The 188,291-nt window shown below is 73.9% G+C and carries 173 protein-coding genes and 2 pseudogenes (1 of these 175 cut by a window edge); 95 read left to right on the top strand and 80 right to left on the bottom strand.

Annotated elements, in window-relative coordinates:
- Positions 1–368 (top strand): pentapeptide repeat-containing protein (locus tag H505_RS47360; protein ID WP_169528798.1); only part of this gene is annotated, 368 nt, incomplete at its 5' end.
- 16 nt (positions 369–384) lie between these two features.
- Positions 385–2,082 (top strand): ABC transporter transmembrane domain-containing protein, encoded by a 1,698-nt coding sequence (locus H505_RS0106825; RefSeq protein WP_026401393.1) that lies wholly within the window; start codon positions 385–387, stop codon positions 2,080–2,082.
- 5 nt (positions 2,083–2,087) lie between these two features.
- On the opposite strand, the gene H505_RS0106820 is transcribed toward H505_RS0106825, so the two are convergent.
- Positions 2,088–4,169: a S9 family peptidase gene (locus tag H505_RS0106820; RefSeq protein ID WP_026401392.1), complete on the bottom strand. Its 2,082-nt coding sequence runs from the start codon at positions 4,167–4,169 to the stop codon at positions 2,088–2,090.
- A 177-nt stretch (positions 4,170–4,346) separates the two neighbouring features.
- On the opposite strand from H505_RS0106820, the gene H505_RS0106815 reads away from it, so the two are divergent.
- From H505_RS0106815 to H505_RS0106800, 4 genes are all read left to right on the top strand, one after another.
- Entirely contained in the window at positions 4,347–5,870 is a 1,524-nt protein-coding gene (locus H505_RS0106815; protein WP_026401391.1) for a serine/threonine-protein kinase, read from the top strand.
- A gap of 209 nt (positions 5,871–6,079) precedes the next feature.
- On the top strand, positions 6,080–6,979 hold the full coding sequence (mshB, locus tag H505_RS0106810) for an N-acetyl-1-D-myo-inositol-2-amino-2-deoxy-alpha-D-glucopyranoside deacetylase (protein ID WP_026401390.1): 900 nt from the start codon (positions 6,080–6,082) through the stop codon (positions 6,977–6,979).
- 22 nt (positions 6,980–7,001) lie between these two features.
- Positions 7,002–7,448 (top strand): DUF6113 family protein, encoded by a 447-nt coding sequence (locus H505_RS47355; RefSeq protein ID WP_051300356.1) that lies wholly within the window; start codon positions 7,002–7,004, stop codon positions 7,446–7,448.
- Between the two features lie 12 nt (positions 7,449–7,460).
- Positions 7,461–7,970, top strand: coding sequence for a flavin reductase family protein (locus H505_RS0106800; protein WP_026401389.1), 510 nt, complete (start codon positions 7,461–7,463; stop codon positions 7,968–7,970).
- Here the strand turns inward: H505_RS0106800 and H505_RS0106795 are convergent.
- The 4 genes from H505_RS0106795 to rocD all read right to left on the bottom strand — a co-directional run bounded on the left by H505_RS0106795 (position 7,952) and on the right by rocD (position 12,673).
- Positions 7,952–9,574: a DHA2 family efflux MFS transporter permease subunit gene (locus H505_RS0106795; RefSeq protein ID WP_026401388.1), complete on the bottom strand. Its 1,623-nt coding sequence runs from the start codon at positions 9,572–9,574 to the stop codon at positions 7,952–7,954. The genes H505_RS0106800 and H505_RS0106795 overlap by 19 nt on opposite strands.
- A complete protein-coding gene (locus tag H505_RS0106790; RefSeq protein ID WP_026401387.1) occupies positions 9,571–10,158 on the bottom strand; it encodes a PadR family transcriptional regulator in 588 nt (195 codons plus the stop codon). Before H505_RS0106790 ends, H505_RS0106795 begins: the two co-directional genes overlap by 4 nt.
- A 113-nt stretch (positions 10,159–10,271) precedes the next feature.
- The gene (locus H505_RS40195) at positions 10,272–11,318 is read right to left on the bottom strand and encodes an LCP family protein (protein WP_157432927.1); all 1,047 of its coding nucleotides are present in this window, start codon (positions 11,316–11,318) and stop codon (positions 10,272–10,274) included.
- Positions 11,319–11,479: 161 nt separating this feature from the next.
- Positions 11,480–12,673 carry an ornithine--oxo-acid transaminase gene (gene rocD, locus H505_RS0106780; protein ID WP_026401386.1) on the bottom strand — a complete coding sequence of 398 codons (1,194 nt, stop codon included), beginning with the start codon at positions 12,671–12,673 and terminating at the stop codon, positions 11,480–11,482.
- A 183-nt stretch (positions 12,674–12,856) separates the two neighbouring features.
- Between rocD and H505_RS0106775 the strand changes: the two genes are divergently transcribed.
- The 3 genes from H505_RS0106775 (at position 12,857) to H505_RS0106765 (ending at position 16,043) form a co-directional block, all read left to right on the top strand.
- Complete coding sequence (locus tag H505_RS0106775) at positions 12,857–13,351, top strand: Lrp/AsnC family transcriptional regulator (RefSeq protein WP_026401385.1); 495 nt, start codon at positions 12,857–12,859, stop codon at positions 13,349–13,351.
- Between the two features lie 10 nt (positions 13,352–13,361).
- Complete coding sequence (gene rraA / locus H505_RS0106770; protein WP_026401384.1) at positions 13,362–13,844, top strand: ribonuclease E activity regulator RraA; 483 nt, start codon at positions 13,362–13,364, stop codon at positions 13,842–13,844.
- Between the two features lie 132 nt (positions 13,845–13,976).
- Positions 13,977–16,043: a M6 family metalloprotease domain-containing protein gene (locus H505_RS0106765; protein WP_034516872.1), complete on the top strand. Its 2,067-nt coding sequence runs from the start codon at positions 13,977–13,979 to the stop codon at positions 16,041–16,043.
- Between the two features lie 154 nt (positions 16,044–16,197).
- On the opposite strand, the gene H505_RS0106760 is transcribed toward H505_RS0106765, so the two are convergent.
- The 10 genes from H505_RS0106760 to H505_RS0106715 form a co-directional block, all read right to left on the bottom strand.
- Positions 16,198–17,379: a Cmx/CmrA family chloramphenicol efflux MFS transporter gene (locus H505_RS0106760; RefSeq protein ID WP_026401382.1), complete on the bottom strand. Its 1,182-nt coding sequence runs from the start codon at positions 17,377–17,379 to the stop codon at positions 16,198–16,200.
- A gap of 73 nt (positions 17,380–17,452) precedes the next feature.
- Positions 17,453–18,028: a TetR/AcrR family transcriptional regulator gene (locus tag H505_RS0106755; protein WP_026401381.1), complete on the bottom strand. Its 576-nt coding sequence runs from the start codon at positions 18,026–18,028 to the stop codon at positions 17,453–17,455.
- A 48-nt stretch (positions 18,029–18,076) separates the two neighbouring features.
- A complete protein-coding gene (locus tag H505_RS47350; RefSeq protein WP_026401380.1) occupies positions 18,077–23,161 on the bottom strand; it encodes an SAV_2336 N-terminal domain-related protein in 5,085 nt (1,694 codons plus the stop codon).
- Between the two features lie 72 nt (positions 23,162–23,233).
- Positions 23,234–24,193 (bottom strand): AAA family ATPase, encoded by a 960-nt coding sequence (locus H505_RS0106745; protein ID WP_026401379.1) that lies wholly within the window; start codon positions 24,191–24,193, stop codon positions 23,234–23,236.
- Positions 24,193–25,848 carry a VMAP-C domain-containing protein gene (locus H505_RS0106740; RefSeq protein ID WP_026401378.1) on the bottom strand — a complete coding sequence of 552 codons (1,656 nt, stop codon included), beginning with the start codon at positions 25,846–25,848 and terminating at the stop codon, positions 24,193–24,195. Before H505_RS0106740 ends, H505_RS0106745 begins: the two co-directional genes overlap by 1 nt.
- A gap of 5 nt (positions 25,849–25,853) precedes the next feature.
- The gene (locus tag H505_RS40185; protein ID WP_034516871.1) at positions 25,854–26,207 is read right to left on the bottom strand and encodes a CU044_2847 family protein; all 354 of its coding nucleotides are present in this window, start codon (positions 26,205–26,207) and stop codon (positions 25,854–25,856) included.
- Positions 26,208–26,298: 91 nt separating this feature from the next.
- Entirely contained in the window at positions 26,299–27,159 is an 861-nt protein-coding gene (locus H505_RS0106730; RefSeq protein WP_157432926.1) for a hypothetical protein, read from the bottom strand.
- Complete coding sequence (locus tag H505_RS0106725; RefSeq protein ID WP_026401376.1) at positions 27,156–29,330, bottom strand: hypothetical protein; 2,175 nt, start codon at positions 29,328–29,330, stop codon at positions 27,156–27,158. Before H505_RS0106725 ends, H505_RS0106730 begins: the two co-directional genes overlap by 4 nt.
- The gene (locus tag H505_RS0106720; protein ID WP_026401375.1) at positions 29,327–29,665 is read right to left on the bottom strand and encodes a DUF6507 family protein; all 339 of its coding nucleotides are present in this window, start codon (positions 29,663–29,665) and stop codon (positions 29,327–29,329) included. Before H505_RS0106720 ends, H505_RS0106725 begins: the two co-directional genes overlap by 4 nt.
- Positions 29,662–29,919: a hypothetical protein gene (locus H505_RS0106715; protein ID WP_026401374.1), complete on the bottom strand. Its 258-nt coding sequence runs from the start codon at positions 29,917–29,919 to the stop codon at positions 29,662–29,664. Before H505_RS0106715 ends, H505_RS0106720 begins: the two co-directional genes overlap by 4 nt.
- Positions 29,920–30,041: 122 nt before the next feature.
- On the opposite strand from H505_RS0106715, the gene H505_RS40180 reads away from it, so the two are divergent.
- Positions 30,042–30,422: a hypothetical protein gene (locus H505_RS40180; RefSeq protein WP_034516870.1), complete on the top strand. Its 381-nt coding sequence runs from the start codon at positions 30,042–30,044 to the stop codon at positions 30,420–30,422.
- Entirely contained in the window at positions 30,419–31,300 is an 882-nt protein-coding gene (locus H505_RS40175) for a DUF6177 family protein (RefSeq protein WP_157432925.1), read from the top strand. The genes H505_RS40180 and H505_RS40175 overlap by 4 nt, the downstream gene beginning before the upstream one ends.
- 19 nt (positions 31,301–31,319) lie before the next feature.
- Here H505_RS40175 and H505_RS0106705 read toward each other — a convergent pair whose 3' ends face one another.
- The 5 genes from H505_RS0106705 to H505_RS0106685 form a co-directional block, all read right to left on the bottom strand.
- A complete protein-coding gene (locus H505_RS0106705) occupies positions 31,320–32,066 on the bottom strand; it encodes a hypothetical protein (RefSeq protein ID WP_026401373.1) in 747 nt (248 codons plus the stop codon).
- 48 nt (positions 32,067–32,114) lie between these two features.
- Positions 32,115–33,554: a hypothetical protein gene (locus tag H505_RS40170; RefSeq protein ID WP_051300353.1), complete on the bottom strand. Its 1,440-nt coding sequence runs from the start codon at positions 33,552–33,554 to the stop codon at positions 32,115–32,117.
- A 289-nt stretch (positions 33,555–33,843) separates the two neighbouring features.
- Positions 33,844–35,628 (bottom strand): serine/threonine-protein kinase, encoded by a 1,785-nt coding sequence (locus H505_RS47345; RefSeq protein ID WP_051300352.1) that lies wholly within the window; start codon positions 35,626–35,628, stop codon positions 33,844–33,846.
- The gene (locus H505_RS0106690) at positions 35,628–36,158 is read right to left on the bottom strand and encodes a hypothetical protein (RefSeq protein WP_157432924.1); all 531 of its coding nucleotides are present in this window, start codon (positions 36,156–36,158) and stop codon (positions 35,628–35,630) included. Before H505_RS0106690 ends, H505_RS47345 begins: the two co-directional genes overlap by 1 nt.
- Positions 36,159–36,463: 305 nt before the next feature.
- Positions 36,464–37,081 carry a hypothetical protein gene (locus tag H505_RS0106685; protein WP_157432923.1) on the bottom strand — a complete coding sequence of 206 codons (618 nt, stop codon included), beginning with the start codon at positions 37,079–37,081 and terminating at the stop codon, positions 36,464–36,466.
- Positions 37,082–37,335: 254 nt separating this feature from the next.
- Here H505_RS0106685 and H505_RS0106680 point away from each other — a divergent pair, with 254 nt between their 5' ends.
- The 3 genes from H505_RS0106680 (at position 37,336) to H505_RS0106670 (ending at position 39,706) form a co-directional block, all read left to right on the top strand.
- The gene (locus H505_RS0106680; RefSeq protein ID WP_026401370.1) at positions 37,336–38,283 is read left to right on the top strand and encodes a zinc-binding dehydrogenase; all 948 of its coding nucleotides are present in this window, start codon (positions 37,336–37,338) and stop codon (positions 38,281–38,283) included.
- Entirely contained in the window at positions 38,280–39,158 is an 879-nt protein-coding gene (locus H505_RS0106675; protein WP_026401369.1) for an LLM class flavin-dependent oxidoreductase, read from the top strand. Before H505_RS0106680 ends, H505_RS0106675 begins: the two co-directional genes overlap by 4 nt.
- Positions 39,159–39,253: 95 nt before the next feature.
- Positions 39,254–39,706, top strand: a complete 453-nt coding sequence (locus H505_RS0106670) for a hotdog family protein (protein WP_026401368.1) — start codon at positions 39,254–39,256, stop codon at positions 39,704–39,706.
- A gap of 2 nt (positions 39,707–39,708) precedes the next feature.
- Here the strand turns inward: H505_RS0106670 and H505_RS47340 are convergent, their stop codons facing one another.
- Both H505_RS47340 and H505_RS0106660 read right to left on the bottom strand, forming a co-directional pair.
- The gene (locus H505_RS47340) at positions 39,709–41,355 is read right to left on the bottom strand and encodes a serine/threonine-protein kinase (RefSeq protein ID WP_051300350.1); all 1,647 of its coding nucleotides are present in this window, start codon (positions 41,353–41,355) and stop codon (positions 39,709–39,711) included.
- A 59-nt stretch (positions 41,356–41,414) separates the two neighbouring features.
- On the bottom strand, positions 41,415–41,945 hold the full coding sequence (locus H505_RS0106660; protein WP_034516868.1) for an NADAR domain-containing protein: 531 nt from the start codon (positions 41,943–41,945) through the stop codon (positions 41,415–41,417).
- 88 nt (positions 41,946–42,033) lie between these two features.
- Here H505_RS0106660 and H505_RS51470 point away from each other — a divergent pair, with 88 nt between their 5' ends.
- Positions 42,034–44,130 (top strand): TNT domain-containing protein, encoded by a 2,097-nt coding sequence (locus H505_RS51470; protein WP_064743509.1) that lies wholly within the window; start codon positions 42,034–42,036, stop codon positions 44,128–44,130.
- On the opposite strand, the gene H505_RS47335 is transcribed toward H505_RS51470, so the two are convergent.
- Together H505_RS47335 and H505_RS0106645 are read right to left on the bottom strand one after the other, a co-directional pair.
- A complete protein-coding gene (locus tag H505_RS47335) occupies positions 44,127–44,762 on the bottom strand; it encodes a hypothetical protein (RefSeq protein WP_157432922.1) in 636 nt (211 codons plus the stop codon). The genes H505_RS51470 and H505_RS47335 overlap by 4 nt on opposite strands.
- Positions 44,763–44,792: 30 nt before the next feature.
- Positions 44,793–45,599, bottom strand: a complete 807-nt coding sequence (locus H505_RS0106645; RefSeq protein ID WP_026401365.1) for a class I SAM-dependent methyltransferase — start codon at positions 45,597–45,599, stop codon at positions 44,793–44,795.
- A gap of 104 nt (positions 45,600–45,703) precedes the next feature.
- Here H505_RS0106645 and H505_RS0106640 point away from each other — a divergent pair, with 104 nt between their 5' ends.
- Together H505_RS0106640 and H505_RS0106635 are read left to right on the top strand one after the other, a co-directional pair.
- A complete protein-coding gene (locus H505_RS0106640) occupies positions 45,704–46,033 on the top strand; it encodes a hypothetical protein (protein ID WP_026401364.1) in 330 nt (109 codons plus the stop codon).
- Positions 46,034–46,078: 45 nt separating this feature from the next.
- Positions 46,079–46,948 carry a crotonase/enoyl-CoA hydratase family protein gene (locus H505_RS0106635; protein ID WP_026401363.1) on the top strand — a complete coding sequence of 290 codons (870 nt, stop codon included), beginning with the start codon at positions 46,079–46,081 and terminating at the stop codon, positions 46,946–46,948.
- 45 nt (positions 46,949–46,993) lie between these two features.
- Here H505_RS0106635 and H505_RS40150 read toward each other — a convergent pair whose 3' ends face one another.
- Entirely contained in the window at positions 46,994–47,593 is a 600-nt protein-coding gene (locus H505_RS40150) for an RNA polymerase sigma factor (protein ID WP_064743507.1), read from the bottom strand.
- 161 nt (positions 47,594–47,754) lie between these two features.
- Here H505_RS40150 and H505_RS0106625 point away from each other — a divergent pair, with 161 nt between their 5' ends.
- A complete protein-coding gene (locus H505_RS0106625) occupies positions 47,755–48,192 on the top strand; it encodes a hypothetical protein (protein WP_026401362.1) in 438 nt (145 codons plus the stop codon).
- 96 nt (positions 48,193–48,288) lie between these two features.
- Entirely contained in the window at positions 48,289–49,104 is an 816-nt protein-coding gene (locus H505_RS40145) for a polysaccharide deacetylase family protein (protein ID WP_084549939.1), read from the top strand.
- Positions 49,105–49,132: 28 nt separating this feature from the next.
- On the opposite strand, the gene H505_RS0106615 is transcribed toward H505_RS40145, so the two are convergent.
- Positions 49,133–49,390: a putative acetyltransferase gene (locus H505_RS0106615; RefSeq protein ID WP_026401361.1), complete on the bottom strand. Its 258-nt coding sequence runs from the start codon at positions 49,388–49,390 to the stop codon at positions 49,133–49,135.
- Between the two features lie 112 nt (positions 49,391–49,502).
- On the opposite strand from H505_RS0106615, the gene fdxA reads away from it, so the two are divergent.
- The 7 genes from fdxA (at position 49,503) to H505_RS0106580 (ending at position 54,821) form a co-directional block, all read left to right on the top strand.
- On the top strand, positions 49,503–49,829 hold the full coding sequence (fdxA, locus tag H505_RS0106610) for a ferredoxin (RefSeq protein WP_026401360.1): 327 nt from the start codon (positions 49,503–49,505) through the stop codon (positions 49,827–49,829).
- 76 nt (positions 49,830–49,905) lie between these two features.
- Entirely contained in the window at positions 49,906–50,991 is a 1,086-nt protein-coding gene (dapC, locus tag H505_RS0106605; RefSeq protein WP_026401359.1) for a succinyldiaminopimelate transaminase, read from the top strand.
- A gap of 165 nt (positions 50,992–51,156) precedes the next feature.
- Positions 51,157–51,774 carry a DUF4178 domain-containing protein gene (locus H505_RS0106600; RefSeq protein ID WP_026401358.1) on the top strand — a complete coding sequence of 206 codons (618 nt, stop codon included), beginning with the start codon at positions 51,157–51,159 and terminating at the stop codon, positions 51,772–51,774.
- Positions 51,775–51,776: 2 nt separating this feature from the next.
- Entirely contained in the window at positions 51,777–52,277 is a 501-nt protein-coding gene (locus H505_RS0106595; RefSeq protein ID WP_026401357.1) for a DUF2617 family protein, read from the top strand.
- The gene (locus H505_RS0106590) at positions 52,274–52,717 is read left to right on the top strand and encodes a DUF4247 domain-containing protein (RefSeq protein ID WP_034516866.1); all 444 of its coding nucleotides are present in this window, start codon (positions 52,274–52,276) and stop codon (positions 52,715–52,717) included. Before H505_RS0106595 ends, H505_RS0106590 begins: the two co-directional genes overlap by 4 nt.
- 17 nt (positions 52,718–52,734) lie before the next feature.
- Positions 52,735–53,160, top strand: a complete 426-nt coding sequence (locus tag H505_RS50930; RefSeq protein ID WP_026401355.1) for a DUF350 domain-containing protein — start codon at positions 52,735–52,737, stop codon at positions 53,158–53,160.
- Positions 53,161–53,282: 122 nt separating this feature from the next.
- Positions 53,283–54,821, top strand: coding sequence for a polyamine aminopropyltransferase (locus tag H505_RS0106580; protein ID WP_026401354.1), 1,539 nt, complete (start codon positions 53,283–53,285; stop codon positions 54,819–54,821).
- Positions 54,822–54,835: 14 nt separating this feature from the next.
- On the opposite strand, the gene H505_RS0106575 is transcribed toward H505_RS0106580, so the two are convergent.
- Entirely contained in the window at positions 54,836–55,537 is a 702-nt protein-coding gene (locus H505_RS0106575; RefSeq protein ID WP_034516865.1) for a MerR family transcriptional regulator, read from the bottom strand.
- 76 nt (positions 55,538–55,613) lie between these two features.
- Between H505_RS0106575 and H505_RS0106570 the strand changes: the two genes are divergently transcribed.
- From H505_RS0106570 to H505_RS0106540, 7 genes are all read left to right on the top strand, one after another.
- On the top strand, positions 55,614–56,756 hold the full coding sequence (locus H505_RS0106570; protein ID WP_026401352.1) for an acyl-CoA dehydrogenase family protein: 1,143 nt from the start codon (positions 55,614–55,616) through the stop codon (positions 56,754–56,756).
- Positions 56,757–56,959: 203 nt separating this feature from the next.
- Positions 56,960–57,259, top strand: a complete 300-nt coding sequence (locus H505_RS0106565; protein ID WP_026401351.1) for a hypothetical protein — start codon at positions 56,960–56,962, stop codon at positions 57,257–57,259.
- Positions 57,260–57,334: 75 nt separating this feature from the next.
- Positions 57,335–58,591, top strand: a complete 1,257-nt coding sequence (locus tag H505_RS0106560; protein ID WP_026401350.1) for a hypothetical protein — start codon at positions 57,335–57,337, stop codon at positions 58,589–58,591.
- A gap of 1 nt (position 58,592) precedes the next feature.
- On the top strand, positions 58,593–59,156 hold the full coding sequence (locus tag H505_RS0106555) for a hypothetical protein (RefSeq protein ID WP_026401349.1): 564 nt from the start codon (positions 58,593–58,595) through the stop codon (positions 59,154–59,156).
- Between the two features lie 3 nt (positions 59,157–59,159).
- The gene (locus H505_RS0106550; protein WP_026401348.1) at positions 59,160–59,591 is read left to right on the top strand and encodes a hypothetical protein; all 432 of its coding nucleotides are present in this window, start codon (positions 59,160–59,162) and stop codon (positions 59,589–59,591) included.
- 108 nt (positions 59,592–59,699) lie between these two features.
- The gene (locus H505_RS0106545) at positions 59,700–60,566 is read left to right on the top strand and encodes a TIGR03619 family F420-dependent LLM class oxidoreductase (protein WP_026401347.1); all 867 of its coding nucleotides are present in this window, start codon (positions 59,700–59,702) and stop codon (positions 60,564–60,566) included.
- A gap of 38 nt (positions 60,567–60,604) precedes the next feature.
- A complete protein-coding gene (locus H505_RS0106540) occupies positions 60,605–61,048 on the top strand; it encodes a nuclear transport factor 2 family protein (RefSeq protein WP_026401346.1) in 444 nt (147 codons plus the stop codon).
- 10 nt (positions 61,049–61,058) lie between these two features.
- Here the strand turns inward: H505_RS0106540 and H505_RS0106535 are convergent, their stop codons facing one another.
- The 3 genes from H505_RS0106535 to H505_RS0106525 all read right to left on the bottom strand — a co-directional run bounded on the left by H505_RS0106535 (position 61,059) and on the right by H505_RS0106525 (position 65,000).
- Positions 61,059–62,525: a multicopper oxidase family protein gene (locus H505_RS0106535; RefSeq protein ID WP_026401345.1), complete on the bottom strand. Its 1,467-nt coding sequence runs from the start codon at positions 62,523–62,525 to the stop codon at positions 61,059–61,061.
- A 76-nt stretch (positions 62,526–62,601) separates the two neighbouring features.
- Positions 62,602–64,404, bottom strand: a complete 1,803-nt coding sequence (locus H505_RS40140) for a sensor histidine kinase (RefSeq protein WP_034516864.1) — start codon at positions 64,402–64,404, stop codon at positions 62,602–62,604.
- Positions 64,395–65,000, bottom strand: coding sequence for a response regulator transcription factor (locus H505_RS0106525; RefSeq protein WP_026401344.1), 606 nt, complete (start codon positions 64,998–65,000; stop codon positions 64,395–64,397). The genes H505_RS40140 and H505_RS0106525 overlap by 10 nt, the downstream gene beginning before the upstream one ends.
- Before the next feature lie 166 nt (positions 65,001–65,166).
- Here H505_RS0106525 and H505_RS0106520 point away from each other — a divergent pair, with 166 nt between their 5' ends.
- Entirely contained in the window at positions 65,167–66,006 is an 840-nt protein-coding gene (locus tag H505_RS0106520; protein ID WP_157432921.1) for a hypothetical protein, read from the top strand.
- 84 nt (positions 66,007–66,090) lie between these two features.
- On the opposite strand, the gene H505_RS0106515 is transcribed toward H505_RS0106520, so the two are convergent.
- Positions 66,091–67,614, bottom strand: coding sequence for a GMC oxidoreductase (locus H505_RS0106515; protein WP_034516862.1), 1,524 nt, complete (start codon positions 67,612–67,614; stop codon positions 66,091–66,093).
- A 265-nt stretch (positions 67,615–67,879) separates the two neighbouring features.
- Between H505_RS0106515 and H505_RS0106510 the strand changes: the two genes are divergently transcribed.
- Both H505_RS0106510 and H505_RS0106505 read left to right on the top strand, forming a co-directional pair.
- Complete coding sequence (locus H505_RS0106510; RefSeq protein ID WP_026401341.1) at positions 67,880–68,959, top strand: NAD(P)H-dependent amine dehydrogenase family protein; 1,080 nt, start codon at positions 67,880–67,882, stop codon at positions 68,957–68,959.
- Complete coding sequence (locus tag H505_RS0106505) at positions 68,956–69,453, top strand: carboxymuconolactone decarboxylase family protein (protein ID WP_026401340.1); 498 nt, start codon at positions 68,956–68,958, stop codon at positions 69,451–69,453. Before H505_RS0106510 ends, H505_RS0106505 begins: the two co-directional genes overlap by 4 nt.
- Here the strand turns inward: H505_RS0106505 and H505_RS0106500 are convergent.
- From H505_RS0106500 to H505_RS40130, 5 genes are all read right to left on the bottom strand, one after another.
- The gene (locus H505_RS0106500) at positions 69,450–69,902 is read right to left on the bottom strand and encodes a DUF3592 domain-containing protein (RefSeq protein ID WP_026401339.1); all 453 of its coding nucleotides are present in this window, start codon (positions 69,900–69,902) and stop codon (positions 69,450–69,452) included. The genes H505_RS0106505 and H505_RS0106500 overlap by 4 nt on opposite strands.
- 44 nt (positions 69,903–69,946) lie before the next feature.
- A complete protein-coding gene (gene sigJ, locus H505_RS0106495) occupies positions 69,947–70,873 on the bottom strand; it encodes an RNA polymerase sigma factor SigJ (RefSeq protein ID WP_026401338.1) in 927 nt (308 codons plus the stop codon).
- Positions 70,874–70,931: 58 nt separating this feature from the next.
- Positions 70,932–72,182 (bottom strand): MFS transporter, encoded by a 1,251-nt coding sequence (locus H505_RS0106490; RefSeq protein ID WP_026401337.1) that lies wholly within the window; start codon positions 72,180–72,182, stop codon positions 70,932–70,934.
- Positions 72,161–73,345, bottom strand: coding sequence for a glycosyltransferase family 4 protein (locus H505_RS40135; protein WP_064743505.1), 1,185 nt, complete (start codon positions 73,343–73,345; stop codon positions 72,161–72,163). The genes H505_RS0106490 and H505_RS40135 overlap by 22 nt, the downstream gene beginning before the upstream one ends.
- A gap of 116 nt (positions 73,346–73,461) precedes the next feature.
- Complete coding sequence (locus H505_RS40130) at positions 73,462–74,352, bottom strand: hypothetical protein (RefSeq protein WP_233617902.1); 891 nt, start codon at positions 74,350–74,352, stop codon at positions 73,462–73,464.
- Positions 74,353–74,396: 44 nt separating this feature from the next.
- Between H505_RS40130 and H505_RS0106475 the strand changes: the two genes are divergently transcribed.
- On the top strand, positions 74,397–75,230 hold the full coding sequence (locus H505_RS0106475) for a 2,3,4,5-tetrahydropyridine-2,6-dicarboxylate N-succinyltransferase (protein WP_026401336.1): 834 nt from the start codon (positions 74,397–74,399) through the stop codon (positions 75,228–75,230).
- A 214-nt stretch (positions 75,231–75,444) separates the two neighbouring features.
- On the opposite strand, the gene H505_RS0106470 is transcribed toward H505_RS0106475, so the two are convergent.
- Positions 75,445–76,128 carry a 4'-phosphopantetheinyl transferase family protein gene (locus H505_RS0106470; RefSeq protein ID WP_245592453.1) on the bottom strand — a complete coding sequence of 228 codons (684 nt, stop codon included), beginning with the start codon at positions 76,126–76,128 and terminating at the stop codon, positions 75,445–75,447.
- A gap of 35 nt (positions 76,129–76,163) precedes the next feature.
- On the opposite strand from H505_RS0106470, the gene dapE reads away from it, so the two are divergent.
- A complete protein-coding gene (dapE, locus tag H505_RS0106465) occupies positions 76,164–77,222 on the top strand; it encodes a succinyl-diaminopimelate desuccinylase (RefSeq protein ID WP_026401334.1) in 1,059 nt (352 codons plus the stop codon).
- A 16-nt stretch (positions 77,223–77,238) separates the two neighbouring features.
- Here dapE and H505_RS50925 read toward each other — a convergent pair whose 3' ends face one another.
- A complete protein-coding gene (locus tag H505_RS50925) occupies positions 77,239–77,805 on the bottom strand; it encodes a TetR/AcrR family transcriptional regulator (RefSeq protein ID WP_034516860.1) in 567 nt (188 codons plus the stop codon).
- A 197-nt stretch (positions 77,806–78,002) separates the two neighbouring features.
- Here H505_RS50925 and H505_RS40120 point away from each other — a divergent pair, with 197 nt between their 5' ends.
- The 5 genes from H505_RS40120 (at position 78,003) to H505_RS0106435 (ending at position 83,560) form a co-directional block, all read left to right on the top strand.
- Positions 78,003–79,442: an MFS transporter gene (locus tag H505_RS40120; RefSeq protein WP_034516859.1), complete on the top strand. Its 1,440-nt coding sequence runs from the start codon at positions 78,003–78,005 to the stop codon at positions 79,440–79,442.
- A 50-nt stretch (positions 79,443–79,492) separates the two neighbouring features.
- Complete coding sequence (locus tag H505_RS0106450) at positions 79,493–80,317, top strand: LOG family protein (protein ID WP_026401333.1); 825 nt, start codon at positions 79,493–79,495, stop codon at positions 80,315–80,317.
- Complete coding sequence (locus tag H505_RS0106445) at positions 80,314–80,910, top strand: LOG family protein (RefSeq protein WP_245592452.1); 597 nt, start codon at positions 80,314–80,316, stop codon at positions 80,908–80,910. Before H505_RS0106450 ends, H505_RS0106445 begins: the two co-directional genes overlap by 4 nt.
- Before the next feature lie 99 nt (positions 80,911–81,009).
- Positions 81,010–82,107 (top strand): S1C family serine protease, encoded by a 1,098-nt coding sequence (locus H505_RS0106440; RefSeq protein WP_026401331.1) that lies wholly within the window; start codon positions 81,010–81,012, stop codon positions 82,105–82,107.
- 127 nt (positions 82,108–82,234) lie between these two features.
- Positions 82,235–83,560 (top strand): alkaline phosphatase PhoX, encoded by a 1,326-nt coding sequence (locus H505_RS0106435; protein WP_026401330.1) that lies wholly within the window; start codon positions 82,235–82,237, stop codon positions 83,558–83,560.
- A 1-nt stretch (position 83,561) separates the two neighbouring features.
- Here the strand turns inward: H505_RS0106435 and H505_RS0106430 are convergent, their stop codons facing one another.
- Positions 83,562–83,882: a hypothetical protein gene (locus H505_RS0106430; protein ID WP_026401329.1), complete on the bottom strand. Its 321-nt coding sequence runs from the start codon at positions 83,880–83,882 to the stop codon at positions 83,562–83,564.
- A 94-nt stretch (positions 83,883–83,976) separates the two neighbouring features.
- Between H505_RS0106430 and H505_RS47330 the strand changes: the two genes are divergently transcribed.
- On the top strand, positions 83,977–84,462 hold the full coding sequence (locus H505_RS47330; RefSeq protein ID WP_051300342.1) for a hypothetical protein: 486 nt from the start codon (positions 83,977–83,979) through the stop codon (positions 84,460–84,462).
- Positions 84,459–85,034 (top strand): DNA-3-methyladenine glycosylase I, encoded by a 576-nt coding sequence (locus H505_RS0106420; protein WP_026401328.1) that lies wholly within the window; start codon positions 84,459–84,461, stop codon positions 85,032–85,034. Before H505_RS47330 ends, H505_RS0106420 begins: the two co-directional genes overlap by 4 nt.
- A 28-nt stretch (positions 85,035–85,062) precedes the next feature.
- On the opposite strand, the gene H505_RS0106415 is transcribed toward H505_RS0106420, so the two are convergent.
- Positions 85,063–87,624, bottom strand: a complete 2,562-nt coding sequence (locus H505_RS0106415) for an FtsX-like permease family protein (protein ID WP_034516858.1) — start codon at positions 87,622–87,624, stop codon at positions 85,063–85,065.
- A 5-nt stretch (positions 87,625–87,629) separates the two neighbouring features.
- The gene (locus H505_RS0106410) at positions 87,630–88,382 is read right to left on the bottom strand and encodes an ABC transporter ATP-binding protein (protein WP_026401326.1); all 753 of its coding nucleotides are present in this window, start codon (positions 88,380–88,382) and stop codon (positions 87,630–87,632) included.
- A gap of 172 nt (positions 88,383–88,554) precedes the next feature.
- Between H505_RS0106410 and H505_RS40110 the strand changes: the two genes are divergently transcribed.
- Genes H505_RS40110 through H505_RS0106390 form a run of 4 tightly spaced genes read left to right on the top strand, consistent with a single transcriptional unit; the run spans position 88,555 to position 92,646 of the window.
- Entirely contained in the window at positions 88,555–89,691 is a 1,137-nt protein-coding gene (locus tag H505_RS40110) for a glycosyltransferase 87 family protein (RefSeq protein ID WP_064743501.1), read from the top strand.
- Positions 89,676–90,758 (top strand): glycosyltransferase family 4 protein, encoded by a 1,083-nt coding sequence (locus H505_RS0106400; protein ID WP_026401325.1) that lies wholly within the window; start codon positions 89,676–89,678, stop codon positions 90,756–90,758. The genes H505_RS40110 and H505_RS0106400 overlap by 16 nt, the downstream gene beginning before the upstream one ends.
- A gap of 2 nt (positions 90,759–90,760) precedes the next feature.
- Entirely contained in the window at positions 90,761–92,011 is a 1,251-nt protein-coding gene (locus H505_RS0106395) for a sensor histidine kinase (RefSeq protein ID WP_211238404.1), read from the top strand.
- The gene (locus H505_RS0106390) at positions 91,999–92,646 is read left to right on the top strand and encodes a response regulator (RefSeq protein WP_199747957.1); all 648 of its coding nucleotides are present in this window, start codon (positions 91,999–92,001) and stop codon (positions 92,644–92,646) included. Before H505_RS0106395 ends, H505_RS0106390 begins: the two co-directional genes overlap by 13 nt.
- Positions 92,647–92,670: 24 nt before the next feature.
- Here H505_RS0106390 and H505_RS0106385 read toward each other — a convergent pair whose 3' ends face one another.
- Positions 92,671–93,456, bottom strand: a complete 786-nt coding sequence (locus H505_RS0106385) for an enoyl-CoA hydratase-related protein (RefSeq protein ID WP_026401322.1) — start codon at positions 93,454–93,456, stop codon at positions 92,671–92,673.
- Between the two features lie 306 nt (positions 93,457–93,762).
- On the opposite strand from H505_RS0106385, the gene H505_RS48770 reads away from it, so the two are divergent.
- Positions 93,763–93,930 carry a DUF3117 domain-containing protein gene (locus tag H505_RS48770; protein ID WP_075898952.1) on the top strand — a complete coding sequence of 56 codons (168 nt, stop codon included), beginning with the start codon at positions 93,763–93,765 and terminating at the stop codon, positions 93,928–93,930.
- Positions 93,931–94,083: 153 nt separating this feature from the next.
- Entirely contained in the window at positions 94,084–95,550 is a 1,467-nt protein-coding gene (locus tag H505_RS0106375) for a leucyl aminopeptidase (RefSeq protein WP_026401321.1), read from the top strand.
- Between the two features lie 27 nt (positions 95,551–95,577).
- Here H505_RS0106375 and H505_RS0106370 read toward each other — a convergent pair whose 3' ends face one another.
- Both H505_RS0106370 and H505_RS0106365 read right to left on the bottom strand, forming a co-directional pair.
- Positions 95,578–96,228, bottom strand: a complete 651-nt coding sequence (locus H505_RS0106370) for a hypothetical protein (RefSeq protein ID WP_233617754.1) — start codon at positions 96,226–96,228, stop codon at positions 95,578–95,580.
- A gap of 5 nt (positions 96,229–96,233) precedes the next feature.
- On the bottom strand, positions 96,234–96,836 hold the full coding sequence (locus H505_RS0106365; RefSeq protein ID WP_051300340.1) for an O-methyltransferase: 603 nt from the start codon (positions 96,834–96,836) through the stop codon (positions 96,234–96,236).
- Between the two features lie 251 nt (positions 96,837–97,087).
- Between H505_RS0106365 and sigE the strand changes: the two are divergent.
- The 5 genes and pseudogenes from sigE to H505_RS0106340 all read left to right on the top strand — a co-directional run.
- Positions 97,088–97,699: pseudogene (gene sigE, locus H505_RS40105) on the top strand (RNA polymerase sigma factor SigE); the annotation flags it as partial.
- A 268-nt stretch (positions 97,700–97,967) separates the two neighbouring features.
- Positions 97,968–98,786 carry an anti-sigma factor family protein gene (locus H505_RS40100; RefSeq protein ID WP_051300338.1) on the top strand — a complete coding sequence of 273 codons (819 nt, stop codon included), beginning with the start codon at positions 97,968–97,970 and terminating at the stop codon, positions 98,784–98,786.
- The gene (locus H505_RS50920) at positions 98,783–99,940 is read left to right on the top strand and encodes a sigma-E factor regulatory protein RseB domain-containing protein (protein ID WP_051300335.1); all 1,158 of its coding nucleotides are present in this window, start codon (positions 98,783–98,785) and stop codon (positions 99,938–99,940) included. The genes H505_RS40100 and H505_RS50920 overlap by 4 nt, the downstream gene beginning before the upstream one ends.
- A gap of 178 nt (positions 99,941–100,118) precedes the next feature.
- The gene (locus H505_RS0106345) at positions 100,119–101,969 is read left to right on the top strand and encodes a trypsin-like peptidase domain-containing protein (RefSeq protein WP_026401318.1); all 1,851 of its coding nucleotides are present in this window, start codon (positions 100,119–100,121) and stop codon (positions 101,967–101,969) included.
- A gap of 103 nt (positions 101,970–102,072) precedes the next feature.
- Positions 102,073–102,426 (top strand): sec-independent translocase, encoded by a 354-nt coding sequence (locus H505_RS0106340; RefSeq protein WP_026401317.1) that lies wholly within the window; start codon positions 102,073–102,075, stop codon positions 102,424–102,426.
- A 73-nt stretch (positions 102,427–102,499) separates the two neighbouring features.
- On the opposite strand, the gene H505_RS0106335 is transcribed toward H505_RS0106340, so the two are convergent.
- The 3 genes from H505_RS0106335 to H505_RS0106325 form a co-directional block, all read right to left on the bottom strand.
- Positions 102,500–103,639 carry an Mrp/NBP35 family ATP-binding protein gene (locus H505_RS0106335; RefSeq protein WP_026401316.1) on the bottom strand — a complete coding sequence of 380 codons (1,140 nt, stop codon included), beginning with the start codon at positions 103,637–103,639 and terminating at the stop codon, positions 102,500–102,502.
- A gap of 257 nt (positions 103,640–103,896) precedes the next feature.
- A complete protein-coding gene (locus H505_RS0106330) occupies positions 103,897–104,391 on the bottom strand; it encodes a DUF1003 domain-containing protein (protein WP_034516857.1) in 495 nt (164 codons plus the stop codon).
- Entirely contained in the window at positions 104,388–105,689 is a 1,302-nt protein-coding gene (locus tag H505_RS0106325) for a magnesium transporter MgtE N-terminal domain-containing protein (protein ID WP_026401314.1), read from the bottom strand. The genes H505_RS0106330 and H505_RS0106325 overlap by 4 nt, the downstream gene beginning before the upstream one ends.
- 130 nt (positions 105,690–105,819) lie before the next feature.
- On the opposite strand from H505_RS0106325, the gene H505_RS0106320 reads away from it, so the two are divergent.
- Positions 105,820–106,728 (top strand): RNA polymerase sigma-70 factor, encoded by a 909-nt coding sequence (locus H505_RS0106320; protein WP_026401313.1) that lies wholly within the window; start codon positions 105,820–105,822, stop codon positions 106,726–106,728.
- Here H505_RS0106320 and H505_RS0106315 read toward each other — a convergent pair.
- Positions 106,725–107,252 carry a hypothetical protein gene (locus tag H505_RS0106315; protein ID WP_026401312.1) on the bottom strand — a complete coding sequence of 176 codons (528 nt, stop codon included), beginning with the start codon at positions 107,250–107,252 and terminating at the stop codon, positions 106,725–106,727. The two genes, H505_RS0106320 and H505_RS0106315, sit on opposite strands and share 4 nt — an antisense overlap.
- 40 nt (positions 107,253–107,292) lie before the next feature.
- On the opposite strand from H505_RS0106315, the gene H505_RS0106310 reads away from it, so the two are divergent.
- Complete coding sequence (locus H505_RS0106310) at positions 107,293–108,234, top strand: HpcH/HpaI aldolase/citrate lyase family protein (protein WP_026401311.1); 942 nt, start codon at positions 107,293–107,295, stop codon at positions 108,232–108,234.
- A gap of 63 nt (positions 108,235–108,297) precedes the next feature.
- Complete coding sequence (locus H505_RS40090) at positions 108,298–109,755, top strand: CPBP family intramembrane glutamic endopeptidase (RefSeq protein WP_157432918.1); 1,458 nt, start codon at positions 108,298–108,300, stop codon at positions 109,753–109,755.
- Between the two features lie 43 nt (positions 109,756–109,798).
- On the opposite strand, the gene H505_RS0106300 is transcribed toward H505_RS40090, so the two are convergent.
- The gene (locus H505_RS0106300) at positions 109,799–110,188 is read right to left on the bottom strand and encodes an NUDIX hydrolase (protein WP_026401310.1); all 390 of its coding nucleotides are present in this window, start codon (positions 110,186–110,188) and stop codon (positions 109,799–109,801) included.
- Between the two features lie 72 nt (positions 110,189–110,260).
- Here H505_RS0106300 and H505_RS0106295 point away from each other — a divergent pair, with 72 nt between their 5' ends.
- From H505_RS0106295 to H505_RS0106280, 4 genes are read left to right on the top strand one after another with little or no spacing between them, the layout of a single operon-like run.
- Positions 110,261–110,908: a DUF6758 family protein gene (locus tag H505_RS0106295; RefSeq protein WP_026401309.1), complete on the top strand. Its 648-nt coding sequence runs from the start codon at positions 110,261–110,263 to the stop codon at positions 110,906–110,908.
- Positions 110,909–110,934: 26 nt separating this feature from the next.
- The gene (locus tag H505_RS0106290; RefSeq protein ID WP_026401308.1) at positions 110,935–111,780 is read left to right on the top strand and encodes a PHP domain-containing protein; all 846 of its coding nucleotides are present in this window, start codon (positions 110,935–110,937) and stop codon (positions 111,778–111,780) included.
- Positions 111,781–111,810: 30 nt separating this feature from the next.
- Positions 111,811–112,518: an MBL fold metallo-hydrolase gene (locus tag H505_RS0106285; protein ID WP_026401307.1), complete on the top strand. Its 708-nt coding sequence runs from the start codon at positions 111,811–111,813 to the stop codon at positions 112,516–112,518.
- 3 nt (positions 112,519–112,521) lie between these two features.
- Complete coding sequence (locus tag H505_RS0106280; protein WP_026401306.1) at positions 112,522–113,409, top strand: RecB family exonuclease; 888 nt, start codon at positions 112,522–112,524, stop codon at positions 113,407–113,409.
- 4 nt (positions 113,410–113,413) lie between these two features.
- Here the strand turns inward: H505_RS0106280 and H505_RS0106275 are convergent, their stop codons facing one another.
- Entirely contained in the window at positions 113,414–114,322 is a 909-nt protein-coding gene (locus H505_RS0106275) for an oxygenase MpaB family protein (protein ID WP_026401305.1), read from the bottom strand.
- Positions 114,323–114,547: 225 nt separating this feature from the next.
- Here H505_RS0106275 and H505_RS0106270 point away from each other — a divergent pair, with 225 nt between their 5' ends.
- The 7 genes and pseudogenes from H505_RS0106270 (at position 114,548) to H505_RS40080 (ending at position 124,426) form a co-directional block, all read left to right on the top strand.
- On the top strand, positions 114,548–115,291 hold the full coding sequence (locus tag H505_RS0106270; RefSeq protein WP_026401304.1) for a hypothetical protein: 744 nt from the start codon (positions 114,548–114,550) through the stop codon (positions 115,289–115,291).
- 105 nt (positions 115,292–115,396) lie between these two features.
- Positions 115,397–115,846: pseudogene (locus H505_RS47325) on the top strand (class F sortase); the annotation flags it as partial.
- A 77-nt stretch (positions 115,847–115,923) separates the two neighbouring features.
- Entirely contained in the window at positions 115,924–116,205 is a 282-nt protein-coding gene (locus tag H505_RS0106260; protein WP_157432917.1) for a hypothetical protein, read from the top strand.
- A gap of 205 nt (positions 116,206–116,410) precedes the next feature.
- Positions 116,411–117,946, top strand: a complete 1,536-nt coding sequence (locus H505_RS0106255) for a DUF2397 domain-containing protein (RefSeq protein ID WP_211238406.1) — start codon at positions 116,411–116,413, stop codon at positions 117,944–117,946.
- Positions 117,919–119,073 (top strand): TIGR02678 family protein, encoded by a 1,155-nt coding sequence (locus H505_RS0106250; protein WP_211238403.1) that lies wholly within the window; start codon positions 117,919–117,921, stop codon positions 119,071–119,073. Before H505_RS0106255 ends, H505_RS0106250 begins: the two co-directional genes overlap by 28 nt.
- On the top strand, positions 119,070–123,194 hold the full coding sequence (locus tag H505_RS0106245) for a TIGR02680 family protein (protein ID WP_026401300.1): 4,125 nt from the start codon (positions 119,070–119,072) through the stop codon (positions 123,192–123,194). The genes H505_RS0106250 and H505_RS0106245 overlap by 4 nt, the downstream gene beginning before the upstream one ends.
- Positions 123,195–123,316: 122 nt before the next feature.
- Complete coding sequence (locus H505_RS40080; RefSeq protein WP_051300329.1) at positions 123,317–124,426, top strand: DUF2399 domain-containing protein; 1,110 nt, start codon at positions 123,317–123,319, stop codon at positions 124,424–124,426.
- On the opposite strand, the gene H505_RS47320 is transcribed toward H505_RS40080, so the two are convergent.
- Positions 124,350–125,378: an effector-associated domain 2-containing protein gene (locus H505_RS47320; protein WP_051300327.1), complete on the bottom strand. Its 1,029-nt coding sequence runs from the start codon at positions 125,376–125,378 to the stop codon at positions 124,350–124,352. The two genes, H505_RS40080 and H505_RS47320, sit on opposite strands and share 77 nt — an antisense overlap.
- Before the next feature lie 204 nt (positions 125,379–125,582).
- On the opposite strand from H505_RS47320, the gene fxsA reads away from it, so the two are divergent.
- Positions 125,583–125,774, top strand: a complete 192-nt coding sequence (gene fxsA, locus H505_RS0106230; RefSeq protein WP_026401299.1) for an FxSxx-COOH cyclophane-containing RiPP peptide — start codon at positions 125,583–125,585, stop codon at positions 125,772–125,774.
- A 25-nt stretch (positions 125,775–125,799) separates the two neighbouring features.
- Here fxsA and fxsT (H505_RS0106225) read toward each other — a convergent pair whose 3' ends face one another.
- The 5 genes from fxsT (H505_RS0106225) to H505_RS0106205 form a co-directional block, all read right to left on the bottom strand.
- Positions 125,800–129,999: an FxSxx-COOH system tetratricopeptide repeat protein gene (fxsT, locus tag H505_RS0106225; RefSeq protein WP_026401298.1), complete on the bottom strand. Its 4,200-nt coding sequence runs from the start codon at positions 129,997–129,999 to the stop codon at positions 125,800–125,802.
- A complete protein-coding gene (locus H505_RS0106220; RefSeq protein WP_245592451.1) occupies positions 129,996–131,018 on the bottom strand; it encodes an AAA family ATPase in 1,023 nt (340 codons plus the stop codon). The genes fxsT (H505_RS0106225) and H505_RS0106220 overlap by 4 nt, the downstream gene beginning before the upstream one ends.
- Positions 131,019–131,070: 52 nt before the next feature.
- Entirely contained in the window at positions 131,071–132,483 is a 1,413-nt protein-coding gene (locus H505_RS0106215; RefSeq protein WP_026401296.1) for a VMAP-C domain-containing protein, read from the bottom strand.
- Entirely contained in the window at positions 132,437–133,939 is a 1,503-nt protein-coding gene (locus H505_RS0106210; RefSeq protein ID WP_026401295.1) for an MFS transporter, read from the bottom strand. Before H505_RS0106210 ends, H505_RS0106215 begins: the two co-directional genes overlap by 47 nt.
- A gap of 352 nt (positions 133,940–134,291) precedes the next feature.
- A complete protein-coding gene (locus tag H505_RS0106205) occupies positions 134,292–134,495 on the bottom strand; it encodes a hypothetical protein (RefSeq protein WP_026401294.1) in 204 nt (67 codons plus the stop codon).
- Positions 134,496–134,871: 376 nt separating this feature from the next.
- On the opposite strand from H505_RS0106205, the gene fxsT (H505_RS0106200) reads away from it, so the two are divergent.
- Complete coding sequence (gene fxsT, locus H505_RS0106200) at positions 134,872–137,337, top strand: FxSxx-COOH system tetratricopeptide repeat protein (RefSeq protein ID WP_245592450.1); 2,466 nt, start codon at positions 134,872–134,874, stop codon at positions 137,335–137,337.
- On the opposite strand, the gene H505_RS40070 is transcribed toward fxsT (H505_RS0106200), so the two are convergent.
- The 3 genes from H505_RS40070 to H505_RS0106185 all read right to left on the bottom strand — a co-directional run bounded on the left by H505_RS40070 (position 137,334) and on the right by H505_RS0106185 (position 140,786).
- A complete protein-coding gene (locus tag H505_RS40070) occupies positions 137,334–138,614 on the bottom strand; it encodes an HEXXH motif domain-containing protein (protein WP_034516855.1) in 1,281 nt (426 codons plus the stop codon). The genes fxsT (H505_RS0106200) and H505_RS40070 overlap by 4 nt on opposite strands.
- Complete coding sequence (locus H505_RS0106190; protein WP_341849556.1) at positions 138,611–139,828, bottom strand: FxsB family cyclophane-forming radical SAM/SPASM peptide maturase; 1,218 nt, start codon at positions 139,826–139,828, stop codon at positions 138,611–138,613. The genes H505_RS40070 and H505_RS0106190 overlap by 4 nt, the downstream gene beginning before the upstream one ends.
- A gap of 79 nt (positions 139,829–139,907) precedes the next feature.
- The gene (locus tag H505_RS0106185; RefSeq protein WP_026401291.1) at positions 139,908–140,786 is read right to left on the bottom strand and encodes an alpha/beta fold hydrolase; all 879 of its coding nucleotides are present in this window, start codon (positions 140,784–140,786) and stop codon (positions 139,908–139,910) included.
- 72 nt (positions 140,787–140,858) lie between these two features.
- On the opposite strand from H505_RS0106185, the gene H505_RS0106180 reads away from it, so the two are divergent.
- A complete protein-coding gene (locus H505_RS0106180; RefSeq protein ID WP_026401290.1) occupies positions 140,859–141,536 on the top strand; it encodes a glycerophosphodiester phosphodiesterase in 678 nt (225 codons plus the stop codon).
- Between the two features lie 80 nt (positions 141,537–141,616).
- Here H505_RS0106180 and H505_RS40065 read toward each other — a convergent pair whose 3' ends face one another.
- The 7 genes from H505_RS40065 to ligD (H505_RS0106145) form a co-directional block, all read right to left on the bottom strand.
- Positions 141,617–143,191, bottom strand: a complete 1,575-nt coding sequence (locus H505_RS40065; RefSeq protein WP_084549906.1) for a DEAD/DEAH box helicase — start codon at positions 143,189–143,191, stop codon at positions 141,617–141,619.
- Between the two features lie 422 nt (positions 143,192–143,613).
- The gene (locus tag H505_RS0106170) at positions 143,614–143,838 is read right to left on the bottom strand and encodes a DUF3107 domain-containing protein (protein WP_026401289.1); all 225 of its coding nucleotides are present in this window, start codon (positions 143,836–143,838) and stop codon (positions 143,614–143,616) included.
- A gap of 106 nt (positions 143,839–143,944) precedes the next feature.
- Positions 143,945–144,565 (bottom strand): TetR/AcrR family transcriptional regulator, encoded by a 621-nt coding sequence (locus tag H505_RS0106165; RefSeq protein WP_026401288.1) that lies wholly within the window; start codon positions 144,563–144,565, stop codon positions 143,945–143,947.
- Between the two features lie 188 nt (positions 144,566–144,753).
- Positions 144,754–144,945, bottom strand: a complete 192-nt coding sequence (locus H505_RS0106160) for a hypothetical protein (protein ID WP_026401287.1) — start codon at positions 144,943–144,945, stop codon at positions 144,754–144,756.
- Positions 144,942–146,279 carry a dihydrolipoyl dehydrogenase family protein gene (locus H505_RS0106155; protein ID WP_034516853.1) on the bottom strand — a complete coding sequence of 446 codons (1,338 nt, stop codon included), beginning with the start codon at positions 146,277–146,279 and terminating at the stop codon, positions 144,942–144,944. The genes H505_RS0106160 and H505_RS0106155 overlap by 4 nt, the downstream gene beginning before the upstream one ends.
- A gap of 95 nt (positions 146,280–146,374) precedes the next feature.
- Positions 146,375–147,280: a non-homologous end-joining DNA ligase gene (gene ligD / locus H505_RS0106150; RefSeq protein ID WP_026401285.1), complete on the bottom strand. Its 906-nt coding sequence runs from the start codon at positions 147,278–147,280 to the stop codon at positions 146,375–146,377.
- Positions 147,270–148,265 (bottom strand): non-homologous end-joining DNA ligase, encoded by a 996-nt coding sequence (ligD, locus tag H505_RS0106145; protein WP_026401284.1) that lies wholly within the window; start codon positions 148,263–148,265, stop codon positions 147,270–147,272. Before ligD (H505_RS0106145) ends, ligD (H505_RS0106150) begins: the two co-directional genes overlap by 11 nt.
- A 110-nt stretch (positions 148,266–148,375) precedes the next feature.
- Here ligD (H505_RS0106145) and ku point away from each other — a divergent pair, with 110 nt between their 5' ends.
- On the top strand, positions 148,376–149,290 hold the full coding sequence (gene ku, locus H505_RS0106140; protein WP_026401283.1) for a non-homologous end joining protein Ku: 915 nt from the start codon (positions 148,376–148,378) through the stop codon (positions 149,288–149,290).
- A 53-nt stretch (positions 149,291–149,343) separates the two neighbouring features.
- Here ku and H505_RS47315 read toward each other — a convergent pair whose 3' ends face one another.
- The 3 genes from H505_RS47315 to H505_RS0106125 all read right to left on the bottom strand — a co-directional run bounded on the left by H505_RS47315 (position 149,344) and on the right by H505_RS0106125 (position 152,786).
- Positions 149,344–149,955 carry a hypothetical protein gene (locus H505_RS47315; RefSeq protein WP_051300316.1) on the bottom strand — a complete coding sequence of 204 codons (612 nt, stop codon included), beginning with the start codon at positions 149,953–149,955 and terminating at the stop codon, positions 149,344–149,346.
- A gap of 169 nt (positions 149,956–150,124) precedes the next feature.
- A complete protein-coding gene (locus H505_RS0106130) occupies positions 150,125–150,427 on the bottom strand; it encodes a hypothetical protein (RefSeq protein ID WP_051300314.1) in 303 nt (100 codons plus the stop codon).
- Between the two features lie 175 nt (positions 150,428–150,602).
- Positions 150,603–152,786, bottom strand: coding sequence for an MMPL family transporter (locus tag H505_RS0106125; RefSeq protein WP_026401281.1), 2,184 nt, complete (start codon positions 152,784–152,786; stop codon positions 150,603–150,605).
- Positions 152,787–152,941: 155 nt separating this feature from the next.
- Between H505_RS0106125 and H505_RS0106120 the strand changes: the two genes are divergently transcribed.
- Positions 152,942–153,658, top strand: a complete 717-nt coding sequence (locus H505_RS0106120) for a TetR/AcrR family transcriptional regulator (protein ID WP_026401280.1) — start codon at positions 152,942–152,944, stop codon at positions 153,656–153,658.
- On the opposite strand, the gene H505_RS0106115 is transcribed toward H505_RS0106120, so the two are convergent.
- Positions 153,634–154,518: a LysR family transcriptional regulator gene (locus H505_RS0106115; protein WP_026401279.1), complete on the bottom strand. Its 885-nt coding sequence runs from the start codon at positions 154,516–154,518 to the stop codon at positions 153,634–153,636. The two genes, H505_RS0106120 and H505_RS0106115, sit on opposite strands and share 25 nt — an antisense overlap.
- A 96-nt stretch (positions 154,519–154,614) precedes the next feature.
- Here H505_RS0106115 and H505_RS0106110 point away from each other — a divergent pair, with 96 nt between their 5' ends.
- Entirely contained in the window at positions 154,615–155,826 is a 1,212-nt protein-coding gene (locus H505_RS0106110; protein WP_157432916.1) for an MFS transporter, read from the top strand.
- 115 nt (positions 155,827–155,941) lie between these two features.
- On the opposite strand, the gene moeZ is transcribed toward H505_RS0106110, so the two are convergent.
- Entirely contained in the window at positions 155,942–157,123 is a 1,182-nt protein-coding gene (gene moeZ, locus H505_RS0106105) for an adenylyltransferase/sulfurtransferase MoeZ (protein ID WP_026401277.1), read from the bottom strand.
- Between the two features lie 216 nt (positions 157,124–157,339).
- Between moeZ and H505_RS0106100 the strand changes: the two genes are divergently transcribed.
- The 7 genes from H505_RS0106100 to H505_RS0106070 all read left to right on the top strand — a co-directional run bounded on the left by H505_RS0106100 (position 157,340) and on the right by H505_RS0106070 (position 167,766).
- Complete coding sequence (locus tag H505_RS0106100) at positions 157,340–158,086, top strand: hypothetical protein (protein WP_245592449.1); 747 nt, start codon at positions 157,340–157,342, stop codon at positions 158,084–158,086.
- On the top strand, positions 158,074–159,423 hold the full coding sequence (locus H505_RS52290; protein ID WP_281173410.1) for a S8 family serine peptidase: 1,350 nt from the start codon (positions 158,074–158,076) through the stop codon (positions 159,421–159,423). Before H505_RS0106100 ends, H505_RS52290 begins: the two co-directional genes overlap by 13 nt.
- On the top strand, positions 159,423–159,731 hold the full coding sequence (locus H505_RS0106090; RefSeq protein ID WP_034516850.1) for an MGMT family protein: 309 nt from the start codon (positions 159,423–159,425) through the stop codon (positions 159,729–159,731). Before H505_RS52290 ends, H505_RS0106090 begins: the two co-directional genes overlap by 1 nt.
- 103 nt (positions 159,732–159,834) lie before the next feature.
- A complete protein-coding gene (locus tag H505_RS0106085) occupies positions 159,835–163,017 on the top strand; it encodes an ATP-dependent helicase (RefSeq protein WP_034516849.1) in 3,183 nt (1,060 codons plus the stop codon).
- A gap of 24 nt (positions 163,018–163,041) precedes the next feature.
- Positions 163,042–166,485, top strand: a complete 3,444-nt coding sequence (locus tag H505_RS0106080) for an ATP-dependent helicase (RefSeq protein WP_026401273.1) — start codon at positions 163,042–163,044, stop codon at positions 166,483–166,485.
- Between the two features lie 86 nt (positions 166,486–166,571).
- Complete coding sequence (locus H505_RS0106075; RefSeq protein ID WP_026401272.1) at positions 166,572–167,351, top strand: class I SAM-dependent methyltransferase; 780 nt, start codon at positions 166,572–166,574, stop codon at positions 167,349–167,351.
- Between the two features lie 103 nt (positions 167,352–167,454).
- Complete coding sequence (locus tag H505_RS0106070) at positions 167,455–167,766, top strand: hypothetical protein (protein ID WP_026401271.1); 312 nt, start codon at positions 167,455–167,457, stop codon at positions 167,764–167,766.
- Between the two features lie 167 nt (positions 167,767–167,933).
- On the opposite strand, the gene H505_RS0106065 is transcribed toward H505_RS0106070, so the two are convergent.
- A complete protein-coding gene (locus H505_RS0106065; protein ID WP_245592447.1) occupies positions 167,934–169,526 on the bottom strand; it encodes an AMP-binding protein in 1,593 nt (530 codons plus the stop codon).
- A gap of 79 nt (positions 169,527–169,605) precedes the next feature.
- Here H505_RS0106065 and H505_RS0106060 point away from each other — a divergent pair, with 79 nt between their 5' ends.
- Positions 169,606–170,238: a maleylpyruvate isomerase N-terminal domain-containing protein gene (locus H505_RS0106060; RefSeq protein ID WP_026401269.1), complete on the top strand. Its 633-nt coding sequence runs from the start codon at positions 169,606–169,608 to the stop codon at positions 170,236–170,238.
- 19 nt (positions 170,239–170,257) lie between these two features.
- On the opposite strand, the gene H505_RS0106055 is transcribed toward H505_RS0106060, so the two are convergent.
- Genes H505_RS0106055 through H505_RS0106040 form a run of 4 tightly spaced genes read right to left on the bottom strand, consistent with a single transcriptional unit; the run spans position 170,258 to position 175,711 of the window.
- Entirely contained in the window at positions 170,258–171,334 is a 1,077-nt protein-coding gene (locus tag H505_RS0106055) for a type III PLP-dependent enzyme domain-containing protein (protein WP_026401268.1), read from the bottom strand.
- A complete protein-coding gene (locus H505_RS50915) occupies positions 171,331–172,920 on the bottom strand; it encodes an IucA/IucC family protein (protein ID WP_026401267.1) in 1,590 nt (529 codons plus the stop codon). Before H505_RS50915 ends, H505_RS0106055 begins: the two co-directional genes overlap by 4 nt.
- The gene (locus H505_RS50910; RefSeq protein ID WP_211238402.1) at positions 172,911–174,548 is read right to left on the bottom strand and encodes an IucA/IucC family protein; all 1,638 of its coding nucleotides are present in this window, start codon (positions 174,546–174,548) and stop codon (positions 172,911–172,913) included. The genes H505_RS50915 and H505_RS50910 overlap by 10 nt, the downstream gene beginning before the upstream one ends.
- Positions 174,545–175,711 (bottom strand): ATP-grasp domain-containing protein, encoded by a 1,167-nt coding sequence (locus tag H505_RS0106040; protein ID WP_026401266.1) that lies wholly within the window; start codon positions 175,709–175,711, stop codon positions 174,545–174,547. Before H505_RS0106040 ends, H505_RS50910 begins: the two co-directional genes overlap by 4 nt.
- 133 nt (positions 175,712–175,844) lie before the next feature.
- Between H505_RS0106040 and H505_RS0106035 the strand changes: the two genes are divergently transcribed.
- Positions 175,845–176,453 (top strand): HD domain-containing protein, encoded by a 609-nt coding sequence (locus H505_RS0106035; protein WP_026401265.1) that lies wholly within the window; start codon positions 175,845–175,847, stop codon positions 176,451–176,453.
- Here the strand turns inward: H505_RS0106035 and H505_RS40045 are convergent.
- The gene (locus H505_RS40045; RefSeq protein WP_034516847.1) at positions 176,439–176,747 is read right to left on the bottom strand and encodes a DUF4031 domain-containing protein; all 309 of its coding nucleotides are present in this window, start codon (positions 176,745–176,747) and stop codon (positions 176,439–176,441) included. The genes H505_RS0106035 and H505_RS40045 overlap by 15 nt on opposite strands.
- A gap of 97 nt (positions 176,748–176,844) precedes the next feature.
- Here H505_RS40045 and H505_RS0106025 point away from each other — a divergent pair, with 97 nt between their 5' ends.
- Both H505_RS0106025 and nudC read left to right on the top strand, forming a co-directional pair.
- A complete protein-coding gene (locus H505_RS0106025) occupies positions 176,845–178,227 on the top strand; it encodes a dipeptidase (RefSeq protein ID WP_026401264.1) in 1,383 nt (460 codons plus the stop codon).
- Positions 178,228–178,297: 70 nt separating this feature from the next.
- Complete coding sequence (gene nudC / locus H505_RS0106020; RefSeq protein WP_026401263.1) at positions 178,298–179,209, top strand: NAD(+) diphosphatase; 912 nt, start codon at positions 178,298–178,300, stop codon at positions 179,207–179,209.
- A gap of 82 nt (positions 179,210–179,291) precedes the next feature.
- Here the strand turns inward: nudC and H505_RS0106015 are convergent, their stop codons facing one another.
- Positions 179,292–179,585 carry a mycoredoxin gene (locus tag H505_RS0106015; protein ID WP_026401262.1) on the bottom strand — a complete coding sequence of 98 codons (294 nt, stop codon included), beginning with the start codon at positions 179,583–179,585 and terminating at the stop codon, positions 179,292–179,294.
- A 154-nt stretch (positions 179,586–179,739) separates the two neighbouring features.
- On the opposite strand from H505_RS0106015, the gene H505_RS0106010 reads away from it, so the two are divergent.
- From H505_RS0106010 to H505_RS0105990, 5 genes are all read left to right on the top strand, one after another.
- Positions 179,740–181,809: an ATP-dependent DNA helicase UvrD2 gene (locus H505_RS0106010; protein WP_026401261.1), complete on the top strand. Its 2,070-nt coding sequence runs from the start codon at positions 179,740–179,742 to the stop codon at positions 181,807–181,809.
- Between the two features lie 62 nt (positions 181,810–181,871).
- Positions 181,872–182,732, top strand: coding sequence for an acyl-CoA thioesterase II (gene tesB / locus H505_RS0106005; RefSeq protein WP_026401260.1), 861 nt, complete (start codon positions 181,872–181,874; stop codon positions 182,730–182,732).
- Between the two features lie 215 nt (positions 182,733–182,947).
- Positions 182,948–183,352: a hypothetical protein gene (locus H505_RS0106000; RefSeq protein ID WP_026401259.1), complete on the top strand. Its 405-nt coding sequence runs from the start codon at positions 182,948–182,950 to the stop codon at positions 183,350–183,352.
- A gap of 122 nt (positions 183,353–183,474) precedes the next feature.
- The gene (locus tag H505_RS0105995; protein ID WP_051300364.1) at positions 183,475–183,753 is read left to right on the top strand and encodes a WhiB family transcriptional regulator; all 279 of its coding nucleotides are present in this window, start codon (positions 183,475–183,477) and stop codon (positions 183,751–183,753) included.
- Between the two features lie 201 nt (positions 183,754–183,954).
- Positions 183,955–184,170, top strand: a complete 216-nt coding sequence (locus H505_RS0105990; protein WP_026401257.1) for a hypothetical protein — start codon at positions 183,955–183,957, stop codon at positions 184,168–184,170.
- A 206-nt stretch (positions 184,171–184,376) separates the two neighbouring features.
- On the opposite strand, the gene H505_RS0105985 is transcribed toward H505_RS0105990, so the two are convergent.
- Positions 184,377–185,708 (bottom strand): ABC1 kinase family protein, encoded by a 1,332-nt coding sequence (locus H505_RS0105985; protein WP_026401256.1) that lies wholly within the window; start codon positions 185,706–185,708, stop codon positions 184,377–184,379.
- A 174-nt stretch (positions 185,709–185,882) separates the two neighbouring features.
- On the opposite strand from H505_RS0105985, the gene H505_RS0105980 reads away from it, so the two are divergent.
- The 3 genes from H505_RS0105980 to H505_RS0105970 all read left to right on the top strand — a co-directional run bounded on the left by H505_RS0105980 (position 185,883) and on the right by H505_RS0105970 (position 188,048).
- Positions 185,883–186,671, top strand: coding sequence for an enoyl-CoA hydratase/isomerase family protein (locus H505_RS0105980; RefSeq protein WP_051300306.1), 789 nt, complete (start codon positions 185,883–185,885; stop codon positions 186,669–186,671).
- Between the two features lie 208 nt (positions 186,672–186,879).
- Positions 186,880–187,422: a M48 metallopeptidase family protein gene (locus H505_RS40040; RefSeq protein ID WP_084549902.1), complete on the top strand. Its 543-nt coding sequence runs from the start codon at positions 186,880–186,882 to the stop codon at positions 187,420–187,422.
- Positions 187,419–188,048 carry a hypothetical protein gene (locus tag H505_RS0105970; RefSeq protein WP_051300304.1) on the top strand — a complete coding sequence of 210 codons (630 nt, stop codon included), beginning with the start codon at positions 187,419–187,421 and terminating at the stop codon, positions 188,046–188,048. Before H505_RS40040 ends, H505_RS0105970 begins: the two co-directional genes overlap by 4 nt.
- 35 nt (positions 188,049–188,083) lie before the next feature.
- On the opposite strand, the gene H505_RS0105965 is transcribed toward H505_RS0105970, so the two are convergent.
- Positions 188,084–188,291, bottom strand: the final stretch of a protein-coding gene (locus H505_RS0105965) for an NUDIX hydrolase (RefSeq protein WP_034516846.1). It continues 353 nt past the right edge of the window; only the last 208 of its 561 coding nucleotides appear in the window; the start codon falls outside the window, past its right edge; its stop codon occupies positions 188,084–188,086.

The raw sequence follows: 188,291 nt of genomic DNA, 5'->3' as shown, positions 1-188,291 counted from the left end.
TTGAGCGGGCCGATCTCGGCCGGGCCGACCTGGAGCGGGCCGACCCTGACCGGGCCGACCTTGACCGGGCCGATGTCGAGCGGGCCGATGTCGAGCGGGCCGATGTCGAGCGGGCCGATGTCGAGCGGGCCGATGTCGAGCGGGCCGATCTCGGCCGGGCCGATCTTGACCGGGCCGATCTCGGCCGGGCCGACCAGGAGCGGGCTGATCTCGTGGGTGGGGTGGAAGAGCTGGACGGCGCGGCCCGGGCGGACAGGGCGGACCGGGCGGACCGGGGGGACGGGGCGGGTCGAACAGGTCGGGTGAAGGGGCGGCCGGTCCCCGATGGGGTCGCGGACGAGGTCGCGGGAGAAGGGGTGCGGTCGTGAGCGCGGAGATCCTGCCGTGGCGTCGCCCGCGCAGGTGCGGGCGTACGCGCGGCGGCTGGTGCTGCGGCATCCGCGGGCGCTCGCGGGCGCGCTGGCGCTGCACGCGCTCGCGGCGGCCGCGGGGCTCGTCGCGCCGCGCCTGCTGGGCGGCCTGGTCGAGGACGTCGCGGACGGGCGCGCGGACGTCGACACCGCGGGGATCGCGATCGCCGCGTTCGTGATCGTCCAGGGGGTGCTGCTCCGGTACGCGCACCTGCAGTCGGCGAAGCTCGGGGAGCGGGTGCTGGCGCGGCTCCGCGAGGAGTTCGTCGGGCGGGTGCTGCGGCTGCCGCTGTCGACGGTGGAGCGCGCGGGCACCGGCGACCTGGTGACCCGCGCGTCGCGCGACGTCGACACGCTCGCGACGTCCGTCCGGTTCGCGATGCCCGAGACGCTGATCGCCGTCGTCATCACGGCGCTGACGGTGGGCGCGCTGCTGCTGAACGGTCCGCTGGTCGCGCTGCCGTGCCTGGTGTCGGTGCCGATCCTGTGGGGGGTGACCCGCTGGTACCTGCCGCGCGCCCACGCGGGCTACCTGCGGGAGAACGAGGCGTACGCGCGGATCACCGACGGGCTCGCCGAGACCGTGCACGGGGCGCGGACGGTCGAGGCGCTGGGGCTGGCGGAGCGGCGGCGCGCGCGGGGGGACGCCGACATCGCCGCGGCGTTCGAGGTCGAGCGGTACACGCTGCGGCTGCGGACGGTGCTGTTCCCGGTGATCCACCTCGGGTTCGTGCTGCCGGTCGCGGCGACCCTGCTCGGCGGCGGCCTGCTCTACATCGAGGGGCACGCGACGCTGGCGCAGGTCACGGCGGCGGCGCTGTACGTGCAGCAGCTGAGCGGGCCGGTGGAGACGCTGCTGATGTGGCTGGACGAGCTGCAGCTCGGCGGCGCGTCGCTGGCGCGGGTGCTGGGCGTGGGCGACGTCCCGCCGGACCGGGCGCCGGACGGCCGCGAGCCGGGCGGCGAGCGCATCACGGCCCGCGGCGTCCGGTACGCGTACCGGGGCGGGCGGGACGTCCTGCACGACGTGGACCTGGACCTGCGGCCGGGGGAGCGGCTGGCGGTGGTCGGGCCGAGCGGCGCCGGGAAGTCGACGCTGGGCCGGCTGCTGGCCGGGATCGACGGCCCCCGCACCGGGGAGGTCGCGGTGGGCGGCGTCCCGCTGGTGGGGCTGGCGCTGGACGACCTGCGCGGGCACGTCGCGCTGGTGACGCAGGAGCAGCACGTGTTCCGCGGGACGCTCCGCGACAACCTCGCGATGGCCCGCCCGGACGCGTCCGACGACGACCTGCGGCGCGTGCTGGCGGCCGTCGAGTGGGACGGCCCGGACCTGGACGCCGAGGTCGGTTCGGGCGACGCGGCGCCGTCCCCGGCGCAGGCGCAGCAGCTCGCGCTGGCCCGGCTCGTCCTCGCGGACCCGCACACGCTCGTCCTGGACGAGGCGACGTCGCTGCTGGACCCGCGCGCGGCCCGCCGCCTGGAGCGGTCGCTGGCGGCGGCCCTGGACGGGCGGACGGTCGTGGCGATCGCGCACCGCCTCCACACCGCGCACGACGCCGACCGTGTCGCGGTGGTGGAGGACGGGCGCATCAGCGAGCTCGGAACCCATGACGAGCTGCTCGCGCAGAACGGGTCTTACGCCGCCCTGTGGGCGTCCTGGCGCAGCTCCTGACCGCTTTACCTCGCCAGGGCCTTCTTGAGCCAGTCGACCTGGAGGTGCAGGAGGTTCTCCGCGACGACCTCCTGCGGCGTCATGTGCGTGACGCCCGACAGGGGGAGCACGGTGTGCGGGCGTCCCGCCGCGAGGAGCGCCGACGACAGCCGCAGCGTGTGCGCCGCGACCACGTTGTCGTCCGCGAGCCCGTGGATGATCATCAGCGGGCGCTCCAGCTTCCCGGCCATCTCGACGAGGGAGTTCGCCGCGTAGTTCTCCGGCTCCTCTTCGGGGTGGCCCAGGTAGCGCTCGGTGTAGTGGGTGTCGTACAGCTTCCAGTCGGTGACGGGCGCGCCCGCGATGCCCGCGTGGAAGACGTCCGGGCGCTTGAGGACGGCCAGGCCGGCGAGCCACCCGCCGAACGACCAGCCGCGGACGCCGACCCGGTCGAGGTCGAACGCGGCCGGGTGCAGCCGCGCCGCCTCGATCAGCGCGGCGATCTGGTCCTCCAGGACGGGCTCGACGAAGTCGCCGCGGACCGCGCGCTCCCACGCGGGCCCGCGCCCGGGCGTCCCGCGGCCGTCCGCGACGACGACGGCGAAGCCCTGGTCGGCGAGCCACTGCGCCTCGCAGTACGCCCGCCGGACGGCCAGGACGCGCTGCGCGTGCGGGCCGCCGTAGGGGTCCATGAGGACGGGCAGCCGGCCGTGGCCGGGCTCCCACCCGGTCGGCAGCACCACCGCCGTCCGGATCTGCCGGTCCCCGGCGCGGATCAGCTCGACGCGCGGGGTGATCACGGGCGTCTCGGCGAACGACGCGACCGGGTGCGTCCCGGCGGGCCCGCGGACCTCGACCTCCGAGCCCGGCCGGTCCAGCCGCGCGCCCGTCACGACGGTCACCGCACCGGACCGGACGCCCCCGAAAACGCCCTGGCCATCTGTGATTTTCGTCACATCGCCGCCGTCGAGGGAGTAGAGGTGGACCTCCGTGGGCTCCTCCGACGCGGTGAACAGGATCGAGTCGCCCTCCACCCCGAGGATCGACCGCACCTGGAGCCCGCCCGGCGTCACCGGCTCCCCGCCGATTGTGAGCCGCCGCGTGTCGGTCGCCCGGTCCTCGGTGGCCCAGACGAGCTCCCCGGCGCCGGTCCGCGCGGGCAGCCCCGGCACGATCTCCGTCCACACCGGGTCGTGCTCGTTGTGCAGCAGCGACGTCTCCCCGTTGGACGGGTCGACCCGCAGCACCCGCTGGGACCGCTGGTCGCGCGGCTGCACCACGATCAGCAGGCCGTGCCGGTCCCACAGCGCGTCGACGACGTAGGGGAACTCCCCGCGGTCCCACGCGACGGCGAGCCGCCCGCCGTCCACCTTCAGCAGCACCAGCGACACCAGCGCGTTCGGCGTCCCGGCGGCCGGGTAGGCGATCTCCGCGGGCGCCGCGTCCGGGTTCGCGGGGTCGGCGATGTGCCACCGCTGCACCGGCGTCTCGTCCACCCGCGCCGCGAGCAGCGTCTGGCCGTCCGGCGACCACCAGTGGCCGCGCATCCGGCCCATCTCCTCGGCCGCGACGAACTCCGCGAGCCCGTACGACACCTGCTCGGACTCCGGCTGGACGAGCGCGCGGTCGTCGCTCCCGTCCATCTCGATCACCCGCAGGGTGCGGCCCGACACGTACGCGACGCGCCGCCCGGCCGGGTCCGGCCGCGGGTCGAACACCGGGGTCGCCGCGGGCAGCTCCCGCACCTCGCCGCCGAGCAGGTCGGCGACGTACAGCTGCCCGCCGAGCGTGAACACCGCCTGCCGCACGTCCCGGTCGACGGCGTACCCGACGATGCCCCCGGCCTGCTCACGGGCCCGTTCGCGGCGGGCCCGCTCCTCCGCGGGCAGGTCCTCCTCCCCGGGCACGTCCAGCGCGGCGGGGTCGGCGACGAGCCGCTCCTCGCCCGTCGCCGCGTCCAGCGTCCACAGGCAGGTGACGGGATCGTCGCCCGCGCGGGTGCGCAGGAAGACCACGCGCGACTCGTCCGGCGCGATCTGGAAGGCGCGCGGGACGCCGAGGGAGAACCGTCGGGTGCGGGCGCTCTGCCGCGGATAGCTGATGCTCATGGGAATCGAGTCTGCCAGCCCGATCGTTGGAGAAGTACGGCGCGCGGGCCCCGCGCACCCCTATGATCACGGGTCGTCGCCTCGTGGGCGGTTAACGACCCCTGCCCGGGTCCGCGCTCGCGTAAGCTCAAAGCTTCCCCAAGCACTTGTTGTCGTCGCGGGCGGTGAGGAGAGTCAATGTCGGAGCTGCAGCCGGGTGATCCCCGGCGGCTGGGCTCGTACGAGGTGGTCCAGCGCCTCGGCGAGGGCGGCCAGGGGGTCGTCTACCTCGGCGTCGACGCCTCCGGAAGCCAGGCCGCGATCAAGCTGCTGCGCGCCGACCTGGCCGGCGACGCGTCGGCCCGGAACCGGTTCGTCCGCGAGGCCCAGGCCGCCAAGCAGGTCGCGCGCTTCTGCACCGCGCAGGTGCTCGAGGCCGACGTCGCGGGCGACCAGCCGTACATCGCGAGCGAGTACGTGCCCGGCCCGTCCCTGTACAAGCAGGTGACCGACAGCGGCCCCATCACCGGCGCCGCGCTCGAACGGCTCGCGATCGGCACGCTGACCGCGCTCACCGCGATCCACCAGGCCGGGATCGTCCACCGCGACTTCAAGCCGCACAACGTCATCATGGCGCCGGACGGCCCCCGCGTGATCGACTTCGGCATCGCGCGGGCCCTCGACACCGGCCAGACGAACGCCACGAAGGCGATCGGCACCCCGTCCTACATGGCCCCCGAGCAGGTCGCGGGCGCGACCCTCACCGAGGCCGTGGACGTCTGGGCGTGGGCGACCACGATGGTGTTCGCCGCCACCGGGCGCCCCCCGTTCGGCGACGACACGGTCGTCGCGGTCATCAACCGGGTCATGAACGAGCCGCCGTCGCTCGAGGGCGTCCCGCAGGACCTGCACCCGATGATCTCCGCGTGCCTCGCCAAGGAGCCCACCCAGCGTCCGACGGCCCAGCAGCTGATGATGGCCCTCATCGGCGGCGCGAACCCGAACGCCCCGATGGCGCCGGGCCAGACCCGCATGGACGACCCGACGCAGGCCACGTCGATGCTCGCCGAGGGCTCCACCCTCGCCGCCGGCATGGGCGCCGCGGGCATGGGCGCGATGGGCACCCAGCGCGTCTCGCCCGCCGACTACGACGGCGACCTCCCGCCCGCGCGCGGCTACACCGGCGCGCACCGCGGCGCCCCGCGCTACGACGATTACGACGACTTCGAGCCCGAGCGCCGCTCCAAGGCGCCGATCATCGCGGGCGTCGCCGTCATCGCGATGCTCGCCGTGATCGTGGGCGTCTTCATGGCGAACCGCGGCGGCGACGGCGAGTCGAACCTCCCGACGGTGGAGACGTCCCAGTCGACGTCCGAGACGCCGACCAGCGAGGAGCCGACGGAGGAGGAGCCCACCTTCAGCGAGCGGCCGACCACCGAGGCGCCGCAGACGACCCAGGCGCCGCAGACGACCCAGGCCCCGCAGACCTCCGAGCCCCCGCAGCCCACCGGCGGCACGGGCGGCGGCACCGGCGGAGGCGGCGGTACCGGCGGCGGTGGCGGTGACGACGGCTCCGGCGGCGACGACGACGATGACGGCGGCACCGGCGGTGGCGGTACCGGCGGCGGTGGAACCGGCGGCGGCGGTGGCGGCACCGGCGGTGGCGGCACGGGCGGCGGTGGCGGCGGCGGCACCACCGAGCCCACGACGCCCGCGCCTTGACCTCGCGGGTGACTCCGGAGCCGTAGGACCGCTGCGCTGAGCGGCGACGTCGAGCGAACACGGGAACCCCGTCCGGCACGCGCCGGGCGGGGTTCCGGCGTTCCGCGGGGCCCGGGACGGCGCTCCGGCCGGTGGCGGACCGTTGTATTCCGGGTCCAACGGAGGGCGGTCATCGCCGCTGCGGCGCGGGCTGAGTAGGCTCATTACCCATGAAGGAGCCGCGGATCCTGTTCGTCCATGCCCATCCGGACGACGAGTCCATCGGGACCGGGGCGACCATGGCCAAATACGCCGCCGAGGGCGCCCACGTCTGTCTCGTCACCTGCACGCTCGGTGAGGAGGGCGAGGTGATCCCGGAGGACCTGCGCCATCTGGCGCCCGACAAGGAGGACCGCCTCGGCGAGTACCGGATCGGGGAGCTCGCGGAGGCGTGCGCGGCGCTCGGGGTGCGCGACCACCGGTACCTGGGCGGCCCGGGGCGCTGGCGCGACTCGGGGATGATGGGCACGGCGGCGAACGACCACCCGCGGAGCTTCTGGCGCGCGGACGTGGACGAGGCGGGCGCCGAACTGGCGAAGGTCGTCCGGGAGGTCCGGCCGCACGTGGTCGTCACCTACGACGAGCGCGGCAACTACGGGCACCCGGACCACATCCAGGCGCACCGGGTGGCGTGGCGGGCGTTCGAGCTCGCGGCCGACCCGGCGCACGAGGACGGCGCCGAACCGTGGCGGGCCGCGAAGTTCTACGCGTACGCGACGCCGCGCACGGTGCTGGCGCGGGCGATCGCGGTGATGCGGGAGGCGCGGCTGCCGTTCGCGCGCGTGGCGGGCCTCGACGAGCTCGGGTCGGGCGTCCCGGACGACCAGGTCACCACGGTCGTGGACGCGCGGGCGCACCTGCCGGCGAAGCTCGCGGCGCTGCGGGCGCACCGGACGCAGATCGTGGTGGCGCCCGAGCAGGTGGGGCCGTTCTTCGCGCTGTCGAACAACCTGGGGCAGCAGGCGTTCGGCACCGAGTACTTCATCCTGCAGGCGGGCGAGCCGGGGCCGCTCGGGCCGGGCCGCCGCGAGCAGGACCTGTTCGCCGGGCTCGCGGACGCGGCGGGCTGACCGGCTGGATACGCTGGCGCCCGTGGTGGAGGACGAGACCGGGAGCCGGTCCGAGACGGAGATCGAGTCGCCGGCCGAGGCGGTCGTGACGGGCCTGGCGTACGTGATGCTCGCCGCGCTCGGCGCGGTGTACGGCCTCGTCGGCGCGTTCGTGCAGGACTGGACGGTGAGCGGGGTCCCGGTCGCGTCGATCGTCCTCGTCGCGGTGCTGTTCGCGCTGGTGCGGTTCGCGGGCTGGGGGATGGGCGGCCGGACGGGCGCGGTGATCCCCGCGTTCCTGTGGCTGGTCGTGGTGTTCGTGATGTCGCTGCAGCGCCCGGAGGGCGACCTGGTGGTGCCGGCGACGGTCGCGGGCTACGTGTACATCATCGGGGGCCTGCTGGCGGCGGTGCTCGGGGTGATGCGCGTCCCGGCGTCCGGGCGGTCCGGGCAGTGGCTGCTGAGGGGCGCCGGCGGTACCCGCGGGTAGGGTGCTGACGCTGTGGGCGACGAAACGGGCGGAGGCGTCGATCCGGCGCTGTTCCGAAGCGTGGTGGGCCGGTTCGCGACCGGTGTGGCGATCGTGACGACGGTGTCCGCGGACGGCGTCGATCACGCGATGACCGTGAACGCGTTCACGTCGGTGTCGCTGGAGCCGCTGCTGGTGATGTTCTGCGCGGAGAAGCGCGCGCGGTTCCACGGCATGGTGCTGGACGCGGGCCGGTGGGCGGTGTCGGTGCTCCCCGAGGACATGCGGGACGCGTCGCAGTGGTTCGCGACGCGGGGCCGGGACCTGGACGGGCAGCTGCTGGGCTGGGCGCACACGCGCGGGTCGGCGACCGGCGTGCCGGTGCTGTCGCGGGCCGTGGCGGCGGTCGAGTGCCGGACCCACGCCGTCCACGACGGAGGGGATCACTCCATCGTGGTCGGCGAGGTCGTCGGCCTGGACGTCCCGGATCCGGACGGGCGCCCGCTGATCTTCTACGAGGGCGCCTACCGCACCCTGGACTGACCGGCCGGGACGGTCGCGGGCGGCGCGGCGGGCGCGGCGCCGCGGCGGTGCCCCTTCACGCCGAGGCACGCGGCGGCGCCCAGCAGGACGACCGCGATCGGCACGGCCATCGTGGGGAGCAGCGCGTCGACGAACCCGTGCCCGAACACCTGCCCGGCGAGGTCCTGGACGCGGTCGGCGACCTGCGGCGGGAGGCCGGCGGGCGCCTGGGGCGCGCCGGTCTGCCCGGCGCCGACCTCGAGCCCGCCCTCGGCGGCGTTCGCGAACCCGTCGACGAACCCGGCGCGGGCGTCCGGCGGCAGGGCGGCGGCCCGCTGCGCGGCCTCGTCCTGGAGGGAGGCGGCGAGCCGGTTCTGCAGGACGGCGCCGACGGCGGCGCCGCCGAGCACCGAGCCCATCTGCCGGATCGTGTTGTTGACGCCGGACGCGGCGCCCGCCAGCTGCGGCGGCACGTTGCGGGTCGCCTCGGTCGCCATGGGCGCGAACACGCCGCCGACGCCGAGCCCGGTGACGACGAGCGGCGCGATGAACGCCGTCCAGTCCGTGCCGACGCCCGCGACGGCGACCAGCCAGATCATGCCGAGCGCGTAGAGGGTGAGGCCCGCCATGAGGATGAACTTGCCGCCGATGCGGTCGGACAGGCGGCCCGCGAGCGGGGCGAGGAGCATCGACACGACCGACGACGGCGCCATCACGAGCCCCGCCTTGAGCGCGCTGAACTCCAGCACGGACTGCATATAGATCGTCATCGGCAGGAACATCCCGACCATGCCGACGGACACGGCCGCGCCCACGAGGTTCAGGATCGTGAAGTTGCGGTCGCGGAACAGCGAGAACGGCACGAGCGGCTCGCGGTCCTGCCGTCCCCGCTGGTGCAGGACGAAGACGGCGAACAGGACGGCCCCGGCGGCGAGGAGCCCCCAGATCCGGGCGTCCCACCCGAACTTCTCGCCCTCGGTGAGCGCGAACACGAGGCAGAACAGCGCGGCGGACGCGAGCAGCACGCCCGGGACGTCGAACCGGTGCCGGACGCCCGGGGCGTGCGGCGGCAGGATCGGGATCGCGAGCGCCAGCACGAGGATCCCGATCGGCAGGTTCACGAAGAAGATCCACCGCCAGTCGAGGCTGGTGACCAGCACTCCGCCGACGGTCGGCCCGGCGATGGTGGAGACGCCGGCGACCGCGCCCCAGACGCCGAGCGCGGCGCCGCGCCGCTCCGGCGGGAACACGTTGATGATGATCGACATCGTCTGCGGCATCAGCAGCGCGGCGCCGAGACCCTGGACGGCGCGGGCGGCGATGAGCTGCGCCGGGTCCTGCGCGAGGCCGCACACGAGGCTGGCCAGCGTGAACACCACGACGCCCGCGATGAACAGGTTCTTCTTGCCCCACAGGTCGCCGAGCCGCCCCGCGGTGATCAGCAGGACCGCCAGCACCAGGATGTAGGCGTTGACGACCCACAGCACCTGGTCCAGCGACGCGTCCAGCTTGTCGAGCATGCTGGGGATCGCGATGTTGACGATCGTCAGGTCGAGCAGCGTCATGAAGAAGCCGAGGGACAGGGTGAGCAGGATCGCCCAGGGATTGCCGCGCCACCTGCTCATTCGGTCCCCCTCGTCGCGTCGGAGTCGGTCCAGGTCATCCGGCCGGACTCCAGGTCGTCGGCGAGAGCGAGGACATGGTCGAGCTCGCCCCGCAGCCGCGTGCTCGTCAGTTCGTGGTCGAGCAGCTTGTAGCGCTCGATGCCGTTCTTGCGGAGTGCGTCGTACGCGGTCTGGTTCGCGGCCAGCAGCGCCTCCAGCGCCACGGTCCGGGCGCGCAGCAGCCGCGCGACCTCGGCCGGGGGGAGCAGGTTCGCGAACGCCAGCGCGGTGCCGAGCGCGGGGAACTCCTGCGCGGGGCGCGCGAACAGGTCGGCGAGCCGGTTGCGGGCGGCGTCCCGTCCGGCGCTGGTTACGGCGTAGACGGTGCGTTCGGGGCGGCGCCCCTCCCGGGACGTCTCGAGCGGTTCGATGAGTCCGGCGGCGGCGAGCCGGTCGACGGTGTGGTAGAGCGAGCCGGGCGTGATCTTGACGGCTTCGTCGTAGTGGCAGGTGCGGATGCGCTGCTGCATCTCGTACGGGTGCATGGGCCCGTCGCACAGCATCCGCAGCACGGTCAGCGCCGGCGGTGTGAGCGGTTTCGACATGGTCGGTGCCTTAATGGTTCGTTCAGATTAGTCCGCTCAGACTAATAGAACGCGGAGCACCGCCGGGGCGAATTTTCAAGATGTCCGACATGTCCGGCTGTCGGGCGCCGTCCTCAGCGGACGGCGTCGACCGCGTTCGAGCCGCCGATGCGGGCGACGTACTCCCCGATGCGGTCCTCGCGGACGGCCGCGAACAGCTCCGCCGCCCGGCCGTGGTCGAGGAGGATCACGCTCTGCCGCCCCCGGGCCGCCGGGCGGTCGACCGGCGTGGTCACGTACTCCAGCGTGCCGACGTCCAGGAGCCGCGTCGCGAGCTTGCGGAGCGTCGTCGCCGACACCGTCTCGTCCACGGTCACCGCGCCCGTCACCGCCCGGATGAACCGGTCGATCCGGATGGGGTTCCGGGTGTCGAGCGCCTTGCCCGCCAGCGCCTCCAGGAACGCCTGCTGGCGCTTGATCCGGTCCAGGTCGCCGTTCGGCAGGTTGACCCGCTGCCGGACGAAGTCGAGGGCCTCGAGCCCGTCGAGGTGCTGGGTGCCCGCCTCCCACGCCCGCTGGTGCTTGGGGTCGTAGGTGTCCTCGGTGATCGTGACGGTGACGCCGCCGAGCGCGTCGGTCATCTCCACGAAGCCGCCGAAGTCCAGGGCCGCGTAGTGGTCGATGCGGATGCCGGTGAGCTTCTCCACGGTCCGGATCAGCAGCCGCGGCCCGCCGTAGGCGAACGCCGCGTTGATCTTGTCGGTGCCGTGCCCGGGGATCGGCACCCAGCTGTCGCGCGGGATCGCCACCACCGACACCCGGTCGCCGCTCTCCGCCAGGTGGACGATCATGAGGGCGTCCGCGCGGGCGCCCATCGACGGGATGTCGTCCCGCCGGTCGGAGCCGATCAGCATCCAGTTCTCGCCGCGCCCGGTGGCGGCCGGGCGGTCGCCGGCCGTCGGCAGCGCGCCCTCGACCCGCTCGACCTGCCCGTTGTAGGAGTGCTGCAGCGCGTACGCGCCGCCGGCGACGGCCAGCAGCAGGACGAGCGCCGCGCCGCCGCAGCCGAGGAGGATGCGGCGGCGGCGCCGGTCGCGGGGGTTCGCGGACGCGGCGTCGCCGCCGTCCGTCCTGGGGGCTCCCGGCGCGGGGTCGTCCTGCTGGGGCGGCATGGGCTGCATGGAGCCACCTTGCGGTGTGCGCCGCGCGCGCGCCGACACGGCAGGCGGGCGGACACCGACTCTTTGCCGATCCCGGGGTTTTCGATGGGCATCGAGGAAAGGCATGGGCCGCCGCCGGGCGCCGTTGACCGGCGGCGGCCCCGTTCGGGGGTGCGGGCCGGTCAGCCCTTGAGGGCGATCTCGAGCTGGTCCAGGGCCCAGTCCAGGTCGGCGCGCTCGATGACCAGCGGCGGCGCGAGGCGCAGCGTGGTGTCGTGGGTCTCCTTGGCGAGGACGCCGAGCCCCATCAGCCGCTCGCTGACCGGCCGGGCCTTCCCGTGCAGCTCGACGCCCGCCCACAGGCCGCGGCCGCGCACCTCGCGGACGATGTCGCCGGGCAGCCGGCCGAGCCGCTCGTGCATGTGGGCGCCGAGCGTCCTGGAGCGTTCCTGGAACTCGCCCGTCCGCAGCATCGCGACGACCTCGCGGCCGATGGCGCACGCGAGCGGGTTGCCGCCGAACGTCGAGCCGTGCTGGCCGGGCTTGAACACGCCCAGGACGTCCGCGTCCGCGACGACCGCCGACACCGGCATGATGCCGCCGCCGAGCGCCTTGCCGAGGATGTAGACGTCCGGGACGACGTCCTCGTGCTCGACCGCGAACGTGGTGCCGGTGCGGCCGAGGCCCGACTGGATCTCGTCGGCGATCATCAGCGCGCCCTGCGCCGTGCACAGCTCCCGCACGGCGCGCAGGAAGCCGCTCGGCGGCACGTTCACGCCGGCCTCGCCCTGGATCGGCTCGACCAGCACGCCGACGGTCTCCGCGTCCATCGCGGCCCTGAGGGCCTCGACGTCGCCGTAGGGGACGGTGCGGAAGCCGGGCGTGTAGGGGCCGTAGGAGTCGCGGGCGTCCGGGTCGGTCGAGAAGCTGATGATCGTGGTCGTCCGGCCGTGGAAGTTGCCCTCGAACGTGATGATGTTCGCCTTGTCCGCCGGGACGCCCTTGACCTCGTACCCCCACTTGCGGGCGGTCTTCAGCGCGGTCTCGACGGCCTCGGCGCCGCTGTTCATCGGCAGGACCATGTCCTTGCCGCACAGCTCGGCGAGCTCGGTGACGAACGGCCCGAACCGGTCGTGGTCGAACGCCCGGCTGACCAGCGTGACCCGGTCGAGCTGCCGCCGCACGGCCTCGGTGAGCCGCGGGTTGCGGTGCCCGAAGTTGACGGCCGAGTAGGCGGCCAGCATGTCCAGGTAGCGGCGGCCCTCCACGTCGGTCACCCAGGCGCCCTCGGCGTCGGAGATGACGATCGGCAGCGGATGGTAGTTGTGCGCGCTGTGCTCCTCCGACAGCGCCCGCAGCTTCTCGGTCGGCGTCACGACGCTCCTTCGCGGCTCGGCCCCGGCCGGTCGGGCCGGGGGCAACGCTGAACACCGGGCGGGACGGGCCCGGTGCCGAGGGGGAGGACCGGACGGGACGGGTGGCCGACGGTCCGTTCCACAGCGTATGTTCGGGAATGACCGCCGACCAGTGACGAAAACCGACTTGGGGGGTGTTGTTTGTTGCGTCTTGACGAACTCGACCGACGAATCGTTGCGCACCTCCTGGAGGACGGCCGCGCGTCCTACGCGCAGATCGGCGACCGGGTCGGGCTGTCCGCCCCGGCGGTGAAGCGGCGCGTCGACCGGCTCCGCGCGGACGGCGTCATCACCGGCTTCGCAGCCGTCGTCGACCCGGCCGCCGTCGGCTGGACGACCGAGGCGTTCATCGAGATCTTCTGCACCGGCGCGACGTCCCCGGAGGAGATCCACTCGAGCGTCCGCGGCCATCCCGAGGTCGTCGCGGCCTACACGATCAGCGGGGACGCGAGCGCGCTCGTCCACGTGCGGGCCCGCGACATCCAGCACCTGGAGCAGGCGCTCGAACGGCTCCGCCGCGAGGACAACATCACCGCGACGAAGACGTCGATCGTCCTGTCGCGGCTGATCGGGCACCCGTTCGACGCGCCGTCCGGGCGTCCCGACCCTGCCGGGACCCCCTCGGTTACCGGGCAGTAGGCTGCCGGTCATGGAGTTCGCCACCGCCGACCTCATCGACGACTTCGGGGACGAGCTGCGCAGCTGCGAGACGCAGTTCCGCCAGTACGGGGGCCGCGCGCGGTTCGCCGGGCCCGTCTCGACCGTCCGCTGCCACCGCGACAACGGCCTGGTCAAGAGGCTGCTGAACACCCCCGGCGACGGCCGGGTGCTCGTCGTGGACGGCGGCGGCTCGCTCGCGTCCGCGCTGATGGGCGACCTGATCGCGGCCGCCGCCGTGCGCAACGGCTGGGCCGGCGTGGTGATCAACGGCGCGGTGCGGGACGTCGCGGCGCTGCGCGGGCTCGACCTCGGCGCGAAGGCGCTCGGCTCGAACCCGCGCAAGAGCGCCAAGGACGCCGCCGGGGACGTGGACGTCCCGGTGGAGTTCGGCGGCGTGGAGTTCCGCCCCGGCGACTGGCTCTACAGCGACGAGGACGGCATCGTCGTCGCGGCGCGCGACGTCCTCGCCTGAGCCCCGCCCGGGCGGCGTGATCACTGGCGCGACCTGCCAGAACGGGCCGAACAAGATCGTGTAAGTCCTCCATAGGACACGCCCGCCGCGCGTATCTACCGTCGCAGTACCCATCCGTGCGACAGGAGTGAGATGCGCGCCAAGAACGCTCTCGTGGTGCCCGCGGCGGCGGCGATGCTGCTCGCGGGCCTCGCGGCCGCCCCGGCCGCCGCGGAGCCGGGCCCCGCCGGGCCCGATCCCGCCGCGGAACCCTGGAAGACGCGGCACTGGCCGCAGACGCAGCCGTGGCAGCGTCCCGAGCCGTCCCCGCGGACGTTCGCCGCGGCCGACGGCCCGCGGCCCGTCGACCCGCAGAACTACGAGCTCCCCGACACGATGACCTGGGACGACTACACGCCCGTCCCCGGGACGTCGTGGGCCGACCCGTCCCGCGAGGGGTCGATCGAGAACTTCAAGGGCGCGGTCGTCCTCGTCGACTACCCGAACCAGCCGTTCGTCGTGACGCAGCCGAAGAACTCGTCCGTCTTCAGCAACCCGAACCTGGTCGGGGACGTTCCGCGCGAGGACGTCGCCCGGTTCTACGAGGACTTCCTCAACAAGCCGCAGGACCTCAACCACGGCCACACCCTCCACGAGTACTGGATGGAGGACTCCGGCGGCCGGTACGGGGTCGACCTCACCGCGTTCGGCGCCTACCGGATGCCCGCGAAGGACCACGAGTACGGCATCGACGCCCGGATGCAGAAGGGCAACGGCTGCCCCGAGGGCGACACCTGCAACCGGGACCTGCGGACGGACGCGCGCGCCGCGTGGGTCGCCGACGTCGGCGAGGAGACGGCCGCGAAGTTCGACTTCGTGTTCTTCCTGAGCGCCGGCCAGGACGAGTCGTCCACCTGGCAGGAGTTCGGCGAAATGAAGTTCGGCACGAAGGAGCAGGTGCCGGACGTGTGGGGCTCGGGCGACCCGAAACTGCCGAACTGGGTCGACACCCGCTACGTCCCCTGGACGTCCTGGCAGGCGGGCTCGACGATCTGGCCGAACGCCACCCGGGGCAGCTCCACGCAGGCCGAGAGCTCCGGCATGGGCGTGTTCGCGCACGAGTTCAGCCACATCCTGGGCATCGGCGACAACTACAACAACCCGTACGGCGACCCGCCGCGGCGCGCGTTCAGCGGCCCGTGGGACATGCTGAGCCGCGGCAGCTTCAACGGGCCGGGCGGCCCGCACGCCCGCTGGACGATCCCGGCGACCGGCGCGTCCATGGGCGCCCAGCACATGCTGCGCAACAAGCTCAAGCTGGGCATCGTGGACCCGTCCAAGGTGCTGCAGATCGACCGCGGGACGCTCGCCGCGCGCGGCATGGTCGTCGCGAAGATCACCGCACGTGCCGCCGAGCCGGGCGAGAACACCCTCGCCGGGATCAACCTCAGGTTCGGCGCGGGCGGCGACAAGACGCCCGAGTGCGACGCCGCCGCCGACCCGATGTGCGACGAGGGCGGCTACGACAACTACACCGTCGAGGTCGTCGACCGCATGGGCATGGACTCGTTCACCCCCGACTCCGGCGTCCTGCTCGCCAAGACCAAGGACGAGGACGACTCCCCGTTCATCTGGGTGAAGGACGCGAACCCGCAGGACATCGACAAGGTCGACTTCGTCCTTCCTGACGGGACGAAGAAGATGATGTCGATCGGCGACTACCGGCAGCTCTCGGACGCCCTCTTCCACGCGGGCACCGACTCCGGCAGCGAGTTCGAGTACGTCGACGAGGCGAACCGCCTGCACTTCTACGTCCTCGACCTCGAACGCGACGCGAACGGCGTCCTGTCGTACACGGTCGGGATCCGCTCCCTCGACGGCGAGGCCCCGCGGCGGCGCGGCGTCAAGGTCGACTCCGCGAAGCCGAGCCGCGAGGCCGGCGGCTGGCTGAAGTGCACGATGGAGGTCCGCAACCAGGGCAAGGCCGGCACCGGCGTCCACGGCTCCGACGTGTTCCGCCTGGCGGCCGAGGTCGAGGGCGGCGGCTGGCAGGTGCGCCTGCCGAACGAGCTCGCCACCGCCCGCGACCGGCAGAGCACGTGGGTCGAGGTGTGGGCCAAGCCCGGCCCCGGCGCCGAGAGCAGGGCCGAGCTCGAGCTCACCGGCACGTCCGAGAGCGACCCCGGCCGGTCCGACTCCGGGACGTGCCGCCTCCGCTGACGCGTTCCCTCCCCCGGCGGGCCCGGGGCGCCGCGACCCCCTGCGCGGCGCCCCGGGCCCGCCCGCGTCCGGACCGGTGCCCGGGTCATGCCGGCAGCACCGGAAGTTGCCCCCGCCCGGACGAACGGCTTCTGGTGGTTCACCGTGCCACTGATCAGACGCGGGCGGGCGCCCGCTCCGGCTCGGCGACGCCGGCGCCCCGGCGCGCCTGCCCCAGTGCGACCGCCCCCAGCGCCAGGACTCCCAGCCCGGCGCCGATCCACGCCGCGGACGCGTACCCGCCGCCGTCGCCGATCGCGAGCCCGCCCAGCCACGGGCCCACCATGATCCCGACGTTGAACGCGACGACGTTCCCGGCCGCGACGAGCGTCGCCGCACCGTCCACCATCCCGAACGCCCGCGTGTTCAGCGCCGGGTTCGTCGCGAACCCGAAGAAGCCCAGCAGGAACACCAGCGCGACGGTGGGGACCGGCGACTCCAGCACCAGCGCCAGCGCCGCCGACACCGCGACCAGCCCGGCGAACCCCGCGTACAGCGTCGGCACCGTCCGCGCGTCCGCCGTCCGGCCCCCGACCGTGATCCCGATCATCGCGCCGGCCCCGTACAGCGCGAGCACGCCGGGCACCCACGCCTCCGCGATCCCGGTCGCGTCCGCCAGCATCGCGCCCAGGTAGCCGAACGTCACCAGCAGCCCGCCCGTCGCCAGCGACGTCGTCGCGAACGCGAGCCACAGCCGCGGGACGCCCAGGGCGCGCACCTGGTCGCGCACCCGCGGCGCCGCGCCCGCCGCGCGCCCGCCCGGGACCGTCGCGGCGATCCCCGCCATCGCGACCACCGACATCAGCGCGACCGCCCAGAACGCCGCGCGCCACCCGAGCTGCTGCCCCACGACCGTGCCGGCCGGGAGCCCCACGATCGTCGCGACCGTCAGCCCGCCCGCGACGACGCTCATCGCCCGGCCCCGCGCGCTCTCCGGCACCAGCTCCAGGGCCGTCGCCGCCGCCACCGCCCAGAACCCCGCGTAGACGAACGCGCCCACCACCCGCGTCCCGAGCAGCACCCAGTACCCGGGCGTCAGCGCCCCCACCACGTGCGCGAGCGCGAACAGGGCGAGGAACGCCAGCAGCGCCCGCCGGTGCGGCCACCGCATCGTCAGGACGGCCAGCACCGGCGCCCCCACCAGCATCCCGACCGCGAACGCCGAGATCAGCAGCCCCGCGTCCGGGACCGACACCCCCAGGTCGTCCGCCATCGCGGGCAGCAGCCCCGCGAGCATCAACTCCGACGTCCCCTGCGCGAAGATCGCCCCGCCCAGCACGTACACGGCCGGTCGCATGACCGCCCTCCATTCTGAATAGATCAGTCCAAAACTGTGCCGTGAAAAAGGCGGCCGCTCCGGCCGCCCGTCCTCAGATCGCGTCCAGCGCCGTCGCCGCGACGGCCCGCAGGGTCGCCCGGTCGGCGCCGCCCCGCGCCGCCACGCGGATCCCCCCGACCGTCGCCGCGACGAACTCCGCGAGCACCGCCGCGTCCTTGCCGGCGTCGATCTCGCCCGCGGCCATGCCCGTCGCGATCGCCGCCTCCAGCGCGTCCAGCCGCCGCCGCTTGTCCCGGGCGATCGCCGCCGCGATCCCCGCGTCCCTGGGCGCGAGCTCGACCATCGAGTTCACGACCAGGCAGCCGGCCGGTTCCGCGCCGTCGGTCTCGGCGGCGCCCTCCAGCACCGTGCGCAGCCGCTCCCGCACCGGCCGTCCGGTGTCCTCCAGCACCTCGACCAGCCCGCCCGTCTTGAGCTCCATGTACCGGGCGAGCGCCTTCTCGAACAGCTCGTGCTTGCTCGCGAACGTGTTGTAGATGCTGCTGCGCCCGAGCCCCGTCGCCTCGCACAGCTCCTGGGTCGACGTCCCGTCGTACCCGCTCGTCCAGAACGCCCGCATGGCCGCCTCGACGGCCCGGCCCTCGTCGAACATCCGCGGTCGTGGCATGCGGGGGAGCGTAGCACGTTATGGACAGGACGATCCAAAACGGTTCCGCTACCGCCGCGGCGCCACGTCCGCCACCTGGATCCTGGTCCGCTCGCGGCGGCGCACCAGCACCCCGCGGCCGGGAGGCGCGCCGTCGAAAGGGGACACGGCGCCGTACAGCTCCGCGACCGCCCCACTGCAGTGCCCCAGCAGGATCGCGGGCGCGTCCAGGGCGTACAGCCGGGAGACGACGGGCCGCATCGCCCCGCCGGACCGGCGGTCCGCCAGCCCGAGCACGAGGTGCGGCCCGGCCGGCGCCTCATCGAGCGCGGAGCGGAGGGTCGCGGCGTGCCCCGCGCCGTCCGGGTCCATGGCCAGCAGGAAGGTCTCCTTCCCCGCGGCCCCGGCCGCGGCGGCCTCGGCCAGGACGCCGGCGAGATCGTCGGCCGAATCCGAGTACCGGACCCCGGGGCCGACGGTCGCGCCCAGCCCGGACCCGGTCGCCAGCTCCTCCAGCAGACCGCGTGGGTCGACGACGAACACGGCCCGCTCCCGGCCGGTGCCAGGTGCCCCGAGCCCGTCCGCGATCAGCCGCATCAGGTTGCTGCGCCCCGCGCTGGGCGTCCCCACGAGCAGCAGATGCGGATCCGCGTCGAAGTCCAGGAGGACGGGGTCGAGGTCCGCGTTCCGCACCCCGATCGGCACGCGCCCGTCCGCGGGCGCGGGCAGCTCGCCGACCCCCACCCGCGCGGGCAGAGCCACCGCCGGGAGCCCCACGCCGGGCGGGGGCGCCGCGAGGGCGGCGCCGATGAGCGCCGGCGGCCGCGCCCGTCCGGCGCGCATGCCGAGAACGTCCTCCTGCCCGAGGGTCCGGATCCACGCCCTCTCGTCGGTCTCGCGCATCGGGACGTCGACCCGCAGGTACTCGTCCGGCGCGACCGACTCCGGGCCGTGCCGCACGACGTCCTCGTAGACGCGCTGCGACACGATCACGGCCAGCAGGGTCCCGGGCCCGTCGAGCCTGTCCCGGGTCGCCCGCGCGTCCAGCAGCCGGAACGCGTGGTTCAGGGCGAAGCCCACGACCCCGAGCCCGTCGTGGCGGACTTCCCCGGCGTGCACCGCGACCCGCAACCGGACGCGGGCGCCGTCCGCCGCGGCCTCGTTGTGGTGCCACAGCGCGGCGGCCAGCGTGTCCACTACCGACGACAGCAGCGCGTCCGTGCCGCCGCCCGGGGGCAGCAGCACCAGGACTCCGTCGCCGCGGTCCTCCCAGTAGCAGTCGTCGAGCCGCACCCCGGTCGCCTCCAGGCTCGCGTCCAGCCCCTGCTGCAGGACTTCCCGCGTCATCGCCCACGCGTCCTGCCGCCGCACCGTGGTGCGCCCGGCGAACGCCTGGACGTCGCACGCCAGGATCGTGTACTGGCCCGGCGGAGGCGGGGGAGCCGGCGCCGGTCTGACGGGGGGCGAGGTCTCCTCCGGCGAGGTCTCCTCCAGCGTGGGCGGTTGGAGGCGCATCCGGTACAGAAACGCCTCCAGCTCCTCCGGGTCGGGCTCCGGGGCCATGGTGAACCGGCGAAGGGGACCGTGGGCGGGCAGCAGGTACGCGTCCCCGTCGTCGCGGAACGTCGAACCGCCGCGGCCGAGGACCTGGAGCAGCACGGCGGGCGGAAGGGGACCGGTCGCTATGCGCCACTCCAGCAGCGGCATGAGCCGGTCCCATATGCCGCCGCTCTCCACCGTCTCGGAAGCGAGCACCAGGGCCACACCCTGGCTCCGGCCCCGCTGGGCGAGCCGGAGGAGCGCCTCCCCGACCTCGGGACGGCCGGACGGCAGCGTCACCGACGTGTCGACGACGACGAACACGGATGGGCCGCCGTCGCCGTCACCGGCGGCGCCGGGTACCAGCTGATCCGACAGGAGTTCCAGGAACCCTTGGAGCTCGTCCGGGCGCCCGAGCAGTTCCGCACCCGCGTACAGCACGTGCGGGAAGTCGAGAGGCGCGCCCAGCGGGTGCTCGCCCAGGCCGCCCAGGATGAGCGAGACGTCCTCGGGCGCGCGTGCCGTCGCGATCCCGAGCGTGAACGCGCGGAGCACCCGCCGCCGGGTCGCGGAGTCGCCCACGATCAAACCGTGCCCCACCTTCCGTCCGAGGCCGAACGGGTAGGGCGAGACGGCGCGGCCGTCCTCGTCGAAGCCGACGATCGGCCCGTCCACGTCCTCGCGGAGGTTCGCCCAGAGGAAGTCGCGCACCGCCGCTGCGCCCTCGGTGGTGCGCGTGTCGTCGGGTTGGGAGCCCGAACCGGCAGGTGCCGTCCGCTGACCCGACGACACGGCCTGCTCGTAGGCCGACACCGCCGCGTCGGCCGACTCCAGGTCGCACGGGGCGGTCTCCACCAGGTCGTGCGCCCTCGAATACAGCTCGGCCGTTCCCTCGTTCTCGGAGAGGCCCTGCCGAACGGCCGCATCGCGGGCGTCGCGCAACCGGCCCCGCAGTTCGTCGTACCGCGCGCTCAACGCCCGGACGGCCTCGATCGTCTTCCGCGCGTCCTGCAGCGCCGCGGCGGCTTCCCGCTTGAGGGCGTCGACGTGTCGGGCCCGGTCCGTCCAGTCGCCGTCCGTCCGGATGTCGCGGTCGAGGTGCGCCAGGCGGCGCGCGAGCGCGGACGCCCGCTCCGGCAGCGGCGGCGGCAGCGGCGCCGCGATCCCGGTCGCCACTCGCGCCCGCATGCGGCGGGCGTCCGACTCGGCCTCGGCCAGCAGGTCGAGCGTTCGCCCGATGTCGTGGAGACGCGCGGCGAATGCATCGCGGAGCCATTCGGCCGGTCCCGGCTGCTCGCCTTCCGGCGGCGCGTGCTCCTCGCTCGCCGCCCCGTCGTCGCCGGTGCCGCCGGCGGACGGCCACGGCAGTGGGCGGGCGGGCGGGTCCGCGGCGGCCAGCGCCTCCACGAGCGGTGCCAGCGCGTCCGGCGAGACGACTCCCGGGCGGATCCGGACCGAGAGGCCGACGCTCGGCCTGTAGAGGGTCGCGTACCCGTCGTCCTCCTCGCCCGTGGCCGGGGCGAGGACGGCCATGTCGTCGAGCGACCCCAGGGCGGGCCGGGCCGAGGCGCAGAGGACGAGGCGGACGCCGGCGGCGAGGGCGCGGTCGATCCGGTTCGCGAGGAAGTCGCGCAGCGCGGGCCGGTGCTCGAACAGGGGGTCGGTGTCGTCGAGGACGACGACGAGGGCGGGCAGCCGGGGGCGGGACGAACCCAGCACGATGTCGGCCCGGTAGTCGAGCCAGGTCCGTGCTCCGGCTTCGCGGAGGATGTCCTCGCGGCGGGCCAGTTCGGCGTCGAGGACCGATTCGAACCCGTCGAGGAGTGCGGAGTCCAGGGACGTGGCGTGGACCGCCGCCGCCACGTGCGGCAGTGCGCCGAGACCCGTGAAGGACGCGCCGCCCGAGAAATCCACGAACGCGAACTCGACCTTGCTCGGCGGGTGGTGGAGGACGAGGCTGACGACGAGCGTGCGGAGCCAGCGGTCGCGGAGCGTCCGCGGGCCGATGATCGCGAGGTGGTGCCCGCCGCGTTCGGCCAGCAGGTCCAGGCCGATGAGCGGGCCGCCGTCCTGCTCGCCGAAGGGGACGGGGTCCCAGAGGTCGGGCCGCTCCCCGCCGATCAGGTCCTCCGGCGGCGCCCCGAGCAGCTCGGAGTAGTCCAGCGGCGCCCGCCCGACGGACGGGACGGGCGGGACGGGCGGGACGGACGGGGCGGGTGGAAGGCTCGCGCGGGTCCGCGGCGACACGACCGCGAAGTGCCCGGTGTCGGCGACGAGCCGCACCCGGCCCCCGGACGACGGGACGAGCGCGCGGAACACCTCGGCGCCCGTCCCCACGCGGCGCTCGATCTCCGCCGACACCGCCTCCAGGACGTGCCGCGTGTGCTGCGCCTCGGGACGCGGCAGGGTGTCGAGAAGCGCCTCCCGCGCCCCCGGGACGAACGCGTAGTGCAGGTCGTCGACGGGCCGCAGCAGCCCGCTCAGCAGCACCTCGGCGAGCTGCCCCGGCCCGGCGCCGCCCAGGACCCGGTGCTGGATCAGCCGCATGACCGGCAGGGACGGCACCGACACCGCGACGTGCGCGGCGAGCTCCGCGGCGGTCGGGGACGCCGTCGCGAGGAACCGGCGGACGCGTTCGTCCACCGGCAGGTCGCGCTCCCGCTCGACGGGCGCCGGACCGGACGGGCGGGACGGCTGCGGCAGCGCGGCGGCGACCGGCCGCGGCCCCGCCCCCGCCACCAGGTCGGCCCACGCCGCGAACCAGCGCGGCGCGACCTCCAGCACCGGCACGGGCACGCCGGCCGCGTCCCCGTCGTACGGGACGAACCGGAGGTCGGTGTTCGGCGCGCCCGGACGCGGCGGGTGCGCGGTGCCGGGCGTCGTCGGCGCGGCCGTCCGCCGCCACATGCGCTCCGGGAGCGGCTGCAGGATCGCGGTCGGCCCGGTCCGCGCCCAGCGCCGGACGGCGCGCGCCGCGCGCCCGTCCCACCAGTGCGGGCCCGAGCAGTCGCTGAGGACGAGCACCGCGTGGCGTCCGGACGGGTGCAGGAGCGTGCCCGGCGCCCGCGGCGGGGCGCCCGGCCCGCCCGACACCCGGCCGCCGCGCAGGTACGAGACGTGCACGTTCCGGAACGCGCCCTGCCGCACGAGGGTTTCGGCGAGTTCGCGGGCGAGGGGCCGCCACAGCCGCATCGTCGGCCCGGTGTCGACGACGAGGTCGAGCGTCAGCCACCGCTCGGGGGCGGGCACGAGGACGGGCGCCCACAGCCCGGAGTCGGCGATGCGCGCGGCGGTCGCGTCCTCGTCGAGTTCGCGGCGGCGCGGGGACGGGACGCGGCGCTTCAGCGGACGCAGCGCGCGCTGCAGGCCGCGCGGGTCCGCCAGCATGGGCGCCGTCGGGACGAGGACCTCTTCGGCGCCCGCGTCCGTCCGGGCGGGCGGGGGAGCGGCGGGCAGCGGGTGGAGCGGGACGTCCGGGGCGGGTCGCGGCGGCCCGGCGGTGCCCTCCCGGACGTCCGGCCGGACGCGCGGCGGGCACGCGGCCGCCTCGACCGGACCGACGGGCGCCCGCTCCGGCGCGGCGGATCGTCCCCGCCGATCCGGCAGGCGAGCCACAGCAGCTCGCTCAGCTCCCGCGCGTCCGGCGGCGGGCCCGTCGCGGCGAGGACGGCGCGCAGCCGCTCGATGTCACTCATCGTCCATCGGCGCCGTCAGGTACGGCATGATGCGGTCGGCGAGCGCCCGCCGGTCCTCCCCGTCGGCGTGCCGGCACAGGTAGACGGCGTTGAGGAGCTGGTCCGTCGCGAGGGTCCCGGCCGACGACCGTTCGAGGAACCGCCGCACGAGGTCGTCGCTGCGGTCGGCGAGCGGCCCCAGATGCTCGCGGACGATCGCCGCGAGCTCGGCCTCGCCCGCGGGCTGCCGCAGCTCGACGGTGACGCAGCGGCGCAGGAACGCGGGCGGGAACTCCCGCTCGCCGTTGCTGGTCAGCACCACGAACGGGAACGCGCGGCACCGGACGGCCCCGCGGCCGATCGCGACGGTCGAGCCGTCGGCCGTCATCACCTCGGCGTCCGGGGCGGCGCGCCGGGCCAGCTCGGGGATCTCGTACTCGCCCTTCTCGAAGATTGTGAGGAGGTCGTTCGGCAGGTCGATGTCGCTCTTGTCGATCTCGTCGACCAGCAGCACCCGCGGACGCCCGTACGGCAGCAGGGCGGTGCCGAGCGGGCCGAGCCGGATGAAGCGGCCGATGTCGTCGTCCGACGGGACGCGGCTCGCCGCGTACAGCCGGGTCAGCGGGTCGTACTGGTACAGCCCGTCGCGCAGCGTCGTCCGCGACGTGATGGGCCAGTGCAGGACGGGCCCGAGACCGAGCTCGTGCGCCACCGCGTACGCCAGCGTCGACTTGCCGGTGCCGGGCGGGCCCGTCACCAGCAGCGGGCGGCGCAGGTACAGCGCCGCGTTCACCTGCTGCACCGCGTCGTCCGACGGACGGTACGTCGTCGCCTGGTGCGCGTTGCCGGAGCCGCCGTCCGGGACCGGGACGACGGGGCCGCCGCCGAACGCGCGCCACGGCGGCGGATCGGGCAGCCGGTCGATGCCGTCGTGCGGTTCGCGGCTCCCGGTGTACAGCAGCCAGTCGGGCACTATGCCTCCATCGCGAGCGGCGGGTCGGGGAGCCGGGACGGGTCGTCCCACAGCATCGTCAGGTCGCGGCCGCAGTGCGGCTCGCCCTTCGGCGCGACGAGCGCCTTCCGGCGCAGTTCCAGCGCGACGCGCGGCAGGTCGCCGGGAGGCCGCCCGCGGACGGCCGACGCGAGGTCGCCGGAGAGCCGGTGCCCCCGGCAGCCGTCGTGCGACGCGTCGTCGCAGGCCGTCCGCGGCCACAGCATCACCGGGATGCCGTTGTTCAGCGCGGCGGTCAGCCACGGCTTCACCGGCCGCGTCCCGTAGACGAGCACGCAGTAGTGCGGGTTCGCCTCGAGCCGGTCCTCGAAGTGGCTGCCCCTGCGCGGCGTGTCGCACGCGACCGGCTCCGGCTCGGCCCGCCCCCGCTCGGCCAGCACCCGCCACCGGTGGTGCGCCTGGTCGCGGCGGAACGAGTCGGGCCGCAGCCGCTCCACGTCCCGCACCACCACCGGATACCGGCGCATCCTGATGTTCTTGCCGGAGTCGAGGTGCCACTCCTCGAACGGCTTGCCCAGCCAGCCCTCCGGCACCGCGAACTCGATCATCCATTCGCGGCCGAACAGCGCGGGCGCCACCTCCGCCACGGCCGCCTCGACCGCGCGCCGCACGCCCTTCTCCGGGACCCCCGCGACATGGCGGGACGCCCCGACGGCCCCGTCCGCCCAGGTCTGCACGGTCAGGTCGAAGTCGAACGCCTGCCGCTCCAGCCGCACGATGACCGACGCGGGCGCCGTCCCGTCCGGGGGCGGGGACGCCGGAAGGTGCCGGGACGTCCAGGCGCCGAGCGCGCGCCGCCGGGGCTCGGCCAGCCGCCCGCCGAGCAGCCCGAGGAACCGGGCCAGCCGGTCCTCCGGCCAGCCCTCCGCGACGAACCGGACCGCGTCCCACGCCGACCGGAACGCCTCCACCGGCGGGCGCCCCGCCACCCCGGCCAGATCGGCCCGCAGCGCCTCCCCGCACGGCACCCCCGCGAGCACGTCCCGCAGCTCCCGGCGGGCGGGCGCGGTCAGCCACGGCAGCGGCAGCAGATCGTCCAGTTCCTCCCAGTAGCGACGGATCCGGGTGATCGGCAGCATCCACCCCCGGTCGGCGCCGCTCCTCCGCTCGGCGTTCGTCACCATGCCGATGACCTCGCCCGACGCCGTGTCGCAGACCGCCGAGCCGCTGTACCCCTCCTCGAGGACGTCGCCCGCACCGGTGCGGATCTCCCACCACTCCCGCTGCATCGACCAGCCCGGATCCGTCGTCACGGTCGCGTGCCGCTCGCCCGCGTCGCGGCGCCGCGGGAACCCGCACACGCCGAACCGGCGCCCGGACGTCCCGTCCGTGCGCAGCCGCACCGGGTCGGCGAACGCCGCCGGCTCCAGCGGGACCGGCTCGGCCAGCTCGAGGAGCGCGACATCACCCGGATCCCCGGCGCGCGCCCAGTCGCCGCACCGGACGACCTTCACCGGCAGCCCCTCCGCGAACCCGGGGAACCCGACCCGCGCCTCGTCCCGCCCGTGCACCGTGTGCGCGCAGGTCAGCAGCCGCGTCCGGGTGACCAGGAACGCCGCGCCGAGCTTCTCGCCGGCCGCGTCCCCGACCCAGGCGCGCCACTCCACGTCCGCCACGGCGGCTACGCCCCCTCGTCGTCGTCTCCCGGGGGCACCGCGTCGTCCGTCCGTCCCCACGTCATCCGGACCTTGAGCTGCCCCTCGACGGACGTCTTCGCGATGACGGCGCCCGCCTCCGCGTTCAACTTGACGCCGAACTCCAACTCCAGGACGTCCGGCCTCAGATCCCCGTTCCGCAGCGTCGCGAGCGCCGACTCGGCCGCGTCCCGCACGCTGTGCAGGGCGTCCTCGAACTTGGCGCCCGCGTCCCGCAGGATCCCGTCGCTCCGCGACACCGACTCGAAACCCGGCTCGTCATCGTCCATCTCGACGACGACGCTCCCGTTGGACGTCTCCCAGCGCACCAGTTGGTTCAAGGGGGGATCCTCTCGTTTCCTTCAATCTAACAAGCCCCCGAAAGGAACTCAGGCAGCTCAGTGAACTCCCCCCGCCCATCCCCGAAAGCACTTAGACCCGAAGCGCCATCTCGTGCGGATGACCCGGATCCAGGACGAACTCAGCACCCACGGCTGCCGAAACTTCGACCCCGCCCACACTCCGCCAGGCCGCATGCCCGGTCGCCGCCTGCAGCGCCAGCGGTGAAGTGAAGACGCCGCCGCCGTCCTCGGGGGCGAGATACACGGTCGCGTTACGGAGCCGGGTCAGGACCTCGGCCGCGGGGCGTCCGGCACGGACCGCCCGGTAGAGAGGAAGGTCGATCGCGGCGATGTCGTCGGTCGGGAGAAGCGGTTCGCCTCGACCGACGTAGAGGAAGACACCGGAAAGGTCGGGACGGGTGAGTTCTTCGAGCGTCGTCGGGCGCCAGGACACGAAACCCTCGGGCTCGTCCCAATCGGTCCAGGCGTCCCCGGTCGTCAGGGCAAGCCAGCGGAAGTCGTCCAGGTCGTAGTCCGCGGGCGACCCGTCCTCGCGCGCGGGGATCACCACCCGCGCCGCGTCCATCACCGCGTGCAGGACACCGAGCCGGCGGCGCTTGAGGTCCGCCATCTCCCGCAGCCAGCTCTCGGAGCTCTCGCCGACATCCCGATTGCGCTGCGCGGCCGACACATCCCGCTCATAGCCAGCGAGAAGAACCTCTTTGCCGGGGTGCAATTCGTAGCGAACTCCCTGGTCGCCTGGATATGGGAGACGGTGGTCGCGCTCACCCCATCGAATATCCCAGGGAATGCCATCTGGAAAAGCCTTGCAATAATAGGTCGTTCCCGTGTCGAAAGTGTGGCGAGGTTCATAGATGTATTCTGGATCCGGCATGGTCTTCAGTCGGGTGCAGGAACTGCAGATGCTCGCCGGTGGTATGATCGTCGTCATCGCTCCCCCTTGAAGTGCTTGTCGATGAACTCGCCGATGACCGCTGCGATGGGTCTCGGATTGGACGTCATTCGCCACTCGGCGAACCCTTCGGCGAGCATTTCGCTCGGATTCTGCGAGCCGTACACGCCCATCCCGTCTTCGATGGCCCGCCTGCCGAAGGGGATGGCGGGGTGAAGAGAGTCCGGGTCCACGGACACGCCGATCTTCTTCAACTCGTCGCGCAACTCGCCCGTCAGTCGCGGATCGGTGAGAATCCGGTTTCCGAGCTGATGGCCGAACTCATGGTAAAAGGTTCCCTCGGCTGTGAGTCCACCGGGGACGGCCCATCCTTCTTTCGCTCGCTCGATCGCGATGGCATTTGACAATTCCTGGTCAACGAAATTCTCCCCGTTGAAGTAGAGTCCCTGTGGCCCGGGTCCCTTCCGGTTATTGATTGAGTAGCCCATGAGGTTCGTCCCCGCGCTCGGGTGATAGACTCGCAGATCGTCGAGGCTCTTTACCCGCACGACCTCCATGTCACGGAAGACCGAAGGGTAGTCCCTGGCCGCGCCCTCCAGGGCCTCGGCCAGCCCCTCGGCGTTGCGGGGGTCGATCGGGTAACCGGTGAATTCGACGTCCACACCGTGTTCCGCCGCGATGCGCCGTGCGCGCTGCTCGGTGCGTCGCAGGTCCGCGAGCTGCTCGGGACTCAGAGAGGGGAATGACGCGGACGGGCTTTCGTTCGCGTCTCCTCGGCCCGGTATGTCATCCGTGCTCGGAGCGCCGGACTCGCTCCCCTCGGGCTTGGCCGGTGCCGCCGGGCCGGGCTCGCCGTCGTCCGGGCGTTCGGGGGCGGTGGGGAGGTCGTGTGGTGCGGGGGTGTCGTCCGGTGCGCGCATGGGGTGGTCGGTCGCGCCGGTCTCGGCCGTCCGGGACGGGGCCGGGGCAGGGCGCGGGGCCGGGACTTCGGGCGCGGCGGGGGCGGTTCCGGGGCGGTCCGGGGCGCCGAGGTCGTGCCTGACGTAGGCGAGTTCCCGTTCGTCGAGCTCCAGGTCGTCGATCAGCTTTTGCAGTTCGGACGCCGTGGGTGCGCGGGCGGGGGCGGGCAGGTCGGTGTCGGGGAGGTCGGCGTGGGGGATCGGGCCGTCAAGGTGCCGCAGAGCACCGCCCTTGCCGAACACCTTGAGGAGGCCGCCGCCCTCGAGCAGCAGCGAGGCGGCGTTCAGCCCGCCCAAGGAGAGGACGTAGCCGGGGCGGTCGTCCCATTCCCGCCAGGGAACCATCGCATCGATGAGCGACGCTTTGGCGTCGAGCCGGTTGGTCACGAAGCGCTTCGGGTGGACGCCGTCGCCGTCGACGATCCAGCCGTCCTTGCCCTTGATGCCCGAGAGGGCGAGCCCGGCGGTGCCGAGGCCGGCGGCCAGGTCGGTCCAGTTGTCGCGGAGGTTGCCCGCGATATCGCCGAGCCCGGCGCCGAACGCGGCGCCGTTCTCGGTGTCGGTCAGGCCGGTGAGGTCGGTGAAGGTGTCGAGCAGGCCACCGAAGAACGTCCCGAAACCCGCGCCGACGTCCTCCCACCAGTAGGTGTCCTCGCCGGGGGTCCCCCAGGGCGTTTCGGCGGCGTCGGGCAGGTTGTGCTCGTCGGCCCCGTAGACGACCCAGTCCGGACGAGCGGGAGTGCCCGCGGGTACGTAGCGGGCGCCGCCGAACGTCGAGGAGATCCGGTTGGCGCAGTCGCGTTCGGCGCCCTGGTATTCGGCGAGGGCGTGGGCGACCGCGCCGATCAGGATGTCGTTCTTCTCGGTGAGCCGCCCGTCGTGGGTCCAGTCGTCGTCGCCCGCGATCTCGTCGCGGAACGCCGCCGCCTCCAGTTGCAGGCGGCGGAGCCGCTCGATCGCCGCGCGCGCTTCGGCGACGAACGTCAGCAGGGCGTCGCCGACGACCGTCAGGGCCCGTTCGGCGTCGTCGCCCGCGGCGGGGACGGGACGGATCGCGGCGAGCAGCTCGCCGGCCTCCGGTGCCCGGTAGGCGTCGCGCAGGCCGCTCCATGCCGCGGCGATCCGGTGCCCGGTTGCGGCGATCGCGGCCCCGTCCTTCTTGATGGCGCGGGCGGCGGTCTCCAGTCCGGCGAGGTCGGGGGTGGGGATCCGGGCGGCGATCGCGGCCGGGTCGACCGCGGTCGGGCTCACCGGCCGATCCGCGGTGCGGGGGCCTTCGCGGCGTTGCGCTGCGCCTCCCGAGCCATCTCCAGGTCACCGTCGACGTACGCCCTGGTGGCGGTGGTCGCTCCCTTGACGCAGCCGGTCGCCTTGGCGGCCATTCCGGTCAGCACGGGTTTGTAGGTGGCGACGAACGCGGTGAGCGCGCTATTGACGGGCATGCTGTCCGCCGCCGCGTCGGCCTGGTCGATGTGCCCGGCGAGCGACGTGAACCGTCCCGCCAGTCCGTCGGCGCCGAGCACGTGCTCCTTGATGGGGGCGAGCGCGGCCCACACGCCGCCGGGGTCGATGTCCCAGGCCGTCATGCCGGAGTCTCCCGCTTCCTGTCGCCACTGAACCGGGCGGGCCGGAAGTCGTCCGGAGGAGGGGCGGTGGCCGATTCCGGACGTGTGTGCCGAAAGGTCAGCGCAGCCAGTTCGCCGAGGGCCGCGTCGAGTTGGTCTGCGGCCTTTTCGACGCCGGCGGAAAGCTCCGCGGTCAGGTCCCGCAAGGTCGGCGGCTGATCATCTTGGGCGGTCGAGGGCGAAAAATGCGGCGTATCGACCAGGTCGAACTTCACTGTGCTCCTCGGCTCGGGGGGACAGCGTCGGATGCGGGGCGAACGGTATTATTCAGGCCCTGCGCAGTGATCGTCCACAGAATTGGTGACAGGGGGCGTGACGCTTTGTCAACGTACGGTCCGTGGACGGGATCCGTGGCGCGATGACCTATGACCTGGTCGTTCTACTGCCCGTGCCGCCGGACGTCGCGGACGTCGTCGGCGGGCTGGTCGGCGCGGGGCCTGGGCTGCGGGTCCGGCCGGATAGCGGCGGTGCCGTCCTGCGCCTCTACGACGGCGACCGTCCGGTGCTGGGCATCGAGGACGCACGCCGCGTGGACGTCGCCGACGACGTGCGGCGACTCCTCGGCCCCCGGGCGGACGAAGGGCTCCGCGTGCCCTACTGGTGGACGGAGATCCGGGCGTCCGGCGCCGACGGTGACGCGGCGGCGGCCCACCGGCTCGCGGACGAACTGGTGCGGCGGCTCGGTGGTCGGGTGTGGTCGCCGCGGGAGGCGTGTTGACCGTCCATCCGGCCGTGGACACCCGCACCGATGCGGCCGTGGTCGTCGTTCAGAATCGGCCGCTGGTGCCGCTGTCGTCCTGGCTGCTCGACGCCATCGCGACCACTGACCGTCCAGCGTTCCACCTGCTGACGCCGCACGACTCCCGGATCACCCCGCCGCTGCGGACCGCGCTCGACGGGACCGGCGCGCGGTGGGTCGTGCAGGAGCCGGGCGACGCCGGGTATTACGACGGGCTCACCGGCGAGCCGCTGGACTGGGACGGTTCGATGTTCGCCCCCGTGCCCGGCGCGCCGCCCGCCGCCTACGAGGCCCACGAACGGACGGACGGGCACCACCTGGTGCTCACGGTGAGCGTCGTGCACCGCGCCACGGCGGCGCTGGAGCTCGGCCGCACCGCCGAGACGATCGGCGAGACCCTCGCGGGCACCGCGCCGCGCTGCTGGGGGACGAGCGAGCCCGCCCTGCGGGCCTGGGACCGGGCGATGCTCACCGACCTCTGCCGCCGCCGCGCGCCACGGGGGACCTTCCTCGTCGTCGCGGGGCCCGGACGCGCCTTCGTCGGCACCCAGCGTGTGACGCGGGCGGCGGGCGGCGTCAAGGAGACGCTGACCTTCGTCGTGGGCGGCGCCGGGCCCGAGCCTCCGGTGGGCCCGCTCGTCCGCCTCGCCGACGGGCTCGCCGCGGACGGCGTCCTGCACGCCCTCACCGCCCACTGGACGGACGGACGCGCCGACCTCACCCACGCGCCGCACCGGCCCCGGGCCCTCGAACTCCTCGGACTCGCGATCGGCGAACGCGCCGGGGACGGTCGGGGGCGGCCGATCGGTACCGACGACCACCCGGGGACCTGGTTCGGGGCGGACGGCCGCGGCTGACCCGCGCGGATGTCCGGGGTCAGTGGGGCGGGGGGAGCGGGGAGACGGCGTTGCCCAGGTCGCAGCCCGCCTCGCCGGGCATCCGCTGGATGCGCGGCGGCACCCACACTTTCGTCCCGCCGGGCGCGACGCGGGCGACCGTGCAGTCGAGCGCGTCACCGAAGTACGGCTTGACGGTCAGGACGACGCCGACGACGCCGTCCACCGTCGGGACCGTCCCCACCCGCACCTCGATCCGCGGGTCGAGGCCGAGGGACGCGACGGCCTCCCGCACCTCCGCCTCGTCCACCGTGCCGCCGGCCGGCACGCGCGGCAGCGCCTTCCCGATCTCCTCCACGGACGGGATGTCGGGATCCTCCGGCCACGGCGCGAACGTCAGCGGCGCGCCCGCCGGGCAGTCGACGCCCGCCGGTTCCTCCCGCCACTCGGTCCGCTCGGTGAGCCGCAGCTCGAAGCAGCGCCGGACGGTGACGGTCTGCTGATCGTGCGGCCACGCCTCCCGCCCCGTCCCGGGCACCCGGACCACGATCGTCGCGCCGGTCCGCCCGTCCGGCCGCACCCGCAGCACCTCGACGCCGTCGATGTCGTCCGCGAGATGCCCGATGTCCTGCGCGGGCCGGTCCGCGGCGTCGTACAGCTCCGCCGCGACCCCCCGGGCCGTCGCGCGGGCGTCGTCGGCCGCCCGGCCCTCGCCCGACCCGCCCGCGAACCCGCAGGACGTCACGGCGAGCAGCGGCGGCAGGGAGAAGAGCAGGAATCGGCGCACACCGTCACGCTCGCAGGTCGGAACCGTCCGCGATATCCGTACAAGTACTCAGGTGCGGGCCGGTTCGGTGTCCCGGGCGCGCGCCGTCCCCGGCTCGTCCGGCTCCCCGTCCCGCTGCGTCGGCCCCGCCGGACGCCCGCGTCCCCACGCCACCGCCGCCGCGAAGCACGCGAACGGCATCGCGGGCAGCATGTACCGGTAGTCGAAGTCGACCGTGATCGGCGGCACCGCCAGCAGCGTCACCGCCGACGCCCAGAACAGGAACGTCCGCGGGCGCGCCCGCCGCCGCAGCAGCCCCGCCGCGCCCGCCAGCAGCACCGCGCCGAGCACCGTCCCCGGCACCCGCACGTGCTCCTGGTACCAGCGCATGACGTCCGCGTACGGGCCCACGATCCGCGTCTCCCCGGACCCGTGCGCGTACTCCCGCACGACCTCCGTCCGGTACCCGCCGCCGATCACCGGCAGGTCCTGGTGCGCCCGCGGCTCCGTCGGGAAGTGGTACCGCGCCTCCGTCCCCACCGTCGGGTACCGGTCCCGCTCCCACGCGAACGTCCGCACGAAGAAGTCGTACGCCACCACCCGCGCGTAGTCGAACGGCTGGTTCATGATCGCCCACACCGCGAACCGCTGCGCCAGCGCGTTCGTCTCCGCCGGGAACGGCTCCCCGTCCGTCCACCCGGTCGGCGAGTTCGCCTCCCAGATCTGGTGCGACGACGCCGGCCGGTCGTCCGGCGCCCCGTACGGGCACAGCCGCGCCAGGTCCGGCGGCGGCCGGTGCGCGTCGCAGTCGGCGAACGCCGCCGTCCGCCCCCACAGGAAGATCCCGTCCACGCCGCTCATCCCGACCCGGCCGTGCTCCGACCCGTACCACGCCGCGTAGCTTCCGAGCGGCAGGACGAACGCCGCGCCGAGCGCCGCGACCGCCGTCCACCGCGTCCGCCGCAGCAGCAGGAACACCACCACGATCACGAACAGCGGTACCCCGACCGTCCGGGTCACCGACGCCAGCCCCAGCAGCGCCCCCACCACGGCGGCCCGCCGCCACCCCGCCGCCCCCGGCCGCGCCATCAGCAGCATCGCCCCGAACACCAGGACCGTGAACAGCGTGTCTGACAGCAGCAGATGCTCGAGCTCGATCTGGAAGGCGTCCAGCAGGACCGGCGCCACCGCCAGCGCCGCCCAGTGCCGCCGCACCCCGAAGTCCCGGACCAGCATCCGGTACCCCAGCACCGCGATCCCCACGACCGCCGCATGCTGCAGGAACGTCACGAGCGCCAGGCTGTGGAACGGCTTCAGCGACCACAGGAACAACCCGTACCCGGACGGCCGCAACTGGTGCGGGAACGGATCGTTCGCGATCCGCAGGAAGTCGTAACTGTCGTTGAACCAGAGCGCCGGCGGAAACCCGAGCATCGTCGTCACCCGGAGCAGCACCCCGGCGAGCAGCACCACCGAGAACAGCCGGTTCCCCCGCACGGCCGCCCACACCGAGCCTGCCTCAGGACGACGGCCGAACCTAGGGGAGAGCAACACGAGAACCTAACTCTGGACGTGCGACGGACGGAGACCACCGCGGACCCGGCGGGCGCCGCGCACCGGACCACCGGGCGGCCGGTCTCCTATGCGATTGTCGGCGACGAGCCGCGGCGCGGGGGAGACGGGGGAAAAGAGCGGATCGCCGATCCGTCCGGCGATGATCCTGAGCGACGTGCCGCGGCCCCGCGCGATGGCGGCGATCATAGCAGCGGCCTCCCGATGCCTCGGGCGCCTCGCCGCCTCAGCTGTCCTCCAACACCTCCAACACCGGCAACCGCCCCTCCGTGATTGCCCCAGCCGATTCCGGCGAAATCGGCTCCCCTTCGAGAAAGGTCTCGCCCAGTCGGGGCGGCACAGCAGGGGCGACGAGGTACTTACCCGGCGGGAGTGTCTTCGGCCCGGGTAGTGTGACGATCCGGGTCTCTGTCCACCTGCTCATGAAGGCGCACTGCGCCATGACATATGGCTGTGCCTCGCCAGTCATTTTTCTTGATGCGCGTAGGATGATGGCGTTCGCATCCTTGGGTGGATCATCGCGATGCGCCGGCGGTGAGGGGTAGAGGGCTAAGATAGCCGATTTTTCGTTTTGGTCGTGCGCCACGTAACCGCCGCCGAAACCAAAGGAGTATTCGCGCTCCACGTCTGGACGATTCGAGTTCTCCCCGTAGCACTGTCGCTGCCCGTTGGGCAGGTAAACACCGCCCCAGGGTGTGCGGGCGCGGAAGTGCAGGATGAATTTGACTCGTGAACCGGGTTCAGCCCTAGCCGGTGTCGCCGACAGCTTCAAATCCATCCAAGGGGTCTCGGATGCGGGCATGTTCGGTGAGCCGACGAGAACTCCAGGTTTCGTGAAGTACCCATGCACTGCGCCATGGCTTACTCCTCCGGCGTCCGGCGGCGACGGCCAGAACAGCCACCCCGCGACGACGGCTCCCGCGCCCGCCGTCCCTATGCCTGCTACGCCCTTGCCCCCACCCAGCTTGGACAAGAATCCCTTAGAGGTGGACCCGGCGGCCTTGGTGACGACATCCGCCGTTGCGGCTCCCTGAACGTATCCGGTTCCCGAGACCGCCTGACCGGCCACGCCCGAGGCGGCGGCTCCCGAGCCTGCGCCCAGTCCGGATACGCCTGGAGCGAGGAGGGCGGTGCTGAACATGGCCAGCGGGACGGCCGTTCCGACGAGCGCCGCCAACGCGCCGAGGGCGATGAGTCCTCGTCGTTCCCACTCGGGACCGTACGCCCGGGCGGCAGTCTCCTCGAGCTCCCGCACGAACTCGACCGCGCTCCACATCCGCTCGGACGGATTTTTCGCCATGCCGCGCTCGACCAGACGGTGCAACTCCTTGGGAACGCGGTCTAGTGGCGGCCGGGTGCTGATGTGCTTGGTGCGCAGTTCGTCGATCGTCGTCGCTTCGAACGGCTTCCTGCCGGTGATGCATTCGACGAACACGCACGTAGCCGCATAAAGGTCGGTGGCCGGAGTAGCGGGGTCGCCGTTCCACTGTTCCGGCGCCATGTACGCGGGTGTGCCGCTCTTGTCCCCCTGGCCGGTGAGGACGGCGATGCCGAAGTCGATCAGTTTGCTCCGGCCGTTGTCCTGCACGAGCACATTCGCCGGCTTATAGTCGCGGTGGACTACACCGGCCTCGTGAGCCGCCGCCAGACCGAGAAGCGACCCCTTCAGCGCCGTAAGGGCGGCTTCGGGCTGGAGTGGCGCATCGCGTTCGTCGAGAACGCGGCGAAGCGATCGGCCGGGAACCGCCTCCATAATGATCGCGGCGCCGTCCTGCCATTCCACGAAGTAAAACAAACGCGCCACATGCTCATCGGCCACTCGCCTAAGAGCTTCGGCCTCGCTGCGAAAGGTGTCCTTTGCCGCGGCATCCGTGAGCAGTTCGGTGGCCAGGTACTTTACGGCGACGGGAACGCCACCGGACTCGTGCCGAGCGAGGACGACGCGGCCTTGGGCACCCTCGCCCAGCTTGGCGACCTCGACGTATCCCGGCAGGCTCCGACCGTGGGGCATCAGTGTCCTGTGTTCGTCTGAATCTCGCCTACGACGAGCGGTGTTGGAACCGAGGTCATGCTCTGCTGGCCGAGGCTCCCACCGGCCGCGTCGCAGTCGGATCCCTCACACGTCCAAGAGACGTTCCACGCAATCGTCGCCGTGATCCTGTAGGCACCGCCGGGCCGACCGGCCGAGGCGCGTTGATACGTGTAGGTGCAGGTAGCGCCGTTCTCGCTGCCGCCGTTGTCGCAGACGAGTTCCTTCTCGCCGAGGTCCCAGGTCACCGAAATCGGCGTGGCGGTCGCCTGAACCGTCTGGTCACCCACAGTGATGGGTTCGGTCTGTACGACCTCGAACCCGTCAACCCAGAGTGATGTCTCAGTCCGCACGTAGGTCTTGTCGGCCGGCGCTGTGTGAACCCTTGGTACCGGGAACGCAGTTGCGTCCATGGCTCTCTGCACGAGTTCCCAAGTCGCAGGCGCCGCCGCTACAGGCGGTGGGGCTCCCGCGTCCACAGGCACGAAGCCTGTTGCCTGGTCATCGGTCAAGCCCTCATGCGGCGGAGGGAGTGCAGAACCCCCACCGCCGGATCCACCGCCTCCTGAGGAGTTCCCTCCGCCAGAGGAGCCGCCCTCCGTAACTCCCTCGGCACAGCTCATTTCCCCCCCGACTTTCTGGCATGGCGCGGCATGTGCCGGAAGGGCGGTGACGAGCGGGGTAGCGAGGACGGTGGCGGTGAGGACGGTCGTGGCGGTGCGGCGCCGACGGTGCAGGGATGGAGTTCGAGGCATCGCGTGTCCTTCGTCGGACGTGGCGGTGGTGGTGGCGGAGCGGGGCGGGACGGCGCGGGGGGTCAGCATGCGCGGTCCCGGACGGACGCGGCGACCTTCCAGGTTCCGGAGTCCCACTGGACGGTCGAGCGGTAGAGGTACGCGTCGCCGGGGCCGCCGCCGAGGCGTTCGCCGGTGGTGGCCGAGTAGCGGTAGCCGGCGAGGGTCCGGATGCAGTCGATGACGTACACCTTGGTGCTGTCGGTCGACTTGGCGTAGACGCGGGGGTTGTGGGTGTTCGTGAACCGCCAGATCTCGCCTTCGGCCCGGGTCGCCTCGATGTCGTCGGTGACCTGCGTGAGGAGCGGGTCCAGGGCGACGGACGCGAGGCGGGACGGGTCGTTCTTCTCGTACGCCTGCTTGTAGACCTTCTGGTACTCGCGGTACCGGTCGAGGACGGTCTTGTACAGCCGGGCGGTCGGGACGGCGGAGGGGGCGGGCGCGGCGCGGGTCGGGGCGGACGCGGGGCCGGTGGCGAAGGTGCCGGTCGGGTCGAGGTCGCCGCCGGAGGTGCCGGACGTTCCGCAGCCCGCGAGCACGAGGACGAGCGCGGTCGCGCACGCGGACGACGTGCGCGCCGTCGGCGCCGGGGCCGCACGGCGGACCGTCCGGGCGGGGGAACGTACCAACGGGGCGCGCATCGCCATCCCTGTTCGTCGTCCGGCAGCGGGGCGGAGTACGGCGAAAGCTTACAGATGCGGCCGGGGGCGGAAAAGGGATTCGTCAGCCCTGCGTCCCCCGTGTGGCGGGAGTGGTCGGTACGGGCAGGCGACGGGGGCGTGGCATCACGCCGGGTTCCCTCCTTCGCCGGTGCGCGGGCTTGAGGTCAAGTCTGGTTGAGGTTGCATGCTGCCCGTGTTGTGCGGTTTTCGGTAGTGCGGCCAGTGGAGGCGGTATGCGTGCGGTGTGGTTGACGGAGTTCGGCGGGCCGGAGGTGCTCGTCGCGGGTGAGGCGCCCGATCCGGTGCCGGGGGACGGGCAGGCGCTCGTCGAGGTCGAGTTCGCGAACATCACGTTCGTTGAGACGCAGATGCGGGCGGGCGGTCCGTCCCCGTTCGGCGCGGAGCCGCCCGTGGTCCCCGGGAACGGGGTCGGGGGGATCGTGACGGCGGTCGGGGCGGGCGCCGATCCCGCGCTGGTCGGACGGCGCGTGGTGAGCGCCACGGGCGGGTCCGGCGGCTACGCCGAGCTGGCGGCCGTGGACGCGGCGGGGGTGTTCGAGGTGCCGGACGGGCTGGGCCTGGACGACGCGGTCGCGCTGCTGGCGGACGGCCGCACGGCCGCGATGCTGCTGCGCGCCGCCCCGCCGCGTCCCGGCGAGCGCGTCCTGGTCGAGGCGGCGGCCGGGGGCGTCGGCACGCTTCTCGTGCAGCTCGCGAAGGCGGCGGGGGCGGTCGTCGTCGCGGCGGTCGGCGGGCCGCGCAAGGCGGACGTCGCGCGCCGGGTCGGCGCCGACGAGGTGGTCGACTACCGCGAGCCCGGCTGGACGGCGGGCGCCGGCGCGGTCGGTGTCGTGTTCGACGGCGTCGGCGGCGGCATCGCCCGGGAGGCGTTCACGCTCCTGGGCGACGGCGGACGGATGGTGTCGTTCGGCCTCGCGAGCGGCGAGTGGGCCGGTATCGCGGAGGAGGACGCCGCCGCGCGCGGCGTGACGCTCGTTGAGCTCGCGCCGACGCCGGAGGAGGTGCGGGCGTGCACCGAGAGGGTCCTCGCCGACGCGGCGCGCGGTGCGGTGCGTCCGCTGATCGGGCGGCGCTTCCCCTTGGCGGACGCGGCGGGCGCGCACGCGGCGATCGAGTCGCGCGGGACCGTCGGCAAGACGCTGCTGGAGGTGCGGCGATGAAGATCGGGCTGAACCTGCCGAGCCACGGCGTCGACACGTCCGCGACGGTCGCCGGGCACGCCAGGCACGCGGAGGACGCCGGGTTCGAGTCGGTGTGGGTCGGCGACCACCTGATCCCCGCCGGGCGGCCGTTCCTGGACGCGACGCTCGTCCTGGCCGCCGTCGCGGCCGTGACGCGGCGGGTCCGCGTCGGTTTCGGCGTCATGGTGCTGCCGCTGCGGGAGCCGGCCTGGGCGGCGAAGCAGATCGCGAGCCTGCAGCACCTGTCGGACGGGCGGGTGCTGCTGGGCGTCGGCAGCGGCGGACCGGTGCACGGCGACGCGGCGTTCCGCGCGGTCGGGGTCCCGTTCGCCGAGCGCGGACGGCGCACCGACGCGGCCCTCGAAGTCCTGCCGGGCCTCGTGGAGGGGAAGCCGACCCTGGTGGACGGCGCGGAGGTGACGCTGTCGCCGGGGGCGCCGATGCCGCCCGTGCTGATCGGCGCGGGGCCCGAGCGGCGCGTCGCCCGCTTCGCCGACGAGTGGTATCCGGCGTTCTCGACGCCCGCCGAGGTGGCCGCGGGCCTGGAGCGCATCGCGCCGCTGGCCGCCGAGTACGGACGGCCCGTGCCGAAGGTGACGGTCGGCCTCAGCTTCGGCCTGGGGGACGTGCCCGGGCCGGAGATCGACGCGCAGGTGCGGGGGCTGACCGAGTACGGGATGAGCGAAGAGGCCGCGCGCGAGAGCCTGCTCACCGGCGGTCCCGCGCGGGCGGCCGAGCGCCTCGCGGAGCTGGCGGAGGCCGGCGTGCACCGGGTCATCGGGATGCCGTTCCCTGCCGACCGCCGCCGGCAGGCGGACCTGCTGGCCGAAGCCGCCCGCCTGGCCGGGGGCTGAGCGGGCCGCGGGGGCGCCCGCACCGCGCACCGCGTCCCGCGCGATGATCGTGCTTCACGGCCCGCACGCGGGCCCCGCACGGAAGGGCGTCCCCTGTGGCCATCTCGCTCGCGGAGCTTCCCGGCCTGGTCGGCCGGGAGCTCTTCTGCTCGGAGTGGGTCCGTCTCGACGCCGCGGACGAGGAGGCGTTCGGGCACGCGACGCTGCTGCGCGAGGAGTTCCTCGGCCGCTCCCCGTCCGACAGGGATCCGGACGGGGAGCGGCCGGTCTCCGGTTTCCTGCTGCTGTCGATGCTCGTGGCGTTCCACAAGCGCGAACTGGATTTCGGCGGCGCGTCCGGCTTGAACTACGGCGTCGACCGGGTGCGGTTCCTGAGTCCGGTGCGGAGCGGCCGCCGGGTCCGGGTGCGCGCGACGCTGATGGACGTCCGGGAGAAGGGGCCGGGGCGCACGCGCGTCCTGACCCGGAACGTCCTGGAGGCCGAGGGCGCCGACGCGCCCGCGATGGTCGCCGACTGGATCGCCTTCTTCGTCGAGGAGGGCGCCTGAGCTCAGCAGGGCGGCCATGTCCCCTCGGACGTCCGGCAGAGCGGTTCGCCGTCGGCGTTGTAGTGGATGTTCGGCGAGTACTTGGCCGCGCCGAGCTGCGGGTCGGTCGTTCCGTCGGGGTCCGCCATCGCCCAGGCGGCGCCCTGGAAGGAGACCCCTTCGAGGCCGGACACCGAGCACTGGCCCATGTCGCTCCACCATGAGCCCCGGGGCGCCAGGCTGATCCCTCGCCAGGGGGACGAGCGCTGCGGGCAGCTCTTCGTCGCACCGTCGTGGTACTTGACCAGCGCGACCACGGTCACCTGCTCGGCGCCCGTGTTCTTGACCTGCATCCCGAAGGTCGCGGACGCGCCGGCGACGTTCAGGCGCGTGCACACTCGCACCTGGAGCGGTGACCCCTGGACGGCCGACCGCCACGAGCCGCAGTGAAGGTCGGGGCCCGAGAAGGGCCGGCTCGGTGTCGTGCCGGTTGTACGCCGGGCGGACGGTCCGGTCTTGTTCGGCCCCGGCGGGTCCGACTTCGCCGCCGGAGCGGTCTTCCCTGACCGCTTCGGTGACGGCGAGGGCGACGGTGCGGCGGGCGAGGGGGCGGCGGCGTTCGCGGGGGCGGTCTCGGCCGGGTCCTCCGAGGCGCTCGGCGGTTCCCCGCCCGTCAGGGCCGGGGCGACCGCGTACGCGGCGCCCGCGATCACCGCGACGGCCGCCGCTGCCGCCGCGATCCGGCGGCCCGGCTTCCGGGGGGCCGCCGGCGCCGCGGTCCGCTCGGTCGCGGCGTCGTCCGGACGCGCCGTGTCCTCCGGGGCGCGGGAATGCCGGACGGGGCCGGGGAGGTCCCGGAGGCGTTCGGCGACCTGGTGCGCGGTGGGACGCCGCGCGGGGTCCTTGTGCAGGCAGACCCGGACGACCTCGGCGAGCGACGGTTCGAGGCCGGTCAGGTCGGGCTCCTCGTGCAGGACCGCGTGCATGACCGTCGCGACGCTCGTCCCGCCGAACGCCTTGCGGCCGAGGGCCGCGAAGAGGACCGTGGCGCCCCACGCGAACATGTCGGCCTCGGGCCCGGCCCGCTCGCCGCGCAGGTGCTCGGGGGCGGTGTAGCCGGGGGTGCCGATCACGGCGCTGCCGTGGGACTGGCTGAGGTCGAGCGCGCGGGCGATGCCGAAGTCGATGACGACCGGGCCGTCCGGACCGAGCAGGACGTTCGCGGGCTTGAAGTCGCGGTGGACGACGCCCGCGCGGTGGATCGCGGCCAGTGCGGTGACGGTGTTGTGGGCGAGGCGTTCGAGCGCGGCACCGGCGCGGGGCCCGCGGCGGGCCACCGAGTCCTGCAGGGACGGCCCGTCGATGAACTCGCTGACGATGTAGGGCCGGCCGTCCTCGACGCCCGTGCGGAGCACCTGCGCGGTGCAGAACGCCGCCACCCGCTTGGTGATCTCGACCTCGTCGAGGAACCGGCGCCGGGCGGCCTCGTCGACGATGAGGTGCTCGTGCAGGAGCTTGACCGCGGTCCGGCGGCCGTCGTCGCCGACGCCCCGGTAGACGGTGCCCTGCCCGCCGGACCCGAGGCGCCCCTCCAGCCGGTACGGGCCGATGGCCACGGGATCGGACGGCCGCAGCGGCGCCGTCCCGGGCGCGAGATCGTCACTGGACAACGCCGTGTTCCTCATCGTCTCGATGCGTGCGGCCGCAGGGCCGGACCCTCGAAATGATCTTAAGGTCGGGCGAGGGCGTCGCGGGCTTCCATCAGCGCGAAGCCGAGCAGGTTGGTGCCCTTCCACCGGGACGGCCGCCGCGCGTCGGGGTGGTGCTCGTCGAGCCCGATGCCCCAGACGACGTCCTCCGGGCTGGCCTCCACCAGGGCCTTGCCGCGGGTGGACGCCAGGTACTCGCGCAGGTGCTCGTGGGCGGCGAACTTCGCCACGCTGCCACGGACGACGATGCCGTACCGGTGCGCGGCCCACGTCTCCTCGTCGAAGCCGCGCACCTCGCGCCCGATGCTCTTCGCGATCGCGGGGGACGGGTTCGCGAGGATGCGGGACTCGGCCCGCCGGTCGCCGAACAGGCGGGCCTTCTCGGCCATCATGTAGTGCTCGGCGGTGGCGTACTCGACGCCGTCGATCGTGAACGGGGCGTGGAGCCACTGGCTGAGCTGCCCCTTCGGCCGGGGGCCGCCCCAGAACAGCACGAACTCCGGGAGCTCCCTGCGGGTTTCCAGCTCGAGCAGCTCTTCCATGGTCATCATGCGTCCGAGCCTGCCGAAGGCCGCGGGGGGTCGCAATCCGGTAATCCTGGCTAATCTTCGTGGAGAGAAGATCGAGGGGGATTGCCCGGTGGCGCAGCAGCAGGATCGCATCGCGGAGCTGGAGGGACGGGTCGTCCGGCTGGTGCGGGACCTGGCGCCGCCCGGGTGGCGCCGCATCGACCTGCACTGCCTCGCGACGATCGCGGTGAGCGACGTGGCGCTGACCGTGCTGACCGGCGACGGCAAGACGGTGACGCCCGCCGACGGCGTCCCGGAGGAGCTGACCGGCGCGCTGCTGGACCTGCGCCGCGCCCACTACCTGTCCGAGCAGGGGACCTGGTTCTCGATGACGCTGATCGTCGAGCCCGAGGGCGCGCGGCCCCTCTACAACTACGACTTCGACCCGGAGTGGGATCCGCCGATCCCGGTGGACTGCTGGCGGCGCGACCAGATCGTCATGCCGCGCGAGGGCGTGCACATGCCGGCGTGGCTGGCGGCCCGGCTGGACGACCGCGAGCCGTCCGGCGACGACGGCGCGCCCGCCGCCGGGCCGCTGAACCCGATGGAGCAGATGGAGCTGCTGTCGGGGCCGCTGAGCGTGCTCGTCGCCGACAAGGCGCCGCCGCTGTGGCAGAAGGTGTTCGGCTACTACCAGGCGGCCGGCGGGCACGTCGAGTTCCCGCCGATGATGTGCTACAAGGCCGACGGGACGATGTCGACGTGGGCGCCGCCCGCCGCCGCGGCGCGCGTCCTGGACCGGCTCCGCGCCGGGACGCACGGGTTCCAGGGGTCCACCTGGTCGCGGATCGACTTCGAGGTCCTGTACGAGGACGGCGGCGTGCGGTGCCGGGCGTCGTTCACGTTCGACGACGAGCCGCAGTGGAACGCCGCGCCGTCCGCCGACGACGTCCGGCGGGAGCTCGAGCGGTTCCCGCGCGAGGACGTCCCGGAGTGGATGGCGCGGCTGCTCGGGCCCGCGCCCGCCCCCGCGACGGTGGTCGCCGCGCCGGAGGAGCCGGAGCGGCGCGCGCCCGGCGGGCTGCGGCGCGCCCGCATCTTCGACCGGGTCGACCCGGAGGACGGGCGCCCCGCGGTGTCCCGCCCGCCGGTGCCGCCGCAGGAGGCCGGGCCGCTCGCCGAGTACCTGCGCGGCGCGCCGCTGGTGATGGCCGCCCGCTCCTACGCCCCGGACCGCCTCGACCCGTCGCGCGGCGACCGCGTCCCGCTGACCTTCCACACCGACGGGACGTGGGTGTGGTCGGGCGCGGTCGGCTACTACCTGCGGGAGCACGGGGTGCCGCCGGAGCCCGACCTGGTCGCGCACGCCCGCGCGCAGGGGTTCCGGGTGCCGCCGGTGGACGACGACGCGATGGACGCGGCGGGCGCGTCGGTCACCGGCCGCGACACCGGGCAGAGCCCCCGGACGGTCGTGGAGTCGCCGGGGCCGCGCCCCGGCGACACCGCGCCGTACGCGCCGTTCGGCGCGGACGGCGGGACGGGCGAGCGGTCCGCGCCGCCGCGCACGACCGTCGAGCCGGCGGACGTCCGGCCCGCGCCGCGCACGACCGTGGAGCCCGCCGGCGCCCGGCCCGCTCCGGCGCCCGGCCCGGGGACGCGCGTCGAGGAGGAGTGGGCGGTCACGCTCCGGTCCCGCCTGGACGACCTGGGCGTCGACCCCGGCGAGTACCGCATCCGCGGCGACGCGGACGGCGCCTGGTGCCTGCGCTACGACGGCGGCCGCTGGGCGGTGTACCGGACGGACGGCGGCGAGCGGCAGGGCGCGGCGGCGTTCGACGATCCGGCGCAGGCCGCCGCGTACCTGCTGGGCAGCCTGCTGATGGCGCCGCGCCGCGCCGGGCCGATCGACCCGCTGGACGGGGAGCCGCCGCTGACGCTGCTGCGCGACCGGCACCGCACGCGGCTGGCCGCCGGCACCGAGGTCGACCGGTACGGCCCGCCCAGCGGCAACATGACGTACGCGGCGCGGACCCCGTTCGCGCGGCGGTCGCTGCCGCCCGACTGGGAGCGGCGGCCGTACCACGTCTACCGGCTGCGGCGCCCGCTGGAGGCGCTGACGGGGACGGCCGTGCCGTGGTTCGACCAGCCGGGCGGCGGCACCGCCTACCTGTTCGCGCGGCCGGTCTCGGCGCTGCTCGCGGACGGCGCGCTCATCGAGATCACCTAGCGCCCGATCGCGGAGACGAGGTCGAGACCGAGGATCAGGTCGAGGTGGACGATCGTCTCGAGCTTCGCGCCCGGCGGGACGTCCGGGTCCGCGGCGAGCCGTTCGAGGACGGCGAGCGCGCGCGGGCCGTCGAGGTCGTCGGCGAGGGCGCCCTCGGCCTCGGCGGCGTAGCCGCGGTGCAGGGGGCGGCCGGGGGCCGTGGCCCACTCGGCGACGCGCGAGCGCCAGCGGGCGAGGTCGTCGCGGGCGCGGGCGACGTCGACGAGCACCGGGTCGCGGTAGCGGGCCCGCAGCAGGGCGAACCGGACGGCGAGCGGGTCGCCGGGCACGCGCCCGTCGGAGAACACGACGAGCGAGAACCCGGGCGCGGGCGTCGGGCCGATCAGCAGCGCCCCCTCGGGCGCGGCGTCGGCGACCTCGAAGTCGGGGACGCGCAGGTCGTCGAACGTGCAGCCGTCCGGCGCGACGGCCGGGGCCCGCGTGACCCGGGCGGGGCGGCGGCCCCGCTCGGCGAGCCGGCGCAGCAGGTCGGCGGTGACGAGGGCGCGCGCCCCGCCGCCGTGCAGGTGGATCCGCAGCGGGCCGGGCGGCAGGTCCTCCACCCGTCCGGTGCGGTGGTCGTAGAGCCGCATGATCACACTCTACGTTCGTGCTCGCCCAGGTCAGAGGGGCGGGTCGGTCGGCAGCGGGCCGCCGGGGATGTGCGGGGCGCCGTCCGGCTTGCGGACGGCCGCGAACCGGAGCCGCACGTAGTCGGCGACCCAGCCGGACTCGCGGCGCAGCGCGGGCGCGGCGAGGTCGTTGACGCGGGTGAGCAGCGGTTCGACCAGCTCGGGCGGGACGGTGTCGAGGGCGCGGCCCGCGTAGGCGCGGATCCAGTCGGCGGCGCCGTCGGGGCCCTCGACCATCCGGGTGGGGCGGTCGGCGTGCTCCAGCAGCCGCAGCGTGAACCCGGCGTCCTCCAGCTTGGACGCGTACTCGGCGGGGCTCGGGAAGTACCAGGGCAGTTCGGGTTCGCCGAGCCCGAACACGCGCCACGCCGTCTGCATCGCGGCGACGAGCTCGGCGCAGTTGCCCGCGCCGCCCAGTTCGCCGACGAACCGCCCGCCGGGCCGCAGCGCGGCGTGCACCTGCCCGATCACGGCGTCCGGGTCGCGGGTCATCCAGTGCAGGGCCGCGTTGGACGCGACCGCGTCGAACGACTCGCCGACGGTGAAGTCGTGCGCGTCCCCGACGATGAACGCCAGGCCGGGGTGCATGGCGGCGGCCTGCGCGACCATCTCGGGGCTGCCGTCGATGCCGAGCACCTCGGCGCCCCGCTCGGCGATCTCCGCGCTGAACATGCCGGTGCCGCACCCGAGGTCGATGATCCGCTCGCCGGGCTGCGGGTCGAGCAGGTCCACCAGGGGCGCGCCGTGCGCGGAGACGTACCCGAAGGCGGAGTCGTACGTCGTCACGGCCCAGTTCACATGAAACAAAATATCGGACAAAGGCTTGCTTACATGGTCGGTTGGGGAGTGCGGACGGCCGGGCGTGACCCGTCTCACGCCCGCGCGCCCCGTACGGTTCGTGCATGAGCGAGGTCCGCATCACCGGCGCCGAGGGGCCTGACGGCCTGTCGCTGCGCACCGTCGGCCTGTCCGTCCGGGGCCGTCCCGAACTCACCGTCTCCGGCCTTCCGCCCTACCTCGGGCACGGCTGGGCGCGCGTCCTCGGCGCGCTCGCCGTGCGGGTCGCGGCGGCCCCCGAGGTCCCCGCGGAGGTGGAGCTGGCGCCGGACGTCGTCGTCCGGCTGCGTCCCGCGGGCGGCGCGCTCACGCCCGTCCCGCCCGCGCCCGATAGGGACCCGGACGAGTGGCGCCGCGAGGTCGTCGTCGCGCTGTTCCCGGAGGCGGACGCCTGACCGGCCGCCTCTAGAATCGCGTTCTAAACGAGAGAGGGGTCGCGAGTGCCGTACGAAGAGATCGAGTACGAGGTCGCGGACGGGATCGCCACGATCACCCTGAACCGTCCCGACCACATGAACGCCTACACGTTCACGATGCGCAACGAGATGCTCGACGCGTTCGACCGGATCGACGCCGACGACGCCGTCCGCGCGGTCGTGGTGACGGGCGCGGGCCGGGCGTTCTGCGCGGGCGCCGACCTCAGCACCGGCGGCGGCACGTTCGACCAGGAGCGGTCGAAGGAGATGTTCGCCGGGGACGACCTCCTCGAGGACGGCACCCCCCGCGACGGCGGCGGCACCGTCGCGCTGCGCATCGCCCGCTGCCTCAAGCCCGTCATCGGCGCGTTCAACGGCGCCGCCGTCGGCGTCGGCGTCACGATGACGCTGCCCATGGACGTCCGCCTCGCCGGCGAGAAGGCCAAGTTCGGGTTCGTGTTCGCCCGCCGCGGCATCGTCACCGAGGCCGCGTCGAGCTGGTTCCTGCCCCGCGTCGTCGGCATCTCGCAGGCGATGGAGTGGGCCGCGACCGGGCGCGTCTTCGGTGCCGACGAGGCCCTCGCCGGACGCCTCGTGTCGCGCGTCCTCCCGGCGGACGAGCTGCTGCCCGCGGCGTACGCGCTCGCCCGCGAGATCGCCGAGAACACCTCGGCGGTCTCCGTCGCCGCGATCCGCCGGCTGATGTGGTCCGGCCTCTCCGCGCCGTCGCCGTGGGACGCGCACGTCGCCGACTCCCGCCTGATGGCCGCCCTCGGCGGCGCGGGCGACGCCGCCGAGGGCGTCACGTCCTTCCTGGAGAAGCGCCCCGCCGAGTTCCCGCTGAAGGTCACCCGGGACCTCCCGCCCGAGGTCCCCGACTGGCCCGTCCGCTGACGCCGCCCCGCCGCCGCCCGCCCGCACGGGCGGGCGGCGGCGGGGTCACGGCCGCACGCCCGGCTCGTCGACGATGGCCGCCGCCTCCAGAGCCTGGTCGCCGAACACCGTCCCGGCGGGGATCGGGTCCCGTGCCGCCCACGCCGCGAGCAGCAGCACCTCCCGGTCGCCCGCGGACAGCCCCGCCGGCGCCCGCGCGAGCCGCCGCGACGCCGCCGACGCGCTCACCCGCTCGTCCACCCGCTCCGTCGCCGTGTCCGCGACCGGGTCGACGCCCGTCCGGGCGAGCGCGCGCAGCTTCCGCGTCTCCGACCGGCGGTGCTTGCCGACGAGGTTCGCGGCGATCCCGTAGAGCCAGGGACGCGCGTCCGGGCGGGCCGTGTCGTAGCGGTTCCGCTGCCGGAACGCCGCCAGGAACGTCTCGGCGACGATGTCCTCGGCGGCCTGCTCGCCGAGCCGCCGCCGGACGTACCGGTGGACGGCCGGCGCGTGCCGGTCGTACAGCTCCGCGAACGCCTCCGGCTCGCTGCGCGACCGCTCGACGATCCGCCCGTCGGCGAGCGCGGCCGCTCCGTTCTCGGGCGGGGCGGGGGGCGGGGCGCCGTCCGGCGGCGGCTCCCGGGTGCCCCGGGGGATGTGGATCATGCGGCTCCGCTCGCTGCGGTCGCCGTGCGAGTCGTCGCGCGGTCGCCGGTCTTCACCCGCGGGGCCGCGAGGAGTTCACGGGGGCGCCACCGCCGCGGCCTTCCGCCGACGCCGTTCGTGCAGGATCATCGAGACCCGCCCCGTCCGTCGGAGGAGCTCCCGTGGTGGGCCCGATCCTGGCGATCGTCGCACTGGCGGTCTTCGCCGTGCCGCTCGTCCTGATGCTGTACTTCGCGGCCAGGTACGCCGCCGACCTGGTCCCGCGCAGGGAGCGGGACGACCGGCCGCGCGGGGCGCGCCCCGCCCCGCCCCGCGCCCGTCCCCGCGAGCGCCCGGCGCCGGCGCCCCCGGGCGGCCGCCGCGCGGCGGACGGACGGCGCGCGCCCTTCGGCCACGCGTCCGGCTGCCGCCTGTGCGGGCACTCGCGGATCCACCACGAACCCCCCGAGCGGGGCGGCTGCACGTGGCGGCGGCCCGGCTGGCGCCACGAGCGCGTGTACCGCGACGACGACTGGGACACCGGCTGGGTCGACGAGCGGCGCTGGCACGACGGCACACCGTGCGGATGCGCCGCGTACGTCGGCTCCGGCGACGACTGACCCGCGCCCGCGGCGCCGTCCGCGGGCCGCCCGCCAGGTGTCGAGATCGTCGCGGAGGGTAGTGGGCGGGCGAAGCAACACGATCGGGGGTTCGTGGTGCGGTACCGGAATGTCGCCCTCGTCGCCGGACTGCTGGTCCTGCTCTCCGGCTGCGGCGGCGCCGGACGCCCGGAGGCGGGGCGGGCCGGACGGGACGCGCAGGCCGGGACGGACGCGCGGTCGCCGGGCCCGGTGCAACCCCGGCGGATCGACTGCGGGCGGGCGAAGTGCGTCGCGCTGACGTTCGACGACGGCCCCGGGCCGCACACGGCGACGCTGCTCGACACGCTGCGCCGCGCGGGGGCGCGCGCCACGTTCTTCGTGCAGGGGATCCACGTCCCCGAGCATCCGGCCGTCGTCCGGCGGATGGTCGCGGAGGGCCACGAGATCGGCAACCACACGTGGAACCACCCGAACCTGACGACGCTGTCGCCGGACGGCGTCCGGGAGCAGATCCGGCGGACGCAGGACGCCGTGCGGGACGCCGCCGGGGTCGCGCCCGCGATGATGCGGCCCCCGTACCGGGCGGTCGACGCGGCGGTGGCGGAGGCCGCCGGGCTGCCGGTCGTCCTGTGGAGCGTGGACCCGCAGGACTGGCGGCGCGCCGACGTCGCGCGCACGGTGAAGACCGGCCTGCGGGACTCGGGCCGCGGCGACATCGTGCTCTACCACGACGTGCACGCGTCGACCGTCCAGGCCATGCCGCAGATCGTGGACGGCCTGCAGAAGCGGGGCTTCACGCTCGTGACCGTGTCGGAGCTGTTCGGGGAGGGGCGCCTGAAGGCCGGCGAGGTCTACACCCGGCGCGAACCGGAGGCGACGCCCGTCAGCGCGGACCCGCCCGCCGGGCCGCCGGAGTCGCCCGGCGGGTGAGCCGGGGCGCCGACCGGGTCGCGGGGCGTCAGTCCGCGTCGCGGGGGCGGCGGCGCGGCGGGGGCTGCGGCGGGACGACCTTCGCCGCGACCATCGCGTCCTCGGGGACCTCGACGAGCTCGCCGGTGCGGCGGCGCACCGCGAGCGTCCTGTCGGACCAGGATTCGAGTACGCCGACCACGTCGCTGTACTCTCCCGTTGGCAGACGGCGGCGCAGCGAGATCCGCTGGCCCACGTCCGCGGCGCTGACGGCTACCACCAGGCGCGCGGCGAAGCGGCCGGCCATGCGGGGACCCCCGTGTCGAATCGGCTGCGCGGTCGTGGCCATACTATTCACAGGCAGCTTGCGGTGAGCCGTGACGTGCGGCGGGGCCGGAGATCCGAGAGGAGTCACTGACGTGACCTACGTCATCGCGCAGCCCTGCGTGGACCTGCTCGACAAGGCATGCATCGAGGAGTGCCCGGTCGACTGCATCTACGAGGGGAAGCGCCAGCTCTACATCCACCCGGACGAGTGCGTCGACTGCGGTGCGTGCGAGCCGGTCTGCCCGGTCGAGGCCATTTACTACGAAGACGACGTTCCCGAGCAGTGGAAGGACTTCTACAAGGTCAACGTGGAGTTCTTCGACGACCTCGGCTCGCCCGGCGGCGCCTCCAAGGTCGGCAAGATCGACAAGGACCACCCGATCGTCGCCGCGCTGCCGCCGCAGAGCCAGGAAGACTGACGACGTTCGAGAGCGTGCGGCGCACCGCCCGGCCGGGGTCGGGGCGCCGCACGTCCGTGTGAGAGAGGGTGCGCAGGTGTTCACGCTGCCGGATTTCCCGTGGGATCGGCTCGCGCCGTACAAGGAGCGGGCCGCCGCGCATCCCGGCGGCATCGTCGACCTCTCGGTCGGAACGCCCGTGGACCCCACCCCCGAGCCGATCCGGGAGGCGCTGGCCGCCGCCGCCGACGCCCCCGGCTACCCGCAGACGTACGGGACGCCCGCGCTGCGCGAGTCCGTCGCGGGGTGGCTGCGGCGCCGCGCCGGGGTGGCGGGCGCCGACCCCGACGCGGTCCTGCCGGTGCTCGGCACCAAGGAGCTCGTCGCGTGGCTGCCGACCCTGCTCGGCCTCGGCCCGGACGACACCGTCGTCTTCCCCGAGCTGGCGTACCCGACGTACGACGTGGGCGCGCGGCTGTGCGGCGCGCGGCGCGTCGCGACGGACGGGCTGCTGGCGCTGGGGCCCGTCACCCCGAAGATCGTCTGGGTGAACTCGCCGTCCAACCCGACCGGGAAGGTGCTGCCGACCGAGCACCTGCGGAAGGTCGTCGCGTGGGCGCGCGGCCGGGGCGCGATCGTCGTCAGCGACGAGTGCTACCTGGAGTTCGGCTGGGACGACGCCAACCCGCCGGTGTCGATCCTGCACCCGGACGTGTGCGACGGCTCCCACGAGGGCCTGCTGGCCGTCAACTCGCTGTCGAAGCGCTCGAACCTCGCCGGGTACCGCGCCGGTTTCGTCACCGGTGACCTCGCCCTGGTGAAGCGGCTGCTGGAGGTCCGCAAGCACGCCGGGATGATCGTCCCGGCGCCGGTGCAGGCCGCGATGACGGTCGCGTTCGCCGACGACGCGCACGTCGAGGAGCAGCGCGCCCGGTACGCGCGGCGCCGCGCGGCGCTGCGCGCGGCGTTCGAGGGCCACGGGTTCCGCATCGACCACTCCGAGGCGTCCCTGTACCTGTGGGCGACGCGGGACGAACCGTGCTGGGACACGGTCGCGCACCTGGCGTCCCTCGGGATCAGCGTCGGCCCCGGCGACTTCTACGGGACGGGCGGCGCCCGGCACGTCCGGGTCGCGTTCACCGCGACGGACGAGCGCGTCGCGGCGGCCGTCGAGCGGCTCTGATCCGTCCGGCCGTCCCCGCGGCCCCTTGCGCATCACTTGTCGACCGACGAAACCGATTGTTATTTTGTCGCGTCTGATTGCGGTATGGGCTTGTGGCGCCACAATCGGTAGGCTTCCGCAGGTCCTCGTACATATGCCGTGGTCGTCGTGAGGGACGGAGGAGCCGTGGGCGATACCGCCATAGTGATCCTGCTGGCGCTGATCCTGCTCGCCCTGGTGGTGCTGATCGTCGTCCTGCTGCGCCGCCGTGCGGGCGCGGCGGCGGCGAAGCCGGAGGCCGCGGCGCCGCGCGACCCGCTGGCCGCCGAGGACCAGGCCGGCGGCGACCCCCGGACGATCAAGGCCGGGGACATGATCGAGTACCTCGGGGTCCGCTACTTCGTGCGCGGCTCGCTGCGCATGCGCGAGGGCGGCTACACCTGGGCCGAGCACCTGCTGGACGCCGACCAGATCGAGGGCGTGAAGGTGTGGGTGTCGGTCGAGGAGGACCCCGACCTCGAGGTCGTCTGGTGGACCGAGACCGAGATGGGCGACATGTCGCCCAGCCAGAAGAGGATCACGATCGACGGCGTGGAGTACCGCCGCGAGGAGCACGGCACCGCCGACTACGACAGCGAGGGCACCACCGGCCTCGGTGTGAAGGGCCGCGTCGAGTACGCCGACTACACCGCCCCCAAGGGGCGCTACCTGTCGTTCGAGCAGTACGGCGGCGGCCAGTGGGAGGCCGGGCTCGGCGAGCGCGTCCCGAACGGGGCGCTCACCATCTACCCCGGCGGAAACTGACCGTGCTCGCCACCCTCGACACCCCCTACGCCGACGCGAGCGCCGACGGCCTGTCGTTCGCGCTCGGCCTGCCCCCGCTCGACGCGCTGGCCGTCCTGCCCGTCCCGTACGGCGGCCTGACCGTCCAGCTCCGCCTCCTCGGCGCGTCCCACCAGGTCATCGCCGGTCCGCTGAGCGAGACCGTGGCCTGCCTGGACGGCCCCGCCGAGCCGCTGCCCGGACGCACGAGCACGACCCTGCCCGGATGGGCGTACGAATTCACCGCGACGACCGCCCGCCACGACGACGACGCCGCGTTCGGCCGGGCCGTCGAGGCGGTGTGCGCGCGGCTGGCGGACCGCGGCGACGCCCTGGCCGGGGCCTTCCCCGGCTCGCGGCACGCCGTCACCGCCCTCGCACTGGAGGAGACGGCAGAGGAGACCGGAATGGGCTGGCGGACGTGGCACGCCTATCCGCAGACCCGGGAGATCGTGATGACGCGGAGCCGGCTGGTGAGACCATGAACAGGAAGTACTGGACGATCGGCGCCGTGTCGGTCTCCATCGTCGCGGTGATCGTGCTCGTCGCGGTCCTGAGCCGGGACAAGTCCCCCGACAAGTGGATCGCCGACAAGTACAAGCGGGTCGCGGTCAACGAGTACCGGGCGTCGAAGAAGCCGGCCGACGTCGCCCGCGAGATCCGCAAGGAGCTCAAGCCGATCGACCGGGTCAACGACATGGCGACGCTCGGCAACCGGGGCGGCGTCTTCCTGCGCTACCCGAAGCACGTCGTGGCCGTCCTCCCGTACGGGACCGGCAGCCGCATCACCGTCGACTCCGCGAGGAGCGGCTACAGCCGCTACCACTCCCATGTCGGCGGGCACTGGAGCACCCCCGGCAGCAACGGCTGGAACAACCGGGGATCCGCGTCGTTCCGCGGCGGCGGGCCCGGGTCGGGCAAGTGAGGAGCTAGGAGCTACCGATGAACGACATCCTGCACGACGGCGGCGCCACCCTCGCCTACGGAGCGCTCGGCCTGGCCCTGATGGTGCTCGGCTACCTGGTCGTCGAGGTGACGACCCCGGGCCGGCTCGGCCAGCAGATCTGGACCGAGGGCAACCGGGGCGCGGCGCTGCTGCTCGCCGTCAAGCTCCTCGGCGTCGGCGCGATCGTCACCACCGCGATCGTCACCAGCGACGACGACCTGAGCGACGGGCTGCTCGGCACCGCCGTGTACGGCGTCCTCGGCATCGTCATCATGATCGTCGCGTTCTACGCGATCGACGTGCTGACCCCCGGGAAACTCGGCGCGATCCTCGTCGGCGGCGAGCACGTCCACCCCGCCGGGTGGGTCGTCGCCGCCGCCGACCTGGCCGTCGCCGCGATCGTGTGCGGGGCGGTCTCCTGACGTCCCGCGGTCCCGACGAGGCCGCCCCGTCCGCCGCCGGCGCGGACGAGGCGGCCCGTCCCGTTTCCGAACCCCCGGCCGGGCACGCGGCCGAGACGGCCGGGCCGGGCGGGCGGTCCCGCGTGCCCGCGCGCGTCGCCCGCGCGCTCGTCCTCGCGGCAGTGTTCACGTGCGCCGCCTGCGGGCTCGTCTACGAACTCGCGCTCGTCGCGCTCGGCAGCTACCTGGTCGGCAACTCGGTGACGCAGGCGTCGATCGTCCTGTCGGTCATGGTGTTCGCGATGGGCATCGGGTCGCTGCTGGCCAAGCCGCTGCAGGGCCGCCCGGTCGTGGCGTTCGCCGTCATCGAGGGCGTGCTCGCGCTCGTCGGCGGGCTGTCCGTCCTGGTGCTGTACGCGGCGTTCGCGTGGGTCCAGGTGTACGAGCCGGTGCTGGTCGTTATCGCGTTCGCCGTCGGCGCGCTGATCGGCGCGGAGATCCCGCTGCTGATGACGCTCATGCAGCGCATCCGGCGGCAGGACGCCGGCAGCGCCGTCGCCGACCTGTTCGCCGCCGACTACGTCGGCGCGCTCCTCGGCGGGCTCGCGTTCCCGTTCCTCCTCCTCCCGACGTTCGGGCACATCAAGGGCGCCCTGCTGGTCGGCGCCGTCAACGCGGTGGCGGGCGTCGCGGTCGTCCTGTGGCTGTTCCGCGACCGGCTCCGCCGCTGGACGCGCGCCGCGCTGTGGGCCGGCATGGCGACCGTCCTCGTCGTCCTCGGCGGGACGTACGCGCTCGCGGACCGGTTCGAGGTCACCGCCCGGCAGGCCCTCTACAACGACCCGATCGCCGTCGCGGAGCGCACGCCGTACCAGGAGATCGTCGTCACGCGGAAGGTCTCCGTGTCGGGCAACGCCGACCTGCGGCTCTTCCTGAACGGCGACCTCCAGTTCTCCTCGGTGGACGAGTACCGCTACCACGAGGCGCTCGTCCACCCGGCGCTCGCCGGGAAGCGGGACCGGGTGCTGATCCTGGGCGGCGGCGACGGCCTCGCGCTCCGCGAGGTGCTGCGCCACCGGGACGTCCGGGAGGTGACGCTCGTCGAGCTCGACCCCGCGATGGTCCGGCTCGCCCGCACCTACGGCCCGATCGAGAAGCTGAACGGCGGCGCGTTCGAGGACCCGCGCGTCACCACCGTCGCCGCCGACGCGTTCAACTGGCTCCGCGACCTCCGCGCCGAGTTCGACTCGATCATCGTCGACATGCCCGACCCCGACGACGTCGCGACGGCGAAGCTGTACTCGGTCGAGTTCTACGGGATGGTGAAGCGGGCGCTGGCCCCGGGCGGCCGCATGGTCGTCCAGTCGGGATCGCCCTACTTCGCCCCGAACTCGTACTGGTGCATCCGCGCGTCGATCGCCGCGGCCGGGTTCGCGACCACCCCGTACCACGTGGACGTCCCGAGCTTCGGCGACTGGGGCTTCGTCCTGGCGGAGCCGGGCACCGAGCCCCCGTCCCTCGCGCTCCCGCCGGACGTCCGGGGGCTCCGCTTCCTGGACGGGCGGGTCCTGGAGGCCGCGAAGGTCTTCCCGCGGGACCGCGGCCCCCGCGACGTCGAAACGAACACGCTCGTCCACCCCCGCCTCGTCGACTACGAGGACGCCGAGTGGAAGCTGTCCTGACCGGCGCTCCCTGATCAGCGCTCGGTGGACCGCCGGATCGCGTCGTCCACCGCCCGCTGGAACGACGTCACCAGCGACTGGATCAGCAGCGGCTTGAGCCGTCCCGCCATCTCCATCAGCCGCGCGCGGTCCTGCGGCGCCCGCCCGCCCTCCCGGTAGGGGCGGACCACGCTGTCCTGGAACACCGCCTGCAGCTCGGCCGCCAGCGCGGCCGTGTGCCGGTCGACGGCCGCGTGGGCGGCGGCGAGCGTCTCCAGCGGCAGCGCCAGCGCGGCCAGCTCGGCCCCGACCCCCAGCAGGGCGGGGCTGACGATCCGCACCTCGTCCGCGGAGACCGGCTCCAGCACCCCGAGCGCCTCCAGCCGCTGCAGCGCGTCGTCGTCGAGGTGCCGCCCCGCCCGGCGGTCCAGCTCGTGCCGGTCGAGCGTCTCCGCCTCCTCCGGCGCCCACGGCGAGAGCAGCGCCCGCTGCAGCGCGAGGTCCTCCACCGGCGCGTCCAGCGGGATCTTCTCCAGGTGCCGCTCGATGGCCGCGAGCGTCAGCCCGAGGCTCTGCAGCTCCCGGACGAGTTCGACCCGGGCGAGGTGCTCCTCGCCGTACAGGCCCGTCCGCCCCCGCAGCCTCGGCGGCGGCAGGAGCCCGCGCCCCGCGTAGAACCGGACCGTCCGCACACTGACCCCGGCCCGCGCGGCGAGCTGGTCAACGGTCAGCTCCATCCCGCCCCCTCCATGTGACACCACCAGTGTTACATTAACCCTGTATCAGTAGTCACTTATCGAGGGAGGCCGCCGGATGGCACGGGAGATCTTCACCGAGGAGCACGAGGCGTTCCGCGACATGGTCCGCTCCTTCATCGAGAAGGAGATCGCGCCCCACCACGAGCAGTGGGAGAAGGACGGCGTCGTCTCCCGCGAGGTGTGGCTGGCGGCCGGACGGCAGGGCCTGCTCGGCATCGACATGCCCGAGGAGTTCGGCGGCGGCGGGAACCCCGACTACCGGTACTACGTGATCATGAACGAGGAGTTCGCGAAGGCCGGCGTGCACGGCCCGGGCTTCTCCGTCCACAACGACATCAACGGCGGCTACCTGCGCCAGCTGTGCAACGACGAGCAGAAGGCCCGCTGGTTCCCGGGGTACTGCTCCGGCGAGCTGATCACCGGCATCGCGATGACCGAGCCCGCCGCCGGCTCCGACCTGCAGGGCATCAAGACCACCGCGATCAAGGACGGCGACGAGTACGTCCTGAACGGCTCGAAGACCTTCATCTCCAACGGCATCCTCGCCGACCTGGTCATCGTCGTCGCCAAGACCGACCCGTCCGCCGGCGCCCGGGGCGTCAGCCTCCTCGCCGTCGAGCGCGGCATGGCCGGCTTCGAGCGCGGCCGCAACCTCGACAAGGTCGGCATGCACGCCCAGGACACCGCCGAGCTGTTCTTCGACAACGTCCGCGTGCCCGCGAAGAACCTCCTCGGCGAGGAAGGCATGGGCTTCATCTACCTCATGCAGAACCTCGCCCGCGAGCGGCTCTCCATCGGCGCCACCGCGCAGGCCGCCGCGGAGTCCGCGTTCGAGCAGACCCTCGAGTACTGCAAGACGCGCGAGGCGTTCGGCCGCCCGATCGGCAAGTTCCAGCACAACCGCTTCACGCTCGCCGAGATGAAGACGGAGCTGACCGTCACCCGCTCCTTCACCGACGAGTGCATCGTCAAGGAGAGCAAGGGCGAGCTCAGCGCCGAAGAGGCGGCGATGCTCAAGTACTGGAACACCGAACTGCTCAAGCGCGTCGTCGACCGCTGCGTCCAGCTCCACGGCGGCTACGGCTACATGACCGAGTACCCGATCGCGAAGGCGTACCAGGACGTCCGCATCCAGACCATCTTCGGCGGCACGACGGAGATCATGAAAGAGATCATCGGCCGCTCCCTCGGCGTCTGATCCGGCCGGATTCGGCCACGCCACCCGCCCGAGCGCCCCCGTCAGCCATTTCGGGGGCGCTTCGGCATGTGCGGCCCCGTCTCCGCCATGACGGGCGTTCCGTCCGCCTGCAAAGCCATAGTTAGCGCTGCTACGCTTCGGGCGGCATAAGCCGGGGCCGAGTGGTGCCGTGTCGATGACGTGACCGCGGGCGGTGAATGCGTATGGGCGAGAAAAAGGTAGATCCCGCATGGATCGCCAAACACGGCGAAGATGTCGAGAAGTATGTGTGCAGCATGCTCGAAGCGGCCAGGAACGCCATCAACGCCGATGGCGTATACAACCTTGAGGGCGGCGATTTCAGCATCACCCTGTCCCTCGCCTCCGCCGCCTACCCGATCGCGGCGCAGTTCGGATTCGAGGACACCGAGGCGCTGAAGAAGGAAGCCGACGAGATGGCCCGCAGGCTCGCCGTGACGGCCCAGCGGTGGCACGAGACGGAGCAGGCGAATGCGAAGCACTGAGCCGGGAGCCGCCGGGAGGAAGGGCCGGTGACGCCCCGGACCGGAGGCGGAACGGGAGCCCGCACGGACGCCCCGATGCGCTCGGCCGGCGGGCGCGCGGCGGGCACGGCGGCCGGCGGCGCCGCCGCCGGGGGCCTGGTCGGCGGGCTGCTCAGCGGCAACGTCCAGGGCGGCGTCCTCGGCAGCGCCGAGGGCATGATGCAGGCGGCCTTCTTCATGGCCTCCTCGGCGGGAGTCATCCTCCCGCCCGGCCTCATGATCGCCTTCGACTTCAAACTCACCACGGGCAAGCCGCAGAACCTGGCCAAGGCCGCCGAAGGCTGGAGCGACGCCGCCGCCAAGCTCGAGACGGCCGCGACCGAACTGCGCCGGCTGGCGTCCGGCATCCCGGACCACGCGTGGGCGTCGGACGACCGCACCGCGTACGACGCGACGGTGAGCGAGTACTGCCTGCAGCTCGACTACCTGCACAACTACTGCATGGCGGTGTGCATCACGCTGTACGCGCTCGCCTGGGCCCTGTTCGGCTACGCCGTCTTCGCCATGGGCATGGCCGCCTACCTCGACGCGCTGGCCGTCGCCGCGTTCACGGTCGTCGCGTACCCCGAATGCCTCGCGCTCGCCGGCACCGCCGCGACGGTGACCCACGTGACGACCGCGCTGCTCGGCGCGATCGCGGGCACCGGCTCCCTCGCGGCCCTGGCCGGGGGCGCGTCCTTCGTCGCCGACATCCAGGGCCAGCACGGCAACGAGGACGCCGGCGCCGCGTTCGACCGGGCTTTCGCCAACGGCGCCAAGTCGGGCGGCGCCAACCTCCTCCAGAACGCCGCGAACGCTCCGCTTGCTTTTCTGGGACGCACCCCGGACTCGCGGTTCCCGCTCAAGGAGGTGGATATGGACGCTGATCGAAATAAAGACGGAGAATGGGGTTTGGGGGTCGGTGCGAAATTCACTGCCACGCCTGGCGGGGACGTGGAGAACGAGGTCGCGCTGCGCGGGAAGTACAAAGATGGACTGCAAGGGGTCGAGGGTGAGTACAAGGCAAAAGTGCCACTCGACCCAGCAGGTGTGAACAATGTCACCGGCGGTGGGAAATTCGCCATGAAGAAGGACGAGGAGGGGAACTGGACTCCCCAGGGAGGTAGCCTGAATGCGGGTTATGAGAACTCGCAGACCGGTCACAAAGTGAGCTATGAAGGTGGTGTCAAGGATGGGCGGTTCGAGGACAAGTTGCAAGGTGTAGGGCCGCAGGGATCCATGGATCGACCCGTGTTCTCGGACCCGAGCAAAGGGGTCCAAAAGGTAGACGAGACCCCGCCCTGGGACAAGTGATATGCCTTCAGGTGCCGCCCTTTTCGAGCGCGCTGTCCTGCTTTACGAGAACCGCCGTCGCAACTTCCAGGTGGTGGACGCGGCCGGACGGCTCGTGGCCGAGGCGATACCGGTTCACGGTGGCGAGGGGGCCGGTGCCTTCGGTCGAGACTTCTCCGAGGCGTACGACACCTCCGCTTTCTCCGTTCAGGTGCGTGACCCTGGCGGTGAAGTCCTGTTCTTCCTCGAACGGGTGGAGGGCGAGCCGATCATCTTCGTGACGGGCGCCGACCATCGCATGATCGGGCGGATCACGGGCATCGCCGGCGATGTCCGCGGAAGGCGTGTGTCCCCGCGGGAGTGCTTCGTCGACGTGAACGAGGAAATGCTCGGTACGATCGTGTGGGAGGCGCAGTCGCGAAAAGGGGAGCCGGTGCATCGGCACTGCGACTTCGTTGCGCTGGACGGGCGGCGCGTCGGCCGGTTCGAGCGCGGAATCCTGCGGCTCGACTACCGATTCTCCACATCCATGCACACGCTCATGGTCGCGGCCCCGATCATCTTTCACATCAAGTCCGGAGGGTGAGAGATGAGCGAGATCGATGTGGTTCCTCGCGAATGGGGGCCTGAGCAGGCCCGGTCCACTGTCAAGGCGGAGGCGCGCCGCGCCTTCTGGCGGAGGACGGGGCCGGGTTTCGCTTCGTTCGTCGTGGGTTGGTGCATCCTCGCCCTGGTGGTGGCCCTGGCGGGCATGTTGCCGGGAGCCGTGGCGGCGGTGGCCGCCGTGGGCACCCTCTGTCTTATCTGTGCAGGCCAGGCGACGCTGCTGGGGGCGTCCCTCCAGGAAGCCGTCCTTCCGTGGGTGCTCACGGCCATGGCCGGTGCGCCTTTGGTCGCCGGCGTGGCCCTCAAGGTGTCGAGCGAGTTGCCGTTCCTCGGCATGGGACTGGTCGGAATCGTCTCGTTGGTGAGCCTCGTCGCGTACATGCGCTCTTACCGCCGGATCGTCTCGGCGCGTTGACTTCGTCCCCCGACCGACGTGTCGGGATGGACGGGCGGGCCCCTGGCCCCGGACTGCAACACGTTCTAGTATTTCCGGACCAGCTGTCGTCGACCCGGGACGGATCGTATGAGGTTCACCTATGCCGAGGCCATGACCGACCCGTCCCACTACCTGCCGCTCGCGCGGGCGGCGGAGGCGGCCGGGTACGCGAGCTTCTCCGTCGCCGACTCCCTCATCTACCCGAAGGAGTCGGACACCTCCTACCCGTACACCGAGACGGGCGACCGGGAGTTCCTCGAGGACAAGGCGTTCATCGAGACGTTCACCCTGATCGCGGCGATGGGCGCGGTGACCGAGCGCATCCGCTTCACCCCGTTCGTCCTCAAGCTGCCGGTGCGGCCGCCCGTCCTGGTGGCCAAGCAGGCGATGTCGATCGTCGGGCTGATCGGCGACCGCCTCGGCCTCGGCGTCGGCCTGAGCCCGTGGCCCGAGGACTTCCGGGCGATGGGCGTCCCGTGGGAGCGCCGCGGGAAGCGGATGGACGAGGCCATCGACGTGCTGCGCGGGCTCGCGACGGGCGAGTACTTCGAGTACCGCGGCGAGTTCTTCGACATTCCCGCGATCAAGCTCAACCCGGCCCGTCCCGTCCCGATCCTCGTCGGCGGGCACAGCGAGCCCGCGCTGCGCCGCGCGGTCGTCCGCGGGGACGGCTGGATGCACGCGGGCGGCGGCGACGACCTGGACGCCCTGCTGGCCAGGCTCGACGCCGTCCGCCGGGCCGAGGGCAAGGCCGGTGATCCGTTCGAGATCCACGTGATCTCGATGGACGCCTACACGCCCGACGGCGTGAAGCGGCTCGAGGACAAGGGCGTCACCGACGTGATCGTGGGCTTCCGGAACCCGTACCGGAAGGGCCCGGACACCGAGCCCCTCGCGAAGAAGGTGGAGCACCTCGAACGCTTCGCCGAGACCGTCATCGCCAAGGCGGGCTGACCATCGACGGCAAAACGAGAACAGGTTACAGTTCGGTCATGGAAGCCGTTACCTGGGACGCCCCGGACGCCGACCACCCCGCCCGCCGCGCCTCCCGCGCGTCCATGGCCGCCGTCCTCGCCGGCCGCAAGGACGCGTGGCTGGAGCTGTTCGCGCCCGACGTCCTCCTCGAAGACCCCGTCGGCCCGTCCTTCATGGACCCGTCCGGCGAGGGCCACCGGGGCCACGAGGGCATCGCCGCGTTCTGGGACAAGAACATCGCGACGGTCGCCGAGTTCCGGTTCCACATCCGCGACTCGTTCGCCAACGGCGACTCCTGCGCCAACGTCACCACGATCACGACGACGATGGGCGACGGCTCCACGGTGACCATCGACTGCGTCCTGATCTACCGGGTCGACGACTCGGGCCTCGTCACGTCCATGCGCGCCCACTGGGAACCCGACCGGGCCCTGGCGACGATGACGAAGCCGGGCGGCTGACCCGCGCGGGTCAGTGCCCGTGCCCGTGCGCCCCGCCGGGCGCGGCGATCCGCCGCGGAACGGACCGCTCGGTGCCCGGCCGCACGATCACGAACTGGCCCATCATGCCGGAGTCCTCGTGCCGGAGGATGTGGCAGTGGTACATGTACGGCGTGCCCGGGTCCGTGTGCGTCCCGAACTGCACGGCGAGCCGCGCCTTGCTCTTGGGCGGCAGGTAGACGGTGTCCTTGCGGCCCGCCATGTACGCGGGCGGCTTCTTCCCGGCCACCTCCAGCACCTGGAACGCCACCTCGTGGATGTGAAAGTTGTGGGCGTAGACGTAGTTCTCGATCTCCCACACCTCGACGGCGCCGGCGGGGACCACCTCGTCGATCCGTGCGATGTCCATCTCCCTGCCGTTGATCGCGTCGTGCCCCTCGAGCCGGAACCGGCGCACCCGCGCGCCCGGCGGCACCGCGATCGGCGCCGGGTCGGCGAGCCGGGCCGGCAGCGGGCGGGACGGGGCGAGCCGCGCGGCCGCGACGATCTTCAGGATGTCGAAGTCGCCCTCGTCGACGTCGTGGGATCCCGACCGCGTCAGCAGCATGGCCTCGTCACCGGGGGCGAACGCGACGACGATCTCCACCCGCTCGCCGGGCGACAGCGGGACCTGCTCGACCTCCGCCGGCGCGGGCAGCAGGCCCGCGTCGTTCCCGACCACGTGGAACGCGCGGCCGTCCGCGAAGGCGAGCCGGTAGCGGCGGGCGTTGGAGCCGTTGAGCACCCGGAACCGCACGAGCCGGGTCCGGACGTCCAGGCGCGGCGCGTGCACGCCGTTGACGAGGATGTGGCCGCCGAGGATGCCGAACGTGCCCTTCAGCGGGTCGCCGGTCGGCGCGCCGGTCTCGTCCAGCTCCTTGTCCTGGAGGATGAGCGGGACGTCGTCGACCCCGTACTCGGCGGGCAGGTCCGCGTCCGTCCGGTCGTCGATGATGAACAGGCCGGCGAGGCCGCGGTACACGTGCGCCGCGGTCCGGCCGTGCGGGTGCGGGTGGTACCACGCCGTGGCCGCGGGCTGGTCGATCGTCCAGTGCGGGCGCCAGGTCGCGCCCGGCTCGATCATCTGGTGCGGGCCGCCGTCCATCTTCGCGGGCAGCCGCATGCCGTGCCAGTGCACGGTGCTCGCCTCGCCCAGCCGGTTCGCGACGGTCATCGCCACCCGGTCGCCGCGCGCCGCGCGGAGCGTCGGCCCGAGGTGCGGGCCGTTGAACCCCCAGGTCTTGACGGGCCGGCCGGGCAGCAGCTCGGCGCGGCCCCGCCGCATCGTCAGCGCGAACCGCCGCACGCCGTCGGCGCCCGTCCGGGGTTCCAGGAGCGGCGGGACGGGCAGCGCGGTGCGGAACGCGGCCGGGTTCGCGGGTGCGCGCGAGCCGCCCTGACCGCAGGCCGTGGCGAGGCCGGTGAGGGAGACGGCCGCGAGGAACTGTCGACGATTCATGGTCCCCAGTCGATCTTCGTGTCCGATGGCGGACCCACTGTGCGGCACCGGCGGCCGTCCGGCACAGACGCCGCGGTCACCTCGTCGGCGTGAGATCCTCACGCGCGACGGGGGCGCGGGCGACCAGCTCGAACCGGTCCCCGGTCCGGACGGCGGTGAGGTCGCCGCCGATGGCCGCCAGCCGGTCCCGCGCGTTCCGCAGCCCCGTCCCGGGCTCGGCGGACGCCGCGGCGGCCCCGCCGTTGGCGACGCGCAGCCGGGCGCGGCCGTCCGCGACGGCGATCTCGACCGCGCACCCGTCCGGGGTGCCGTGCCTGAGCACGTTCGTCACCGCCTCGCGCAGCACGATCGCCAGGACGTCCCCGGCCCGGCCGGGCACGGGCGCCGCGTCGATCCGCACGGCCGTCCCGGCGGACTCCAGGACGGCCCGGGCCGCGTCGACCTCGGCGGCCAGCGACGGCCGCCGGTCCGGCGCGTCCAGGGCGGCGATGTCGGCGAGCGCCGCCCGGGCCGCCTCCGCCATCCGCTCGCACCGTCCCGCCGCGCGCCCCGGATCGGCGTCCAGCAGCCGCAGCGCCAGCTCCCCGTGCAGGACGACCGCGGTGAGCCCGCGGCCGAGGAGGTCGTGCACGTCCCGCCCCACCCGCAGCCGCTCGCGCAGGGCCGCCACCTCCACCAGCTCGGCGCGGGTGCGCCGGAGCTCGGTGATGAGGACGACCAGCCGGGTCATCCCGGACACCGCCAGTGCCGTCCCGAGGGCGACGGAGAACTGGTAGCAGGCGAGGAGCGGGCCGTCGACGCGCCAGCCGTCCGCCCCGAAGACGGCGCAGACCGCCGCGCACAGCGGCCACGCCGCCCGCGGCCCCGCGCCGAGCAGCACGACGCCGGCGAAGAACCCCGACACCACGAGCCCGGACGTCTCCCCGGCCGCGAGCGGCGCGTAGATCGTCACCGCCTGCGCCGCCAGCGTCCAGGGCAGCCACCGCGGCCGCCGCCCCCGGGCGAGGACCACCAGGTGCCAGGACTGCAGGGCGAAGGACACGGGCAGCAGCGCGAGATACCCGGCGGCCGCGGACCTCCCCAGGACGGCGAAGTTGACCAGCGCCTGCCCGACGAACAGCACGTGCGTCACCACGAGGATCGGCGTGGCGGCCCGGACGATCCGCGCGTCGCGGTCGCCGGACGGCACCGGGACCGCGCCCTCGGCGTGCGGCAGCGAGCGCACCCGCCGCAGCGCCTCCCGCGCGACCGCCACCGCCGCGGCCACCGCGCCCCGCATCGCCGCGCCGTCCGCGCGTCCCGCCCGCAGCGCCAGTTCCTCGGCGTGCGCCACGCTGCTCGCCGCCATCAGCCGCACGTGCCGCCACAGCCGCAGCCGCTCGACCTCCCGGGCCCGCGCCGCCAGCTCGGCGCGTTCCCGCCGCACCTCGTCCAGCAGGTCGGCGAGGCGGCTGAGGCCGTACAGCATCAGGCCCACGTTGACCGGGGCGGTGACCGCGTAGAAGACGTCCTCGGGCGGGCGGTCCAGCCCGGCGGCCAGGACGCCCTCGCCCGCCGCGACCAGCCCGAGCAGCGCCCACGCCGCGGGCCCCCGCACGACGAGCAGGGCGGACGCGGCGACGAAGCCCGAGCCGCCCGTCCGCCAGGCGTCCGCCTCCACGAGCAGGGGCAGGTAGTTGACCGCGGCCTGCACCGGGAACAGCGCCGCGGACAGCCGCCGCCTGCCCGGCAGCGAGATCGGCACCTGCAGCGCGGCGACCACCGCGATGGCGACCGCGATCGCCGGCCCGGCCCCGGCCGCGCCCACCTGGAAGCACACCCGCAGCACGCACAGCGTGCAGATGTAGACGACGACCTGGCGGGCCGGGCTCAGAGCCACCCGGCGTCTTGGGCGATCCGGACGGCGTGCAGCCGGTTGCGGGCGTTCAGCCGCGCGACGATCGCGGTGAGGTAGTTCCGCACGGTCCCCGCGGACAGGTGCAGCGCCCCGGCGATCTGCTCGACGTCGTCGCCCTCGGAGAAGCGCCGCAGCACCTCCAGCTCGCGCGGCTTGAGCGGGCACTCGGCGACCTCCAGCGCGGCCACCGCGAGCGCGGGGTCGATCACCCGCTCGCCCGCCGCGACCCGCCGGACGGCGTCCGCCAGCCGCTCCGGCGGCGCGTCCTTGACCATGAACCCGGACGCCTGCGCGGCGAAGGCCCTCCGGACGCTGCCGGGACGGCCGAAGTTCGTCACGATCAGCACGCGGCACCGCGGCAGCCGCGCGCGCAGCTCCGCCGTGGCGGTGAGCCCGTCGACGCCGGGCAGCTCGACGTCGACCACCGCGACGTCCGGCTCGTGCTCCAGCGCCAGCGGGACGATCCGGTCGCCCGTCGCCGCCTGCGCGACCACCTCGATGTCGGGTTCGAGGTCGAGCAGCGCCACCAGCGCTCCCCGGATCATGTGCATGTCCTCGGCGAGCAGAACCCGGATCATCAGACGCCCTTACTCCCAGGCCCTCACCAGCGTCCCATTTCTACCACCTCGTGAGATCTTCACCTCCGCCCATGAAGATTCCACCCGCCGTCCCGTCACAAGCAAAGTCGAACTCGACGCGCGTCCGCACTAATGATCACTGACCGCAATCGGTCAGGGGCGGAGCGTGGTGTTCATGGGCGTGGCCGGGGAATATGGAGCCACGGCGAAATGGGGGTACGGGATGCTGGTGGCTGGAATGCTCAATCTCGTCGGGGAATACCACTCCGACAGTGATGCGCGCAGGGACGAGGAGAGGGCTTTCTGCCTCGCAAAGGTCAAGGACCCCAACTATTGGGTCGAGCACCTGTTCCCTGACGTGTACGACAGGGGACTGAAGAACCTCCCCGACGTCAGTGGGGCCGACCTGGTGGAATACCGGGCCGCGCACGGCGTGGCTCTGGCCATCAAGAAGTTCGAGAGGCTCGGCGAAGAAGCGGTCACGGTGTCGACGCTCTCGGTCAATTCGGCCGACGGGCCGCTCGCCGCGTTCCACGACAAGGTCAGAGAAGTCGTGGAGTTCGCGTCCACCGTCAGCAAGCGGGCGCGGCTCGACGCCGACAACGAGGTGAACGTGGCCGCGCGGGCGGTGTACAGGGCGCTCATCGACGCGTGCCGGGCGTACACCGCGGCCGGCAACGCGCCGACGAAGGACCGGCTCACGGCCGTACGGAACCTCGCCAACGGCCGCATCGGAGTCCGCGACCGGCTGCCCGCCCTCGCGAAAGCGGTCGGCGCGGACGTGGCGGACGACCGTGACGCCGCCGAGCTGGCGACGTGCATGCGCCGGCGGCGCTCCGGCTTCATGGGGGTGGCCGCGGAGCACTCGGGTCTGATCGGCGTCTGGAAGGTCGGCAACGGGCATGTCGAGGACCTGCGGAACGGCACGCCGAAGGTCGCCCTGAGCAGGGTCCATCTCGTCACCGCGGAAGACTTCGAGACGGAGTTCGACGCCTGGCGGACCTGACGCACGGCGTTCGCCGTCCCGTGCGGGACGGCGAACGCCGCCGGGTTCCGGCCGCGGGGGTGGGACGCGGCCGGAACCGCGGCGTCACAGGTCCGTGGCGATGATCTTGTCGATGTTCCGTTCGGCGAGGGCGGTGATGGTGACGAACGGGTTCACGCTGGTGTTGCCGGGGATGAGCGAGCCGTCGATCACGTAGAGGCCGGGGTGCCCGTGGAGGCGGCCGTGGTTGTCGGTGGCCTTGTTGAGGACGGCGCCGCCGAGCGGGTGGTACGTGAGGTGGTCGCCCCAGATCTTGTAGACGCCGAAGAGGTCGGTCCGGTAGATCGTCCCCTCCTTGCGGTTGATCTTGTCGAAGATCGACTTGGCCATGTCGATGCTGGTCTGCTTCCAGGACTGCTGCCAGTTCAGCTCCACCCGGCTGCCGTTCCAGGTGAACTGGGCGCGGTGCGGGGTGTTGGTGATCGACAGGTAGAACGAGGCGTAGGTCTCGATGCCGGTGGGGAGGGGCGCGACCTCGGCGAACGCGCCGCCGTCGTCCCAGTTGTCGATGCCGACCGTGGGGATGGACGACTGGAGCGAGCCCGTCGGGTCCCACATGTGGTTGGCGCGGCCGCACATGACGTTGCCGTTGTCACCCCAGCCCTTGCCGACCTCGTTGTTCAGGCGGGGGAGCGCGCCGGTCGCCTTGAGCTTCACGAGGAGCTTGCTGGTGCCGACGCTGCCCGCGGCGAAGAAGACCCGGTCGGCGGTCACCGACTTGGTCGCGGTGACGGTGCCGCTCGTGTCGAGCTGCTCCATGGCGACCGTGTACCCGCCGCCGGACGCGGACGCGACCGAGGTCACGCGGTGGAGGGGGGAGACGGTCACCCGGCCGGTCGCGGCGGCCTGGGCGAGGTAGGTCTGCCGGAGCGACTTCTTGCCGTGGTTGTTGCCGTAGAGGATCTCGGCGTCGAGGGCCGATCTGGGAACGTTCCCGAGGTCCTCCGCCTTCATGTAGCCGAAGTCGTACACGTTCGGGACGTAGACGAACTCGAAGCCCGAGCGCTCGGCGTGCTTCCGCCCGACGCGCGCGTACTGGTAGCAGTCGGTGGTGTCGAACCAGGCGCGGTCGATCTGGTTGACGCCGAGGCCCGCGTTGGCGCGGGGGTAGTAGACGTCGTACATCTCGTCGGCGTCGACGGACGGGAGGATCGCCCCGAACCGCTCGCGCTTCGGGGTGACGGCCATGCCGCCGTTGACGAGCGAGCCGCCGCCGACGCCGCGGCCCTGGTAGACGGTGATGCCGCCGAACTCCTCGGCGTCGAGGATCCCGGTGTACCGGGGGACGTTCTTGTCGAGCGGGAAGCCGAGGAAGTTGCTGAGCGGCTGCTTGGTGCGGGTCCTGAGCCAGTAGGAGCGGTAGTCGGGCGTCCGGGTGTTGGCGAAGACCTTGCCGTCGGAACCGGGGGTGTCCCAGGACTGGCCCATCTCGACCATGTGCACGGGGACGCCGGCCTGGGCGAGGCGCAGCGCGGCGACGGAGCCGCCGTAGCCGGTGCCGATGATCAGGACCGGAACGTGCGCTCCGTTGCCGATCGCGGCGGCGGCGGACGCGGGGCGGGCGAGCATCCCGAGGCCAATGATGGAACCGGTTCCAGCGATGAATCCGCGGCGCGATACGCCGTGAGATCTGGCTACGGGCAGCGACGGGTCACTCATGTGAGCTCCCTCACTATGGGGTGGGTTGGAACAGGTTCTACCTCGACGGCCAGGGAAAAGCCACAACGTACGCGAGGGTAACTTACGTTCGATCACTCACCCGGAGTAATCGGTTACGGTCAGTAGACCAAATGCTTGCTTGGCAAGCGGGGCGGGCGCTGTTAGCCTCCGCCGTATGATCTCCACGGTCGTCTGGGGCACCGGAAACGTCGGCCGGCTCGCCCTCCGGGCCGTCGAGGCCCACCCCGCGCTGAAGCTCACCGGCGTGATCGTCCACGACCCCGGCAAGGTCGGCCGCGACGCCGGCGACCTCGGCGGACTCGGCCGCGACCTCGGCGTCGCGGCGACCGACGACGCCGGCGCCGTGCTGGACGGGCGCCCCGGGGCCGTCGTGTACGCCGCGTCCGGCGACGTCCGCCCGGACGACGCGCTCGACGACATCCTGCGCGCGATCCGGGCCGGCGCCGTGGTCGTGACGCCCGCCCTGTACGCGCTCTACGACCAGCGCGGCGCGCCCGCGGAGATGCGCGAGGCCGTGCTCGCGGCGGTCGCCGAGGGCGGCGGCTCCCTGCTCGTCTCCGGCGTCGACCCCGGCTGGGGCAACGACGTCCTGCCGCTGATGATCAGCGGCCTGGGCACCGAGGTGGACGCCGTCCGGTGCCAGGAGATCTTCGACTACACCACCTACGACCAGCCCGACTCGGTGCGCTACCTCGTCGGGATGGGGCAGCCGATGGACTACGAGCCGCCGATGCTGGCGCCGTCCGTCCCGTCCATGGTGTGGGGCGGGCAGGTGCGGCTGATCGCGCGGGGGCTCGGCGTCGAGCTCGACGAGGTGCGGGAGGCCGTGGAGCGGCGCCCGCTGGACGCCACGGTGACCACGGAGCTGATGGGCGACTTCGAGAAGGGCACGCAGGGCGCCGTGCGGTTCGAAGTGCAGGGCATCGTCGGGGGCGAGCCCCGCATCGTCGTCGAGCACGTCACCCGCATCCACCCGTCCTGCGCCCCCGACTGGCCCGTCCCGCCGACCGGCGACGGCGCGCACCGCGTGATCATCGAGGGCGATCCGCGCATCGAGGTCACGGTCGAGGCCGTCGACGCGAGCGGCAACCGGGCGGCGGGCGGGAACGCCACCGCGGTCGGACGGCTCGTCGGCGCGATCGACTGGCTCGTCGAGAACGAACCCGGACTGTACGACGCGCTCGACGTTCCGATGCGTCCGGCGACCGGCAAGCTCGGAAGGACCGCGCGGTGAACATCGACATCCCCGAGGGCAAGGACGCGATCGAGTACGTGTGGGGGGAGATGGTGCCGGGCATCGGTCCCGCCGCCGCGAACTTCTCCATGTCCGTGTACGCCCACACGACGCTCGGGCTCCGCGAGTTCGAGGCCGCGCGGCTGCGGATCGCCCAGATCAACGGCTGCGTCTTCTGCCTCGACTGGCGGACGGAGCGGGACGGCGAGAAGGTCGAGGACGGCTTCCTCGACGCCGTGGCCGAGTGGCGGACGACCGGCGCGTTCGACGACCGCACCCGCCTCGCCGCCGAGTACGCCGAACGGTACGCCCTCGACCACCACAACCTCGACGACGCGTTCTGGGCCCGCATGACCGCCTGCTACAGCCAGCTCGAGATCGTCGAGCTGAGCATGAGCATCGGCTCGTGGCTCGCGTTCGGCCGCCTCAACCACGTGCTCGGGCTCGACGCCGTGTGCGTGCTGCCCTCGCACCGGACGGACGCGCGGGGCTAGCGCGCCGCGCGCCCCCGGCGGCCGGCCGGCTTGCGGCGGAGCGCCAGGACGGTCGCGGCGAAGGCCGCCAGCAGCCCGAGGCCCGTCACGAAGACGGCGATGCCCGTGGCGCGCCGCTCTCCCGTCGATCCGACGATGGCGCTGCCGGGGTCCCGGGAGTCGTAGACGACGTCGACGGTGTCGCCGCGGTCGGCGGTCCCGCTCGTCCAGAAGGTGCGGCGGGCGCCGCCGGCGTCGGTGAACTCCACCCGGTAGGAGGCGTTGCCGCCGCCCTTGGGGCCGGCGGCGCCCCGCGTTTCCAGGACGGTGCCGTCGGCCCGCGCCTCGTGCCCGCTCAGCTCCGCCGCGCCGGACACGTACTCGATGCCGGTGGTCACGCACAGGACGCCGCAGACCAGCAGGATGAGGGGGATCGCGATGATCCGGAGTCGTTCTCTGACGGCGCTCATGCGCAGACACAAGCATCGCCGGGCCGGTGGATCAACCGCCCCGGCTACTCGGCTGCCGGGAGTTTGTCGGGGTTCGTCACGGTGTAGATGCCGGTGACGTGGTCGCCGTCGAGGTCGAGGACCATGACGGCGAAAGGCGCGCCGTCCGTGAACAGGACGGCGGACGGGTCGCCGTTGACGGTCCGGTAGTCGATGTCGAGGTCGGTCTCGCGGGCCCGGCGGGGGACGGTGGCGGCCAGCGTGCGGGCGACGCGGTCGCGGCCGCGGATCGGGCGCAGCGGGTTCCCGGGGGCGCCGCCGGCGTCCATCCACAGCGTGACGTCCGGGGCGAGGATCTCCAGCAGCGTGCCGATGTCGCCGCCCAGCGCCGCGCGCAGGAACCGCTCGGTGGCCTGCCGCCGGACGCGCGGGTCCGCGGTGTACCGGGGGCGGCGGGCGTGGACGTGCGCGCGGGCGCGGCGGGCGAGCTGCCGGACGGCGGCCGGCGAGCGGTCCAGCATCGCGGCGATCTCGGGGTGCGGGTAGCCGAACACCTCGTGCAGGACGAACACGGCCCGTTCGAGCGGGCTGAGCGTCTCCAGCACGACGAGCAGGGCCATCGAGACGGCCTCGGTGCGCTCGGCGGACTCGTCCGCGCCCGCGACGAGCGGGTCGGGCAGCCACGGGCCGATGTAGGTCTCGCGGCGGCGGCGGATCGCGGCCTGCCGCGCGAGGGCCGCGTTGACGGCGACGCGGACGAGGTACGCGCGCGGGTTCGCCACCTCGGGGCGGTCGCGGGCCGCCCACGCGAGCCACGCGTCCTGCAGGACGTCCTCGGTGTCGGCGACGCTGCCGAGCAGGTTGTAGACGACGGAGAAGAGCAGCTCGCGGTGGTCGGCGAAGACCCGCGTGGCGGTGTCGTGGCCGCCGGTGTCGTGGTCGCCGGTGTCGTGTCCGCTGGTGTCGTGGTCGGTGATGCCCGTGGCCTCCATGCCCATGAGAGGGGACGCCCCGCGACGAGTGTGACATCGCCCCGCCGTGACGCGGGTCTCACGCGGGGGGCGCGCGGACCAGGAGCGTACCCGCGAGCACCACCAGTCCCGACAGCATGAGGACGAACTGGGCCGGGGCCATCCCGAGCGGCGTGGCGTCCGCGCCGTCCAGCAGGTCCGCCGCCAGGCCCGACAGCAGCGCCGCCAGCGCCAGGCCGAACCGCAGCGTCGCGTGGAAGGCGGTGAGGGCGAGGTTGCGGTCCCCGCCGCCGAGCCGTTCCTGCAGGTAGGTGATGCCGCCGACGAGCGCGCTGGTGGCGCCCGCGCCGAACAGGACCGCGCCGACGAACGACCACGCCGTGGACGCGAGCGCCCCCATCAGCGTGATCACCACGCCCTGCACCACCGTCCCGGTCCGGATCTGCGACAGCAGGTTCCAGCCCTTGCGGTGGACGAGCAGCAGCCCGATGAGCGCGCCGACCCCGAACAGCACGACGAGCGCGCCGAACCCGATCGCGCCCGCGCCCAGTACGTTCCGCACGAACACCACGCCGAGGGAGAACAGGGCGCCGAGGCCGAGGGCGATGACGGCGACGCCCGGGATCACGCCCCGCACGGTCGGCAGCCGCAGCGCCGCGACGAACCCGCGCTGCGTCTCGGTCTCCCGCTCCGCCGCCCGCCGCTCGTGCGGCCCCGGCCCGAGGTCGGGGATCGATCGGACCGCCACGTAGGACGCCAGGTACGTCAGCGCGTTGAACCAGAAGACCACGACGTAGCGCCAGTGGCCCTCCCAGCCCGCCTGGTTCGACGCCCACAGGATCAGACCGAACGCGCCCGCGCCCACCGGGATCATCCCGTACGAGGTCGCCATCGTGATGCCGTTCGCGACCTCCAGCGTGCTCGTGTCGTGCTCGTCCTCGTCGTCCTCGATGAGGAACGGGACGGCCGCGTCCCGGGCCGGCAGGAAGATCAGCCCCACGACCTCGATGAGGAACGCCCAGAAGTACACCCACCACAGGAACGGCAGCAGCGGCAGCGTCACCGCCATCCCCGCCCTGATCAGGTCGGACGACAGCATCACGCTGCGGCGCCGCCACCGGGTCACCACCCGGGCGGCGAGCGGCGCGCCCAGCGCGGACGGCAGCAGCCGCAGCACCAGCACCCCGCCGACGGCGGTCGTCGAGCCGGAGATCTCCAGCACGAAGTACATCAGCGCGAGGGTGCCCATCCAGTCGCCGAACGACGAGATGGCCTGGCCGACGATGAGCCGCCGGAAGTCCCGGCGGTTCAGCCGATCCTTGAGTCCCATGCGGGCTCCACCCCCGGTCCGTGGCCCTCCCGCGCGCCGGGCGCGCCGGCCGGGGAGCCGCGCAGCAGGGCGGCGAGGCGCGCCGCCGCGCCGTCCCAGCTCCATTCCGCGCGCGTCCAGGCGCGGCCCGCGGCGCCCATCGCGCGGGCGCGTCCGGGATCGGCCAGCAGCCGGTGCAGCGCGAGGGCCAGTTCGTCCGGGCCGCGGGACGCGTCGACGAGCACGCCCGTCCGTCCGTCCACGAGGGACTCGGGGCTGCCGCCCGACCGGCCGACCACCACCGGGAGCCCGGCCGCGGACGCCTCCAGCGTCGACAGCCCGAGCCCCTCGGTCTGCAGCCCGCGGCGGTCGTCCCGGCAGGGCAGCGCGAACACGTCGGCGGCCGCGTAGTACAGCGGCAGGTCGCCGTCGGACACCGGGCCGGCCACGGTGACGGAGCCGGGGGCGGCGCGCTCGCCCAGCTCGGTGAGGCGGCGCAGCATCGGGCCGTCCCCGACGATGACGAGCCGCGCGTCCGGCCGCCGCCGCACCACGTCCGCCCACGCCCGGATCAGCGTGTCGTGGCCCTTGCGCCGGACGAGCCGCGCCACGCTGAGCACCACCGGGCCGGACCCGAGCGCGTGCCGCCGCCGGATCGCCGAGCCGTCCAGGCCGGGCCGGAACCGGTCGGTGTCGACGGCCCCCGCGAGCCGCACGAGCCGGGTGCGGCCGCCGAGCGCGCCCTCCAGCTCGGGCAGCGTGGACGCGCACAGGTGCGTGAGGGCGTCGAACGACCCGGCCGCCGCGCGCAGCGCCGCCCGCGTCGGCGCCGCCCGGAACCAGCCGAGCTCCTGCCCGTGCGTCGACCCGACGAGCCGCCGCACCCCCGCCGCCCGGACGAACGGCGCGTACATCGCGAACGGGGCGGCGGCGGTGATCCACCCGGCCTCGATCCGGTGCCGCGCGGCGAGCCGCGCCAGCCCGCGGAACAGCAGGTATCCGCGCCGCCGGACGACCGGGAACGGCAGGCCCGCGTCGAACCCCGCGGCCCCCGCCCGCGCGGGCGCCACCACGACCAGCCGGTCGGCGGGCAGCCGCCGCACCAGCTCCCACGTGAACGTCTGCACCCCGCCCGGTTCCGGGGGGAAATGCCCGGTCAGCACCAGGGTCCGCGGGATCTCCATGCCGACACGCTTCCCCCGCAGCCGCCCGGCATGCACACGCCGCACGGGTGCCGCGACCGAGCGTCATCGCCGCCGGACGGCCCGAGGACGCCCGACGCCCGCGGCGCCGCGGGCGGTCAGCGGATGATCACGCGGTCCTTCGGGGCGTCCGGGTCCGACGCCCAGCCGTCGTGGCCCGACTCCGCGCGCCACGCCCGGCCCGCGTGCCGCACCTCGGTCAGCCCGTACGCCTGCGCGTGCGTCACCGCCCACGACGCGGCGGCCCAGCCGATCCGCTCGCCCGGCACCGCCAGCGCCGTCCACTGCCCCGACGCCGCGCCGGACGCCTTCAGACCGCCGCCGAACGCCCGCCGCATCTCCCGCACGGCCTCGTCCCGGCGCGGCTCGGTCCGCTCGTCCGGCGGGAACCAGCACCGCGCGGCCGCCGGCTCCTTCCCGGTGAACGCCGCCGCCAGCAGCTCGCCCTCCGGCTCGTGCTGCTGGTACAGGGACCCGTCCGCGCTGCGCTGCACCTCCTGCGCCGCGACGTGCAGGTCCTTGTCGAGGTAGTCCTTCACCTGGACGAGCCCGTCGAAGAACTTGCTCGTCGACACCACCGGGTCGCGGAGTTGCTCCGGCGTGCCCCAGCCCTGCGAGGGGCGCTGCTGGAACATGCCCACCGAGTCGCGGTCGCCGCCCGCCAGGTTCCGCAGGTGCGACTCCTGGATCGCGGTCGCGTACGCGATCACCACGGCCCGCTCGGGCAGCTCCTTGCGGAACGCCACCGCCGCGATCGTGGCCGAGTTCGCGCCCTGCTCCAGGCTCAGCGACATCTTGCCCGCGGCCGTGCTCGCCTCGCAGCCCGTCCCGTGCAGGTACGGCCGCGTCCACTGGTACGTCGCGTATCCGCCCACGCCGAGCAGGAGCACGAAGACGGACGTGATGACGGCCCAGCGCCGGCGGCGGCGCGGCACGCCACCGTCCGGTCCCTCCGCGGGACGCGACTTCGACCTCGCCCATACAGCCACGCGAAGACCGTACCGGGAACAGGCCACCAGTAAGCTCAGGGAACATGACCGAAACGTTCACCAGCCCGATCTCCGACGTCATCGACGAGCTGTGGGAGCGGCGCGCCGACCTCACGCCGGACGACGCCGACGCGCGCGCCGCCATCACCGCGGCCGTCGACCAGCTCGACACCGGCGAGGCCCGCGTGGCCTTCGTCGACCCCGCGACCGACGAGGTGGTCGTGGACGAGCGCGCGAAGCGGTCGATCCTGCTCAGCTTCAAGGTGCTCGGCATGGTGCGTTCGCAGGTCGGCGACTTCCGGTACCACGACCGCATCCCGCTGAAGAGCCGCCTCGACGGCGTCCGCGTCGTCCCCGGCGCGATCGCCCGCTGGGGCGCCTACCTCGCGCCGGGCGTCGTCCTCATGCCGTCCTTCACGAACTTCGGCGCCTACGTCGACTCCGGCACGATGGTCGACACCTGGGCCACCGTCGGGTCGTGCGCCCAGATCGGCAAGAACGTCCACCTGTCCGGCGGCGTGGGCATCGGCGGCGTGCTGGAGCCCCCGAACGCCAAGCCCGTCATCGTCGAGGACGAGGCCATGATCGGCAGCCGCTCGATGATCGTCGAGGGCGCCCGCGTGGGCAAGGGCGCCGTCGTCGGCTCGGGCACGAACCTGTCGGCGTCCATGCCGGTCATCGACGTCGAGACCGGCGAGGAGATCAGCCGCGGCCGCATCCCCGACTGGTGCGTCGCCGTCGGCGGCACCCGCACCAAGGAGTTCAAGGGCGGCACGTTCGGCCTCCCGGCGGTGCTCATCCTCAAGCGCCTCGAAGAGGGCCAGCGGCACAACAAGGCGGAGCTGAACGACATCCTCCGCGACCACGGCCTCGGCTGACGGACGCCGCCGCAAAGCGCCCTCCGGCCGCGCGCGACCCCCTCCCACCCGCGCGCGGCAGGGGTTGCAGCCCGCTGCGATGGGCCGCGCGACTCCCGCTTACACCCGCGCGCACCTGCCTGGCCGCGCGGCGGGGTGCGTGGCCCGCTGCGGGTGGTTGTGGGGTGAGGGGGTGCGCGCGCTGTCTTCCCCGAGGCGTCCTGGGGGCGGTGGGTCAGGGGGCGGGGTGTTCGGTGAGCTTCAGGGGGTGGGGGGTCAGGGCGGCGAGGGACGCGGCGTAGCCGGGGCCGGGGGACAGGTCGGCGAGCCGGACGGAGCCGACGGCCTTGTCGTCGTCCCAGCTCAGGAGCTCGGGGGCGGTGTCGGGCGGGGAGAGGTGCAGGGCGGTCATGGGGGCCGCCAGGCCGTGGCCGGTGGCTTTCAGGACGGCCTCCTTGCGGCTCCAGTAGACGTGGAACGCGCGCTTGCGCCCTTCGGGCGTCAGGGCGGCGAGCGCGTCGCGCTCGGGGGCGGCGAGGACCATCTCGGCGAGGCGGTCGATGTCGCGGTCGCTCTCGCGCTCGACGTCCACGCCGACCTGGACGCCGTCGGCGACGGCGAGGACGACGCGGTCGCCGGAGTGCGACAGCGAGAAGTCGACGTCGTGGCCCGGGAGGCGCGGCTTGCCGTGGTCGGCGCCGCAGTGCGGGCATTCGGTGGTGAACGCGATGGACGCGGGGGCCAGTCCGGTCCGGGCGGCGAGGACGGTGCGGGCGAGGAAGCGTCCGGTGACGAAACGGGCCTTGTCCTCGGCGCGGGCGAAGCGGTCGTAGCGGTCGCGTTCGGCGGCGGGCAGCAGGTCGCGCATGTGCGGCTCGTCGGCGGGGGCCGACCAGTGCACTTCGATGGGCGTCTCCACGCCGGTGATCCTATTGCCGCGTACGCTTGTCGACCATGCGGCTTGATCTGTTCTCGGACGTGGCGGACCTGACGGCGGCGGTCGTCGACATCGAGTCGGTGAGCGGCGGGGAGGGTCCGCTGGCGGACGCGGTCGAGGAGGCGCTGCGGGCGCTGCCGCACCTCGCGGTCGAGCGGGTGGGGCACAACGTCGTCGCGCGCACGGACCTCGGGCGCGCGGAACGGGTCGTCCTGGCCGGGCACCTCGACACCGTGCCGCTGAACGGGAACCTGCCGTCGCGGGTCGAGGGCGACCGGCTGTACGGGTGCGGCACCTCCGATATGAAGAGCGGCGTCGCGGTGGCGCTGCGGCTCGCCGCGACGGTGGCCGAGCCGACCCGCGACATCACGTTCGTGTTCTACGAGTGCGAGGAGATCGAGGCGTCCCGCAACGGGCTGCGGCGGCTCGCCCGCGAGCGTCCCGAGCTGCTCGCGGGCGACTTCGCCGTCCTGATGGAGCCGACGGGCGCGCTGATCGAGGGCGGCTGCCAGGGCACCATGCGGGTGGAGGTGGCGGCCGCGGGGGAGCGGGCGCACAGCGCGCGCGCCTGGATGGGGTCGAACGCGATCCACTCCGCTGGACGCATCCTGGACGTCCTGCGCGCCTACGAGCCCACGCGTCCGGTCGTGGACGGGCTCGAGTACCGCGAGGGCCTGAACGCGGTGTTCGTCCGCGGCGGCGTCGCGGGGAACGTCATCCCGGACGAGTGCGTCGTGACGGTGAACTACCGGTTCGCGCCCGACAAGTCGCTCGACGAGGCCGAGCGGTACCTCCGGGAGATCTTCGACGGGTTCGCGGTGACGGTCACGGACGCCTCGCCCGCGGCGCGGCCGGGGCTGACGCACCCGGCGGCGGACGCGTTCGTCCGGGCGGCCGGCGCGGAGGTCCGGGCGAAGCTCGGCTGGACGGACGTCGCGCAGTTCGCCGAGCTGGGCGTGCCGGCCGTCAACTACGGGCCGGGGGAGCCGACGCTCGCGCACACGAAGGACGAGTACGTCGAGACGCCGCTGATCGCCGACTGCGAGCGCCGCATGCGCGCGTGGCTCACCGCCTGAGCCGGCCGCGCCCGAGTCAGGCGCGCAGGCCCCGCAGGAGCACGTCGGCGTAGACGCGGCGGCCCTCGGGGCCGGCGAGGTTGACCGCCGTCGCCAGCCCGCACATCAGCGTGCGGAACTCGCGCACCCCGACGTCGGCGCGGAGCGCCCCGGCGGCGCGGGCGCGGTCGAGGAGCCGGGTGACGCGGTCGTGCAGGTCCCGGTTCTCGGGGCCGGTGTTCTCGTCGAACAGCAGGCCGATGTCGCCGAACACCGTGCGCAGCCCGCGGTTGCGGCCCATGACGTCGCAGCTCAGCCGCACGTAGTGCGCGAGGCCCTCCCACGGGTCGTCGATGCGCAGGGCCTCGGCGGCGTTGGCGGCGCCGTCGGCCAGCCACTCGGCGGCGAGCTCGTCGATGAGCGCCTGCTTGGTGGGGAAGTGGCGGTAGATCGTCCCGACGCCGACGCCGGCGCGGCGGGCGATGTCCTCCATCTGGACCTCGACGCCGTCCTCTTCGAACGCGGTGCGCGCGGCGTCCAGCACGCGGCGGCGGTTGCGGCGTGCGTCGGCGCGCAGGGGGCGCGGCCCGGTGGCGGCGGTCATCGCCTCCAGTGAACCACGCGCGAGGGGCCGGCCTCCCCGCCCCGGACGCCGGACGGTCCGGCGATCCCCACGTATCCCTAGAGGCTCTAGATTTTCTAGAGCGTCTAGGTAAAGTGATTGACAAGCGGAATCTGGCTTCCGTATCGTCTCGCGATGCAAGCGGAACCGGAATTCGACTTCCAGATAAGGAGCCGCGCATGGCCGCACGGCATCGGGGGCTCGCGCTCGCCCTGCTCACCTCGGTCCAGTTCGTCCTGGTCCTGGACGCCTCGATCGTCAACATCGCGCTGCCGTCCATCGGCCGCGACCTGCACTTCGACCAGGCCGACCTGTCCTGGGTCGCCAACGCCTACACGCTCGCGTTCGGCGGCTTCCTGCTGTTCGGCGGGCGGGTCGCCGACCTCGCCGGACGGCGCCGGATGTTCCTGGCCGGGCTGGCGCTGTTCACCGTCACCTCGCTCGTCGGCGGGCTCGCCCCGAACGCCGGGACGCTCGTCGCCGCGCGCGCCGCGCAGGGCGTCGGCGCCGCGCTGGCCGCCCCGGCCGCGCTGGCGCTGATCATGACGCTGTTCGCGCCCGGCCCCGAGCGCAACCGCGCGCTCGGCCTGTTCGGCGCCGTCGCCGGCGCGGGCGGCGCCGCGGGCGCCATCCTCGGCGGGCTGCTCACCGACTGGTTCGGCTGGGAGGCGGTGCTGTACGTCAACGTCCCGATCGGCGCCGCCGCGCTCGCGCTCGCGCCCGTCCTGCTCCCCGAGGCGCGCGACGAGCGGGTCCGCGGCTTCGACCTGGCCGGCGCCGTCGCGGTGACCGGCGGGCTCGCGCTGCTCGTCTACACGCTGGTGGACGCGAACGAGGCGGGCTGGACGTCCGCGCGGACGCTCGGGCTCGGCGCCGCGGCCGCCGCGCTGCTGGCGGCGTTCGCCGCGGTGGAGGCGCGCGTGCGGAACCCGCTCGTCCCGCTCGGCGTCTTCCGGAACCGGTCGCTGACCGGCGGGAACCTCGCGGCCGTCCTGATGACGATGGCGATCTTCCCGATGTTCTACGTCATGACCCTCTACCTGCAGCAGGTCAAGGGCTACGAGCCGGTGAAGGCGGGGGTGGCGCAGCTCCCGGTGGCGATCGCGATCGGCGCGGGCTCGGCGCTCGGGTCGCGGCTCGTCACCCGGTTCGGCCCCCGGGTGCCGGTGGGCGCCGCGCTGGCGGTGGCCGCGTGCGGGCTCGCCTGGTTCTCCCGGATGTCGGCGACCGGCCACTACGCGGCCGAGGTGCTCGGCCCCGCGATCGTGATGGGGCTCGGCGCCGGCGTGGTGTTCGTCGGCACCGCCATCGCCGCGACCGCCGGGGCCGCGGCGGACGAGTCGGGGCTCGCGTCCGGCCTCGTCAACACCGCCCAGCAGGTCGGCGGCGCGCTCGGCCTGGCCCTCGTGGTGGCGGTGTCCGCGCAGGTCACCGAGAACGCGCTCGCCGACGGCGAGCACGTCATCGGCGTCGCGCTGAACGCGGGCTTCCGGGCCGGCATGCTCGCCGCCGCGGGCGTCGCGCTCCTCGCCGCGGCGGCCGCCCTGGCGCTCATCCCCGGCCGGACGGCCGACGGGCGCGCGGCGGTGGGCGCCCGGCCGCCGGCGCACGTGGGGTGACCGGGAAAACCGGGAGGTGGGGGTACCCGGCGCGCCATTACGGTGGGGTCATGACATCCGAAGAAAGCCGCCGATCCCGGCGGCAGGGGCCCGCCATGCTGCGCGGGCGCGCCGTCCCCCCGACGACCACCGACCAGCGGCTGCTCGACGCGCGCGGCCCGGCCGACTGGGTGCACGCCGACCCGTGGCGGGTGCTGCGCATCCAGGCCGAGTTCGTGGAGGGGTTCGGGCTGCTGGCGGAGCTGCCGAAGGCGGTCAGCGTGTTCGGCAGCGCCCGCACCAAGCCGGGCACCCCCGAGTACGAGGCGGCCGTCGACATCGGCGCCCGGCTGCACGACGCCGGGTACGCGGTGATCACCGGCGGCGGCCCGGGCATCATGGAGGCGGCGAACAAGGGCTGCGACGAGAACGGCGGCGTGTCGGTCGGGCTCGGCATCGAGCTGCCCTTCGAGCAGAAGCTGAACGACCACGTCGACATCGGCCTCGAGTTCCGGTACTTCTTCGTCCGCAAGACGATGTTCGTGAAGTACTCGCAGGCGTTCGTGGTGCTGCCGGGCGGCTTCGGGACGCTGGACGAGCTGTTCGAGGCGATCACGCTCGTCCAGACCAAGAAGATCACCCGGTTCCCGATCGTCCTCGTCGGCACCGAGTTCTGGGGCGGCCTCCTCGACTGGATCCGCGCCACGATGCTGCCGTCGGCGAAGATCTCCCCCGACGACCTGGACCTGATCCACCTCACCGACGACCCCGACGAGGTCGTCAAGGTGATCGTCGACGCGCACATGGAGCAGGAGCGGCTGCTGCAGGAGCAGGCCGCGGTCGAGGAGACGGCCCGGGCCGCCGGGACGGCGGGGCAGGAAGTGGACGGCACGTGAGCGACTCCCTCGCGGTCTGCGTGTTCTGCGCGTCCAGCAGCAAGATCGACCCCCGGTTCCTCGACCTCGCGGCGGAGGCCGGCGCCGAGCTGGCGCGGCGCGGCCACAGCCTGGTCAGCGGCGGCGCCCAGGTGTCCTGCATGGGCGCCGTCGCGCGCGCCGCCCGGGCCGGCGGCGCCCGCACCGTCGGCGTGATCCCCGAGAACCTGGTCGACCTCGAGATCTCCGACGAGGAGAACGACGAGCTGATCGTCACCCCCGACATGCGCACCCGCAAGGGCGAGATGGACCGCCGCAGCGACGCGTTCCTCGTCCTGCCCGGCGGCATCGGGACGCTCGAGGAGCTGTTCGAGATCTGGACGGCCCGCACCCTCGGCATGCACGACAAGCAGATCGTCATCCTCGACCCCGTCGGCGTCTACGAGCCGCTGCGCGAGCTGATGAAGGGCCTCGCGGAGCACGGCTTCACCCGCGCGAAGGCGTTCGACGCGGTGAGCTGGGCCTCGACCGTCCCCGAAGCCTTCGACCTGCTCGAACTCTCCCAGGTCCGGATCGAGCCCACCCCCGAGGACTACGCCGAGGCCGAACTGTAGGGCGCGCGGCCCGCGGCGGACGCGTCCGGGCGCGCCCGCCTCCGGACGGGGAGGCGTGATCTCCGCCGGCGGGGAAGGAGCCTCTGCGGAGGTGGGCCCGTGAACGGCGTGACCAGGGTGAAGGCGTGTGCGGTGGCGGTCGCGGGCGGGCTGCTGCTCGCGGGGTGCTCCGGAGGCGGGGACGGCGGCGGGGGCGGCGGGGACGGCGGGAGTCCGGCGCCCGGCGCGGCGGGCACGCCCGTCCCGGCGACGGGCGCGGCGGTGAACCTGGAGCAGCAGTACCAGCGGATCGTCGACGCCGTCCTGCCCTCGGTCGTGAAGATCGAGACCGATCGGGGCGAGGGCTCCGGGGTCGTGTTCGACGGCCGGGGGCACATCGTCACGAACGCGCACGTCGTCGCGGGCGCGCGGCGCATCCGGGTGACGGCCGCGTCCGGCGGCGCGCGGCTGGACGCGCGGCTCGTGGGGGCGTTCCCGCCGGACGACCTCGCCGTCGTCAAGGTGGACGGCGCGTCCCTCAAGCCCGCGACGTGGGCCGACTCGAGCAAGGCGCGGGTGGGGCAGATCGTCCTCGCCATGGGCAATCCCCTCGGGCTCGCCGGGAGCGTGACGAGCGGGATCGTGTCGGCGCTGCACCGGACGGTGTCGACGCAGGGCGAGGGCGACTTCGAGGGCTCGACCATCGCCGACGCGATCCAGACGAGCGCGCCGATCAACCCCGGCAACAGCGGCGGGGCGCTCGTCACGCTGACCGGCGAGGTGATCGGCGTGCCGACCGCCGCGGCGTCCGACCCGTCCATCGGCGGCGCCGCGAACGGGATCGGGTTCGCGACGCCGAGCGGCACCGTGCGGCGGATCGTCCCGCAGCTCATCCGGAGCGGCGAGGTGACGGACTCGGGACGGGCGGCGCTCGGCGTCGTCGTCCGGACGATCGTCGACCCGGAGAGCGGGCGGGAGTCGGCGGTCGCGGTCGTCGAGGTGCTGGAGGGCGGCGGCGCCGCCGGGTCGGGGATCGCGGCGGGGGACCTGATCCTCGCCGTGAACGGGACGCCGACGCCGGACCAGACGGCGCTGACGACGGTGCTCGCGAACCTGAGACCGGGGCAGAACGTCACCGTGAAGATCCGCAAACCGGACGGGACGGAGCGGGAGGCGAAGGTGACGCTCGGTGAGCTGCCGGCGTCCGGGAGGCCCTGACGTCGTCAAAGGATCAACTGTGTCCTGGGGGTTTCCCGATCCGCGCCCGTTCGTTCACTTCCGATTAAGCATGGCGGAGAAAGCTCCCGCGTGATCCCCTCACGCGATCCCTCACTTAGGAGCGTTCATGTCCGTCACCCGTCGTGGAGTGATGAAGGGCGGCGCCGTCGGCGCGATGTCCCTTGCGATGGCCGGCAGCCTCGACGCCATCTTCCAGACCTCCGCGGTCGCCGACACCGGCGCCGGCGAAGCCTACGGCTACGGCCCGCTCGTGCCCGACCCCAAGGGCGTCCTCGACCTCCCCCGGGGCTTCTCGTACAAGGAGCTGTCGGTCGAGGGCGACGTCATCTCGGACGGCGTCCGGGTCCCCGGCCGGCACGACGCCATGGGAACGTTCCCGACCGGCAAGAGCAACGAGCTGCTGGTGGTCCGCAACCACGAGCAGACCGCGAGCGGCGTCAAGGCGGTCGCCCCGGACGAGCTGGTGTACGACCCGGAGGCGTTCGGCGGCACCACCACGATGCTGCTGAAGAACGGCGACGAGCTGCGGTCGCAGTACGTCAGCCTCGCCGGGACGTCCACGAACTGCGCGGGCGGCGTCACCCCGTGGGGCACCTGGCTGACCTGCGAGGAGACCGAGGGCTTCGGCGGCGAGAGCAAGAGCCACGGCTGGGTGTTCGAGGTCGACCCGTACGGCCGCCGCACCAGGCCGGAGCCGCTGAAGGAGATGGGCCGCTTCGCGCACGAGGCCGTCTGCGTCGACCCGCACACCCTCACCGCGTACCTCACCGAGGACGCGTCCGGCCCGTTCGGCATGTTCTACCGGTTCCGCCCCCGCGCCCACCGCGGCGACTACCACGCGTACATGCAGGGCGGCCGCCTCGAGGTCGGCTACATCCGGGACGTCCCGGACCTGGCGCTCATCGACGAGCCCGGCACGAAGCTGCACGCCCGGTGGAAGGCCGTCCCGGACAAGTACGCCAAGCAGACCTCGATCCGCGAGCAGTTCGGCGACGAGATCACCCGCACGCAGAAGCTCGAGGGCTGCTGGTGGGGGCACGGCAAGGCGTGGTTCGTGGCCAGCTTCGCCAACAAGGCCGACGGCGCCGCCCGCGACCACAAGGGCCAGGTCTGGACCTACGACCCGAAGACCAACGAGTTCGAGCTCCAGCTCATCTTCCGCAACGACTCGCGGTTCGACGGTCCCGACAACATCACCGTCTCGCCCTACGGCGGCGGCGTGATCATCGCCGAGGACGGCGACGGCACGCAGCACCTCGTCGGCACCACGAAGGACAACAAGCCCTTCGCGTTCGCCCGCAACGCCGCCAACGACAGCGAGTTCTGCGGCGTGACGTTCTCGCCCGACGGCCGCACCCTGTACGCCAACCGGCAGAGCGGCCCCGGCGTGACGTTCGCCATCACCGGCCCGTGGAACAAGATCCGCGGCTGACTCAGGCCAGCCCGCGCCGGGTCTCCGCCGGGGGCCGCTCCCCCCGGATGGAGGCCACCATGTCCAGGACGTCGCGCACGGCGGCGGCCTGCGACGCGGGGACGCGCAGCGCCCGCGCCCCCGCCCACGCGTAGACGGACGCCGCGGCCAGCAGCCCGGGATCGGGCTCCCGCGCGTCCGTCTCCAGCGCGACCAGCACCCTCTCCCCGGCGGCGGCCAGGTCCGCGACCCGGCCCGCCGGGGGCGCGGTGCCCGCGTCCACGATCCCGTCCGGCACCCGCTCGTCCGGTTCCAGCAGCGTCACCGGCTCATGCTTCCCCATGCCCCCAAGCGTGGCACGATCTCCTCGGGGGACGACCGCGCGCCCCCGGCGGCCGGACGGTTCCGGCGGCCCCGCCGCGTAGACTGATCGGAGCATGATCGTGTTCGTCGTCCTCGGGCTGGCGGCCGTCGCCGTGCTGGGCGCCGTCGTCCTGCTCGCCATGGGCCGGGGCGGGGAGCTCGCGGCGGCGCACCCCGACCATCCGCGGCTCACGCTCGGCGCGGAGGGGTGGCCCGTCACCCAGGCCGACGTGGCGTACCTGCGGCTGCCGCGCACCCTGTGGGGCTACCAGCCCGACCTGACCGACGAGGCCGTGCGGCGCCTCGCCCGCGCGCTGGCCGACCGCGACGCCGAGATCGACGCGCTGCGGCGGGAGAACGCCGAGCTGCGGCTCGGCGGCGGCGAGTCGGTCGGCGCCCTGTACGGGCTGCGCGAGAGCACCGGCCCGAACGCCCTCCCGTCCGGAGACGTCCCCCCGTCCGGCGACGTGTCCCCGTCCGGCGACGTGTCCCCGGACGCCGGCGAGCCGCGCGACGACCGGACGGCGGGCGACGCCGAGGAGGAGGACGAGCGGCCGTGACGACCGTGATCACCGGTGCCGACGGACTGGCCCGCTGCCCGTGGGGCGCCGGCCCGCCCGACTACCTCGCGTACCACGACGAGGAGTGGGGCCGTCCCGTCCGCGACGACCAGGGCCTCTACGAGCGGCTGTGCCTGGAGGCGTTCCAGTCGGGGCTGTCGTGGCTGACGATCCTGCGCAAGCGCGAGGCGTTCCGGGCCGCGTTCTGCGGCTTCGACCCCGAGAAGGTCGCCGCGTTCGGGACGGACGACGTGGAGCGGCTGCTCGCGGACGCGTCGATCGTCCGGAACCGGGCGAAGATCGAGGCGGCGATCGGCAACGCCCGCGCCGCGCTCGACCTGCCCGGCGGGCTCGCCGCGACCGCGTGGCGCCACGCCGACCCCGGCGCCCCCGCGCGCGCCGACACCGCCGACGTGCCCGCCTTCACCGACGGCTCGAAGGCGCTCGCGAAGGAGCTGAAGCGGCACGGGTTCCGGTTCGTCGGGCCCACCACCGCCTACGCCCTCATGCAGGCGTGCGGCCTGGTCGACGACCACCTGATCGGCTGCCACCGCCGCGGCGCCCACCACTGAGCCGCCCGCCGGGCCGCCGCCCGCCGGGTCACTCGGCCTTGGCCGCGGTCAGGACGGGGACGCCGGACGCCCGCCGCGCCGGCAGCGCGGACGTCGCCGCCGTCACCGCGGCGGCGCCCGCGACGATCAGGGCGAGCAGCCACCAGGGCGCCATCGGGCGCAGGAACGAGCTGCCCGTCACCGCGTGCAGCGCGACCGTCGTGCCGAGCGCGGCCCCGAGCCCCAGCAGGCTCCCGAGCAGGACGACCGTGGCGGCCTCCCACCGGACGATCGTGCGGATCTGCGGCTCCGTCGCGCCGACGGCGCCGAGCAGCCCGAACTCGCGGGTGCGCTCGCCGACGCTCATCGACACGGTCGTGGCCGTCCCGAACAGCGCGAGGACGAGCGCCATGCCGATGAACCCGTACATGACCGTCAGCCCGTTGGTCATCCCGTCGACGGTCGCGTCGAGGTAGGCGTCCCGGTCGAGGACCTCCGCGCCCGGGACGTCCGCGACGGCGCGGGCCAGCGCCGCCCGGTCGCCGCCGCGCACCAGCACCGCCCGCGCCGCCGCGCCGGGGGCGAGCCGCTCCATGGTCGCGGGCGCCACGAGGGCCTGGTCGGCGAACAGGTGCGACGGGTCGTGGTAGGCGCCCGCGACCGTCAGCGCCACCCGCCCCCGGTCGCCCCGCAGCACCAGCCGGTCGCCCGCGGCCAGGCCGTGCGCCTCCATGACCGCCGAGGACAGCCCGATCTCGCCGGGACCGAGCGGCCGCAGGCTCCCGCCGAGGTCGAGCGTCGCGCGCAGGTCCCGCTGGTCCGCGCCCGTCACCATGAGGTACGGCATGGCGCTGTCCGACGCGCCGACGATCGCCGCGTCGGCCATCGTCAGGGCCGTCGCGGACGTCACGCCCGGGACGTCCGCGACGCGTCCGGCGACGTCGCGGGGCAGCGCGCCCCCGCCGCCGGTCGCCGCGCCGGTCGCCGCGATCGCGTGGTCGGCCCGCAGCACCTCCCGGCCGGCCTCCCCGAACCGGTCGTGCACCGACAGCGCGAGCAGCGCGGTGGCGCCGACCAGCGCGACGCCGAGCATGAGCGACGACGCCGCGGACGACACCCGGCGCGGGCTGCGGGTGATCGTGGCGCGCGCGAGCCGCCCCGCCTCCCCGCTCACGACCGTCCCCGCCCGCCCGACGAGCCCGCCGAGCGGGCCGACGAAGAACGGCGCGAGGACGGCGAGCGCCGCCACGGTCGTCATGCAGCCGAACAGCACGAGGACCGCGGTGCCCATCGTCCGCTCCATGCCGGGCGGCTCCTCGTACTGCACGGCGATCGCGGGACCGAAGAACATCCACGCGCAGGCGAACACGGCGAGGGCGCCCGCGAGCCGCGGCCACCGGCGGCCCTCGGCCCCGGTGCTCGCCGCCCGCAGCGCCCGCATCGGCGACACCGCGGCGGCCCGCCGCGCCGCCCGCCCCGCCGCGAGCTGGGTGACCAGCAGCCCGGCCGCGACGGGCACCGCCAGCGCGACCCAGCCGAACTGGGCGTCCGCGGCGGCGATGTCGAAGCCGTCCGCGGCGAACAGCCGGGTCAGCAGCGCCGACACCGGGTAGCCGACGAGCAGCCCGCCCAGCGACGCGACGGCGCCGACCGCGAGCGCCTCCAGCCGGATGAGCCGCTTCAGCTGCCGCGGGGTGGCGCCGATCGCGCCGAGCAGCGCCAGCCGCGGCGTCCGCTGCCGGACGAGCGCGCCGAACGTGTTCGCCACCACGAACAGGCCCACGAACACCGCCACCGACGCGAGCATCCCGATCGCGCCGCCCACCGACGCCCCGGTCGACCGCAGGGCCGCCGAATGCGCGTCCCGCACGTCCTGCGCCGTCCGGACGGTCGCGTCGCCCTTCAGGTCGCGGGCCAGCCGCCCCCGCAGCTCGCCGGCCGGGACCCCCGGCGCGGCGTCCACCCAGACGGTCTGCCACACGCCCGGCTCCAGCCCGGCCGCGCGCCGCACCGTCTCCGGCGGCGCCAGCACCAGGTCGCCGGCCGCGACCGCGTCGCGGCCCTGCACGGTGACGATCCCGACGACCGTCATCTCGGCGACCCGGTCCGGCAGCAGCACCGGGAGCGCGTCGCCGGTGCCGACCTTCCCGGCCAGCGCGACGTGCCGGGTGACCGCGACCTCCCCGTCCCGCGCGGGTGCCCGCCCCGCCTCCAGCCGGTACGCGTTCAGCGACGGCTCCGCGACCCACGGGCGCAGCGTCGTGCCCGCGCCGGCCGGCGGGAGCACCGGCTTCCCGTCCCGCCCGCTCACGGTGACCGGCACCCGCGCGTCCCCGGCCGCCGCCGCGACCCCCGGACGGCCCGCGACCGCGCCGAGCGGGATCCGCCCGTCCGGCGTCCCGTACAGGTCGCCCGGGTCGTTCCCGCCCGCCTGCACCAGCACGTCCGTCCGGGCGAACTCGCTGGCGTCGCCGCCCGACACCGCCGCCTGCGCGCGCAGCCCGAACTGCAGCGACCCGGCGATCAGCCCGATCGCGAACACGCCCGCGAGCAGCGTCGCGACCAGCCGCCCCCACCCTTCGGCGAACGAGCGCCGCGCGATGAGCCACATGGCGGTCAGCCCTCCATCCGGCGCATCACCGCGTGCACGCCGTCGATCGTCGGGTCCGCCAGCTCCCGCACGATCCGGCCGTCCGCGAGGAACAGCACCCGGTCCGCGTGCGCGGCCGCCGCCGGATCGTGCGTCACCATGATCACCGTCTGCCCGTAGTCGTCGACCGCGGCCCGCAGGAACCCGAGCACCTCGCCGCCCGAACGGGAGTCGAGGTTGCCCGTCGGCTCGTCCGCGAACAGGACGTCCGGACGGGTCAGCAGCGCCCGCGCCACCGCGACCCGCTGCTGCTGCCCGCCCGACATCTCGCTCGGCCGGTGCCCCAGGCGCCCCCGCAGGCCCAGCGCGTCCACGATGGTGTCGAACCACGCGGGGTCGGCCCGCCGGCCGCCGAGCCGCCCGGTGAGCCGGATGTTCTCCTCCGCCGTCAGCATCGGCAGCAGGTTGAACGACTGGAACACGAACCCGAGCCGGTCCCGCCGCAGCTTCGTCAGCTTCGTCCGCGACAGCTCCGTGATCTCCACGCCGCCGATCCGCACCGACCCCGACGTCGCGGTGTCGAGCCCCGCGAGGCAGTGCAGGAACGTCGACTTCCCCGACCCGGACGGCCCCATGATCGCGGTGAACCGGCCGCGCGGGAACGCCGCCGAGACCCCGCGCAGCGCCGTCACCGCGCCGTCGCCCGTCCCGTACCGCTTGACAAGGTCGTTCGCCACGGCCGCGTCCGTGGTGGGCGGCGCGTCGGATGTCTGCGTCATGCCCCGAGTCAAGCGCCGCGCGCCCTCCGGCGCACTGGCGCGCACTCCCGGACCCGTGGTGGGGTTACCCCCCGCTCCGCCCAGGTGGAGCCCCGAGGTAGACCTGGCCCTACCTCCGTTCCGTCGGCTGGCGCCAATGATCCGCGGGCCGCGCCGCGATTGCCTGGAACGCGTGAAAGCGCACCTCGGGACCCCCGCCCTCTACGGCCTCTGCGCGGCGTTCGCCGCCGCGACGGCGGCCGTCACCGACCTCGCCCCGCACCGCGTCTGGGGCGTCCTCGCCGCCCCGGCCTACGCCCTCGCGGCCCTGCTCTCCGCCACCCCGCGCCTCCGCACCCGCACGGCGGGCGTCGCGGGGGGCGTGTTCGCGGCGGCGGTGGTCGTGCCGCTGGTGGTGCTGGCGGGGACGGGGCAGGCGCAGCCGGAGGTCGGCGTCGTCGAGCGGTCGGCCGCGCACCTCCTCGACCACGGCACGCCCTACCGGATCCCCGCGCCCGGCGAGGGCTACGAGGCGTACAACCCGTACCTGCCCGCGATGGCGGTGCTCGGGCTGCCGTCCGCGCTGACCGGGCTGGACGCCCGCGCGGTGTTCGCCGCCGCGTTCGTCGCGCTGCTCGCCGCGAGCGCGCTGCTCCTGCGCGGACGGGCGGCCCTCGGGCCGCTCGCGGTGCTCGCGGCGTCCCCGCCGGCGGCGCTGCCCCTCGCGGTCGGCGGGGACGACCTGCCGGTGCTCGGCCTGGCGTGCCTCGGGCTCGCGCTGGCGGCGCGGGGGAACCCGGCGGCCGCCGGGGCCGTGCTGGGGCTCGCGGGGGCGATGAAGCCGACCGCGTGGCCGGTGCTCGCCGTGTGCCTGGTCCTGCTCGTCCACCGCCGGGCGGGCGGACGCCGGTTCGCCGCGGCGGCCGGGGCGGTCCTCGCGGCCGGCGTCGCCGGTCCGGCGCTCGCCGACCCGCGGGGGTTCGTCGAGAACGCGGTGCGGTTCCCGTTGGGGCTGGCGGAGGCGGGGTCGCCCGCCGGGAGCCCGCTGCCCGGACGGCTCCTCGCCGACCTCGGGACGTACGGGCACGCGGCGGCGGTCGCGGCGCTCGTCCTCGCGGCGGCGGCCATGGCGGTGTCGCTGGCGGTGCGGCCCCCGGCGGACGTGCGGGCGGCGGCGCTGCGGGCGGCGGCCGGGCTCGCGCTGGCGGCGGCGCTGATGCCCGCGTCCCGGTGGGGCTACCTCGTGTACCCGGTGGTGCTCGTGCTGTGGGCGCGGATCGCCGCGCGGCCCCGCGTGCGGAAGGAGGACGAGCTGTGGCTCGCCGCCTGATCATCACCAACGACTTCCCGCCCCGGCGCGGCGGCATCGAGACGTTCGTGTTCGAGGTGGCGCGCCGGTTCCCGCCGGACGAGGTCGTCGTGTACACGTCGGCCGAGCCGGGCGCCGCGGAGTTCGACCGCCGGCTCCCGTTCCCGGTGGTGCGGGACCGGGCGCGGACGCTGCTGCCCACGGCCCGCACGGCCCGGACGGCCCGCCGGCTGATCGGCGTCCACGGGTGCGACCGGGTGTGGTTCGGGGCGGCGGCGCCGCTCGGGCTGCTCGCCGGACGGCTGGGCGTGCCGTCGGTCGCGACGACGCACGGGCACGAGGTGTGGTGGGCCGCGGTGCCGGGCGCGCGCGGTGCCCTGCGCAGGATCGGCGAGCGCGCCGACGTCGTCACCTACCTCACCGAGTACACGCGCCGCCGGATCGCCCCCGCGCTCGGCCCGGACGCGCGGCTCGAACGGCTCGCGCCCGGCGTCGACGCCGACGTGTTCCGCCCGGACGCGGACGGGGCGGCCGTGCGCCGCCGGTTCGGGCTCGGCGGCCGCCCGGTCGTGCTCAGCGTGTCCCGGCTCGTCGCCCGCAAGGGGCAGGACCGGCTGATCCGGGCGATGCCGCGGGTGCGGCGGGCGGTGCCGGGCGCGACGCTGCTGGTCGTCGGGGACGGGCCCCGCGAGGCCCGGCTGCGGCGCGCGGCGGGGGACGGCGTGGTGTTCGCCGGGCCGGTCCCGCACGCGGAGCTGCCGCCGTTCTACGCCGCGGCCGACGCGTTCGCGATGCCGTGCCGGTCGCGGCGGCTCGGGCTGGAGACCGAGGGCCTCGGCATCGTGTTCCTGGAGGCGGCCGCGGCCGGCCTGCCGGTGCTCGCGGGCGACTCGGGCGGCGCGCCGGAGACCGTCCGGCACGGCGAGACGGGCTACGTGGTGGATCCCGCGTCGGTCGACGAGATCGCCGAGCGGCTCGTCGACCTGCTCGTCCGTCCGGGGGCGATGGGGGAGAAGGGGCGGGCGCGGGTGCGGGACGAGTGGAGCTGGGACCGTGCGTACCAGGCGCTCCGACGGCTTACGGTCTGAGCATGCGAAGTCCGTGGCGGGCCATGGCGGGGAACCCGCTGCGCTTCCTGCTGTCGTTGTGGCCGTGGCGGTCGCTCGCCTACCTGCTGAGCGGCCTGGTGACCGGGATCCTGTGGATGCTGCTGGCGAACGTGCTGGTGGTGGTCGGGGTGCTCCTGGCCCCCGTCGGGATCGGGATCGTCCTGCTGCTGTGCGTGCCGCTGTCGGCGATCGGGCTCGGCGCGGTGGACCGGCGGCGGCTGCGGCTGCTGGACGCGCGCCCGGCGCCGTCCCCGCACCGCGACCCGGGCGAGGCGGGGCTCGGCCCCTGGGCGCGGTTCCGGCTGCGGGAGGCGGCGACGTGGCGGGAGCTGGGGCACGCGGTGCTGGCCGGCCTGCTGTCGGTCGCGGCCGTGACGGGGCCCGTCGTGCTGTTCGTGGGCGGCGTCGTGCAGGCGGGCGCGCCGATGCTCGTCGGGCACGGCGACCACCTCATGTACGGCCCGGCCGGGACGGTCGACACCCGCGCCGAGGCGTGGCCGGTGGCCGTGTTCGGGGGCCTGATGGTCCTCCTCGGCTTCTACGCGATGACGGTCGCGGCGGCCGCGCGGGCCGCGCTCGACCGGGCGCTGCTCGTCCGCCCGGTCGAGGAGGAGCTCGTGGCCGTCCGGGCGTCCCGGGCCCGGATGGCGGACGCGTTCGAGGCCGAGCGGCGGCGCATCGAGCGGGACCTGCACGACGGCGCCCAGCAGCGCCTCACCGGCCTGATCATGACGCTGGGCCTGGCGAAGCTCGACGGCGGCGGGGAGTGGGCGGCGAAGGCGCAGGACGAGGCGCGGGCGGCGCTCGCGGAGCTGCGCGACCTCGTGCGCGGCATCCACCCGTCCGTGCTGACCGACCGGGGCCTGCGGGCCGCGGTGGAGTCGCTCGCCGAACGGTCGGCCGTCCCGGTCGAGGTGGACGTCGAGCTGCCCGGACGGCCGCCGGAGGCGATCGAGTCGTCCGCGTACTTCGTCGTCGCCGAGGCGCTCGCGAACGTCGCCAAGCACAGCGGGGCGAGCCGCGCCCGGGTGACCGTGCGGCGGACCGGGAAGGCGCTGCGCGTCGAGGTGCGCGACGACGGGACGGGCGGCGCGGCGGCCCGCGCGGACGGCGGGGGCAGCGGCCTGCAGGGGCTCGCCGACCGCGTCGCCGTGTACGACGGGACGGTGCGGCTGTCGAGCCCGCCGGGCGGGCCTACGATCCTTCGGGTGGAGTTCCCATGCGAGTCGTGATCGCCGAGGACTCGGTGCTGCTGCGCGAGGGCCTCGGCCAGATCCTCGGCCGGTTCGGGCACGAGGTCGCCGCCGCCGTCGGCGACGCGCCCGCGCTGGCCGCCGCGGTCGCCGAGCACGCCCCGGACGTCGTGGTGACGGACGTCCGGATGCCGCCCGGCTTCCGCGACGAGGGGCTGCGCGCGGCGCTGGCGCTGCGCGCCGCGACCCCCGACCTGCCGGTCCTGGTCCTGTCGCAGTACGTCGAGCAGTCCTACGCCGCCGACCTCCTGCAGACGGGCGGGGCGGTCGGCTACCTGCTGAAGGACCGGGTCGGGGAGGTCGCCGAGTTCGTCGGCGCCCTCGACCGGGTCGCCGCGGGCGGCACCGTGATCGACCCGGAGGTGGTGCGGCGGCTGCTCGCGCGGCGGCGGGACCGCTCGCCGCTGGAGCGCCTCACCGCGCGCGAGCGGGAGGTGCTGGCGCTGATGGCGGAGGGACGCTCCAACGGCGCGATCGCCCGCGCCCTGGTGGTCGGCGAGGCGGCGGTGGTCAAGCACGTCGGGTCGATCTTCGGGAAGCTCGACCTGCACCAGACGTCCGACGACCACCGCCGCGTCCGCGCCGTCCTCGCGTACCTGCGCGACGGCGGCTGACCCGGGCGGCCGGGGCTACCAGGGCTACCGGCCCTCGAACGTCGGCTGCTCCTTCCTCAGGAACGCCTCGGTGGCGTTGCGGTGGTCGGACGTCCGGACGGCCTCGTCCTGCAGGTCGGCCTCCTTCGCGAGGGCGGACGCCAGGTCGTGCGTCGCCGCGTGGTCGAGCGCCGCCTTGACCGCGGCGTACGCGGCGGTCGGGCCGGCGGCGAGGCGGCGGGCCAGCTCGACGGCCGCGGGTGCGAGCCCGTCCGCCGGGACCACCCGGTTGACCAGGCCCAGTTCGAGGGCCTCGGGGGCCTTCAGGGGCTCGCCGAGCAGCAGCAGCTCGGCGGCCTTGGCGCGGCCGACGAGCCGCGGCAGCGTCCACGACATGCCGCTGTCGGGGCCGAGGCCGATCCCGGTGAACGCGGTCGCGAACCGGGCCTTGTCGGACGCGACGACCAGGTCGCACGCCAGCGCCAGGGAGGCGCCCGCGCCCGCCGCGACGCCGTTCACCGCAGCCACGACCGGCTTGCCCATGGTCGCGATGCCGAGCACGATCGGGTTGTACTGCTTGCGGACCGTGTCGTTCAGGTCCCGCCCGGCGGCGAGGTTGTCGGCGTGCTCGCGCAGGTCCTGCCCCGCGCAGAACGCCCGCCCGGCGCCGGTCAGGATCACCGCGCGGGCCGTGCCGTCGGACGCCGCGCGCTCGACGGCCCCGCGCAGGGCGTCCTTCATCTCCGACGTCAGCGAGTTCATCCCGTCGGGGCGGTTCAGCGTGATCGTCGCGACGGCATCGGTCACGTCGTACAGCACGGTGTCGGACATTCGGCGCCCTCCAGCTCTTTCGTAGATCTTCTCCGGCAACCATCGACGAACCGGACGTCGTGGGCAAGGGCCGATCCCGCCCGCGAGGCCGTCCCGGCGGCGTTCCCGCAACCTTCGGGTCCTTCCCCGAAAAAGGCCCCGGACCTGCGGCGGGCGCGATCCGCTGGCTGATCGTTACCACTTCGCGCCCAGAAGACGAGATAATGGACCACTACTGATGACGCTTGTTGCGACTGGCGGCCGTGCGGCCACCGCTGAGCCCGGGCTGAGCGAGGTCGCGGCCCTACGCAGGAAGGGGATACACGCATGGCGGCTATGAAGCCGCGGACGGGTGACGGTCCGCTCGAAGTGACCAAGGAGGGGCGCGGAATCGTCATGCGGGTCCCGCTCGAAGGCGGCGGCCGCCTTGTTGTCGAGCTCTCCGCTGACGAGGCCAAGGACCTCGGCGAGGCCCTGAAAGACGTCGTGGGCTGACGCCCCCGCCGCACCCGGCTCGCCGGCGACGGTCCCGGCGACGCCGCCGGGGCCTTCGCCGTTTCCGCGCAGCGGCAGCCCGCCGTCTCGCACGTCGCACCGCACAGATCCGCGCCACCGCAGGGTCGCGTCACCACAGGGGGAACCGCCGTCATGCCCATCGAAACCCGTGTCCGCGGAGCGGGCGGCACCGTCTCCGGGACGGCCGCCGAACTCGGGGCGGAGGCCGCGGCGGTCCCCGTCCGCTCCGGCCCGGACGGCCCGGTCGCGCCCGCCGCGGAGATCGCCGGACTCCTCCCGTTCGGCCTCGACGAGCTGCTGGCCCTGCACCGCGCCAAGGGCGAGCCGGGCGAGATCGTGACCGCCCACGTGCCCCTGGACGGCCGCGTGTGCGAGCTGCTGCTGTACGGGGTGGGCGAGGCGCGCCCGGCCGACCTGCGCCGCGCCGGCGCCGCGCTGGCCCGCCGCGGCCGGGGACGGTCCGCGCTGGTCGCGGGCGTCCCGGACGGCGACCTCGCGGCGTTCGCGGAGGGCGCGCTGCTCGCCGCCTACCGGTTCGCGGCCGGCGCCCCGTCCGGTCCCGCGCCCCTCGGGGAGCTGGTGGTGCTGACCGAGGCCGGTCCCGAGGCCGGGGCGGCCGCCCTGGAGCGCGGCACCGCGCGGGCCCGCGCCACCGCGCTCGCCCGCGACCTCGCCAACACCCCGTCCGCCGAGAAGGACCCCTCCTGGCTCGCCGCGCGGGCCGAGCGCGTCGCGGCGGACGCCGGGCTCGGCGTCCGGGTCCGGGACGAGAAGGAGCTCGCCGACGGCGGGTTCGGCGGCCTCCTCGCGGTCGGCGCCGGGTCGGTCCGGCCGCCCCGGCTGATCGAGCTGACCTACGTCCCGGACGGGACGCCCGAGCGGCACGTCGTCCTCGTCGGCAAGGGCATCACGTTCGACACCGGCGGCCTGCAGCTCAAGCCCAACGAGGGCATGAAGACGATGAAGACCGACATGGCGGGCGGCGGCACCGTCATCGCCGCCATGAGCGCGCTGCGCGCCCTCGGCGTCCGCGCCCGCGTCACCGGCCTCGTCGCCGCCGCCGAGAACATGCCGTCGGGGTCGGCCATGCGCCCCGGCGACGTGATCACCCACTTCGGCGGCCGGACGTCCGAGGTCCTCAACACCGACGCCGAGGGCCGGCTCGTCCTCGCCGACGCGCTCGCCTACGCCGCCGCCGAACTGGACGCCGACGCCGTCGTCGACGTCGCGACCCTCACCGGCGCCGCGAAGGTCGCGCTCGGGCTCCGGCACGGGGCCCTGTTCGCGTCGGACGACGCGCTCGCCGCGGCCCTCACCGCCGCCGGGGACGCCGCCGGCGAACCGCTGTGGCGGCTCCCGCTCGTCGACGAGTACCGCGCCGCGATCGACTCCGACGTCGCCGACGTCGCCAACCTCGGGCGCGGCGGCTACGGCGGCGGCGCGATCACCGCGGCGCTGTTCCTGCGGGAGTTCGCGGGCGACCGCCCGTGGGCCCACCTCGACATCGCGGGCCCCGGCCGCGCGGCGTCCGACGACGCCGAGATCACCCGCGGCGCCACCGGGTACGGCACCCGGCTGCTGCTGGAGTGGCTGTCCTGACGCCCCCCGGGCCGGTCGGCCGCCGCGTCACTTCGCGCGGCGGTCGATCACCGGGACCTTCCGGCGGCGCCGCGCCTGCTTGACGACCTCGGGCAGGGACGCGTCCCAGCCCGGCTCCACCGGGAACGCCCACGGTTCCGCGGCGGCCGTCTCCGGGACGTCCCGCAGCGTCAGCGCCACGAGCGCCGGGCGCTCGGCCGTCCGCGCGAGCTCCGCCAGCTCCGGCGTCGGCAGGAACACCAAGTGGTCGCGGACGCCGCCGCGCGCCCCCGTCACCCCGCGCCGGATCGCCGCCATCGCCGCGACGTCGTCCCACGGCAGGGTCCGCGCGGCCCGCTTCGGCAGCGGCCAGCGCGCCGGGCGCCGCACGCCCTCCGCGTCGAACTCCAGGACGGGGCGCCGCGCGGCCAGCTCCCCGACCGCCACCAGCAGCCCCCACCCGAACAGGACGACCCCGGCGGCGCCGAGCACGACGAACACCGCGCTCCCGAGGCCGAGGCCGCGCACCACCCCGCCGGAGGCGAAGCCCACCGACGCGAGGAACAGGATCAGCAGCGCCAGCGCCCGCCACACGCCCCGCCACCCGATCCGGTCGCGGACGGCGAACACGTCCGCGGCGGTCTCGGCAGGGGGTGCGGTCTCGCTCCGGGGGCCGGGCCCGGCGTCCGTGCCGTCCACGGCGGTCAGCCGCGCTTGACGGCGCAGAGCAGGCCGTCGCCCACCGGCAGCAGCAGCGGCACGAGCCGCTCGTCGTCGGCGATCGACCGGTGCACGTCCCGGATCGCCTCCGTGACGGGGTCGCGGACCTGCGCGTCGGCCACCCGGTGGTGCCACAGCGCGTTGTCGAACGCGACGACGCCGCCCGGCCGCAGCAGCCGCAGCGCCGCCGTCAGGTAGTCGGGGTACTCCTGCTTCACCGCGTCGCAGAACACCATGTCGTAGCCGCCGTCGGTGAGCCGCGGCAGCACCTCCAGCGCCGGGCCGCTGATCATGCGGGTGCGGAACGCGCCGAGCCCCGCCTCCCGGTACGCCTGCTTCGCCAGCCGCTGGTTCTCGGGCTCGATGTCCACGCTCGTCAGCACCGCGTCCGGCGGCATCCCGCGCATCAGGTAGACGCCGGACACGCCGCAGCCGGAACCGACCTCGACGACGTTCCGGGCGCCGATCAGGGTCGCCAGGAAGCGCAGCGCCGCACCGCCGGCGGCACCGATCGGCTGCGCGCCGACCTCCTCCCCGCGCCGCCGGGCGTCCCGGAGCGGCTCGTCCTCGGGGTGGAAATCCTCCACGTAGGCCAGGGTGGCCTGAATGGCGTCGATGGCTGCCTCCTCGCGGGACCCCCGCCTGGCTCATGCTGGAAAGACCATATCGCTGACAGGGAACCAACTGGCGTTTCAGCGCGTTGTAACCAGCGAAAGCGTCCACCCTGATGGACGGGAGAACAGCCGTCGAACCGGCGCACAGCCGCCCCAGCCCCGGCGAGAGCGTGCCGTTCCAAGACGACGTCTTGGGTGACATCAGAGAGGAACAGCCCGGCACCATGGGAGTCGCAGCACTCAGTTTCCGAAGCGCTGTGGGCGTCGGCGCCAGGCAGGGGCTCAACAGCGCCGCCCGCACCCGAGAGAACGCCCCCGAGGCCGAGTGGGCGCCGCCGTCCTGGGACGAGGTCGTCCGCGAGCACTCCGGCCGCGTGTACCGGCTCGCCTACCGGCTGACCGGCAACCAGCACGACGCCGAAGACCTCACGCAGGAGGTCTTCGTCCGCGTGTTCCGGTCCCTGGCGAACTACACGCCCGGCACGTTCGAGGGCTGGCTGCACCGCATCACCACGAACCTGTTCCTCGACCAGGCGCGGCGCAAGCAGCGGATCCGGTTCGAGGGCCTCGCCGACGACGCCGCCGAGCGCATCCAGGGCCGCGAGCCGACCCCGGCGCAGGTGTACGACGACACCAACTTCGACGCCGACGTCCAGGCCGCCCTCGACGCCCTCGCGCCCGAGTACCGCGCCGCCGTCGTGCTCTGCGACATCGAGGGCCTGTCCTACGAGGAGATCTCCGCCACCCTCGGGGTGAAGCTCGGCACCGTCCGCAGCCGGATCCACCGGGGCCGCGCGCAGCTCCGCGAGGCGCTCGACCACCGGGCGCCGACCCGCCGCAGGCCCGGCACCAGGAACGAGCGGTTCCCGGTGGCCGCCGCGGTCGACATCGGGGCCGGCGCCGGGACGGGCGCCGAGGCGTCCGCCCCGGCGGGCGGCGCCGTCGCGCACGCGGGGGCGTCCGCGGCGGGCGCCGCCGCGGCCGCGCCGGACACGGGGGCGCACGGGGGCGCCACCGCGGCGGAGTACCGGCCGGAGGACGCGTAAACGAACCGGCGCGCGGAGGCGCGCCGCGCACGACCTGAAAGAACGACGAGGGAGCCGCGTGAGTTGTCTGGGGGAACGTCTGACCGCCCTGGTCGACGGTGAGCTGGGCCACGACGAGCGCGAGCGGGCCCACGCCCATCTCGCGGTGTGCGCCCGCTGCCGGGCGGAGGCCGCCACCCTGCGCAGCCTCAAGGGGCGCCTGCGCGGGCTCGGGGGAGCGCCCGAGCCCGGCGCCGACGACCTTCCGAGCGACGACTTCCTCACCCGGCTCCGCGCCCTGGGCGCGCCCGCTCCCGGCGAGCCGGACGACCCTTCCGTGACCTCGCCCAGCCCGCTCGATCCGCCCGATCCGTCCCGCCCGTCCGGGGCTCCGGACCGGTTCGCGTTCCCCGGACGGCCCGGCGAGCCCGGCCCGCACGGCGAGCCCGCCGCGGCGCGGGGACGCTCCGCGCGTCCGCGCCGATCATCCGGCCGCCCGTCCCGTCCGTCCCGTCCGGTCCGCGCGGCGGCGTTCGCGGCCCCGCGCGACACGCGTCCCGCCGGGCACGGCGCCGCCCTCGCCCACCCCCGCCGCCGCTTGCTGGCGATGGGCGCGGCGACCCTCGTCCTCGGCCTCGGCACCGCCTCGTACGCGGCGGGCGGCGGCCGGTCCGGGCCCGCGGTCACCCCCGAGTTCGACCGGTTCGCGATCGAGCACGCGATGACCTCCGGAGACGCGCCGGTCACCACCGGCACCGACCCGCGGCCGCTCGGCCGGACCGGCCCGACGCCGTCGGCCGGCGCGGCACCGGGCGCGGACGCCTCCGGCGGCCCCGCTCCGGGCGCCGGGCCGATCGCGTCCCCGGTCGCGTCCGTCCCGGTCCCCGCGGGGCCGTGACCGCCGCGTCCAGCGCGGCGCGCCGGCGGCGCCGCGCCGTCGTCACGGGCGGGATCGCGGGGGCGCTCGCGCTGGTCGTCGCCCTCACCGGCGACCCGGTGTCGGCCCGCCGCGTCCGCAGCGACCCGGCCGCCGTCGGCCTGCTGCGCGCCGCCGCCGACGCCGCCCGCCGCGTCCCCTACGAGGGCCTGCGGATCCTGACGACCCGGTCCCGCGACCGCGCGGCGACGTCCCGCGTGACGGTCGTGCACCGGCCCGGCGAGGGCATCCGCTACACGTCGGCGTCCGGCACGTCCGGCTACCGCCCCGAGTCGACCGCGGGCGAGACCACCGGGTTCACCTCCGAGACCCTCGAACTCCTCACCCGCAACTACACGGTCGTGCGGGCCGGGGACGGCGCCCGGTGCGGCCGCGCCGCCCGCGTCGTCGAGGCCCGCCGCGCCGACGGCACCGTCGCCGGACGCTTCTGGCTCGACGCCGAGACCGGCCTGATGCTGCACCGCGAACTCGTCGACGCGTCCGGGCGGGCCGTCGTCTCCACCGGCTTCACCGAGATCAGCTTCACCGTCCGCGACCCGTCCGCCGGCGCCGCGCCGTCCGGCGACGCCGGCACCGGGACCTCCGGCGGGACGGACACCGCGGCGCGCCCGCTCAGCCGCCGCGGCAGCAGCATCGGCGAGGCCACGCGGGAACCCGCGGCCACCGACGACGACGGCGACGGCGCCGGCGCCGGGGATCCCGTCGCCGACGACGCCCTCGACGACCTGCGCGCCGCGGGCTGGCCGATCCCCGCCCTGCTGCCCGGCGGCCTCACCCTGCACGACGTCCGCCGCAGCGGCGGCGCCCTCCACCTCGGCTACTCCGACGGCCTCGCCGCCGTGTCGGTGTTCGTGCAGCGCGGCGCCCTCGACGAGAGCCGCATGCGCGGCTGGCGGAAGAGCCGCAGCCGCGGCCGCACCGTCTTCCAGCGCGCTCAGCTGCGCCGCTGGGCGGTCTCCGCCGGCGACGGGTTCGTCTACACCGTGCTGACCGACGGTCCGGCCGCCACCGCCGAGACCGTCGCCCGCGAACTCCCCGGCGGGTCCGACTCCGCGTGGGCGCGGGTCGGGCGCGGCGCCCGCCGGCTCGCGAGCGCCGTCAACCCCTTCGACTGACCCCCGCCGGGAGCCCCGGCGCGACCGCCGGTCCGGGGCCGGCGCGATCGATGGATAGCCTTGGGGGCACCGGACGGGCGGCGCCGCTCGGCGCGGCGCGCGGTTTACGCTCGCCACATGCCTCACGGGGCAGCATGAGCACGGATGACGAGGACCATGCTCGGTAGGAGAGATGGGGATGACGGAAGACAACCGCGGGCCGTTCCGGGCTTCCACGGAGGACGATGACGCCGTCCCCGCGGGAGACCCGGGACGGCAGGAGGCGGCGGCTCCTCCCGAGACGGTGACCGACCAGGAGTTCCCCGCCGGCCCGGGCGACGACGCGTCCGGCGCGGCGGCCGGCGCGGCCGCGGCCGGCCGGCGCGGGGAGGAGCCCGGCGACGACGCCGAGCCGTTCGGCGCCGACCCGGCGGAACGGCCGGATCCGGCCGGGGCCTCCGACGGCGACCGCCTGGTCGCGGGCGGCGCGCAGAGCGGCTTCGCGCCGCCGGACGGCCCGTTCGGCGAGACCGCCGAGGACATCCCGGCGCAGGACGCTGGGGTGCCCGGCCCGCAGGAGGTCCCGCTCCAGGAGGGCTCCGCCCAGAACGTGCCCCCGCCGCCGTCGCTCGAGAAGCACGCGCCGCCCGACCAGCCGCCGCCGGCGCCGCTCGACCCGCCGCCCGCACCGGACGGCCCCGACGGGCGCCCCCGCCCCGGGTTCGTCCCCTACGACCAGGCGCCGCCCTCGCCGGGCGGCATGTACGGGCCCGGCGGCTGGGCGTCGCAGCAGCACGGGCAGCCCGGCCCGCCCCCCGGCGGACCGGCCGGCGGCCCGCCGCCCGCGCCGATGGGCCCGCCGCCCGGCGGCCCGCAGGCCGCCGGGTTCGGCGGCCCGCCGAACTGGGCGCCGGTGCCCGCACCGCCGCCCTCGTCCCGCACCGGCCCCGGCCTCGGGCTGCTCGCCGTCATCGCGCTGATCGTGGCGCTGGTGGCGGGCGCGGTCGGCGCCGGCGTCGGCGTCATCGCGACCGACGGGGACGACGGCGCGGTCAGCCTCGGCGGCGGCAGCGGCTCCTCCTCCGGCGGCGCCGCGCCGAACCGGCCGCCGGACTCGGTGGCGGGCGTCGCGAGCCGCGTCCTGCCCAGCGTCGTGATGATCCGCGTGCAGTCCGCGCAGGGCGAGGTCGGCGGCACCGGCTTCATCGTCGAGGGCGGCTACATCATCACCAACAACCACGTCGTGTCGGGCGGCGGCTCCGGCGGGCGCATCGAGGTCGTGTTCAACGACAAGAAGACGCTGCCCGCCACGATCAAGGGCACCGACCCCGGCACCGACATCGCGGTGATCAAGCCGGAGGGCGACCACGAGCTCAAGGCGCTCCAGCTCGGCGACTCCGCGGCCCTCGCCGTCGGCGACCCGGTGATCGCGATCGGCTCGCCGCTCGGCCTGCAGGGCTCGGTCACCACCGGCATCGTCTCGTCCCTCAACCGCGCGGTGCCGATCGGCGACGAGGGCGGCGGCGAGTCGTCCTACCTCAACGCCATCCAGACCGACGCGGCCATCAACCCCGGCAACTCGGGCGGCCCGCTGGTCGACATGAAGGGCCGCGTGATCGGCATCAACACCGCGATCGCGACCGTCGGCGGCCAGACGATGGGCGGCGAGCAGCAGGGCGGCAACATCGGCCTCGGCTTCGCGATCCCGATCAACCAGGGCAAGCGGATCGCCGAGGAGATCATCGCGAACGGCCGGGTCCGCCAGGCGCTGCTCGGCGTCCTGCCCGACCCGCGCTACCAGCAGGGCGGCGCGCGGATCCTGCCCGAGCCGGTCCAGGGCCAGCAGCCGGTCACCCCGAACGGCCCGGCCGACAAGGCGGGCATCAAGCCCGGCGACGTCATCACCAAGGTCGACGGGCGGCCGATCCAGGACGCCACCGACCTGATCGCGCAGATCCGCAGCCGCGCCCCCGGCGACCAGGTCAAGGTGACGTACGAGCGGGACGGCCGCGAGAGCACCGTCACGGTGACGCTGGCCGCCTCGTCGTAGCGTCCGGGGGGATGTTCAGGTCCGGTTCATCCGGGCTGGGGATACGCTGGGGGGACCGTCCCGCGCGGGGCGGTCCCCCTGGGCATGGCGTGTGGAGGACGGTTTGTTCGACGTCGGACTCGGTGAGATGGCGGTGCTCGTCGTCCTCGCTTTGGTCATCTTCGGAGACAGGCTGCCCCAGGTCGCCGGGCAGGCGGGGCGGATGCTGCGGCAGGTGCGCCAGATGGCGAACTCGGCGCGCAACGACCTGCAGGAAGGGCTCGGCCCGGAGTTCAAGGACTTCGACATCGCCGACCTGAACCCCAAGACGTTCGTCCGCAAGCACCTGCTCGAGGACGACGACGACTACCGGCCCGCCGCCAACGGCAAGATCTTCGACGACGAGCCGTCCTTCGCGACGGCCGCGGGCGAACTCGACCGGGACGAGCGCCCCCCGTTCGACAACGAGGCCACCTGACGCCGCCCCCGCGGCCGCACCGACGCGCGAAGGCCCCGTCCCGAGAAGGGACGGGGCCTTCGCGCGTCGTGCGTCAGTGGCGCTTGGGGGAGATGCCGAGCGACATCCCCGCGAGGCCGCGGCTGCGGCCGCCCAGCGTGTCGGCGATCGTCCGCAGCTCCTTCGCGGCGCCGGCGTCCGGGTCGGACAGCACCAGCGGGACGCCCTCGTCGCCGCCCTCGCGCAGCCGCGGGTCGATCTGCACCTGGCCGAGCAGCGGCACCCGGGTGCCGAGCGTCTGCGTCAGCGCGTCCGCGACCGTCTGGCCGCCGCCGGACCCGAAGATGTCCTGCCGCTCGCCGCAGTGCGCGCACGCCAGGTACGACATGTTCTCGATCACGCCGACGACCTGCTGGTGCGTCTGCGCGGCGATCGCGCCCGCCCGCTCGGCGACCTCGGCGGCCGCCTGCTGCGGCGTCGTCACCACGAGGATCTCCGCGGACGGCAGCAGCTGCGCCACCGAGATCGCGATGTCGCCGGTGCCCGGGGGCAGGTCCATCAGCAGGACGTCGAGGTCGCCCCAGTAGACGTCCGCGAGGAACTGCTGCAGCGCCCGGTGCAGCATCGGCCCGCGCCACACGACCGGCTGGTTCCCGGCGGTGAACATCCCCACCGAGATCACCTTCACGTCGTGCGACGACGGCGGCATGATCATGTCCTCGACCTTGGTGGGCGGGTTCTGCACGCCCAGCATCCGCGGGATCGAGTGGCCGTAGATGTCGGCGTCGACGACGCCGACCTTGCGGCCCTGCGCCGCGAGCGCCGCCGCCAGGTTCACCGTCACCGACGACTTGCCGACGCCGCCCTTGCCGCTCGCGACCGCGTACACCTTGGTCAGCGAGTTCGGCTTGGCGAACGGGATCTCCTTGGCGGGCTCCCCGCCGCGCAGCTTCGTCTGGAGCGCCTTGCGCTGCTCCTCGCTCATGACGTCCAGTTCGACCTGGACGGACGTGACGCCGTCGAGCCGGGACACGGCCTCGGTGACGCTGTTGGTCAGGGTGTCCTTCATCGGGCACCCGGCCACGGTCAGGTACACGCCGACCTTCACCGCGCCGTCCGGCGCGATCTCGACGCCCTTGACCATGTCGAGCTCGGTGATGGGCTTACGGATCTCAGGATCGTTCACCGTGGCGAGCGCCGCGGTCACCTGCTCGGTCGTCAACTCGGAGGCCATGCGTCCATGGTATGGACTGTGGCGCCTTACTGAACACTCGGGTGTCGGACGTCATAGCCGCCCGGCCTCCGGCGCCGGGGGCGCCTACGGCCGGGCGCGTGCGGCCTGGGGCTTCGCGCGGTTCCGTGCCCGGCCTCCGGCGCCGGGGGCGCCTACGGCCGGGCGCGTGCGGCCTGGGGCTCCGAGCGGTTCCGCGCCCGGCGTCCTGCGCCTGGGGCGCCTGCGGCCGGGCGCCCGATCCCCTCCCCGGGGCGGGGTCAGCGGGCGGGGTCTTTGGGTTCGAGTTCTCTGAGGATCTGCTGGAGCTCCGAGCGCAGGAAGTCGCGGGTGACGACCTCGTTCAGCGCCACCCGCAGGCCCGCGATCTCCCGGGTCAGGTACTCGGTGTCGGCGGTCGTCCGCTCGGTGCGGGCGCGGTCCTGCTCGTACTGGACGCGGTCGCGGTCGTCCTGCCGGTTCTGCGCGAGCAGGATCAGCGGCGCCGCGTAGGACGCCTGGAGCGACAGCATCAGCGTCAGGAAGATGAACGGGTACGGGTCCCAGCGCAGTTCGGGCGGCCCGAACCAGTTCCAGGCGATCCACACGATGATGAACACCGTCATGTAGACGAGGAACCGGGCGGTGCCGAGGAAACGCGCGATGCGCTCCGACAGCCGTCCGAACGACTCGGGGTCGTAGTGCGGGCGCGGGACGAGGCTGCGGCGGTAGCGCCGCGGCTGGTCCAGGCGGGTCGTCTCCAGGCGCGTGGTCATGTCCTCCCCCGGAGGGCCTCTTCCTCGGGATCCGAGGCCGGCTCCTGCGCGCCCGCGTCCATCACGGCCTCCCGCCAGTCCGCGGGCAGCAGATGGTCGAGCACGTCGTCGATGGTCACCGAGCCGAGCAGGTGGCCGTTCTCGTCCACCACGGCGCCGGCGACCAGGTTGTAGGCGGCCAGCAGCATCGCGACCTCCTCCAGCGTCATCCCCGGCCGCAGCGGGTCGAGTTCCGCATCGACGACCGCGCTGACCAGCGTGCGGGGCGGTTCGCGCAGGAGCCGCTGGAAGTGGACGGTGCCGAGGTACCGGCCGGTCGGGGTGGCGGTGGGCGGCCGGCACACGTACACCTGCGCGGCGAGCGCCGGGTTCAGCTCGGGCGCGCGGATCAGCGCGAGGGCCTCGGCGACCGTCGCGTCCGGCGCGACGATCACCGGGTCGGTCGTCATCAGGCCGCCGGCGGTGTAGTCCTCGTAGGACAGCAGCCGGCGGACGGGCGCCGCCTCGTGCGGCTCCATCAGCGCGAGCAGCCGCTCCCGCTGCTCGTCCGGCAGCTCGCCGAGCAGGTCGGCGGCGTCGTCGGGGTCCATCGCCTCCAGGACGTCGGCGGCCCGTTCGGCCTGCAGCGTCCCGAGGATCTCGATCTGGTCGTCCTGCGGCAGTTCCTCGAGGATGTCGGCGAGCCGCTCGTCGCCGAGCGCGTCGGCGACCTCCGCGCGGCGCTTCTCCGGCATGTCGTGGATGACGCCGGCGAGGTCGGCGGGCTTCATCCGCTCGAACGCCGCGATCAGCCCGGCCGCGCCCTGCCCGTGCTCGACGGCCGAGAAGCCCTCGACCGCGTCCCAGTCGACGACGAGGCTCTCGCCGCGGCGCCGCAGCCCCCGCTTCGTGTGCCGCCGCACCGCCACCTTCGACAGCAGCCAGTCGCGCGTGCGGGTCGGCTCCATCGCCACGTCCACGACCGAGACCGGTTCCGCGGTGTCGCAGAACCGCACCGTCCGGTCGAGCATCTCGGCGATGACGAGCGTCTCCGACTCCCGCTGCCGGAACCGGCGGATGTTCAACCGGCCGTCGAAGATGATCGCGTCCGACTCGATCACCGTGACGCGGGTGATCGGCAGGAACACCGGCCGCCGCGGCTGCACCTCCACGACGAGCCCGAGCACCCGCGGCGGCCGCGGCGCGAGCCGCAGCGCGACGACGACGTCGCGGACCCGGCCGACCTGATCGCCCACCGGATCGAACACCGCGATTCCGGCGAGCCGGGCGATGAACACCCGTGTCGGAGATGCGCTCATGGCCAGGACACTACCCATGATCGAACGGACGATCCGGCCGCGCCCGTCATCTCCGTCACATAGCGGACGCCACGCCTGGAGCCGCCCGCGGGCCGGTGGGCATCATGGGGGCGGACGAAGGGAGATCGCGATGGTCGGAACGGTCCAGGCCGCGGACGAGACGTTCGAGGAGCACCGGAGTCTGCTGTTCGCGGTCGCCTACCGGATGCTGGGCACGGCCGCCGACTCCGAGGACGCCGTGCAGGACGCCTGGCTGCGCTGGTCGTCCGCCGACCGGTCGGACGTCCGCGATCCGCGCGGCTACCTCGTCCGGATCACCACCAACATCGCGCTCGACCGGCTGCGGAGCGCGCGGGCGCAGCGCGAGACGTACGTGGGGCCGTGGCTGCCCGAGCCGATGCTGACCGCCCCGGACGTCGCGGACGACGCCGAGCTCGCGGAGTCGGTGTCGCTGGCGCTGCTGGTCGTCCTGGAGACGCTCAGCCCGCTGGAGCGGGCGGTGTTCGTCCTCAAGGAGGCGTTCGGCTACCCGTACGCGGAGATCGCCGCGGCGCTCGACCGGTCGGAGGCGTCGGTGCGGCAGCTGGGGGCCCGCGCCCGCAAGCACGTGGAGGCGCGGCGGCCCCGGTTCGCGGCCGCCGGCGCGGAGCGCCGCGCCGCCACCGACCGGTTCCTCGACGCGGTCATGGGCGGCGACGTGAACCGGCTGATGGAGGTCCTCGCCCCCGACGTCGCCATGTGGACGGACGGCGGCGGCAAGGTGCGCGCGGCGATGCGGCCGATCGTCGGGGCGGCGAAGGTCGCGCGGTTCATCGGCGCGATCGCCCAGGTGCCCTACGCGGGCGTCGAGCCCGCCGACATGCGGCTGCGGCGGGCGGACGTCAACGGCCGTCCGGGGCTCGTCATCGACGCGCCGGACCGGACGCTCTGCACGCTGACCGTGGAGTTCGACGAGGACGGCCGGGTGGAGGCCATCCACATGGTGTCGAACCCGGACAAGCTCGGCGCCGTGGCGGAGGGCCGGGAGCTGGTGCTCTAGCGGTCGGCGGCGCGGCGGCGGGCGCCGGCCAGCCGGGGCGGCGGCCCCGCGGTCGTCGCCGGGGACGGCACCGGGCGGACGTGCGCGTAGTCGCCGGACGGCTCGATCTCCTCGCCCGTCGGCGTCAGCCGGATGACCCACGACCCGGTGGCCCAGCGCTCGATCTGCTCCGCGTGCGCCGCAGCGTTCAGCCGGTCCTTCGCGAGCTTGGGCGCGACGTCGTCCCACAGCTCGGTGCCGGGGCGGACGTGCTCGCACGCGGCGACGAACGCGACGAGCCGTCCGCCCTTGTCCTTGCTGCGCAGGATCACGGTCACCCGGTCGGCCTCGGGCAGGCCGGGGAGCGGCTGCTCGCCCTCGCCGCCCGTCAGCACGTACGCCGACCCCTCGTGCCAGACGTGCCACGCCGCCCGCGGCTGCGGCAGTCCCGGGAGGTCGAGCCACAGCAGTCCCGACTTCCTGGCCGCCTCCTCCACCAGCGCCGCGCTCAGCGCGTGCGCCGAAGGCGCGTTCGGGTCACCCATGCTCCGCAGCGTCTCACACCCGGTGGATACGATCCGCCCCATGCGCTCACGACGTACCACGCTCGCGGTCCCCGGCAGCAACCCCCGGTTCATCGAGAAGGCGCAGGGACTGCCCGCCGACGAGATCTTCCTCGATCTGGAGGACGCCGTCGCGCCGTCCGCGAAGGAGGCGGCGCGCGCGTCGGTCGTGGCGGCGCTCAACGAGGGGGACTGGACGGGCAAGATCCGCGTCGTGCGGGTCAACGACCTCGACACCCCGTTCGCGTACCGGGACGTCATCGAGGTCGTCGAGGGCGCGGGCGCGAACCTCGACGCGATCATGCTGCCGAAGGTGCGGGAGCCCTCGCACGTCCAGTGGCTCGACCGGCTCCTCACCCAGATCGAGGGCGCGATGGGGTACGAGCCCGGACGCATCGGTATCGAAGCCCAGATCGAGGACGCACGGGGCATGACGCGCATCGACGACATCGCGGCGTCGTCGCCCCGGCTGGAGACCCTCGTGTTCGGCCCCGGCGACTTCATGGCGTCGATCAACATGAAGACGCTCGTCGTGGGGGAGCAGCCGCCCGGCTACACCGAGGGCGACGCCTACCACTACATCCTGATGCGCATCCTGCTGGCCGCCCGCGCCCACGACCTGCAGGCCGTCGACGGCCCCTACTTCAACGTCCGGGACGCCGCCGGGTTCGAGCGCGCCGCGCGCCGCTCCGCCGCCCTCGGCTTCGACGGCAAGTGGGTGCTGCACCCGTCGCAGATCGACGCCGGGAACGCGATCTTCTCCCCGGCGCAGGACGACTACGACCACGCCGAGCTGATCCTCGACGCCTACGACCACGCGGTCAACGTCGAGGGGCGGGGCGCGGCGATGCTCGGCGACGAGATGATCGACGAGGCGTCCCGGAAGATGGCGCTCGTGATCGCCGCGAAGGGCCGCGCCGCCGGGCTGTCCCGGACGCGTACGTTCGAGCCCGCCGGGAACTGACCGACCGTACGATTCGTCCACGCATACCAAGGCGCGACGCGTCGGTCGATGAGAAGGGGACGCATGTCTGACCAGGAGGACGCGAACGGCTGGGCGCCGCTCGATCCCGACATCGGAGACGGGCGGGCGCGTCCTCCTGCACCGGAGCCTCCTGCACCGGAGCCCCCGGCAGCGGACGGGCCGGTCCCGCCGCCCGCGCAGCCGGGGCGGCCGCACGAGGCGGGCGGCCCCCCGGCGTGGGGACGGCCCTACGGAGAGCAGCAGCCCCAGCCCGGCCAGCCCCAGCCCGGCCAGCCCTACCCCGGCCAGCCCTACCCCGGCCAGCCCTACCCCGGGCAGCACACCGGGGCGCATCCGGCTTGGGGGCAGGAGCAGCCCGACCCGTACGGGTACCACTACCCGCAGCAGTACCCGTACGGCCCCGGCCAGGGCGGCTACCCGCAGCCGGTGAAGCGGCCCTGGATCGTCCCCTCGCCGCGCGGGGTGCCGTTCCACCGGATGGCGCGGACGGACGCGCACTCCTGGTGGCGCCCGCTCGTCGGCACCGTGACGATCATCGCGGTCGGGCTCGGCATCGGCGGCGTCCTCGGCGTCATCGGGCTGGTCATCCAGATGATGGTGTCGGACGACGACCCGGCGCTGCTCGACGACCCGACCGGCACGTCGTTCTTCGGCAACGACACGGCCGACATCGCCTACGCGCTGCTGTCCCTGGCGGTGTTCCTGCCGCTGGTCGCGTTCGTGGCGTGGGGGATCCAGCGGCGGCGCCCCGGGACGCTGTCGTCGGTCGCCGGACGGCTGCGCTGGCGGTGGATGCTCGCGTGCTCGGGCATGGCCGTCGTGTTCTGCGCGGTGTCGTTCGGCCTGTCGATGGCCGCGGGCGCGTCCGTCGAGGACGACCCGGCCGGTTCGGCCGCCGAGGGATCGTGGGTCGGCTGGGGCGACTTCCTCCTGCCGGCGCTCGTGATCGTGGCGCTCGTCCCGTTCCAGTCGGCGGCCGAGGAGTACTTCTTCCGCGGCTGGCTGATGCAGGCGATCGGCGCGTGCACGCTGGAGAAGGCCCGCAACGGGTTCGCGCGGGCGCTGAGCGTCGTGTTCCGCACCCCGTGGCCCGGCATCGTCATCGGCGCCGCGCTGTTCACGTCCGGGCACGGCTACACCGGCTGGGGGATGCTCGACATCTTCCTCTTCGGCGCGCTCGCCGGGTGGCTCACCGTGCGGACCGGCGGCCTGGAGTGCACGATCGCGCTGCACGTGTTCAACAACCTGATGGCGTTCCTGCTCCCGGCGGCGCTCGGCGAGCTGAGCCTGGAGCAGGGCGGGATCCCGTGGCAGTACGTCCTCGCGGACGTCGCCTCGATGGCCGTGTACGCGGTCGGCATCGTGCTGCTCGCGCGCCGGTTCAAGGTCCGGACGGTCACGCCCGGCGAGGGCCCCGCCGACGGCGCGGACCCGGCCGACCCGGGCCCCGACGCGCCGCGGCGTCCCGGGGACGTGCCGGGCGCCCAGCCGGTCGTCTAGGCGGTCGTCCAGGAGCAGGTCCGGCCGGTCGTCCGGCCGCGGCTCACACGACGCCCCACTCCGTGAGGGCGTCGAGCAGGCCGGGCACGAGGGGGAGGTCCCGCAGTTCGGCGGGCGCCGCCCAGCGGACGTCCGCGGCGTCGTCCCCGGCGCGCGGCGTCCCGCCGAGCACGGTGGCGGCGTAGTCGTGGATCTCGTACACGACGCCGCCCGGCCCGTCCCGTTCGACGGTGCCGACGAGCGCGCCGGCGCGCACCCGCAGCCCCGTCTCCTCGAGCAGCTCGCGCGCGACGGCCGCGGCGTCGTCCTCGCCCGGCTCCACGCGGCCGCCCGGCACCGACCAGCGTCCCGCGCCGGGCGGCCGGCCGCGCAGCACCAGCAGCAGCCGCCCCTCCCGGTCCCGGACGATCGCGCCCACGCACCGTTCCCGCATGCCTCCATTTTGTCCCGTCTTTCCCGGGCGCGCCTTGACGGGCGGGGGAGCCGCCGCGCATGGTGGGGAATCATGAGGGCGGAGCCCACATGCCCGCGATGCGGGTCCCAGGTGCAGGCGCCGGGCCTCTGGTCGAGCGACTGGAGCTGCGGCGTGCACGGCGCCGTACTTCCGAGGCAGCCGCCGGTCCGGCCGGGGCCGGACGCCCTCGCGGTCGTCCTGCGGGACGTGCGCGTCCCGGTGTGGACGCCGTGGCCGCTGCCGCTCAACTGGCTCGTCACCGGGTTCACCACCGTGGGGGACGAGCGCGACGGCGCGCGCGCGTGCGGCGTCGCGCTGTCGGGGCCGGGACTGCTGGGCGGGCCCGCCGACATGATGCTGATCGCCGAGGAACCGGGCATCGGGCTCGGCGCCCACTACGCGGGGCTGGACGGGGCCGACCCCGGCGAGGAGTTCGACGGCAGCCCCCCGCACGCCAAGATCGGCGTCAGCGGCCCGGCGGCGACCCCCGGGCACACCGTCCCGCTGTGGTCGGTCGGCCGCGAACCGGACCGGGCCGTCTTCGTCGGCGAGGCCCTCGGCAACTGGCTGTGGGCCGTCCTGTGGCCCGCGGACGCGGGCGTGCTCATGCTCGAGGAGCTGAACCTCCTCGACCTCCGCGAACCCGGAATGGAAATGGACCTCCCCTACGGCGCGTACAGCTGCAAGCTCGACCTCTGACACACACGCGCGCCTAGGCTGTGGGAATGGTGATCGACCTCCATGTCCACAGCGACGTGTCCGACGGCACGCGCCCGCCCGCCGAGGTGATGCGGCGCGCGCGCGGCAACGGCGTGGACGTCGTCGCCCTCACCGACCACGACACCACCGCCGGATGGGACGCCGCCGCGGCGGCCCTCCCGGACGGCCTGACGCTCGTCCCCGGGATCGAGCTGTCGTGCGTCCACGAGGGCAGGAGCCTGCACATGCTCGGCTACCTGTTCGACCCCGCCGAGCCCGTTCTGGCGGCCGAACTCGCCCGCATCCGCGACGACCGCGTGGTCCGGGCGCGCGCGATGGTCGACCGGCTCCGCGGGCTCGGCGTGGACGTGGCGTGGGAGCGGGTCCGCGAGCTCGCGCGGGGCGAGGCCGTCGGCCGCCCGCACATCGCCCAGGCGATGCTGGAGGCCGGGGCCGTCCGGTCCCACGACGAGGCGTTCACCCGCGACTGGATCGCCGAGGGCGGCCGCGCCCACGTCGGCCGGTACGCGCTCGACCCCGAGCGCGCGGTCGCGCTCGTCCGCGCGGCCGGCGGCGCGTGCGTCCTGGCGCACCCGCGGGCGGGGCGCCGCGGCTACGCGTTCCCGGACGAGCTGGTCGAGCGGCTCGCCGCCGCCGGGCTCGCCGGCGTCGAGGCCGACCACCCCGACCACGCCCCCGAGGACCGCGCCCACCTGCGCGGACTCGCCGCGTCGCTCGGTCTCGTCGTCACCGGGTCCAGCGACGACCACGGCGCGCCCACCGGCGACCGCATCGGCGCCGAGACCACCGCCCCCGCCGCCTACGAGGCCCTCGTCGGCGCCGCCCGCGGCACCGTTTCGCCGTTGCCCTGAACCGGTTGCGCGGCGCGGTAGGGTGCCTGCGTGGACGCGCGCATCGAACAGGTGGTGACGTCGGGCAAGCTGACCCTGGACGACACCGAGTACGACGTCGAGAACAACACCTACATCGTCGGCGACGACGACGAGGTCATCGTCATCGACCCGGCGTTCGACGCCGAGGCCATCCTCGAGAAGGTGGGCGAGCGCGAGGTCATGGCCGTGCTGCTCACCGACGGCAACGAGCACCGGCTGAGCGTCGTGCTCGAGGTCGCCGCCGCCGGCGAGGAGGACGAGGAGAACTGGGCGCCGATCGCGCTGCACCGCGCCGACCGGCTGCTGTGGCGCGACTACTTCGGCCGCCTCGCCAAGGAAGAGGAGGACGAGGACGACGCCAAGGCGCTGCGGTCCCTCGAACCCGACATCTGGCTGGAGGACGGCGGCGTCTTCGAGATCGCCGACGCCCAGCTCGAGATCGTCCAGACCCCGGGGCACACCCCCGGCAGCGTCTGCGTGATCAGCGAGCAGCTCGGCGTGCTGTTCTCCGGCGACACCCTGCACCGCGGCCGTCCGGGTTCCATCGGCGGCGCCTTCGACGACCTGCGCCGGCAGCTCAACGCGATCGGCGCGCTGCTCGACCCGCTGCCCCGCGACCTGCAGGTCATGCCCGCCCAGGGCGACGAGACCACCGTCGGCGAGGAGAACGCCCGCTGGGAGTCCTGGGGCGACATGGCGCGCGAGGACACCGACTGACGCGTGGCCGCCGAGCAGCTCGGCTTCGACGGCATGCCCGAACGCCTGTACGCGTGCACGCCGTCGCGGCTCAACACCTGGCAGGACTGCCCCCGCCGCTACCGGATGACCTACCTCGATCGTCCGATGCCGCCGAAGGGGCCCGCGTGGGCGCACAACAGCTTCGGCGCCAGCGTCCACAACGCGCTGGCCGCGTGGTGGCGGCTGCCCGAGGCCGAGCGGACGCCCGCCGCCGCCGGGTCCCTGCTGGTCCGCGGGTGGATCGCCGAGGGGTACCGCGACGCCGAGCAGTCCGCCGCGCAGCGCGAGCGGGCCCGCGACATGGCCGAACGCTACGTCGCGGGCCTCGACCCGTCCGACGAGCCGGTCGGCGTCGAGCGGACGGTCGCCACCCGCACCGCCCGCATCGCCGTCTCCGGCCGCATCGACCGCCTGGACGCCCGCGGCGGCGAACTCGTCGTCGTCGACTACAAGACGGGGCGCCGCCCCCTCACGGCCGACGACGCCCGCGGGTCGCTCGCCCTCGCGATCTACGCGGTCGCGGCGTCCCGGGTGCTGCGCCGCCCCTGCCGCCGCGTCGAGCTGCACCACCTGCCGTCCGGGGAGGTCGCGGCGTGGGAGCACACCGCCGACTCCCTCGACCGCCATCTCGGCCGCGCGGAGGACCTCGCCGCCGAGGCGTCCGCGGCCGACGACGACTACCGGTCCCGGGTGCCGAAGCCGCGTCGGGGCGAGGCCGCCCGGCCGGTCGACCACGCCCCGTTCGACGCGCGGTTCCCGGCCCGTCCGGGCCCGCTGTGCGGGTGGTGCGACTTCGCGCGCCACTGCCCCGAGGGCCGCGAGGCCGCCCCGCGCAAGGAGCCCTGGGCGGCGCTCCCGGTCGACGCCTGACGCGTCAGACCGCGCCGGCGGTCTGGCGGGCGGGCCAGCGCCGGGGGTCGCGCAGCCCGTACAGGCCCTTGCTGAGGTCGTAGCCCTCGGCGCTCAGCCGCCGCCGCGCGCGGTCGAGCATGTCGCGGGTGTTCTGGGCGAACGCGTAGTCGTGCAGCCGCTCCGGCACGGAGTTCATCGTCATCCGGAACGAGCGCAGCGCGGCGGTGACGGCCGGCTGCGGCACCTCCGGCAGCACCCCGTACATGGCGCGGGCCCAGTCCGGCAGCGAGTAGTAGCAGAGGGCCCCGAACGGGAACCAGCCCGGCTTGCCGGGTGCGAGGAACTTCAGGTTCTCCGGCAGCGCCGGCCACATCAGGAACCGGACGGTCTCGGCGGCCTCCTCGGTGACCCGCAGGTGCGGCCGCATGCTCGCGAAGTACTGCTCCATCTCCGCGACGCTCCCCGGGACGTCCTCCGCGTGCAGGCCCACGTGGACGGCCGACTGCCGCTGCTCGTCCAGGTACCGGTCCGCCATGGCGTCCGTCAGCGGCAGCCCGGCCCGCCGCGCGACCTCCAGGTAGGAGTACACCTCGGCGCAGTGCACCCACAGCAGCAGCTCGGGCTGGTCGAGCCGCTCCTTCTTGCCGGTGTCGTGGTTGAGGATGCGCAGGCTCCGGTGGATCTCGCGCACCCGGTAGGCGGCGGCCTCGACCTCCTCCTCGCTGCCGAACGTCGAGAGCCCCACGAAGTCGGACGTCCGCTGGAGCCGTCCGAACGGGTCCTCCCGGAAGTTCGAGTTCTGCCAGACGCTCCACATGGCCACCGGGTGCAGGGCCTGGAGCATGAGGCTGCGGACGCCCCCGACCCACATGGCCCGGTCGATGTGCACGCGCCAGGTGACGCTTTCGGGTGGCTGGACGGTCGCCGACATACGCACCTCCGTGAGACAAACTCCGGTAAGTGTGTCATTACCTGCCGGCCGATGCGACATCGCCCCCTACGCCCGCACATATGGCGACGTCGCGGCCATGTCGGACCCGTCCCGCACCCATTGCCCGACCGATTCCGACTCCTTCCCTTGTCGATAACGATCAAGGGGGACGAGCACCGGAGGGACCCGCGGGCGCGCCCGGCGCCCGGACCCGAAGGGGAGACCATGGCACTCACAGCAGGCAGGCCGCTCGCCGCGGCCGCCGCGGCCCTCGCCGCCGCGGGCGTCCTGGCCGCGCCCGCGCTGGCCGACTCCGGGACGCGGACGTACCAGGCGGTGCTCGAGCCGCTGAACCGCCAGCAGGGCTCCGGAACCCTCACCCTCGAACTCGACGGCCGCACCGCCACCGTCACCGAGCACTACTCGGGACTCGCGCCCCTGCTCGACGGCGCCCCCTACCCGCACCTCCAGCACATCCGCGGCGGCGGCGAAGGCGAATGCCCCGCCCCCGCCGCCGACACCGACGGCGACGGCGTCGTCAGCGCCGAGGAGGGCGAACCCGCCTACGGCCCCATCCGCACCACCCTCTCCGTCCGCGGCGCCACCACGCCCGCCGCCGGGACCGACCTCGAGATCGCGCCCCACGGCGCCGCCCTCGACTACGAGCGCGTCATCGACCTGGACGACGCCGCCCTCGCGGCACTCCGCGACGGCACCGCGGTCGTCGTCGTCCACGGCCTCAACCCGTCCCTGATCGGCGAGAAGGCCCGCACCGCCGGCAGCGCCCTCATCCCCGGCCTCCCCCTCGCCGCCACCGCGCCCGCCCTCTGCGGCGCCCTGCGCCCCATGGCCGCCCACGGCCCCGACACCGGCGCCGGCACCGCCGGCGGCACCCGCCTCCTCGGCGCCGGTCTCATCGCCCTCGCCGGCGCGGCCCTCGCCCTCGCCGCGCGGCGCCGCACCCCCTGATGCCGCGCCAGGGCCGCGCGGCCGGTCCCCGCACCCGCCTCGCGGCCCTCGCGGCCGCCGCCCTCGCCGCCTGCACCGGCGTCGACCTCCTGGGCGCTCGCCCCGTCCCGCCCGACGGCGATCACCGTCCCGTCCATCGGCGTCACCGCGCGCATCGTCCCCCTCGGCCTTGCCCCCGACGGCGCCCCCGCCGCGCCCCGCCCCCCGCACGAGGACCTCGCCGCCTGGTACACGGGCTCCGCCGCCCCCGGCGGGCGCGGCACCGCCGTGATCCTCGGCCACCGCGACTCCCGCACGTCCGGCCCGTCCGTCTTCCACCGGCTCGGCGCCCTCGAACCCGGCCGCACCGTCCGCGTCCGCCGCGCCGACGGCACCGCGGCCGTCTTCACCGTCGACGCCGTCCGCCGCCACGCCAAGCGCGACCTCCCCGCCGCGGCCGTCTACGGCCACACCCCGCACCCGTCCCTGCGCCTGATCACCTGCGGCGGCCCCCTCCGCGACGGCCGCTACCGCGACAACATCGTTGTCTACGCCCACCTGACGTCCGCCGGGTAAAGCATGTCCCGCACCGGGGTCAAATCTCGGCCTTGAGCTGGCATGATGAACGAGGAACCCGCGACCGGGGGTGAGCGATGGGCGCACCGTGGGACGGCCCTTCCTGCCGGGCCTGCAAGGGCAGGGGAGAGATCGTGTACGCGCGCGGCGACAACCGCATCTGCCTGCAGTGCGAGGACTGCTCCGGCACCGGCCGCGCCGGCACCGCCCCCGCCGGCCCCCGCTTCCGCACCGACGGCCTCCGCGGCCCCGTCTACGCCACCGGCTACCAGCTCGGCTGCTGGACCTGCTTCGGCGCCGGCGTCGTCCTCACCCCCACCTTCGCCCAACGCCCCTGCCCCGACTGCCTCCCCGACTGACCCCACCCGCGAACCCCGCATCGGGGGACGCGCGAAGGCCGATGACCGATTCCGGTAGCTGAGACTCGGCCCCTTGCGTGGAATCATTCCGTTGCGATCCGGCTCGCTTCTCCATGACGGGTGATAAGCGCGTCGGTGGCCTTCTTCGGCCGGTAAGGGGTCATCAGTAACGGTCGGCGGACAATCCAGCGGCCGTTCCGTGACAATGGGAGCGATGGACGGTGACGAGCTTCCCCCCGAGCCCGAGGGCCGAGACCTGTGGGCCGCCGTGCTTCCCGGCCAAGCCCTTGTCCCCGCGTATCTGACGTCGAAGTACGCGGCCCAGTACAGGGTCATTGTGGATGTGCTCCTCGAGGCTCAGGACACCAGCCTCACCGGCCTTTCGTACGACGAAGTGGCGAATGCCGTCCACCGGCGGTTACATGGGCTGGTCGGTGCCGAGGCCGCGGAGCGGTTGTATTCCGACCCCGGGTTCGTTCTGGAGGCCAGGCTCGGCAGACTCGTCGCGTGGGAGGTCATCACGCGGTGGCAGGAGCCCGCGCGCAGCGGCGAGGACTTCCTGCGGCGCCGCGACCGCTACCAGTTGACGCCGCGTGCGGCCCGGCTGCACGCCTTCTGGGCCGAGGCCGACGACGGCGAGGAGCAGGCCGGCGACCTCACGCTGGCGCCGCGCGCGATCCACGAGCGCCTCGTCGCGTTTCTCCGGGAACTGGACGCGCGCCGCTTTCCGGCCGCCGCGAACGAGTTCCAGCAGCTCATGACCCTGCATCATGCGATGGCGCGGGCGGCGCGCGCCTGGCAGCGGACGCTGGCGCACAGCCTCTCGGGCGTCCCGGACGAGGCGAAGCAGGAGCAGGTGTGGCGCACCCTGCAGTCCTACATCGGGATGTGGGGAGAGCAAGTCGACGTGTACAGCCCGCGTATCGCCGATCTGATCACCAGGGCGCCGGCGGACGAGGCGTGGTGGGCGTGCGTCCGCGGTGCTCTGTCCGAGCAGGCCGAGGAAAGCGTCGTCCGGGCACAGGCCGAGCGTTGGAAGCACACGTGGCACGCTCTCCACTCCTGGTTCGGCGGCGCCGACGGGCAGGCGCGCAGGCTCCGCAGGCAGCTTCGCGACGTCATCACCCCGTGGGCGAGGAACGCGCAGTTCCTGATGGAGGCGGGCGGCGCGGTGACGCGGCGGGGCGAGCTCCTGGAACTGGCCGGGGCGATCGAGCAGGCGCCGGACGACGAGACGGCGTGGCGGATCTGGGACACCGCGCTCGGCGTCTTCCCCGCCCGCCACCTGCTCCTCCCGGCGGAGGACGCGGAGCAGGACGCAGACTCCTGGGCGGACGCCCCGGCCGCGCCGGTGACGGCACGGTACCGGGAGCAGGGGCACCGCACCGCCGTTGGACGCAGAGCCCGGAAGGCGGACTATTCGGCGGGACGTGAGGAGGCCCGCCGCAGGCGAAGCGCGGAGCTGGCGGCACGGGCGGGAGCCGAGGCCGCGCTGCGGCAGCGGTCCGGAACACGGTTGTCCGAGTGGCCGCCCCTGCCCGGTGCCGAGTTCGATCTCCTGCTGGAGTTCATCGCCGTCGCGCGACGGTCCGGCCGGGAGCGCAGCGCGGTCACGCAGGACGGCCGCTGGCACGTCAGCCTGCGCCGGCCCGACGACCCGTCCGCCGTGGCCACCCTGCGCGGACCGGACGGGCGCATGGTCACGATCGACTGGTGGTTCGACCTGCGGCCCGCGCCGTGAGCGGGCACGCGGAGGAACGGCGGCGGGCGTTCACCGGGCTGCTGGCCGCACAGGTCGTCACGCGGGCCGCGCATCCGGAGCTGTGGGCGCTCGTCCGCAGGCATCAACCGGTCCTGCGCGACTGGTTCGCGGACCGGCTCGGTTACCGGCTGGCCGTCGGAGACGACAATGCCCGGCTGTACCGCCTGCCCCTGGACGGTGCGATCGTCGCCCCGGCGAGACCCCGGCCGGAATCGCGGCGGGTCCTCGTGCTCGCGCTGCTGGCCGCGGTGTGCGCGGAGGACGCCGACGATCTGACCACGGTGCAGGACCTGTCGGACCGGGTCCGGACGCTCGCGGCCCGCGACGACGCCCCCGTCTCCGGATACGACCCCGACCGCTTCAACGAACGGCGGCTGTTCGCCAAGGCCGTCGAGCTGCTCGCCCGCCTGGGCGCGCTGCACCCCACAGGGCAGTCGGGTGAGGAGATGCTGACCGGCTGGGCGCACCGGAAGGACGCCATCGGCGGCGCGTACCGCGTGCAGCGGGAGCCGCTCCTGCGGCTTGCCGACCCGGAGAGCCTCGCGGCGGCGGTGGGGCGGCCCACGACCGCTCCCGAGCCCCTCGACGGCCGCCGTTTCTCGATCATGCGGCGGCTGCTCGAACTGCCCGTCTGCCTGATCGAGGACCTCGCCGAGGACGAGCGCGCCTACCTGACGTCGCAGCGCGGACGGCTTCTCGACTGGTGCAGGGAGATGACGGGCTGGACGGTGGAGCAGCGCCGCGAGGGGATCGCGCTCATCCCGGCCGAGGGCGGTACGGACCGTCCCTTCCCCGAGCTGAAGGCCGAGCACTTCGGGGCGCTGATGGTCCTCGACGGGCTGCTGCGCGAGTCGTCCGGCGGGACCGCCGTCACCAGGGCGGTGGTCGGCGATGTCGCCGGCGACGTCGCCGAACGCTATCCGAAGGCCATGACGAAAGCGTTCCGCGCCGACCCGGGGCTGCTGGCGGACGCGTCGATCGTCCTCCTCACCGAACTCGACCTGCTCCGGCCGTCGGCGCACGGATGGCGCCTGACACCGCCCGCGGCGCGCTTCCGAGGCCCGACCGTCGTCGCCACGCAACCGCGCATGGAAGGAGAGCAGTGAACCCGGAAGCCTGGCTCGTCTCCGCCCGCACCGGCGGCCTGCCCGAACCCGGTCGTGACCGGTGGCAGCCGCTGCGGGTCGGCGTCGTCAACCTGTGGGAGTACGACGAGGCGGACTTCTGGTACGCCGACGGACGGCTGGTCCTGCGCGGCGGCAACGGCGCCGGCAAGACGAAGCTTCTGGAGCTCACCACGCTGATGCTGCTGCGCGGTGAGATCCACCCGTCTGTGCTCGACCCGTTCGGGTCGCAGCATCGAACCATGAAGTTCAACCTCCTGCCGACCGGTGAGGAGGACGACCCTCGCCCCGCGACCGACAGCGGCCTCGGCTACGCATGGGCCGAGTACGGGCGGCTCGACACGGACGGCACGGCGCGCTACCTGGTGTGCGGGATGGGCGCGGCCGCCCGGCGCGGCTCGGGGACGGAGAAGGTCAGACGCTGGATGTTCCTCACCGGACGGCGGCCCGGGCCCGAACTCGTGCTCGCGCCGCCAGCCGGGCCCCTGGAGGAGAAGGACCTCCGCAAGGAGCCGGGGGTGCGCGTCTTCGAGAACGGCGACACCTATCGCGCCGCGCTGGGCGGCGAGCTGTTCGGGCTCGACAAGGCCGGATACGACAACCTGACCGAATTGCTCAAGCAGTTGCGCCGCCCCAAGCTCGGGGAGCGTCTCAACCCCAGGGAACTGGAGTCCACGCTCCGCGACGCCCTTCCCCGTCTAGCGACCGGTGAGGTCGAGCAGCTCGTCGAGGGCTGGGACCGGCTGGAGGAACTGCGCACGGGCGTGCAGCGGCTGCAGAACGCGGCCGCGGAGGTCGCGAGGTTCACGCGCAGGTACTGGCTGCCTTGGGCCCGCGTGGTCGTCCGGCGCAGATCGGACGATGTGGCCGCGGCGACGACGAAGCTCGACCGCACGACCCGCAGGCGCAAGGAGGCCGAGGAGAAGCTCGAAGTCGTCCAGAGGAAGGTCGAGGAGCAGAAGGTGGAGCTCGCGCGCACCAAACGCACGCGAGACGACAAATGGGCGGAACTCCGGCAGCTCTTCGACAGCAGCGCCTATAAGGACGCGGTCGCCGCCTCCGTCAATGCCAAGGCACTGGCGGACAGGGCCGAAGCCGCGGAGCGGGCCGCGCGGGACGCCCGGCGAGCGGCGGACCGGCAGGCGAAGCGGCTCGCGGGCGTCGACGACGTGCTCGCCGAGGCGCGGCGCAAGCACGAGGAGGCCGAACGGGAGGTCGGGCGGCGAGGGGACAGCGTGCTGGAAGCCGCCCGCGCGGCCGGAGCGGACGTCGTCCGTCTCGTCGAGGCCCGCGACGTGGACGGTCTGCACGCCGCACACGGGGCCCGCGCCGACCGCTTCGCCAATGCGGCTCGGCTGCACCGGGAATGGAAGGCGGCCGACCGGCGGCTGGAGGAGTCCGGGCGGACGCTGAAGAGCCGCCGGGACGGCGTCGTCCGACTGGAAGGCCAGGTCGAGCGCGGCGACGACGACGTCGACCGGGCGGTCGAAGCCCTCACCGCAGCACTCGGCTCATGGGCGGCGGCGCTGACTGCGGCGCCGTGCACGCCCGAGCAGCTCGTGTCCTGGCATGCTCTCGTCCCCGCGGTGGCGGAGGGCAGGAGCCCCAAGCTCTCGGCCGCCCTCAACGAGCATGCGAAGCGGACCGAGAGGCGTTCGCTCGAGCACCGGACGAGGCTGGAGACCGAGCGGGAATCGCTCGAAAAGCAGAGTGACGAGATACGAGCCCGCATCGAGGGCATGCGTGCGACGGTGGACCGGCCTCCGGACGCACCGGTGTCGTGGGCGCGCAGGGAACGGCCGGCCACGGGCGGCGCCCCTTTGTGGGCGTGCGTCCAGCCGAGAGACGGCGCCGGTCTCGACGGCGCACCGCTGGCCCGTCTCGAAGCCGCGCTCGCGGCCTCCGGGATGCTGGACGCCTGGCTGACTCCGGACGGACGGCTGATCACCGAGGCGGAGACCGTCCTGACGGCGGGGCCGGCGGTCCGGCCCAACCTTCTCACCGTGCTGGAGCCGACACCGGCGGGCGATATGACCCACGACCGCATCGCGGCCGTCCTCGCGGGCATCGGCTGGTCCACGTCCGGAGAAGACGCCTCCGCGGACGTGTGGCTCGCCATGGACGGCCGCTGGAGGGTCGGCGCGCTCACCGGATTCGCCGTTCCTGCCCAACCCGCGTCCTATCTGGGGGCCACCGCACGGTCGGCGGCGCGCCTGCGCACGATCCGGCGGTTGGAGGGTGAACTCGCGCTGCTGTCCGGCACGCTCGACGAGAAGCGGTCGGCCATCGACGCGACCGATGCCGTATTGCGGCGGCTCGCGGAGGAGTCCTGGGACGCGGAGCCCGAGCATCATCTGATCGGAGCCGTGCACCGGGTCGAGGCTATTCGCCCGCACCTGGTCCAGGCCCGCGCCGACCTCGAGGCGGTGGAACGCCGGCACGGCGAACTCACCGCCGAGAGCGACCGGGCCCGGGCGGCCGCGGCCGGCTACGCCGCCGAGCATGACTTCCCCTTGGACCGGCTGGAATCCGTGGGGGCGGCGCTGAGCGGTCTCCTCGGCGCCGTTCGCGATTACGCGGCCGAACTGAAGATTTTTCACGAGCGCCTCAACCGGCTGACGGAGGCCGAGACCGACGCCGCGGCGGCCCGGGACGACGCGGTGCAGGCCCGCGCCGACGCGGAGGAGGCGGGCGACGCGGCTCGCGCCGCGGAGATCGCCGCCACGACCGCGCAGGAACAGCTGACGGTGAGCCACCAAGAACAGCTCGACCGGCGAGCCGAACTCGAGAAACTCGTGGAGTCCCTCGACAAGGGAATCTCCAGGCTGGACGGCGAGCTGACCGACTTGCGCCTGATGGAGAACGACGCCTGCCGCGTTCTGGGTGACCACACGCGGGCCAGGTCGGAAGCCGAAGAGCACCGGACGCTGGCCGTCGCCGCCTGGTGGCGGGCGGCGGACACGGGGCTCGTCGCGCCGCTCGGGGTGAGCGTCCCCGACACCCGAAACGTGGACAGCACGCTCGCGGCGGCGCGTATCGTCCGCCGTGAAATCGATCCGGGGGCCGCCGACGCGGCCGCCCAGGAACGCGCCTGGCGCAGATGCCACGCGCAACTGCAGCAGTCACGGCTCGATCTGCTGCCGAAGCGAGACGCGAAGGTCCACGACGAGGACGAGCTGCCCCGATGCGTCGTCCTCGCGGACCCGGCCGAGGGCTGGGTCGCCCCGGACATCGCCGAAGCGAGCCTGGGACGCCAAGTGGCGGAAATGGAAAGCAAGTTCAAGGACGAACAGCAGCGGGCCCTGACCAAACTGCTCGGTTCCGCGTTCATCGAGCATCTGAAAGACCGTCTCGACTACACCGAATCCGTCTTCACCCGGATCAACGAGTGCCTGGTCCAGCACCCCACCCGGCAGGGCCACACGCTGCAGCTCGTCTGGCGGGCGCACCCGGAGGACCCGGAGGCCGGCCAGGTCGTCGAAGCGCTCCAGCAGGGATATGAGCTTCTGACATCCGCGCAGCAGGACATGGTGCGGGATTTCCTTCGGCGCAAGGTCGAAGCCGCCCGGGCGGAAGCAGCCGACAAGGGGCTCGCGGAATGGCAGGACCACCTCGCGCTCGCCCTCGACTATCGGCGCTGGCTGCGCATTCAGGTGGAGTTCAAGGCAGGGCCCGGTGGGCGCTGGCGCCCCTTCGACGCGGCCCGGCACGGCGCCAAGTCGGGAGGGGAGAAAGTGGTGCTGCTCTCCCAGCCGCTGTTCGCCGCCGCGGTCGTCGCCTACGACGCCGCCGGCGCGGCGGCACCGCGCCAGATCTGGCTGGACGAGGCCATGACCGGTGTCGACGACGAGGTGAAGGCCCGCTTCATGGGGCTCACCGTCGAACTCGACCTCGATGTGATGATCACCGCGCATGACGAATGGTGCAGGTACGCGACCGTCCCCGCCGCGGCCGTCTACGACCTGGCACGCCACAAGCACCTGCCCGGCGTGGACGCGCTTCCCCACCTGTGGTGCGGAGGGGAGTGGACCGTGCTCGACCGGACGGAGCCGGCCCGGCACACGGTGAGCGCCGGCTCCGACGACGAGGGAGCGATGTTCTGACCGAGAATCTGCCGCCGAGCCTCGCCGCGTGGGTTCGGCTCCCCGGCCCGTCCAAGGTCGTCGACGCCATCCGAGTCCGCGCCGAACGGGGGCACTCCACCGACCGCGGGGCGCTGTCCTGCGTGCTCGACCCCGGCGAGCGCAAGCAGGTCGCGCGGCTGCTCGGCAACCGGTGGGAGGTCTCCGGGCGTCCGGTGCGGCTGCAGGACCTCGCCGTCCGGCTCGACGGGCTCAGCCCCTTGGACCTGGCCGAAGAGGTTCACGGTCCCGTCACCACTCGAGCCGGCAGCCGCGCTCGAGCGCGGGCCGAAGCGGAGGCGCGCAGAAGGAAGGCTCTCGACGCACTGGCCGCCGCGGGAGTCGCCGCCCGGGCCGCCGAGACCTGGTTGGCGGAGAACCCCCGTTTCGCGACGGTAGCCGACCAGGTCGCCGCGGTCTGGCGGGCGCTCCCCGGCGAACCCGTGCCGCTGGCCCAGTTCGCCGCCGACGTCTGCGACGACGCGCACGCCCTGGACGCCGATCGACGGCTGGGGCGGGCCGTCGCCCGGCTGGCGGCCGTCGTCCACGGACTGGACGGCCCCGCGCGCTCGGGCCCCGCCTGGCGTGCCGCGTGGAGGTCGATCGGCGTGCTCTGCAACGAGGTCTCGTCCCGGGTCCTGACGATGAACCTCCGGCTCACCGGCACCGCGGCGTGCGTCGCCTTGTCCGCCGCGGTGCGTGGCGAGCCGACCTGGCTGACCCTGCGCTCGCTCGCGGGTGACTGGCGTCCCGCCGCGGCTTGCGAGGTGTTCGTGTGCGAGAACCCGGCGATCGCCGAAGCCGCCGCGGACCGACTCGGCCCCCACTGCCCGCCGCTCGTCTGTACCGACGGAATCGCGTCCATGGCCGCGCTCGAACTGATCCGGGGCCTCGACCGCGCGGCTTGCCGCATACGCGCGCGTGCGGACTTCGACCGCGCGGGTCTCGTCATCATGGACCAGATGCGCGGCGCCGCACCCGCCATGAGTCCATGGCGGTTCGACGCATCCTCGTACCGGGCCGCACGCGGCGGGTGGCCCGCTTCGGTCGAGCCGGACGACCTCGCGGGCGCCTGCACCGCCGCGCCCGTGCACGAGGAGAAGCTTCTGGCCGTTCTCCTGGACGATCTGTCGGCCGTCAGAGACGGGGGAGCAGCTCGGCGATCGTCTGTTCCAGCCGGAGCACGGGCATCGACTCGCCCGCCAGGCCCTTGACCGCCGCCAGCAGATCGTGAAGCCCGCCCGGATAGTCCAGGCATGTGGTGACGAGCGAGTGGAGGTCCGGCCGGGCCTCCGCATGCCGGGGGACCGCGCCCCGGATGTCCCCCCGCAGCATGCTCACGACCTGCTCACGCCCCTGCGGGGTGGCCATCAGCGGAACCTCGATCATCATGTTCACCAGGTCGAACACGGTGCTCGGCGCCACCCGGTCCACGGCCATCGGGTCGGCCAGGGGGGATGCCGGGGCGGCGGCCGGTGCCCGCACGGCGTCCTGGACGATCTCGGTCGAGGCCCGCTTCGCGACCTCGCTTCCGAGCTGCCCGACCCGTCCGGCGGGCATCCCCGGCACCCGCACCCACGCGGTGCCCTCGGTCTCCTTCACCGCGATGTCGACCGGACCGTAGTCGTCCGGGTCGACCAGGCCGGGCCCGTGCCGCACCACGTCCTCGTACACTCGCTGCGACACGACCACCGCCAGGGCCGCCCCCGATGTGTTGAGGACGTCCTTGAACGGCTGGGCGTCCAGAATTCGGAACGCGTGGTTCACGGACATTCCGACGATGCCGTTTCCGTCGTAGCGCGCCTCACCGGTGTGGATGGCCATCCGCAGCCGGATCCGCGCCACGTCCGCCGCCGCCTTGTTGTACCGCCGCAGCTCGGCTTTCAGCACGTCCACGACGGACGTCAGCAGCGACTCCGTCCCGACCGTCGGCGGTGCGAGCACCATCGCCCCGTCGCCGCGGTCCTCCCGGTAGCAGTCCGCGAGTTCCAGTCCGGCCGGCCGCAGGCTCATGTCGATCTGCCGGTACATCGCCTCGCGCATGATCTCGCGGACGTCGTCCGTCCGGGACGTGTCCCCGAAGGAGGCGATGTCGTAGGCCAGGATCGCGCACGCCCCCTGCGGCAGCCACCGTTCCGTCGCATTCCTCGTTTCATCGGCGCTCACCGTGGTTCTCCTCCCTCGTTGCGGCCCGTCCTCGAAGGCTTCCGAGAGCCGGTGCTGGAATGTCCCGGCTTCGCCGTTTCAAGAGCAGACCCTCTTTTCAGAAAGAACGTCGACCACTCGCTTCACCTGCGTTTGATCTGGGAACCTGGACCTTGTAACGTCACGCCACGGCGAGTCCGCTCTCGCCCGTGATGAGGAGGTTTGGTGGGAGACAGCAGCGACGAAGGTCGATCCCTCCTGATCGATGTGAGCGACGTCTCCCTCGAACAGCTCTCGGCGATCGAGGACACGGTGATCGGCGACGTGATCAGGCGTTTTCTCGACGAGGCCGACGGTCCGCAGCCCGCGGCGGCCGGCTTCGACGCCTTCGTCGAAGGCGAGCCGGCCGCCCGCTGAGGTCGGGTCCTCGACCGCGGCACTTTCACAGCGGTATCGGTTCGATCACGCATTCCAGCAGTCGGCCCTCCTTCGCCGCAAGAATTTCCGGGTGGTCGCCGCCGAGCAGCCGCGCGAGTTTTCCGAGCGGGTCCGGCTGCGGATCGTCGCGGCCGAGGGCGATGCCGATGATCCGGTGATTGTGCGCGCACGCCAGGGTGTGGGCGTGGTCGGCTCCATACCGGTTCCTGAACCGCGTGAACGTCTCCGCCGAACGGCTGTGAGCCGCCTCCAACCGGCCCAGGTTGTAGAGGTCGTGCACGAGCCCGACCGAACAGCACAGCGTGTAGTAGTGATCCGGGCCCAGCAGCCGAGTCAGGGCTTGGAGCGTCGTGTCGTCGATCGCCCGTGCCGGTTCGTGCCCTCCGAGCGCGCGCAGCGCCACCGTCAGATCGGTCGTGCACGCGTGCGCGAACGGGTGATCGCGTCCCATGATTCCGCGGTAGCCGGTGAGGGCCGCCTCGGCGAGCCCCCGGGCGCGGTCGGCGTCGCCCGTTTTCACGCACACCATCGCGAGGACGCGCCGGGCGGCGAGCGTGTCCTGGTGCTTTTCCCCGAACCGCTGCAGATGAAGCCGGTGGGTGTCCTCCGCGAGCCGGAGCGAATCGGCGTAGGAACCGAGTTCGCGGAGTGTCGCGGCGTGGCTCATCTGGCCGTGCAGGACGAATGCGTGATTGGGCGCGAGCGTCCGCTGCATCCGTTCGAGTGCCTCGCGCTGGATCTGCGCGGACTCCCGGTACCTTCCCAGGCCGTGCAGGTCGCGGCTGAGCTGGCTCATGGCGAGAAGGGTGCTTCGGTGGGAAGCTCCGAAATGGGTGCGCAAACGGCTCAGAGCATCGGCATCGAGTTCCCGCGCCCGGTTGAACTCGCCCAAAAGGCGCAGGTCGATGCCGACGTTGTTGATGACCCGGAAAGTCTCCAGCTGCTCCCGTCCGAACATGCGCACCATGCGTTGCAGCGTGTCCTGGTCGAGGTTCAGTGCGCCGACGAAGTCTCCCTGCAGGCGGAGGTCGGCCGCCATGCTGTTGGCCGCCAGCAGCGTCTGGATGCTGTCGGGCCCGAACCGTTCGGCCGTCCGCCGGTGGACGTCGGCGAGCAGCCGCGCCGCCTCGGTGACGTCCCCGAGCGCACGGAGCACGGTCCCGAGCTCCCGACCGGCGGACAGCACCGTGCCGTCGTCTTCCCCCCATTCGGCGCGCCAGCGGCGCAGCGCCAGTTCGCCCAGACCGCGGCTGCCCTCGAAATCGCCCAGCAGATAGAGGTAGCGCATCTGGTCCAGCGCCACCTCGCGGATCTCGGCGGTCGAGCCCGAGACCACTCCGGCAGGCTGCACGTGCGGGGCGATCTGCCTGCGGATCGGCCACGTGGACTCGTCGTCCGGTGGGCTGTTCGGGGTCGCTTCGGCGAGGATGCGGTGGACGAGGTTCTGCATCGTCGCCCGATCGGGCTCGGAAAGACGCCGCTGCAGCAACGCGCGGACCAGGCGGTGCACCTGCGTCCGCTCCCCGTCCTGATCGACGTCGAAACGGCCCAGCGAGTAGCGGACGAGCGCCCGCACCGCCGCGTGCAGTGCGTCCGGGTCACCCAGCGTCGACTGGAAGAGCGTGGCCGAAGCGTTCTCCGGGAGGCGCGCCGTCGACCCCGCCGTCAGCAGCTCGATCGCCACCGGTTCGGGTCCGAAGAAGGCGAGCAGTTCCAGCAGGCGGCCCGCTTCCGGTGCCTCCGTCCGGAGGCTCTCGAAGGAGATCTCGAGGGCGGCGGCGAGTTCCGCCGGATACTCCGACGGCAGCTCGGCGCGGTGGTCGTCCCCGAGATGATCATCGAGCAGCCGCAGATAGTCGTCGCTCGGCCGTCCGGTCGCCGCGTGCCAGGCCGCGATCTGCTCGACCGCCAGCGGCAGGTCGCCGACGCGTTCGGCGAGGAGCTCCGCCTCCTCCGGGACGAGCGCGGGCGCGCGGCGGCACAGCAGCGCGACGCTCTCCCGGCGCTCGAAGAACCCCACCTCCACCGCGGACGTGCGGTCGCCCCAGCGCCGGTCCCGCGAGGTGACCAGCACGTGGCCGGAGGACGCGGACGTGAGCAGGTCGCGCTCACCGGGCACGACCGGCATGAGCGGTATCAGTTCGTCCGGATCGGTCGCGTTGTCGTAGATGAGCAGCCAGCGGCGGAACGGCCGCTCCTCCCGCAGCGCGTCGAGTACGTGCTCGACCGTTCTGTTGATGTCGTCGCTCAGCGGTGTGCCCAAGACTCTCGCGAGCTCGGCGAGGGACGCCCGGGCCAGCGGGGTCTGCTCGGCGGGGATCCACCAGAGGAGGTCGTAATCGCTCGCGTGGCGATGGGCGTACTCGACGGCGAGCTGGGATTTGCCCTGCCCGCCGAGTTCGTGCGGCGGCGCCGGCAGCAGCGTGGTGACCACGTCCGGCAACCGGGCGCGGACGTCGCGGAGCAGAGCGTCACGGCCGACGAAATCGGGGTTGCGGGTAGGGAGCCCGCCACCGATCAGCGGCCCCGAAGGGCCGGAGTTCGCCGGAACGGACGGATGGGGGAGGGTCAGCGGTCCCGGTACCGAAGGCGTGTCGAGGGGACCGTCCGCACCGGAGGCGGCGGCGTCCGTTGCGGCCAGCCGTTCGGCGATGGCCCGGTACCGCCCTCCGAGCCGCATCAGCACGGGCGCGGCGACCTTCGCGAAAGGCCGATCGTCCTGGAGCGCCTCGGTCCCCGTCTCCAGAGCGCGGAGGAGCGCCGGGAAGTCGAGCGGCGAACCGAGGCGTTCCCGGACGATCTCCCAGACCTCGCCGAGGATGCGCAGGGCGTCGCTGCGTTTCAGCCTGCCGAGGAGGACGTCGCGGACACCCTCGTGGAACTCGTAGAGAACGTCGTCCGGCGCCCTGTCCCCGGTGTTCCCGACGGGGTCGCGCTCGGCCGGCCGCAGGAGACCTCCGAGGAAGACCTCGGCCAGATGGGTCCGGTTCGAGTCGGGCAACGTCGCCCGCTGGACCAGGGACATCACCTTCAGCCTCAGCGGTGCTGCGGCGAGATGGCAGGCGAGCTCGAACGCCAGGGGGGACGAACCGGCTGAGAACCGCCGGACCCGCTCTTCCGCCGCGAGGTCCTCCGTGTCCTCGTCCACGCTGTCCTTCAACGGGGGCGCGCCGGTGAACATCGCCATGGTGGTGATCTGGCGGGCGCCGCCGCCGACCATCTCCGCCCACGGGCGAAGCCACCGCGGAGCCAGTTCCAGCACCGGGACGGCCGTTCCCGGGGGCAGCATGAACCCGTCGCGGGAACGGACGGTGAGGCGGCTGTTCGGCGGGCCAGCCTGGACGGCCCCGAGGCGAACCGGCTCGACGGTCGTGCCGCACCGCCACCACAGCCGCTGCGGCAGCGGCTGGACGATCGCCACCGGCCCGACGTCCGCCCACCGTTCGAGGACGGCGGCCGCGCGGCCGTCGTACCAGGCCCGCCCGATGCAGTCGCTGAAGACGAGGACGATGCGGCGGCGCGTGGGGTCGATGAGCTCGTTCGGGTTCCGCACCGAGGAACCGGTGCCCGTCCTCAGGACGAGCGCGTCCTCGTCGGTGTCCAGCCGCCACACGCGCACGTCGCGGAACGCGCCGAGTTGTTCCAGGAGGGTGTGGAACTCACCGATGATGCGGCTCCAGACCACCATGGAGCGGCTCTCGTCGGCGACGAGCGCGAGGTCGAAGTACCGTTCCGGTGCGGGCTCCATCACCGGCCGCCAGATACCGGTCTCCGCGATCAACTGCGCCGTCTTCTCCTCGGCGAGGTTCTCGACCGTCGGCGACGAGGCGTTCTCGCGCAGCGGCCGGAGCGCTCGCCCGAGGTCCAGCGCCTGCGGGATCGCGGGCAGTGCCGGCGCCCGGACGATGCCGTCGGTGACGCTTCCGGGCCGAGCCGGGTGCAGGGCGACCTGCGGCGGAGCCGCGACCGGGCGGGCCGCGGCCGCGGGGGCGGGAGGTTCGGCGGTGGACGCCTCGGCGGGTTCCGGGTCGTGGGGAGTCTCACCGGCGCTCTCCTCCCCGGCCGTCTCCCGGGCGGCTCGCTCGTTCGCCGCCTGCATGGGCACGAGGCGTGCCAGCCACAGGGCGTCGGCCAGCTCTCGCGCGGTCGGTGGGGGATCCAGGTGGGCGAGCGCTTCGACCAGCCGGTCGAGCTGCTCCTTCATTCCGGACCGCTCGCGTTCAGCGGTCGCAGGATGGCCTCGATCGTCTCTTGCAGGGTCTGCTCCGGCGGACGCGACCCGGAGGTGCACAGGTACACGGCGTTGAGGAGCTGGTCGGTGGACAGGTCGCCGTGGTCGCCGCGGCGCAGGAACTCGTTGATCAGCTCGGTGCTGCTCGCCCGCGCCTCCGGGCCGAGGTGGGCCTCCACGATGGCGGCGAGCTCCCGCGCGTCCGGCGCCTCGATCACGAGCCGGACGCAACGGCGCAGGAACGCGGGAGGGAACTCGCGCTCGCCGTTGCTCGTGATGATCACGAGGGGGAACGCCGTGCACTGCACCCTGCCCCGGGTGACCGGCACGCGTTCGCCGCCCTCGGCCGACAGTACCCGGACGACCTCGTCCTCCTCGGGCAGCCGTTCCAGTTCGGGGACGGTGAAGCCGCCCTCCTCGAAGACGTTCAGCAGGTCGTTGGGAAGGTCGATGTCGCTTTTGTCGAGCTCGTCGATCAGCAGCACCCGGGGACGCGCCGACGGCAGCAGGGCCGTCCCCAGCGGCCCCAACCGGATGTAGCGGCCGATGTCGGGGGCCTTGGCCGCCGCCCCGGAGGCGACCGCCTGGCGCAGGCTCGTCTCGTGCAACCGCCCGATGGCGTCGTAGCGGTAGAGCCCCTCTTCCAGGGTGGCGCGGCTGCTGATCGGCCAGTACAGGACGGGGCCCAAGCCGAGTTCGTGCGCGACGTTGTGGGCGAGCGTCGATTTTCCCGTGCCCGGCTTGCCCGTGACGAGCAGCGGACGGCGCAGGTGCAGTGCGACGTTGACCATCGTCACCGCGTTCCGCGGCGGCCGGTACGACAGCGCCCGCGCGGTCCCGCCGGGACCCAGGGCCGTGTCGCCGTCCCGCTCGAAGCGCCGCCACGGCGGCGGGTCGGGAAGACGCCGGAGCCCGTCGTGCGTCGTGCCGTCTCCGCGGTAGACCAGCCAGTCATCACGGCCGCCGTCCGGAACCGATCGCTGGGTCGTCACGGAGCACCTCCTCGTCATCGGGTGGGTTCGTCATCGGTCTGGCCGGCGCCGATCAGGCGGGTGCCCGCAACCGCCCGCGTGGTTCGGGGAATCTGTCGGCGTCGTCGAAGAGCAGTGTCAGTTGGAATCCCAGATGGTCGGCACCCGGATCGCGGTCGCGGACCGCGACCGCCTCCCTGCGAAGGGCCAGCACACTGTCCGGCAGGGCCGGTACGCCCCGGGACACCAGTTCGTGGAATCCCTCGGCGAACATGTCCGGTGCCAGCCCGTCCCGGCACCATGCGATGACGGGAGCCCCGGCCTGGAGTCCGATGCGGAGTTCGTCGGGTGCTCCGGCGCCGTCCGTGCGCGGAGGGAACGCCAGGGCGAGGCAGACGAATGAGGAATTGGCCAAGAGCATGTTGTACAGGCTTTCGCCGCGATACTCGCCGGGTTGTGTCACCGAGCACACTTTGGCGTCGTGTGGGTGTTCCCTCATCCACTTCCACTTCCGCCGCCAGGCGGGGTGGTAGTTCGGTTTCATCATGCGGTCCAGGCTCCGTACCACGACGGGGTGCTCGATCCCGAGCCGCCGCTCCAGACCGTCCACGGTGATGCGCAGCTGGTCGAGCGATGCCGTCCCGAGGAGGTTCAGCGGCAGGACGAACTCGATGGCGAGCTCCGCCAGCGCGGGCCGGTTCACGACCTGCTCCTCTTCGGTGAGGAGCTCCACCACGAGGGCCGGCAACTGCGCCACCGGTATCGGGTGGTCGTCCTGGCAGCGGAGCGTCACCCCGTGACCGTCGTCCGACTGCAGCCACGCGGACACGAGGTACTTGTCGGGGGAGACCCCGTCCGGGCGGAACGCGATGACCAGGTACATCCGGGGCGGCTCCGGGCCGTCCGCCAGGGTTTCGCGGCGCTGCAGGACGACGTCCGCCACGCCGAGGCGTTCGGCCGCCTGCTCCGTCCAGCGGCGCAGCGCCTTCCGCATCGGCTCGCCGGTGCGGAAGGCGAGGCGCTCGACGAAGTCGAGCAGCCGCGGGACGCCGTCCGCGTCGACCGTGCGGTCCTCGAGATCATCCAGCACCGGCCATATGTCCCCGGGGTCGATGTCGAGGGAGCCGACGGGATCCACCACCGTCCAGAACAATTCCCGGACGGTTCCGGGGTGCAGCACGTCCGGACTGCGATCCTGGAGCACCTTGACCAGTTCGTGCAGCGCCCGGCGTTCTCCGGGTTCGAGGAGCGGCTCCGGCAGCATGGCCGAGGCCAATCGCATGACCTCGGCGAATGTGCTGCTTCCCGAGTGGAAACGCTCGATGACGCGCAGGAAAGCGTGGAGCGCGCCGGGATGGTCGAGGCAGCCTTCGACAAGGCACTGCAGATCGAAGAAGTCTCGCTCGTCCCTGCGTACGGGCAGTGGGACGCCGAGTTCCTTACGCAGGTGGGCGAGGTACTGATCGCGAATCCGCTGCCTTTGCAAGGCATCCAGGCGCCACAGTGCCTCGACCAGCCGGTTGACGTTCTGACGGTCTAGTGGCGATCTCACTTCCAGCCACGCCCCCTTGGACCCCTTCGGTCAGGTGCCCTTCATCGGTGGGGTCATGGTACGTGGGCGGCGGCGAAAGCTGTGGGGCACAAGCTGTCCGGAGGTGGATGAGCATTGACCGTGCGCGACGCCGTACCTGGGTCCTCCTCCGGTGCAGCCCGTAAACGCTGACCGAAACGGCTACGCAGAGTGTCAAACAGAGGACGAGAAGGCTGGCGTTTCGGGTCTCGTCGACGCTGGACAGAAGATAGCCGGCGAACAGCGCCCCCAGCGGAACGGCGCTTCGGGTGACGAAGTTGTTCACTCCGGCGACGCGGGCCAGCATCTGATCGGGGACGTGCCGTGCCTGGTGCACGGTGAGCGCGACGTTGACGTGCGCGCCGACCACGCTGATCACGGCCCAGGCCAGGAAGCCCGCCACCGGATGGTCGAAGACCCACACCGCGGTGACCGGCAGTACCCATCCCCAGACCGAGAAACAGATGGCTCTGAGCGGTCGGCGTTTGCGGACCAGCCGCGGTGCGGCCACGGCGCCCACCGTTCCACCGAGACCGGACGCCGTGAACAGCAGCCCGATCACCGTGCCGGAGTCGTACTGGTTCTCAGCCTGGATGATGAGCATCAGGAAGATGACCTGGAAGGCGAAGTTCGTCACGGCGCAGACGCTGAGCACCATCCGCAGGAACGGGTCTTTGAGCAGGAAGCGGACGCACTCCCAGAACCCGGCCTCCGGATTCTCCTGCGCCGTCACGGGCGATGCCCGGGCGTCATGCGGCTTGATCTTGAGAATCATGGCCACCGAGGCCAGGGCCGACAGCGCGTCCATGACGAAGGGCAGTGATCTGTGGCAGTTATAGAGGAACCCGCCGAGCGGGCGGCCGAGCAGGAGCGCGATGTGGCTGCGCGCCTCGTTCCTCGCCATGGCTTCGGGGAGCGCGTTCTCCGGGACGATACGGCGGACGAGAGTGGTCTCGGCGAGGTTGTAGAAGGAGGCGAGGATCCTGTCCAACGCCGCCGCACTGATCAAGAGAATCTTCGGTGTGGCCAGGGTGAGAATACCGATGGCCAGGCTGAGCACCACGGTGCACCGGGCGATCTGGCAGAAGACCATGAGCCTCCGGCGATCGAAACGGTCGACGACCATTCCGGCCGGGAGGTACAGCAAAAGGCTTGGGAACGTTCCCGCGGCGGTCACCCAGCCGGCGAAGACCGGGTCATGGGTCAGGGCCAGGGCGAGCAGGGGGAAGGCGATGGCGGCGTTCGTGCTGCCGAGTTGAGAGGTCGCCGAACCGAGCCACAGCAGGGAGAAGTTGCGCGGCAGAGGGGCTCTGGTCTTCCGCTGGGGTGGAGGCTCCCATTGTTCGCCGACCGTGCTCTCCGGCAGGCTCATGACCGCCGCCGACGGCGCTCGTGCACGGCCGGACGTGCTGGGCGGGTGCCCCGGCGCCGTGGCGGGCGGGCCGTCACAAGAACCGGATGGCTAGTGCACAACGCCCAAAAAGGGCACACCAAAGACACTCCGTAACCAGCGCGGAAATGCTACCTGACTTAATGAGGACTCTAGTCGCGCAGGCAGGAGAAATGTGGCGTACTTGGCAATGCCCAGCCCCGGGCGCGGGTGACTCTGTGCCGGAGCGGGGTGTCCATGGGTGACCGCTTTGGCGTGGGCCGGGTGTGCGGCCCTCCGGGGGGCGGGTCGGGGCGAGCGGTCGTTATGCCAGGTAGGGCGGGTCCGCGTTTCGCTATCCGGGGAGCGCCGCGGGCTTCGCCGTTTCCACGAAACTGTCGAAGCCGGCCGCCGCGGCCTCGCCGAGGGTCGGGTCGAGGAGCTCGAGCAGGGCCTCCTCGAGCGCTCCGCCTTCGAGGTCGGCATCTCTCAACTGGCGGAGCGAGAGGTCCGAGATATCGATCAGTAGCCTGTCGACCGCGGTGTCGTGGATGCCCACGGGTCCTCCTCGGTAGCCTTCGTGCGCGATGGGCACGGTGCGGCATGGGCGGCACATGCTTCGGACGGACAACCCCAGCATGACACAAAAAGGATGTACAACCATCTTCGTGTCATGTGGCACAAAGTGGCCATAGTGCTGAGTGTCTATTGCGGCTGGGACGGAACGAGGATATTCGGGCGTCCAAAAGCAGCGTCCTGCGTCATGTGGGCACACTGTGTCGTATGACCGGTTCCCTGGCTCACCAGGATGAGATATTACGGTCTCTAAGTCCTTGAACCCTTTGGTGTGTATAAGGCGAGGTGGGGGTATGTCGCTTCCGGTGTCCGCCAGGATCGGACGTACTCCAGGCCCGACGCCCACGGTGTGGGGAAGGGTGCCGGGGCGGAACATAAACTTCACCGGCCGGGAAGAGCTGCTCAACCGGCTGCGCGCCGGCATCTCCGGACAGGTCACCGCCGTCGTGCCGCACGCGCTCCAGGGCTACGGCGGTGTCGGCAAGACGCAGATGGCGGTCGAGTACGCGCACCGCTTCAAAACCGACTACGACGTCGTCTGGTGGATCCCCTCGGACCAGCCCTCCCTGGTACGCCCGACCCTGGCCGCGCTGGCGCCCCACCTCGGGCTGCCGCCCGTCGGCACGATGGGGGTCGAGGAGGCGGCCAACGCGGTGCTGGACTGCCTCCGCAGGGGCGAACCGTACTCGCGCTGGCTGCTGATCTTCGACAACGCCGACCAGCCCGAGGACCTCCGCGACTACGTGCCGCAGGGCGACGGCCACGTCATCATCACGTCGCGCAATCCACGTTGGGACACCGTCGCGAGGACCGTCGCGGTCGAGGTCTTCACGCGCGAGGAGAGCATCGAGTTCCTCGGCAAGCGGGTGTCTCGCACGGTCAGCCGGAACGACGCCGACCGGCTGGCGGACGAACTGGGCGATCTGCCGCTCGCCCTGGAGCAGGCGGGCGCACTGCAGGCCGAGACGGGCATGACCGTCACGGAGTACCTCCGGCTCCTGAAGGAGCGCGCGAGCCAGCTGCTGGCCGAAGGCAAGCCCACCGAGTACCCGGTTTCCATGACCGCGGCCTGGAAGCTGTCCGTGGACAGCCTCGCCGACAAGCTTCCCGAAGCCGTGGAGTTGCTGCGCTGCTGCGCCTTCTTCGGACCCGAACCCATCCCGCGGGACGTCTTCACCCGGGTGCCCGAAGGGATCGGGCAACCGCTGGCCGGTCTCTTGAAAGACCCGATCAGGCTCTCCCGCGCCCTGGGCGAGCTCGGCCGCTACGCGCTCGCCCGCGTCGAGTCGAAGAGCCGCACCATCCAGGTGCACCGCCTGATCCAGGCACTGCTGCGCGACGAGATCGCGGCGCCGGTCCGGCAGCGCATCCGCGACGACGTGCACCGGCTGCTGGTGGAGGCGGCGCCGTTGGAGGTCACGCCGCCGACCTGGCCGCGCTACGCGGAACTCCTCGGGCACATCGTTCCGGCCGAGGTGAGCGAGAGCCAGGATCCGAAGGTCCGCGACTTCGCCATCAAGATCGTGCAATATCTCTACAACTCCGGGGACTATTCGCTAGGCCGCCGCGTCGCCGAACTTTTCCTCGACCGGTGGGTCGCCGACACCCCCGAGGGGGATCCGCAAGTCCTCCGGCTCAGGTTCTACTTCGCGAACGTGCTGCGCGCGCTCGGCGACTTCGGCGCCGCCTATGACATCGACAAGATCGGCCTCGAGCAGGCCGAGCGAGTCGCCGGTTCCGAGTACGAACTTTCTTTGCGCTTTCGTAACAGCATCGGAGCCAACCTGCGGGCGAACGGTGATTTCAGGGCGGCTCAGAGGTACGATTTCGAGTCGCTTGAACTCTATGAACGCGTGTTCGGCCCCCACAATTTCGCCACGTTGCAGTTGGTCAACAACCTTGCGCTCGACTACGGGCTCAACAGCGACTACGAGCGGGCCAAGGAGCTGCACGGGCGGGCGTACGCCGGGTTCACCCGGATCTCGGACGTCGACCCCTCGACGAACATCCTGAACGCGTGGAACGGGCTGGCGCGGGCCGCGCGGCTGTGCGGGGACTACGCGGAGGCGTGCGACAGCGGTGAGGACGTGTACGCCTACGGCGTCAACGAGCTGACCGCGGAGCACCCGTGGACGATGCGTGCGGGGACCGACCTCGCCATCGCCTACCGGCGGCTCGGGGAGAACCTCGAGGCGGCGCTCGAGATGTCCCTGGACGTGCACGCGAAGTTCGTCCGGCTGTACGGGTTGAACCACCCGGACACCCTCGCGGCGGCGATGGCCCTGTCGAACGTCCAGCGGACGATGGGGGAGGTGGCGGACGCGTACGAGCTGGCGGCCGACACGGTGCGCAGGTACCCGCGGGCGTACGGGCCCGAGCACCCCTACAACTACGGCGCGATGGGCAACCTGGCGGTCCTGCTGCGGGTGCGCGGCGACGTCGCCGGTGCCCGGACGCTCAACGAGCGGGCGGTCGCCGGGCTGCGGAACGTGCTCGGGGAGGACCACCACTACGCGCTGACGATCGCGGCGAACCTGGCCAGCGACCTGGTGGAGCTGGGCGAGGTCGAGGACGCGTGCCGGCTGGGCGAGGACACGCTGCGGCGGCTGCGGCGGACGATGGGCGAGCGGCACCCGATGACGCTGGCGTGCGGGGCGAACCTGTCGGTCGACCTGGAGGCGGTCGGGCGGGGGGACGAGGCGGCGAAGCTGTACAAGGAGACGATGGACGCCTACGTCCACACGCTCGGGCTCGAGCACCGGGACGCGATCGTGGCGGCGGAGCGCCGCCACCTGGACTTCGACTTCGACCCGCCGCCGATCTAGAGGCCCTGCAGCGCCGGCGGGGCGCCGTGGGCGGCGCGCCAGGCCGCCAGGTGGCGGTCGGCGGCGTCGCGGCCGAGGGCCAGGGCGTCGGCCGGGACGGGCTCGTCCAGCCAGGGGGCGAGGGTCTCGGCCATCCCGGCGACGAAGCGCTCGCCGTCGGGGGTGAGGTCGCCGGTGGCGGCGAGGGTGCGCAGGACCAGGTCCGTGGCGGCGCGCCAGCGGGCGAAATCGGCGTGGGCGCGGAGCGCCGGCTCGCCGGTCTCGTGGTGGCGCTGGACGCGCCAGAACCCGGCGATGCCGAGGTGCGCGTACGCGCCCTGGAGCAGGCCGGGGACCGGACGGGGGTCGGTGCGCCAGGGCGCGTAGTAGCGGGTGCCGTCGTCGGGGCGGGTCAGCGGGACGACGTCGAGCAGGCCGGTGAGCTTGGTGTGCTGGACCTCGTGGGCGAGGGTGACGGCGAGGAAGAGCGGGTCGGGCGGGGTGGACAGGCCGATGTTGCCGAACGCGTGCTTCGGGGTGGCGCTGGACTGGCCGTGCTCCGGGGCGACCAGCGGGGTGAGGACGGTGAGGGCCGCGGCGGTCTCGGCGGCCACGGTCGGGTGGTGCAGATCCAGGATCCGCCGGGCCCGGACGAGCGTCTCCCGCCAGTGGTCGAGTTCCGCGGGCGTGAGGCGGCGGGGGAGGGCGGTGCCGCCGGGCATCCGGTCGGGGTCGTGGTCGTCGAGGAGGAGGCCGCCGGGGAGGCGGCGGACGGCCTGCCAGCCGGGGGCGTCCTCGTGCGGGTCCGGCGGGATCCGCAGGGTGTCCGCGCCCGTGCCGATCACGGCGCCCCGGCCGTCCACGCGCACGAGGTCGCCGGGGACCGGCGCGCGGCCCAGGGACGGCAGGACGATCGCGCCGTCGCGGTCGGGCACGTGGATCGCGCAGGGGTGCCCGGCGCGGACCGCGGCGGCCGCGGCGAGGGCGGCGAACTCCTCCGGGTCGGCGGTGCCCGCCTCCCGTCCGGTGAGGACGAGGAGGGTGCGGCGGGCCCACTCGCCGACGGTCGGGTACCGCAGGACGGCCTCGACGGCCCGCGGGTCCTCCTCCTGGATGCGGGCGAGCAGGTCGTAGGCGGCGAGCGCGCCCGGATGCCCGGTGTCCCGGATGCCGCGCAGGAGCAGGAGGCGCTTGCTGTACTGCGCCCGGTTGAGGAGGCCGACGGCTTCGGCGCCGCCCCCTCCCGCGGCGAGGGCGAGGAACATCTCCTCGGGGATCTCGTGGCGGGTGAGGATCATGTGGCCCTCCGTTTGATGTCTTCCACGTCGCGCGCGACGACGTCCCGGATGTGGGTGATGAGCCGGAAGAGGTCGCGGCTGTAGACGGAGGGGTTCGCGAAGCCGGTGCCGGAGCGGTAGCGGTGCGCGTAGAGGCCGCCGCCGCAGACGCGGTGGACGGGGCAGGCGCGGCACTCGGCGGAGAGGGCGCGGCGGCCGATCTGGCGGGCGGCGATGGCGGGGAGCATGAGGGCCGCGTCGAACGGGTCGCGCCGCGTGTGCAGGGACGTGCGGGCCGCGCCCTCGTACGCCGACTTGAGCGTGTCGACCTGTTCGATGCTCCCGTCCGTCTCGACGACGGCGACCGCGACGGGGGAGAGGCCGATGGACTCGCTGTGCGAGGGGCGGCCGAGCAGCAGCCGGATGATCTCGGAGAACAGCCGGACGCGGGTCTCCCGGACGGGGGCGTGGTACCAGCGGTCGAAGACGGCGGTGAGCCAGTCGGCGTACGGGGTGCCGTCGGCGGGGAGGCCGGGGGGCGGCTCCTCCCAGTTGCCGTGGGGGAGCAGGAAGTCCATCGTCGGGGGGCCGTGGGAGAGCAGGGCCTCGTAGGTGTCCAGCGGATCGTTGGCGAGGTCGATCGTGCAGAGCAGCCCGCTGAAGAGGTGCCGGTAGGCGGGGGCGGTGAGCCGCTGCAGACCGAGGGTGACGGCGTGGTGGCTGCCGTCGCCGTTCTTGCGGAGCCGGTGCCGGTCGTGGCCTTTCTCGTCGCCGTCGAGGCTCACGCTGATGTGCACGTCGTGCCCCTCGAACAGTTCCAGGAAGGACGAATCGAGGAGGACGCCATTCGTCTGGACGTGGAAGCCGACCGAAACATCCGGAGCGGCTGCCGAATGAATGCTTTTGAGCGCGTATCGGAGCTGGTCCACGCCGGCCAGCAGGGGTTCGCCGCCGTGCAGGATGACGTCGACGCGGGGCAGGCCGTTGTGCCGCGCGTGCTCGGCGATCCGGGCGGCGACCTGGTCGATCGTGGTGCGGGACATGCGGCGGGGCTGCCGCCGCCAGCCCTGGTCCGCCATCTCGTACATGTAGCAGTAATCGCACGCCAGGTTGCAGCGGCTGTGCATCTTCAGCACGAATTGCCGGAACGGCGTCGGGCGCCAGCCCTCTTCCAGGAGAGTCTGGACGTTCAGTGCGGCGGGCCATTCGACGTCCGGTGTCCCGCCCATCGTCACGCTGATCAACTCCCGAAGCGAGAAAGCGGCTGCGCGTTACGATAACCCGGAAATACGGGCGGGTGCACGCATGAAATTCTCAGCCCAGGGCGCGTTCTGCCTGATTCCAGAAATCGATGAGTGCGCCGGCCGTCGTTTCGGGGGCCTCGACGGCGGGGGAGTGGGCCGCGGAGGGGATGACGACTCGGTCCGCGGTGAGCCGTTCGGCCATCGCGGCCTGCGTTTCGGGCGGCCAGGCGTCGTCGTCCTCGCCGTACAGGACGAGCGTGCGCAGCCCGGTGCCGGCGCAGTGTTTGGCCAGTTCGTCGGTGCGGTCGGGGGCGGTGAGCAGTTCGCGCGCCATGCCGATGAGGCCCGCCTCGGACGTGCCGAGCATGCGGCGCTTCAGGAAGTCGACGATGTCCAGCGGGACGCCTTTGGCGATCAGCTCGGGTTCCATGCTGATGTCCCAGATGGCTTGCATGCCCATCTCGGGAAGGGCGTCGCGGAGGGCGGCCGCGCGGGTGCCGGTCGGTCCGGAAATGGCGGCGGGGCCCGACCCCATCAGCGTGTAGGAGGCGGGCCGGGCCCGGTCGGCGAGGACGGCCTCGCGGGTGACGAGCCCGCCGAACGAGTGCCCGACGAGGTGCACGGGGTCGGGGCCGAGGACGTCCAGCAGCGCGGTGACGTCCTCGCCGAGGGAGGCCCGGCCGTAGCCGGACGGGTCGTCGGGGCCGGGCGTCTCGTACTGGCCGCGGAGGTCGATCGCGACGACCCGGCGGCCGGATGCGGCGAGGGGCTGCAGGACGGCGAGGAAGTCCTCCTTGCTGCCGGTGTAACCGGGCACCAGCAGGGCGGGGCAGCGCTCGGACACCCCCGAGCCCGGGAGGGCCTCCAGGGCGGCGAAGGGACCGCGGGACGTCTCGATCGTCGTGCGGGCGACGCCGGTGGGCAGTGTCAGGAACCGGGGCGTACTCACGGGGCGCCACCTTACTAAACGGACCTCGGGCCGGGCCTGCCGCGACGGCCCCGCACTGGTAACGTCCACAGCGTGCAACCCAAGCCGGCCGTGTCCGCGCATCGGCGGGACGAGGCGGGGCTGGACGGCCTCCGGGAGGCGGCCGAGTCCGGCGCCGAGTACGTGGAGATCGACATCCGCCGGACGGGCGACGGGCGCCTGGTCGTCCACCACGACGCGACGGTGGGCGGGCTCCCGCTGAAGCGGCTGACGTACGAGCGCGTGCAGGAGCTGTCGCCGCGCCCGGTGCCGCTGGTCGAGGACGCCATGGAGATCATCGCCGGGAAGGCGCGGGGGCATCTGGACCTGAAGGAGCGCGGCTGCGAGCACGAGACGGTCGCGCTGGCGCTGGAGGCGTTCGGCCCGCAGTTCGTCGTGACGACCGGTGAGGTGCCGTCGCTGGTCGAGATCAAGGCGCGGTTCCCGCAGGCGATGACGGCGCTGTCGGTCGGCCGGAACCTGTGGGAGCGGGGCGCGGCGCACAACTTCGCGCCGCTGCCGCTGATGCGCCGCGCGGGCGCCGACATGGTGGCGCTGAACCACCGGCTGGCGCGGGTCGGCGTGCTGCGGCAGTGCGCGCGGGCCGGGTTCCCCGCCATGATCTGGACGGTGAACGCGGAGCCGGTGATGCGCCGCTTCCTGGGCGATCCGCGGGTGGCCGTCCTGGTGACGGACCATCCCGCGAAGGCCCTGAGTCTGCGGGACGGCTGAGCGGCCGTCCGCGCCGCGGACCGCGACCGCGAAGCGGGTGCCTCGCGGTCGCCGGACCTTCCGGGGCCGGGCGGCCCCGGTCAGGCGGTCTGCGACTCCGTCGACTCCGCGACCGGCTTGCCGCCGCGGGTGCGGCGCCGGGTGCGGCTCCGCTTCCGCTCGGTGGCGACGGCGTCGACGACGTTGTCGTCCTTCGGCGCCGCCTGCTCGACCGGCTTGCCGCCGCGGGTGCGGGTCCGGTTGCGCTTGCGGCGCGGCGGCCGCGGACGCTCCCGCTCGTGCGGCGCGCCGGTGCTGCGGGCCTTGCCGGTCTCGCCGATGTCCTCGAGCTCCTCGGCGTCCAGCCCGGCCCGGTCGTTGCGCTTCTCCTTCGGCAGCCGGCCCTTGGTCCCCGCGGGGATGCCGAGCGCCTCGAAGAAGTGCGGCGACGTCGAGTAGGTCTCCTCCGGCGCCGCGAACGGCAGGTCGAGCTGACCGTTGATCAGCTTCCACCGGGTGAGGTCGGACCAGTCGACGAGCGTGACGGCGACGCCCTCCTTGCCCGCGCGGCCGGTGCGGCCGATGCGGTGCACGTAGGTGTCGGCGCTGTCGGGGCACTCGTAGTTGACGACGTGGGTCACGTCGTCGACGTCGAGGCCGCGGGCCGCCACGTCGGTGGCCACCAGCACGCCGATCTTGCCGTTGCGGAACGCGCGGAGCGCGCGCTCGCGCTGGCTCTGCCCGAGGTCGCCGTGCACGGCGGCGGCGTCGAACCCGCGCTGGGCGAGGTCGGACGCGACGCGGTCGCACGCGCGCTTCGTCTGGCAGAACACCATCGTCAGCCCGCGGCCTTCGGCCTGCAGCAGCCGCGCCAGCATCTCCGGCTTGTCCATCTGGTGGGCCTGGAAGACGTGCTGGACGACCTGCGGCGTGGCCTCGGACTCGCTGTGCGCCTCGGCGCGCACGTTCGTCGGCCGGGTCAGGTAGCTGCGCGACAGCGCGACGATCTCGCCCGGCATGGTGGCCGAGAAGAGCATCGTCTGCCGGACGTCCGGGACCTTCTTGATGATCCGCTCGATGTCGGGCAGGAACCCGAGGTCGAGCATGCGGTCGGCCTCGTCCAGGACGAGGACGCCGATCTCGGAGAGGTCGAGGTGCTTCTGCTTGACGAGGTCGAGCAGCCGGCCGGGCGTGCCGACGACGACGTCGACGCCGTCGCGCAGGGCCGAGATCTGCGGTTCGTACGCGCGGCCGCCGTACACCGACAGCACGCGGGTGCCGAGCTTGCCGCCGGCGACCAGCAGGTCGTCGGTGACCTGCAGGGCCAGCTCGCGGGTCGGGGCGACGATCAGCGCCTGCGGCTTGCGGCCGCCGTGCCGGATGCGCTGCAGGACGGCGATGCCGAACGCGAGCGTCTTGCCGGTGCCCGTGCGGGCCTGGCCGATGATGTCGTGCCCGCCCAGCGCGATCGGCAGGGCGAGCTCCTGGATCGGGAACGCTTCCACGATGCCCTCGGTCTCGAGGGCGTCTGCTATCTCGGGGACGACCCCGAGGTCACGAAAGGTAGTCAGGGCTTTCAGCCTCCAATATGCGGGGTCCTCGCTCCCCGGTGCGGCGCGGCGCGGCGCCCGGGCCGGCCGGCTGCCGACGGGCGGGACGGTCGCGGGCCCTGTCATCCGAAGACAGGACGGGCCTCGGGCGGGCCGCACCGTCCGGGCGTGCCCGCCGGTCGCTTCCTGTGGCCGCGCGCTCGCGCGGGAGGGACCAGCCGTCAATCAAATTACTCGGCGACCGCAGTCAGGGGTTGAAAGCAGTCACTCACTGTGGCTGCGTGCGGTCACACTCCGCGACGCAGTGTACCGACCGTTGATTGCCTACACCAATAGCCGATCTCTTCACCCAACGCCGGGGATGCGGAAGGTATTCCCCGGGTGCGCCGCGGAGGGCGCGGTGGGCCTGCGTCGCGGCGGGCTCAAACCTCCGGCGGGGCGGCCACATCCGGACACCCGGCACGGTGCCGGAGCGTCCCGGCCGCGTCAAGGCGAGGACGAGCGGAGGTAAGGAAAGAGGTCGGGCGGCCGGGGCCGCGCGCGAGCCGTCAGGAGCCGAAGCCGACGCTGCGCTGCTCGTCCTCGGCGATCTCCAGGTAGCCGACGCTGCGGGCGGGGACGACGACGCGGCCGGACCGGCGGTCCCGCAGCACGAGGACGCCGTTGTCCTGGGCGAGCGCGTCGGCGAGGGACTTCTGGATCTCGTCGGCGGACTGCGCCGTCTCGACCACGAGTTCCTTGGGCACGGACTGCACGCCGATGCGAACCTGCACGTGATGCTCCCGTCGTCTGCTCCGGCCCGCCGACGCCCGGCGGCCCCGTCTCCGATGGTCGCACGGAGATCGTCCGCCGTGCGGCCCCTCGCGGGTGAAACCGCGGTCAGGTCGTCCGGGGGAAGCCGGAGATCCCGCGCCAGGCGAGCCGCGCGATGATCTTCTCGGCGGTGTCCTTCGGGATCGCCCGGTGCTGCGACAGCCAGTAGCGCGCGCTGACCTCGGCCATCCCGACCAGGCCCATGCCGAGCAGGTGCGCCTCGTCGCGGGGGGCGTCGGTGTCCTCGGCGATGACCTGGGCGATCATCTCGGCGCACTGCTGGTTGGCGCGGTCGACCCGGGCCCGGACGGGCGCGACGTTGCGCAGGTCGGACTCGAACACGAGCCGGTACGCCTCGCCGTCGCCGGCGACGAAGTCGTAGAACGCCTGCATGCTGGCCTGCACCCGCAGCTTGTTGTCCGTCGTGGACTCCAGCGCGTCGCGGACGATCTTCACGAGGGCCTCGGCGTGCTCGTCGAGCAGCGCCAGGTACAGCTCGAGCTTGCCCGGGAAGTGCTGGTACAGGACGGGCTTGCTGACGCCTGCGCGTTCGGCGATCTCGTCCATCGCCGCCGCGTGGTACCCCTGGGCGACGAACACCTCCTGGGCCGCGCCGAGGAGTTGCCTACGGCGCGCCAGTCGCGGCAGTCGTGTGCCACGGGGGCGGGCGTCCGGGGTCGCGGTCACCACACTCTCCGATCACCGAATCAGTGCGACGGGTATGGGTGTCCGTCGCGGGGAGACAATCCCATCATCCTACGCGTCGGTAACCTCGCGGGTCACTAACAAAGCCGACGTCTACCTACGCGCAGGCCAGTGTATTTGCCTTTCCGAGCCCGGGCGTTCCCGGTCGCGGGACGGGGGCCGGGGCGGGGTCAACGGTAGTCGTCTTCGTCGATGGGGACTTCGCGGCTCTGTTCGGCGGCGTCGGCTTCGTTGGCGTCCAGCGGGATGCGCGGGACGGCGTCGGGGCCGTCGTCGGTGTCGTCGAGGACGGCGCGCTGTTCGGCGGCGTCGGCCTCGGGGGCGTCGTCGGGCGTCTGCGCCAGGTCGTCGGTCTCGCTCATCGCGCTTCCTCCTCTGGTGCGGCGAGGCGCCCGGCCAGGTCGCGCAGGGGCGCCTCGAGGGACTCGCCGTACGTCGGGAACGCGTGCACGACGTCGGCGAGCAGGCTCAGCGGCGTCTCGGCGCGGATGGCCAGCGCGATCTCGCTCATCCACTCCTCGGCGTGGAGTCCGGCCGCGGCGGCGCCGATCAGCAGGCCGCGGGCGCGGTCGGCGTACAGCTCCACCCGGCCCGGGACGTCGGCCGCGACCGCGGCTCGGGCCGTCGCGGCGAGGTCGTACCCGGCGGCGGCGACGTCTATGCCGAGTTCGGCGGCCTGTCCCGGTGTGATCCCGACCGCGTACACGGTGGGGACGGTGTGGACGACGCGGGGGATGGCGCGGTAGTCGGCTTCGCGGCGGCCGCCGAGGAGGTTGGCGAGGACGATGTCCGCCTGGTAACGGGCCGCATGGGTCGTGCGCGCGACGCCGGTGACGTCGCCGGCGGCCCACACGCCCCCCTCGACGCCCTGCACGCGGCACGTGGGGTCCACGGGGACGCCTCGGCCGGGGGAGAGGCCGAGCGTTTCCAGGCCGAGGCCGGCGGCGCGGGGGCGGCGGCCCGCGGCGACGAGGACCCGGTCGGCGTCGAGGGTGCCGCCGTCGGACAGCCAGAACCGCAGGCCGGACTCCTTGCGCTCGATGCGCGCGACGTCCGCGCCGAGCCGCAGGTCGACGCCCGTCCGGCGGAGCGCGTCGGCGAGGACGTCGCCCGCGAACGGGGCCTCGGCGGCCAGCAGCCGCCCGGACGCCTCGACCAGCGCGACCTGCGAGCCGAACGACGCGTACACCTGCGCGAGCTCGCAGCCGACCGGGCCGCCGCCGAGGACGGCGAGGCGGCGCGGCAGGTCGGGGACGGAGAGGGCGTCGTCGCTGGTCCACAGCGGGACGTCGGCGAGCCCGTCCACCGGCGGGATGACCGGCTCGCTGCCGGTGCAGACGACGAGTTCGGCGTAGCCGTGCGGGGCGCCGTCGACCTCGACGCGGCCGGGGCCGGCGACGCGGCCGCGGCCGCGCAGGACGGTCACGCCCGCCTCGGCCATCCGGGCGGCGGCGCGGTCGTCGGTGCGGCCGCCGGTGAGCGCGTCGCGCCGGGCGACCGCGAGTTCCCACGGCTCGCCCCGCCGCGCCGACTGCAGCAGCGACGTGGACGGCAGGCACGCGAAGTACGGTGAGATCCCGCCGACCAGGCGGTCCTCGACGAGCGCGACGTCGCGCCCGGCGCGGGCGAGGCCCGCGGCGATGCGCTCCCCCGCGGTGCCGCCGCCCAGCACCACGGCGTCGTAGTGGTGGTTCAACTGCCCGGTCCTTCCCCGTGTGGTGTCCCCCGCCTCATAGTGGCGGACGGCGGTGCCGGAGCGTGGCGAATCCAACACATAGGGCAGCCGGGGCGTTAGGGGAGGGCGGGGCGGTCCTCCGCGAGGAGCGGTGCGAGGAGGTCGCCGCGCTCGTCGATGCGGGCGAGGGCCTCGTCGGGCGTGAAGACGAGGTCGGCGGCGTCCTTGCAGGCGCCGAGTTCGTCCCAGGTGAGGGGCGTCGAGACGGCGGGGCGGTCCGCGGCGCGGAGGGAGTAGGGCGCGACGGTGGTCTTGGCGGGGTTGTTCTGGCTCCAGTCGACGAACACCTTGCCTTTGCGCAGGCGCTTCTCCATCTTGGCGACGACGAGGCCGCGGTGCTCTCCGGCGAGGTTCTGGGCGGCGGCCTTCGCGTACTCGGACGTCCGTTCGGCCTGCGGGGGCTCCTTGATGGGGACGTACAGGTGCAAACCCTTCTTGCCGCTGGTCTTGGGGTACGACTCGAGGCCGTCCTCGGCGAGCAGGTCGCGGAGCAGGGCGGCGACCTCGCATGCTTCGACGATCGTGGCGGGCGGCCCCGGGTCGAGGTCGAACACCAGGAGGTCGGGAGTGTGCACTTTGCCGCGCGGCCCCACTTTCCACTGCGGGACGTGCAGTTCGAGGGCCGCGAGGTTGGCGCACCAGACGAGCGTGGCCAGATCGTCGACGACGACGTAGTCGACCGTGTCGCGTCCTCGGGTGCTGCCGGGGCTCGGGACGGTCGCGGTGCGTACCCAGTCGGGGGTGTGGGAGGGTGCGTTCTTCTCGAAGAACTTGCCGCCGTCCACGCCGTCGGGCCAGCGGATGCGGGTCGCGGGACGGTTCTCCAGGTGCGGCAGCATGACCGGTGCGACGCGCGCGTAGTAGTCGATGACCTCGCCCTTGGTGAATGCGGGGTAGAGGTTCTTGTCCAGGTTGGACAGGCCGAGCGTTCTTCCGTCGACCTCCACCCGTTTACTGCTCACTCACGGCCCCTTGCTCGCTCGTCACTTCCCGTGGGTCCTTGTCGTCGCGGAGCCCGCGCCAGGACGGAAAGCGGAGGCGTCCGTCCCGGGTGCGGGCGCTGTAGGCGACCTCCCCGACGAGGTTCGGCTCAACCCACTGCGCGTCGCGGGCGAACTCGCGCGGGACGGGGTCGTCGTAGGGGCTGGTCGGGCGCCGCAGCGGCCAGAGGATCTCGTACAGCTCGTCGAGGAAGCGGTCGGAGAAGCCGGTGCCGACGTGGCCGACGAACCCCAGCCGTCCCTTGCCGTCGTACTCGCCGAGCAGGAGGGACCCCACCCCGCCTTCGCGCCGCCCCTTGCCGGGCTTCCAGCCGCACACGACCACCTCGCGGGTGAGGAAGTTCTTCACCTTCCGCCAGTAGTCGACGCGGCGGCCCGGACGGTACGGCGAGTCGAGGCGCTTGGCGAGGAGGCCCTCGAGGTGCTGCTCGCGCGTGAACGCGAGCAGTTCCGCGACCTGCTCGGCGTCGCCGCCGTCCAGGTACGGGGGCACCTCGACGGGGCCGCCGCCGGCGATGTCGAGCCCGCTGAGGAGCGCCCGCCGGTCCGCGTACGGGGTGTCGAACAGGATGTACCCGTCCAGGTAGAGCAGGTCGAACACCACGTACCGGACCGGGACGTCCCGGACGAGCCGGGGGTCGGGGTGCGCCACGTGCATCCGCCGCTGCAGCCGCTCGAAGCTCGGCCTGCCCCGGCGGTCGAACGCGACGACCTCGCCGTCCAGCACGGCGTCGTGCCCCGGCAGCAGGTCCACCAGGGCGGACAGCTCCGGGTAGCGGGACGCGACGTCGCCGCCGCGCCGCCCGGCCGCGCGCAGGCCGTCGGCCGACACCTGCGCCACCGCGCGGACGCCGTCCCACTTCAGCTCGAGGCCCCAGCGCGCGCCGTCGCCGGGGAGGTCCCCGGTGGCGGCCGTCATGGGCTCGACGGGCCAAGGCATGGTCATATCCGCGTCTTACCCGGCGCCCGCGCAAAGGAAAAGGATCAAGAGCGCGTTGTGTCGCGAACGCGACGGCGGGAACGCTAGGGGCGGATGCCGCTGGGTAAGGACACGTCATGCGCAGTATCTGGAAGGGCGCGATCTCGTTCGGGCTGGTGACGATACCCGTGAAGGTCTATTCGGCGACCGAGCAGAGGGACGTCAGCTTCCACCAGGTGCACCGCGAGGACGGCGGCCGCATCAAGTACAAGCGGGTCTGCTCGGTGGACGGCGAGGAGGTCGCGTACGCCGACATCGCCAAGGGCTACGAGCTGCCGGGCGGCGAGATGGTGATCCTCACCGACGAGGACTTCGCCGACCTGCCGCTGTCGACGAGCCGCCGCATCGACGTGCTCCAGTTCGTCGAGCAGGAGGAGGTCGACCCGATCTACTTCGCGAAGTCGTACTACCTGGAGCCGGACGCGCAGGGCGCCAAGCCGTACGTGCTGCTGCGGGACGCGCTGGAGAACTCGGGGCAGGTCGCGATCGTGAAGATCGCGCTGCGGCAGCGGGAGTCGCTGGCGACGCTGCGGGTGCGCGGCGGCGTGTTCGTTCTGGAGACGATGCTGTGGCCGGACGAGGTCCGCACCCCCGACTTCCCGTTCCTGGAGGAGGACATCGAGGTCCGCAAGCAGGAGCTGTCGATGGCGACGTCGCTGATCGAGTCGATGGAGGGCGACTTCGACCCGTCGGAGTACAAGGACGCCTACCGGGAGGCGCTGCAGGCCGTCATCGACGCGAAGGTCGAGGGGCGGGAGGTGGCGCGGCCCGCCGAGGAGGCCGAGGAGGAGCCCGCGGCCGACCTGCTCAGCGCGCTGCGGGCCAGCGTGGAGGCCGCGAAGAAGAGCCGCGGCGGCGCGGGGGCGGGGGAGAAGGCGGCGCGCAAGGCGCCGGCGAAGAAGGCCCCGGCCCGCAAGAAGGCGTCCGGGGGGACGAAGAAGGAGACGGCGAAGAAGGAGCCCGCCAAGGGCCGCGGCCGCAAGTCCGCGTGACGGCGGTGCCCGCCGCCGGGTCGCGGCGACGGGCACGCAGGCACGCGCCGCGGTTAGAAGAACACCGCGTCCGTGCAGATCAGGCGCTTGCCGGCGTCGCCGGTCTTCGGGTCGGTGCGGTGCTGGTGGATGACGACCGAACGGGCGTCCTTCTTGTCGACGCGCCACGGCACCCGGGCCGTCGCGTACCCCTTGCCGCCCTTCTCGACCTTGAAGTCGAGCCAGATCTCCTTCTTGCGGAGCGGGGTGTGCTTGCGGGCGTCCGGGTTCTGGTAGTGGCGGCCGGACGAGTCGGGCTTCACACCGCACTTGTTCTCGTGGACGTGCGTGCCCATCGTCTTGCCCCAGTACTTCTTCGGCATGTGGGCGACCTTGAACCGGACGGTCGTGCCGTGCTTGTCGAGTTCGGTGACGACCTGCGTGTCGACCTTCTTGAAGTAGGGGTCGTACACGTACGTCGGGCCGCCGACCACGTGCTTGCGCGCGTGGTGGCCGCCCTTGTCCCCGTGGTGGCCGCCGTCGTGGTGGCCCTTGCCGTGACCCCAGCCGTGGTGGCCCTTGCCGCCGTGGTCGTCCTCGGGGCAGGCCATGGCGGGCGCGGCGAACGGCAGCAGGGCGGCGCCGGCCGCGGCCAGCGTGACGGCGGCCCGGGTGGGCAGTCGCATGGGTGTTCCTCTCCGTAGGTACCGGTCCGCGATGACCGGTGGCTCACGATCATCCTCACGGAGAGTGAAGGCCGCACGACTCACATGCCCTGACCTGGTCAAGAGACGGCCACACGGCGGTTGGGCGGGGCGTGTCGGATGCCCGCCGGACGCCCCGCCGGACGTCCCGCTAGCCGTCCCGCCGCACGGCCAGGACCCGGACGAGCGCGGCGGCCGCGGCGGGCGCGTCCGTGCAGGGCGCGATGCGCTCGCCCCAGCCGTAGTAGTACGTCCAGAGCCGGTCGGGGCCCTCCTGGACGGCGATGACCGACTCGTTCATCGCGGGCATGTCGGGGTTGGCGACCAGAGCGCTCGGCCAGCGGTCCGCGTGGGCCGAGACCTCGACCGTCCAGCCGCGCGAGCGCAGCACGTCGGTGAGGTGCTCCAGGTGTCCGAGGGCTTCTTCGGCCTCGGTGATCGCCTGCACGGGCATGGTGATGCCTCCAAGGGAACGTCCCATGAGCGGTGAGAGTGCACGCCGGGCGGGCTCCGTCGCGGTTGCGCGTCACGCGCGGGCAGCCGGGCGAATCGCGTTCAGTCTCTCCCCGCTCATGGGCGAGCACAAGCGCTTTCGCTCACTTGGTGGTGCGTTTCCCTTGTCCGGACGGTCAGCGGACCGGCACCGGCGGCGCCGGCTCGGGCCCGGGTCCGGCGGGCGTGCCGGAGGGGGCGTCGCCCTCCCGGATCCCGTACCGGCCGTAGAACCGGGCGAGCGGGCCGGGCGCCCACCAGTTCGCGCGGCCGAGCAGCCGCATCGTCGCCGGGACGAGCAGGGCCCGCACGACCGTGGCGTCCACGATGATCGCGACGACCATCCCGACGCCCGTCATCTTGATGAACGTGATGCCGGACGTGGCGAACGCGCCGATGACCACGATGAACAGCAGCGCCGCGCTGGTGATGACGGCGCCCGTGCGCTGCACGCCGGCCGCGACCGCCGCCGTGTTGGAGCCGGTGAGGTCGTACTGCTCGCGGACGCGCGACAGCAGGAACACCTCGTAGTCCATCGAGATGCCGAACAGCATCGCGAGCATGAGGATCGGCATCGCGGGCGCGATCGCCCCGGTGGCGGTGAAGTCCAGGAGGCCGGACAGGTTGCCGTCCTGGAAGACCAGCACGACGACGCCGAACGCCGCGGCGAGCGACAGCGCGTTCATCGCGATCGCCTTGAGCGGCAGCACCACCGACCCGAACGCCAGGAACAGCAGCGCGAACGTCGCCGCGCCGACGAGCAGCCCGACCAGCGGCAGCGTCGCGCCGACGCTCGCGAGTTGGTCGACGACGGCCGCGGTGGCGCCCCCGACGTGCGCGTCAGCGCCGGGCGGCGGCGGGACGTCCCGGGCGCGTTCGACCAGGTCGCGGGCCGCGGCGCTGTTCGGGTCGGCGGTGTAGGCGAGCGCGATGCGGGTGGTGCCGCCGTCGCCGTTCGAGCCGGTGACGGCGGCGCCGGTGACGCCGTCGAGGGCGGCCAGCCGGTCCCCATACGCCTGGATCGCGGCCCGGTCGGACGTCCCGGTCACCACGGCCTCGACGGGGCTCGTCGCGTTGCGCGGGTAGTCCGTCTCGAGGGCTTCCGCGACGACCCGGGCTTCCGCGTCCGCCGGCAGGACCTTGGCGTCCACGCCGCCCCAGTTGATGCGCAGGAAGGGGGCGCCGAGGGCGAGCAGGAGCGCGACGGTCGCGACGGCGTAGACCACCGGGCGGCGCATGACGCTGCGCGCGAGCCGTCCCCACCAGCCCTCGCCGCTCTCGCCGCGGTTCGTCCCGCGGCGGCGGAACGACAGCGCGTTGACGCGAGGCCCGAGGACGGCGAGCAGCGCGGGCAGCACGGTCAGCGCGCCGATCATGCAGACGAACACGGTGGCGATGCCGCCGTAGCCCATCGAGCGCAGGAAGTTCTGGTCGAACAGCAGCAGCCCGGACAGCGACACCGCGACCGTGACGCCGGAGACGGCGACCGTCCGCCCGGCCGTGGCCATGGTGGCGGCCAGCGCGTCGGCGCGGTCGCGGCGGGCGATCTCCTCGCGGTACCGGCTCACCATGAACAGCCCGTAGTCGATGGCGAGGCCGAGCCCGAGGAACGTCGTGATGTTCACGGCGAAGACGGACACGTCCGTCAGGTAGGTCAGGACGTGCAGGGCGGTGAACGAGCCGAGGATCGCCAGGCCCCCGACCAGCAGCGGCAGGCTCGCCGCGACCAGCCCGCCGAAGATGAGCACCAGCAGCACGAGCAGCACCGGCATCGCGGTCAGCTCGGCGCGCGCGATGTCCCCCGACACCCGCTCGTTGATCGCGACGTTCGTGGCGACGGCCCCGCCGACCTGCGCGGTGAGCCCGCCGCCGACCCGGGTCAGGTCGTCCCGGACCGCCTCGTAGCTCTCCTCGCGCTCCGCGTCGTCCGCCCCGGCCAGCCGCAGGACGGCGTAGGTGCCGGTGCGGTCCTCGCTGACGAACTGCGGCGCCCGGGTCGTCCAGTAGGTGGCGGTCGAGGCGATCTCGTCCGCCGGCAGGCCGGCGAGGGCCGCCTCGACGGCCGTCCGGTACGCGGGGTCGTCGACGGTCGTGCCGCCCCGGTACAGGACGACGACGTCGGCGGCGTCCCGCCCGAGGTCGCGTTCGGCGATCGCCGCCGCCCGGGCGCTCTCGCTGCCCGGCGTGTCGAAGCCGCCGGTCGGGGACAGCGCGCCGAACACGCCGGTTCCCCACACGCCCGCGAACACCAGCGCGGCGCCCGCGACGGCGAGCACCCACCGGCGGCGCCGGTCCACCCATCGTCCCCATCGGTCGAACACCGTTGACCCCCATTACACTCGGTCACAAGAGTGAATGCCGTTAACTGCGAACGCCGTAAACTTGGCATACGGCGTTCACTTTCGTCAATGGTGTTTTTGCGGGATCATGCGGGGACGGCCGGGGGCGGCCGGCGGACGGAGGGAGGGCGACGCAGGTGGCGACACGGCGAGACCGGGTGCGGGCGGCGACGGTCCGGGAGATCTCCGACACCGCCCGCCGCATCCTCATCGAGCAGGGGCCGGACGCGGTGACGCTCCGCGCCATCGCCCGCGAGATGGGGATGACGGCGCCCGCCCTGTACCGCTACTTCGGCAGCCACGGCGAACTGCTCCGCCACCTCATCGGCGAGATCTTCACCGAGCTCACCGCCGAGCTGATGGGCGCCGCCAAGGCCGTCCCGCCGGACGACATGAGCGCCAAGTTCCTGGCCGTCGCGCGGCAGTTCCGCCGCTGGGCCCTCGCGCACCCCCGCGAGTACGGGCTGCTGTTCGGCGTCCCCGTCCGCGGCGCCGGCCACCGGGACGAGACGGACTTCGCCCAGGAGTGCGCCCGCCGCTTCGGCTGGACGTTCATGTCGCTGTTCCTCGACCTGTGGCAGAAGCGGCCGTTCCCCGTCCCGGCCGACGAGGACATCCCCGCCGGCCTGCGCGAGCAGCTCGCCCGCTACCGCGCCGACCTCGGCGTCTCGCTCCCGCTGGGCGTCGTCCTGCAGTTCCTCAAGTGCTGGATCCGCCTGCAGGGCGGCGTCAGCCTCGAGGTCTTCGGCCACCTCGAGTTCGCCCTCGACGACCCCGAGCCGATGTTCGAGCTCATGCTCGCCGAACTCGGCGGGATCCTGCACCTGCCCTACACGCCGCCGTCCGACGCCTGAACCGCCGCGGCGAGCGCCCGCGCCGCGGCCGTCCCGTCCCCGGCCCACACCAGCCCGAGCGCCGACTCCGGCAGGCCCCCGACCGGGACGAACGCGACGTCGCCGCGCCGGTTGAGGCGCGCCGTCGCGTCGCACAGCAGCATCGCGCCGCGTCCCGCCCCGACCTGCGTGAGCCCCTCCTGCAGCGTGCGGACGCCGTCCTCGTGCGGGATCGCGCGGCCGTCCGGCGTCGTCGCGGGGCAGTGGAACCGCCGCCAGTAGTCCGGCGCCGGCCCCTCCACCGGGATCAGCGCGGTGCGGGCGAGGTCCTCGGCCGCCAGCCGCGCCCGGCGGGCGAACGGATGCCCGGCCGGGACGGCCAGCGTCAGCGGCCGCCGCGAGAACACCGCGCCGACCGTGAGATCGGGCTCCCGCACGGGCAGCAGCACCACCGCCGCGTCCACCTCGCCGCGCCGCAGCGCCCCGAACGGGTCGCCGAGCGGGAGCTCGGCGATGTCGACCCGGTGCTCCGGCCGGTCCCGGCGCAGCTCCGCGATCGCCCGCGTGACCTGCTCGTACACCGCGCCCTGGAAACCGACGCGGGTGCGCCCGCGGGCGGTCGCCCGCGCCTCCTCGACGACCCCCGCGAGGGCGCCGTAGGCGGGCCGCAGCGACGCCGCGAACGCCTCCCCGAACGCCGTCAGCCGCACCCGGCGGCTCGTCCGCTCGACCAGCCGCGCGCCGATCCGGGTCTCCAGCGACCGCAGCAGCTGGCTGACCCGGCTCTGCGACACGTAGAGGCGCTCGCCCGCCCGGCCGAAGTGCAGCTCCTCGGCCAGCACGAGGAAGCACTCCAGCTCCCGGATCTCCAGCCCCGCCACGGCGACCCCCTCCCGCCTGCATCGATGAGCCCGGCTCATTGAAGCATGAGGGATCGGCCGTTGTTCGGCGCCCGCCCCGGCCGTGGGATGGACGGCATGCACGAAGTCTCCGACAAGCCGGTCCGGGCGGACGCGCGCGCCGGAAGCCGCGCGTCCGTCGCCGCGGTCGCGGCCGGCACGTTCACGGTCGTCACCGCCGAGATGGCGCCCGTCGCCCTGCTCACACCGATCGGCGCGTCCCTCGGGGTCGGCGCGGGCGCCGCCGGCTGGACCCTCACCGCCACGGGCGTCGTCGCCGCGGTGACCGCCCCGCTCGTCCCGCGCGCCGCCGGCCGCGCCGACCGCCGCACCGCCCTGATCGTCCTCATGCTGCTGCTCGCGGCGGCGAACCTGCTCGCCGCGTGGGCGCCGAACTTCGGCGTCCTGCTCGCGGCCCGCGTCCTCGTCGGGCTCGGCATGGGCGGCGTGTGGGCGCTCGCCGCGGGCCTCGCGCCCCGGCTCGTCCCGCCGCCCGCCGTGGCCGCCGCGACGTCGACGATCTTCGGCGGGGTCGCGGCGGCGTCCGTCCTCGGGGTGCCGGCGGCCGCGTTCGTCGAGGCGGCGGCGGGGTGGCGGGCCGCGTTCGTCGCCGTCGCCTGCCTCGCGGCCGCCGTCGCGGCCGCGATGGCCGCGCTGCTGCCGCGCCTCCCGGCACCCGACCGGACGCTCGGGGGCCGCGCCGCGCGCCGGCTCGGCGGGCGCCCGGCCGTCGCGACGGGCCTCGCCGTCACGGCCCTGCTGGTCACCGGGCACTTCGCCGCGTACACGTTCGTCCGCCCGGTGCTGGAGGAGACCGCGGGGCTCGGCCCCGGGGCGGTGGGGACGCTGCTGCTCCTGTACGGGATCGCGGGCGTCGCGGGCAACGTCGCCGCGGGCCTGCGCGCCCCGCACGCGCCCCGCGCCACTCTCGCCGTCCTCGCCGCCGGAGTCGCCGGGGCCGTCGCGCTCGTCCCGCTGCTCGGGACGACGCACGCGGGCGCGTCCGCCCTCATGGTCGTGTGGGGGCTCGCCTACGGCGGCGTGTCGGTCGGCGTGCAGACGTGGCTGCTCGCGGCGGCGCCGGACGACGCCGAGCGCGTCACCGCCCTGTTCGTCGGCGTCTTCAACGGCGGCATCGCCCTCGGCGCCTTCGCGGGCGGCCTCGTCGCGGACGGCGCCGGGACCGGCCCCCTCATGGCGCTGGCCGCCGCCCTGGCCGCCGCCGCCCTGGCCGCCGCCGCGCTCGCCGTCGCCCTGGCGTCCCGCGGCGCCGCGGCCCTCCGCCGCTGACGCCCGGGGCGGCCCCGCCCCCGGAACGCGAAGCCCCCGGAACGCGAAGGCCCCCGAAACCGTGCGGTTCCGGGGGCCTTCGGCTGCGTCCGGTCGGACGCGCCGGTCGGGCGCGTCAGTAGGACGGGAGGCTCGGGTCGATCTGGTTGACCCAGGCCACGACGCCGCCGCCGACGTGGACGGCGTCGCCGAAGCCGGCGCTCTTCACCACGGCGAGCGCCTCGGCGGAGCGGACGCCCGACTTGCAGTGCAGGACGATCTTCTTGTCCTGCGGCAGCCGCTCGAGGGCCGAGCCGTTCAGGAACTCGCCCTTCGGGATGAGGGTCGCGCCCGGGATCGAGACGATCTCGTACTCGTTCGGCTCGCGGACGTCGACGAGGAAGATGTCGTCGTCGCGGTCCTGCATGGCCTTGAGGTCGTGCACGGAGATCGTCGAGTCCTTGGCGGCCGCGGTGGCCTCGTCGGACACGGCGCCGCAGAACGCCTCGTAGTCCTCGAGCAGCTCGGTCTGCGTGGGGTTCTTGCCGCAGAGCGGGCACTCGGGGTCCTTGCGGACCTTGACCGAGCGGTACGTCATCTCCAGGGCGTCGTAGATCATCAGGCGGCCGACGATGGGCTCGCCGATGCCGGCCAGCAGCTTGATGGCCTCGTTGACCTGGATGGACCCGATGGACGAGCACAGGACGCCCAGGACGCCGCCCTCGGCGCACGACGGGACCATGCCGGGCGGCGGGGGCTCGGGGTACAGGCAGCGGTAGCACGGGCCGTGCTCGGCCCAGAACACCGACGCCTGGCCGTCGAAGCGGTAGATGGAGCCCCACACGTACGGCTTGCCGAGCAGGACGGCCGCGTCGTTCACCATGTAGCGGGTGGCGAAGTTGTCGGTGCCGTCCAGGATGAGGTCGTAGCCGGAGAAGATGTCCATGATGTTGTCGCGGTCGAGCGCCGTGTTGTGGACCACGACGTCGATCAGCGGGTTGATCTCACGGACGGTGTCGGCGGCGGACTCGACCTTCGGCTTGCCGAGGGACGACTGCCGGTGGATGATCTGCCGCTGCAGGTTCGACTCGTCGACGACGTCGAAGTCGATGACGCCGAGGGTGCCGACGCCCGCGGCGGCCAGGTACAGCAGGGCCGGGGAGCCGAGGCCGCCCGCGCCCACGACCAGGACCTTCGCGTTCTTGAGTCGCTTCTGACCGGTCATTCCGACGTCGGGGATGATCAGGTGCCGCGAGTAGCGGTTGACCTCGTCGCGGGTGAGCTCCGCTGCGGGCTCGACCAGAGGTGGCAACGACACGGTGGGTGCTCCTGTGCTGACGCTCGGCTGTTCAAGGGGGCGGGACATCGTCGTCCCCACTCGCACAACCTTGCCATGACCGGCCGCATTCCCCGGCGTCACCCCGGCGAGAGGGGCGGAATGCCGGAACCGCAGCTAATCTAGGCTGTTGTGGCGTTCCTGCCCCCTTCCCCCCAGCCCCCCGTGCCGTTCCCTCCCCCGGAACCGCCCCCGCGCGTGACTGTGCTCGGGCTGCGCGGACGGCAGTGGACGGTCGTCGCGATCGTCGTCGGCTGCTGCTACGTGCTGGCGTCCGTCGCGGCGCTGGGCAGCGTGTGGAACTCCTACACCCGCGAGCCGACGGACGCCGAACTGGAGATCGCGTCCCGGGCCGAGGTGGCGCGGCGCTGGCAGGCGTGGCCCGCGGAGCGGATCTTCCCCGACCGGGTCCCGTACCGGGTCGAGGAGGGCGTCACCGAGTACGCGACGCGGACGGGCATCGTGCCCGAGACCGACTGCGCGCGGGCCGTGGACTCCGCGATGGCGGAGACGCTCGCCCGGCACGGGTGCAAGGCGGTCCTGCGCGCGACGTACGTGGGGGCGCTGAACGGCATCGTGACGACGGTCGGCGTCGTCGTCTTCCCGGACGCCTTCAAGGCCGACCGGGCGTTCAAGGAGCTTCCGGGCGGTAAGGGGCCGGACGGGTCCGGCGGGGTGCGGCCCGCGCTGCGGGCCGCGGCGTTCCCCGGGACGGCCTCCGGGCGGTTCACCGACGCGGCCCGGCAGGCCCGGGGGAGCGACCGCGGCGGCCCGTACGTGGTGCTGACGACGTCCGGGCACAGCGACGGGCGCCCCGCGGCGGCCGTCGAGCGGGAACGCCCCGGGCGCCCGTTCATCCTGGCGCCGCAGCTCGCGAACGCGCTGGAGGAGTCGCTGTCCACGCCGGCGCTGCCGGACTGCTCCAAGCGCGAGTGGCAGTGCTGAGGCGCGCGGCGGCGGCCCTGACCGCGGTCGCCGTCGCGTGGCTGCCCGCCGCACCGGCCCGCGCGGACGAGGTGCGCCAGCGCCAGCAGCCGGTCCTGGACGCCCTCGGCGTGGACCAGGCGTGGAAGGTGACGCGCGGCGAGGGGGTGACGGTCGCGGTCGTCGACTCGGGCGTCGACCCGGACCAGGCCGACCTGCGGGGCGCGGTCACCGTCGGGCCCAACATGCTCGCGGAGGAGGACGCCGGGACGGAGCCGGAGCGGCTGCACGGGACCGGGATGGCGTCGCTGATCGCGGGCCGCGGCCACGGGCCGGGCGGGCGCGACGGCGTCGTCGGCGTCGCCCCGGAGGCGCGCATCCTGTCGATCCGGGCGATCGCCGAGGAGGAGGACGCCTCGTACACGCGGTTCCGCCGCTCGAAGAAGGCGGAGGAGGCGGTCGCGCGCGGCATCCGGCACGCCGCCGACCGGGGCGCGGACGTCATCAACCTCTCGCTCGGCAAGGAGGGCGAGATCACGGCGGAGCGGCAGGCCATCGCGTACGCGATGGCGAAGGGCGCCGTGGTGGTGTCGGCGGTCGGCAACGACGGAGACGACCCGGACCTGCGGGACGGCAACGGGTTCGCGCCGTACTCGTACCCGGCGTCGTACCCGGGCGTGATCGCGGTCGCCGCGTCGCGGGCCGACGGCGCGCGCGCCGCGTTCTCCAACAGCAACTACTCGGTGGTCGTGGCGGCGCCCGGCACCGGGCTGCCGGTCGGGCTGCCGGGCGGGCGGTACGCCCTGGGCAGCGGCACGAGCGACTCCAGCGCGCTCGTGTCGGGCATCGCGGCCCTGATCAAGGCGGAGTACCCGGAGCTGCCGCCGGCGCTGGTCGCGCAGGCGATCGTCGACGGCACCCGCAACGGCCCGCCGGACGTCTACGACGCCGAGATCGGGTTCGGCGTGGTGCACGCGGCGCGGTCCCTGTCGGCCGCGGCGGAGCTGGCGCGGGAGCGGGCGAAGACGACCGCGGGCAAGCCGCCGGGGCGGCGGTTCGGCGCCGCGGAGCCGGAGCCGGTGCGGGTCATCGAGCGCCCCGCCTGGTTCACGGGCGCGCTCGTCCTGGTCGTCGGCGGGATCCTGGGCGGGACGGTCGCCGCGGTGTGGATCTCGGCACTGTTCGCGCGCCGCCACCCGCGCGCCCCGCGCCCGCCCGCCCCCGGTCCGGGGCCCGGACGGCCGCCCGGCGCGGGCCCGGGCGCGGGCCCGCCCGGCCTGCACCTGCCCGGCCTGCGCTCCGGCCGGGATCCCGCGCCGGGGCCCTGGCGGCCCGGCGGACGCGAGACGATCGGGTGATGGACCCAGACGAGTACTCCGAGGCCGTGCTCGAGACCGTGGAGCGGATCCCGCCCGGCAAGGTGCTGGCGTACGGGGACATCGCCGAGCTGGTCGGGCGCGGCGGGCCCCGCCAGGTCGGCCGGGTCATGTCGCTGTTCGGCGGCGGCGTGCCGTGGTGGCGGGTCATCCGGGCGGACGGGAGCCCGCCGCGCTGCAACGAGGTGGAGGCGCACGGGCACTGGCGGGCCGAGGGCACCCCGCTGCGTCCGGACGGCCGCCGCGTGGACATGGCGCGGGCCCGATGGAACCCGGACGAACCCGTCTGAACCGGTCTCGTCACCGTCACTTCGGCGTTCCACCCTGCACACTTCCGCGACATGAGTGCGTTGTGGTCCGATCATGCTCGTTGATCTGCTGCAATGAACTGTTGTGCCGCCTGCTTCCTACCGTCTCGTGCGCCGCGCCGGTCCCGCGCGCGCCGTCGCGCCCGTCCTGGACGACCGGCAGCGGCGGGTGGTCGAGCACGCCGGGGGCCCGCTGCTGGTGCTGGCGGGGCCGGGCACCGGGAAGACCACGACGATCGTCGAGGCGGTCGTCGACCGGATCGAGAACCGGGGCGTCGACCCCGAGCGGGTGCTCGTCCTCACGTTCAGCCGGAAGGCGGCCGGGGAGCTGCGGCAGCGGATCGCGGGCCGCCTGCACCGGACGACGCGGACGCCGCTCGCGCTGACGTTCCACGGGTACGCGTACGCGCTGCTGCGGCGGGAGGCCGTCGAGGGCGAGGAGCCGTCGCCGCGGCTGCTGTCCGGGCCCGAGCAGCTCCTGGAGGTGCGGCGGCTGCTGGAGGGCGAGCTGGCGGACGGCGCCCGCGACTGGCCGGAGCGGCTGCGCGCGGCGCTGGCGACGCGGGGGTTCGCCGAGGAGCTGCGGGACTTCGTGCTGCGGGCCGTCGAGCGCGGCTACCTGCCGGACGACCTGGACGCGCTCGGCCGCATCCGGGGCCGGGACGACTGGCCCGCCATCGCCGGGTTCATGGACCGGTACGAGGAGCGGTTCGCGCTCGACCCCGTCCCGACCTACGACTACGGCGAGCTGATCCAGATCGCGGCGGAGACCCTCGCCGACGAGGACGCGCGGCTCCGCGAGCGGGACGCCTACGACGCCGTGTTCGTCGACGAGTACCAGGACTCCGACCCCGCGCAGGAGGCGCTGCTGCGGCACCTGGCGGGCGGCGGCCGCGACCTGGTGGCGGTGGGCGACCCCGACCAGTCGATCTACGGGTTCCGGGGCGCGGACGTGCGGGGGATCCTGGAGTTCCCCGAGCGGTTCCGGACGGTCGAGGGCGACCCGGCGCCCGTGGTGGCGCTGCGGAACGGCCGCCGGATGGGGCCGGAGATCCTGGAGGCGTCGCGGCGGATCGCGCGGCGGCTGCCCGCCGGGTCGTCGCTGGCGGCCGAGCACCGGGCGCTGGTCCCGCCGGAGGACGCCGAGGAGGGCGAGGTCCGGGCGGTGATCGCCGACTCGGAGTCGCAGGAGTCGGCGCTGGTCGCGGACGAGCTGCGGCGCGCGCACCTGCTGGACGGGGTGCCGTGGTCGCGGATGGCGGTGCTGGTGCGCAGCGCGGTCCGGCAGGTGCCGGTGCTGCGGCGGGCGCTCGCGCAGGCCGGGGTGCCGGTCGTCGTCGCGGGCGACGAGGTGCCGCTGGTGTCCGAGCCCGCCGTGCGCCCGTTCCTGGTGCTGCTGCGGGCGGCGCTGAAGAAGGACTACCTGGACGACGCCGTCGCCGAGGACCTGCTGACCGGCCCGCTCGGGGGCGCCGACGCGCTCGGCATGCGCCGCCTCAAGCGCGCGCTGCGCGACCTGGAGGAGCTCTCGGGCGGGAACCGTCCACTGGGGGACCTGCTGGTGGCGGCGGTGAACGACCCGAGGGAAGTCGCGCTCGTCCACGAGCGGGTGCGGGGCCCGGCGGAGCGGATCGCCCACCTGATCGACACGGCGCGCCGCAGCGTCGCCGAGGGCGGCACCGCCGAGGACGTCCTGTGGGAGGTGTGGCGCGAGAGCGGGCAGGCCGACGTGCTGCTGGAGCAGAGCATGCGGGGCGGGACGCGCGGCGCCGCGGCCGACCGGGACCTCGACGCCGTCGTGGCGCTGTTCGACCACGCGGCCCGGTTCGTCGACCGGCTGCCGCAGGCCGGTGCCGAGCTGTTCGTCGACAACATCGCCGCCCAGGAGATCGCCGGGGACACGCTCGCCGAGCAGGCGCCCGAGGGCGAGGCCGTCCGGATCCTCACCGCGCACCGGTCGAAGGGCCTCGAATGGGACGTCGTGGTCGTCGCGGGCGTGCAGGAGGGCGTCTGGCCGGACCTGCGGCTGCGCGGCTCCCTGCTGGGCGTCGAGGAGCTGGTCGAGTACCACGCGGGCTCCCAGGAGGACGGCCCGGCGGACGGGCCCGCGGTCGGCGCGTCGATGGCCGCGAAGATGCTCGACGAGGAACGCCGGCTCTTCTACGTCGCGGTCACGCGCGCGCGCAAGCGGCTCGTCGTGACGGCGGTCGGCGGCGACGACGCGGAGGAGCGGCCGTCGCGGTTCCTGAACGAGCTGCTGCCGGGCGCGATCGAGCAGTCGCAGCTCGACGAGAAGACGCGCTGGCTGTCGCTGTCGGCGCTGGTCGCCGACCTCCGCTCGGTCGTCGGCGACCCGGGGCGCCCCGAACCGCTGCGGCGCGCGGCCGCCGGCCACCTCGCGCGGCTCGCCCGCGCGGGCGTGCGCGGCGCCCGCCCGGAGAACTGGTACGCGATCACCGCGCTGTCGGACCCGGGCCCCGCCTTCGCCGAGGACGAGCAGATCACGATCTCGCCGTCGCAGGTGGAGGCGTTCACCACCTGCGGGCTGCGGTGGCTGCTCGCGTCGGCCGTCGGCGCGCAGGAGGGCGGCCCGAACGAGTTCAGCACCATGGGCAAGGTGGTGCACGCGGTCGCGGAGATGGCGGGCGCGGACGACGGGATCGACGAGGTGCACGTCGCCGAGCGGCTCGACGACATCTGGAACGACCTGGAGTTCCGCAGCTCGTGGTACTCCGACAAGCAGCGCGAGCAGGCCGCGCGGATGGTCGACAAGTTCCTGACCTGGCACCGCGACAACCCGAACGAGGTCGTGGCGCTGGAGGAGTCGTTCAAGGTCGACCTCGGCCGGGTCGTCATCAAGGGCCGCATCGACCGCGCCGAACGGGACGAGCACGGGCGCGCCGTGATCATCGACGTGAAGACGTCCACGACCGCCGTGCCGAAGGACGACCTGGCGCGCCACCCGCAGCTCGGCGTGTACCAGTACGCGGTGATGCTGGGCGCGTTCGAGCGCCACGGACTGATCGAACCCGGCGGCGCGAAGCTCATCCAGGTGGGCAAGGCGGCGTTCGCGGCGCGCGCGCGGGAGCAGGAGCAGCCGCCCCCGGCCGAGGACCCGGATCCCGAGTGGCCGAAGAAGCTCATCGAGGTCGTCGCGACCGGTATGTCCTCGGACGTCTTCCAGGCGCGCGCGAACGACAAGTGTCGGACGTGTCCCGTACGCTCCTGCTGCCCCGTCCACGACGAGGGCGGGCAGGTCGGTGACTAGGCGGGCGGACGCGGGGGGCCTTCGGTGATCACCCCGGCCGAGCTGGCGCGGCTGCTGGAGATCCCCGAGCCCACCGACGAGCAGGCCCGCGTGATCGAGGCGCCGATGGCCCCGATGGCGGTCGTCGCGGGCGCCGGGTCCGGCAAGAGCGAGACGATGGCCGCGCGCGTCGTGTGGCTCGTCGCGAACGGGTTCGTCCGGCCCGAGCGGGTCCTCGGGCTCACGTTCACCCGCAAGGCCGCCGCCGAGCTGGGCGCGCGCGTCCGCAAGCGGCTCGACGCGCTGCGGGAGGTGCTCCCCGCGGACGAGCTGGAGCGGCTCGGCGGCGAGTCCCTGTTCGACGGCGAGCCGATGGTGTCGACGTACCACGCGTACGCGGCGCGGCTGTTCGGCGACCACGCGCTCCGCGAGGCCCTCGAACCCACGATGCGGCTGATCTCCCCGGCGGTCGCGTGGCAGATCTGCTCCCGGGTCGTCGACGCCTACAACGGGCCGATGGACCGCATCGACTGGTCGCCCGACACCGTCACGAAGGCGGTCATGGAGCTGTCGGGCGACCTGGCCGAGCACCTGCGGACGGCCGACGACGTCCGGGGTGTCGGGGCGCGGCTGGAGGAGATGTTCGCGGCGCTGCGCAAGCCGCTGAAGGCGCAGCGCGACGTCCTCGCCAAGCAGGCGGTCCGCGAGCAGCTCATGCCGCTCATCGAGGCGTACGGGCGGGCGAAGGCGGCGAAGGAGGTCATCGACCACGGCGACCAGATGGCGCTGGCCGCCCGGATCGCGGCGCGGCATCCCGAGGTCGGGATGATCGAGCGGTCGCGGTTCTCCGTCGTGCTGCTCGACGAGTACCAGGACACCAGCCAGGCGCAGCTCGTCCTGCTGCGGTCGCTGTTCGCGGGCGGGCACCCGGTCACCGCCGTCGGCGACCCGTGCCAGTCGATCTACGGGTGGCGGGGCGCGAGCGCGGGCAACCTGCTGCGCTTCGCGTACGACTTCCCGGCGCAGCCGTCCCCGCCCGGCCGGCCGGGGACGGCCGGGCGGGGGGAGCAGGCGGGGCGGCGGCCGGTTCCGGCGCCGGTCGTCCAGTTGAGCCGGTCGTTCCGGAACGGGGAGCGGATCCTCGACGCGGCGGCCCGCATCCAGGAGGAGCTGCGCGCCGACACCAAGGCGGTGCCGGTCCTCGTGCCGGGCGCCGGGCGGGACGGCCGCGGCCGCGTCGAGTGCGCCCTGTTCGAGACCGTCGAGGAGGAGGCCGAACGCATCGCGGCCCGCATCGCGGCGCTGCTGGCCGCCGACCCGGGCACGGCGCCGGACGGGGAGCCGCAGGCCGAGCCGCTGCGGTGCTCCGACATCGCCGTGCTGGCCCGCAAGCGGTCGCAGTTCCCGCTGCTGCGGCGGGCCCTGGAGGCCCGCGCGATCCCCGTCGAGGTCGTCGGGCTCGGCGGGCTGCTCACCGTCCCGGAGGTCCAGGACGTCGTCGCGACGATGCGCGTCATGCACGACCCGTCGGCCGGGGCGTCCCTGGCCCGCCTGCTCACCGGGCCGCGCTGGCGCCTCGGCCCCCGCGACCTCGTCGCGCTGGGGCGGCGGGCGCGCGCGCTGGCTCAGGAGCAGGCGCGCGACGTGACCCCGCCGCCCGCGCGGGACGAGAGCGGCGGCGAGTCCGGCGGCGAGAGCGGCGAGGGCGCGGCGCCGGGGGCCGGGCCGTCCGGCGAGGCCGCCGCGGAGGGGCCGGACGATCCGCTGCGGCAGCTCGTCGGCGAGCTGAACCAGGAGACCGGCAGCCTCGTGGACGCCCTCGACGACCTGGGCGACCCGGCCGCGTACTCGCCCGAGGGGTACGGGCGGCTGCGGCGGCTCCGCGACGAGCTGCGGGCGCTGCGCGGGCAGGTCGGGCTGCCGCTGCCCGATCTGGTGAACGAGGTCGAGCGGGCGCTCGGGCTCGACATCGAGGTCGCGGCCCGCTCCGGGCTCGACCCGGTCACCGCGCGCGCCGACCTCGACGCGTTCATCGACGCCGCCGCGCGGTTCGCCGGGGACGCCGAGGACCCGACCCTCGGCGCGTTCCTCGCCTACCTCAAGGCCGCCGAGACCGAGGAGTTCGGCCTCGAGGCCGGGCGCGTGGGGGAGACCGACAGCGTCAAGCTGCTGACCGTGCACGCGTCCAAGGGCCTGGAATGGCCGGTCGTGGTCGTCCCCGGGCTCGCGTACACGGCGCAGAAGAACGGGAACCCGGCGAAGGGGTCGATCTTCCCGTCGCCGCCGCAGAACGCCACCCGCTGGACCGCGAACCCCCGCGTCCTGCCGTTCCCGCTGCGCGGCGACCGCGCCGACCTGCCGCACCTCGCGGGCCTGGAGAAGGACGACCTCGCGGCGTTCGAGCAGGCGTGCGCCGAACGGGACGTGCGCGAGGAGCGGCGGCTCGCGTACGTCGCGGTGACGCGGGCGTCCGCCCTGCTGATCGCCACCGGCTACTGGTGGGGGTCGTCGGGCCGCCCGCTGGGGCCGTCGCCGTTCCTGGAGGAGGTCCGGGAGGTGTGCGCGGCGGGCGCCGGGAAGATCGTGGCGTGGGCCGACCGGCCGCCGGCGGACGCGGCGAACCCGCTGCTCGCCGACCCCGACGAGGCGCCGTGGCCCGCGGCGCCGGGCGAGCGCGGGCAGAGCGACCTGTCCGCGCGGGAGCGGTACGAGGCCGTCGTCGAGGGCGCCCGCATGGTCGAGGACGCGATGGCGGGCCGCGTCCTGCACTGGGCGGGCGCCGACGGCCTCGCCGACGCCGACCGGGCCCGCATGTCGGCGTGGGCGCGCGACGTCGAGCTGCTGCTGGCCGAGCGGGACCGCGGCCGCGGCGGCGACGGCACGCTCGTCGAGCTGCCCGGGCACCTGTCGGTGTCGTCGCTGGTGGCGCTCGCCCGCGACCCCGCCGCGCTCGCCCGGCAGATCCGCCGCCCGATGCCGCGCCCGCCCGCCCCCTACGCGCGGCGCGGCACCGCGTTCCACTCCTGGCTCGAGGGGCGCTGGGGGCAGCAGCGCCTCCTCGACCCGGACGAGCTGCCCGGCGCGGCGGACGAGGGCGCGGCCGACGACGCCGACTTCGAGCGGCTGCGGGAGGCGTTCGAGGCGTCGCGGTGGGCGGCGCGCGAGCCCCTGGACATCGAGGTGCCGTTCGAGACGATCATCGGCGACCGGCTGGTCCGGGGCCGGATGGACGCGGTGTTCCGGTCCTCCGACGGCGGCTACGAGGTCGTCGACTGGAAGACCGGGCGGCCCCCGTCGGGCGACGACGCGCGGTACGCGGCCGTCCAGCTCGCCGCGTACCGGGTCGCGTGGGCGCAGCTCGCGGGCGTCCCGGTCGAGCGGGTGAGCGCCGCGTTCCACTACGTGCGCGCGGGCGTCACCGTCCGCCCGGCCGACCTGCTGGACGCCCGCGGTCTCGCGGCGCTGCTGGACGGCGTCCCCGCGGGCTGACCCGCCGGGTGATCGACGTCACGGGGCTCTGTTCACCGGCGGTGCTTTCGGGGATGATCCGGGGAACCGACGAGGGAGGCTGCGGCATGACGGAGTCCCATGACGAGAAGGTGGTCCGCGAGTTCTCCAAGCAGGCGGCCGGGTTCGCCGACCCGGCCCGCAACGAGGCGTTCACCCGGCATCTGGACCGGCTCGTCCGGTTCATGGACCCCGAGATCGACCTCGAGGACAACGTGCTGGAGGTCGCCGCCGGCACCGCGCTGGTGTCGCGGGCGATCGCCCGGCGCGTCCGGCACGTCACCGCCCTCGACCTGACGCCCGCGATGCTCGCCGAGGGCAAGCGCGCCGTCGACCGCGAGGGGGTCACCAACGTCACCTTCGCGCACGGCGACGCCGCCGCCCTGCCCTTCCTCGACCGGTCGTTCACCCTCGTCGTGACGCGCTTCTCCCTGCACCAGACGGCCGACCCGAAGGCCGTCGTGAAGGAGATGGAGCGGGTCAGCCGGCCCGGCGCGGCGCTCTTCGTCGCCGACCTCGTCCGCCCCGACGACCTCGACGGCGACCCCGACCGGATCGAGCGGCTCCGCGACCCCTCGCACGGGACGATCCTCACCGAGTCGCAGGTCGTCGAGCTGGTCACCGGCGCGGGCGCCGAGGTGAAGCGCGCCGAGCGGTTCGACGTCGTCCGTCCGCTGGAGCCGTGGCTCGCGTTCACCGGCGCGCCCGAGGACGTGCGGGAGCCGATCCGCCGCGAACTGCGGGACGAACTGGGCGGCGGGCCCCCGACCGGGATGCGGCCGAGCGAACGCGACGGCGAGCTGCACTTCACGCACTCGCTGCTCTTCCTGCACGCCATCGCCGGCTGACGGAGAACAAACCCGGAGCCGTCCGGCGTTCCGGGCGCGACACGGGCCGCTTTTTCGAGCAAACGTTCGACGTCGCTCGCTCGTGTGTTCTATGTTGTCGCGCATGTCTTCCAGCACCCTTCCCCTCGACCGGCCCCTGGAGCGCGAGCCGGCCGCGCTGGCGATGCGCATCGGCGTGGTGGCGGCCGAGGCCGCCCTCGCCGCCTTCGCGCGCAACCTCGACGTCGACGACCTCGCCGACGGCGTCGACTTCCAGGGCGCCATCGGCCCCGCCGAATGGCCGCTGTTCTCCCTGGTCATCGACACCCTCGCCGAGGCCGCGCCGGGCGACGACCGGCCGCTGGACGAGCGCCGCGCGGACGCCCTGAACGACCTCGCCCGCATCTGCATGGCCGCCAAGCGCCGCGCCGCCTAGCCGGGCGCGCCCGGGCGCGCGGCGGCGGCCGGTGCGTGCGCGCGCTGCGGGCGCGCCCCCGCGTGCCGGTCCGGCGGCCACGCGCAGCTCCGGGGGACGCTGGCCGGGCGGACCGGGCGCGGCGGGGGGAGCGGCGGCTCCGTTCGACATCCGTAAGATCCCCGGCGTCAGCCGCGCAGTGCCTTCGCCTTGACCTTCCCGGTGCTGGTGCGGGGGAGCTCGTCGACGAAGTGGACGTCCCGGGGCACCTTGTACCGCGCGAGATGCTCCTTGACGTACGCCTTGAGGTCGTCGGCGCCGACGCCGGCGCCGGGCGCCCGCACCACGTACGCGGCGAGGCGCTGCCCGAACTCGGCGTCGTCCACCCCGGTCACCGACGCGTCCGCGACGCCCGGATGCCCGCCGAGCAGCGCCTCGACCTCGCCGGGGAACACGTTCTCCCCGCCCGACACGATCATGTCGTCGGCGCGCCCGTCGACGAACAGCCGCCCCGCGTCGTCGAAGTGGCCCAGGTCGCCGGTGCTCGTCAGGCCGTCCCGCACCTCCTTGCCGCCGCCCCCGGTGTAGCCGGCGAACCGCAGCCCGCCGCCGACGAAGATCTCGCCGGGCTCCCCGGGCGGCAGCTCGCGCCCGTCCTCGCCGAGGATCCGGATCGTCAGCCGCAGCGACGGGCGTCCGACCGTGCCGGGCGCCGCCCGCAGGTCGTCCGGGGTCGCGATCGTCGCCCAGCCGATCTCCGTCGCCCCGTACACGTTGATCAGGACGTCGCCGAAGCGGTCCATGAACGCGTCCGACACGTGCGGGTGCAGCGCCGACCCGCCGCAGACGGCGACCCGCAGCGACGGCACGGGCACGTCCGGGGCGTCCAGGATGCGCTGCAGCATGACCGGGACGGCCACGAGCGCCTCCGCCTCCGTGTCCGCGATGAGCCGCAGCGCCCGCGCGGCGTCGAAGCGCCGCGCCAGCACCAGCGGCATCCCCATGCCGAGCCCCACCGTCGAGTACGCGAACCCGAGCAGGTGGAACAGCGGGGGCGTGACCACGATCGGCGCGCCCGACCGGACCGGGACGCGCATCAGGTGCGTCAGCGCGGCCGGGATCAGCGCCGCGACCGACATCTCGTGCCGCGCGCCCTTCGGGGTGCCCGTCGTCCCGGACGTCATGATGATCACGTTGCCGGTCCGCGGGGGCTTCAGCGGTTCGGCGTCCGTCCCCTCGACCAGCGCGTCGATCGACTCGGGGGCGGGCGCGTCCGTCCAGCCGAGGATCCGCGCCCCGCCGAACCCGGCGCCGTCCACGACCGGCCCGAACTCCTCGTCGTGGACGAGCAGCGCGACGCCCTCGCGCTCGGCGACGTCCGCGAGCTGCTTCGCGGAGAAGTCGGTGTTGAGGAGGACCACGTCGGTGCCGAGCCTGGTCGCCGCGAGCACCGCCTCGACGAACCCCCGGTGGTTGCGGCACAGGATCCCGATCCGGTCGCCGTCGCGCACCCGGTCCCGCAGCGCCGTGGCCAGCGCCGCCGCCCGTCCCTCCAGCTCCGCGTAGGTGAGCGTGCCGCGCTCGTCCACGACCGCCGTCCGGTCGGGCCACCGCAGCGCCGACATCGCCCCGATCGTCGCCGGGACGGGCCCGTAGCGGAAGTAGGCCAGCGGCATCCGGACCGCCCGGTCCGGGCGGACGGGGCGCAGCGCGCCCACGTCCCGGACCGCGCGCGCCGCCCGTACTCCCTGGCTCGCGAACGAACGCACCCGCTCCAGCACCGATATCTCCTTTGTCGGGAAGGTTGCCATACCCGTTAGACGGAAAGTTCAACGGCCCGCAAAGGCTAGGGTGACGGCGATGCCAGCACATGAACCGGTGACCCCGGACGACCTCGACACCGCCGTCCAGACCGCGCTCGCCGCCCTCCGCGCGGTGCCGCCGTCCGCCTGGGACGGCGACCCCGCCTCGCTCGACTGGACCCGCTGGGAGACCGTCGAGCACATGTGCAACGCGATCACGCTCTACGCCATGAACCTGGGCCCCCGGACGCCGCCCATGGACGGCAACGTGCCGTTCGCGCGCGAAGCCCGCCGGCCCGCCGCGCCCTCCACCATCGTCCGCGCCGACCCCGCCGCGGGCCCGGACGGCCTCCTCCAGGTCTTCGAGGCGTGCGGCGCACTGCTCGTCGCGAAGGTGCGCGTCACCCCGCCGGACGTCCGCGCCTACCACGTCTACGGCGCGTCCGACCCCGAGGGTTTCGCGGCGATGGGCATCGTGGAGACGCTCGTCCACACCCGCGACCTGATCGAGGGCCTCGAAGCCCCGTACGACCCGCCCGCCGGCGTATGCGCCCGCACGCTCGCCCGCCTGTTCCCGGACGCCCCGCACGACACGCCCCCGTGGCCGACGCTCCTGTGGGCCACGGGCCGCACCGACCTCCCCGGCCGCCCCCGCCCCACAACCTGGCGCTGGCACGGCACCCCCCGATGACGACCGGCCGCCCGGCCGGTCAGGGGAGGTAGTGGAAGGTGGGTTTCGGGTGCATCAGGAAGTCGTGGTGGGAGATGTTCCAGGCGTAGGCGCCGGCCATGGCGAAGGCGATGACGTCGCCGGGTGACAGGGGCGGGACGGGGGCGTCGCTCGCGAAGACGTCCTTCGGGGTGCAGAGCTGGCCGACGAGGGTGGCGCGGGTGGTCGGGGCGGCGGTCGAGGTCAGGACGTCGAAGGGCTGGTCGTGGCCCTTGGTGACGGGGGTCCGCAGGTGGTGGGTGCCGCCGCGCAGGATCGCGTAGGTCTCGCCGCGGGTCGTCTTCACGTCGAGGACGTCCGTGACGTACCAGCCGTGGTACGCGGTGAGGGCGCGGCCGGGTTCGACGCGCAGGCGGACGTGCGCGGGCAGGCCCGCGCCGTAGGTCTCCCAGTCGAAGCGGGCGCCGGGGGCGGTGTAGTCGACGGCCATGCCGCCGCCGATGTTGATCTCCGGGTCGGTCGCGCCGTGGTCGGCGAGGAACGGGAGGGCCCAGGCGGTGATGCGGGACGCGAGGTCGAGCATCGCGGGGGCGTCGAGGCCGGAGGCGAGGTGCGCGTGGACGCCGCGGAGGGTGAGGTCCGTCGCGCGGATGCGGCGGGCGCACTCGGCGAGCGCGGCCTCGTCCATGCCGAACGGGCCGCTCATGCGCAGGGCGGCGTCCCCCGTGGGGATCGGGAGGTTCGCGCGGAGGAGGACGTCCGCGGGGCCGAGGGCGGCGAGGCGGTCGAGTTCGCGGGGGCTTTCGACGTGGACGCGTTCGACGCCGAGGTCGCGGGCCAGCGCCAGTTCGTCGTCGGTCTTGCCGGGGCCGCCGAACGCCAGGGGGGTGTCCGGGAGCGTCTCCCGGACGTGCGCCAGTTCGCCGCCCGAGGAGACTTCGACGCCGTCCACGTGGGGGGCGACCGTGCGGAGGATCTCCGGGTCCGGGTTGGCCTTCGCGGCGTAGTAGAGCTCGGTGGGGCCGAGGGCCGCGCGGACGGACGCGACGTGGTCGTTCAGGCCGCGCAGGTCGTACACGTACGCGGGGAGCCGTTCGGGGACGTCGTCGAGGTTCACAGCGGTCGCGCCAAGGGGTTGGGGGCGGGGACGTAGGCGGCGCCGCGGTCGGCGGCGCGGGACCAGCGGGTCCGCAGGTTCGCCTTCGCGGGCAGCGGCACCCCGGCGAGGAGCGCGCGGACCTGCGGGTGGTGGCCGTGGGCGGCGAAGTGGCGGCGGGCGGCGGCCCACAGGCCGAGGTCGGGGTGCAGGTCGGCGACGGCGGCGGCGATCTCGGTGAGGTGGTTGATCAGCAGGCAGTAGACGACGCGGTTCCAGCCTCGGTCGGGCGCGTAGGTGAGGCTCTCGGCGACGCGGGGTGGGAGGTGGGAGAGGTCCCGGCGGCCCTGGACGAGCTTGGTGCCTTCGAGGTCGCGGAACGCGGCGCGGACCGGCGTCCCGTCGGTGTCGACGCAGACCAGGACGTTCTGCAGGTGCGGCTCCAGGACGACCCCGTGCTCCAGAAACGCGCGCAGGACGGGCGGCGCGACGTGGGCGACGTAGGCGTCCCACCAGGCGAGTGCGCCTTCGGGGGTCGACAGGGCGGGGAAGGAGCGCAGGAGGGTGCCGTAGGGGTCGGCCAGGGCGCCGGCGAGGAGCGGTGTACCGGGCAGGTGCTTGACGCCCTGCCGCAGGATCACGCCCAAGCCCTCGTACAGGCGGCGGTCCGCGAGCGTGACGGTGCGGTAGGCGGGTTCGGCCAGGAACGTCATGTCCGTGGCCGCGAACACCGGGGCCAGGAGGTCGTTCAGTGCGATCGCGCCCGACAGTTCGTACCAGGCGTTCTTGCGCACGCAGTTGGTGATGCGCACGTCGAGGCTGAACTTGCAGAAGACGTCGGCGTCCGGAAGGTAAACGGTCCGGACGGACGAGGTCGGCACGGCTTCGGCGTCGGACGGACCCAGGTCGGTGAGCAGCCCGGTCTGGAAGGCGCGGTGCAGGCGGTCGGAGAGCAGGGTGAGCTGCCACGGGTGCGCGGGGACGAGGCGGCGGCCGGGGCCCGGGGGCGGGCCGTGCTTCTCCAGGGTCGCGAACGCGTCCGGGTCGCCTTCTTCGGCGACGAGTTCCTCGGGGACGGCGAGCCAGTGCGGCCGGAAGCGCGCGCGGGCCTCCGGCGCGTACTTGAGCCAGTCGCCCGGTGCGCCCTGCCGCGCCTTGGGGGACGGGTGGAAGCGGTGCCCGGCGACGAGCGACTGCTCGGACGCGATGTACGGGTCGTCCCGCGGGGAGGCGTCCCCGCGCGCCTCGATGATCGCGGCGAGGGCGGTGCGGCTGTCGTCCACCTGGGCGAGGAACTCGGGGTTCGCGCGCCCGGTCGCGAGTTCGAGCTCGCCGGCGACGAGGTCGGCGAGCCGGCGCCACGGCGCGGGCGTCCAGGCGTCGCCGCGCCGCTCCTCGTAGGGCGGTTCGAGCCGGTAGGTGGGGCCGGCGGGCGGCCGGGCCAGGCGGGCGCGCAGGACGACGCCCGCCCGCGGCAGCCGGACGACGAGGCGCCGGCCGTCCGCGCGGACCTGCTGCTCGGGCGCGCACACCTCCCGGATCAGGCAGTTCAGCAGTGCCGTCGCGGTGGCGTCGTCGGCCGAGAGGGCGGGGTCGGTCAGCAGCACGTGGTGTCCCGTAGGTAGTTGGGCCCGGCCGGGCCGTAGTGCTTGTTGATGTCGGCGGAGCCGGTCCTGGCCTTGGCGACGAGGGTTCCGGCGGTGACCATGGCCTTGCCCGGCAGCGCGGCGGCGTCGAGGGTGCGCGAGCGCAGGAACGCGTCGCCCGGTCCGAGCGCGGCGGCGAGCCGGTCGCGGACGAGCGCGCGGCCCGTCCGCCAGGGGAGCAGGCCGCGCTCGGCGAGGCCGACGGCGGGCGCCGCCGCGCACAGGTGCAGGGTGATCGTGACGAAGACGCGGGCGAGGGCGTCCGGGTCGCGGGTCGTCATGCGGCGGTCGATGAGGTCGCGCGGGTCGGCGTCCGGGACGGGCGGGAGCCGTTCGCGGAGCCGGACCGGGTCGATGAGCGCGCCGTCGTTGTCCTTGAGCAGGAGGCGGAGCGGGCCGTCGCCGAGGACGAGCGACACGTTCTGCTGGTGCGCTTCGAGGGCGATGCCGTAGCGGAACAGGGTGACGTTCCAGGAGAACAGTGCGTCGAGGTAGGAGGCGAAGAGGGACTCGACGTCCCAGCGTTCGATGACGTGACCGTGTTCGGGTGCCTCGGCCAGTAACGCCGCGACTGGGACGACGTGCGCGCGCGCCGTCTCGGGTGGGAAGCGCCTTACGAGGTAGCCCAGCAGCGGGTTCTGCGCGTGCCCGTACGTCTGCTCGTCCGCCAGCAGGACGGGCAGGGACGGTTCGCGGTCGAGGACGCGCCGCAGGATCCGCTCGACGAGCGCGCCGTCCGGCAGCGTGCCGGGCACGATCGTGCGGCGGTTCCGCAGCCCGAGCGTGCTCGTCGGCAGCGGCACCTTCACGTGCTCGAGCGGCGCCGCGGCGACCGTCCGCATCGACAGCGTCGGCGCGACCCGCAGGTACGGGTCCGGTGCGAGGACGGCGCCGGGCTGCTCGCGGACGTGCGGCGCGGCGAGCGGGTGCACGGGGAACAGCGCCCCGCCGGGCGGCAGCCCGACGTCGGACGGCGCGGGCCACCACGGCGGCGGGTCGCCCGCGAGGACCGCGTCCCGGACGGACGCCCACCGCAGCGGGAACGCGGGACCGAACTCGGGCGCGTACCGGCTCAGGTCGGCCGGGCCGAGGCCCGCCCGGCCGAGGCCCGTCGGGTGCACCGGGTGCCCGCCGTACGCGGCGAGGGTCTCGTAGAACGTGCCCGGCCCGGTGCGGAGCGCGTCCGGGACGCGGGCGAGCCGCCGGTACACGGCGGGGCGCGCGGCCAGGTGCAGCTCGGCGACGGCCAGCGCGTCCCGGCATTCGCGCTCGAACGCGGCGACGTCGTCCGTGGGGTGGGCGAGGACCCGGACGGCGCGGAAGACGTCGTCCAGGGTGAGCCCCTGCGCCGGGTCCACCCGGACTTCCGACAGGAACGCGGGGCGCGCCTCCACGAGCCGTACGGGACGGCTCGGCAACCGCAGGGTCCGCCCCCGGACGAGCCCCCGCAGGCCCGCGTAGTCCTCCCGCAGCAGGGCGTCCAGGACGCGCGCCGCGAGCGGCCCCTCCGGGTCGGCGGGGACGGCGGCGCGGGCGGGGCCGGGACCGGCGGCGGGGGAGCCCGGGGACGCGGCGTCGCCCCCGGTCACGCGATCGTCCACTCGTGGGCGGCGCGGAAGCGGGCGAGGGCCGCCCGGACGCCGTCCGGGTCCGGCCCGATCGCGCGCACGGTGCCCAGGTAGTCCCGGTTCGTCCGGGTGAGGGCGACCTCGTCGCCGACGGCGCGCTGCGGCCGGTACGCGAGCCGCACGCCGCCGTCGTCCAGTTCGACGGGGCCGGGCGCGGCGGCCAGCCGGCCGGGGCGGTCGGCGATGACCGGCTCGGCGACCGCGTGCCCGCGCGGGCGCGGGACGGCCGGGGCCAGGCGCTCCCCGAGGTGCGCCCGGAGGATCTGCTCGTGCAGCGGGACGCCCAGCAGGTCGGCGAGCAGGAAGTCGCAGTGGTCGCCGATCAGCCGGTAGTTCACCTCGATGATCCGGGCGCGGCCCGCGTGGACGACGAACTCGGTGTGGCACGCGCCGAACCCCGCGCCGAGCGCCTCCAGCTGGGCGAGGACCTGCGGCGTCTCCGGGGGAGGAGGCGCCCATTCGAGGCGTTCCTCCACGAAGTGCGGCGGCGGGGACACGTCCGTGCGGAACGACCCGAGCACCCGCACCTCGTGCCCGTCCCCGAGGGTCTCCAGGGTGTGCAGCGTCCCGGGCAGGTACTCCTCGGCGACGAGCGGGTCCGCGCGCCGCGCGCCGATCTCCGCGACGCGGGCCCGCAGCTCGGCCGCGTCCCGCACCAGCAGGACGTCCTCGCTGGCGACGCCCTCGCGCGGCTTGACGACCAGCGGGTACGGCGCGTCCGCCGGGACCGCGCGGGCGTCCGCGGAGAAGACGGGGTCGAGGTGCGCGAGGTGGCGGCGGGCCAGCGCCTTGTTCTTCGCCCGCGCGGCCGCCCGCCAGTCCTTGCCGGGCAGCCCGAAGTACGCGGCGGCCAGGGCGGCCGGAGCCTGGAGGAAGTCGCTGTTGGAGAACACCCCGGCGGGCGTCCCGGGCGCGGCGGTCCGGTCGATCCGGTCGATGACGTCCCGGAAGTCGGAGACGTCGCATTCGACGACCGCGCGGACCGGCGCCGGGGCGTCCGCGTGCTCGGCGGGACGGTCGGTGAGCAGGACCACGTCCAGCCCCAGGCGTCCGGCGGCGGGCAGGAACCCGTGCGTCACCGAGTCGGTCGCCTTGCCGGCGGCCAGGTAGAGGGAGGCGGCCACGAGGGGGCCTTTCCAATGAGGTAAGCCTTGCCTAACTCCAGATCGCCCACCATAGTGGCGGCACGGCACCCCGCGGGCAAGAACGATGGCACCGCGTGTCTCCCGCCGTCCCCGGATCCGCCAAGATGGGCCCATGGACCTCATCGAGCGGTGGGTCGCGCTGGCCGGGCCGCACACCCGGCACATCGGCGCCGAGCTCGACGCCCGCTACGGCGAACCGCACCGCCGCTACCACACCCGCGAGCACCTCGCCGCCGTCCTCGACCTCGTGGACGAGCTCGCCGACCACGCCGCGTCCCCCGACGTCGTGCGGCTCGCCGCCTGGTTCCACGACGCCGTCTACGACCCCGAGCGCGCCGACAACGAGGAGCGCAGCGCCCGCCTCGCCGACCGCATGCTCACCGACACCGACCTGCCCCCGGGCGACGTCGCCCGGGTCGTCCGGCTCGTCGAGCTGACCGCCGCGCACGCGCCCGACCCCGGCGACCGCGACGGCCGGGTGCTGTGCGACGCCGACCTCGCGATCCTCGGCGCCGCACCCGACGCGTACGCCGCCTACGCCGCCGCCGTCCGCGAGGAGTACGCGTTCGTCCCCGAGGAGCTCTACCGGGCCGGACGCGCGCAGGTGCTCGAGTCCCTGCTCGCGCTGCCGTCCCTGTTCAACACGCCGCCGGCCCGCGCGCGCTTCGAGGAGGCCGCACGGCACAACATCCAGACGGAACTGGCCCTACTGAAAACCTGACGCATCGGCCACGGCCGAGCGCGCGCGCAGCGACTCCCGCACGACCTTGCGGCGGCGCAGCCCCGCACGCGTCAGACGCGACAGCAACTCCTGGCAGCCCACCGGTACCGCCCCCTGCACGACCGCCGCCTGGTACAACTCGGACGGGACGTCGTAGTGGTCGCGGTCGAACGCGCGCGGCGGCATCCCGAGTTCCTCGGCGAACGCGTGCAACTCCGCGTACGACACGTCGCTGACCATGTGCGACCACACCCGGCCGCGCGCCGGCCACAGCGGCGGATCGATGAGGATCAAGAGGCCCTCCCGTGGGCGAGTGCGGCGATCCCGTACTGTGCACGACAGTACGACGACATGCAAAGGGGCATGGCACGTGAACGACGCAGTCGAGAACATCGACGTTGTCGGATACATCCGCGGCGAGCGCGACCGGTTCGTCGCCGACCTCAAGGAATGGCTGGCGATCCCGTCCGTCTCCGGCGACCCCGCCCACGCCGGCGACGTCCGCCGGTCCGCCGCCTGGCTCGCCGACCACCTGCGCGGCCAGGGCTGGCCCACCGTCGAGGTCTGGGACACGCCCGGACTGCCCGCCGTGTTCGCCGAATGGCCCGCCGCCGACCCGGACACCCCGTCCGTCGTCGTCTACGGGCACCACGACGTCCAACCCGTCGAACCCCTCGACGCATGGGACACCGACCCGTTCGCCCCCGTCGAGGACGGCGACCGCCTCATCGGCCGCGGCGCGTCCGACGACAAGGGCCAGGTCTTCTTCCACACCCTCGGGCTCCGCGCCCTGCTCGCCGCGACCGGCGCGCAGGCCCCGCCCGTCACCGTGAAGCTCCTGGTCGAGGGCGAGGAGGAGTCCGGCTCCCTGCACTTCGCCGACCTGCTGCGCGCGCACCGCGACCGCCTCGCCTGCGACGCGGTCGTCATCAGCGACACCACGATGTGGGCCGCCGACGTCCCGTCCATGTGCACCGGCATGCGCGGCCTCACCGAGGCCGAGGTCACCCTCCGCGGCCCCGCCACCGACCTGCACTCCGGCTCGTTCGGCGGCGCCGTCCCGAACCCGCTGCACGCGATGGCGGCGCTCCTCGCCGGCCTGCACGACGCCGACGAGCGCGTCACCCTCCCCGGCTTCTACGACGACGTCGTCCCGCTGACCGCCGACGAGCGCGCCCTGTTCGCGAAACTCCCGTTCGACGAGGCCGAGTGGCTCCGCACCGCCGGGAACAGCCGCGCCCCGCACGGCGAGAAGGGCTACACGACCCTCGAACGCGTCTGGGCGCGCCCCACCGCCGAGATCAACGGCATGTGGGGCGGGCACACCGGCGCCGGCGGCAAGACGATCGTCCCCCGCGAGGCCCACGCCAAGATCTCGTTCCGGCTCGTCGCCGGCCAGGACCCCGGCAAGGTGCAGGAGTCGTTCCGCGCCTGGGTCGCCGAGCGCACCCCGCCCGGCGTCGAGGCCGAGGTGCGGATCCCCGGCGGCGGCGTCCGGCCCTGCTTCTCGCCGATCGACTCGCCCGGCGTGCTCGCCGCCCGCCGCGCCATGGAGCGCGCCTTCGGCCGCGAGGTGCTGTTCACCCGCGAGGGCGGCAGCGGCCCCGAGGCCGACCTCGCCGACGTCCTCGACGCGCCGCTCATCTTCGTCGCGGTCGGGCTGGACGACGACCGCATCCACGCACCGAACGAGAAGGCCGAGATCCCGCTGCTGCTCAAGGGCGCCGAGACCGCCGCGCACCTGTGGGAAGAACTCGCCGCCGCACTGCGCTGACACCACCGGCGGCGGCGCCGACCGCGCCGCCGCCGGCACGGCCCGCGGCGACACGAACAGGGGGAGACACATGACGGTGACCGACGGCCCGCTCGAATGGCTGGCGCTCGCGCGCGGCACCCTGGACCGGGCCGCCGAGCGGCGCCGCGACGACGCCTGGCTCGCCGCGGCCTGGGACGACCCGCGCACCCGCGTCCTGGCGGTGCACGAGGGCCGCGCCCCGGTCGTCCACGAGCCCGCGCCCGCGCTCGTCTTCGTCCCGCCCGCCCAGGCCCCCGACGGCGACCGCCTCTTCCTCGGCGTCGACGCCGACGGCACCGCCTACTTCGCGGTCGCGGGAGACGTCGCCGTCGAGGGCGCCGACCGGGCCGGCCTGCGCCGCGTCGGCGCCGTCCTCGGCGACCGCGACTCCGGGCTGCTCACCCACGCCGTCGCGCTCCAGCACTGGCACGCCACCCACCGGTTCTGCCCCCGCTGCGGCGCCGGGACGCGCGTGGCGCAGGGCGGGCACGTCCGCGTCTGCCCCCGCGACGGCGCCCAGCAGTTCCCCCGCGTCGACCCGGCCGTGATCATGCTCGTCACCGATCCGGACGACCGCGTCCTGCTCGCCCGCGGGCCCCAGTGGCCCGCCGACCGCCGCTCGATCCTCGCCGGGTTCGTCGAACCCGGCGAGTCCCTCGAACAGGCCGTCGCCCGCGAGGTCCACGAGGAGGTCGGCCTGCACGTCCGGGACGTCCGGTACCTGGGCAGCCAGCCGTGGCCGATGCCGCAGAGCCTCATGCTCGGCTTCACCGCCGCGACCGACGAGACCGCGCTGCGCCCCGACCAGGAGGAGATCGTGGACGCCGCCTGGTACACCCGCGACGACCTGCGCTCCGCGCTCGACGCGGGCGACATCGTCGCCCCGGGCCCGCTGTCCATCGCCGCCCAGCTCATCATGCGCTGGTACGGCGGCGAACTCCCCAACATGCCCCCGTTCTGACCCCGGGGTCCGCGCGGACGCCGAAGGCCCGCCGACCGGGCTCGGGTTCCGGCGGTCGGCGGGCCTTCGCAACGCGGTGGGATCAGGCCCCGGCGGCGAGTTCCGCCAGGTGGCGCTTGACTTCCTTCGCGCTCGGGTTGGTGAGGACGATGTCGGAGCCCGAGATCGTGACCGTCGGAACCGTCTGGTTCCCGCCGTTCACGCTCATCACGAACTCGGCGGCCTTCGGGTCGCGCTCGATGTCGATCTCGACCATCTCGATCCCGTCCCGGGCGAGCTGGCTCTTGAGGCGCCGGCAGAAGCCGCACCAGGTCGTCGTGTACATGGTGAGCTGCCCGGCGGGCACCTCGGCCCGGTCGGCGGTGGGCGTCGCCATCGGTGCGTCGTCCTCCCTCGTCGTTCCTACGGTCGCGCGAGATCGCGCGTACGGAAGAACACTAGATGCCCGATTCTCATTCCGTGCGGACATCGGCCGTCCACAATGCGCGGGACGGGCCGACCCGGTCGGTGACTGCTGCGAACATGGGGGGATGTCGTTGGAGTCGGTGCTGGAGGGACTCGATCCCGAGCAGCGGGCCGTCGCGGAGGCGGTACGGGGGCCGGTGTGCGTCCTGGCGGGGGCCGGGACGGGCAAGACGCGGGCGATCACGCACCGCATCGCGTACGCGGTGCGGTCCGGCGTGGTCGCCCCGCAGCGGGTGCTGGCCGTGACGTTCACCACCCGCGCCGCGGGGGAGCTGCGCGGGCGGCTGCGGGCGCTCGGCGCGCCCGGCGTGCAGGCCCGCACGTTCCACGCGGCGGCGCTGCGGCAGCTCACCTACTTCTGGCCGCGCGTGGTCGGGGGCGAGCCGCCGAAGATCCTGGAGTCCAAGATCCGGGTGGTCGCGGACGCGGCGCGCGAGATCGGCGTGTCGCTGGGCGGCGGCGAGCTGCGGGACGTCGCGGGCGAGATCGAGTGGGCGAAGGTCACGCAGCACCGCCCCGAGGACTACGCGGCGGCGGCCGCGCGGGCGGCGCGGCGGCCGTCCGTCGAGATCGCCGACGTGGCCCGGACGTACGCGATGTACGAGGAGCTGCGGCGGCAGCGCAACCTGCTCGACTTCGAGGGGATGCTCGAGCTGACCGCCGCCGTGCTGACCGAGCACCGGGAGGTCGCCAACCAGGTCCGCGACCAGTACCGGTACTTCGTCGTCGACGAGTTCCAGGACGTCAACCCGCTGCAGAAGATGCTGCTCGACACCTGGCTCGGCGACCGCGACGACATCTGCGTCGTCGGCGACCCCAACCAGACGATCTACTCGTTCACCGGCGCGAGCGCCGCCCACCTGCTGAACTTCACCGCCGACCACCCCGGCGCCAAGGTCGTCCGGCTCGTCCGCGACTACCGGTCGACGCCGCAGGTGGTGGGGCTGGCGAACGGGCTGCTCGGGCGGGCGCCCGCGTCCGGGCACGCGCTGGAGCTGGTGGCGCAGCGCCCGGACGGCCCCGCGCCGCTGTTCAACGAGTACGACGACGAGATCGCCGAGGCCGACGACACCGCGCGGCGCGTCCGCAAGCTCGTCGACGAGGGCGTCCCGTCCCGCGAGATCGCGATCCTGTTCCGGACGAACGCGCAGTCGGAGACGTACGAGTCGGCGCTCGCCGCCGCGAACGTCCCGTACGTCCTGCGGGGCGCGGAGCGGTTCTTCGAACGGCCCGAGGTGCGCGAGGCGGTCGTGCGGCTGCGGGGCGCGGCCCGCGCGGGCGCCGACGCCGAGACCGACGGCACCGGGCTGATCCGGACGGTGCGGCACGTGCTGTCGGGCGCGGGGTTCTCCGACCGCCCGCCCGAAGGGGCCGGCGTTGCGCGCGCGCGGTGGGAGTCGCTGGCCGCGCTGGCGCAGCTCGCCGAGGACATGGCCGCCGACGACCCGCGGGCGGGGCTGCCCGAGTTCGTCGCCGAACTGGAGGAGCGCGCCGCCGCCCAGCACGCGCCGCCGCTGGAAGGCGTCACCCTCGCGTCCCTGCACGCCGCGAAGGGCCTGGAGTGGGACGCGGTGTTCCTCGTGGGCCTCGCCGAGGGCACCGTCCCGATCATCTACGCCAAGACGCCCGCCCAGGTGGAGGAGGAGCGCCGCCTGCTCTACGTGGGCGTCACCCGGGCACGCGCCCACCTGCACCTGTCGTGGGCGCTGTCGCGGTCGCCGGGCGGGGCGCAGGCGCGGCGCCCGTCCCGGTTCCTGGACGGCCTCACCGGCAAGACCGCGACGCACACCCCGGCCCGGCTCGACCGGTCGGCGAAGCGGCGTCCGGCGAAGGGGCCGCAGCCGTGCCGGGTGTGCGGACGCCCGCTGACCGCGGCCGTCGAGCGCAAGCTGGGCCGCTGCGAGGACTGCCCGGCCGAGCTGAACGAGGAGCTGCTGGCCGCCCTCAAGGACTGGCGCGCCGAGGTGTCGGCCGAGCAGCGGATCCCCGCGTACGTCGTGTTCACGGACGCGACGCTGCAGGCCATCGCGGAGCACCGGCCCGAGTCGCGGGAGGAACTCGCCCGGATCCCGGGTGTGGGCAAGGTCAAGCTGGACCGCTACGGCGACGCCGTCCTCGGCCTCTGCGGCGTCTGAACGGGCCCTCCGGGCCAGGGTGAGAGGCCGGTCACACGGCCGGATGAGGGAGACTGTCGGGCGTGAAGGAGACTCTGAAGGCTCTGCTGGACCTGCTGGACCTGGAGCAGATCGAGAACGACATCTTCCGCGGCCGCACGGCCGAGGAGCGGCGGCAACGCGTCTTCGGAGGGCAGGTCGCCGGGCAGGCGCTCGTCGCCGCCGGCCGCACCGTCCCGGTCAACCGCCCCGTGCACTCGCTGCACGCCTACTTCCTGCGGCCGGGCGACCCGCTCGTCCCGATCGTCTACACGGTCGACCGGGTCCGCGACGGCCGGTCCTTCACCACGCGCCGCGTCACCGCCGTCCAGCACGGCAAGGCGATCTTCACGCTGTCCGCGTCGTTCCAGATCGTCGAGGACGGCCCGGAGCATCGGGCGCCGATGCCGGACGCGCCCGACCCGGAGACGCTCCCCGACTCGCTCACCCGGCTCACGCCCCTGTTCGGACGGCGCGGCGCCGAGGAGTTCGTGAACCGGCGGCCCATCGACATCCGGCACGCCACCCCGCTGACCTGGGAGGCCGCCAAGGATCCGGCGCTGGCCACGCCGGAGTCGAAGGTGTGGCTGAAGGTCGACGGGGAACTCCCGGACGACCCGCTGCTGCACGTGTGCCTGATGACGTACGCGTCCGACATGACGCTCCTGGACACCGTCCTGCTCAACCACGGCCTCGCGTGGGGCGACAAGCGGACGATGGGCGCCAGCCTCGACCACGCGATGTGGTTCCACCGCCCGTTCCGCGCCGACGACTGGCTGCTCTACTACCAGGACACCCCGTTCGCAGGGGGCGCACGCGGGCTCGCCCGGGGGCAGGTGTTCACCCGTTCGGGGGAATTGGTGGTGTCCGTGATGCAGGAGGGGCTCGTCCGCGTTTCGGACTGATCGTCCCGCAGCTCTCCCGAGAGTTTCGACGCGGTCGGAACGGCGCGGGTTCCCCGCGATCTTGGTGAAGTGGCCCACAAAACCGCAGGTCAAAAATACCTTGCTCGATTTGCCGAAGTCCCCGTAGTCTCGTACGCGAGCAATCAGGCGGCCGCCTGGTGGATCTTGGTCCGCCCGGTCCGGCCCGAGGAGCCAGAGAGGTGGTGTGCAGTCCGGTGATCTTCACGATGTTCTCGAACACGCCGTCCCGGAACGCCGCATGCCCCGGCTCCCCGACCGCCTATTCCCCGGTGTCCGCCGACGCCCCGCGCATGGCCAGAGTGCGCGGCGCGTCCGCCGGCACCGGCGGTCACGAGCCGATCAGCGGATCAGTCCTCGGCTACGAGGCGATCCCTGCCGTCCGGCGTTGTGCCGAAATCGGCGAGCAGCCGCGTGACCTGCGCGATCTCCGTGATCTGCGCGGCGTCCGCCGTGCGCAGCGATTCCAGGACGAGCAGGGGTGGAGTGTCTTCGACCACCTTCTCGAAGACGTGACCATCCAGGCTTCGGCCACGGCCCGCAAGGGCGCCACCCTGATGGGCGGCGTGTCGGGTCCGTACCCCTGGAGGCGACCGGTCTAGCAAGACACCGGCAAGCCCCCCAGGCCGCGGATCCAGACACCGGATCCGCGGCCTTCTCTTTTGCCCAGACAACCCACCGACACGCCCGTTGAGATCCAACGAGAGGAACAAGGGTGACTGTGATGCAGGGGGCTCTCGCAGTGAGCGAGGAGGACCTCACGCTTCCGTGCCGGACCGACCCGGAGCTGTTCTTCGCCGAGGACCCCGCCGACGTCGAGCTCGCCAAGGCGCTGTGCCAGGAGTGCCCCGTCCGCAAGCAGTGCCTCGCCGGGGCGCTCGAGCGGAAGGAGCCCTGGGGCGTCTGGGGCGGTGAGCTCTTCGTCCGCGGCGTGATCGTGCCCCGCAAGCGGCCCCGCGGCCGCCCCCGGAAGCACCCCCGTCCGGAGGACGTGACCGTCTGAGGGACGGACGACGGCAGCCGCTCACGCGAGCATCGGCGCGGCGACCGCGGGTGATGTGCCCGGGTCGCGCGCCGGACCCGACCGCCGGCGGAGGGCGCGTTTCCGAATTGATACGCGCCTTCCGCCGACCGAAGGGAAACACGAAGACCCCAAAGGGGAAATAACACCCGGGAAGGCATTTCAGAGACCCGGGAGGACGAAATGACGACGATGACCGAAGGACTCGGGATCGAGCCCGAGCCGGCGCCCGCGATCGCCGCCGACGACCTGGCCGTCCGGGTGCGCGCCCTGCGCCGGGCCCGCCGGGACGCGCAGATCCGCGCGTCCCGCGTCCGCCGGGTCCTGCTCGCCCCGACGGCGGCCCCGGACCCCTACGCGAACCCGCGCGGCCGTCCACGGAGGCACGGCCGGGCCTGACCCGGGGTCCGCGAGGTCGCAGGCGGCCGCGCGTCCGCACCCGGCCCCGGGCGCGACGCCGCGGAACGCCTCCCGGCGGACCCGCAAGAGGCGTCCGGCCCCCCACTGCCGGACGCCGCGAAGAAGGGGCCCTGCCCGCCGCACCGGCGCGCAGGGCCCCTTTTTCTTGCTTGCTTGCTTGCCCCTCGGCGTCGCGCACGGAGGGGTCAGCCGGTGACGAGTTCCTCGTCTTCGTCGTCGGCGAAGCCGGGGATCCACTTGCGGGACTCGGCGCGGGCCGGGATTTCGCAGTCGAGCTGGCACAGCACGCCGGTGCCCGCCGACAGGACGCGGTGGATGATCACGTACTCGGGCGGGAGGTTGAGCTGCCGCACCACGTTCGTCGGGCGCAGGTCGGTGACGCGGGCGGCCTGCTCGCGCAGCCACTCGCGGTTGAACCGGAACGTCTCGGTGACGAACGGCTCGGTGATCGGCGCCAGGAACCCCTGCAGCGACTCGGCGTCGATGTCGACGTCCTCGCGGATGAAGTCCTCGCGGCGCAGCGCGTCCTCGACCTCGTCGATGTCGGCCATCGTGCCGATGCGCAGCAGCAGGCCGAGGCGCTGCTGGAACCCGCCCGGGATGTGGTCGACGGCGCCGAAGTCGAGGACGCCGAGGCGCCCGTCGTCGAGCAGCCGGAAGTTGCCCGGGTGCGGGTCGCCGTGCAGGAGCTCGGACCGCTTCGGGCCCGACAGGAGGAACCGGCAGTACAGGAGCGCGGCGTGGTTCCGGGTCTCCTGGTCGCCCTCGCTGATGATCTTCGAGAGCGGGGTGCCGTCGATCCACTCGGTGACGAGGACGTCGCCGGACTGGGCGATCACCTCGGGGATGTAGAAGTCGGGGTCGTCGAGGTACGCCTCGCGGATGATCGTCTGCGACTCGGCCTCGATCTCGTAGTCGAGCTCCTCGGCGACGCGCTCCTTCAGCTCCGCGAGCATCGTCTTGACGTCGAGGCCGGGCATCAGCACGCCGAACATGCGGCCGACCCGGGCGAGCTGGTTGAAGTCGCTGATCAGGGCCTTGCCGGCGCCGGGGTACTGCACCTTGACGGCGACCGTGCGGCCGTCGTGCCAGACGGCCTTGTGCACCTGCCCGATGGACGCGGCGGCGGCGGGCTCGTCGTCGAACTCGGAGAACGAGTCGCGCCAGTCGTCCCCGAGCGCCTGGGCGAGGACCTTGTGGACGGCCGAGGCGGGCAGCGGGGGAGCGGCCTCCTGAAGCTTCGTCAGGGTGGCGCGGTACGGGCCGGCGATCTCCGGCGGCAGCGCCGCCTCGAAGATCGACAGCATCTGGCCGAGCTTCATCGCTCCGCCCTTGAGTTCGCCGAGCACCTTGAACAGCTGCTCGGCGGTGCGCGTCTGGATCTCCATCGCGACGGCCTCGGCGGGCCGCCCGAAGGTCCGCTTCCCCACGCCCAGGGCGGTACGCCCCGCGAAGCCGAGGGGGAGGGACGCCAGCTTTGCTGACCGCGTCACCGCGCGGCGGGGAAGATCGCTCACCCGGCCATTGTCCGCGATCGGCCGCCGTTTCCGCCACAGTGCCGGATGAACAATCGCCATGGCCGGAAACGGTGAACTCGCGTGACCAGCGAAAATGTGGTAAGTGTGCGCTTTCTCACGCGTCTCGGCGCCCCGCCGCGCGGCGCTCGCGGGCCGCAGGGTACGGTGCGTCCCGTGCCCGAAGAGCTGCTCGTCGAACGCCGGCCGGACGGAATCGCCGTTCTCACCCTGAACGATCCGGATCGCCGCAATGCGATGGCCGATGACATGACCGCGGCCTGGAAAAAGGCCGTCGCCGACCTGCGCGCCGATCGCGACGTGCGCTGTGTCGTGATCACCGGTGCGGGCAGCGCGTTCAGTTCCGGCGGCGATCTCTCCTGGCTCGCCGACACGAACTCCGTGGCCGTCCCCGCGCTGCGCGACCGGATGCTGGAGTTCTACCGGACGTGGCTCGCCGTCCGGGACCTGGAGGTCCCGACGATCGCCGCCGTCAACGGGCACGCCGTCGGCGCCGGGCTCTGCCTCGCGCTGGCCTGCGACCTGCGGTACGCCGCCGAGGACGCCAAGCTCCTCGCCCCGTTCACCGCCCTCGGCCTGCACCCCGGCATGGCCGCCACCTGGCTGTTCCCCGAGGTCGCCGGGCTGCCGATCGCCCGCGAGATGCTGCTCGCGGGGCGCGTCCTCACCGGGGCCGAAGCGCAGGCGTCCGGTTTGGTGAACCGCGCCGTCCCCCGGGAGCGGGTGCTGGCCGAGGCGCTGGAGGTCGCCGGACGCGTCGCCGCGCAGGCGCCCGTCGCGACCCGGCTCACGAAGGTCGCGCTGGCCGGAGGAGGCCACCCCGACATGGAGTCCGCGCTGCGCTGGGAGTCGCTCGCGCAGCCCGTCACGATGGCCACGCGGGACATGGTCGAGGGCCTCACCGCGCAGCGGGAGCGCCGCGCCCCGCGCTTCACCGGCGAATGATCAATACCACGGATCGGGGCGTCTAACGGCCGCGATCGGCCCGGCGTAGGTGGCGCGGACGTGTGCGGACGCCTATGAGGTAGTTAAAAGATGGCGTCTGACCTGCGAAAACGCCAAACACCCCCTGTGGCGGACGCAAATTTTTGGGTACGGTTCTGGCGTGCCCCCAAACGTTGAGGTCCGCCGCAGCTCCCGCCGCCGGCGGACGGTGTCCGCCTACCGCGACGGGGACAAGGTGGTGGTGATGGTTCCGTCAAGGCTGAGCAAGGCCGAAGAGGAACAGTGGATCGCGACCATCCTGGAACGGCTGGAGGAGCGCGAACGCAAGCGGCGTCCCAGCGACGCCGACCTTGAGTCCCGCGCCCGCGAACTGTCCCGCCGTTACCTGGACGGCCGTGCCGATCCCGTGAGCGTCCGCTGGGTCGACAACCAGCGCACCCGCTGGGGATCGTGCACACCCGACGACGGGACGATCCGGCTCTCCACGCGGCTGCGCGGCATGCCCGGCTGGGTCGTCGACTACGTCCTGGTCCACGAGCTGGCGCACCTGCTGATCCCCGGCCACGGCGCCGACTTCTGGGAACTGGTCGGCCACTACCCGAAGGCCGACCGCGCCCGCGGCTACCTCGAAGGCGTCGCCGCCGCCGCGCACCTGCCCATGGAGGCGGACGCGCCCGGCGACGACACCGGCAAGGACGCCCACCGCGGCGACGCCCTGCACCGCGCCCGGCGGTACGAGGTCGCCGGTTGAGCACCGCCCGCCTCGCCGCGGTGCTGTCGCACGCCCGCGGCGGTTCCGGCGCGGCGCCGCCCGGCGTCGACCCCGACGCGTTCCGGCTCGCGCTGCTCGAGGACGTCTGCGAGGTCGTCGCCGGCCTCGACCTGGTCGCCCCCGCCCTCGTGCTGGATCCGCCCGACCAGCCGGACGCCGAGGCCGTCACGTGGCCCGGCACGCTGGTCGTCCGCGCCGCGACCCCCGCGGACGCGTTCGCCGCGCTGCACGCCGCCGGCGCGGCGGAGGCCGTGCTGGTCGCCGGCGACGCCCCCGACCTGCCGCCGCTGCTCATCGGCAAGCTGTTCCGCGCGCTCGGCCAGGCCCCGGCCGCCGCGTGCGCCGCCCGTCCGGACGGGCTCGCCGCGCTCGCCGCCCGGCTCCCGCTGCCCGGCTGGCTCGCCGCCGCCCTCACCGGCGTCGACCTCGACACCCCCGACGCGCTCGCCCGGCTCCGCGCCGCCGCGCCCCGCCCCGGGCTCGTCCCGCAGGGACCCGGCTGGCACCGCATCCGCACCGCCGCCGACCTGCGGTACCTCGACCCGGGGCTGGAGGGCTGGGAGACCACCCGGGCCCTGCTGGAGGGGCACCCGCTGCGCGGCTGAACCCGCGTGCGCGGGCCCCGCATCCGCTCGGCCGGTCAGACCCGCACGGCCCGCGCGACGAGGCGGCGCAGCGCGTCGTCCGTCGGCTCGGGCAGCGCGTCCACCGGGAACCACGCGAGATCGTCGGACTCGTCGCTCACCACGTGCCGCGCGCCCGGCGGCGCGACCGCCGCGTACTGGACGTCCAGGTGCCACGAGCCCTGCGGATGGCAGCGCACGGCGTGCCGGTCGAGCTGGACGGGA

Source organism: Actinomadura rifamycini DSM 43936, from assembly GCF_000425065.1.
In the GTDB taxonomy this organism is placed as follows: domain Bacteria; phylum Actinomycetota; class Actinomycetes; order Streptosporangiales; family Streptosporangiaceae; genus Spirillospora; species Spirillospora rifamycini.
The sequence above is the reverse complement of the archived record's forward strand: the minus strand, read 5'-3'. Positions and strand labels throughout refer to the sequence as shown.

What these genes read in the sequence shown, in the direction of transcription:
- H505_RS0105995 (WP_051300364.1), top strand. Translation starts at nt 183,475, where the DNA reads ATGCAGGGGGCTCTCGCAGTGAGCGAGGAGGACCTCACGCTTCCGTGC.
- H505_RS0106720 (WP_026401375.1), bottom strand. Translation starts at nt 29,665, where the DNA reads ATGACGGCCTGGGACATCGACCCCGGCGGCGTGTGGGCCGCGCTCGCC.
- H505_RS0106515 (WP_034516862.1), bottom strand. Translation starts at nt 67,614, where the DNA reads ATGCTCGCCCGCCCCGCGTCCGCCGCCGCCGCGATCGGCAACGGAGCG.
- H505_RS40150 (WP_064743507.1), bottom strand. Translation starts at nt 47,593, where the DNA reads ATGATCCACATCCCCCGGGGCACCCGGGAGCCGCCGCCGGACGGCGCC.
- H505_RS0106525 (WP_026401344.1), bottom strand. Translation starts at nt 65,000, where the DNA reads ATGATCCGGGTTCTGCTCGCCGAGGACATGCACATGATCCGGGGAGCG.
- H505_RS0106545 (WP_026401347.1), top strand. Translation starts at nt 59,700, where the DNA reads ATGAGGTTCACCTATGCCGAGGCCATGACCGACCCGTCCCACTACCTG.
- H505_RS40135 (WP_064743505.1), bottom strand. Translation starts at nt 73,345, where the DNA reads ATGGAGATCCCGCGGACCCTGGTGCTGACCGGGCATTTCCCCCCGGAA.
- H505_RS0106385 (WP_026401322.1), bottom strand. Translation starts at nt 93,456, where the DNA reads ATGTCCGACACCGTGCTGTACGACGTGACCGATGCCGTCGCGACGATC.
- H505_RS0106390 (WP_199747957.1), top strand. Translation starts at nt 91,999, where the DNA reads ATGCGAGTCGTGATCGCCGAGGACTCGGTGCTGCTGCGCGAGGGCCTC.
- H505_RS0106560 (WP_026401350.1), top strand. Translation starts at nt 57,335, where the DNA reads ATGCGCTCGGCCGGCGGGCGCGCGGCGGGCACGGCGGCCGGCGGCGCC.
- H505_RS0106300 (WP_026401310.1), bottom strand. Translation starts at nt 110,188, where the DNA reads ATGCGGGAACGGTGCGTGGGCGCGATCGTCCGGGACCGGGAGGGGCGG.
- H505_RS47345 (WP_051300352.1), bottom strand. Translation starts at nt 35,628, where the DNA reads ATGCCCCACGGTCGGAGCCTGCCGGGATACGTCGAGGTCGCCAAGCTG.
- H505_RS0106555 (WP_026401349.1), top strand. Translation starts at nt 58,593, where the DNA reads ATGCCTTCAGGTGCCGCCCTTTTCGAGCGCGCTGTCCTGCTTTACGAG.
- H505_RS0106210 (WP_026401295.1), bottom strand. Translation starts at nt 133,939, where the DNA reads ATGAGCCTGCCGGAGAGCACGGTCGGCGAACAATGGGAGCCTCCACCC.
- H505_RS40195 (WP_157432927.1), bottom strand. Translation starts at nt 11,318, where the DNA reads ATGCAGCCCATGCCGCCCCAGCAGGACGACCCCGCGCCGGGAGCCCCC.
- H505_RS0106060 (WP_026401269.1), top strand. Translation starts at nt 169,606, where the DNA reads ATGCCAGCACATGAACCGGTGACCCCGGACGACCTCGACACCGCCGTC.
- H505_RS0106110 (WP_157432916.1), top strand. Translation starts at nt 154,615, where the DNA reads ATGCACGAAGTCTCCGACAAGCCGGTCCGGGCGGACGCGCGCGCCGGA.
- H505_RS0106730 (WP_157432926.1), bottom strand. Translation starts at nt 27,159, where the DNA reads ATGACGACGATCATACCACCGGCGAGCATCTGCAGTTCCTGCACCCGA.
- H505_RS0106010 (WP_026401261.1), top strand. Translation starts at nt 179,740, where the DNA reads ATGTCGTTGGAGTCGGTGCTGGAGGGACTCGATCCCGAGCAGCGGGCC.
- H505_RS0106550 (WP_026401348.1), top strand. Translation starts at nt 59,160, where the DNA reads ATGAGCGAGATCGATGTGGTTCCTCGCGAATGGGGGCCTGAGCAGGCC.
- H505_RS0106320 (WP_026401313.1), top strand. Translation starts at nt 105,820, where the DNA reads ATGGTCGGAACGGTCCAGGCCGCGGACGAGACGTTCGAGGAGCACCGG.
- ligD (WP_026401284.1), bottom strand. Translation starts at nt 148,265, where the DNA reads ATGACCATGCCTTGGCCCGTCGAGCCCATGACGGCCGCCACCGGGGAC.
- H505_RS0106565 (WP_026401351.1), top strand. Translation starts at nt 56,960, where the DNA reads ATGGGCGAGAAAAAGGTAGATCCCGCATGGATCGCCAAACACGGCGAA.
- H505_RS48770 (WP_075898952.1), top strand. Translation starts at nt 93,763, where the DNA reads ATGGCGGCTATGAAGCCGCGGACGGGTGACGGTCCGCTCGAAGTGACC.
- fxsT (WP_026401298.1), bottom strand. Translation starts at nt 129,999, where the DNA reads ATGAAGGAGCAGCTCGACCGGCTGGTCGAAGCGCTCGCCCACCTGGAT.
- H505_RS0106535 (WP_026401345.1), bottom strand. Translation starts at nt 62,525, where the DNA reads ATGAATCGTCGACAGTTCCTCGCGGCCGTCTCCCTCACCGGCCTCGCC.
- H505_RS0106435 (WP_026401330.1), top strand. Translation starts at nt 82,235, where the DNA reads ATGTCCGTCACCCGTCGTGGAGTGATGAAGGGCGGCGCCGTCGGCGCG.
- H505_RS0106815 (WP_026401391.1), top strand. Translation starts at nt 4,347, where the DNA reads ATGTCGGAGCTGCAGCCGGGTGATCCCCGGCGGCTGGGCTCGTACGAG.
- H505_RS0106450 (WP_026401333.1), top strand. Translation starts at nt 79,493, where the DNA reads ATGACATCCGAAGAAAGCCGCCGATCCCGGCGGCAGGGGCCCGCCATG.
- H505_RS0106260 (WP_157432917.1), top strand. Translation starts at nt 115,924, where the DNA reads ATGGGCGCACCGTGGGACGGCCCTTCCTGCCGGGCCTGCAAGGGCAGG.
- H505_RS0106130 (WP_051300314.1), bottom strand. Translation starts at nt 150,427, where the DNA reads ATGCCCGTGCAGGCGATCACCGAGGCCGAAGAAGCCCTCGGACACCTG.
- H505_RS0106270 (WP_026401304.1), top strand. Translation starts at nt 114,548, where the DNA reads ATGGCACTCACAGCAGGCAGGCCGCTCGCCGCGGCCGCCGCGGCCCTC.
- H505_RS0106015 (WP_026401262.1), bottom strand. Translation starts at nt 179,585, where the DNA reads ATGGCGACGCCCACCGCCGACCGGGCCGAGGTGCCCGCCGGGCAGCTC.
- H505_RS0106540 (WP_026401346.1), top strand. Translation starts at nt 60,605, where the DNA reads ATGGAAGCCGTTACCTGGGACGCCCCGGACGCCGACCACCCCGCCCGC.
- H505_RS0106685 (WP_157432923.1), bottom strand. Translation starts at nt 37,081, where the DNA reads ATGCGCGCCCCGTTGGTACGTTCCCCCGCCCGGACGGTCCGCCGTGCG.
- H505_RS0106660 (WP_034516868.1), bottom strand. Translation starts at nt 41,945, where the DNA reads ATGATGACCATGGAAGAGCTGCTCGAGCTGGAAACCCGCAGGGAGCTC.
- H505_RS0106570 (WP_026401352.1), top strand. Translation starts at nt 55,614, where the DNA reads ATGGCACGGGAGATCTTCACCGAGGAGCACGAGGCGTTCCGCGACATG.
- sigJ (WP_026401338.1), bottom strand. Translation starts at nt 70,873, where the DNA reads ATGGAGGCCACGGGCATCACCGACCACGACACCAGCGGACACGACACC.
- H505_RS0106640 (WP_026401364.1), top strand. Translation starts at nt 45,704, where the DNA reads ATGAGCGAGGTCCGCATCACCGGCGCCGAGGGGCCTGACGGCCTGTCG.
- H505_RS0106590 (WP_034516866.1), top strand. Translation starts at nt 52,274, where the DNA reads ATGAACAGGAAGTACTGGACGATCGGCGCCGTGTCGGTCTCCATCGTC.
- dapE (WP_026401334.1), top strand. Translation starts at nt 76,164, where the DNA reads ATGCGGCTTGATCTGTTCTCGGACGTGGCGGACCTGACGGCGGCGGTC.
- H505_RS0106310 (WP_026401311.1), top strand. Translation starts at nt 107,293, where the DNA reads ATGCGCTCACGACGTACCACGCTCGCGGTCCCCGGCAGCAACCCCCGG.
- H505_RS0106820 (WP_026401392.1), bottom strand. Translation starts at nt 4,169, where the DNA reads ATGAGCATCAGCTATCCGCGGCAGAGCGCCCGCACCCGACGGTTCTCC.
- H505_RS40090 (WP_157432918.1), top strand. Translation starts at nt 108,298, where the DNA reads ATGTCTGACCAGGAGGACGCGAACGGCTGGGCGCCGCTCGATCCCGAC.
- H505_RS0106275 (WP_026401305.1), bottom strand. Translation starts at nt 114,322, where the DNA reads ATGTCGGCGACCGTCCAGCCACCCGAAAGCGTCACCTGGCGCGTGCAC.
- H505_RS47315 (WP_051300316.1), bottom strand. Translation starts at nt 149,955, where the DNA reads ATGCGACTGCCCACCCGGGCCGCCGTCACGCTGGCCGCGGCCGGCGCC.
- H505_RS47335 (WP_157432922.1), bottom strand. Translation starts at nt 44,762, where the DNA reads ATGCGGCTCTACGACCACCGCACCGGACGGGTGGAGGACCTGCCGCCC.
- H505_RS0106755 (WP_026401381.1), bottom strand. Translation starts at nt 18,028, where the DNA reads ATGCCACGACCGCGGATGTTCGACGAGGGCCGGGCCGTCGAGGCGGCC.
- H505_RS0106335 (WP_026401316.1), bottom strand. Translation starts at nt 103,639, where the DNA reads ATGGCCTCCGAGTTGACGACCGAGCAGGTGACCGCGGCGCTCGCCACG.
- rraA (WP_026401384.1), top strand. Translation starts at nt 13,362, where the DNA reads ATGGAGTTCGCCACCGCCGACCTCATCGACGACTTCGGGGACGAGCTG.
- H505_RS0106430 (WP_026401329.1), bottom strand. Translation starts at nt 83,882, where the DNA reads ATGGGGAAGCATGAGCCGGTGACGCTGCTGGAACCGGACGAGCGGGTG.
- H505_RS0106675 (WP_026401369.1), top strand. Translation starts at nt 38,280, where the DNA reads ATGAAGATCGGGCTGAACCTGCCGAGCCACGGCGTCGACACGTCCGCG.
- H505_RS40065 (WP_084549906.1), bottom strand. Translation starts at nt 143,191, where the DNA reads ATGACAGGGCCCGCGACCGTCCCGCCCGTCGGCAGCCGGCCGGCCCGG.
- H505_RS40120 (WP_034516859.1), top strand. Translation starts at nt 78,003, where the DNA reads ATGGCCGCACGGCATCGGGGGCTCGCGCTCGCCCTGCTCACCTCGGTC.
- ku (WP_026401283.1), top strand. Translation starts at nt 148,376, where the DNA reads ATGCGCAGTATCTGGAAGGGCGCGATCTCGTTCGGGCTGGTGACGATA.
- nudC (WP_026401263.1), top strand. Translation starts at nt 178,298, where the DNA reads ATGACGGTGACCGACGGCCCGCTCGAATGGCTGGCGCTCGCGCGCGGC.
- H505_RS50930 (WP_026401355.1), top strand. Translation starts at nt 52,735, where the DNA reads ATGAACGACATCCTGCACGACGGCGGCGCCACCCTCGCCTACGGAGCG.
- H505_RS0106795 (WP_026401388.1), bottom strand. Translation starts at nt 9,574, where the DNA reads ATGAGCAGGTGGCGCGGCAATCCCTGGGCGATCCTGCTCACCCTGTCC.
- H505_RS0106345 (WP_026401318.1), top strand. Translation starts at nt 100,119, where the DNA reads ATGACGGAAGACAACCGCGGGCCGTTCCGGGCTTCCACGGAGGACGAT.
- H505_RS0106290 (WP_026401308.1), top strand. Translation starts at nt 110,935, where the DNA reads ATGGTGATCGACCTCCATGTCCACAGCGACGTGTCCGACGGCACGCGC.
- H505_RS0106330 (WP_034516857.1), bottom strand. Translation starts at nt 104,391, where the DNA reads ATGACCACGCGCCTGGAGACGACCCGCCTGGACCAGCCGCGGCGCTAC.
- H505_RS40070 (WP_034516855.1), bottom strand. Translation starts at nt 138,614, where the DNA reads ATGATCCTCACCCGCCACGAGATCCCCGAGGAGATGTTCCTCGCCCTC.
- H505_RS0106325 (WP_026401314.1), bottom strand. Translation starts at nt 105,689, where the DNA reads ATGAGCGCATCTCCGACACGGGTGTTCATCGCCCGGCTCGCCGGAATC.
- H505_RS0106070 (WP_026401271.1), top strand. Translation starts at nt 167,455, where the DNA reads ATGTCTTCCAGCACCCTTCCCCTCGACCGGCCCCTGGAGCGCGAGCCG.
- H505_RS0106035 (WP_026401265.1), top strand. Translation starts at nt 175,845, where the DNA reads ATGGACCTCATCGAGCGGTGGGTCGCGCTGGCCGGGCCGCACACCCGG.
- H505_RS0106395 (WP_211238404.1), top strand. Translation starts at nt 90,761, where the DNA reads ATGCGAAGTCCGTGGCGGGCCATGGCGGGGAACCCGCTGCGCTTCCTG.
- H505_RS0106315 (WP_026401312.1), bottom strand. Translation starts at nt 107,252, where the DNA reads ATGGGTGACCCGAACGCGCCTTCGGCGCACGCGCTGAGCGCGGCGCTG.
- H505_RS0106375 (WP_026401321.1), top strand. Translation starts at nt 94,084, where the DNA reads ATGCCCATCGAAACCCGTGTCCGCGGAGCGGGCGGCACCGTCTCCGGG.
- H505_RS0106760 (WP_026401382.1), bottom strand. Translation starts at nt 17,379, where the DNA reads ATGCGACCGGCCGTGTACGTGCTGGGCGGGGCGATCTTCGCGCAGGGG.
- H505_RS0106615 (WP_026401361.1), bottom strand. Translation starts at nt 49,390, where the DNA reads ATGGCCGGCCGCTTCGCCGCGCGCCTGGTGGTAGCCGTCAGCGCCGCG.
- H505_RS0106510 (WP_026401341.1), top strand. Translation starts at nt 67,880, where the DNA reads ATGATCTCCACGGTCGTCTGGGGCACCGGAAACGTCGGCCGGCTCGCC.
- H505_RS0106295 (WP_026401309.1), top strand. Translation starts at nt 110,261, where the DNA reads ATGAGGGCGGAGCCCACATGCCCGCGATGCGGGTCCCAGGTGCAGGCG.
- H505_RS0105990 (WP_026401257.1), top strand. Translation starts at nt 183,955, where the DNA reads ATGACGACGATGACCGAAGGACTCGGGATCGAGCCCGAGCCGGCGCCC.
- H505_RS50925 (WP_034516860.1), bottom strand. Translation starts at nt 77,805, where the DNA reads ATGACCGCCGCCACCGGGCCGCGCCCCCTGCGCGCCGACGCACGCCGC.
- H505_RS47330 (WP_051300342.1), top strand. Translation starts at nt 83,977, where the DNA reads ATGATCGTGTTCGTCGTCCTCGGGCTGGCGGCCGTCGCCGTGCTGGGC.
- H505_RS0106500 (WP_026401339.1), bottom strand. Translation starts at nt 69,902, where the DNA reads ATGAGCGCCGTCAGAGAACGACTCCGGATCATCGCGATCCCCCTCATC.
- H505_RS0106490 (WP_026401337.1), bottom strand. Translation starts at nt 72,182, where the DNA reads ATGGGACTCAAGGATCGGCTGAACCGCCGGGACTTCCGGCGGCTCATC.
- mshB (WP_026401390.1), top strand. Translation starts at nt 6,080, where the DNA reads ATGAAGGAGCCGCGGATCCTGTTCGTCCATGCCCATCCGGACGACGAG.
- H505_RS0106410 (WP_026401326.1), bottom strand. Translation starts at nt 88,382, where the DNA reads ATGACGCAGACATCCGACGCGCCGCCCACCACGGACGCGGCCGTGGCG.
- H505_RS0106415 (WP_034516858.1), bottom strand. Translation starts at nt 87,624, where the DNA reads ATGTGGCTCATCGCGCGGCGCTCGTTCGCCGAAGGGTGGGGGCGGCTG.
- H505_RS0106765 (WP_034516872.1), top strand. Translation starts at nt 13,977, where the DNA reads ATGCGCGCCAAGAACGCTCTCGTGGTGCCCGCGGCGGCGGCGATGCTG.
- H505_RS0106680 (WP_026401370.1), top strand. Translation starts at nt 37,336, where the DNA reads ATGCGTGCGGTGTGGTTGACGGAGTTCGGCGGGCCGGAGGTGCTCGTC.
- H505_RS0106790 (WP_026401387.1), bottom strand. Translation starts at nt 10,158, where the DNA reads ATGTCGAAACCGCTCACACCGCCGGCGCTGACCGTGCTGCGGATGCTG.
- H505_RS0106075 (WP_026401272.1), top strand. Translation starts at nt 166,572, where the DNA reads ATGACGGAGTCCCATGACGAGAAGGTGGTCCGCGAGTTCTCCAAGCAG.
- H505_RS0106160 (WP_026401287.1), bottom strand. Translation starts at nt 144,945, where the DNA reads ATGAGCGAGACCGACGACCTGGCGCAGACGCCCGACGACGCCCCCGAG.
- H505_RS0106255 (WP_211238406.1), top strand. Translation starts at nt 116,411, where the DNA reads ATGGGAGCGATGGACGGTGACGAGCTTCCCCCCGAGCCCGAGGGCCGA.
- H505_RS0106090 (WP_034516850.1), top strand. Translation starts at nt 159,423, where the DNA reads ATGGACCCAGACGAGTACTCCGAGGCCGTGCTCGAGACCGTGGAGCGG.
- H505_RS0106575 (WP_034516865.1), bottom strand. Translation starts at nt 55,537, where the DNA reads ATGGAGCTGACCGTTGACCAGCTCGCCGCGCGGGCCGGGGTCAGTGTG.
- H505_RS0106475 (WP_026401336.1), top strand. Translation starts at nt 74,397, where the DNA reads ATGACCGAAACGTTCACCAGCCCGATCTCCGACGTCATCGACGAGCTG.